Origin of the sequence: Streptomyces sp. NPDC017095 (genome assembly GCF_044332325.1) — a bacterium.
GTDB lineage: Bacteria > Actinomycetota > Actinomycetes > Streptomycetales > Streptomycetaceae > Streptomyces.
In genome coordinates, this window is the sequence record NZ_JBIROU010000004.1 from 171,458 (window position 1) to 396,726 (window position 225,269).

General features: G+C 73.4%; 205 protein-coding genes, 3 tRNA genes, 1 pseudogene and 1 riboswitch (2 of these 210 running past the window's edge). Of the genes and pseudogenes, 86 read left to right on the top strand and 123 right to left on the bottom strand.

The features are described 5' to 3' along the window. A protein-coding gene (locus ACH4OA_RS09920; RefSeq protein ID WP_397968485.1) for a flavin-containing monooxygenase crosses the window boundary here: on the bottom strand, positions 1–758 show its beginning. Its footprint begins 763 nt before the window's first position; only the first 758 of its 1,521 coding nucleotides appear in the window; its start codon is at positions 756–758; the stop codon falls past the left edge of the window. 177 nt (positions 759–935) lie between these two features. Here ACH4OA_RS09920 and ACH4OA_RS09925 point away from each other — a divergent pair, with 177 nt between their 5' ends. After that, a complete protein-coding gene (locus ACH4OA_RS09925) occupies positions 936–1,556 on the top strand; it encodes a MerR family transcriptional regulator (RefSeq protein ID WP_365875129.1) in 621 nt (206 codons plus the stop codon). 4 nt (positions 1,557–1,560) lie between these two features. Here the strand turns inward: ACH4OA_RS09925 and ACH4OA_RS09930 are convergent, their stop codons facing one another. Continuing rightward, positions 1,561–2,364 (bottom strand): exodeoxyribonuclease III, encoded by an 804-nt coding sequence (locus ACH4OA_RS09930; protein WP_397968487.1) that lies wholly within the window; start codon positions 2,362–2,364, stop codon positions 1,561–1,563. Positions 2,365–2,444: 80 nt separating this feature from the next. On the opposite strand from ACH4OA_RS09930, the gene ACH4OA_RS09935 reads away from it, so the two are divergent. After that, entirely contained in the window at positions 2,445–2,921 is a 477-nt protein-coding gene (locus ACH4OA_RS09935) for a GNAT family N-acetyltransferase (RefSeq protein WP_397946086.1), read from the top strand. A gap of 61 nt (positions 2,922–2,982) precedes the next feature. On the opposite strand, the gene ACH4OA_RS09940 is transcribed toward ACH4OA_RS09935, so the two are convergent. The 7 genes from ACH4OA_RS09940 to galU form a co-directional block, all read right to left on the bottom strand. Beyond that, positions 2,983–3,056, bottom strand: a tRNA-Ala gene (locus ACH4OA_RS09940). Between the two features lie 93 nt (positions 3,057–3,149). Beyond that, positions 3,150–4,388: a gephyrin-like molybdotransferase receptor GlpR gene (gene glpR, locus ACH4OA_RS09945; protein WP_397937889.1), complete on the bottom strand. Its 1,239-nt coding sequence runs from the start codon at positions 4,386–4,388 to the stop codon at positions 3,150–3,152. Positions 4,389–4,505: 117 nt separating this feature from the next. After that, entirely contained in the window at positions 4,506–5,114 is a 609-nt protein-coding gene (locus tag ACH4OA_RS09950; protein ID WP_365875123.1) for a GNAT family protein, read from the bottom strand. Positions 5,115–5,140: 26 nt separating this feature from the next. Then, on the bottom strand, positions 5,141–5,641 hold the full coding sequence (locus ACH4OA_RS09955; RefSeq protein ID WP_397946088.1) for a molybdenum cofactor biosynthesis protein B: 501 nt from the start codon (positions 5,639–5,641) through the stop codon (positions 5,141–5,143). Further along, positions 5,638–6,117 (bottom strand): cyclic pyranopterin monophosphate synthase MoaC, encoded by a 480-nt coding sequence (gene moaC / locus ACH4OA_RS09960; RefSeq protein WP_365875127.1) that lies wholly within the window; start codon positions 6,115–6,117, stop codon positions 5,638–5,640. The genes ACH4OA_RS09955 and moaC overlap by 4 nt, the downstream gene beginning before the upstream one ends. Positions 6,118–6,247: 130 nt before the next feature. Continuing rightward, positions 6,248–7,570, bottom strand: a complete 1,323-nt coding sequence (gene glp, locus ACH4OA_RS09965; RefSeq protein WP_397968490.1) for a gephyrin-like molybdotransferase Glp — start codon at positions 7,568–7,570, stop codon at positions 6,248–6,250. Further along, complete coding sequence (galU, locus tag ACH4OA_RS09970) at positions 7,567–8,475, bottom strand: UTP--glucose-1-phosphate uridylyltransferase GalU (protein ID WP_365941993.1); 909 nt, start codon at positions 8,473–8,475, stop codon at positions 7,567–7,569. The genes glp and galU overlap by 4 nt, the downstream gene beginning before the upstream one ends. 135 nt (positions 8,476–8,610) lie before the next feature. Here galU and ACH4OA_RS09975 point away from each other — a divergent pair, with 135 nt between their 5' ends. Further along, positions 8,611–9,192 (top strand): 5-formyltetrahydrofolate cyclo-ligase, encoded by a 582-nt coding sequence (locus tag ACH4OA_RS09975; protein ID WP_397968493.1) that lies wholly within the window; start codon positions 8,611–8,613, stop codon positions 9,190–9,192. A 105-nt stretch (positions 9,193–9,297) separates the two neighbouring features. Here ACH4OA_RS09975 and ACH4OA_RS09980 read toward each other — a convergent pair whose 3' ends face one another. Continuing rightward, complete coding sequence (locus tag ACH4OA_RS09980) at positions 9,298–12,171, bottom strand: penicillin acylase family protein (RefSeq protein WP_397968495.1); 2,874 nt, start codon at positions 12,169–12,171, stop codon at positions 9,298–9,300. Positions 12,172–12,395: 224 nt separating this feature from the next. Here ACH4OA_RS09980 and ACH4OA_RS09985 point away from each other — a divergent pair, with 224 nt between their 5' ends. The 6 genes from ACH4OA_RS09985 to mscL all read left to right on the top strand — a co-directional run bounded on the left by ACH4OA_RS09985 (position 12,396) and on the right by mscL (position 18,411). Beyond that, on the top strand, positions 12,396–13,910 hold the full coding sequence (locus tag ACH4OA_RS09985; RefSeq protein WP_397938107.1) for a potassium/proton antiporter: 1,515 nt from the start codon (positions 12,396–12,398) through the stop codon (positions 13,908–13,910). Between the two features lie 319 nt (positions 13,911–14,229). Continuing rightward, positions 14,230–15,525 (top strand): MFS transporter, encoded by a 1,296-nt coding sequence (locus ACH4OA_RS09990; protein ID WP_397937879.1) that lies wholly within the window; start codon positions 14,230–14,232, stop codon positions 15,523–15,525. 67 nt (positions 15,526–15,592) lie between these two features. Continuing rightward, positions 15,593–15,916 carry an FmdB family zinc ribbon protein gene (locus ACH4OA_RS09995; RefSeq protein WP_397937877.1) on the top strand — a complete coding sequence of 108 codons (324 nt, stop codon included), beginning with the start codon at positions 15,593–15,595 and terminating at the stop codon, positions 15,914–15,916. A 111-nt stretch (positions 15,917–16,027) separates the two neighbouring features. Then, positions 16,028–16,861, top strand: a complete 834-nt coding sequence (locus tag ACH4OA_RS10000) for an S-methyl-5'-thioadenosine phosphorylase (RefSeq protein ID WP_365878906.1) — start codon at positions 16,028–16,030, stop codon at positions 16,859–16,861. A gap of 227 nt (positions 16,862–17,088) precedes the next feature. Then, positions 17,089–17,796: a hypothetical protein gene (locus tag ACH4OA_RS10005; protein ID WP_397968497.1), complete on the top strand. Its 708-nt coding sequence runs from the start codon at positions 17,089–17,091 to the stop codon at positions 17,794–17,796. Between the two features lie 138 nt (positions 17,797–17,934). Beyond that, positions 17,935–18,411 carry a large conductance mechanosensitive channel protein MscL gene (gene mscL, locus ACH4OA_RS10010; protein ID WP_397968498.1) on the top strand — a complete coding sequence of 159 codons (477 nt, stop codon included), beginning with the start codon at positions 17,935–17,937 and terminating at the stop codon, positions 18,409–18,411. Between the two features lie 55 nt (positions 18,412–18,466). Here the strand turns inward: mscL and ACH4OA_RS10015 are convergent, their stop codons facing one another. Then, the gene (locus ACH4OA_RS10015; RefSeq protein ID WP_397937869.1) at positions 18,467–18,643 is read right to left on the bottom strand and encodes a hypothetical protein; all 177 of its coding nucleotides are present in this window, start codon (positions 18,641–18,643) and stop codon (positions 18,467–18,469) included. 131 nt (positions 18,644–18,774) lie between these two features. On the opposite strand from ACH4OA_RS10015, the gene ACH4OA_RS10020 reads away from it, so the two are divergent. The 3 genes from ACH4OA_RS10020 to ACH4OA_RS10030 all read left to right on the top strand — a co-directional run bounded on the left by ACH4OA_RS10020 (position 18,775) and on the right by ACH4OA_RS10030 (position 22,096). Continuing rightward, entirely contained in the window at positions 18,775–19,800 is a 1,026-nt protein-coding gene (locus ACH4OA_RS10020) for a P1 family peptidase (RefSeq protein WP_397968501.1), read from the top strand. A gap of 171 nt (positions 19,801–19,971) precedes the next feature. Further along, positions 19,972–21,192, top strand: coding sequence for an Ig-like domain-containing protein (locus tag ACH4OA_RS10025; RefSeq protein ID WP_365878916.1), 1,221 nt, complete (start codon positions 19,972–19,974; stop codon positions 21,190–21,192). A 157-nt stretch (positions 21,193–21,349) separates the two neighbouring features. Beyond that, positions 21,350–22,096 (top strand): DUF6227 family protein, encoded by a 747-nt coding sequence (locus tag ACH4OA_RS10030; RefSeq protein WP_397937866.1) that lies wholly within the window; start codon positions 21,350–21,352, stop codon positions 22,094–22,096. A gap of 113 nt (positions 22,097–22,209) precedes the next feature. Here the strand turns inward: ACH4OA_RS10030 and ACH4OA_RS10035 are convergent, their stop codons facing one another. The 5 genes from ACH4OA_RS10035 to ACH4OA_RS10055 all read right to left on the bottom strand — a co-directional run bounded on the left by ACH4OA_RS10035 (position 22,210) and on the right by ACH4OA_RS10055 (position 28,731). Continuing rightward, the gene (locus ACH4OA_RS10035) at positions 22,210–22,485 is read right to left on the bottom strand and encodes a hypothetical protein (protein WP_397946095.1); all 276 of its coding nucleotides are present in this window, start codon (positions 22,483–22,485) and stop codon (positions 22,210–22,212) included. 120 nt (positions 22,486–22,605) lie between these two features. Beyond that, on the bottom strand, positions 22,606–24,777 hold the full coding sequence (locus tag ACH4OA_RS10040) for a fructose-specific PTS transporter subunit EIIC (protein WP_397968504.1): 2,172 nt from the start codon (positions 24,775–24,777) through the stop codon (positions 22,606–22,608). A gap of 441 nt (positions 24,778–25,218) precedes the next feature. Beyond that, complete coding sequence (gene pfkB / locus ACH4OA_RS10045) at positions 25,219–26,166, bottom strand: 1-phosphofructokinase (RefSeq protein WP_365883185.1); 948 nt, start codon at positions 26,164–26,166, stop codon at positions 25,219–25,221. Continuing rightward, positions 26,163–26,924 carry a DeoR/GlpR family DNA-binding transcription regulator gene (locus ACH4OA_RS10050; RefSeq protein WP_397968506.1) on the bottom strand — a complete coding sequence of 254 codons (762 nt, stop codon included), beginning with the start codon at positions 26,922–26,924 and terminating at the stop codon, positions 26,163–26,165. Before ACH4OA_RS10050 ends, pfkB begins: the two co-directional genes overlap by 4 nt. Positions 26,925–27,120: 196 nt before the next feature. Further along, positions 27,121–28,731, bottom strand: coding sequence for an MFS transporter (locus ACH4OA_RS10055; RefSeq protein WP_397946097.1), 1,611 nt, complete (start codon positions 28,729–28,731; stop codon positions 27,121–27,123). A 41-nt stretch (positions 28,732–28,772) separates the two neighbouring features. Here ACH4OA_RS10055 and ACH4OA_RS10060 point away from each other — a divergent pair, with 41 nt between their 5' ends. Continuing rightward, the gene (locus ACH4OA_RS10060; RefSeq protein WP_397968508.1) at positions 28,773–29,792 is read left to right on the top strand and encodes a helix-turn-helix transcriptional regulator; all 1,020 of its coding nucleotides are present in this window, start codon (positions 28,773–28,775) and stop codon (positions 29,790–29,792) included. 174 nt (positions 29,793–29,966) lie between these two features. On the opposite strand, the gene ACH4OA_RS10065 is transcribed toward ACH4OA_RS10060, so the two are convergent. Then, the gene (locus ACH4OA_RS10065) at positions 29,967–30,701 is read right to left on the bottom strand and encodes a TetR/AcrR family transcriptional regulator (RefSeq protein ID WP_397938105.1); all 735 of its coding nucleotides are present in this window, start codon (positions 30,699–30,701) and stop codon (positions 29,967–29,969) included. Between the two features lie 546 nt (positions 30,702–31,247). Then, positions 31,248–32,246: an RNA polymerase sigma factor RpoD/SigA gene (locus tag ACH4OA_RS10070; RefSeq protein ID WP_397937855.1), complete on the bottom strand. Its 999-nt coding sequence runs from the start codon at positions 32,244–32,246 to the stop codon at positions 31,248–31,250. A gap of 184 nt (positions 32,247–32,430) precedes the next feature. Here ACH4OA_RS10070 and ACH4OA_RS10075 point away from each other — a divergent pair, with 184 nt between their 5' ends. Then, positions 32,431–32,949, top strand: coding sequence for a GNAT family N-acetyltransferase (locus tag ACH4OA_RS10075; protein ID WP_397968511.1), 519 nt, complete (start codon positions 32,431–32,433; stop codon positions 32,947–32,949). A gap of 115 nt (positions 32,950–33,064) precedes the next feature. Here the strand turns inward: ACH4OA_RS10075 and ACH4OA_RS10080 are convergent, their stop codons facing one another. Beyond that, on the bottom strand, positions 33,065–33,856 hold the full coding sequence (locus tag ACH4OA_RS10080) for a dioxygenase (protein ID WP_397937852.1): 792 nt from the start codon (positions 33,854–33,856) through the stop codon (positions 33,065–33,067). A 110-nt stretch (positions 33,857–33,966) separates the two neighbouring features. Here ACH4OA_RS10080 and ACH4OA_RS10085 point away from each other — a divergent pair, with 110 nt between their 5' ends. Beyond that, the gene (locus ACH4OA_RS10085; RefSeq protein WP_365879800.1) at positions 33,967–34,476 is read left to right on the top strand and encodes a MarR family transcriptional regulator; all 510 of its coding nucleotides are present in this window, start codon (positions 33,967–33,969) and stop codon (positions 34,474–34,476) included. Between the two features lie 28 nt (positions 34,477–34,504). Here the strand turns inward: ACH4OA_RS10085 and ACH4OA_RS10090 are convergent, their stop codons facing one another. Both ACH4OA_RS10090 and ACH4OA_RS10095 read right to left on the bottom strand, forming a co-directional pair. Beyond that, on the bottom strand, positions 34,505–36,043 hold the full coding sequence (locus ACH4OA_RS10090; RefSeq protein WP_397937850.1) for an MFS transporter: 1,539 nt from the start codon (positions 36,041–36,043) through the stop codon (positions 34,505–34,507). Positions 36,044–36,263: 220 nt separating this feature from the next. Further along, positions 36,264–36,911, bottom strand: a complete 648-nt coding sequence (locus ACH4OA_RS10095) for a TetR/AcrR family transcriptional regulator (RefSeq protein ID WP_397937848.1) — start codon at positions 36,909–36,911, stop codon at positions 36,264–36,266. 278 nt (positions 36,912–37,189) lie between these two features. Here ACH4OA_RS10095 and ACH4OA_RS10100 point away from each other — a divergent pair, with 278 nt between their 5' ends. The 4 genes from ACH4OA_RS10100 (at position 37,190) to ACH4OA_RS10115 (ending at position 41,451) form a co-directional block, all read left to right on the top strand. Beyond that, entirely contained in the window at positions 37,190–38,500 is a 1,311-nt protein-coding gene (locus tag ACH4OA_RS10100) for a M6 family metalloprotease domain-containing protein (RefSeq protein WP_397937846.1), read from the top strand. A 362-nt stretch (positions 38,501–38,862) separates the two neighbouring features. After that, positions 38,863–40,491: an IclR family transcriptional regulator C-terminal domain-containing protein gene (locus ACH4OA_RS10105; protein ID WP_397968513.1), complete on the top strand. Its 1,629-nt coding sequence runs from the start codon at positions 38,863–38,865 to the stop codon at positions 40,489–40,491. A gap of 126 nt (positions 40,492–40,617) precedes the next feature. After that, positions 40,618–40,690: transfer RNA gene (locus tag ACH4OA_RS10110), tRNA-Arg, on the top strand. Positions 40,691–41,217: 527 nt separating this feature from the next. Further along, complete coding sequence (locus ACH4OA_RS10115; RefSeq protein WP_397968515.1) at positions 41,218–41,451, top strand: helix-turn-helix domain-containing protein; 234 nt, start codon at positions 41,218–41,220, stop codon at positions 41,449–41,451. Positions 41,452–42,183: 732 nt separating this feature from the next. On the opposite strand, the gene ACH4OA_RS10120 is transcribed toward ACH4OA_RS10115, so the two are convergent. The 5 genes from ACH4OA_RS10120 to ACH4OA_RS10140 all read right to left on the bottom strand — a co-directional run bounded on the left by ACH4OA_RS10120 (position 42,184) and on the right by ACH4OA_RS10140 (position 44,786). Further along, a complete protein-coding gene (locus tag ACH4OA_RS10120) occupies positions 42,184–42,864 on the bottom strand; it encodes a hypothetical protein (protein ID WP_397968517.1) in 681 nt (226 codons plus the stop codon). Beyond that, positions 42,861–43,310 (bottom strand): hypothetical protein, encoded by a 450-nt coding sequence (locus tag ACH4OA_RS10125; RefSeq protein ID WP_397968519.1) that lies wholly within the window; start codon positions 43,308–43,310, stop codon positions 42,861–42,863. Before ACH4OA_RS10125 ends, ACH4OA_RS10120 begins: the two co-directional genes overlap by 4 nt. Before the next feature lie 22 nt (positions 43,311–43,332). After that, positions 43,333–43,689 carry a hypothetical protein gene (locus ACH4OA_RS10130; protein WP_397968520.1) on the bottom strand — a complete coding sequence of 119 codons (357 nt, stop codon included), beginning with the start codon at positions 43,687–43,689 and terminating at the stop codon, positions 43,333–43,335. Continuing rightward, positions 43,686–43,898, bottom strand: coding sequence for a hypothetical protein (locus tag ACH4OA_RS10135; protein ID WP_397968522.1), 213 nt, complete (start codon positions 43,896–43,898; stop codon positions 43,686–43,688). Before ACH4OA_RS10135 ends, ACH4OA_RS10130 begins: the two co-directional genes overlap by 4 nt. A gap of 168 nt (positions 43,899–44,066) precedes the next feature. Further along, entirely contained in the window at positions 44,067–44,786 is a 720-nt protein-coding gene (locus ACH4OA_RS10140) for a GntR family transcriptional regulator (protein ID WP_397968524.1), read from the bottom strand. A 51-nt stretch (positions 44,787–44,837) separates the two neighbouring features. On the opposite strand from ACH4OA_RS10140, the gene ACH4OA_RS10145 reads away from it, so the two are divergent. Then, positions 44,838–45,653 carry a class I SAM-dependent methyltransferase gene (locus ACH4OA_RS10145; RefSeq protein WP_397968525.1) on the top strand — a complete coding sequence of 272 codons (816 nt, stop codon included), beginning with the start codon at positions 44,838–44,840 and terminating at the stop codon, positions 45,651–45,653. A gap of 272 nt (positions 45,654–45,925) precedes the next feature. On the opposite strand, the gene ACH4OA_RS10150 is transcribed toward ACH4OA_RS10145, so the two are convergent. Then, a complete protein-coding gene (locus tag ACH4OA_RS10150; RefSeq protein ID WP_397968527.1) occupies positions 45,926–46,858 on the bottom strand; it encodes a M48 family metalloprotease in 933 nt (310 codons plus the stop codon). Next, positions 46,855–47,223, bottom strand: coding sequence for a BlaI/MecI/CopY family transcriptional regulator (locus tag ACH4OA_RS10155; protein ID WP_397937771.1), 369 nt, complete (start codon positions 47,221–47,223; stop codon positions 46,855–46,857). The genes ACH4OA_RS10150 and ACH4OA_RS10155 overlap by 4 nt, the downstream gene beginning before the upstream one ends. A gap of 110 nt (positions 47,224–47,333) precedes the next feature. Between ACH4OA_RS10155 and ACH4OA_RS10160 the strand changes: the two genes are divergently transcribed. From ACH4OA_RS10160 to ACH4OA_RS10180, 5 genes are read left to right on the top strand one after another with little or no spacing between them, the layout of a single operon-like run. Then, a complete protein-coding gene (locus ACH4OA_RS10160) occupies positions 47,334–48,002 on the top strand; it encodes a DedA family protein (protein WP_397968529.1) in 669 nt (222 codons plus the stop codon). Then, entirely contained in the window at positions 47,999–48,607 is a 609-nt protein-coding gene (locus tag ACH4OA_RS10165) for a phosphatase PAP2 family protein (RefSeq protein ID WP_397968530.1), read from the top strand. The genes ACH4OA_RS10160 and ACH4OA_RS10165 overlap by 4 nt, the downstream gene beginning before the upstream one ends. Beyond that, positions 48,604–49,335, top strand: a complete 732-nt coding sequence (locus ACH4OA_RS10170) for a phosphatase PAP2 family protein (RefSeq protein ID WP_397968531.1) — start codon at positions 48,604–48,606, stop codon at positions 49,333–49,335. Before ACH4OA_RS10165 ends, ACH4OA_RS10170 begins: the two co-directional genes overlap by 4 nt. Further along, positions 49,289–49,954: a response regulator transcription factor gene (locus tag ACH4OA_RS10175; RefSeq protein WP_397968532.1), complete on the top strand. Its 666-nt coding sequence runs from the start codon at positions 49,289–49,291 to the stop codon at positions 49,952–49,954. Before ACH4OA_RS10170 ends, ACH4OA_RS10175 begins: the two co-directional genes overlap by 47 nt. Beyond that, a complete protein-coding gene (locus ACH4OA_RS10180) occupies positions 49,951–51,336 on the top strand; it encodes a sensor histidine kinase (protein WP_397968533.1) in 1,386 nt (461 codons plus the stop codon). The genes ACH4OA_RS10175 and ACH4OA_RS10180 overlap by 4 nt, the downstream gene beginning before the upstream one ends. On the opposite strand, the gene ACH4OA_RS10185 is transcribed toward ACH4OA_RS10180, so the two are convergent. After that, entirely contained in the window at positions 51,317–52,207 is an 891-nt protein-coding gene (locus tag ACH4OA_RS10185) for a hypothetical protein (RefSeq protein WP_397968535.1), read from the bottom strand. The genes ACH4OA_RS10180 and ACH4OA_RS10185 overlap by 20 nt on opposite strands. A 152-nt stretch (positions 52,208–52,359) precedes the next feature. Next, a complete protein-coding gene (locus tag ACH4OA_RS10190; RefSeq protein WP_397968536.1) occupies positions 52,360–53,199 on the bottom strand; it encodes a hypothetical protein in 840 nt (279 codons plus the stop codon). Between the two features lie 154 nt (positions 53,200–53,353). Between ACH4OA_RS10190 and ACH4OA_RS10195 the strand changes: the two genes are divergently transcribed. Next, positions 53,354–54,439 carry a sodium-dependent transporter gene (locus ACH4OA_RS10195; protein ID WP_397968539.1) on the top strand — a complete coding sequence of 362 codons (1,086 nt, stop codon included), beginning with the start codon at positions 53,354–53,356 and terminating at the stop codon, positions 54,437–54,439. Positions 54,440–54,650: 211 nt separating this feature from the next. On the opposite strand, the gene ACH4OA_RS10200 is transcribed toward ACH4OA_RS10195, so the two are convergent. The 7 genes and pseudogenes from ACH4OA_RS10200 to ACH4OA_RS10230 form a co-directional block, all read right to left on the bottom strand. Next, the gene (locus tag ACH4OA_RS10200; protein WP_397968750.1) at positions 54,651–55,445 is read right to left on the bottom strand and encodes an SDR family oxidoreductase; all 795 of its coding nucleotides are present in this window, start codon (positions 55,443–55,445) and stop codon (positions 54,651–54,653) included. Positions 55,446–55,599: 154 nt separating this feature from the next. Next, on the bottom strand, positions 55,600–56,817 hold the full coding sequence (locus ACH4OA_RS10205; protein ID WP_397968542.1) for a cytochrome P450: 1,218 nt from the start codon (positions 56,815–56,817) through the stop codon (positions 55,600–55,602). Between the two features lie 25 nt (positions 56,818–56,842). After that, positions 56,843–58,234 (bottom strand): NAD(P)/FAD-dependent oxidoreductase, encoded by a 1,392-nt coding sequence (locus ACH4OA_RS10210; protein ID WP_397968544.1) that lies wholly within the window; start codon positions 58,232–58,234, stop codon positions 56,843–56,845. Continuing rightward, positions 58,231–58,458 carry a ferredoxin gene (locus ACH4OA_RS10215; protein ID WP_397968546.1) on the bottom strand — a complete coding sequence of 76 codons (228 nt, stop codon included), beginning with the start codon at positions 58,456–58,458 and terminating at the stop codon, positions 58,231–58,233. The genes ACH4OA_RS10210 and ACH4OA_RS10215 overlap by 4 nt, the downstream gene beginning before the upstream one ends. Positions 58,459–58,778: 320 nt before the next feature. Beyond that, complete coding sequence (locus ACH4OA_RS10220; RefSeq protein ID WP_397968548.1) at positions 58,779–60,596, bottom strand: glycoside hydrolase family 15 protein; 1,818 nt, start codon at positions 60,594–60,596, stop codon at positions 58,779–58,781. Between the two features lie 412 nt (positions 60,597–61,008). Then, positions 61,009–61,161, bottom strand: a complete 153-nt coding sequence (locus tag ACH4OA_RS10225) for a hypothetical protein (protein WP_397968550.1) — start codon at positions 61,159–61,161, stop codon at positions 61,009–61,011. A gap of 304 nt (positions 61,162–61,465) precedes the next feature. Continuing rightward, positions 61,466–61,887: pseudogene (locus ACH4OA_RS10230) on the bottom strand (HAD family hydrolase). Positions 61,888–62,339: 452 nt separating this feature from the next. Between ACH4OA_RS10230 and ACH4OA_RS10235 the strand changes: the two are divergent. Further along, positions 62,340–64,496 (top strand): DUF1156 domain-containing protein, encoded by a 2,157-nt coding sequence (locus ACH4OA_RS10235; RefSeq protein WP_397968551.1) that lies wholly within the window; start codon positions 62,340–62,342, stop codon positions 64,494–64,496. A gap of 16 nt (positions 64,497–64,512) precedes the next feature. On the opposite strand, the gene ACH4OA_RS10240 is transcribed toward ACH4OA_RS10235, so the two are convergent. From ACH4OA_RS10240 to ACH4OA_RS10250, 3 genes are all read right to left on the bottom strand, one after another. Next, positions 64,513–65,403, bottom strand: coding sequence for a HindIII family type II restriction endonuclease (locus ACH4OA_RS10240; protein WP_397937749.1), 891 nt, complete (start codon positions 65,401–65,403; stop codon positions 64,513–64,515). A 72-nt stretch (positions 65,404–65,475) separates the two neighbouring features. Beyond that, positions 65,476–66,717: a PD-(D/E)XK nuclease family protein gene (locus ACH4OA_RS10245; RefSeq protein WP_397968553.1), complete on the bottom strand. Its 1,242-nt coding sequence runs from the start codon at positions 66,715–66,717 to the stop codon at positions 65,476–65,478. A gap of 58 nt (positions 66,718–66,775) precedes the next feature. Then, positions 66,776–67,954: an MFS transporter gene (locus ACH4OA_RS10250; RefSeq protein WP_397968555.1), complete on the bottom strand. Its 1,179-nt coding sequence runs from the start codon at positions 67,952–67,954 to the stop codon at positions 66,776–66,778. A gap of 85 nt (positions 67,955–68,039) precedes the next feature. Between ACH4OA_RS10250 and ACH4OA_RS10255 the strand changes: the two genes are divergently transcribed. Beyond that, positions 68,040–69,062: an ArsR family transcriptional regulator gene (locus tag ACH4OA_RS10255; protein ID WP_397968556.1), complete on the top strand. Its 1,023-nt coding sequence runs from the start codon at positions 68,040–68,042 to the stop codon at positions 69,060–69,062. Next, positions 69,049–69,555 carry a glutathione peroxidase gene (locus ACH4OA_RS10260; RefSeq protein ID WP_365872527.1) on the top strand — a complete coding sequence of 169 codons (507 nt, stop codon included), beginning with the start codon at positions 69,049–69,051 and terminating at the stop codon, positions 69,553–69,555. Before ACH4OA_RS10255 ends, ACH4OA_RS10260 begins: the two co-directional genes overlap by 14 nt. Positions 69,556–69,752: 197 nt before the next feature. Here ACH4OA_RS10260 and ACH4OA_RS10265 read toward each other — a convergent pair whose 3' ends face one another. The 3 genes from ACH4OA_RS10265 to ACH4OA_RS10275 form a co-directional block, all read right to left on the bottom strand. Then, positions 69,753–69,944 carry a DUF397 domain-containing protein gene (locus ACH4OA_RS10265; RefSeq protein ID WP_365872525.1) on the bottom strand — a complete coding sequence of 64 codons (192 nt, stop codon included), beginning with the start codon at positions 69,942–69,944 and terminating at the stop codon, positions 69,753–69,755. Positions 69,945–70,132: 188 nt separating this feature from the next. Next, entirely contained in the window at positions 70,133–70,990 is an 858-nt protein-coding gene (locus ACH4OA_RS10270; protein WP_365872523.1) for a helix-turn-helix transcriptional regulator, read from the bottom strand. 230 nt (positions 70,991–71,220) lie between these two features. Beyond that, on the bottom strand, positions 71,221–71,976 hold the full coding sequence (locus ACH4OA_RS10275) for a GPP34 family phosphoprotein (RefSeq protein WP_397937740.1): 756 nt from the start codon (positions 71,974–71,976) through the stop codon (positions 71,221–71,223). 180 nt (positions 71,977–72,156) lie between these two features. Between ACH4OA_RS10275 and ACH4OA_RS10280 the strand changes: the two genes are divergently transcribed. The 3 genes from ACH4OA_RS10280 to ACH4OA_RS10290 all read left to right on the top strand — a co-directional run bounded on the left by ACH4OA_RS10280 (position 72,157) and on the right by ACH4OA_RS10290 (position 78,987). Then, the gene (locus ACH4OA_RS10280) at positions 72,157–75,204 is read left to right on the top strand and encodes a D-alanyl-D-alanine carboxypeptidase (RefSeq protein WP_397968557.1); all 3,048 of its coding nucleotides are present in this window, start codon (positions 72,157–72,159) and stop codon (positions 75,202–75,204) included. A gap of 196 nt (positions 75,205–75,400) precedes the next feature. Beyond that, complete coding sequence (locus ACH4OA_RS10285; protein WP_397968560.1) at positions 75,401–77,209, top strand: MFS transporter; 1,809 nt, start codon at positions 75,401–75,403, stop codon at positions 77,207–77,209. Positions 77,210–77,427: 218 nt separating this feature from the next. After that, complete coding sequence (locus ACH4OA_RS10290) at positions 77,428–78,987, top strand: sodium:solute symporter family protein (RefSeq protein ID WP_397937735.1); 1,560 nt, start codon at positions 77,428–77,430, stop codon at positions 78,985–78,987. A 123-nt stretch (positions 78,988–79,110) separates the two neighbouring features. Here ACH4OA_RS10290 and ACH4OA_RS10295 read toward each other — a convergent pair whose 3' ends face one another. Beyond that, positions 79,111–80,226, bottom strand: a complete 1,116-nt coding sequence (locus ACH4OA_RS10295; RefSeq protein ID WP_365872513.1) for an ADP-ribosylglycohydrolase family protein — start codon at positions 80,224–80,226, stop codon at positions 79,111–79,113. 177 nt (positions 80,227–80,403) lie between these two features. Here ACH4OA_RS10295 and ACH4OA_RS10300 point away from each other — a divergent pair, with 177 nt between their 5' ends. Next, on the top strand, positions 80,404–80,910 hold the full coding sequence (locus ACH4OA_RS10300) for a DUF2165 domain-containing protein (RefSeq protein ID WP_397937733.1): 507 nt from the start codon (positions 80,404–80,406) through the stop codon (positions 80,908–80,910). On the opposite strand, the gene ACH4OA_RS10305 is transcribed toward ACH4OA_RS10300, so the two are convergent. From ACH4OA_RS10305 to ACH4OA_RS10315, 3 genes are all read right to left on the bottom strand, one after another. After that, positions 80,903–81,466, bottom strand: coding sequence for a hypothetical protein (locus tag ACH4OA_RS10305; RefSeq protein ID WP_397937732.1), 564 nt, complete (start codon positions 81,464–81,466; stop codon positions 80,903–80,905). The genes ACH4OA_RS10300 and ACH4OA_RS10305 overlap by 8 nt on opposite strands. A 76-nt stretch (positions 81,467–81,542) precedes the next feature. Beyond that, entirely contained in the window at positions 81,543–84,128 is a 2,586-nt protein-coding gene (locus ACH4OA_RS10310) for a bifunctional FO biosynthesis protein CofGH (RefSeq protein ID WP_365872507.1), read from the bottom strand. After that, entirely contained in the window at positions 84,125–84,361 is a 237-nt protein-coding gene (locus ACH4OA_RS10315; protein ID WP_397968562.1) for a hypothetical protein, read from the bottom strand. Before ACH4OA_RS10315 ends, ACH4OA_RS10310 begins: the two co-directional genes overlap by 4 nt. Positions 84,362–84,577: 216 nt before the next feature. On the opposite strand from ACH4OA_RS10315, the gene ACH4OA_RS10320 reads away from it, so the two are divergent. Both ACH4OA_RS10320 and ACH4OA_RS10325 read left to right on the top strand, forming a co-directional pair. Further along, the gene (locus tag ACH4OA_RS10320) at positions 84,578–87,541 is read left to right on the top strand and encodes an AfsR/SARP family transcriptional regulator (protein WP_397968565.1); all 2,964 of its coding nucleotides are present in this window, start codon (positions 84,578–84,580) and stop codon (positions 87,539–87,541) included. Between the two features lie 214 nt (positions 87,542–87,755). Next, complete coding sequence (locus tag ACH4OA_RS10325; RefSeq protein WP_365872501.1) at positions 87,756–87,944, top strand: hypothetical protein; 189 nt, start codon at positions 87,756–87,758, stop codon at positions 87,942–87,944. A gap of 151 nt (positions 87,945–88,095) precedes the next feature. On the opposite strand, the gene ACH4OA_RS10330 is transcribed toward ACH4OA_RS10325, so the two are convergent. Continuing rightward, positions 88,096–90,483, bottom strand: coding sequence for a PQQ-binding-like beta-propeller repeat protein (locus tag ACH4OA_RS10330; RefSeq protein ID WP_397946161.1), 2,388 nt, complete (start codon positions 90,481–90,483; stop codon positions 88,096–88,098). A gap of 169 nt (positions 90,484–90,652) precedes the next feature. Continuing rightward, positions 90,653–91,387 (bottom strand): VOC family protein, encoded by a 735-nt coding sequence (locus tag ACH4OA_RS10335; protein WP_397968567.1) that lies wholly within the window; start codon positions 91,385–91,387, stop codon positions 90,653–90,655. 122 nt (positions 91,388–91,509) lie between these two features. Here ACH4OA_RS10335 and ACH4OA_RS10340 point away from each other — a divergent pair, with 122 nt between their 5' ends. Continuing rightward, the gene (locus ACH4OA_RS10340; protein WP_365872495.1) at positions 91,510–92,157 is read left to right on the top strand and encodes a TetR family transcriptional regulator; all 648 of its coding nucleotides are present in this window, start codon (positions 91,510–91,512) and stop codon (positions 92,155–92,157) included. Between the two features lie 100 nt (positions 92,158–92,257). Here ACH4OA_RS10340 and ACH4OA_RS10345 read toward each other — a convergent pair whose 3' ends face one another. Next, on the bottom strand, positions 92,258–92,710 hold the full coding sequence (locus tag ACH4OA_RS10345; RefSeq protein WP_365872493.1) for an Lrp/AsnC family transcriptional regulator: 453 nt from the start codon (positions 92,708–92,710) through the stop codon (positions 92,258–92,260). 82 nt (positions 92,711–92,792) lie between these two features. Here ACH4OA_RS10345 and ACH4OA_RS10350 point away from each other — a divergent pair, with 82 nt between their 5' ends. The 3 genes from ACH4OA_RS10350 to ACH4OA_RS10360 all read left to right on the top strand — a co-directional run bounded on the left by ACH4OA_RS10350 (position 92,793) and on the right by ACH4OA_RS10360 (position 95,617). Further along, positions 92,793–93,491: a LysE family translocator gene (locus ACH4OA_RS10350; protein ID WP_397968569.1), complete on the top strand. Its 699-nt coding sequence runs from the start codon at positions 92,793–92,795 to the stop codon at positions 93,489–93,491. Positions 93,492–93,673: 182 nt separating this feature from the next. Continuing rightward, positions 93,674–94,342, top strand: coding sequence for a pyridoxal 5'-phosphate synthase (locus ACH4OA_RS10355; RefSeq protein ID WP_365872489.1), 669 nt, complete (start codon positions 93,674–93,676; stop codon positions 94,340–94,342). Between the two features lie 90 nt (positions 94,343–94,432). Then, positions 94,433–95,617 carry a flavin-containing monooxygenase gene (locus tag ACH4OA_RS10360; protein WP_397968572.1) on the top strand — a complete coding sequence of 395 codons (1,185 nt, stop codon included), beginning with the start codon at positions 94,433–94,435 and terminating at the stop codon, positions 95,615–95,617. A gap of 140 nt (positions 95,618–95,757) precedes the next feature. Here the strand turns inward: ACH4OA_RS10360 and ACH4OA_RS10365 are convergent, their stop codons facing one another. Further along, entirely contained in the window at positions 95,758–97,065 is a 1,308-nt protein-coding gene (locus ACH4OA_RS10365; protein WP_397968574.1) for an MFS transporter, read from the bottom strand. 70 nt (positions 97,066–97,135) lie between these two features. On the opposite strand from ACH4OA_RS10365, the gene ACH4OA_RS10370 reads away from it, so the two are divergent. Further along, positions 97,136–98,173, top strand: coding sequence for a GlxA family transcriptional regulator (locus ACH4OA_RS10370; protein WP_397937715.1), 1,038 nt, complete (start codon positions 97,136–97,138; stop codon positions 98,171–98,173). Between the two features lie 678 nt (positions 98,174–98,851). On the opposite strand, the gene ACH4OA_RS10375 is transcribed toward ACH4OA_RS10370, so the two are convergent. The 4 genes from ACH4OA_RS10375 to ACH4OA_RS10390 form a co-directional block, all read right to left on the bottom strand. Then, the gene (locus ACH4OA_RS10375; RefSeq protein ID WP_365872543.1) at positions 98,852–99,325 is read right to left on the bottom strand and encodes an ATP-binding protein; all 474 of its coding nucleotides are present in this window, start codon (positions 99,323–99,325) and stop codon (positions 98,852–98,854) included. An 18-nt stretch (positions 99,326–99,343) separates the two neighbouring features. After that, positions 99,344–99,481, bottom strand: coding sequence for a hypothetical protein (locus ACH4OA_RS10380; RefSeq protein ID WP_365872481.1), 138 nt, complete (start codon positions 99,479–99,481; stop codon positions 99,344–99,346). 412 nt (positions 99,482–99,893) lie between these two features. After that, complete coding sequence (locus ACH4OA_RS10385; RefSeq protein WP_397968576.1) at positions 99,894–101,324, bottom strand: maleylpyruvate isomerase N-terminal domain-containing protein; 1,431 nt, start codon at positions 101,322–101,324, stop codon at positions 99,894–99,896. After that, on the bottom strand, positions 101,321–101,878 hold the full coding sequence (locus tag ACH4OA_RS10390) for an RNA polymerase sigma factor (RefSeq protein WP_397937711.1): 558 nt from the start codon (positions 101,876–101,878) through the stop codon (positions 101,321–101,323). Before ACH4OA_RS10390 ends, ACH4OA_RS10385 begins: the two co-directional genes overlap by 4 nt. Positions 101,879–102,213: 335 nt before the next feature. Between ACH4OA_RS10390 and ACH4OA_RS10395 the strand changes: the two genes are divergently transcribed. Next, positions 102,214–102,594, top strand: coding sequence for an STAS domain-containing protein (locus ACH4OA_RS10395; RefSeq protein ID WP_365872474.1), 381 nt, complete (start codon positions 102,214–102,216; stop codon positions 102,592–102,594). A gap of 184 nt (positions 102,595–102,778) precedes the next feature. Next, a complete protein-coding gene (locus ACH4OA_RS10400; protein WP_365872472.1) occupies positions 102,779–103,297 on the top strand; it encodes an EF-hand domain-containing protein in 519 nt (172 codons plus the stop codon). Between the two features lie 58 nt (positions 103,298–103,355). Here ACH4OA_RS10400 and purU read toward each other — a convergent pair whose 3' ends face one another. Continuing rightward, on the bottom strand, positions 103,356–104,240 hold the full coding sequence (gene purU / locus ACH4OA_RS10405; protein ID WP_365872470.1) for a formyltetrahydrofolate deformylase: 885 nt from the start codon (positions 104,238–104,240) through the stop codon (positions 103,356–103,358). A gap of 47 nt (positions 104,241–104,287) precedes the next feature. Next, positions 104,288–104,788: a hypothetical protein gene (locus ACH4OA_RS10410; protein ID WP_365876262.1), complete on the bottom strand. Its 501-nt coding sequence runs from the start codon at positions 104,786–104,788 to the stop codon at positions 104,288–104,290. A 118-nt stretch (positions 104,789–104,906) separates the two neighbouring features. Between ACH4OA_RS10410 and ACH4OA_RS10415 the strand changes: the two genes are divergently transcribed. Beyond that, a complete protein-coding gene (locus ACH4OA_RS10415) occupies positions 104,907–106,223 on the top strand; it encodes an ABC transporter substrate-binding protein (RefSeq protein ID WP_397946167.1) in 1,317 nt (438 codons plus the stop codon). Between the two features lie 31 nt (positions 106,224–106,254). On the opposite strand, the gene ACH4OA_RS10420 is transcribed toward ACH4OA_RS10415, so the two are convergent. Then, a complete protein-coding gene (locus tag ACH4OA_RS10420; protein ID WP_397968578.1) occupies positions 106,255–108,018 on the bottom strand; it encodes a hypothetical protein in 1,764 nt (587 codons plus the stop codon). Between the two features lie 203 nt (positions 108,019–108,221). After that, positions 108,222–109,607, bottom strand: a complete 1,386-nt coding sequence (locus ACH4OA_RS10425; protein WP_365876256.1) for a transcriptional regulator — start codon at positions 109,605–109,607, stop codon at positions 108,222–108,224. Between the two features lie 299 nt (positions 109,608–109,906). On the opposite strand from ACH4OA_RS10425, the gene ACH4OA_RS10430 reads away from it, so the two are divergent. Beyond that, entirely contained in the window at positions 109,907–110,572 is a 666-nt protein-coding gene (locus ACH4OA_RS10430; protein WP_397937703.1) for a bifunctional DNA primase/polymerase, read from the top strand. A 170-nt stretch (positions 110,573–110,742) separates the two neighbouring features. On the opposite strand, the gene ACH4OA_RS10435 is transcribed toward ACH4OA_RS10430, so the two are convergent. Continuing rightward, positions 110,743–111,708, bottom strand: a complete 966-nt coding sequence (locus tag ACH4OA_RS10435) for an alpha/beta fold hydrolase (protein ID WP_397968580.1) — start codon at positions 111,706–111,708, stop codon at positions 110,743–110,745. A gap of 273 nt (positions 111,709–111,981) precedes the next feature. Next, positions 111,982–112,674, bottom strand: a complete 693-nt coding sequence (locus tag ACH4OA_RS10440) for a metal-dependent transcriptional regulator (RefSeq protein WP_030734521.1) — start codon at positions 112,672–112,674, stop codon at positions 111,982–111,984. A gap of 378 nt (positions 112,675–113,052) precedes the next feature. Between ACH4OA_RS10440 and ACH4OA_RS10445 the strand changes: the two genes are divergently transcribed. Further along, the gene (locus ACH4OA_RS10445) at positions 113,053–113,808 is read left to right on the top strand and encodes an SIS domain-containing protein (protein ID WP_365876250.1); all 756 of its coding nucleotides are present in this window, start codon (positions 113,053–113,055) and stop codon (positions 113,806–113,808) included. Between the two features lie 74 nt (positions 113,809–113,882). Here the strand turns inward: ACH4OA_RS10445 and ACH4OA_RS10450 are convergent, their stop codons facing one another. After that, positions 113,883–115,292, bottom strand: a complete 1,410-nt coding sequence (locus ACH4OA_RS10450; RefSeq protein ID WP_397937697.1) for a PAS domain-containing protein — start codon at positions 115,290–115,292, stop codon at positions 113,883–113,885. Positions 115,293–115,672: 380 nt separating this feature from the next. Then, a complete protein-coding gene (gene pdxH / locus ACH4OA_RS10455) occupies positions 115,673–116,359 on the bottom strand; it encodes a pyridoxamine 5'-phosphate oxidase (protein ID WP_365876246.1) in 687 nt (228 codons plus the stop codon). Positions 116,360–116,534: 175 nt separating this feature from the next. On the opposite strand from pdxH, the gene ACH4OA_RS10460 reads away from it, so the two are divergent. Continuing rightward, positions 116,535–117,635, top strand: a complete 1,101-nt coding sequence (locus tag ACH4OA_RS10460; RefSeq protein ID WP_365876244.1) for a citrate synthase 2 — start codon at positions 116,535–116,537, stop codon at positions 117,633–117,635. A 155-nt stretch (positions 117,636–117,790) separates the two neighbouring features. Here the strand turns inward: ACH4OA_RS10460 and ACH4OA_RS10465 are convergent, their stop codons facing one another. The 12 genes from ACH4OA_RS10465 to ACH4OA_RS10520 all read right to left on the bottom strand — a co-directional run bounded on the left by ACH4OA_RS10465 (position 117,791) and on the right by ACH4OA_RS10520 (position 133,509). Then, positions 117,791–118,816 (bottom strand): isopenicillin N synthase family dioxygenase, encoded by a 1,026-nt coding sequence (locus ACH4OA_RS10465; protein WP_397946171.1) that lies wholly within the window; start codon positions 118,814–118,816, stop codon positions 117,791–117,793. A 244-nt stretch (positions 118,817–119,060) separates the two neighbouring features. After that, positions 119,061–119,666 (bottom strand): TetR/AcrR family transcriptional regulator, encoded by a 606-nt coding sequence (locus ACH4OA_RS10470; protein WP_365876240.1) that lies wholly within the window; start codon positions 119,664–119,666, stop codon positions 119,061–119,063. Then, positions 119,654–120,391 (bottom strand): enoyl-CoA hydratase family protein, encoded by a 738-nt coding sequence (locus tag ACH4OA_RS10475; RefSeq protein WP_397937694.1) that lies wholly within the window; start codon positions 120,389–120,391, stop codon positions 119,654–119,656. The genes ACH4OA_RS10470 and ACH4OA_RS10475 overlap by 13 nt, the downstream gene beginning before the upstream one ends. 143 nt (positions 120,392–120,534) lie before the next feature. Then, a complete protein-coding gene (locus ACH4OA_RS10480) occupies positions 120,535–121,695 on the bottom strand; it encodes an acyl-CoA dehydrogenase family protein (RefSeq protein ID WP_397968583.1) in 1,161 nt (386 codons plus the stop codon). Between the two features lie 7 nt (positions 121,696–121,702). Continuing rightward, positions 121,703–123,556, bottom strand: a complete 1,854-nt coding sequence (locus ACH4OA_RS10485; protein WP_397968586.1) for an acetyl/propionyl/methylcrotonyl-CoA carboxylase subunit alpha — start codon at positions 123,554–123,556, stop codon at positions 121,703–121,705. Between the two features lie 8 nt (positions 123,557–123,564). Next, entirely contained in the window at positions 123,565–125,163 is a 1,599-nt protein-coding gene (locus tag ACH4OA_RS10490; RefSeq protein WP_397968588.1) for an acyl-CoA carboxylase subunit beta, read from the bottom strand. Positions 125,164–125,176: 13 nt separating this feature from the next. Beyond that, positions 125,177–126,853: an acyclic terpene utilization AtuA family protein gene (locus ACH4OA_RS10495; protein WP_397968590.1), complete on the bottom strand. Its 1,677-nt coding sequence runs from the start codon at positions 126,851–126,853 to the stop codon at positions 125,177–125,179. After that, complete coding sequence (locus tag ACH4OA_RS10500) at positions 126,850–127,644, bottom strand: TIGR03084 family metal-binding protein (protein WP_397968593.1); 795 nt, start codon at positions 127,642–127,644, stop codon at positions 126,850–126,852. The genes ACH4OA_RS10495 and ACH4OA_RS10500 overlap by 4 nt, the downstream gene beginning before the upstream one ends. 241 nt (positions 127,645–127,885) lie before the next feature. Next, the gene (locus ACH4OA_RS10505; RefSeq protein WP_397937685.1) at positions 127,886–128,314 is read right to left on the bottom strand and encodes a MarR family winged helix-turn-helix transcriptional regulator; all 429 of its coding nucleotides are present in this window, start codon (positions 128,312–128,314) and stop codon (positions 127,886–127,888) included. Further along, positions 128,314–128,730 carry an SRPBCC family protein gene (locus tag ACH4OA_RS10510; protein ID WP_397968595.1) on the bottom strand — a complete coding sequence of 139 codons (417 nt, stop codon included), beginning with the start codon at positions 128,728–128,730 and terminating at the stop codon, positions 128,314–128,316. Before ACH4OA_RS10510 ends, ACH4OA_RS10505 begins: the two co-directional genes overlap by 1 nt. Before the next feature lie 233 nt (positions 128,731–128,963). Continuing rightward, a complete protein-coding gene (locus ACH4OA_RS10515) occupies positions 128,964–129,905 on the bottom strand; it encodes an EamA family transporter (RefSeq protein WP_397937683.1) in 942 nt (313 codons plus the stop codon). 145 nt (positions 129,906–130,050) lie between these two features. Beyond that, positions 130,051–133,509, bottom strand: coding sequence for an FAD-linked oxidase C-terminal domain-containing protein (locus tag ACH4OA_RS10520; RefSeq protein ID WP_397968597.1), 3,459 nt, complete (start codon positions 133,507–133,509; stop codon positions 130,051–130,053). A gap of 156 nt (positions 133,510–133,665) precedes the next feature. On the opposite strand from ACH4OA_RS10520, the gene serC reads away from it, so the two are divergent. Beyond that, a complete protein-coding gene (serC, locus tag ACH4OA_RS10525) occupies positions 133,666–134,784 on the top strand; it encodes a phosphoserine transaminase (RefSeq protein ID WP_397937677.1) in 1,119 nt (372 codons plus the stop codon). 67 nt (positions 134,785–134,851) lie between these two features. Here the strand turns inward: serC and ACH4OA_RS10530 are convergent, their stop codons facing one another. Both ACH4OA_RS10530 and ACH4OA_RS10535 read right to left on the bottom strand, forming a co-directional pair. Then, on the bottom strand, positions 134,852–135,031 hold the full coding sequence (locus tag ACH4OA_RS10530) for a DUF397 domain-containing protein (protein WP_397937675.1): 180 nt from the start codon (positions 135,029–135,031) through the stop codon (positions 134,852–134,854). Beyond that, positions 135,028–135,897 (bottom strand): helix-turn-helix domain-containing protein, encoded by an 870-nt coding sequence (locus ACH4OA_RS10535; protein ID WP_397937673.1) that lies wholly within the window; start codon positions 135,895–135,897, stop codon positions 135,028–135,030. The genes ACH4OA_RS10530 and ACH4OA_RS10535 overlap by 4 nt, the downstream gene beginning before the upstream one ends. A 140-nt stretch (positions 135,898–136,037) precedes the next feature. On the opposite strand from ACH4OA_RS10535, the gene ACH4OA_RS10540 reads away from it, so the two are divergent. After that, positions 136,038–136,436 carry an ATP-binding protein gene (locus ACH4OA_RS10540; protein ID WP_397968599.1) on the top strand — a complete coding sequence of 133 codons (399 nt, stop codon included), beginning with the start codon at positions 136,038–136,040 and terminating at the stop codon, positions 136,434–136,436. A gap of 16 nt (positions 136,437–136,452) precedes the next feature. On the opposite strand, the gene ACH4OA_RS10545 is transcribed toward ACH4OA_RS10540, so the two are convergent. Then, a complete protein-coding gene (locus ACH4OA_RS10545; RefSeq protein ID WP_397968601.1) occupies positions 136,453–137,301 on the bottom strand; it encodes a helix-turn-helix domain-containing protein in 849 nt (282 codons plus the stop codon). 11 nt (positions 137,302–137,312) lie between these two features. After that, a complete protein-coding gene (locus ACH4OA_RS10550; protein WP_397968603.1) occupies positions 137,313–138,080 on the bottom strand; it encodes a DUF6879 family protein in 768 nt (255 codons plus the stop codon). 197 nt (positions 138,081–138,277) lie between these two features. Here ACH4OA_RS10550 and ACH4OA_RS10555 point away from each other — a divergent pair, with 197 nt between their 5' ends. Continuing rightward, complete coding sequence (locus tag ACH4OA_RS10555) at positions 138,278–138,511, top strand: DUF397 domain-containing protein (RefSeq protein WP_397937665.1); 234 nt, start codon at positions 138,278–138,280, stop codon at positions 138,509–138,511. An 85-nt stretch (positions 138,512–138,596) separates the two neighbouring features. Continuing rightward, positions 138,597–139,064 carry a hypothetical protein gene (locus ACH4OA_RS10560; RefSeq protein WP_397968605.1) on the top strand — a complete coding sequence of 156 codons (468 nt, stop codon included), beginning with the start codon at positions 138,597–138,599 and terminating at the stop codon, positions 139,062–139,064. A gap of 44 nt (positions 139,065–139,108) precedes the next feature. On the opposite strand, the gene ACH4OA_RS10565 is transcribed toward ACH4OA_RS10560, so the two are convergent. Next, the gene (locus ACH4OA_RS10565; protein WP_397968607.1) at positions 139,109–140,635 is read right to left on the bottom strand and encodes a cellulase family glycosylhydrolase; all 1,527 of its coding nucleotides are present in this window, start codon (positions 140,633–140,635) and stop codon (positions 139,109–139,111) included. 305 nt (positions 140,636–140,940) lie between these two features. Here ACH4OA_RS10565 and ACH4OA_RS10570 point away from each other — a divergent pair, with 305 nt between their 5' ends. Further along, the gene (locus ACH4OA_RS10570) at positions 140,941–141,669 is read left to right on the top strand and encodes a hypothetical protein (RefSeq protein WP_397968609.1); all 729 of its coding nucleotides are present in this window, start codon (positions 140,941–140,943) and stop codon (positions 141,667–141,669) included. Positions 141,670–141,998: 329 nt separating this feature from the next. Here the strand turns inward: ACH4OA_RS10570 and ACH4OA_RS10575 are convergent, their stop codons facing one another. Continuing rightward, positions 141,999–142,976: a WD40 repeat domain-containing protein gene (locus ACH4OA_RS10575; RefSeq protein ID WP_365871228.1), complete on the bottom strand. Its 978-nt coding sequence runs from the start codon at positions 142,974–142,976 to the stop codon at positions 141,999–142,001. 99 nt (positions 142,977–143,075) lie between these two features. On the opposite strand from ACH4OA_RS10575, the gene ACH4OA_RS10580 reads away from it, so the two are divergent. Continuing rightward, positions 143,076–143,759 (top strand): GDSL-type esterase/lipase family protein, encoded by a 684-nt coding sequence (locus ACH4OA_RS10580; protein ID WP_397937658.1) that lies wholly within the window; start codon positions 143,076–143,078, stop codon positions 143,757–143,759. A 270-nt stretch (positions 143,760–144,029) separates the two neighbouring features. After that, complete coding sequence (locus ACH4OA_RS10585) at positions 144,030–145,025, top strand: aldo/keto reductase (RefSeq protein ID WP_397968611.1); 996 nt, start codon at positions 144,030–144,032, stop codon at positions 145,023–145,025. A 264-nt stretch (positions 145,026–145,289) separates the two neighbouring features. Here ACH4OA_RS10585 and thpR read toward each other — a convergent pair whose 3' ends face one another. Then, positions 145,290–145,862, bottom strand: coding sequence for an RNA 2',3'-cyclic phosphodiesterase (gene thpR / locus ACH4OA_RS10590; protein ID WP_397937655.1), 573 nt, complete (start codon positions 145,860–145,862; stop codon positions 145,290–145,292). Positions 145,863–145,901: 39 nt separating this feature from the next. On the opposite strand from thpR, the gene ACH4OA_RS10595 reads away from it, so the two are divergent. Further along, positions 145,902–146,426 carry a GNAT family N-acetyltransferase gene (locus ACH4OA_RS10595; RefSeq protein WP_397946184.1) on the top strand — a complete coding sequence of 175 codons (525 nt, stop codon included), beginning with the start codon at positions 145,902–145,904 and terminating at the stop codon, positions 146,424–146,426. Between the two features lie 53 nt (positions 146,427–146,479). On the opposite strand, the gene ACH4OA_RS10600 is transcribed toward ACH4OA_RS10595, so the two are convergent. From ACH4OA_RS10600 to ACH4OA_RS10610, 3 genes are all read right to left on the bottom strand, one after another. Next, a complete protein-coding gene (locus ACH4OA_RS10600; RefSeq protein ID WP_397937651.1) occupies positions 146,480–147,823 on the bottom strand; it encodes an MFS transporter in 1,344 nt (447 codons plus the stop codon). Between the two features lie 27 nt (positions 147,824–147,850). Beyond that, complete coding sequence (locus ACH4OA_RS10605; protein WP_397937649.1) at positions 147,851–148,288, bottom strand: MarR family winged helix-turn-helix transcriptional regulator; 438 nt, start codon at positions 148,286–148,288, stop codon at positions 147,851–147,853. Between the two features lie 175 nt (positions 148,289–148,463). Then, positions 148,464–149,915 carry an NCS2 family permease gene (locus tag ACH4OA_RS10610; RefSeq protein ID WP_365871240.1) on the bottom strand — a complete coding sequence of 484 codons (1,452 nt, stop codon included), beginning with the start codon at positions 149,913–149,915 and terminating at the stop codon, positions 148,464–148,466. A gap of 151 nt (positions 149,916–150,066) precedes the next feature. Between ACH4OA_RS10610 and ACH4OA_RS10615 the strand changes: the two genes are divergently transcribed. Then, positions 150,067–150,333, top strand: coding sequence for a DUF2530 domain-containing protein (locus tag ACH4OA_RS10615; protein ID WP_397946186.1), 267 nt, complete (start codon positions 150,067–150,069; stop codon positions 150,331–150,333). Between the two features lie 97 nt (positions 150,334–150,430). Continuing rightward, complete coding sequence (locus tag ACH4OA_RS10620; RefSeq protein WP_397968612.1) at positions 150,431–152,827, top strand: HAD-IC family P-type ATPase; 2,397 nt, start codon at positions 150,431–150,433, stop codon at positions 152,825–152,827. Between the two features lie 3 nt (positions 152,828–152,830). On the opposite strand, the gene ACH4OA_RS10625 is transcribed toward ACH4OA_RS10620, so the two are convergent. The 3 genes from ACH4OA_RS10625 to ACH4OA_RS10635 form a co-directional block, all read right to left on the bottom strand. Next, positions 152,831–153,613, bottom strand: coding sequence for a hypothetical protein (locus ACH4OA_RS10625; protein ID WP_397937643.1), 783 nt, complete (start codon positions 153,611–153,613; stop codon positions 152,831–152,833). A 219-nt stretch (positions 153,614–153,832) separates the two neighbouring features. Then, positions 153,833–154,591, bottom strand: a complete 759-nt coding sequence (locus ACH4OA_RS10630; RefSeq protein ID WP_397968614.1) for a calcium-binding protein — start codon at positions 154,589–154,591, stop codon at positions 153,833–153,835. A gap of 130 nt (positions 154,592–154,721) precedes the next feature. Further along, positions 154,722–157,880: a sacsin N-terminal ATP-binding-like domain-containing protein gene (locus tag ACH4OA_RS10635; protein WP_397937640.1), complete on the bottom strand. Its 3,159-nt coding sequence runs from the start codon at positions 157,878–157,880 to the stop codon at positions 154,722–154,724. A 171-nt stretch (positions 157,881–158,051) separates the two neighbouring features. Between ACH4OA_RS10635 and ACH4OA_RS10640 the strand changes: the two genes are divergently transcribed. Then, positions 158,052–158,609, top strand: a complete 558-nt coding sequence (locus ACH4OA_RS10640) for an ATP-binding protein (RefSeq protein WP_397968616.1) — start codon at positions 158,052–158,054, stop codon at positions 158,607–158,609. 372 nt (positions 158,610–158,981) lie between these two features. Here the strand turns inward: ACH4OA_RS10640 and ACH4OA_RS10645 are convergent, their stop codons facing one another. Continuing rightward, positions 158,982–159,905 carry a DUF3027 domain-containing protein gene (locus tag ACH4OA_RS10645; RefSeq protein ID WP_365871254.1) on the bottom strand — a complete coding sequence of 308 codons (924 nt, stop codon included), beginning with the start codon at positions 159,903–159,905 and terminating at the stop codon, positions 158,982–158,984. 324 nt (positions 159,906–160,229) lie between these two features. Here ACH4OA_RS10645 and ACH4OA_RS10650 point away from each other — a divergent pair, with 324 nt between their 5' ends. The 4 genes from ACH4OA_RS10650 to ACH4OA_RS10665 all read left to right on the top strand — a co-directional run bounded on the left by ACH4OA_RS10650 (position 160,230) and on the right by ACH4OA_RS10665 (position 163,919). Then, a complete protein-coding gene (locus ACH4OA_RS10650) occupies positions 160,230–161,663 on the top strand; it encodes an MFS transporter (RefSeq protein ID WP_397937634.1) in 1,434 nt (477 codons plus the stop codon). A 216-nt stretch (positions 161,664–161,879) separates the two neighbouring features. Then, positions 161,880–162,353 (top strand): DUF2771 domain-containing protein, encoded by a 474-nt coding sequence (locus tag ACH4OA_RS10655; protein ID WP_365871258.1) that lies wholly within the window; start codon positions 161,880–161,882, stop codon positions 162,351–162,353. Continuing rightward, on the top strand, positions 162,326–163,072 hold the full coding sequence (locus tag ACH4OA_RS10660) for a futalosine hydrolase (RefSeq protein ID WP_365871260.1): 747 nt from the start codon (positions 162,326–162,328) through the stop codon (positions 163,070–163,072). The genes ACH4OA_RS10655 and ACH4OA_RS10660 overlap by 28 nt, the downstream gene beginning before the upstream one ends. Then, complete coding sequence (locus ACH4OA_RS10665) at positions 163,062–163,919, top strand: 1,4-dihydroxy-6-naphthoate synthase (protein ID WP_365871262.1); 858 nt, start codon at positions 163,062–163,064, stop codon at positions 163,917–163,919. Before ACH4OA_RS10660 ends, ACH4OA_RS10665 begins: the two co-directional genes overlap by 11 nt. 26 nt (positions 163,920–163,945) lie before the next feature. Here the strand turns inward: ACH4OA_RS10665 and ACH4OA_RS10670 are convergent, their stop codons facing one another. Further along, the gene (locus ACH4OA_RS10670; protein WP_285559186.1) at positions 163,946–164,329 is read right to left on the bottom strand and encodes a cold-shock protein; all 384 of its coding nucleotides are present in this window, start codon (positions 164,327–164,329) and stop codon (positions 163,946–163,948) included. A 165-nt stretch (positions 164,330–164,494) separates the two neighbouring features. Here ACH4OA_RS10670 and ACH4OA_RS10675 point away from each other — a divergent pair, with 165 nt between their 5' ends. Further along, positions 164,495–164,758 carry a hypothetical protein gene (locus ACH4OA_RS10675; protein ID WP_365871264.1) on the top strand — a complete coding sequence of 88 codons (264 nt, stop codon included), beginning with the start codon at positions 164,495–164,497 and terminating at the stop codon, positions 164,756–164,758. Here ACH4OA_RS10675 and ACH4OA_RS10680 read toward each other — a convergent pair. Together ACH4OA_RS10680 and ACH4OA_RS10685 are read right to left on the bottom strand one after the other, a co-directional pair. Continuing rightward, complete coding sequence (locus tag ACH4OA_RS10680; RefSeq protein ID WP_397968618.1) at positions 164,722–165,360, bottom strand: HAD family hydrolase; 639 nt, start codon at positions 165,358–165,360, stop codon at positions 164,722–164,724. The two genes, ACH4OA_RS10675 and ACH4OA_RS10680, sit on opposite strands and share 37 nt — an antisense overlap. 348 nt (positions 165,361–165,708) lie before the next feature. Then, the gene (locus ACH4OA_RS10685; protein WP_397968620.1) at positions 165,709–167,037 is read right to left on the bottom strand and encodes a hypothetical protein; all 1,329 of its coding nucleotides are present in this window, start codon (positions 167,035–167,037) and stop codon (positions 165,709–165,711) included. Between the two features lie 98 nt (positions 167,038–167,135). On the opposite strand from ACH4OA_RS10685, the gene ACH4OA_RS10690 reads away from it, so the two are divergent. From ACH4OA_RS10690 to ACH4OA_RS10705, 4 genes are all read left to right on the top strand, one after another. After that, complete coding sequence (locus tag ACH4OA_RS10690; RefSeq protein WP_397968622.1) at positions 167,136–169,730, top strand: helicase-associated domain-containing protein; 2,595 nt, start codon at positions 167,136–167,138, stop codon at positions 169,728–169,730. 415 nt (positions 169,731–170,145) lie between these two features. Then, positions 170,146–170,898: a CHAP domain-containing protein gene (locus ACH4OA_RS10695; protein WP_365871272.1), complete on the top strand. Its 753-nt coding sequence runs from the start codon at positions 170,146–170,148 to the stop codon at positions 170,896–170,898. A gap of 64 nt (positions 170,899–170,962) precedes the next feature. Beyond that, complete coding sequence (locus ACH4OA_RS10700) at positions 170,963–171,982, top strand: RICIN domain-containing protein (protein WP_397968624.1); 1,020 nt, start codon at positions 170,963–170,965, stop codon at positions 171,980–171,982. Between the two features lie 99 nt (positions 171,983–172,081). Continuing rightward, complete coding sequence (locus tag ACH4OA_RS10705; protein ID WP_365871276.1) at positions 172,082–173,731, top strand: DNA repair helicase XPB; 1,650 nt, start codon at positions 172,082–172,084, stop codon at positions 173,729–173,731. Here the strand turns inward: ACH4OA_RS10705 and ACH4OA_RS10710 are convergent. Continuing rightward, positions 173,683–174,804, bottom strand: coding sequence for a glycosyltransferase 87 family protein (locus ACH4OA_RS10710; protein ID WP_397968752.1), 1,122 nt, complete (start codon positions 174,802–174,804; stop codon positions 173,683–173,685). The two genes, ACH4OA_RS10705 and ACH4OA_RS10710, sit on opposite strands and share 49 nt — an antisense overlap. Positions 174,805–174,940: 136 nt before the next feature. Then, complete coding sequence (locus ACH4OA_RS10715; protein ID WP_397946197.1) at positions 174,941–175,570, bottom strand: TetR/AcrR family transcriptional regulator; 630 nt, start codon at positions 175,568–175,570, stop codon at positions 174,941–174,943. Between the two features lie 86 nt (positions 175,571–175,656). Between ACH4OA_RS10715 and ACH4OA_RS10720 the strand changes: the two genes are divergently transcribed. Beyond that, entirely contained in the window at positions 175,657–176,616 is a 960-nt protein-coding gene (locus ACH4OA_RS10720) for a zinc-binding dehydrogenase (protein WP_397968626.1), read from the top strand. A 215-nt stretch (positions 176,617–176,831) separates the two neighbouring features. Then, a complete protein-coding gene (locus ACH4OA_RS10725) occupies positions 176,832–178,934 on the top strand; it encodes a HelD family protein (RefSeq protein WP_397968628.1) in 2,103 nt (700 codons plus the stop codon). Here ACH4OA_RS10725 and ACH4OA_RS10730 read toward each other — a convergent pair. Then, on the bottom strand, positions 178,931–179,629 hold the full coding sequence (locus ACH4OA_RS10730; protein ID WP_365879219.1) for a copper homeostasis protein CutC: 699 nt from the start codon (positions 179,627–179,629) through the stop codon (positions 178,931–178,933). The genes ACH4OA_RS10725 and ACH4OA_RS10730 overlap by 4 nt on opposite strands. Before the next feature lie 89 nt (positions 179,630–179,718). Beyond that, positions 179,719–180,396 (bottom strand): maleylpyruvate isomerase family mycothiol-dependent enzyme, encoded by a 678-nt coding sequence (locus tag ACH4OA_RS10735; protein ID WP_365879217.1) that lies wholly within the window; start codon positions 180,394–180,396, stop codon positions 179,719–179,721. Between the two features lie 407 nt (positions 180,397–180,803). Between ACH4OA_RS10735 and ACH4OA_RS10740 the strand changes: the two genes are divergently transcribed. Together ACH4OA_RS10740 and ACH4OA_RS10745 are read left to right on the top strand one after the other, a co-directional pair. After that, complete coding sequence (locus tag ACH4OA_RS10740) at positions 180,804–181,478, top strand: hypothetical protein (RefSeq protein WP_397968630.1); 675 nt, start codon at positions 180,804–180,806, stop codon at positions 181,476–181,478. Positions 181,479–181,504: 26 nt separating this feature from the next. Next, positions 181,505–182,608 carry a GNAT family N-acetyltransferase gene (locus tag ACH4OA_RS10745; RefSeq protein ID WP_397942579.1) on the top strand — a complete coding sequence of 368 codons (1,104 nt, stop codon included), beginning with the start codon at positions 181,505–181,507 and terminating at the stop codon, positions 182,606–182,608. A gap of 238 nt (positions 182,609–182,846) precedes the next feature. On the opposite strand, the gene ACH4OA_RS10750 is transcribed toward ACH4OA_RS10745, so the two are convergent. Beyond that, positions 182,847–183,122, bottom strand: coding sequence for a DUF4031 domain-containing protein (locus tag ACH4OA_RS10750; RefSeq protein ID WP_365879211.1), 276 nt, complete (start codon positions 183,120–183,122; stop codon positions 182,847–182,849). Further along, a complete protein-coding gene (locus ACH4OA_RS10755) occupies positions 183,119–183,502 on the bottom strand; it encodes a hypothetical protein (protein ID WP_397968632.1) in 384 nt (127 codons plus the stop codon). Before ACH4OA_RS10755 ends, ACH4OA_RS10750 begins: the two co-directional genes overlap by 4 nt. Positions 183,503–183,558: 56 nt before the next feature. On the opposite strand from ACH4OA_RS10755, the gene ACH4OA_RS10760 reads away from it, so the two are divergent. Continuing rightward, positions 183,559–184,464, top strand: coding sequence for a MurR/RpiR family transcriptional regulator (locus ACH4OA_RS10760; RefSeq protein WP_365879207.1), 906 nt, complete (start codon positions 183,559–183,561; stop codon positions 184,462–184,464). Between the two features lie 84 nt (positions 184,465–184,548). Further along, complete coding sequence (gene murQ, locus ACH4OA_RS10765) at positions 184,549–185,502, top strand: N-acetylmuramic acid 6-phosphate etherase (RefSeq protein WP_397968633.1); 954 nt, start codon at positions 184,549–184,551, stop codon at positions 185,500–185,502. Here the strand turns inward: murQ and ACH4OA_RS10770 are convergent. After that, positions 185,475–186,137: a class I SAM-dependent methyltransferase gene (locus ACH4OA_RS10770; RefSeq protein ID WP_397968635.1), complete on the bottom strand. Its 663-nt coding sequence runs from the start codon at positions 186,135–186,137 to the stop codon at positions 185,475–185,477. The two genes, murQ and ACH4OA_RS10770, sit on opposite strands and share 28 nt — an antisense overlap. Before the next feature lie 97 nt (positions 186,138–186,234). Between ACH4OA_RS10770 and ACH4OA_RS10775 the strand changes: the two genes are divergently transcribed. Further along, entirely contained in the window at positions 186,235–186,807 is a 573-nt protein-coding gene (locus ACH4OA_RS10775; RefSeq protein ID WP_365879201.1) for a hypothetical protein, read from the top strand. A 16-nt stretch (positions 186,808–186,823) separates the two neighbouring features. On the opposite strand, the gene ACH4OA_RS10780 is transcribed toward ACH4OA_RS10775, so the two are convergent. Beyond that, the gene (locus ACH4OA_RS10780; protein ID WP_397968637.1) at positions 186,824–187,951 is read right to left on the bottom strand and encodes an NADH:flavin oxidoreductase; all 1,128 of its coding nucleotides are present in this window, start codon (positions 187,949–187,951) and stop codon (positions 186,824–186,826) included. Between the two features lie 374 nt (positions 187,952–188,325). Between ACH4OA_RS10780 and ACH4OA_RS10785 the strand changes: the two genes are divergently transcribed. Together ACH4OA_RS10785 and ACH4OA_RS10790 are read left to right on the top strand one after the other, a co-directional pair. Then, positions 188,326–189,456, top strand: coding sequence for a nucleotide sugar dehydrogenase (locus tag ACH4OA_RS10785; protein WP_397968639.1), 1,131 nt, complete (start codon positions 188,326–188,328; stop codon positions 189,454–189,456). 81 nt (positions 189,457–189,537) lie between these two features. Beyond that, the gene (locus ACH4OA_RS10790) at positions 189,538–190,392 is read left to right on the top strand and encodes a glycosyltransferase (RefSeq protein ID WP_397968641.1); all 855 of its coding nucleotides are present in this window, start codon (positions 189,538–189,540) and stop codon (positions 190,390–190,392) included. Between the two features lie 282 nt (positions 190,393–190,674). On the opposite strand, the gene groL is transcribed toward ACH4OA_RS10790, so the two are convergent. From groL to thrC, 4 genes are all read right to left on the bottom strand, one after another. Next, positions 190,675–192,297 carry a chaperonin GroEL gene (gene groL / locus ACH4OA_RS10795; RefSeq protein ID WP_365872458.1) on the bottom strand — a complete coding sequence of 541 codons (1,623 nt, stop codon included), beginning with the start codon at positions 192,295–192,297 and terminating at the stop codon, positions 190,675–190,677. Positions 192,298–192,596: 299 nt separating this feature from the next. Continuing rightward, positions 192,597–192,800 carry a cold-shock protein gene (locus ACH4OA_RS10800; protein WP_004986573.1) on the bottom strand — a complete coding sequence of 68 codons (204 nt, stop codon included), beginning with the start codon at positions 192,798–192,800 and terminating at the stop codon, positions 192,597–192,599. 432 nt (positions 192,801–193,232) lie between these two features. After that, a complete protein-coding gene (locus ACH4OA_RS10805) occupies positions 193,233–193,508 on the bottom strand; it encodes a MoaD/ThiS family protein (RefSeq protein ID WP_397968643.1) in 276 nt (91 codons plus the stop codon). Continuing rightward, positions 193,505–194,788: a threonine synthase gene (gene thrC, locus ACH4OA_RS10810; RefSeq protein ID WP_365872453.1), complete on the bottom strand. Its 1,284-nt coding sequence runs from the start codon at positions 194,786–194,788 to the stop codon at positions 193,505–193,507. Before thrC ends, ACH4OA_RS10805 begins: the two co-directional genes overlap by 4 nt. Before the next feature lie 18 nt (positions 194,789–194,806). After that, positions 194,807–194,949: riboswitch (SAM riboswitch) on the bottom strand. A gap of 157 nt (positions 194,950–195,106) precedes the next feature. On the opposite strand from thrC, the gene ACH4OA_RS10815 reads away from it, so the two are divergent. After that, positions 195,107–196,051 (top strand): glucosyl-3-phosphoglycerate synthase, encoded by a 945-nt coding sequence (locus ACH4OA_RS10815; RefSeq protein WP_365872451.1) that lies wholly within the window; start codon positions 195,107–195,109, stop codon positions 196,049–196,051. 110 nt (positions 196,052–196,161) lie between these two features. Next, positions 196,162–197,565 carry a trehalose-6-phosphate synthase gene (locus ACH4OA_RS10820; RefSeq protein WP_397968754.1) on the top strand — a complete coding sequence of 468 codons (1,404 nt, stop codon included), beginning with the start codon at positions 196,162–196,164 and terminating at the stop codon, positions 197,563–197,565. Positions 197,566–198,038: 473 nt separating this feature from the next. Here the strand turns inward: ACH4OA_RS10820 and otsB are convergent, their stop codons facing one another. The 3 genes from otsB to ACH4OA_RS10835 are packed head-to-tail and all read right to left on the bottom strand — an operon-like array spanning position 198,039 to position 200,456. Further along, the gene (gene otsB, locus ACH4OA_RS10825; RefSeq protein WP_397968644.1) at positions 198,039–198,899 is read right to left on the bottom strand and encodes a trehalose-phosphatase; all 861 of its coding nucleotides are present in this window, start codon (positions 198,897–198,899) and stop codon (positions 198,039–198,041) included. Between the two features lie 9 nt (positions 198,900–198,908). Continuing rightward, a complete protein-coding gene (locus tag ACH4OA_RS10830) occupies positions 198,909–199,160 on the bottom strand; it encodes a DUF3263 domain-containing protein (protein WP_397968646.1) in 252 nt (83 codons plus the stop codon). Between the two features lie 45 nt (positions 199,161–199,205). Next, positions 199,206–200,456: an extracellular solute-binding protein gene (locus ACH4OA_RS10835; RefSeq protein ID WP_397968647.1), complete on the bottom strand. Its 1,251-nt coding sequence runs from the start codon at positions 200,454–200,456 to the stop codon at positions 199,206–199,208. Between the two features lie 142 nt (positions 200,457–200,598). Between ACH4OA_RS10835 and ACH4OA_RS10840 the strand changes: the two genes are divergently transcribed. From ACH4OA_RS10840 to ACH4OA_RS10850, 3 genes are all read left to right on the top strand, one after another. Further along, a complete protein-coding gene (locus tag ACH4OA_RS10840) occupies positions 200,599–201,543 on the top strand; it encodes an ROK family protein (protein WP_397942603.1) in 945 nt (314 codons plus the stop codon). Next, the gene (gene nagA / locus ACH4OA_RS10845) at positions 201,543–202,685 is read left to right on the top strand and encodes an N-acetylglucosamine-6-phosphate deacetylase (RefSeq protein ID WP_397942554.1); all 1,143 of its coding nucleotides are present in this window, start codon (positions 201,543–201,545) and stop codon (positions 202,683–202,685) included. Before ACH4OA_RS10840 ends, nagA begins: the two co-directional genes overlap by 1 nt. A gap of 122 nt (positions 202,686–202,807) precedes the next feature. Next, on the top strand, positions 202,808–203,725 hold the full coding sequence (locus ACH4OA_RS10850) for a 1-phosphofructokinase family hexose kinase (RefSeq protein WP_397968649.1): 918 nt from the start codon (positions 202,808–202,810) through the stop codon (positions 203,723–203,725). A gap of 87 nt (positions 203,726–203,812) precedes the next feature. Here the strand turns inward: ACH4OA_RS10850 and ACH4OA_RS10855 are convergent, their stop codons facing one another. Further along, a complete protein-coding gene (locus ACH4OA_RS10855) occupies positions 203,813–204,733 on the bottom strand; it encodes a carbohydrate-binding protein (protein ID WP_397942550.1) in 921 nt (306 codons plus the stop codon). 118 nt (positions 204,734–204,851) lie between these two features. Beyond that, complete coding sequence (cdgB, locus tag ACH4OA_RS10860) at positions 204,852–206,531, bottom strand: diguanylate cyclase CdgB (protein WP_365872437.1); 1,680 nt, start codon at positions 206,529–206,531, stop codon at positions 204,852–204,854. A gap of 359 nt (positions 206,532–206,890) precedes the next feature. Between cdgB and ACH4OA_RS10865 the strand changes: the two genes are divergently transcribed. After that, positions 206,891–207,463, top strand: coding sequence for a flavin reductase family protein (locus ACH4OA_RS10865; protein ID WP_397968651.1), 573 nt, complete (start codon positions 206,891–206,893; stop codon positions 207,461–207,463). A gap of 626 nt (positions 207,464–208,089) precedes the next feature. Here ACH4OA_RS10865 and ACH4OA_RS10870 read toward each other — a convergent pair. Next, positions 208,090–208,929 carry a sigma-70 family RNA polymerase sigma factor gene (locus tag ACH4OA_RS10870; protein ID WP_397968653.1) on the bottom strand — a complete coding sequence of 280 codons (840 nt, stop codon included), beginning with the start codon at positions 208,927–208,929 and terminating at the stop codon, positions 208,090–208,092. A gap of 244 nt (positions 208,930–209,173) precedes the next feature. Then, a complete protein-coding gene (arfB, locus tag ACH4OA_RS10875; protein ID WP_365872431.1) occupies positions 209,174–209,611 on the bottom strand; it encodes an alternative ribosome rescue aminoacyl-tRNA hydrolase ArfB in 438 nt (145 codons plus the stop codon). Positions 209,612–209,806: 195 nt separating this feature from the next. On the opposite strand from arfB, the gene ACH4OA_RS10880 reads away from it, so the two are divergent. After that, complete coding sequence (locus ACH4OA_RS10880) at positions 209,807–210,382, top strand: TerD family protein (RefSeq protein ID WP_365872429.1); 576 nt, start codon at positions 209,807–209,809, stop codon at positions 210,380–210,382. Between the two features lie 60 nt (positions 210,383–210,442). On the opposite strand, the gene ACH4OA_RS10885 is transcribed toward ACH4OA_RS10880, so the two are convergent. Then, the gene (locus tag ACH4OA_RS10885; RefSeq protein ID WP_365872427.1) at positions 210,443–210,943 is read right to left on the bottom strand and encodes a hypothetical protein; all 501 of its coding nucleotides are present in this window, start codon (positions 210,941–210,943) and stop codon (positions 210,443–210,445) included. A gap of 82 nt (positions 210,944–211,025) precedes the next feature. Here ACH4OA_RS10885 and ACH4OA_RS10890 point away from each other — a divergent pair, with 82 nt between their 5' ends. Then, on the top strand, positions 211,026–212,420 hold the full coding sequence (locus tag ACH4OA_RS10890) for a M1 family metallopeptidase (RefSeq protein ID WP_397968655.1): 1,395 nt from the start codon (positions 211,026–211,028) through the stop codon (positions 212,418–212,420). Positions 212,421–212,442: 22 nt separating this feature from the next. On the opposite strand, the gene ACH4OA_RS10895 is transcribed toward ACH4OA_RS10890, so the two are convergent. From ACH4OA_RS10895 to ACH4OA_RS10910, 4 genes are all read right to left on the bottom strand, one after another. Continuing rightward, positions 212,443–213,135, bottom strand: a complete 693-nt coding sequence (locus ACH4OA_RS10895; RefSeq protein ID WP_397968657.1) for a pentapeptide repeat-containing protein — start codon at positions 213,133–213,135, stop codon at positions 212,443–212,445. A 176-nt stretch (positions 213,136–213,311) separates the two neighbouring features. Next, positions 213,312–214,718: an NAD(P)/FAD-dependent oxidoreductase gene (locus ACH4OA_RS10900; protein ID WP_397968659.1), complete on the bottom strand. Its 1,407-nt coding sequence runs from the start codon at positions 214,716–214,718 to the stop codon at positions 213,312–213,314. 10 nt (positions 214,719–214,728) lie between these two features. Further along, positions 214,729–215,382: a rhomboid-like protein gene (locus ACH4OA_RS10905; protein WP_397968661.1), complete on the bottom strand. Its 654-nt coding sequence runs from the start codon at positions 215,380–215,382 to the stop codon at positions 214,729–214,731. Positions 215,383–215,546: 164 nt separating this feature from the next. After that, positions 215,547–215,620: transfer RNA gene (locus ACH4OA_RS10910), tRNA-Thr, on the bottom strand. A gap of 206 nt (positions 215,621–215,826) precedes the next feature. Between ACH4OA_RS10910 and msiK the strand changes: the two genes are divergently transcribed. From msiK to ACH4OA_RS10925, 3 genes are all read left to right on the top strand, one after another. Next, positions 215,827–216,963, top strand: a complete 1,137-nt coding sequence (gene msiK, locus ACH4OA_RS10915) for a diacetylchitobiose ABC transporter ATP-binding protein MsiK (protein ID WP_365872413.1) — start codon at positions 215,827–215,829, stop codon at positions 216,961–216,963. Positions 216,964–217,164: 201 nt separating this feature from the next. Further along, the gene (locus tag ACH4OA_RS10920; RefSeq protein WP_397949004.1) at positions 217,165–217,623 is read left to right on the top strand and encodes a hypothetical protein; all 459 of its coding nucleotides are present in this window, start codon (positions 217,165–217,167) and stop codon (positions 217,621–217,623) included. A gap of 80 nt (positions 217,624–217,703) precedes the next feature. Beyond that, positions 217,704–218,435 carry a nucleotidyltransferase family protein gene (locus tag ACH4OA_RS10925; protein WP_365872409.1) on the top strand — a complete coding sequence of 244 codons (732 nt, stop codon included), beginning with the start codon at positions 217,704–217,706 and terminating at the stop codon, positions 218,433–218,435. 71 nt (positions 218,436–218,506) lie between these two features. Here ACH4OA_RS10925 and ACH4OA_RS10930 read toward each other — a convergent pair whose 3' ends face one another. From ACH4OA_RS10930 to ACH4OA_RS10960, 7 genes are all read right to left on the bottom strand, one after another. Further along, positions 218,507–220,222: a DoxX family membrane protein gene (locus tag ACH4OA_RS10930; RefSeq protein WP_397968663.1), complete on the bottom strand. Its 1,716-nt coding sequence runs from the start codon at positions 220,220–220,222 to the stop codon at positions 218,507–218,509. Between the two features lie 149 nt (positions 220,223–220,371). Beyond that, entirely contained in the window at positions 220,372–221,313 is a 942-nt protein-coding gene (gene rlmB, locus ACH4OA_RS10935) for a 23S rRNA (guanosine(2251)-2'-O)-methyltransferase RlmB (RefSeq protein WP_397968665.1), read from the bottom strand. Between the two features lie 89 nt (positions 221,314–221,402). Continuing rightward, positions 221,403–222,806, bottom strand: a complete 1,404-nt coding sequence (gene cysS / locus ACH4OA_RS10940) for a cysteine--tRNA ligase (RefSeq protein ID WP_397968667.1) — start codon at positions 222,804–222,806, stop codon at positions 221,403–221,405. A gap of 102 nt (positions 222,807–222,908) precedes the next feature. After that, complete coding sequence (locus tag ACH4OA_RS10945; protein ID WP_365872401.1) at positions 222,909–223,313, bottom strand: PPOX class F420-dependent oxidoreductase; 405 nt, start codon at positions 223,311–223,313, stop codon at positions 222,909–222,911. A 57-nt stretch (positions 223,314–223,370) separates the two neighbouring features. Next, positions 223,371–223,865: a 2-C-methyl-D-erythritol 2,4-cyclodiphosphate synthase gene (ispF, locus tag ACH4OA_RS10950; RefSeq protein WP_365872399.1), complete on the bottom strand. Its 495-nt coding sequence runs from the start codon at positions 223,863–223,865 to the stop codon at positions 223,371–223,373. Further along, the gene (gene ispD, locus ACH4OA_RS10955) at positions 223,855–224,607 is read right to left on the bottom strand and encodes a 2-C-methyl-D-erythritol 4-phosphate cytidylyltransferase (protein WP_397942526.1); all 753 of its coding nucleotides are present in this window, start codon (positions 224,605–224,607) and stop codon (positions 223,855–223,857) included. Before ispD ends, ispF begins: the two co-directional genes overlap by 11 nt. Before the next feature lie 285 nt (positions 224,608–224,892). Continuing rightward, positions 224,893–225,269, bottom strand: the 3' portion of a protein-coding gene (locus ACH4OA_RS10960) for a CarD family transcriptional regulator (RefSeq protein ID WP_003953493.1). Its footprint extends 106 nt past the window's final position; 377 of the gene's 483 nt are visible here — the last part of the coding sequence; the start codon falls outside the window, past its right edge; it ends in the stop codon at positions 224,893–224,895.

Here is a 225,269-nt window from a genome sequence, read left to right on the forward strand (position 1 = left end):
TCCGGGTGCTTGGTGAACGCCTGCACCTGGAGTTCCCGCAGGCCCCACAGCAGTCCGCGCCGGGCCTGGGCGGTGACGGGCAGCCGCCGGTGCAGCCACCGCTCGGCGCCGCTGATGGCGCGGTCCACGCGGGGCATCACCCACGGCGGGGTGCGCTGGAAGAGGGTGAGCCGGCCGACCTGGGGCTGGATGGCGGGCACGATCTGGATCGCGGAGGCGCCGGTGCCGACCATGGCGACCCGCTTGCCGCGCAGGTCGTAGTCGTGGTCCCAGCGGGCGGAGTGGAACACCTTGCCCGGGAAGGACTCCAGGCCCGGGATGCCGGGGATCTTCGGGTCGGACAGCGGTCCGGTGGCGGAGACGACGACGTCGGCGCGCAGGGTGCCGCGGGTGGTCTCGATGGTCCACCACAGGTTGTCGGTGTCCCAGGTCATCAGCGTGACCTCGGAGTCGAGGCGGAGGTGCGGGCGCAGTCCGAACAGGTCGGTGACGTGCTCCAGGTAGGCGCGGATGTGCCGCTGCCCGGAGAAGGTGCGCGGCCAGTCCGGGTTGGGCGCGAAGGAGAAGGAGTACAGGTGCGAGGGCACGTCGCAGGCGCACCCGGGGTAACTGTTGTCCCGCCAGGTACCGCCGACACTGCCCGCCCGCTCCAGGACGACGAAGTCGGTGACTCCCTCGCGGCGCAGCCGCACGGCGGCCCCCAGCCCGCCGAACCCGGACCCGATCACCGCCACCCGTACATGCTCGTGCTCGGCCATCCCGAAGCCTCCACGCATCACCTAGGAACTCTGCCAGTGAACACTGGCGCAATGGGACTGTAGAGCAGCCACCTACCGAGCGGTAGGGGTCGGGAGAAGGAAGTTACCGGCGGTACACCATAGGCTGCGGGCGTGGCACAGGACGCAGAGCACAGCGACGGCACGCGCGAGTACCGCATGGAGGAACTGGCCCGGCTGGCCGGCATCACCGTGCGCACCCTGCGCTTCTACCGCGAGCGGGGGCTGCTCCCGGCACCCCGCCGGGAGGGCCGCATCGCCTGGTACGACGACCACCACCTGGCCCGGCTGCGCACCATCGCGGCCCTGCTGGAACGCGGCCACACCCTGAACGGCATAGCCGAACTGGCCGAGGCGCTCGACCAGGGCCGCGACGTCGCCGACCTGCTCGGCGTCGGCACGCCCACCGAGGAGGAGCCGGTCCGCCTCACGCCCGAGGAACTCGCCGCCCGCTTCGAGGGCGAGGTGACCCCGGAGAACCTGGCCGCCGCCATGGAGCTGGGCTACCTCGGCACCGACGGCGACGAGATCGTCCACATCAGCCGGCGCCTGCTGGACGTCTCCTCGGCGCTGGTGCGCGAGGGCATCCCGCTCGCGGAGGTGCTGGCGGCCGCCGCCCGGGTGCGCGCGCACGCCGAGGCCCTGGCCGGCCTGTTCGCCGACGTGATCCTGCGGCACGGGCCCGAGGAGGACCTGCGGCGCCTGCGTCCGCTGGCCCGCAGCGTCGTGGAGGCGGAGCTGTCGCTGGCGCTGGACCGCGTCCTGGACAAGCGGGACTGAGCGCTCAGAGGTCGTAGACGACGGTCACCGGCGCGTGGTCCGACCAGCGCTCGGCGTGGGTGGCCGCGCGCTCCACGAAGCCCTTGACCGCCCGGCCGGCGAGCCCGGGCGTGGCCATGTGGTAGTCGATGCGCCAGCCGGAGTCGTTGTCGAACGCCCGCCCGCGGTACGACCACCAGGTGTAGGGCCCTTCGGCGTCCGGGTGCAAGGCGCGCACGACGTCGACGTACCCGCCCTCCTTAGCGGCGAGGACCCGGCCGAGCCAGTCGCGCTCCTCCGGCAGGAAACCGGCCTTCTTGGCGTTGCCGCGCCAGTTCTTCAGGTCGGCCTCGCGGTGGGCGATGTTCCAGTCGCCGCAGACGAGGACCTCGCGCCCGTCGGCGGCGGCGCGTGCGCGCAGCTCCTTCAGGTGGGCGAGGAACGTGTCCATGAAGCGGACCTTCTCGTCCTGGCGCTCCGTGCCGACCTCACCGGAGGGCAGATAGAGCGAGGCGACGGTCAGGCCGGGCAGTTCGGCCTCGGCGTACCGGCCGCTGCCGTCGAACTCGGCCGAGCCGAAGCCGGTCCGGACCCGGTCGGGCTCGCGCCGGGTGTAGAGGGAGACGCCCGCGCGGCCCTTGGCGGCGGCCGGGGCGTGCAGCACGTGCCAGCCCTCGGGCCGGCGGACCTCCTCGGGCAGCTGGTGCGGCTCGGCGCGCACCTCCTGGAGGCAGACGACGTCCGCGTCCGTCCCGGCCAGCCACTCCACGAAGCCCTTCTTCGCGGCCGCTCGCAGCCCGTTCACGTTCACCGAGGTCACAGTCAGCACGCGGGCACGATACCGGCACACTGGACCAGGTCCGAAAAACCCGGGACCACCGCCGACTGCATAGAAGTACGATACTCAGTATGAATATTCGCCGTGTCCCCTTCGACCACCCCGACGCCGTGAAGCTCAACGACGAGGTCCAGGCCGAATACCACCAGCGCTACGGCGACGGGGGCGACGCCACGGTCCTGGAGCCCGCCGACTTCGACCCGCCCCGGGGCGTGTACCTGATCGCCTACGACGAGCTGGGCCGCCCGGTGGCGACCGGCGGCTGGCGCAGCCAGGACCGCAACCCGGAGGGCAACGAGGACGGCGACGCCGAACTCAAGCGCATGTTCGTCATCACGGAGATGCGCGGCTTGGGCCTGGCCCGCCGGATGCTCGCGGCACTGGAGGAGGACGCCCGCGCGGCCGGCCGCGTCCGCATGGTCCTGGAGACGGGCACCAAGCAGCCGGAGGCCGTCGCCCTGTACACCTCCAGCGGCTACGAGCCGTGCGCGAAGTTCGGCTACTACCGCCACTACGAGGAGAGCCTCTGCTACGCCAAGCGGCTCTGAGCCGCCCCGGAAACGACGAAGATCCCGCCGGTCTGACGACCGACGGGATCTCATCGTGCAGTGGACCTGAGGGGATTCGAACCCCTGGCCCCCTCGATGCGAACGAGGTGCGCTACCGGACTGCGCCACAGGCCCTTGCAACGAGTGAAACTCTAGCATCCCGATCCGGGTGCTCGGAAATCCGCTCCCTGACTGGTCAGGGCCCCGATGCCCGGGGAGTGACCAGGGTCACTCGTTGGCCGCGCGGGGCCGCTCGCCGTCCTCGTACTGGTCGAACAGCGGCGTGCGTCCGCGCTCGCGCGTCCGGCGTGCCGAGGCCGCGCCGGGGCCGCCGCGCGAGCGGGAGCGGGCGTGCGGGACGCCGTCGGCCCGGCCGTCCGCCGGCTCCTGCCCGGGCCGCCCGCCCGGCGCACCGTCCGGCACCCGGGCCGCGTCCTGCTCCGGCACGACCGTGCTGGACCGCGCCGAACTCCAGGTGTCGGGCGCCCCGAGGTCCACGCCGGAGGCGGCGCGCGGGGCGACGGGCGCGGTGACGTACGTCGGCAGCGGCACCGGCACCGGGTCCCAGCTCTCGCCGTGCCCGGGCCGGCGCTGCCGCTCGCGCTGCTGGTCGACCCACTCGGCGTGGTCGGTCTGCTCGACGAGGGCACGCCGGTCGGCGGCGAGCGCGGACAGCCCGGTCTCGGTGCCGGTGTCCTGGCCCTCCTGCGGCGCCTGCCCGTCCGTGCCCTCTTCCAGCGGCGGGCGCCGGCGCGGCTGGCGTTCCCGCAGGCGCTGGGCGGCGGCCTCGGCGCGCCGGCGGTCCATCTGGTAGGCGAAGCGGCGGTGTTCCTGCGCGCGCAGGTAGGCGATGTAGGTACTGAGCAGCACGGCCGGGGCGGCGGGCGCCCACAGGAAGGCGAGTCCGCCGACGGCGGCGATGACCGTGCCGAACGTGAAGGCGAGGAAGAGCATCACGGTGGTGCGCCGCCGGCGTGCGAGCACCTTCGAGCGCTGGGCGCGCGCCGCGGCCGTCTGCGCCGAGAGCGCCTGCCGTGCCGCCGCTTCCCGGTCCCGCTGCTGTGCGGGTACGGCGACGGACGCGGGCTCCGGTTCGGCGGCCGCCCGGGGCTCCGGCGCGGCGGTCTGCTCGGCCGCCGGTCCGGGGCCGCCGGACGGCTCGGGCTCGGCCTCCGGGGAGGGCTGACGGCGCGTCGGAGGCACGGCGAAGGCCCGGACGTCCACCGAATCGGTGACGGCGTCCGGATCGACGGCGTCCGGCTCCCCCTCCTGGGCGGAGCGCGCCCGCAGGTCCCTGGCGTACCGGCGCTCCATGCCCGCCCGTCCGGAAAGCAGCCGGATGGCGGTGCTGAAGCGTTCCGTCGGACGGGCCTCGTTCAGCTCGTCCTGCCTACGGAGCCACATCGGCACCAAGTAGGCGGCCCAGGCCCCGACAATGACTGCGTAGATGAGGCCGCTGCTGCTCACGCCTCACACGGTAGAGGGGTTTGCGTGAGGCCATCCGCCAATTGGGCCGGTGTGTCGCACGATCCGGCTCATATTTCCAGCATTTTTGCGACCGAGGAATTCGAACGTATTTTCAATTCACTGGCTCTCGGTGCGCTGGGCACCCTGGGAGCGGTTCCGGCGCCAGCGCGCGAGCAGCCCGTCGGGCACCTCTTCCGCGGTAAGCGCGTAGACGAGATGGTCGCGCCAGGCGCCGTCGATGTGCAGATAGCGCGGGCGCAGCCCCTCCTCGCGGAATCCGAGTTTCTCCACCACGCGCCGGCTCGGCCGGTTCTCGGGGCGAATGCAGACCTCGACGCGGTGCAGACCGACCGTGCCGAAACAGTGGTCCACCACGAGCGCGACCGCCGTCGGCATCACTCCGCGCCCGGCCACCGCCTCGTCCACCCAGTAGCCGACGTGCCCGGAGCACATCGAGCCCCAGGTGATCCCGGCGACCGTGAGCTGCCCGACCAGCCGCCCCTGGTATTCGATGACGAACGGCAGCATCCGGCCCGCGCCGGCCTCGGAGCGCAGGTGCCGGACCATCTGGCGGTAGGTCGGCCGGTGCGCGACCGGTCCGCTCGGCGTGGGCGGCGGGATCGTCGCCTCCCACGGGCGCAGCCAGTCGCGGTTGCGCCGGTTCACCTCGCGCCAGGCCCGCTGGTCGCGCAGCTTTATCGGCCGGAGGACGACATCGCCGTCCACCAGCTCGACGGGCCAGGAAGGGCTGTTCAGCTCGCACCCCCGCTGCCCGGTCCGGGGTGGTCGCCGCCGCGGAGCTGGTCGACCGCGTGCACCAGCAGCGGCTCCAGCACGGCGAGACCGTCCCGCACCCCGCCGGTCGACCCGGGCAGGTTGACGATCAGCGTCCGTCCGGCCACGCCCGCCAGGCCCCGGGAGAGCGCCGCGGTCGGCACCTTCTCCCGCCCGTGGGCGCGGATGGCCTCCGCGATGCCCGGCACCTCGTGGTCGATCACCGCGCGGGTCGCCTCCGGGGTGCGGTCGGTGGGCGACAGGCCGGTGCCCCCGGTGGTGACGACGACGTCGTAGCCGGCCGCCACGCCCTCGCGCAGGGCCGCCTCCACGGGAGCGCCGTCGGGGACCACGCGGGGGCCGTCCACGGCGAACCCGAGGCCGGCGAGTGCGTCGGCGATCAGCGGGCCGCCCCGGTCCGCGTACACGCCCGCCGAGGCCCTGTTGGAGGCCGTGACCACCAGAGCGCGACGGGTCATGCCCGGCTCCAGTCGCCCGACGCGCCGCCCGTCTTCTCCTCCACCCGTACGTCCGTGATGACCGCTCCCTTGTCGACCGCCTTGACCATGTCGATCACGGTGAGCGCGGCGACCGTCACCGCGGTGAGGGCCTCCATCTCCACGCCCGTGCGGTCCGTGGTCTTCACGGTGGCCAGGATCTCCACGGCGTCGTCCGCGACCGACACATCCAGTTTCACACCGGACACCGACAGCGGGTGGCACAAGGGGATCAGCTCCGGGGTCCGCTTGGCTCCCATGATCCCGGCGATGCGCGCGGTCGCGAGGGCGTCGCCCTTGGGCACCCCCTCGCCGCGCAGCAGCTCGACCACGCGGGGTGAGACGAGGACCCGGCCGCTGGCACGGGCGGTGCGCGCGGTCACGTCCTTCCCGGATACGTCGACCATGCGGGCCGCGCCCGCCTCGTCGATGTGCGTCAGTCGGTCGTGCGTACTCATGGCTGCGGCGCTCCCGGTCCGGGCCCGGCGCGGTGCGCGGCGCGGGCCTGCTGTGCGCGACACGGTACCGCCAAGCCGGCCCGGACAGCGGACCAGGACCGGCCTGCGGACGGAGGGACCCGCGCCTGCCTCAGCCGAGCGGCACGACCTCCACCTCGGTGCCGGGCTCGACGCTCTCCACGTCCTCCGGCACGACGATCAGCGCGTCCGCCTGGGCGAGCGCCGCGACCAGGTGGGAGCCGGCCCCGCCCACCGGCGTCACCTTCCCGTCGGCGTACGTCCCGCGCAGGAACTGGCGGCGTCCCCCGGGCGAGCGCAGCGCCGCGTCCGCCGTCAGGACGGCCCGGACGCGGGGCCGGTGCAGATCGGTGAGGCCCATCAGGGCGCGGATGGCGGGGCGGACGAACAGCTCGAAGGAGACGTACGACGACACCGGGTTGCCGGGCAGCGCCAGCAGCGGGATGTGGTCGGGGCCGATGGACCCGAAGCCCTGGGGCTTGCCGGGCTGCATGGCCAGCTTGCGGAACTCCACGCCGGCGCCCGCCTCGTCCTCGTCGCCGACGTACGCCAGCGCCTCCTTGACCACGTCGTACGCGCCCACGCTCACCCCGCCGGTGGTCACCAGCAGGTCCGCGCGGATGAGCTGGTCCTCGATGGTCGTGCGCAGGGTCTCGGCGTCGTCGGCGACGGCGCCCACCCGGTAGGCGATGGCGCCCGCGTCCCGCGCGGCGGCGGTGAGGGCGAAGCTGTTGGAGTCGTAGATCTGACCGGTGGCCAGTTCCTCGCCGGGCTGGACGAGTTCGCTGCCCGTGGAGAGCACGACCACGCGCGGGCGCGGGCGCACCCGCACGGTGCCGCGGCCGATCGCGGCGAGCAGCGCGATCTGCGGCGGGCCGAGGATCGTCCCGGCCGCCAGGGCCCGGTCGCCGGCCCGTACGTCGCCGCCCCGGTCCCGCACGTGCGCGCGTGCCTCGACGGGCCGGTACACGCGCACCTGGCCCTCGGCGCCCTCCGGGGCCAGGCTGCGCGCCCGCATGCCGCTCGCCGGGCCCTCGCCGAGCCCGCCGTCGGTCCACTCGACCGGGACGACGGCCTCGGCGCCGGGCGGCAGCGGCGCCCCGGTCATGATCCGCGCGGCCTGACCGGGGCCGACCCGCACCGGGTCGCCCGCGCCGGCCGCCACGTCCCCGACGACCTCCAGGGCCGCCGGGAACTCCTCGCTCGCGCCCGCGACGTCCGCCACCCGCACCGCGTACCCGTCCATGGAGCTGTTGTCGAACGGCGGCAGCGACACCGCCACCGTGACCTCGTCGACCAGGACGCAGCCCTGGGCGTCGAGCAGTTGCAGCTCGATGGGTTCGAGCGGCCGGACGGTCGAGAGGATGTCCTCCAGGTGCTCGTCCACCGACCACAGGTCGTCCGGGCCGGCGGGGCGGGTCGCGGGGCTGGTCAAGGTCGCTGCATCTCCTCGGCTACGTAACTGCGGAGCCAGGTCCGGAAGTCCGGTCCCAGATCCTCACGTTCGCATGCGAGTCTGACAATGGCACGCAGGTAGTCGCCGCGGTCGCCGGTGTCGTAGCGGCGGCCGGTGAAGACGACGCCGTGCACCGGGCCGCCGACCTTCTCGTCCTGCGCGAGCTGCTGGAGGGCGTCGGTGAGCTGGATCTCGCCGCCGCGGCCCGGCTCGGTCTGGCGCAATATGTCGAAGACGTGCGGGTCGAGGACGTACCGGCCGATGATGGCGTACCGCGACGGGGCGTCCGCCGGATCGGGCTTCTCGACCAGTCCCGTGACCTTCACCACGTCGCCGTCGGCGGTGGCCTCCACGGCGGCGCAGCCGTAGAGGTGGATCTGCTCGGGGGCGACCTCCATGAGGGCGACCACGCTGCCGCCGTGCCGCTCCTGGACGTCGATCATGCGCCGCAGCAGCGGGTCGCGCGGGTCGATCAGGTCGTCGCCGAGGAGGACGGCGAAGGGCTCGCGGCCGACGTGCGGGGCCGCGCACAGCACGGCGTGACCGAGTCCCTTCGGGTCGCCCTGGCGCACGTAGTGCATGGTCGCCAGGTCGCTGGACTCCTGGACCTTCGCCAGCCGTTCGGCGTCGCCCTTCTTCTGCAGCGCAGATTCCAGCTCGTAGTTGCGGTCGAAGTGGTCCTCGAGGGGGCGCTTGTTGCGTCCGGTGACCATGAGGACGTCGTCGAGCCCCGCCGACACGGCCTCTTCGACCACGTACTGGATCGCAGGCTTGTCGACGACGGGCAGCATCTCCTTGGGAGTGGCCTTGGTAGCCGGCAGGAAGCGGGTGCCGAGCCCGGCGGCCGGGATGACAGCTTTGCTGATCCTGGGGGACTGAGTCATGCCCGCCACAATATCCGGTGCCTTTGCTGGGAATCTGTGGCTCCCGGCGGCTTGACCCTCATATGACCCGCATTAAGAAGGAGACGAGGACGAGCAGTGGAAGACGGCGGACCCAAGGGCCACCCTGGCAAACGGATGTTGCGGCGGGAATTCCTCCGGGTGAGGAACAGGTTGCCGGCGGACGACGTCCGCGAGACGGGCCGTGTGCTGGCCGAGCGCGCGCTGGAACTGCCCGAGCTGGCCCGGGCGCGGACGGTGGCCGCGTATGCCGCGGTGGGCGGCGAACCGGACACCCGGCCGCTGCTGGACGCGCTGCGTGCGCGGGGCGTGCGGGTGCTGCTGCCGGCGCTGCTGCCCGACGACGACCTGGACTGGGGCGAGTACGCCGGCCCGGACTCCCTGACGCCGGTCCGGCACGGCGGGAAGATGGCTCTTTTCGAACCCTCCGGCGCGCGGCTCGGCCCGGACGCCGTGACGGCCGCGGACGCCGTCCTGCTGCCCGGGCTCGCGGTGGACGCGCGCGGGATGCGCCTGGGGCGCGGCGGAGGGTCGTACGACCGGGTGCTGGCCCGGCTGGAGCGCGCGGGCGCGCGCCCGTGGCTCGTGGTGCTGCTCTACGACACGGAGGTCGTCGCGCGCGTCCCGGCCGAGGCGCACGACAAACCGGTGCACGCGGTGGTGACGCCCTCGGGCGCGCGCCGCTTCACCGGCCCCTGACCGGCTTCCCCGCCGCCGCGCCCGCTGGGATGAGCCGGCCGCCGGGAAGGAGAACGGCCCTCCACGCGCGCGTGGAGGGCCGTTCTCAGTGCGGTGCCGTACGGGTCACGGCTTCAGCACGAGGGTGTCGCTCGTGTTCTTGTCCACCGACTTGGCCGAGAACGACCAGGGCAGCAGTTCGCCCTTGGCCCACTTGCCCGTCTGGTCGGTGTAGTGCGCGCTGAAGGCGTGCCCGGAGGCGCCGGCCAGGTTGATCCACTTGGACTTGTCGAGGTCGGCGAGGTTGACGACCATCCGCATCGACGGCACCCAGACCACGTTGTAGCCGCCGGCGGCGTTCCAGCCGGTGGCGTTCACCGCGGCCTCGCCGCCGCTGAGCTTCCACGGGCCGCGGTTGAGCAGGTACTGCACCACCTTGGGGCCCTCGGTGCCGAGCGTCTGGTTCTTCAGGAACAGCCGGTGCAGCCGGCCCCAGCTCCAGGTGTCGATGTCCTTGCCCAGCTTGGCGGTCAGCTCCCAGCGGGCGTCGATCATGGCACGGGCGAGGAGCTGGTCGCGGTTGTCCGCGGCGGGCCGGGTGCCCGCCTTGGGCGTCTTCCACCAGTCGCTGTCCGGCTTGTCCAGCAGGGTGCGCACGACCTCGAACCAGCGGTCGCCGCCGTCCGGCTGCGCCTGGTCGGCGTCGCGCTCGCCGCACTCGCGGACCTTGGTGTCGTCGTCCACCGGGCCGGTGCTGTCGATCTTCTCGACCCACAGGCACTGGCCCTTGACCCGCACCTCCTTGGGCAGCTTGTTGCCGAAGGCCAGCTTGAGGATGTTGCGCCAGACCGCGTTGAAATAGGCGGCCGCCGCGGAGTCGGCGTCCTGGGTGTAGTCCCAGCCCTCCAGCAGTTTCTGCGCCTGGCGGACGTCCGGGTCGTCCAGGTTCAGCTTCAGCAGCCTGGGCACCAGCAGCTTGGCGATCTCGCTGCTGTTGTCCAGCTGCATCTGCCGCATGTCGTCGGTGGAGATCTTGCCGCCGCCCTTGATCTTGGACTCGATCAGGTCGGTGATGCGCTGGCTGCGGGTGCCGTAGCCCCAGTCGGTGGTCAGCGTGTACGGGTACGCCGCCTGGTCGACCACGGCCTGGTTGGCGGTGACGATGTAGCCGCGCGCGGGGTCGTACTCGTAGGGCAGCTCGTCCTGCTTGACGAAGCCCGTCCAGCGGTACCCGGAGTCCCAGCCGGGCGCCGGCAGGGCGCCGGCGTCCTTGGCCGGGCGCGTCGGGATCCGGCCGGGCAGCGTGTAGCCGATGTGGTTGTCCGTGCTGGCGTAGACGAGGTTCTGCGAGGGCACGTCGAAGCGGGCCGCCGCCGCGCGGAACTCGTCCCAGCCGCCGGCCTTGTCGAGGGCGAACACGGCGTCCATGGAGGTGCCCGGGTCGAGCGCGGTCCACCGCAGGGCGATGCCGTAGCCGTCGCCCCGGTCGGGCGCGGCGGTGTTCACGGTGGCCTTCCGGCCGACCTGGACGAGTTCGTCGTCGCGGTCGGACAGCAGCGGCATGCCGTCCTGGGTCTGGCGGACGACGATCGTCTTGGCCTCGCCGCCGGCGACCTTGATGGTCTCCTCGCGGGTCTTGAACGGCCGCACCTTGCCGTCGTACAGGTAGCCGTTCGCGCTGACCTTCTCCAGGTAGAGGTCGGTGACGTCGACACCGGAGTTGGTCATGCCCCAGGCGATCTTCGCGTTGTGGCCGATGATCACACCGGGCATACCGGCGAACGTGTAACCCGAGACGTCGTACTGGCACTTGTCCGAGACGGTCCGGCAGTGCAGGCCCATCTGGTACCAGACCGACGGCACGGACGCCGACAGGTGCGGGTCGTTGGCGAGCAGCGGCTTGCCGGTGATGGTGTACTTCCCGGCCACCACCCAGGAGTTGGAGCCGATGCCCTGGCCGTTCACGCCGACGGCCGAGGGCAGGCCGTCCAGGACCTCGGTGAGGCCGCCGAGCTGGCCCGTGAGCGCCGATCCCGTCCCGGCCGTGCCGGAGGTGCCCGTCGTGCCCGTGGTCCCGGTCGTGCCCGTGGTCCCGGTCGTGCCCGTGGTCCCGGTCGTGCCGGTGGTTCCCGTGGTCCCGGTGGTCCCCGTCGTGCCCGTGGTCCCCGTCGTTCCCTCCGAGCCCGAGGAGCCGCTCTGCCGGAAGGCCTGCGTCAGCTGGTCGTACTGGCCCTCCTGCACGATCGGCTTGTTACGGCCGTACGGATAGGCCGGGTACAGGTCCTGGATCTGCTGCGGGCCGAGCCGGCTGGTCATCAGGGCGCGGTCGATCTCGTCGCGCATGTTGCCGCGCAGGTCCCAGGCCATCGCCTTCAGCCACGCGACGGAGTCGACCGGGGTCCACTTCTGCGGCTTGTAGTCGTTGGTGAGCCCCAGGGCCGCGTACTCCAGGGAGAGGTCCGCGCCGTCCTTGCCCTGGAGGTAGGCGTTGACGCCCTTGGCGTACGCCTGGAGGTACTTCTTGGTGGCGGCCGACAGCTTGGTGTCGTACTCCTGCTGCGCGATCCGGTCCCAGCCGAGGGTGCGCAGGAACTCGTCGTTCTTGACCTGGCTCTTGCCGAACATCTCCGACAGGCGCCCGGAGGTCATGTGCCGGCGCACGTCCATCTCGTAGAACCGGTCCTGCGCCTGGACGTAGCCCTGCGCCATGAACAGGTCCTCGTCCGAGGAGGCGTAGACCTGCGGGATGCCGTAGCCGTCCCGTCTGACGTCGACCGGTCCGGACAGGCCGTCGAGCCGGAGGGAGCCGGTGGTCTGCGGGAAGGAGGCGCGGACGGTGCTGATCGACCAGTACGCCCCGTAGGCGATGCCGCCGACGAGGGCCAGGACGAGCACCAGCACGAACAGTCGGGCTTTGCGCCCCTTCTTCCTGCCGGACTTGACGGACGTGGCACCCGTGGTGGCGGTGTCACCCGTTGTGGCGGTGGTGTTGGGGGGCATCGCTGTCCTTGCTGTCCTAACGCGAGCGGCAGGTCGGGCTGTGACTTTGAATGAGCGCTGGAGCAACCATAGGCGCAGGGCCCTGTCCCGCTTGACGCGGAGTCGGGAACCAGCGCGCACGAGCGTTCGATCTTGCCCTGGGGAACGTCAAGAAAGCGTCAAGAGTTAGGTAAGGTAACGAAGTATCCGGAGATCCCCGGACCTCGCCCGAGGAGGAACGCCCGCTGACTGTTCACCACCTCAACCAGCTGCTGCTCGTCTGCTCCGTCGTCCTGCTCGTCGCCGTCGCGGCCGTGCGGATCTCCTCCCGCAGCGGGCTCCCCAGCCTGCTCGTGTACCTGGGCATCGGCGTGCTCATGGGCCAGGACGGCCTCGGCCACATCCACTTCGACAGCGTCGAGGTGACCCAGGTCATGGGCTACGCGGCCCTCGTCGTGATCCTCGCCGAGGGCGGCCTGGGCACGAAGTGGAAGGAGGTCCGGCCGGTCCTGTCCTCCGCCTCGGTCCTGGCGACGGTGGGGGTCGCGGTCAGCGTGGGGGTCACCGCGGCCGGCGCGCACTGTCTGGTCGGGCTGGAGTGGCGGCAGGCGCTCATCGTGGGCGCGGTGGTGTCCTCGACCGACGCGGCGGCGGTCTTCTCGGTGCTGCGCAGGATTCCCCTGCCCGCGCGTGTGACGGGCACCCTGGAGGCCGAGTCCGGCTTCAACGACGCCCCGGTGGTCATCCTGGTCGTCGCCTTCTCCACCGCCGGTCCGGTCGAGCACTGGTACCTGCTGCTCGGCGAGATCGTCCTGGAGCTGGCCCTCGGCGCGGCCATCGGGATCGCCGTGGGCTGGGTCGGCGCCTGGGGCCTGCGGCACGTGGCGCTGCCCGCGTCCGGCCTCTACCCGATCGCCGTGATGGCCATCGCCGTCACCGCGTACGCCGCCGGCGCGCTGGGCCACGGCAGCGGCTTCCTCGCCGTCTACCTGGCCTCCATGGTGCTCGGCAACGCCCGGCTGCCGCACTGGCCCGCCACCCGCGGCTTCGCCGAGGGGCTCGGCTGGATCGCCCAGATCGGCATGTTCGTCGTCCTCGGCCTGCTGGTCACCCCGCACGAGCTGGGCGACGACGTCTGGCCCGCCCTGCTCATCGGGCTGGTGCTGACCATGGTGGCCCGGCCGCTGAGCGTGCTGTGCAGCCTGACGCCGTTCCGGGTGCCGTGGCGCGAGCAGGCGCTGATGTCGTGGGCGGGGCTGCGCGGCGCCGTCCCCATCATCCTGGCCACCATCCCGATGGTGAACGGCGTCGGCGGCAGCCGCCGGATCTTCAACATCGTCTTCGTCCTGGTCGTGGTCTACACGCTCGTGCAGGGCCCGACCCTGCCCTGGCTGGCGCGCGTCCTGCGGCTGGGCGAGCAGGGCGAGGCGTCGGACCTCGGCATCGAGTCGGCGCCCCTGGAGCGGCTGCGCGGGCATCTGCTGTCCGTCACGGTGCCCGAGGGGTCGCGGATGCACGGGGTGGAGATCAGCGAGCTGCGGCTGCCGCCCGGTGCGGCGGTCACCCTGGTGGTGCGCGAAGGAAAATCGTTTGTTCCGCTGCCCGCGACGGTGCTGCGGCGCGGTGACGAGCTGCTGGTCGTGGCCACCGACCCGGTCCGCGACGCCGCCGAGCGGCGGCTGCGCGCGGTCGCCCACGGCGGCAAGCTGGCGGGCTGGCTGGGCACGGACGCGGCCGGCGGGACGGACGGCGGGCGGTGACGGCGTGCGCCCTGCGGTCCGCGGCTCCACGGCTCCGCGGCTCCGCGGCTCCGCGGCTCTGCGGCTCTGCGGCTCCGCGCAATCCCAGGTGGCAGCCTTCATGGTGCTCGCTTTCACAGCCGTGCCGGGAGTGGTCCCTGTACGATGAAGGCGCACCCTGATCGAACCAACTCTGCCTGACGCAGAGCTGGCGCGACCGTATGGCGGCCGGGTCGCCCCGTGGGCGTCGGCATCTACCGCAGTCCGCGCAAGAGGACAGCTCTCGGCGCCCGGCCCGCACGGGGCCCGCGCGCTACCAGGCGGCAGAAAGGCACGGGCCGTGGGATCCACGGTCACCACCGAACCGGAGAAGACCTCACCGGCGTCCTCCCGCCCCGGATACGGACAGCTGCTGCGCACCCGCGGCGCCTGGACGTTCCTGATCCCCGGCTTCGCGGCGCGCCAGCCGTTCGCGATGCTCACCCTCTCCATCGTGCTGCTCGTCCAGCACACCACCGGCTCGTACGGCGCCGCCGGCGCCGTAGCGGCCGCCACCGGCGTCTCCATGGCGGTGTTCGCGCCGTACAGCGGCCGGCTGGCCGACCGTTACGGCCAGCGCGCGGTCCTGCTCCCCGGGGTGCTGGCGCACACGCTCTCCGGCCTGTCCCTGACGGCCCTCGCGCTGGCCCACGCGCCGCTGTGGGCGCTGTTCGCCGCGGCCGTCCCGACCGGCGCCTCGGTGCCGCAGGTCGGCCCCATGGTGCGCGCCCGCTGGGGCGTGAAGCTCCAGGGCTCGCCGCTGATGACCACCGCGGCGGCGTTCGAGTCGGTCACGGACGAGCTGACCTTCGTCTTCGGCCCGCTGCTGGCGACCGCGCTGTGCACCGCCGTGGCCCCGGCCGCCGGCCTGGTCACGGAGGCCGGGCTGACCCTCGTCGGCGGTCTCCTCTTCGCCGCGCAGAAGAGCACCCAGCCGCCGGTCACCGCCGGGAACGGCCAGACGCGCGAACGGCACGTCCCGGCGCTGCGCGTCCCGGGCGTGCGCGTGCTGATCGTGACCTTCCTGGGCATCGGTTCGGTCTTCGGCGGCATGCAGGTGTCGCTCGCCGCCTTCACCGAGTCGATCGGCGAACCCGGCATGAACGGCGTCCTGTACGGCGTCTTCGCCGCCGGCAACATGCTCTCCGGCGTCGTCTGCGGCGCGATCGCCTGGAAGGCGGCACCCCACAAGCGCCTCGTGACCGGCTACACCGCGCTCGCGCTGGCCGCGTCCGCGCTGTGGACGGCGCACTCCGTGCCGCTGCTCGCCGCGCTCGGCCTGCTGGTCGGCATGTGCATCGCGCCGTCGCTGATCACCGGCTACACGCTGGTCGAGGGCCTGGTCGCACCGGGCGCCCGCACGGAGGCCTTCACCTGGCTGACCGGCGCGGTCGCGCTCGGCCAGGCCGCCGCCGTCACGGTCGCGGGACAGCTGGAGGACCGGCTGTGGGACGGCGCGGGATTCCTCGTGCCCATGGCCGGTACCGTGCTCGCACTGGCCACCCTGCTGGCCCTGCGTTCCCGGCTCGTCACGCGGCCCCGCCACCACACGGTCGCACGTGGCGTCGGTCACCGCGCCCCGGTCACGGTGGACTGATCCCCGGGAATACGTCACTATGGACCGTCGTTAGCACTCATTGAGTGAGAGTGCCAGGAGGAAGACAGTGCCGACCTACCAGTACCAGTGCACCGAGTGCGGCGAGGGCCTTGAGGCGGTGCAGAAATTCAGCGATGACGCCCTGACCGAGTGCCCCAGCTGCCAGGGCCGCCTGAAGAAGGTGTTCTCCGCGGTCGGCATCGTCTTCAAGGGCTCCGGGTTCTACCGCAACGACTCCCGCGGCTCCTCGTCGAGCAGCACCCCGGCGTCGAAGCCGGCCGCCTCGTCGTCCGACGCCAAGACGTCCTCGTCTTCGACCTCGTCCTCGTCGACGTCGTCTTCTTCGTCGTCGTCTTCGTCGTCCAGCTCCACCAGCAGCTCCGCCGCCTGAGGCGTCTCACCCGGACCCTGCCGTCGCCCGACGGCAGGGTCTTCGGCGTACCGTCCGCCGCTTCGCGGACGGGAAGCGGGCGCCGGACGACGGCCCGCTAGTGTGCTGGTCATGGCGAACGCAGAGATCGGCGTAATCGGCGGCTCGGGGTTCTACTCCTTCCTCGACGACGTCACCGAGGTCCGGGTGGACACCCCGTACGGAGCACCCAGCGACTCCCTCTTCCTCGGCGAGGTCGCCGGCCGCCGGGTCGCCTTCCTGCCCCGCCACGGCCGCGGCCACCACCTGCCGCCGCACCGCATCAACTACCGGGCCAACCTGTGGGCGCTGCGCTCGGTCGGCGTGCGACAGGTCCTCGGCCCCTGCGCGGTGGGCGGCCTGCGTCCCGAGTACGGCCCCGGCACCCTGCTCGTGCCGGACCAGTTCGCGGACCGGACCAAGTCCCGGGCGCAGACCTACTTCGACGGGCTGCCGCTGCCCGACGGCACCGTGCCGAACGTCGTTCACGTCTCCATGGCCGACCCCTACTGCCCCACCGGGCGGGCCGCCGCGCTGAAGGCGGCCCGCGGCCGGGACTGGGAACCGGTGGACGGCGGCACGCTGGTCGTGGTCGAGGGTCCGCGTTTCTCGACGCGCGCCGAGTCCCTGTGGCACCGGGCCCAGGGCTGGTCGGTGGTGGGCATGACCGGCCACCCGGAGGCGGCGCTCGCCCGGGAACTGGAGCTGTGCTACACGTCGCTGACCCTGGTCACCGACCTGGACGCGGGCGCCGAGACCGGCGAGGGAGTCTCGCACGAGGAGGTGCTGCGGGTGTTCGCGGCCAACGTGGACCGGCTGCGCGGGGTCCTGTTCGACGCGGTGGCGGCCCTGCCGGAGACCGGCGCCCGGGACTGCCTGTGCGCCGGTGCCCTCGGCGGGATGGACCCGGGGTTCCGGCTGCCGTAGCGCGGGGCGCGGGCCGGAGACCGCGGGCAGCGGGCTGCGGGCTGCGGGCTGCGGGCTGCGGGCTGCCGTAGCGTGGGCCGCGGGGCGCGGGCCGGTAAGCGGAACTCCCCCTTCGGGTGAGCGAGTTATCCACAATCCGCGCCCGGTCCACCGGCCCCGACGGGATCCGGCGCGAGGCGTCATGGTGGCAGCACACGCCGAATCCCTCGTCGCAGGCGGTGATCCCGATGCCCTCGTACGCCCCGGACCCGAACCCGGCCCCGGACCCGCAGCCGAACCTGCACCCGCAGCCGTACCCGAGTCCGCACCCGAGCCCGCAACATCCGCACCCGAGCCCGCACCCGTATCCGTACCCGAGTCCGCGCCCGGGCCCGAATCCGCGCCTGGGCCACAGCCCGCCGCTCTTCCGGCCGCCGCGCCCGCTGGGCACGGACGCCCCGGCGACGCGCGAGGTGCCCGCGTTCGATCCGGTGGGCGTGCGCGGCGGGCGGTACCGGCCGCACGGGCTCGTCCGGCACCGCGGGCGGGCCGTCGCGGCCGGCCTGGCGGTGACGGCGGCGGCGCTGGTGGCCGCGGGGCCCGGAACCGGCGCGGAGCCGGACGGCGCGGGGCGCGCGCACGGGCACCGCGCCACCGCTCCGGTACGACGGCACCCGGCGGAACGGCTGGTGACGGCACCGGTGCGGATCGCCGACGCCGCCACGGTGCGGTTGCTGCGGCCCGGTGACCGCGTCGACGTCATCGCGGCGCAGGACGCGTCCGCCGGGGGCGGTGCCCGGGTGCTGGCGCGCGGCGTGCGGGTGACGCGGGTGCCGCGGCCGCTGGACGGCGCGGCCGAGAGCGGGGCCCTGGTCGTGCTGTCGGTGCCACGGGCCACGGCGGCCCGGCTGGTCGGCGCGGCCGCCACCGCACGCCTGGCGGTGACGCTGTGCTGAAACCCCTCCTACAGAAGGTCGTCAGCCTGCTGTCAAGTAGCTCGATCGAGTTACGGCAGTGGACAGCCTGGCCACACCGTGCCGTAGGTTGCGGAGCGTTTCGTTCCCCACCCTGTGTACGCGAGGAGAGTCCCCCACGTGAGCGCGAAGAAGGAACCGAGCGTCTGGCACGGCTTCAAGGCCTTCCTGATGCGCGGCAACGTCATCGATCTGGCGGTCGCCGTGGTCATCGGCGCGGCCTTCACGAACATCGTCAACTCGGTGGTGAAGGGGGTCATCAACCCGCTGGTCGGTGCGATCGGCACGCAGAACCTCGACCACTACAGCTCGTGTCTGAAGGACCCGTGCGCGGTGGCCGCGGACGGCACGGTCAGGAGTGGTGTGCCGATCCTGTGGGGTTCCGTCCTGGGCGCCACGCTCACCTTCGTGATCACGGCGGCGGTGGTGTACTTCCTGATGATCCTGCCGATGTCCAAGTACCTGGCCCGGCAGGCGGACCGCAAGGCGGCGCGGGAGGGCACCAAAGAGATCGTCGAGGTGTCCGAGCTGGAGGTGCTCAAGGAGATCCGCGACGCCCTGCTGGCCCAGCGCGGCCCGGGACAGGACAGGTCCTAGGGACGGTCGCACGGCAGACGGAACTGGCCGGGCCGGCTCTGGCGGCGCCGCCGGCTCAGAGGTGGTGGGGCGGCTTCTCGTCGAGGAAGCGCTTCAGGTCGGCGGCGCCGTCGCCGGCCGGGCGCTCGCCCCACCCGCGGTCGGTGTCGTCCGAGGACTGCTGGTCCAGCGGGTCGTCGAAGACCAGCGCGGGCCTCGGGGCGCGCGGCTCGGGTTCGGGGGCGGTGCTCATGCCCCAAGGGTACGGCGCCCGCGTGACCGCCCCGGCGAGCCGCCCGTCCCGCCGCCGGACCGGGCGGGCGCCGCCGCTCCGGCCGGCTGGTCCCCCTGGCGCGGGCGGCGGGCTGGGTGAGACTGGCGTGCATGACAGCTGACGCATTGACGGATGTCGCCGGGCTGCGGGTGGGGCACGCCACCCGCGCCGGGGACGGCTGGCTCACCGGCACCACGGTCGTCCTGGCCCCCGAGGGCGGCGCCGTCGCCGCCGTGGACGTGCGCGGCGGCGGGCCCGGCACCAAGGAGACCGACGCACTGGATCCGCGCAACCTGGTGGGCCGGGTCGACGCCGTGGTGCTGACCGGAGGGAGCGCGTACGGACTCGACGCGGCGTCGGGGGTGATGGCCTGGCTGGAGGAGCGGGGCCGCGGGGTGCCGGTGGGGACGGACCCGGCGCACGTGGTGCCGGTGGTGCCGGCGGCCTGCGTGTTCGACCTGGGGCGCGGCGGGGACTTCCGCGCGCGTCCGGACGCGGCGACGGGGCGCGCGGCGGTGGAGGCCGCGGCGGCGAGCGCGCCGGGCGCGCGGGTGCCCGAGGGTTGCGTGGGCGCCGGCACGGGCGCCGTCGCCGGGCTGCTCAAGGGCGGCGTGGGCACCGCGAGTACGGTGCTCGGCTCGGGGATCACGGTGGCCGCGCTGGTGGTCGTGAACGCCGCGGGCGCGGTCCTGCACCCGGAGACGGGCGTGCTGTACGGGGAGTTGTTCCAGGGGCGGGTGGCCTGTCCGCGGGAACGGGTGCACGAGGCGGCCACCCGGCGCCTGGCGGAGGCCGCCGCCACCCACACCGCCCCGCCGCTCAACACCACGCTGGCGGTGGTCGCGACGGACGCCGGCCTGACCAAGGCGCAGGCGCAGAAGCTGGCGGGCACGGCGCACGACGGGATCGCCCGCGCGGTGCGGCCGGTGCATCTGCTGCACGACGGGGACACGGTGTTCGCGCTGGCGACCGGCGACCGCCCGCTGGACGCCCACCCGTTGGCGCTCAACGACATCCTGGCCGCCGGCGCGGACCTCGTGACGCGCGCGATCGTACGGGCCGTGCGGGCCGCCGCGCCGGTCCACGGGCCGGGCGGCACCTGGCCGTCGTACGGGGAGCTGTACGGGGAGAAGTGAAGGCGGCGCGCCGTACGGAAGGCACGGGCCGGGCCCTTCGGGGGCTGGATTGTCGCGGTTCTGTCACGTGACGGCGTTCGGGCAGGCGGAAGGGAACCTTCCCCGGCACCGGCGCCCTCTTCCCTCACGACCGGAACGGATCCCGTACCTCACACGAACCTGGAGCAGCCCGTGACAACGCCGGACATTACAGCGCGGCGCGCACTCGGGGCCTGTGCCGCCCTGATGGTCGGCGCCCTCACCCTGACCGCCTGCGGCGGCAGCGCCACCGCGAACAACGACGACGGCAAGGGCGGCAAGGACTCCCCGAAGACGTCGGCGGCGAAGATAGCGATATCCGCCAAGGACGGCGCGACCGGGGCGTCCATCAACGCCACCGGCGTGAAGGTCAGCGACGGCCGGCTGACCGAGGTGAAGATGACCGTGGCGGGCTCGGGGCAGACCGTGCCCGGGGCGATATCGGCGGACGGCCACAGCTGGAAGCCGAAGCAGCAGCTGGAGCGCGGGACGAAGTACGAGATCAACGCGACCGCGAAGGACGGCGAGGGCCGCACCGCCGCGGCCAACTCCATCTTCTCCACCGTCACCACGTCGAACAGCTTCATCGGCACCTACACGCCCGACAACGGCGCGACGGTCGGCGTCGGCATGCCGGTGTCCTTCACCTTCGACAAGTCGATCACCGACAAGAAGGCCGTGCAGGCGCACATCAAGGTCGGCACCAACAGCGGCCAGCAGGTGGCCGGGCACTGGTTCGGGGACCGGCGGCTGGACTTCAGGCCGCAGGAGTACTGGAAGGCCGGCTCCAAGGTCACGCTGGACATCGACCTGGACGGCGTCGAGGGCGCCAAGGGTGTCTACGGCGTGCAGAAGAAGACCGTGTCCTTCACCGTCGGCCGGTCGCAGGTCTCCACGGTCGACGTCCACACGCAGACCATGACGGTGGTGCGGGACGGCCGGACCCTGAAGTCGGTGCCGATCTCGGCGGGCAGCCCGCAGCACACCACGTACAACGGGCAGATGGTCATCTCGGAGAAGTTCGTGCAGACCCGCATGAACGGCTCGACGGTCGGCTTCGGCGGGGAGTACGACATACCGGACGTGCCGCACGCGATGCGGCTGACGTCGTCGGGGACGTTCATCCACGGCAACTACTGGTACAACAAGGGCAACCCGCCGTTCGGCCGGGAGGGCACCAGCCACGGCTGCGTCGGCCTCGCGGACGTGCAGGGCGCGCAGGGCGACACCAGCGCCAAGTGGTTCTACGACAACTCGCTCGTCGGGGACGTCGTGATCGTGAAGAACTCCCCCGACACCACCGTCTCCCCCGACAACGGTCTCAACGGCTGGAACATGTCGTGGAGCGCCTGGACCGCCGGGAGTGCCGCCTGACCGGCGGGTTTTGACAGGACAGCGGGTCGCGCGGGAACTTTTCGCGCGACCCGCGTGTTTTCCCGGCGTACGTTTTCCCGGTTCCTGGACACGACCTCCGGGCGAGGGGCTACGGTATGCACCCACAAGGTGACATGCAGCAACGCCGGGAGATGCCTTGAGCGTTCCGTACGAGACCGCAGCGTACGAACCAGCCGAGTCGCCCGAGTCTCCGGAGGAGCATCTCGCGCGACTCCTCGGCCGTGCCCTGAACTCCTTCGAACTGCCCGACGAGGTGATAAGGCAACTGGACTGCGCGCTGGCGCACGACAGTTCGCTGCACTCCGCCTACCACAGCTCGGGACTGCACCGGGAGACGTACCGGCACACCTGGCTGCTGGCCGACGGCGCCGCCGTCACGCTGTGGGAACTGGTGCACAACCCCACGCCGGGCAGCGCGCCGGAGCACGAGGTGTACGCCGACGAGGAGGAGTTGCAGACCGCCACGGCACGGCTCGGGCTGCCGCCGGAGACCCGGGACTTCGAACTGCCCGCGCCGACGCGGCTGTGGGCGGTCCCCGAGCCCCGGCACACGTTCGCCTCCGGTGACTCCGCCGACCACGCGCGCCGGCTGCTGCGCCGGGCGGAGAACCCCGACCGCCCCGGCGAGGCGACGGCCGCGCTGCTGGCGACGGCGACCGCGCACGCGATCACCCAGGCGTTCGGCCGGCCGGGACGGGCGGGCCGGACGGGTCTGAACTACGCGCTGTACGAGCACGCCTTCCTGCTGCCCGACGGCGCCGAGATCTCCCTGTGGGAGGTGGAGCACACGGCCACGCCCGACGGACGGCACATGTGCGAGGTCTACATGTCGGAGGAAGCCGCCCGGGAGGCGATGGAGCGGCGCGCGGCACGGCAGCGCTGACGGACCGGCGACCCGGCCGGAACCGTCCCCCGGGTCCGCCGGGAGCAAAGTTCCCGGTCCGCCGGGTACGGAGTCCACGCGGGCCGGTACGAGTCCACGCGGGCCGGTGCGGGTCAGCCGTTGGCGAGTCGCCGTACCAGGCCCGCGAACGCGTCCCGTTCCGCGGGCGTCAGCTCGACGGACTCCTGCGCGGGACCGAACCGGGTCTGGCGCGGCAGCGCCGGAAGGGGCGCCGAGCCTCGCCGGGCGCCGGGTCCGGGGCGCCGCCGGGCGGCGGCCCGCAGGCCCGCGCGGCGCAGCAGGCGCAGCAGGACGCCGGCCCATGCGACGGCCGTCACGGCGAGGACGGCCGCACCGATCAGCTGGAGGGTCCCGGCGTGCTCAGGCATGCCTCCCAGTACACACCACGGTCCGGGACCATGGCCCCGGACCGTGACGTATCTCGCAGGTGCCGTGAACAACTCACAGCGAATCAAAGGGACAAGACGCCGTGTGGGCGGCCGCGGCGGTCAGGCCGCTATCGGCTGCCCGGTCCCGTCCGGCGCGGTGACCGGGCTCGCGGCGGGCTCGGTGGCCGTGGGCTCGGGCGCCTTCCCGCGCATCCCCTTCAGGAGGACCACCAGCGCCGTGGTGACGCACACGCCGGCCGTGATGGCCACCAGGTACAGGAACGGGTCGCCGATCAGCGGGACCACGAAGACACCGCCGTGCGGGGCGCGCAGGGTGGCGCCGAAGGTCATCGACAGGGCGCCGGTGAGCGCGCCGCCGGCCATGGCGGACGGGATGACCCGCAGCGGGTCGGCCGCCGCGAACGGGATGGCGCCCTCGGAGATGAAGGAGGCGCCCAGCACCCAGGCGGCCTTGCCGTTCTCGCGCTCGGCCGCGGTGAACAGCCGGCCGCGCACCGTGGTGGCCAGCGCCATCGCCAGCGGCGGGACCATGCCGGCCGCCATCACCGCGGCCATGATCTTCATGGCGGAGTCGCCGGGCTGGGCGACGGCGATGCCGGCGGTGGCGAAGGTGTAGGCGACCTTGTTCACCGGGCCGCCCAGGTCGAAGCACATCATCAGGCCGAGCAGCGCGCCGAGCAGGACGGCGTTGCTGCCGGTGAGGCCGTTCAGCCAGTCGGTGAGGCCCTTCTGGGCGGAGGCGATGGGCTTGCCGATGACGACGAACATCAGGAAGCCGACGATCGCGGAGGAGATCAGCGGGATCACCACCACCGGCATGATGCCGCGCAGCACCGGAGGGATCGGCACCTTCCGGATGCCCAGCACCACGCCACCGGCGATCAGACCGGCCGCCAGACCGCCGAGGAAGCCCGCGTTGCCGTCCAGGGCGATGGCGCCGCCCACGAACCCGGGGACGAGGCCGGGCCGGTCGGCCATGCCGTAGGCGATGTAGCCGGCCAGGACGGGGACGAGGAACTTGAAGGCGACGCCGCCGATCTGGAAGAGCAGGGCGCCCCAGCTGCCGGACTGCGTCCACACGAAGTGGTCCATGACCGACGGGGCCTTGTTGACCTGCCAGCCGCCGATCGCGAAGCCCAGGGCGATGAGCAGACCGCCGGCGGCGACGAACGGGACCATGTAGCTGACGCCGGACATCAGCCAGGTGCGCAGCTTGGTGCCGTAGCCCTCGGTGGCGTCGCCCGCGCGCTCCACCGGCGTGCCGGCCGGTGCGTGCGCCGGGGCGCTCACCTCGCCGCGCGCCGCCTTCCGGCGGACCTCCGCGACGAGTTCGGCCGGGCGGTTGATGCCCGCCTTGACCCCGGTGTCCACGGTCGGCTTGCCCGCGAAGCGCTCCTTCTCGCGTACGGGGACGTCGTGCGCGAAGATCACGCCGTCCGCCGCCGCGATCACCGCCGGGTCCAGCCGGGTGAATCCGGCCGATCCCTGCGTCTCGACGGCCAGCTCGATCCCCGCCTCGCGGCCGGCGTTCTCCAGTGCCTCGGCGGCCATGTAGGTGTGGGCGATGCCGGTCGGACAGGAGGTGACGGCCACGACGCGGAAGGGACGCGCCGGGGCGTCCGCGTCACCGGCGCCGGCCGTTTCGCCCGCGGGTGCCGCAGGGGCGCCGGCCGCCTCTGCCTCGGAGGTGCCGGCCGTTTCGCCCGCGGGTGCCTCGGGGGCGCGGGCGGTGCTGCCCGCCGCGGTGCCGGTGGAGGCCGCCACCGGCACCGCGGCGGTGTCTTCGGGGGCGGGCGCGGCAGCGCTCGGCGCGTCCTCGCCCGCTGCCGCCTCGTCGCCCCGGATCAGCGCCGCCGCCGTCCGCGGGTCACCCACCGACCGCAGCGCGGCGGTGAACTCGGCGTTCATCAGCTGGCGGGCGAGGGCGGAGAGGATCGTCAGGTGGGCGTCGTCGGCGCCGGCGGGTGCCGCGATCAGGAAGATCAGGTCGGCCGGGCCGTCCGCGGCGCCGAAGTCGACACCGGCCGTGCTGCGGCCGAAGGCGAGGGTCGGTTCGGTGACATGGGCGCTGCGGCAGTGCGGGATGCCGATGCCGCCGTCCAGACCGGTCGGCATCTGGGCCTCGCGGGCGGCCACGTCGGCGAGGAAGCCCTCCAGGTCGGTCACCCGGCCCTGGGCCGCCATGCGCTCGGCGAGGGCGCGGGCCGCCGCTTCCTTGGTGTCGGCGGACAGGTCGAGGTCGACCAGGTCCGCGGAGATCATGTCGCTCATCGCGGGCTCCTTCGCGCGCGTATCGCCCGGGGAGTGGAGTGGGCGGGGAGTGGGGACGGGGGTGCGGTGCGGGGGGTACGGAGGCGGGGCCGGGGACGCCCCGCCTCCCGGGGCGGCGACGCGGCGGGGGCCGGACGGCCTCGCCTCCGGGGAGCGGTGAGGCGACCGCGGTGGCCGCGCCCCGGGGAACGCCGAGTGGCCGCGCCTTCCGGGGTGCCGAGGCGACTCGGGCGGTCGGGCGTCCCGGGAGCGGGGGTCCGGGCGGCCTCGGTTCCCGGGGCGGTACGGCGGTTCAGCCGGCCGGGGTGCCCGGGGCCGCGCGGAGTAACGGGGAGCCTCGCCGCTCGGGAGCGGGCGCGGGCGGCGTCGCGGGCGGTGTCGCGGGTCCGCGTCCGCCGAGCCGGCGGAACCCGGGGCGGACGCCGGCGCGGGCGGCCGGGGTCATGACACCGGCTCCGTCAGTTCCCGGTCCAGCGGGATGTCCGCCGTGACGGTCACCGCCGCCGGGTCCAGGTCGGCGGGCCCCGGCAGCACGCTGCCGGGCAGCCGGACCGCGGCGGCGCCGTGGGCGACGGCACTGGCCAGGGCCTCGGGGCCGGTGCCCCCGGCGATGAGGAAACCGGCCAGGGAGGCGTCGCCGGCGCCGACGTTGCTGCGCACCGCGCTCACCCGCGCGCTGCCGAACCAGGCGCCGGTGTCCGACACCAGGAGCTGGCCGTCGGCGCCCAGGCTCGCGAGTACGGCGCGCGCGCCCAGCGCGCGCACCTCCTCGGCCGCCTTGAGCGCGTCGCCCACGGTCGCCAGGGGGCGCGCGACGGCTTCGGCCAGTTCCTCGGCGTTCGGCTTCACCACGTCGGGCCGGGCCGGCAGTGCCTCCAGGAGCGCGCGCCCCGAGGTGTCCAGCGCGATCCGGGCGCCCGCGGCGTGCGCCCGGGTGACGACATCGGCGTACCAGGAGGGCGCGAGCCCCCGGGGCAGGCTGCCGCAGCAGGCGATCCAGTCGGCGTCGCGGGAGTGCGCGCGGACGGTGTCCAGCAGGAGTTCCTGTTCGGCCGGCGACAGCTCCGGGCCCGGCGCGTTGATCTTCGTGAGCACGCCGTCGGCTTCCGCGAGCGCGATGTTGGAGCGGGTGGCGCCGGCCACCGGGACCGGTGCGACCTCGATGCCCTGCGCGTCGAGCAGGTCGGCGACGAGCGCGCCCGGCGCCCCGCCCAGGGGCAGGACGGCGACCGTGCGCCGGCCCGCGGCGGCGACGGCGCGCGAGACGTTCACGCCCTTGCCGCCGGGGTCCATGCGCTCGCCGCCGGCGCGGATGACCTCGCCGCGCTCCAGGGCGGGGATCTCGTAGGTGCGGTCGAGGGACGGGTTCGGGGTGACGGTGAGGATCATGCGCGCACTACTTCCGTGCCGCCGCGCTCGATGGCGGCGGCCTCGTCCGGGCTCAGCCCGCTGTCGGTGATCAGCAGGTCCACGTCGCTCAGGCCGCCGAAGCGGGCGAAGTGCTCCTGGCCGTGCTTGGCGGAGTCGGCCAGCAGCACCACGCGCCGTGCGGCGGCGACCGCCGCGCGCTTGACCGCGGCCTCGGCGAGGTCCGGCGTGGTCAGACCGTGCTCGGCGGAGAAGCCGTTGGCGGCGACGAACAGGACGTCGGCGCGGATCTCGCCGTACGCGCGCAGCGCCCAGGCGTCCACGGCGGCGCGCGTACGGTGCCGTACCCGTCCGCCGATCAGGTGCAGCTGGATGCCCGGGTGGTCGGCCAGGCGGGCGGCTGTGGGCAGGCTGTGCGTGACGACGGTGAGGGCCGCCTCCAGCGGGATCGCGGCGGCGAGCCGGGCCACCGTCGAACCGGCGTCGAGGATCAGCGTGCCCTCGGCCGGCAGTTCCGCGAGGGCCGCCTTGGCGATGCGGTCCTTCTCGTCGGCCGCGGTGGACTCGCGCTCGGCGAGGTCCGGTTCGAAGTCGAGGCGGCCGGCCGGGATGGCACCACCGTGCACCCGGCGGACGAGACCGGCGCGGTCGAGGGCCTTCAGATCACGGCGGATGGTCTCCGCGGTGACCTGGAACTCCTCGGCCAGCGACAGCACGTCCACCCGGCCGCCGTCACGGGCGAGCCGGAGGATCTCCTGCTGCCGTTCCGGTGCGTACATGTCCGTTCGCCTCCACCTCATGCCCGAACGTGTGGTTTCCCAGCGAGACTACGTCCGGATTTCCGGAAAGTAAACAGGTTCAGACCCCGATCGGACATGATCGGGCATGACCGGATGTCCGTCCGGCCGGTCGGGAGGGCAGCGAAAAGGCCCGGCACCTGATCGGTGCCGGGCCGTGTCCGTATGTCGTCCCTGCTCAGTGCACCAGTTCCGGCTCCGGCTCGGTCCGCGCCGGCGCCTCGTCCTCCCCCGCGCCCTCCACGTGCTGGGCGGGACGCCTGGGCAGGGCAGACATCAGCAGGAAGATCACGCCCATGATCGCGGCGACGAACCACAGCGCGTGCTGGAAGGCGTGGACGAAGGCCGGACCGACCTCGGCCAGGGCCAGCCGGTCGCCGATCTGCCCGAAGAAGACCACCGACACCAGGCCCAGCCCCAGCGCGTTGCCCATCTGCTGCACGGTGTTGATCAGCCCGGACGCGGAGCCGGCGTGCTCGCGCGGCACCTCCGAGAGCACCGCGTCGGTCAGCGGCGCGACGATCAGCCCCATGCCCAGGCCCATCACGACCAGCGGCAGGGCCATCTGCCAGGAGGTGATCGCGAGGCCGTAGTGGTGGGCCTCCCACAGGTAGAGCAGCACGCCGGCGCCCATCAGCAGCGCTCCCGTCTGGAGCACCTTCCGCCCGAACCGCGGGACCAATTGCTGCACCGACAGCCCGGCCGCCACGGACACCGCGAGGGAGAACGGCACCCCGGTCAGCCCGGCCCGCAGCGGGCTCCAGCCCAGGCCGATCTGCATGTACAGCGTCCAGACCAGGAAGAAGATGCCGAGCGCGACACCGAACACGGTCTGTACGGCGATGCCCGCGGCGAAGCTCTTCACCCGGAAGAGGGACAGTTCGACCAGCGGGGAACCGTCCCTGGCCGCCTTCCGTTTCTCGTACGACACCAGCGCCGCGAAGACCACGAGCGCACCGGCCATGCAGAGGTGTCCCCACAGGGGCCAGCCCAGCTCACGGCCGCGCGTGAGCGGATAGAGCAGCATCAGCAGGCCCAGCGTCACCAGGGCGACACCGACAAGGTCCAGCTTCAGAGCCCTGGGGGCCTTGGACTCGGTGATGAAACGGCGTCCGAGCAGCCAGGCCAGGATGCCGACGGGGAGGTTGATGAGGAAGATGGGCCGCCATTCGAGGCCGAACAGGTTCCACTCCGTCAGCAGCGCGCCCAGCAGCGGACCGGAGACCGCGCCGAGACCGACGATCGCGCCGAACAGGCCGAAGACCTTGCCGCGTTCGTGCGCCGGGAAGGTGGCGTGCACGATCGACAGCACCTGCGGCACCATCAGCGCGGCCATCCCGCCTTGCAGGATGCGGGAGGCGACCAGCATCTCCGGGTTCACCGCGAAGCCGCACAGGGCGGAGGCGAGCGTGAAGCCGCCGATACCGACGAGGAAGAGCCGCTTGCGGCCGTGGATGTCACCGAGCCGGCCGCCGGTGATCAGACCGGCGGCGAAGGCGAGGGCGTAGCCGGCGGTTATCCACTGGATCTGCCCGACCGAGGCGTGGGCGGTGCGCTGGATGGACGGGATGGCGATGTTGACGATCGTCACGTCCACCAGGTCCATGAAGGCCGCCGTCATGACGATGGCCAGGGCCAGCCAGCGGGCCCGGTCGGCCGGCGGTCCGGGAAGCGCCGTGGGAGTCGCGGTCGTGTGCCGGGTGCGGGCCGCGTCCGCCTGGTCGCGGAGCGCCCCGCGTCCTGTGGAGGTGTTGTCGCCGTGGGTCATGTCCTCAACGTAGGAGGTCATTAGGTCAGATCGTGTCCTAATAATGCCGCATGCTCGTACCCATGACGACGGACACCCCGGCACGGCTGCTCCAGCTCCTGTCCCTGCTCCAGACGCCCCGCGAGTGGCCCGGCGGTGAGCTGGCCGACCGGCTCCGGGTCTCCCGGCGTACCGTGCGGCGGGACATCGACCGGCTGCGGGAGCTGGGATATCCGGTGCAGGCGACGAAGGGCGCGGACGGCGGGTACCGGCTGATCGCGGGCAAGGCGATGCCGCCGCTGGTGCTGGACGACGAGGAGGCCGTCGCCATCGCGGTGGGGCTGCGGGCCGGTGCCGGGCACGCCGTCGAGGGAGTGGACGAGGCGTCGGTGCGGGCGCTGGCCAAGCTGGAGCAGGTGCTGCCGGCCCGGCTGCGCCACCGGGTGGCCACGCTCCAGGCCGCGACGACCCCGCTGACCAGCGGCGACGGACCGAGCATCGCTCCGGAGACGCTGACCGTGATGGCGTCCACGGTGGCCGGCCGGGAGCGGCTGCGGTTCGCCTACCGCGACAAGGACGGCAGCGCCTCCCACCGGCTGACCGAGCCGTACCGGCTGGTCTCGACGGGACGGCGCTGGTACCTGGTGGCGTACGACGTCGACCGGGCGGACTGGCGCACCTTCCGGGTCGACCGGGTGAGCGGGCCGTCCGCGACCGGGGTCCGGTTCGCGCCGCGGGAACTGCCGACGGGGAGCGCCGCCGAGTATCTGCGGCAGTCCATCCACCGGCGGCAGGAGACGTACGCCTACGAGGTCCGGTTCACCGCCCCCGCGGAACGGGTCTCGGCCCGGCTGCCGGGGTCGGCCGGGGTGCCCGAGGACGACGGCGCGGGCGGCTGCGTCCTGCGGGGCACCACCGGCGACCCCATGGAGTGGCTGGCGGTGCGGCTGGCACTGTCGGGGTGCGACTTCACGGTCCACGGGCCGGCGGAACTGGCGGACTGCGTCCGGGAGCTGGGCGCCCGGCTGACCCGGGCCGGGAGCGTGGGGCCGGCCGGTGCGGCGGTGGAGGAGACGGAGAGGACGCAGCCGGAGGGAGAGTGAGGAGCCGAGGTTCCGGAAGCGCGGAGTGCGCCGGGCCGTGGCGTCCCGGGCTCGGCTTCTGTGCGCGCTCCGGGCCAGGCTCAACTCCCGTACGCGCTCCCGGCCGGGCTCAACTTCCGTACGCGCTCCCGGCCGGGCTCAGCTTTCGTCCGTGGGCGTACCCCCGTTTCCGGCTCAGCGCCCGCCCGTCGGCGTGCCCCGGTTCTCGTTCCACGCGAAGTCCCGCAGGGCGCGCAGGTTGCGCACGGCCAGGGCCGCCGGGCCCTCGGGGCCGGTGGGCTGGGTCGTCGTCGCGGCCCAGGACTCCACCGCCACGCGCACGGCGGCGCTGGCCACCGCCGCGGCGAACCGCAGCTCGGGAGTGAGCGGCGCGTCCGGCACGACGTGCGGCGCCCGCCCCGCAGGCGTCTCACCCCGCCCCGCCGGCACCTCCTCCTGCCCCGCCGGCACCTCCTCCCGCCCCGCGGGCGTGCCCTCCGTACCCTCCGCGCCCTCCCGGGTCGGCGGGCCGGCCGTGCGGGTCGCCAGGATCTCCGCCAGTTCGGCTTCCGACGCCTGGCAGACCTCCGCCCAGACCTTGCGCAGGGCGGGGCTGGTGTCGGCCAGGCGGATCAGGGTGCGCAGCCACTCCCAGGACGCGGCCGAGACGCCGAGGCCGGGCGTGAGGGTGTGGCGGACGGCGTGTTCCAGGATCTGGGGAAGCGGCAGGCCGGCGGGGGCCGCGCGGACCGCCTCGGTCCAGCGCTGGGCACCGGCCGCGTAGAGCGGCGCCACGGCCTCTTCCTTGGTGGCGAAGTAGCGGTAGAAGGTGCGCGGTGCGATGCCGGCGGCCTGGGCGATGTCCTCGGCGCGGGTGGCCCGCAGGCCCCGCTGGACGAAGAGGGCCGCCGCCGCCCGGGCGATCTCCATCCGGGTCTCGGCCTTCCGGCGTTCGGTGAGGGATACCGGCGCGGAGGCGGAAAACGGCTGGTGGGCGGGGTCGGGGGTGGTGCTCATCCGGGCAGGCTATGCCCGTGTGGCAGAATCTGCCATCCGGCGGTCCACCCCGGGGTTCAGGTACGGGGTGGGCCGCCGTTCCAGCATGTCCGCCGCGTGGGCCGGGGTCCGCGGCCGCCTCGGCGCACGGGAAGAAGCCGGGCTCCGGCGCCTGGGGGGGGTAGGCGCCGGAGCCCGGCTGGGAAGTCCCGGCGCCGGGGGGGGATCGCGTCGGGACGTGGCTTGCGTGGGCCGGCCGGCCGGGTGTCGGTCGCGGCCGGGAGTGCGGTGTGGGGGTGGGCGGGGAGTGCGTGCCCGGACCCGCTTCCGGGCCCGGAAGGGTTGTTCCCTCGGGCCCGGTGGTTGAAGCGACGGGACCGCGCCATGTTTGCGCCGTCTTTCGCCACCCGTGCGCGCCGCGCGCCCGCGGGTGCGCGGTGCGGGCGGGACCGCCTCGCGCCGCGGCGCGGGAAGCCGGTGTTACGCCGCCGCGTCGAAGCCGGTGTCGCGGGCCAGCTTCTTCAGTTCGAGCAGGGCGTGCTTCTCGATCTGACGGATGCGCTCGCGGGTCAGGCCGTGCTCCTTGCCGACCTCGGTCAGCGTGCGCTCACGGCCGTCGTCGATGCCGTACCGCATCTTGATGATGGAGGCCGTGCGCTGGTCCAGACGGCCGATCAGGTCGTCCAGCTCCTCGCTGCGCAGCAGGGTGAGGACCGACTGCTCCGGGGAGACCGCCGAGGTGTCCTCCAGCAGGTCGCCGAACTGGGTCTCGCCCTGGTCGTCCACCGCCATGTTCAGCGAGACCGGGTCGCGGGCCCAGTCGAGGACGTCGACGACGCGCTCCGGCGTCGAGCCCAGCTCCTTGGCGATCTCCGCGGGCTCCGGGTCGCGGCCGTTCTCGCGGTTGAACTCGCGCTGGACGCGGCGGATGCGGCCCAGCTCCTCCACCAGGTGGACGGGGAGCCGGATCGTGCGGGACTGGTCGGCGATGGAGCGGGTGATGGCCTGGCGGATCCACCAGGTGGCGTACGTGGAGAACTTGAAGCCCTTGCGGTAGTCGAACTTCTCGACGGCGCGCACCAGGCCGGCGTTGCCCTCCTGGATCAGGTCGAGCAGGGGCAGGCCGCTGCGCGGGTACCGCCGGGCGACCGCGACGACCAGCCGGAGGTTGGAGCGGATGAAGACGTCCTTGGCCCGCTCGCCGGCGGCCGCCAGGGCTTCCAGCTCCGCACGGCTGGCGTCCGCCTTGGTCTCCTCCTCGCCGTCGAGGACCTGCTGTGCGAACACACCCGCCTCGATGGTCTGGGACAGCTCGACCTCCTTCGCGGCATCGAGCAGCGGCGTGCGCGCGATCTCGTCGAGGTACATGCCGACCAGGTCGCGGTCTGCGATCTCGCCGCCATGAGCGCGAACACTGCTTGCCGAGTCGGCCGTCTCGCCGGTGGCGGACTGACGACGGGCGACGGCACGGGTTGCCATGCGTGCTCCCTTGCGATGGTGGGCTGGCGGGTGGTCCTGGCGAACGCTCAGCACTCGTCTCTGGGACTCTCTTCGAGTGCCCTGCATCCGTGGGAAACAACGACTGGAATCCGGACAGAATTCCCAACCCGCCCCGCAATTTTTCTGATCATGCAGTACCCTGTCCGCCACACGGGGAGGCGATATGCCGTCGGAACGTGCCGAAGTGCAGGTCAGGCCGGGGATCGAGGCCGATCTCGCCGCCCTCACGGCGATCTACAACCACTACGTCCGTGAGACGGCCATCACATTCGACACCGCGGTGTTCACCCCGGAGGAGCGCCGTCCCTGGCTGCTCTCCCACCGGGAAGACGGCCCGCACCGGCTGATGGTTGCCACGGACGCGGAGACCGGGCGGATCCTGGGGTACGCCACGTCGAGCCCGCACCGGCCGAAGCCGGCGTACGGGACCTCCGTGGAGACCTCGGTGTACGCCGCCCCGGGCGCCGGCCGGCGCGGTATCGGCACGCTTCTCTACGAGACTCTGTTCAAGGCCCTGGCCGCCGAGGACGTGCACCGCGCCTACGCCGGGATCGCCCAGCCCAACGTGGCCTCCGCGGGGCTGCACGCGCGCTTCGGCTTCCGGTACGTCGGCACGTTCCGGGAGGTCGGCCGCAAGTTCGGCCGCTACTGGGACGTGGCCTGGTACGAGAAGCCGCTCTAGGTCAGACCCCGGCGCCCGCTCCGGGTCACCGGCGGTCACACCGCCACGGCGCCGCGGCGGCGTTTGGGCTTGGCGCCGGCCGCGAGGCCGGTCCGGGCCAGGCTCGGTCCGTCACTCATCCGAACTGCACGGACCGCTTCGCCATTCCCATCCAGAAGCCGTCGATCACCGATTTCTGCGCGTCCGGCCCGCCGCCGGCGTCCGCCGCGCCCAGGGTGACGAAGAGCGGGGCGAAGTGTTCGGTGCGCGGATGGGCGTAGCGGCCGGCCGGGGCCTTGTCCAGGAAGTCCAGCAGGGCGTCCCAGTCGCGGTCCTCCAGGGCCCGGCGGCCCCAGTCGTCGAACTCGGCCGACCAGCTCGGCACGCCCGGCCCGGTGTGCCGCAGGGCGGCGAGGTTGTGGGTGAAGAAGCCCGAGCCGACGATCAGCACGCCCTCGTCGCGCAGCGGCGCGAGCCTGCGGCCGAGGTCCATGAGCCGGACCGGGTCGAGGGTGGGCAGGGAGACCTGGAGGACGGGGATGTCGGCGTCCGGGTACATCTCGACGAGCGGGACGTAGGCGCCGTGGTCCAGGCCCCGGTCGGGGATGTCCTGGACGGGCAGGCCGGGGGCGCGCAGCAGCTTGCGGACGGCGTCGGCGAGGGCGGGGGCGCCGGGAGCGGCGTAGCGGACCCGGTAGTAGTGCTCGGGGAAGCCCCAGAAGTCGTAGACGAGCGGGACGGTCCGCACGGCGCCGAGAGCGAGCGGGGCCTCCTCCCAGTGGGCGGAGACCATGAGGATCGCCCGGGGCCGGGGCAGGGCGGCGGACCAGGCGGCGAGCTGGCCGGGCCAGACCGGGTCGTCGGCGAGCGGCGGGGCGCCGTGGCTGAGGTACAGGGCGGGCATGCGCTCCTGGGCGGTGGCGGACATGGTGGCGGCTCCGGTGGTTCGATGAAGATGCTTTAACTCTCAAGCAGTCTCGGCGACACCCTACCCACCACTTGTTCAAGTTTCAAGAAGCTGCCTCGTACAGTGGATACATGAACACGGCACCGGACTCCGTCGCGCGGCAGCGCTGGCTCACCGACGAGGAACAGCGCGTCTGGCGCGCCTACCTGCACGCCACCACCCTGCTGGAGGACCACCTCGACCGGCAGCTCCAGCGCGACGCGGGCATGCCGCACATCTACTACGGCCTCCTCGTCGGCCTCGCCGAGGCCCCGCGGCGCCGGCTGCGGATGACCGAGCTGGCGATGCAGGCGAAGATCACCCGCTCCCGGCTCTCGCACGCCATCGCCCGGCTGGAGAAGAACGGCTGGGTCCGCCGCGAGGACTGCCCCTCCGACAAGCGCGGCCAGTTCGCCGTCCTCACCGACGAGGGCTACGAGGTGCTGCGGCACACCGCGCCCGGCCATGTGACCGCCGTACGGCAGGCGCTGTTCGACCGGCTGAGCCCGGAACAGCAGGAGGCCCTCGGCGAGATCATGGAGATCGTCGCCGAGGGCCTCCAGCCCAAGGAAGCGGGCGCGGACCTGCCCTGGCTGCGCTAACCCGCCGGGCGGCTCACCGTACGGCCGCTCAGTGGGCGATCACCGGCACCGGCAGCTCGTCCTCGGCACCCTCGCCCGAGACCACGGCGCCGGTGTCCGGACGGCCGGCGTTGACGAAGGTGAAGGCGATCAGCGAGGCGAGCGCCAGGATGCCGACGGCGACCCAGATCGCGGCGCTGTAGCCGTGCACCATGCCCTGGAGCTGCACCAGCTCCTGCTGCGGCCTGGCGGTGGCACCGGCGATGTGGTCCTTGACGTACGAGGTGGTCGCCGAGGCGGCGATGGTGTTCAGCAGGGCGGTGCCGATCGCGCCGCCCACCTGCTGCGAGGTGTTGACCATCGCGGAGGCGACACCGGCGTCCCGGGGCTGGACGCCCTGGGTGGCCAGGGACATCGCCGGCATGAACGCCGTACCCATGCCGAGGCCGAGCAGCAGCATCGCGGGCAGCAGCAGCGCCGGGTACGAGGAGTCGATCTCCAGCTGGGTCAGCAGCAGCATGCCGAGGCCGGCGACCAGGAAGCCGGGGCCCATCAGCAGCCGGGCCGGGACCCGGGTCATCAGCCGGGTGCCGATCTGGGTGGAGCCGGTGATCATGCCGGCCACCATCGGCAGGAAGGCGAAGCCGGTCTTGACCGGCGAGTAGCCCTTCACGATCTGCAGGTAATAGGTCAGGAAGAGGAACAGACCGAACATGCCGATGATGGCGAGGCCGAGCGAGAGGTAGATGCCGCCGCGGTTGCGGTCGGTCACCACGCGCAGTGGCAGCAGCGGCGCCTTGACCTTGGTCTCGACCAGCACGAACGCCAGCAGCAGCACCACGGACCCGACGAACATCGACACGGTCACCGAGTCGCCCCAGCCGTCGGACTCGGCGCGGGTGAAGCCGTAGACGAGCGCGACCAGGCCGAGGGTGGACAGGATCACGCCGGGGACGTCGAGCGGGGAGCGGTTGCGGGCACCCGCCGGCTCCCGGACGACGAAGTACGCGCCGGCCGCGGCGACCACGGCGAACGGGACGTTCACGAAGAAGGTCCAGCGCCAGTTCAGGTACTCGGTGAGGAACCCGCCGAGGATCAGGCCGACGGCACCGCCGCCGCCCGCGATGGCGCCGTAGATGCCGAACGCCTTGGCGCGCTCCTTGGCGTCCGTGAACATGACGGCCAGCAGGGACAGCGCGGCCGGGGCGAGCAGCGCGCCGAAGACGCCCTGGAGGGCGCGGGCGCCGAACATCAGTGTGCCGGTGGTGGCGGCGCCGCCGAGCGCGGAGGCGGCGGCGAAACCGGCGAGGCCGAGCACGAAGGTGCGCTTGCGGCCCCACAGGTCGGCGACCCGGCCGCCGAACAGCAGCAGACCGCCGAAGGCGAGCGCGTAGGCCGTGATCACCCACTGCTTGTTGCCGTCGGATATGCCCAGGTCCTGCTGGGCGGCGGGCAGGGCGATGTTCACGATGGTGGCGTCCAGGACGACCATCAGCTGGGCGAGCGCGATGAAGAGGAGCGCTTTCCAGCGGTTGGCGTCACCGCTCGTGGCGGCGGGACCGGGAGCCCTGAGGGCTGTTTCGGACATGGAGATACCCACTTCGGGACTTCGGGAGCAGACGGTGTCGGCAGGCGTGCCGAAAAATGACGAGAAAACGGAGTAAGGCGGAAAGATGAAGTGACGGGAGCGCGAACGGAGTCGGAGAGCGACGGACGCGAACGGGAAGGACGGAAGGTGCGGTCGGAGGGAGCGGCCGTACCGGCCGCCGTACGGCCGGCGGACCGGGCACGGGAGCCGGACTGATCGGTCAGGAGCCGCGCAGCTCCCGGAGGTTGACGGCCCTCCCCGGCAGGAGGGAGCGGGCGGGCGCCCGCAGACCGTCGAGGAAGAGCTGGAGATGGCGGTGGACGAAGCGGTCGCCGCGCAGACAGTCCGTGCCGGCCGGGGGCCGGCTCAGCTGGGCCACGGCGATCATCAGATCGCCCACGTCGACGTCCGGCCTGAGCTGCCCGGCCGCCTTGGCCCGGCCCATGATCTCCTCGACGAGCTGCTCGACGCGCTCGCGGGCGGCCTCCAGGTCGGGGTGGTGCTTGTCGAACGTGCTGGACACCATGGGACACAGCGCGCTGATCCGCTCGTCGGCGGCGGCGTGCGCGAAGTGCTCCAGGGCGGTGAAGGCGTCCCCGGTCTCCGCGAGGGCCAGTTCGGCAGCCTCGGCGGTACGGTCCATCACGGAGCAGACGACCTCGCGGACGAGGGCGTCACGGTCGGGGAAGTTGCGGTACACCGTGGCGTTGCCGACGCCGGCCCGGCGGGCGATCTCGTCCAGCGGCACATCCGGGCCGTGCTCGACGAACATCTCGCGGGCGGCGGTGACGATCCGTTCCCGGTTGCGCAGGGCGTCGGCGCGCGGCCGGGTCACCTTGCGCGCTGCGGGGGCGGTCGCGGCGGACACGGGCACTCCTGAAGGTCGTGGTGGGCGATCCGGGGAGCAGGTCCCCGTTTCGCTCGGACACAGGGCTAAACGGGGAGAGCGTCCCCGGTTATTTCCGGCCAGGGAAAAGAATGCCTGTGACCTGAGCCACACTCGCCATCCGCGGGGATTCACCCTTCCGCCGTCCCGCTTTCCCACCGTCGGCCTCCTCCAGCGCGCGGCCTCCGCGCCGTCGGCACAGGGTGTGCGCAAGGGTGCAGCCGGAGACCGGCGGCTGCCGTGGCGCGAAAGGTCCCCGCATGCAGCCGCAGCCCCGCCGCCGCATACGCCCGCGCCGGATGGCCGCCCTCTCCCTGGTGACCGCACTGACCCTCGCGGTCAGCACCTCGGCCGGGACCGGGCACCTGACGGCGCCGACCACCGCCGGGCCCGTCGGCCTGGCCCGCTCCGCCGCACTCGTCCCCTGCATGATCCACGGCGGCCTGGACGTGCAGATGACCGAGGGCCTGCCCACGCCGGCCGGTTACTCCCGCTCCACCGGCACGGTGCACGCGCTGACCCTGATGGTGGACTTCCCGGACGCGCCCGGCGAGGGCGGCGCGATGGACCGCTTCCACGAGTTCTTCCCGCACACCCAGGACTGGTTCCACACCGCGTCGTACGGCCGGCTCGACTACCGCCCCGAAACCCCCGTCACCACCTGGCTGCGCATGCCCAAACGCTTCCAGGACTACGGCATAGAGCGCGGCGCACCCTTCGATCCCGGGTACCGGAACCTGGTGCAGGACCTCGTGTCCGCCGCCGACCCGAAGGTGGACTTCCGCGACTACGACCTGCTGAACGTGCTCGTCACCCCGAACGCCGGCCCCTCCGCCCTGGACACCGTGCTCTCCGTGACCTTCGCCGGCAACGACGACGCCCCGGTCGCCGACGGCGTCCGCATATCCAACGCCTCCTTCGTCTACTCCCGGCAGGACGACGGCTCCGGCTCCTACGACAGCACCGGCTACCGGGTGCTGCCGCACGAGAACGGCCACACCTTCGGCCTGCCGGACCTCTACACGCAGGACGGCGGGGGCGCGGTCGGGCACTGGGACATCATGAGCGAGGACTGGGGCGCCAACAACGACCTGCTGGGCTGGCACAAGTGGAAGCTGGGCTGGCTGGACGGCGGACAGGTCGGCTGCGCGGCGGCACCGGGCAGCGCCGAGTTCGCCCTGACTCCGCTCTACCAGCAGGGCGGCGGGAAGCTGGTCCTCATACCGGTCACCGCGCGCAGCACCTACGCGCTGGAGGTCCGCGCCCAGGGCGGCAACGACGAGGCGGTGTGCCGGCCCGGCGTCCTCATCTACAAGATCGACGCCGCGGTCGACACCGGCCGCGGCCCGGTCACCGTCTTCGACAGCCACCGCGGCAGCGGCGGCTGCACCCGTAGCCCCAACGTCCACGCGGAACTCTCCGACGCCCCGTTCACCGCCGGCGAGACCTTCAAGGACCCACGGCACGGCATCAGCGTGCACGTGGTGTCGATGGACGCGGACGGCAACTGCCGGATCCGCGTGACGCGGACCGGGGGCGGGGGCGGGGGCGTGACGGTGAGTACGGGGTGAGGAGGGGGCGGGGTGGTGGGGAGGGGTGGGGTGGCCGACCGGGCTCGCCTACTGCTCGGGCCGACCTGGCTACCGGGGCGGAGCGACCGGGCTGGCCGAGGCCGACTGAGCTGGCCGGGCTGCTCGGCTGACCTGCCGGGGCCGTGCGGGTTGCTCGGCTGACCTAGCGACCGGGGCCGGGCGGGTTGCTCGGCTGACCTAGCGACCGGGGCCGGGAACCGAACGGGACTCCGGGTCTTCGGGACTCCGGGTCTCCGGGTCTCCGGGTCTCCGGGCTGGCCGAGGCCGACGGAGGCCGACCGAGGCCGGCCGGGGCGTCGGGGTTTACCGTAGGCGTGCCCCCATGCCGTACCGGAGAGACGATGCCCGCGATGACCGCAGTGGATGCCGACGACCGCGCCCGCGCCGGGGCCGGGACGCCGGCGGAGGTGGTCGGACCGCTGGTGCGCGGGGTCGGGGTGCTGCGGCGGCTGACGGAGGCGGGCGGCGCGCTGAGCCCGAGCGCGCTGGAGCGGGCCACCGGTCTCGCCCGCTCCACGGTGGACCGGATCACCGCGACCCTGGCCCGCATGGGCTACGTCCGCCTGGACGGCCGGGACGTCGTCCTCACCCCGGGCGTACTGGAGCTGGGCAACGCCTACCTCGCCGCCCTGCGCCTGCCCGCACTGCTCGGCGCGCACGCCGACGCCCTCGCCGACGAACTGGACGAGTCGGTGTCGCTCGCGGTCGCCGACGGCGACGGCATCCGCTTCATCCACCAGGCCACCCGCCGCCGCGCGCTGTCCGTCAGCTTCCGCATCGGCGACCTGCTGCCGGCCGAACGCACCGCGCCCGGGGCCCTGTTCGCCACCGAGTGGACGGACGGGGAGTGGTCCCGCTGGCGTGCGCGCCGGGCCCAGGACCCCGAGGGCACGGCGTTCCGCGCGGTTCCCCCCGGCCCCGCCGCCGGGGACGCCGAAGCCGCGTTCGCGGAGCGGGTGCGCCGGGCCCGCCGGGACGGCTGGGCGCTGGACGACCAGCTGATCGAGCCGGGCCTGGTCGCGGTATCCGTGCCGGTGCACGACCCGGGTACCGGCCGCCCGGTCTGCGTGGCGAGCGTGGTCAGCCACACCAGCCGGCACGCGGCGGCGGATCTGCGCACCAGCCTGCTGCCCCGGCTGCGTACGGCGGTACGGGCGATGGAGGCCGCCCTACACACCGCGCCGCCACCCGAGCCGGGCCCCGCGCCCGCCGGTCTGGCGGCCTGGACGACGGCGTCCAAGCACGAGCTGGGCCGGGACTTCGTGGAGTCGCTGGCCCGCGGTCTGACCGTGCTGACGGCGTTCGGCGAGGGCCGCCCGGCGCTGTCCCCGGCCGAGGCGGCACGGGCGACCGGCCTGTCCCGGGCCACCGCCCGCCGGGCGCTGCTCACCCTCGACCACCTGGGCCTGATCGCCGCGCACGACGACCACGCCTTCACTCTCACCCCGCGCGTCCTGGACCTCGGCTTCCCGCCCCTGGCCCGGACATCGCTGCCCCGCCTGGCGGAACCGCATCTGCGGGCCCTGGCGGAGCGGCTGGACGAGCCGGCGGCGCTGGCGGTCCTCACCCCCGACCGCACCGAGATCCAGTACACGGCCGGGGCGGGCGCGGGCCGGGTGCTGACCGTCCGCGTCACCGTGGGTGCGCGGCTGCCGGCCGCCGCGACCTCGCTGGGCCGCGTCCTCCTGGCGGACACCGACGGCCCCCTGCCTCCGGGGCTGGCCGAGGTCCGGGCACAGGGGCACGCGCTGGCCGACGAGGAACTGGAGTCCGGCCTGCGGTCCGTCGCCGTACCGGTACGGGACCGCACGGGCCGCGCGGTCGCCGCACTGAACGTGGCCACGCACGCGGCCCGCCGCACCCTGGCCGACTGCGCCGGCACCCTGCTCCCGGCCCTCCGCGAAACGGCCACCCACATCGAACGGGACCTGCACACCACATCCCGCTTCACCCACGTCCCGACCACCTGACCCCCGGCCCCACGCCCCGCGTCACCCACGCCCCGGCCACCCGACCCACGTCCCCCGCACCCCACCCGGGGCCCCGCCCTGATCCGGTACTCTGTCCACCAAGCGCCCACCAGGACGCTCAGCCACGCCTTCGTAGCTCAGGGGATAGAGCACCGCTCTCCTAAAGCGGGTGTCGCAGGTTCGAATCCTGCCGGGGGCACAGACCTAAGTTGCAGGTCAGAGTGGGTGCAGGCCCTCCGTTCAAATCGAACGGAGGGCCTGTTTCATGCCCGGAGTCCACATCCCCGCGTGATCTTGCATCGAAGCCACCCGTTCGAGTGACTGGACTTGCTGCATATGCCACGTACAGTGAGGGCGACGGAGCGGGCAGGCGCGTCTCCCCACGTGCGCCTGAGACGCGCGCTCCGTGAACCTGCGAGGTCCCCGGCGGGGAGGCCGGCCCGAGCAGGCGGAGGGCCCCCGTCGGCTATATCGACGGGGGCCCTTCTGCGTCCCAACGTAAACCGCCCCGGGCGCCAACGGCACCCGGGGCGGGACGCCTTGACCGAGTCATGGCGTCTGACGGCCGAAAGGGCGGAGACGCGTAACGCCCCCTCAGCCGCTTCCTTCCGCCGCGCTCCCGGTGGCCAGGAGCGGGCGGCGTCCAAGGAAGTTCCCTACAGCAAGATCATTAAATTTGCCCAGCCAGGCAAAGACAACAAGTCAAGATCGTTACAGCGTGGACGAGTGCCCCTCGACCCGATGCCCGACTGGGTACTCACCCGCCGCCGGGAGGTCGGGGCACGCATCCGAGCCGCGCGCCTGCACGCCGGCCTCACGCAGATACAGCTCGGCGACCGCATCGGCCGCGACCACCGCACCATCCACCGCTGGGAATACGCGCAACGCGTTCCCGATCTGGAAGACCTCCTGCTGCTGGCCGACGCCCTCGGGATTCCCATAGCCCAGCTCGTAAGGTGAGCGGCCGTCCCCGACAAGCAGAGACGGCCGCTCGGGCGCCGCGGCCGATCGCCGCCATGGCCGATGCCCTGCGCGCACCCCTCGCGGAGCCCGTGCGGTGAGGTCAGCTACCGCAGGAGCTGCACGGCTCGCTGCCGGTGCGGGCGATGATGTTCCCCTGGTCGTCCGTGAGGTAGACGTCAGCCCTGCTGCCGTTGCAGCCAGGGGTGGGGCATGGCACGTTTTGACGTATTTCCGGCATTCTTGATCGCTCCTGTCTGGTCCGTCCCGCAGAGCTGGCACCTGACTCGGTCCAGGCGGGCGATTCGTCCGTGGGTGTCATAGCTGTACTCGTCGCGTACAGCGCCCTGGCAGCCGGTGGTGGCGCAAGACGCCGCCCCCGTGAGGTGCCCGTGCGGGGTGGAGCGGGTCAAGATCATTCCGCATACCTCGTTCAGGCACGGGAGAGGGTGCACACCGTCATCGTTGACGATGTACGCGATCATCTCTGGCAGGTGGCAGTTAGGGCAGATGGCGGCCATCGGGCACGATCCCTTCACTGAGCCGTACGAGTGGCACATCGCCAACGACTACTCACCGGTACCGGTTACTGCGCGACCCGCCGCCGGTCACAGGGGAGGACCGGCGGCGGACCCTGGCCACCCGGGCAGGCCCTGCCTTGGGTGGACCACCGGCGCCACCTGTGACGCCGGGGCTAGGGACCCCGCGCACCGCAACGGTGGGCGCGGGGCTTCATCGGGACACCCGGACGAGTTCCAACTCCCGCTCGGCCAGCACGTCGAGGTCCGTGACGGGGGTGACCTCCTCCAGCGTGATCACGAGGCGGGTAGCGAGGACCCAGCGAATACCCCGTTCGTCCGTGAACGGCACCCGGCTCACGTCGTCGCCCAGCGCCTCCAGGGTGCGCGGGTGGTGGATCTGCCCGGCCACGCCCCAGGTCGGCGCGTACCCAACCAGCGCCGCCGCCCACCCGTGATCACGCAGCGGCGGGCACTCCTGAACGGCGAGCCGCGCGCACACCGCGTGCACCGGAGGCGACATCGTCTGCTCCCCGGCGGTGATGGGGCGGCCCCCGGCGGAGCCGGCCAGGAACAGGGTGCGCTCGTCCGGCCGGGTCCCGACCGTCGGTCCGCCGCAGACCTGGCGGAGCAGGCGGCTCATCGCCTGCCGTTGCCGCAGGGCGTGAACGGCCACGAAGTCGGGACGGCCCCCGCGCACCGCCGGCATGCGCATCCAGGGGACGCCATAGTGCCGGTCGATGTGGGCCTCCTCGTCGCGGAAGCCGAGGCCGCTTCCGCCCCGGCCGTGGATGACGGCGAGCGGCTGCGGCGGGATCGCCTCCTTGGTCCAGGCGGTGATGAACGGGACGGGCCTCCCGTTCCAGTACGTGATGGGGCGCAAGGGGCTGGTCATCGACTGCTCGCCCTTTCGGTCAGGCAGCGGACGTGGGCGTAGCCGAGGCGGGGTGCGAAGGTGGTCGGGCTGTGCCAGAGCAGCGGCGCGGTCAGCTCCGCCGGGAGCAGCGGGCCCCGGCAGGGGAAGCAAGCCGGTTGCGGTTTGTCGGCCGGGCCGGTGGTCTGCTCGTGCAGGATGCGGCGGCCGTGGCCGACGTAGCAGGTCCGGCGCTGCCGACAGGGGACGCAGCTTTCGTAGTGGTCGTGCCAGTCGTACCAGCTGACGTACCAGGCGAGCCGGGCCGAGTAGCAGGGCAGGCAGCCCCACCAGGGAAGAGCAGCCGACAGCTCCACGGTGGTGGTCTCGGCCGGGCTGGCGCACCAGACGCACGCCTCACCGGCCATGGCCGCCGGGGGCAGGGCCTGCGGGAACTCGTGTATGGAGATGAGCCGGTGCAGGCGCACAGCTCACCCGCGTCCTGCACGGTCATCGGCTCAGCTCCATCAGCAGGTCGTGCAGGGCGTGGCGGATCGGGCACAGGTCAGTGGCGCTCTTGCAGTCCGGGCAGTCGCCGGGGTGCCGGCCGCGGGCAGCGTGTACGGCGCTGCGCAGGCAGCGTCGGCAGGCCCGGGGGAACCAGTGCGCACCGCTGTCGGTGACGCGCTCGTTCAAGTCGATCGCGGTATCGGTGGTCAGCACCTCGCCGCCCCACACGCACGCCGCGCCCCGCGTCCGGGCGTCGGAGAGCAGCTCCAGGCGGGGCAGCGGGACGTGCGGCACAAAGTCGACCGGGAGGACTATCACCGACGTGATGGGGAGCGAACCCTTCACCGTGTCGGTCACGGACGGACCGCCTGGTCGCCCCGGTGGCGCGCGCAGGCGCACGGCGGGAAGTGGGTACTCAGCGTCTCGGGGAGGGACTCGGGGCCGCGCACGACCGTGACCGTGCCGCGGTCCTGGGTGACCGTGCCGTAGCAGTCGACGGCGTAGACCCGCATCGTCATCCCGCTGCCCCCTGCGTCCGGCTGAGGCCGGACGGTACCGTTCGTCATGTCGACGCTCCTCAGTGGCGCTGGCCGTGCCCGGGGCCGTGTCAGGCGGTCGCCGGGTCTGGTGTTCCGGCAGCCGAGCACGCACGGCCGCTCTCGCGGCGAGCTTGCCCGGCACAACCAAGAGACTGGACCGGTGGACCGGTCCAGTCAAGCCACTCGGGCGCGCTGCTACCTCATCGGGTACCTGTCGACGTTCTCGTAGACGTGCGACGGCGTGACGCCTTCCTCGCACACCAGCGGGCGATGCTCCTGGTCATAGGCCGTGTGCAGCACTACGGCCACAGCGGCTGGCTGCTTCACCTCAAGAAGGTGGGCTTCCTCGTTGCTGGCCAGCCGGACCGTGGTTGTGTCGACGCCTTCGGCGGGTGAACGGCCTGTTTCCCGGCGCACGTAGTGCGTGGTGCCCTCGGCGATGGGCCCGGGCAACGCCAGACGGGGCGCCGCGTCGGCGATGTCAGGCGGGAACCAGGCGGTGACGACAGTTCCGGGCGAGCCGTCGTCGAGCAGCACCAGTCTCATGCGCCGCAGCGCCGTTTCACCTGGCGCCAAGCCGAGGGCGTCAGCGACGTGCGGCGGTGGCACGAGCCGATCCGGCATGCCCAGCCGACGGTACGGAGCGCCGCCCGCGACGCGACTCGAACCCGCGCGACGGCCGCCGGCTGGCCGCGCGACCGGCGTCTCCACGACCGTGAAACCGGCGCCCTGCCGGGCGACGACCAGACCGTCCGCCCTCAGGACCTCATACGCCTTGACCACGGTGGCCCGGGACACACGCCACTGATCGGCCAGGTCGCGGCCCGACGGCAGCAGCTCACCCGGACCGAACTCACCGGCCGCGATCCGGGTCCGCAGATCTTCGGCGATCTGCTCGTACTTCAGCAACGGCATGGGTCTTTCCGATCACTGGACTGGTCCACCTTCCGGAACCAGAATGCCCCCATGACACCGCCTGAGCTAGCGCCGGAGATCGTGACGTTCTACACCGAGACCATCAACGAGGCGGACCGGCTGTCCGCGACGGCGGACGGCCGGCTGGAGATGGTTCGCACCCAGGAGCTGCTACGCCGCCACCTTCCCCCGCCGCCGGCCCGGGTCCTCGACGTCGGCGGCGGGCCGGGCGCCCACGCGCGCTGGCTCATCGAGGACGGCTACTCGCTGCACCTGGTCGACCCGATTCAACGCCACATCGAGCAGGCCAAGGCAACGGGGGCCACCGTCGAACTGGGTGACGCCCGCCAGCTCACCGCCGACGACGCCTCATACGACGTCGTCCTGCTCCTCGGCCCCCTGTATCACCTCATCGACGGCGCGGAGCGGCGCCAGGCGCTCGCCGAAGCCCGCCGAGTGCTCAAGCCGGGTGGCCTACTCGCAGCGGCGGGCATCAACCGGTACTCCAGCCTCTTCGAGCACGCCGCCTTCGCACACCTCCACAAGGAGGCGATCCAGGCAAGCATCGGCGGCATCCTGCGCACCCAGATTCACGACGGGAAGAAGGCGTTCACCGCCGCGTACTTCCACAGCGGGGAGCAACTCCGCGGCGAAGTGATCGCAGCCGGGTTCGCCGGTGCCGAGGTCTACGGGATTGAGGGACCAGCCTGGTCGATGCTGGCGGCGGCCGAACGGAACACCGGCGGCGACTTCCGCGACACGCCCCTGTTCGAGTCCGCTCTCACAGCCGCGCGCATGGCGGAGCCCTACCCGGAGCTGCTGGCTGCAAGCTCCCACCTGCTCGCAGTCGGCCGCCGCCCGACATGACGAAACGGCCCTCCCCCGCCCGAAGGGCCCTATCCCTTGATGTCGTCGACGGGGGCCGGCCGGCAGGGCACCCGGCGCACCTCTTCGAGCGAGGCCGGAGTGCGGGCGGCGGCAGGGGCATCGGTCTGGCTCCGCCATGTGACCTGGCGACGAGGCTGGGGGCAGGCTGTCGGTCGCTCGTACCGATCCCACCACCTCCACGTCGCTGGTGCCGACCGGGATCCTCACGACGAAGAGCCCGGCGGAGCCGGCGCCGGCCCGGTGATGGCTGCTCAGCGGGTGGTTTCGCCCTGGGCGACTTCGATGTCCTGGTGGACATGGAGCGCGCCGGTCGCGGCGGTGGTGCAGGACAGCAGCGCGCAGGCGGCCAGCAGTGCCGCGATCCACGGCATGGCGCGCGGGGCGCGCGGGGCGGGCTGGAGGAGGGCGGCCACGCGGCGCGGTACGGGGCCGGTGGTGGCCGCGGGGGTCATCGCGGGCCGGGAGGTGTCCGCCGTGTGCGCGGCGAGGGCGGCGCGGGCGATGGCACGCGCGGTGAGGCGGCGGTCGCCGACGGCGGTCGCGGCGGCCTCGTCGGCGGCGCGCTCGGCGGCCAGCCGGATGGCCTCGCGGACCGGGCGGAGGGCGGGGTGGCAGTGGGCGGCCAGCTCGGCCGCCGCCAGGAAGTAGTGGTGGTGGCCCGCGTTGTGGGCGCGCTCGTGCGCGAAGAGCGCCTCGCGTTCGCGTGCGTCGAGGCTGCGCAGCATGGCGGTGGTGACGACGATGCGGTGCGGGCGACCGGGCAGGGCGTACGCGTCGGGGCGCGGGGAGTCGACGACGCACAGGTCGCCCGCGGCGGGCCGGCGGCCGGCCTCGGAGCGCGCGGTGCGCAGACCGGCGGTCTGCCGCAGCACCGTGCGGACGAGGGCGAGCGCGGCGAGGGCGAGCAGGCCGGCGGCGAGGGCGGCCAGCGGGAGGACCAGGCGCACGGAGGGCGTGGGCAGGGGGTGCACCAGCTCGCCCAGCGCGGCGAAGGCCGGGATCCTGAGCAGGCCGGTCAGGGCGAGGGTGCCGAGCGCCGCGACGGTGCCGGCCGCGAGCAGCAGCGCCGAGACGGTCAGGGTCCACAGCGCGGCCACGGGCGTGCAGCGGTCGAGGACCTTGTGGGCCGGCGCGGACGCCGCCCAGGGCAGGAGCAGAGGGATCAGCAGCAGAACGGTCCTCATGCGCCCTCCTCCAGCAGTCGGCGCAGGACCTCCTCGTCGTCCGGGCTGAGCCGGGCGACGAAGCGGGCCAGGACCGTCTCCCGGTCGCTGCCGCGGTCGAGTTCACTGTGCATGCGCAGGGCGGTCAGGCCGTGCGGGTCCTCTACGGGCCGGTACGCGTAGCCGCGGCCCTGCCGCTCGCGTTCCAGCGTCCCCTTCTCGTACAGGCGGGTCAGGATGGTCGTGACGGTGGTCCGGGCCAGGCCGGAGGCGAGTTCGGACTGCACCTGGGCCGGGGTCAGCGGCGTGCCGGCCGCCCACAGCGCGGCCAGCACGGCGGCCTCCAGTTCGCCCGCCAGCCGGCGTTCGTCCTTTTCGGCACTCATGGGCACGGTCCTCACTCCGCGATCGCCTACACTGCCGTAGACGGTCTACAGGATTGTAGACGATCGGGTGCCGTACCGTCCGGCGGCCCGCACGGAAAGGACTCATGCCGATGACCACACCCGTGGTTCTATCGTCGCAGCTCTCGGTGAATCCGCTGGACGCGCAGTCGCTGCTGGCGGCCTTCGGTGTGCTGGGCGTCGGCGTGGTGATGTTCGCCGAGACCGGCCTGCTGATCGGATTCTTCCTGCCGGGCGACTCGCTGCTGTTCACGGCGGGCCTGCTGTGCACGGGCACGGGGCGGCACGGCGTACATCTGTCGCTGGGGCCGCTGCTGGCCGCCGCCGCGTTCGGCGCGCTGGCCGGCGCGCAGTGCGGCTATCTCATCGGGCGCCGCGCGGGCGGCGCCCTGCTGGCCCGCAGCCGCTCGGCGCGCCTGCGCGAGGGGGCCGGGCGGGCCGAGGAGCTGCTCGCGCGCTACGGGCACGCGAAGGCGATCATGCTGGCCCGATTCGTGCCGGTGGTGCGGACCGTGCTCAATCCGCTCGCGGGTGCGCTGGGCGTGCCGGCCCGGGTGTTCACCGTGTGGCAGGCGGCCGGCGGGCTCGTGTGGAGCCTCGGGCTGACCCTGGCGGGCTACGCGCTGGGCTCCTCGATCCCGGACGTGGACCGCTATCTGCTGCCGTTGGTCGCACTGATCGTGGTGCTGTCGCTGATCCCGCTCGCCCTGGAGCTGTACCGCGGCCGGCGGCGCGCCAAGGCCGGGGAGGTGCGCGGATGATGCTCGCGTTCGGCGGAGCGTCGGTCGACGGTTCCGCGTACCGGGAGGTGGTGGGCGTCGCGGGGCGCTCGCCGGGCTGGCTGGACACCACGATCGGCTGGTGGTCGGCGTACGGTCTGGCGGTGTTCGCCCTGTTGATGGTCCTGGCGTGGTGGCGGGCGCGGCGGACGGGAGCCGGACCGGCATTGACGGCGCTGGCCGTGCCGGTGGCCGTGGTCCTCGCGTACGGCGTCAACGATGTCCTGAAGCTGCTCGTCCGTGAGGACCGGCCCTGCCGGAACCTGCCGGTACGCACCCTGGAGGCGTGTCCGGCGCACGGTGACTGGTCGTTCCCGAGCAACCACGCGGCGATCGCTGCGGCGGCCGCCGTGGCGCTGCTGTTCCTGTCGCGGTGGCTGGGCGGGATCGCCTGCGGGGCGGCCGTCGCGATGGCGGCTTCCCGGGTCTGGGTCGGCGTGCACTATCCGCACGACGTGGCGGCCGGGATGGTGGTGGGCGCGGGCGTCGCGCTCGTGACCATGGCCGTGGTGCGCGGCCGGTCCGAGGTGCTGGCCGGACGGCTCGCGTCGGCCGCGCCCCTGCGTGTGCTGCTGTCGGCCTCATGAACCGCAGGGACGTCGCCGAGGTGGCGGGCAGCGTCGGCCTCGGCGCGTGGGCGGCCTTCACCGTGCTGGCGCTGGTCGTCACCGGCCGGGCCGGGGCGCCGCTGTGGCTGGACGACAGGTTCCTCACAGAGTCGGTCGGCCACCGCCCGGAGGAGGCCGTGGCACTGGCCCGGGGGGTGACCGCCACCGGCACCGGCACCGTCCCGTACCTCCTCGCGGTGCTGGCGGGAGCGGTCGCGGGACGCACGGCACGGACCCGGTTGCTCGCCTCCGCCCTCGCCCTCGCCTGTCTCGCCGCGGGTCAGCTCCTGCGCTACGGCGTGATGGAGGCGGTCCGGCGGCCCCGGCCGCCGCGGGGCGACTGGACGGCACACGCGGGCGGCTGGGCGTTCCCCTCCGGCCACACCACCACGGCCGCCCTGGCCGCCGGCCTGCTGATCGTCGCGCTCACCCTGCGCGCCCCCCGAGGGGCGACAGCCCTGCGGACAGCGGTGTGCGGCTGGGGCCTGCTGGTCGGGCTCACCCGGGTCTATCTGGGAGTGCACTGGTTCACGGACGTCATCGGGGGCTGGCTGTTCGCCGCCGGCTGGCTCGGGGTGTGCCTGTGTGCGGCCGCCCACTGGCTGCCCGCCTCCCTGCTCACCGACATGATCACCCCGACTCCGAGACCGGGAGAGGGCCATGCGACAGAAGATCCTGGTCGTCGAGGACGATCGCGCCCTGCGTGACGTGCTGCGCCGCGGCCTGTACGAGGAGGATTTCGACCCGGTCCCGGCCGCCGACGGCGCCACCGCCCTGCGCCTCGCCACGGACGACGTCGCGGCGGCCGTCCTGGACGTCGGCCTGCCCGACGCCGACGGCCGGGACGTGTGCCAGGCGATGCGCGCCCACGGCTTCCTCGCCCCCATGATCTTCCTGACCGCACGCCACCAGCTCACCGACCGCCTGGCCGGCTTCTCCGCCGGGGGCGACGACTACCTGCCCAAGCCCTTCCATCTCGCCGAACTCGCCGCCAGGCTGCGAGCAGCCCTCAGACGGGCGGCCACCACGGCACCGGCCACGACCGGTGACCTGGTCCTGGACGCGGTGAACCACACCGTCACCGTGCTCGGCGCCCAGGCCGTCGCCCTGTCCCCCACCGAGTTCCGGCTGCTGGCCACGCTGGCCGCCGCGAACGGGAGCCTCGTACGCCGCCGCGCCCTGGTGGGGGCCGGCTGGCCCGAGGGCGCGCAGGTCAGCGACAACACCCTGGACCAGTACCTGAGCCGGCTGCGCCGCAAGCTAAGGGAGGCGGGCAGCGGCCTGACGATCGGTACGGCGCGCGGGATCGGACACCGCCTGTCGTGAAGCGTGTCCGGCCGGTCCTGCGGCGCCTCGCCCCGCGCACCCTGCGCGGCCGCCTCTCCCTGGTGGCGCTGACCACCGCGGCCCTGCTCATGACGGTCCTGACCATCGTGTTCAACGCCGTGACGGACCGGCACCTGCGGCACCAGGCGGACGACGAACTACGCGACCGGGCGGCCGCGGTCGCCACGACCGTCGACACCACCGGGCCCCGGGTGCGCGTCCTGGAAACCGTCAACGACCGCCTCCTCGACGCCAACGTGTGGATCTACGCCGGAACCCGTCTGCTGGAGAAGCCGCCGTCCGCCACGGCCGGTGACCTGCCGGCCCGAGCCGCCGACCGGCTTGCCGCCCGGCCGAGGGACCTCTGCGTGACCGTTCAGGCACCCGCTCACCGGCCCGTCCGGCTGTGTGCCCGGCGCGTCCCCGGCCGCCGCGCCACCGCCACCGTCGTCACCGCCCTGGACCTGACTCCGTACCGCAGCTCGGCTGCCACCCTGCTGGTGGGATCACTCGTCCTGGACGCCGTCATGCTCGGCTGCACCTACGTACTCACCCGTCTGGCCGTCGGCCGGGCACTGCGCCCGGTGCGGACGATGACCGATCAGGCCACGCAGTGGAGCGCCGTGGGCTCGGACGAGCGCTTCGGCACGGAGGACCACCCGGCCGAACTCGCCCGCCTCGGTGCCTCCCTGGACGCACTTCTGGACCGCATACGCACCGTCCTGCGCCACGAACAGCAGCTCACGGGAGAGCTGTCCCACGAACTGCGCACGCCGCTCACCCGGATCGTCATGGAACTCGACTGGTGGCGGGCCCGCCCCCGCACGGACGCCGAGACCCGCGCCGCCCAAGAGGTGATCGCCGAGGCCGCCCAGTCCATGCGCGTCATCTGCGACACGCTCCTGAACGACGCCCGCGAGAACGCGCTGAACCCGGCCACGGTCCCCGGGACAACCGACGTCCTCCCGGTGCTGGACCGCCTGCTCCAGCACCTCGACCTCCCTGACCGGGTGAAGACCGAGGTGGAGGCGGAGGCACCGGTGCTGGAGGCGGTTGTCGCCCCCGCCCCCCTCGCACGCATCCTCAGCCCCCTGCTCACCAACGCCGTCCGCTACGCCCGCTCCCGGGTGACCGTGTCGGCGCGGCGCGTGCCCGGCGCCGTGCGGATCGACGTCGTCGATGACGGCCCCGGTGTGCCGGAGACGTTCGCGGACGACCTGTTCCAGCCCGGCCGGCGTGCCGATCCCGGTGACGGACACGACGGCGCGGGCCTGGGGCTGCCGCTCGCGCGCCGTCTGGCTCGCGCCGTCGGCGGTGAGGTGTCCTACGACGCCCTGCACACGCCGGGGGCCAGGTTCACGATCACTCTGCCCGCCGGGTGACCGGTGCCTGTCCCTCCCGCACCGACCGGCGTTCCCGCACATGGGCGTAGGCCATCAGTCCGAACAGGACGGCGAGGAGTACGGCGGACGAGCCCGCGGTACCCAGGTCCAGGCCGCCCTTGGCGACGGGCTTGGTGAGGAAGTCGCCGGCGGTGGCGCCCAGCGGTCGGGTGAGGACGAAGGCGATCCAGAACAGCAGCACGTTCGGCACCACGGGTACCTTCATCAGCACCACCAGCACGGCCAGCACCCCGGTCACGAGCAAAGCGCCGCCCAGGTAGCCGAGGCCGGAGCTGTCGGAGAGGAAGTCGCCCATCGAGGTGCCGAGGGTGTTCGAGACGAGGATCGCCGCCCAGAACAACGCCTCCCCCCGGAAAGTGACGATGTCGCGGATCCGGAACGTCATCCCGCTCAGCTTCCAGGCGAGGAAGATCGCCATGAGGATCGAGATCAGGATCGCCGCGCCCGCCGGATAGCCGAGGCCCAGGCCCTGCGGGCCCCAGCCCAGCTTCGTCGCGCCGTTCGCAAGGTACTTGGCGCTGGCGTCCCGGTTCATGAAGTCGGACATGGTGGTGCCGGCCATGGAGGTCGACAGGATCACGGTCCAGTAGAAGAACGGGTTGTAGTGGCGGGAGCGCAGCTGGACGACCAGCGTCACCAGGAAGACCAGGAACAGCACGACCGTGGTCAGGAAGTAGCCCAGTTTCAGGGTCTGCGCGAAGAGGTCGCCCGCCGTCTCGCCCAGGGTGGTCGCGGCGATCTTCATGATCCAGAACGCCAGCGTGGCCTCGGGCAGCTTCTTCGTCACCGACTTGTCCGTCCTCGACGCGGCCGCCACGTCGAGGTCGGTGAGGGCCTCCGGTTTCTCCATTCGGCGTCTCCTGTGCGGTCGAACGACAGGGCGCCCCACCCGCGTGCCGGATCGAGTGCCCTGTCGCATGTGCCGGCCGCCGACAGCGGCCTGGATCTCCGACCGTCGCACAGGATGCCTGAACACATCCTGAACGCCCGCCGTGTGCCAGGTCAGGCCGCGCGTCGGGCAGCAGGGTCAGGCCCGGCGACGTCCTTGCGCGTCACACTCAGACAGACGACCAGGCCGAGAATGACGGCCAGGAACAGCGCGCTGGTCACCACCGTGCCCAGACCCAGGCCACCGTCACCGGTGGGCTGGGAGAGGTAGTCGCCGATGGAGGCGCCGAGAGGGCGGGTGAGGATGTAGGCGATCCAGAAGCTCCACACCGCGTCCAGGCCCAGCGCGAAGCGTGCGAGGGCCACCGCGGCGATGGCCGCGGCGAACAGGACGGCGGACAGCCAGTACCCGAGATCCATGCGCTCGGAGACCAGATCACCGGCCGCGGTTCCCAGAGCGAAGGTGAACAGCACCGCGAGCCAGTAGAAGGACTCACGGCTTGTGGTGTCGATGCTGTGGATGGACAGCGTCCGCTCACGCCGGTACCAGACGGCGAACACGATCGCGAGGAGGATCGCGAACACCGTCGTACTCGTCTCCAGCGGCACGCCCATGTCGTCGGTGAGATTGTCACTGATCAGGGTGCCGACGACGCTGATCAGAGCCACGGCGAGCCAGTACACGCCTGCCCGGTACGCCGTCGTACGGAACTGCACCACCAGCACCGCGGCCAGCAGCGCGCTCATCAGCACCGACACACCGGTCAGACCCAGGCCGGCCTTCTCGTTCAGCAGATCGGCCGCGGTCTCCCCGACCGTCGTGCACAGCACCTTGATGATCCAGAAGTAGAGGGTGACCTCGGGCACCTTGTTCCAGCGGACCCGGTGTCGCGCCGGAACGGCAGGTCCGACTGCCTCGGGGACCGCGGATGTGCCGGACGTTTCGTATGTCATGGCCCCCGAGAGTGGCACCGGGAACCTGAACGCATCCTGAGTGCTCGCGCGGCACCGGCGCACCACACCGCTTGCACCAGCAGCATGGGCGCCGTGAATCGCCCCCTACGGGCGCCCCTCCCGCTCCTGCCCCCCGTGACGGAAGAAGGCCGCATTGCCCATCCCACCTGCCGGCCGGCGAGCGGCTGAGCGGGCGACGATTCAGCTACGCCACCGGCTCGGCCGCGCGACCGTCCTGGCCTACACCGCCGCCCTGCTCCTGCCAGGACCCGGGCTGTGGCTGCGCCGGGAGCACTCCCTGCCCCTCGGCGGGGCGGGCGTCCTACCTGTCTCCGCTGCGCCGCTCTTGCTGTCCCTGGTGCTCTTCGCGGCAGGGCTCCAGGTGCCCCTGCGCGCGCTCGGCACCCTGCTTCGACGCCCGATCGCCCTGCTGACCGGGCTCGTCCTGCACCTGACGATCCCACTGCTGGTCATCCCCGGCGTCGCGTTCCTGCTCCGCCTGACCCCCGACACCGACGGCGGCAGCGGCCTGGTGACGGCGATGATCCTCATCACGGCGATGCCCGTCGCCGCCGGAGCCACCGTGTGGACCGGCAAGGGGGAGGGCGACCAGCCCACCATGGTGGGTCTCGTCCTCGCCTCCACCTTCCTCAGCCCGCTCACCATTCCCCTGGTCATCGGCAGCCTGCTGCCGCTGCTCAGCGACGCTTACGCGGGCACGCTCGCCAGGGCCGCGCACACCGCCCACGGCGGATTCGCCCTGATCGGCGTGGTCCTGCCCTGCGCGGCCGGCACTGTCTGCCGTCTGGCACTGCCCGCGCCGTGGCCGAGCCGGGTACTCGGCGTCATCGAGCCGGTCGCCCTGGCCGGCTCGCTCCTCCTCACCTACGTCAACGCCAGTGGCGCCCTCGGCTCGTTCCTGGCCCGCCCGCGCCCTCTGCTGCTCGCTGCCGCGCTGGCCGTGACGGCGAGTGTCTGCCTGCTGTCGTTCACAGCCGGCCACGCGGCCGCGCGCCTGCTGAGGCTGGACGCCGCCGCGGCCTCGTCACTCACGCTCGCCTGCGGCATGAACAACAGCAGCGCGAGCGCCGTTCTCATCACCACCACGCTGCCCGACAAACCGCACCTGCTCCTGCCCGTCCTCGCCTACGGGCTGCTGCAGAAAACGGCCGCCGGCCGGGTGGTGAGCCGCCGGCGGCCTCGCACCCGCTGCTCGTCCCCGCCGGGCCGGGTGGCCTGACCACTTCCTTACGCAGGCCCCCAGCGACGGAAGGGACAACAGCGCCAGAACGCTGCCCGCTGCGGCACCGGCTCCGGATGACATGCACCGGGGACATCAACAGCGCCGGTCGCGAACCTGCATGCATGGGCCCAGGGAAACACACCAGGGCAGGAACCCTTCCGGCCGGCGGACGGGGAGCTCCCGGGCCCGTGGTGCCGCTCCCTGAAGGTCATCCGCCGGTGGCGAAGCCAGGGAAGAGGGTCATGCCGCCGTCCACGTAGAGGGTGGTTCCCACCACGTAGTCCATGAGGTCCGAGGAGAGACCGACGACGGCGTTGGCGATGTCCTCGGGGTCGCCGATGCGCCTGTAGGGGATCAGCCGCAGCAGGTCTGCGCGGGCCTCGGGCGTCTCCCAGGCGCTGCGGTTGATCGGTGTCTTGATGGCTCCCGGGGCCACCGCGTTCACGCGGATCTTCTGCGGGGCCAGTTCCTGCGCCAACGTCTCCATCATCATCTGCAAACCTCCCTTGGAGGTGGCGTAGTTCGCGTGTCCCGCCCAGGGGATGAGCTGGTGCACGGAGCTCATGCAGACGATCTTCCCTGCGGCGCTGGAGACCTCCGGTACGACCCCGCGCCGCAGGAATTCCTTCGTCGCTTCCCGGGCGCACAGGAACTGACCTGTGAGGTTGACGTCCAGTACCTTCTGCCACTGGGCGAGCGTCATCTCTGTGAAGGGGGCGTCGCGCTGGAGACCGGCGTTGGCGACCAGGATGTCGATCGTGCCGAAGTCCTGGATCATCCGGTCCAGCATGGCGACGACCTGGTCCTCGTCGGAGACGTCCGCCTCGTAGACGGCAGCGCGGCCGCCGAAGGAGGTGATCTCTTCGGCTACTTTTTCGGCGTCCTCGCGTCCGGCCACGTAGTTCACGACGACGTCGGCGCCGGCCCGGCCGAGGGCGATGGCCGTCGCCTTGCCGATTCCGGAGTTGGCGCCGGTGACCAGTGCCTTCTGGCCCTTGAGGATGTGGGCGGGTATCACGTCCCGGGGACGTGCGTCTTCGGAGGTTGGGTTCACGGTGGTCTGCCTCCTTGCTCGGGGTCCCCCGGGCCTCCGGGACCGCGTACCGCGACGCCCACGGCGAGGGAACCGGCGCCGGCGGGTCCGGTCTCCCGTGCCGTCAGCCGCTCTGCTCGACGTGCAGATGGATCGGCCCGCGCAGAATGGGGCTCGGCCGGTACGGCGGAGGGTCGGCGAGCAGCCGGGGCCCGTCGAGACGGCGTACCAGTTCCCTCAGCGCGATCTGGGTCTCCAGGCGGGCCAGCGGTCCCCCGAAGCACAGGTGGATGCCGCTGCCAAACCCCAGGTGCTGGTTGTCCTGCCGGTCGGGGTCGAAATGATCGGGACGGTCGAAGCGTTGTGGATCGCGGCTGCCCGAGGCGAGCATGAGCATGATCTGCGAGCCCTTGGGGATGACGGTGCCGCCGACCGGGATGTCGCTGTACGCCGCCCGCCACGGAATGATGTGAACGGGAGGCTCGTAACGCAGCAGCTCCTCGACCAGGGGGACGACCAGGTCCGGTTCGGCGCGCAGACGGTGCAGCACGTCGGGGTTGCGCAGCATGGTCAGCATGCCGTTGGTGATGAGGTTGACGGTGGTCTCGTGGCCGGCGATGAGCAGCAGGTTCGCGGTGCTGACGATTTCCTCGTCGGTCATGCGCCCGTCGGGCCCGTCGTCGTTGGCCAGCCGTGTCAGCAGATCCCCGCCCGGCCGGCCGTGGCGCTGCTCCAGAAGCCCGCCAAGGTACTGGCGCAGGTCCTTGGTGGCCCGCAGTCCGTTGTCCAGTTTCTCCTTCGGGTCGGTCTCCGGGTCGTAGTTGATCGAGCCGATGACGGCGTCCACCCATACGTGGAAGCGCGGTTCGTCCTCACGCGGTACGCCGAGCAGGTGGCAGATCACGGTGACGGGGAACGGGTAGGCGAAGTCGTCGACGATGTCGATCCGCTCTTTGTCCGAGAAGTCGTCGATCAGGCCGCTGACGGTGGCGGTCAGGTCGCCTTCCATGCCGGTGACCAGTCCCGGAGTGTGCGGTGGGCCGAAATGACGCATGGCCAGGCGCCGCAGGCGGTCGTGTTCGGGCGGATCGAGGTTGAGGAACGCCGGCGCGGCGCGTTCCTCGGCGCCGGGCATCGGCCGTGACAGATTGCGGGTGTCGGAACTCAGGTGTGGATTGTGCAGTATGCCGGCCAGCTCGCGATAGGTGCTGATGACGTAACTGCCGTCCGCCTGCGGGGCCACCGGTGTCTTGCGCAGCTCCGCGTACAGCGGATACGGGTCGGCCCGGGAGGCGTAGTCGAGGATCCGGGGCAGGATGTCGGACGTCTCGGTCGCGGTCATCTCGCTTTCCTTCCTGCTTCCTCTCCTACCGGTGCTGCCGCATCGCCGTGACGCGCCGTTCGCCCGGGTCGTGGCCGGTGACGACCACCGTGGCGCCCTGCGCCAGCAGAGTGGGGCCGGGGAAGTCGACGGGGACCGGTTTGGCGTCGACGGGCTGGTCGGGCGTGGGGCAGGGGGGCGGGAAGGGCGCGGCCGTCTCGATCAACTGCCGGTAGTGGTCCAGCCACTTCGCGTTGTCGAAGCTGACCGCCGCGGTCACACGGCCCTGGTACCCGTAGGCGGCGACGAAGCGCCGGTCGGCCACGGACCCCTGGGTCACGACGACTTGGTCGGCATAGGTCGGTACGCCGACGGACTTGATGTTGACACCGAACTGGATCGACCAGAACGCCGGGATGGACAGGTGCGGCCAGCGGTCCGCCTGGGCGCTGACCATGTTGTGCGCCGCGATCCCGGCCTGTTCCACCGCGTTGGCCCAGTGCTCCAGCGAGATGAACCGGTACTCGTAGACGGGGTTCGGGCAGCGTGCCACGTCACCGGCGACGAAGATGTCGTCGGTGACCAGGCCGTTGAGGTCGAAGGCACGGCACCCCGAGTCGCAGGCGACTCCCCACACGCCCACCGCCAGCCCCGAGTCGCGTAGCCACTCGGTGTTGCGGATGCCTCCGAGCGCCACCACCACGACATCCGCGTCGACGGTGCTGCCGTCCTCGAAGTGGGCACGGCGGAACCGTCCCTGCGCGTCGCCCTCCAGCCGGGTGACTTTGACACCGCAGCGCAGGTCCACACCGTGGGCGCGCTGCATGTCCGCCGCGATGTCGCCGATCATGGCACCGAGCCCCCCGACCAGCGGGGCCGGCGCGAGTTCGGCGACGGTCACCGGAAGGTCGCGCTCCCGGCAGATGGAGGCGATCTCGGAGCCGGTGAAGCCCGCGCCGATGACCAGGACGCGGGAGGGGCCGGCGGCGAGCGCTCGCTGCAGGCCGTCGGCGTCCTCGCGGGTGCGGACCACGAACACGCCGTCCAGGGCCGCCTCGGCCTCGACGAACCAGGGCCGCGCTCGTACGCCGGTGGAGATCAGCATGCGGTCGAAGGGGATGCGGCGACCGTCGGCGAGATGCACGTGGTTGGTCGCCAGATCCAGTCCGTCGGCGGGCACGCCCAGCAGCCACTCCGCGTCGATGTCACGGCGTCGCGGCAGCGCGGTGCCCCCGGCGGGCACCCATCCGGTGAGTACCTGCTTGGACAGCGGGGGACGGTCGTAGGGCTCGGCCGCCTCGTCACCGATCATGGTCAGCGTCCCGGTGAACCCTTCGTCGCGCAGGGCCTCCGCGGCCCGCAGTCCCGCCAGCGACGCTCCGACGATCACGACGCGGCCGTCGCGCTTGAACCTCTGCAGGGTGTCGGCACTGCTCATGACCGCGGCACCCCCGCCGACACGTCCGGCTCCTCCAACCGGTCCACCAGAATGGCCTGGAGCGGGCAGGCAGCCGCGGCGCGCAGCACCCGCTCCCGCTGGACGTCGTCGGGCTGCGGGTCGTACATCAGGGCTTCCTCGCCGTGCAGCCGGAAAGCGTCCGGAGCCAGGAACGCGCATTGCGCATATCCTTCGCAACGGGAAAGATCCACGACAACTCTCATCCTGACCGACCTCCGCCTGAACACTGGAGAACCGCAGGTTCCGCGGGCAGCACCGTCCGGCGCGCCACACCCAAGGGGCGAAGAGGCGAATGCGGGAAGAAAACGGCGGAGCGTCGTCACCTCGCTCGCGGGCAGAAGACAACCGCGCTCGTCAAAGGTATCCGCAGGTGTTTCCGCTCTCCGGATGCAAGGGATCTGCTTTTGTCGCTCCGCGCCTGAGAACCTGACTTGACCCTCACCAGCCTATGTCGTGTGAAGGTCCCCCGCACCCGGGGAACGGCACCGAGGACACACCCATCGGCGCCGGATGCACGACCCTGTCACGCCTGCTCACGGTCGAGGGCGTCGTCGAGAGTGGTGGCCGCCATAATGAGGGAAAGATGGGTGAACGCCTGTGGAAAATTGCCGAGTTGTTCCCCGCTCGGGCCGATTTCTTCGGCGAACAAGCCCACATGGTTGGCGTACGTCTGCATCTTCTCGAACGCGTAGCGCGCCTGCCGGACCCGGCCGGCCCGGGCGAGTGCGTCGACGTAGAGAAAGGTGCAGAGGCTGAAGGTGCCCTCGGAGCCGCGCAGGCCGTCCGGGGACGCCGTCGGGTCGTAGCGGTAGACGAGACTGTCCGAGACGAGGGTGCGGTCCATCGCATCGAGCGTCGAGAGCCAGCCGGGACTCCTGGGGGCCAGAAAGCCGACACGGGGAATGAGCAGCAGGGACGCGTCGAGGACATGACCGCCGTACTGCTGGACCAGGGCCTGCTCCCGGTCGCTCCATCCGCGTTCCATCACCTGTTCCAGGATGGCGTTGCGCGCGGCGGTCCAGCCGGAGATGTCGGCGGGGCGGCTGAACTCCTGCGCCAGGCGCAGCCCTCGGTCGAAGGCGACCCAGCACATCACCCGGCTGTACGTGAAGTCCTTGCGGCCGCCGCGGGTCTCCCAGATACCCTCGTCCGGCCGGTCCCAGGTGACGGCGAGCCAGTCCAGGATCGCGGCGAGCCCCTTCCAGCCGTGATACCCGGTCTGTACTCCTACTCCCCGGCTCTCGGACAGGGCATAGAGCGCCTCGCCGTAGATGTCGAGCTGCAGTTGGTCCATCGCCGCGTTCCCGGCCCGCACCGGCGCGGAACCGCGGTAACCCTCGAAGTGGTCGAGGGTCTCCTCCGGGATGTCGGGGTCTCCGTCGACCCGGTACATGATCTGCAGGCGTTCGCCCGGTACGCCGGCGCGGTCACGCATACGGTCGCCCAGCCAGCGGGTGAACCGGGCCGCCTCGTCGACGAATCCCAGGTCCAGCAGCGCCCTTACGGACAGGGCTCCGTCGCGCACCCACGTGTACCGGTAGTCCCAGTTGCGCTCGCCGCCGACCTGTTCGGGAAGGCCCATCGTGGCCGCGGCGACCGGTGCGCCCGTCGGGGCGTACGTGAGGAGCTTCAGGGTGATGGCCGAGCGGTTCACCACGGCCGACCACCGACCGCGATAGCGGGAGGTGCGAAGCCAGTTCTGCCAGAACTCGCCGATGACGACGAACTGATCGGTCAGCTCTTCCAGGGTGACGGGGGCCGGCGGCGGCCCGCCGGTGTCGCAGACGGTGAAGACGGCTGCGGCCGTCTGCCCGGCCGTGAGCGTGATCTCGCTCCGGACGTCCCGCCCGTCGCGCTGCACGGGGAACGTGGTCTGGAGGTGACCGGTCTGCGCAGGCGCCCGGAACGCAGCGGTGTCATGGGTCAGATCGAGGTCGTGGACGGCCCGGCCGTAGTCGAACCGGGGCCGGCATTCCAAGGAGAAGCGCACGGTGCCGCGTACGGCGCGTACGAGACGCACCACGGCGTGCCGGTCCGTCGGTACGAGGGCCTCGTCCGGTGGCATGCAGTCGACGACCTCGCCGACGCCGGCCGGTGACATGAACCGCGTGACCAGCACGGCTGTGTCCGGATAGTAGAGCTGTTTGCAGACGGCCTCGGGGTCCTGCGGGGCGAACATGAAGTATCCGCCCCGGTCGTGGTCGAGCAGGGAGGCGAAGACGCTCGGCGAGTCGAACCGGGGAGCGGCGAACCAGTCGATCACGCCACGGGAGGAGACCAGAGCAGCGGTCTGCAAGTCACCGATCAGACCATGGTCGGCGATGGGCGGATAGCGGTCCATGGCGACTCCCGTACGTTCATCCGGTTCGTCGGGCCGGCTCCTCGGAGAGAAGCGTGAGAACGACGCCACCTCCGGACAAGCGCCCTGCCGGGCTCGGCGGCAGTTCCTCACTGCCCGACGGAACCCGTCACCGGCTGGCCGCTACGCGCCATGCTGCGAGCCCTCACGGCGAAGGGCGGCCACATGATCCCTGGCGGTCCGAGGGCGAGCACAAGGGCCGTTGACGTCGCGCATCCGCCGCGGGGCTGGAGGATCACCCAGGCATCCGGCGGTTCTCACACCGCCGAGTCCATTGCACCACCCCGGCAGACCAGACGCACCTCGTGCCCGGCGTGCGCTCGGTATCCCGCCGGGGTCAGGGGTGACGGCTCGTCTCCGGCACAGCCCCGTCGTCAGGGGCTGCGCCGGCGACCTACCGCGGCCGGTCGGGCTGCTGCTGTCGGTTCTTCGGCGGGACGATGAACGCCCGCCGCGGCTGCGGCTCCGGGTCACGCGGCTGCGGCTGCTGTGCGCGCTTCCACGCAGCCATCAGGTCCGCGTACCGCGGGTCGATCCGCTCGGACATGCGACCTCCTCTCCCTTCTCGGGAGGCTGGACCACGCCTTTCGGCTTTGGTTGGGGAATGGTCACGATCGGTCCCGAGTCGTCCGAGTGCCGGCACTCCGCCGCGACCGACACGAGCGACTCGCTCGCCGAGCCCTACTTGCTGGTGGACCGGATCGAGTTCTTCGACCTGCGTGAGGCAAAGCGCACCGGGCACCGCGATGGGCATGGACCGGGTGCGCGAGGTACGGCGGGCGTTGGCGCCGCACCAACACGAGCGCTGTCTCCGGAACTTCGACGACCGGCTGTACGGGTGGTCTCGACAGTCAGCGCTGTGACACGTTGAAGGATCCGATCAGGCCGGACAGTTCGAGGAGGCTCTCCACGCGGAACGCAGGGAACTTCTTCGCTTCCTCGCTGTCCACTGGATGGTGGCCCACGGCCCGCGGCGGACGAGTGCGGTGTGCATGCCGGCCATGGCCGCGGGGCGGATGTCGTTGTCGACGCGGTCGCCGACGTACAGCATCTCGTCGGGTCCGGCCGGGACGACCTCGGCGACGCGGTCGAAGAACGCCCGGTCCGGCTTCGACGTGACCCAGTCGTCGCTGGTGCCGACAAGGTCGACGCCCGGGGCGAACATCGCTGCGAAGGTGTGCCGGGGGACGCCGAGCCAGTCCGCCCAGGTGCCGTACTCGGTGGTCTCGTCCACCAGACACTCGCCCACGTCGAAGACCACAGCGCAATTCATGGGGCAGGGTACCGGGCACCAAGGGCAGGCCCTCCCCCGTCCGAAGGCGAGAGAGCGGCCGAGGTCGCCTGGACCACCAGCATTCCCACCGAGGGTATGGCGGCCCGGAGCGAGGGTGTTCGGCCGCTGCGGGCGGTGGCGGGGTGAAAGTCCACGGGCGTCCGCTCGGAGTTCACCACGCTCCTCACCAAGCCCTACCAAACCCCACCGGCATCGATTTGCCCAGGTCACGCCCTTGTTATCATGGGCTGCCCGAGCCTGGCGTGCCCTCGCTGAGTATCCTGATCGATTGACGTTCTCGCCTGGCGCGCGGGTGGTGGGTTCGCGTCCTGTCGGGGGCATGGGGCACCGTGGACGACCGCTCTGTCCCGGGTTCCGGGTCCGGGGAAGGGTCCTCAGGCCTCGGACTTCTCGTCCGGGGCCTTTCGCTGTGCAGTGTCCGAGGAGAACCAGTGCCGGAGATCCGGAAGCGTCCGATTGAGCGGTATCTCGATGTGGCGTCGATCTCCGAGGAGGGCACGTCCGAGAGGTACCAGCGCGCCTCTTCGCCGCACACGGTCTTCACCTGGTGGGCCCGCCGTCCGTTCTCCACGGCGAGGGAGCTGATCTCCGCGTCCCTCGACCCCGCCCGGCCGGCGGCGGAGTCACGGGTCCTCGACCCCTTCGTCGGGGGCGCCACCTTCCCGCTCGCGGGTGCCCGGCTGGGTGTCCGGATGTACGGGATGGAGAACAACGAGCTGGCCTACTTCAGCGCCAAGGCCCTCCTCGACCTCGGCAGGCCGGCCGGCCGCGAGCTGCCGCGCCTGCTCACGCTGGAGGGACGCGGCGTCCTGGACCAGCTGAAGTCCGAGACCGGCGCACTGTTCCCGGCCCGCGACGCGGACAACGTCATCTGCTACTTCTGGAGCCGGTCCGCCACGTGCACCGGCTGCGGCGGCGAAATGCCCCTGCAGAAGCGGCCCTGGCTGTCCAAGAAGGCGGGACGGCAGCGCGCGGTCGTCCAGCGGCCGAACGCCCGCACCCGGTCCTTCGACGCCGAGGTCGTCGACGCGCCCTCCGCCGCGGCCGTCACGGACACCTCGGCGTGGAGCGGGCGCAACGCGCTGCGGTGCTTCTTCTGCGGCCAGGAGTACGACCGGCAGGAGACGGTCGAGCTGATCCGGAAGACGGCGGCCGACAAACTCACGGCGGTGGCCGAACTCGACAAGCGCAAGCAGTTCGTCCCGGTCACGGCGCCGCACCGCTACGCCGGCACCGCCGTCGCCGAGCGGATGATCGAGGAGGACTGCGCCGCGCTCGGGCTCCCGGTCCCCGACGCCGGCATCCCCGCCTGGTCCGGCATCACCAATCCCACCGTGTACGGCCACGACACCATCGCCTCCCTCTTCACCGAGCGGCAGCTCGCGGTCACCGTCCGGCTGTGCCGGATCATCCGTGAGCGGCAGGAGGTCTGGGAGGAGAAGTACGGCGTGCCCCGGGCGAAGGCGCTCGCCGCTTTCCTGTCGGGTCTTATCGACCAGCTCGCCGACTGGAATTCCCGGCTGTGCATGTGGATCTCGCAGAACGAGCAGGTGGGCCGCGGCCTGTCCGGTCCCGGTATGCCCATGCTGTGGGACTTCGTCGAGATCGACCCGCTGCTGAGCGGGCCGGCGAACCTCTACGGCAAACTGGAGCGCATCGCCGCCGGCGTGGGCCGGCTTCCCCTGGCGGCGGACGAGGAGGAGAGGATCACCCGGGGCGACTCGCGTTCCCTGCCCTATCCGGACGCCTTCTTCGACGCCGTGGTCACGGACCCGCCGTATTACGACAACCTCTACTACAGCATTCTCGCCGACTGCATCTACGCCTTCAAAAGAATGGCGTTGCTCGGCACTTTCCCCGAGATTTTCAGCGCGCCGGGAACCGATACGGCCAGGGAGCTGACCGCGGCTCCCCGGCGCCAGGGAGGTCCCGGGGAAGCCTGGGCCTATTTCAGTACCGGAATGACCCAGGTCCTGCGGGAATCACGCCGCGTCCTCAAGCAGGACGGCGTGATCACCGTGTGCTACGCGCACAGCTCCCTCAGCGGCTGGTCCTCGCTGGTCGCGGCCTATGTGCGGGCCGGACTGAAGATCACCCAGCTGTGGCCGATGACCATCGAGCGGACGCACCGGCCGCGCTCGATGAAGTCGGCCGCCGTCAACACGTCCCTGGTCCTGGTCGCCCGGCCCCGCGAGGCGGCGAGCGCGCCGGACCCGGCACGGGAGACGCCCGGGCCCGACGCACTGGTCGAAACGCCCCGGACCGACGCGCTGATCGAAGTGCCCGGGTCCGACGCGCTGGTCAGGACGCCCGGGTCCGACGCGCTGGCCAAGACGCCCGGGACCGACGAGCTGATCGACGCGCCCGGGACCGATGACCTGATCAAGGCGGCCCTGGAGCGCGCGGCCACGGCGGACTGGCCGGACGACGTGGCGGCGACCCTGGCGTTCGTCTCCGCCGCAGAGGCCCGGCTCGGCCACTTCACGGACGAGGCGCTGAGCCGGCAGGAGACGGTGAATGCCGCCTGCCGCGAGATCGCCGAGCGGATCCGGGAGAGCGTCCCGGGATTCAGCTTCTCCGCGCGCTGACCCGGACCGGCCCCGGCTACCGCTCCCGCTCTTCCATTCCGTCGACCAGGGCCCGGGTCTTCGCGACCCGCGCCCGGATGGTGCGCATCTTGCTGTCGATCTTCAGTGCGTCTATGGCGATGGCGGCCAGTTCCTCCCGGCTCATGGCCGAGATGTCCCTCCGCACCTCGTCGAAGTAGGCCAGCTCGTCCTCCGCGTTGCGCAGCAGGCTGCCGAAGTACTGCCTGCGCGCGTGCGACCAGTCCGCCTGGTCCCACCCGAGGGCTTCCCGCAGCGCGCCGTCCAGCGCGGTCCAGTACCGCGGGGCGTTGCCCGTCGCCGCCTCGTGCCCGGCGCCGCGCCGCCAGATGCTCTCCAGCCGGTCCGGTCCCGCCCCGGAGTCGATCATCAGGGCCAGGTGCGAGTAGGACAGCAGCGTCACCTGGTACCGGTCGGCCTCGGCGTAGAGGCGGCTCTCCCCTTCCGGGTAACCGGCGATGGGGGCGACGAGGATCGCGTAATCGGCGCCCTTGCGCCACTTGCTCAGCGCCTCGATCTTGTAATCCTTGGGGTTGAGCGCCGTACGCGAAAGCCGGAACGCCTTGGCGTCCGCCACCAGCGAGTGGGCGGGAGAACCGCCGTCCGCCACCACGTCGGCCGAGTTGGCCCGCTCCTGCGTCACGTCGGCGGCATAGCCGACCCTGCGCAGGGCCTCGGCGACGATCGAGTCCATCGCCTTGGCGTACAGCTTCTCCTCGGTGGAGTCGTGGCTGTACCGCTCCGGGATACAGCCGGCCCGCACCAGCAGGGCGGCGAACTCCGCGTCGTCCGCGCTGCGGATCGTCTTGTCCAGCTCGGCCGCCGCCAGGTCGAACGTGAGTCTCTCCCCGACCAGTTGGTCGACGACTCTGTCCATGGAAAAGGTCACGGCTTCCTCGATCCCCACCCCGGCTGGATACCCCCCTGGCACCAGCATCGGGACGATGATGCCAGGCAGCGGCTAGGCCGGCCGTACGGCGGCCTGGGCGTCCCCGGGCGGCTGGGCGTCCAAGAGGGCCGCCAGGGCGGGTTCGTGGGCCGTCCAGAGGGTGTGGAGGAGGGCCGCGGCACGGGCCGCGTAGGTGTCCGCCGGGTCGTCGTCCGGTTCCGTGCCGTCCAGCGACAGCGGGAAGTAGTCCCAGTCGGCACCCCAGTTGCCCCAGGGCGGCCTGGGGCGGCCGAGCAGGGGCTGCCGGGCCGGCGCCGGGTCCGCGAGCCATATGCCGTAGTAGGGCATGTTCTCCTGGCTCCAGTGGCTGTCGTCGCGGTGGCGGTGCTCGCGGACGGCGAAGCCGACACCGGCCCGGGGCTCGCCCCGCCCGTCCGTCCAGCGCTCCCGGGTCAGCAGCACCACGCGGTCCTCGCGGAGCAGTCCGCCGCTCCCCTGCACCCGCTCCGTGCGCAGGACGACGCGGAGGCCGTCGTCCCCGGCGGTGGCGGGGTGCTGCCCGAGCACGTGGGCGGTGCGGTCGGGCAGTTCCCGCAGGACGGTCCAGGCCGCGGCCCGGGCCTCGTCGTACGCGCGGGCGTCGCCGTGCCGCAGCCAGAAGCGTGCCGCGGCCCGGGCCGCGGCGTTGGTCCGGGTCAGCATCCCGAGGGTCTCCAGATAGTCGGCGGCGGTACGGCGGCCCACGGCAGCGGCGGCACCGGCCGGCTCCGGGGCCGTGGCGAGCGCGGCGCGCAGGTCGTGCGCGACGTCCCGCAGGCTCATCGGCACGAAGGCGGGGTCCACGGCGGGCGAGCCGTCGAGGGTGAGGTAGACGAAGAGCGGGATGCCGTGCGACGCGCGGAAGTGGCCCGCCAGGTCCGTGGTCTGGCCGGCGCCCTCCTGGGCGTCGATCTTCATCTCGACGACGACCGGTGTGCCGTCCAGCCGGACGACGAGGTCCGCGCGCCGGTCGCCGGGGCCGTCGCCGCCCCGCAGGACGACTTCCCGCTCGACCCGGACCTCGCCCGCGCGCGGGGCCCCCGCCGGCCGCTCACGGCCCGCCCGGCGCAGGAACGCGTCCAGCAGCCGCGGGCCCAGTCCGTGCGAGCCGGCGGGGTCGAGCAGCCAGCCGACCATGCGGCTGTGCGGGACCTCCCGCCGGCCCAGTCCGAGGATCTCCATGGCGGTGCCCGGCGGCGGGTTCCACAGGCCGGCGGCCGTCAGCCGCTCGACCTCCTCCGCCACGGCCGGCCAGTCCGCGCCCGCTTCCCCCATCAGCCCCTCCCCCGGCACCCGCCCGGCCTGCCCCGGCCCGTCGAGCGGTGGTCAGACCTTAAGCCACGGCGGTGCGGGCCGGGGTGCGGCGGGCGGCCGCCGTCAGGGCCAGGGTGACGCAGACCGAGGCCGCCGCCATCGCGCTCATCGCCGCCGCGGGCGAGGTGAACTGGGCCAGCGTGCCCGCCGCCGTCGCGCTCACGCCCTGGAGGGTGAGCCGGCCGGCCGAGTCCAGTCCCAGGGCCTGGCCGGTCATGCCGTCGGGGGTCAGCCGCATCAGCCGCTCCTGCTGGACCAGACTCGCCGCGAAACCGACGGAGGCCACGGTCACGCAGACCACCGCCACCGCCAGCGGCGGACGCGCGGCGAACACCAGGTACGGCACCGCGAGCAGGAGCAGCAGCGGAGTGGCCAGGCGGGCGCGTACGGCGGCGGGGAGCAGCCGGCCGACCGTCACGTCCCCGGCGAACATGCCGAGCGCCCCGCACGCGAACAGGGTGCCGGCCGCGTGCGGGGCGTACGGCACGTACAGCGACTCACAGCCGACGACCATGCCGTTGGGCAGCCACAGGCCCAGGTAGGTCAGCCGGCGCGGCCGGGACGACCACAGCCGGGCGTTGGCGCGCCAGGTCGCCGCCGGTGACGGGCGGCCGCCGGCGCGGGGCGGCCGGGCGGTCAGGCCGAACCGCAGCACGAGGGCGGATGTCAGGTACAGGGCCGCCGCCAGCAGCAGGCAGGCGCGCGGGGAGAGGACGGCGAGCAGGGCGCCGCCGGTGGCGAACCCGGCGATCTGCGCCAGCCCGCCCATCATGTTGAACAGCGAACGCCCGGGCAGATAGCCGTCCTTGGTGAGGATCTCGTTCAGCAGGCCCCAGCGCACCCCGCCGCCGAGCGAGGCGACCAGGCCCAGCAGCAGGACGATGGCGAGGAGCGCGCCGGCCGGCAGACCGGGCAGCGCCTGGGCCGCCGTACCGGCCGCGAAGGCCAGGGCGATCGCGGACAGGGCCGTACGCGGCGGCAGCCGGTCGGCGCCGGACAGCAGCACGGTGGCGCCCAGCATCTGGGCGAGCGAGGGGCCGAACATGCTCACCGACGCCAGCAGCGGGGAGCCGGTCGACCGGAACACGAGCGTGCCGAGCGCGAGGCCGCCGACGGTCTGCGCGGCGGTCTGCGCGGCCGAGCCGAGGAAGAGCGGGGTGAACTCCGGGGTACGGACGAGGGATCGGTAACTGGGCATGGCCCGGAGTCTGGGCCGGGGCTCCGGGTGCTCGTTATTGTTTCGCCGTGGTGCGAAAGGTCGTACGGGCGGGTCGGGAGGGGCCGTGGGGTGGTGGCAGCTCAACGCGGACACCCTCGCCCGCAGCCGGTTCGTCGTCTCGCCGCTCGCCGAGACCTTCGCCTGTCTGAAGCTGCTGCACGCGAACGCCGCCGCGCACCCCGGTGAACACGAGTGGCTGCGCGTCCACGGGCCCGCCTACCGGACGTTGCTGGCGGCGGAGCCGGTGACCGCGCATCTGGTGCGGGCCGGGCTGGGCCGGGCCTGGATCGCCGACTTCCTTACACCGGCCCCGCGCGGCGGGGAGCCGTTCGCGGCCGAGGTCGCCCGGGTCCGCGCGGTGGCGCCCGACGCGGCCCGCGACCACCTGCGCCTCTCCCTGGCGGGTCCGCTGCCCGCCGTGCTCGACCGGGACGACCTCACGGAGCGGGCCGCCCGCCTGCTGGAGTGGGTGTGGCGGGAGACGGTACGGCCGTCCTGGGAGCGGCGCCGGCGGGTGCTGGAGGCGGACGTGCTCGCGCGGACGGCGCGGATGGGCCAGGACGGCTGGGCGGGCGTGCTGGACTCCCTGCGGCCCGGCGGCACCCGGTGGCTCGGGGGCGACCGGTTCCAGGTCAATCTGCACGCGTATCCGCCCCGGGAGATCTTCGACGCGGAGCTGGTGTTCGTGCCGGTGACCCCGCAGCGGACGGGCTGGGTCGCCTGGGAGGGCCGGCAGCGGTACGCGGTGGTCTACCCCTGCGCCGGTGTCCTCGCCGGGGACGGCGGCCGGGCGGTGCCCGCCGCGCTGGGCGCGCTGCTCGGGACCGGCCGGGCCGCCGTCCTGGTGCTCCTCGGCTCGCCCCTGAGCACCACCCAGCTGACCGCGGTGACCGGACAGGGCCTCGGTTCGGTCGGCCGGCACCTGAAGGTGCTGCGGGAAGCGGGGCTGGTGGAGCGGCGGCGGGCCGGGCGGTCGGTCCTGTACGTGCGGACGGCGGCCGGCGACATGCTGGCCGAGGCCGGACCGGGAGCGGGGGCGAGTGCGGCGCCCGGGACGGGGCTAGCATCCGGGCATGACGACTACTGAGCACAACGGCGCCCCGCTGGACGTGGAGATCGGCGCCCTCCAGGGCGGTTCCGCGGAGCTGCGGCGGTTCGCGGGGCAGGCCGTCCTCATCGTGAACGTGGCCTCCCGGTGCGGCCTGACCCCGCAGTACGCGGGACTTGAGGAACTCCAGAAGCGGTACGCGGAGCGCGGCTTCACCGTGCTCGGCGTGCCCTGCAACCAGTTCCTCGGGCAGGAGCCCGGCAGCGCCGAGGAGATCGCGCAGTTCTGCTCGGCCACGTACGGCGTGAGCTTCCCGCTGACCGAGAAGGTGGAGGTGAACGGGGAGGGCCGGCACCCGCTGTACGAGCGGCTGGTCGGTTTCGCCGACGCCGAGGGGCACAGCGGGGACATCCGCTGGAACTTCGAGAAGTTCCTCATCGGCCGGGACGGGACGGTGGTGGCCCGGTTCTCGCCGCAGACCGAGCCCGGGTCGGACGAGGTGGTCACCGCGATCGAGGCCCAGCTCGGCTGAGCCCCGGATCGGGCTGAGCCCCGGATCGACTCAGCCCCGGCTCGGTTGAACCCCGGCTCGGCTGGGCCCCGGGTCCGTCGGGCCCCCAGGGCCGGGTCCGCACCCGGAGCGCGAGCCCTCTCGGCAAGGACGGCGACTGGTCGAGAGGGCCCGTTGGTGCTCGTGCGGTTGTCGCGGCCGGGGCCGGAGGGGAACCCTCAGACCTTGACCGAGGCCACGAAGGCGTTCCAGGCACCGGCGGGGAAGGCCAGGACCGGTCCCTCGGGGGTCTTGGAGTCACGGACGGCGAGTTCGGCGGCGGTGGGCGACTTGACCTCCACGCAGGCGCCGTTGCCCGCGGAATAGGAGGATTTCATCCACGTCTCCGACGCGCCCTGAATCAGTGCCATGACCACTCCTGTTGCGGTTGCGGTAGTGCGGTTCGCGCCAACCGTCTCGTCTGATTGGCGTGATCGACGCTACCGGTCAACCGCCCTTGGTGGAGCGGTCGTTCACTCGACCGGATGGCATATCCCAGGCGTGCTGTACGCCGGACCCGGCCGGCGGTGTACGATCCCGCGCCCGCTGCGCCTCCGCCTCAGTCGGCGTACCTTTTCGCCGCTTCCGCGATGAAGTGCCGGGACGCCTCCACATTGAGGGACTGCGCCCGCAAGTGCTCGTACATGACGGCGTACTTCTGCACGTCCTGCGCCTTCTCCAGGTACAGGTCGCTGGTCACACCCTCCAGATAGACCACGCTGGAGTCGGCCGCGTCGGAGAACTCCAGAATCGCGTACTGCCCGTTGAGCCCCGGATGCGCGCCCACCTCGAAGGGCAGCACCTGCACGGTGACGTGCGGCAGCTGGGACATCTCGATCAGGTGCTCCAGCTGCTCCCGCATGATCAGCCTGCTGCCCACGACCCGGCGCAGCGCGGCCTCGTCCAGCACCACCCACAGCCGCAGCGGGTTGTGGTCGGCGGTGACGCGTTCCTGGCGGCGCATCCGCACCTTGACCCGCTTGTCGATCTCCTCGGTCGACGTCTCCGGCAGCGCGCCCCGCACCAGCGCCTCGGCGTAGGAGCGGGTCTGCAACAGACCGGTCACCAACTGGGGTTCGTAGACCCGCAGCGACTCGGCATCGGTCTCCAGGCCGATGTACACGCTGTACGGGATGTCCCCGAACGTGTGCCACCAGCCCTGCTGGCGGGAGTCACGGGCCATCTCCATCAGCGAGTCCACGATGCGCTGGTCCTCGACCTCGTACACCCCGCACAGGTCGCGGACATCGCGCTGGCTGATGCTCCGCCGGCCGTTCTCCAGTCTGCTGATCTTCGACTGCGACACCAGCAGCCGTTCCGCCACCTCTTCGGCGGTCATGCCCTTGAGCTCGCGGAGCCTGCGCAGCTCCTGGCCCAGCCGGCGCCGCCTGACGGTGGGATTGACATTGGACGCCACGGGACGTGCACCTCCGGCAGCCTGCCTGCGACTTAACACTTTCCGTATCTGCTGTTGAGCAGACTGCCACCTAGGCGCTTTCCGCCGCTGGGAAACGGAGGATATGTGTGTCCCTTCGAACCGCCGGCCGGCCGGAACGCGGCCGAGCGGGACGGCGAGACCGCGAAGGTCTCACCGCCCCGCTCGGACCAGCGGCTCCCGGACCGGGTCTGTGCGAGCCGGGTGACGGCTCAGTGGGCCACGGCGCGCGCCATGGACCCGTGGTGCGGCTGCATCGGAACCCCGCGCGGGGGTTCCGTCGCGGGCCTGGCTCCGGGCGCGGCCGGACGGCCGGCCGCGGCGGGGCCCCGGCGCGGCTGGGCGGCCGCGCCGTTCTGCACGTCCATGACGGCGTGGGCCACGAGCCCGCCCATCGGATCGTGCCGGATCAGATCCCGCAGCCGGGACCGGGACGACCGTCCCTCGTTCCCCGGGTACAGGTGCTTGCCGAGCCCGACGGCGTGCGCCAGCGCGGCGAGCGCCGCGGTCCGCGGGTCCGGTGGTACGCCGGTGCGGATCGCGGAGTCCAGCCGGGAACGGATCTCCCGGCTGATGGCGGTGTCGGTCGCCTGGTAACGCGTCGTCGGCAGCACCCCGCACATCTGGCCGGCCACGGCGGCGACCATGCCGCACCGCTCCAGATGCGAGAGGTAGGTCTGTCTGAGCCCCAGCCGGGGCCCGCCGATCCAGTGGACGGCACGCACGGGAGCGCCACGCCTTCGCAGCAACTCCAACGCGCAGTCCAGAGTCGGATCTCCTGTCGGCCGTGGCACCACCACGGCGATACGATCCCCGTCTGGGGCTATCCGTCCGGCCAGCGCCAGCTCCACTAGCTGTGCACCGGCCAGACCGAGGTCGAGCGACTGCGGCTGCGCAGTGGTACCCGTGGCCGGGTCCAGTGCCAGCAGCAGAAGCTCCTCCGGAAGTGTTCTGCGGCTCCTGCCCATCCATGCCTCCCCGCGTGGATGAATGACAGGGTGACCCCTCTCACATTGGTCTGTCGAGGGCGCGTGACCGCTTCGTGGGGGAACCGGTAGGTATGTCGTTCTCGTCTACCGCAGGGGCCAAGCCCTCACACAGGACACTGGTACATGGTTCGGACAGGGCGCACACGTGGCGTGCGACGCATGGAGGAGGCATCGGTGGCGGGCGAGTCCCCCGACAGGTCGAAGCAGCGCGAGTCGTCGGCGGAACCGACGCCGCGGAGCGCGGGTTCGGTTCCCGAGGCACGCGATCCGCGTCTCGCGGTGGCCCGCGAAAAGGATTCCTCGGCCGGGGGTACGGACACGGCGACGAAGGTCCTGACGGTACGGTCCGAGGGGCCGGCCGGCGCCGAGGAGGCCGGCACGTCCGGTGAGGACCCGGAGCTGCGCGCGGCGGTCTCGGCGTGGGTCCGCGACCCGGCGGCCGACGCGACTGCAAAGCCGGCGGAGACGGAGACGTCGGCCGGGGCCGAGGGCTCCGCCAAGGAGAAGGCCGGGCCGGGGAGTTCGTCCGGCGCGGGCGAGGGTGCCGGGGAGGCCGGGGGCGCCGAGACGGGCGCGAAGGCCGACGCCGGCCCCAACACCGCGGCGGACACGGGTTCTGACGGCGCCGACGCGGACCCGAAGGACGAGCGGGAAGCGGAGGGCACCGCCAAGTCGGGCGCGGATGCAGGCGCCGACGCGGGCTCGGGTACGCGTGCAAAGAGCACCGACACGAATGCGAAGACCGGTGCCGGTGCCGGGGGCAAGTCCGGTACCGCCGCCAAGGGGGCTTCCGGCGCTGGTGCGGCCCGCAAGGGGGCTGCCGCCGCCAAGAGGCCCGCCGGGGCCGGTGCGCGGGGCAAGTCCGGGGCCGTTGCCAAGCCCGCCGACGCCAAGAGCCCCGCCGGGGCCGGTGCTGACGCCAAGTCCGGTGCCGGTGCGAAGACGACGTCCGGCGCTGGTGCGGCTGCCAAGGGCGCTCCCGCCGCCGAGACTCCCGCCGACGCTGCGACCGCCAAGGGCGCCGTCGGCAAGTCCGCTCCCGCTACCGAGCCCACTGCCGCCGAGGGCAAGGCCGGTGCCAAGGCGGCTGCCGGCGCCGGTACGCCCGGCAAGGGCGCTGCCGCCACCGAGGCCCCCGCCGAGGCCGGTGCCGAGGCCGGTGCCGAGGCCGGCGGCAAGGCGACCGCCGACACCGGTGCGGCCTCCAAGGGCGCGGCCGACAAGCCCGCTCCCGCCGCCAAGAGCCCCGCCGCCACCGCCACCGGTGCGGCCGGCAAGGGCGCTGCCGCCACCGAGGCCCCCGCCAAGGCCGGCGGCAAGGCGACCGCCGACACCGACGCCAAGACCGATGCCGGTGCTGGCGCCGGTGCCAAGACGACTGCCGGCGCCGGTGCGCCCGGCAAGGGCGCTGCCGCCGCCAAGCCCACCGGCACCGGCACCGACGCCAAGTCCGGTGCCGGCGCCAAGGCGGCTGCCGACGCCGAGGCCACCGGCACCAAGGGCGCCGCCGGCAAGCCCGCTCCCGCCGCGAAGCCCGCCGCCGGCAAGACCCCCGTCGCCCCCGGTCCCGAGGACCGCCCCAAGGCCTCCTCCGAGGCGGACGCCGGCGAAGAGGGAGGCAAGTCGGGCGGGGTCGATCAGCCGACCACCGTCTTCAAGGCCGTACAGCCCGGGAAGACCGGCGTCGACCAGCCCACCACCATGCTCAAGCTGGGCGACGCCGGGTCCAGGCCGAAGCCCCGGCCCGCCGAGTCCGACGCGGAGCGCACCAGCAAGTTCGTCGCGCTGAAGGACGACATGCGCGCGGCCGCCAAGGCCGCCCCGGCGAAGACCGCGGCCAAGCCCGCGGCCACGGCTGCCGCCCCCGCCGACGCCACCGCCGCCGTCCCGCAGGTCGGCCCGGAGCTCACCACCCAGCAGCCGCTGCCGCCCAAGCCGCCGCTGGACCTGCTGGCGGAGCTGACGAACACGCCGCCGCCTCCGGAGACCCCGGTCCGCACGCTGGTGCGCCGCGTCAAGATCTGGACCCCGCTGGTCCTGCTGCTGGTGATCGTGTTCGCGGTCGTCCAGGCGTTCCGCCCGCTGCCCGACCCCGCTCTCACGCTGACCGCCGAGGACACCTACACCTTCGACGGCGGCCGTACGCGGCTTCCGTGGCCGGGTGAGGGCCAGGGCTGGGTGGACGCGGACGGCATCGGCACGATGGACCACTTCGGCGAGCAGAAGCCGGTGGCCATCGGCTCGGTCGCCAAGACGATGACCGCCTACATCATCCTCAAGGACCACCCGCTGAAGCCGGGGCAGGACGGCCCGAAGATCAAGGTCGACAAGAAGGCGGAGAAGGAGGGCGGCTACGACAAGGACGGCGAGTCGACGCTGAACACCGTCAAGGCCGGCGACCACCTCACCGAGAAGGAGGCCCTGTCGGCCGTCATGATCCCGTCCGCGAACAACATCGCGCGGCTGCTCGCGCGCTGGGACGCGGGCTCGGAGGCGGCGTTCGTCAAGAAGATGAACGCCACCGCCCGGCAGCTCGGGATGACCGGCACGACGTACACGGACCCCTCGGGCCTGAAGGAGACCACCGTCTCCACGGCCGGGGACCAGGTGAAGCTGGGCCGGGCGGTCGTCCGGGTCCCGGCCCTGGTCGCCATCACCAGCGCGGCCAGCTGGACGGACCCGTCCGGCCGCAACTGGCCCAACTACAACGAGCTGCCGTACCGCATGGGCGCGATCGGCATCAAGACCGGCAGCACCACCGCGGCCGGCGGCAATCTGCTCTTCGCGTCCCGCAAGAAGGCCGGCGGGCAGACGGTCACGATCGTCGGCGCGATCCTCGGCCAGAACAAGGCGCCGATCCTCACCACGGCCAACGCGGTCAGCAAGACCGCGCTGCTCGCCGCGCAGTCCGCGCTGACCTCGACGAAGGTCCTGAAGAAGGGCGACGTGGTCGGCTATGTGGACGACCGGCTCGGCGGCCACACCCCGATCGTGGTCACGAAGGACGTCACGGCGGCCGGCTGGGCGGGCCTGAAGGTGCGGCTGTCCTTCGCCTCCGGGACGGTGCCGCACAGCGCGAAGGCCGGCACCCGGGTGGGCACGCTCACCGTGGGTGACGGTTCGGCCGGTGCGGTGAAGGTGCCGGTGGCCCTCCAGCGGGATCTCGCCGAGCCGGGATTCGGCGCCAAGCTGACCCGCCTGGGCTGACCGCCGCCGCCCGGGCCCGCCCACGCACCCCGTCGACGGAACCCCGCCCGGAGGTTCCGCGGCGGGGTGCGTGCTAGCGTCACGAATCGGGCAGGTCGCCGGTCACGGGACGAGGCCGCGAACTGGACGGGAAGCGGCCGGGAACACGACGGGAAGCGGCCGGGAACAGAAAACGGGACACGGGGAGTGCCAACAGGTGGCCACAGCGGAGCCGACACGCGCCGACGACGCCGATCCGGGCCCGGGAGCCGGCCCGCGAATACGCCTGCCCGCGGCCGGCCCGGACCAGGGCTCCCGTGCGCGTTCCGCGCTGGAGGCGCTCAGGCAGCGGATGCTGCGGCACCCCGTCGTGTCGGTGACGGTCCTCGCGGGCGTCCTGCACATCATCTGGTTCTTCACCTTCGCGAACCCCGGCGGTGATCTCGCCGCGCAGGACGCGTGGGCGGAGTTCGTCGGCCGGCATCCGGACTCGGCGTACAACCTCGCCTGGTACGGCGGTATGCACCCGGTGTCGTACAGCGTGGTGTCGCCGTACCTGATGTCGGTCCTCGGCGTGCGGACGACGATGATGATCGCCGGGACGGTGTCGGCGGGCCTGCTGACCCTGATGCTGATCCGCAGCCGGGTGGTGCGGAACCCGCTGTGGGCCTCGCTCGCCGGCGTCTTCGCGTTCCTGTGCAACGCGATCTCCGGGCGGGTGACCTTCGGTCTCGGCACGATGTTCGCGCTCGGCGCGGTCGCCGCGGTGTTCTGCTGGCCGCACCGGTGGCGGCGCAGACGCTGGGCGAAGGCCCTGGTCGCCGCGCCGCTGGCCGCGCTCGCCACGATGTCCTCGCCGGTCGCGGGACTCTTCGTGGGCCTGGTCGCGGTCGCCCTGTTCCTGCAGAAGCGCCGGCCCGGCGCCTGGGCGCTGGGACTCGCGCCGTCCGCGGTGGTCGCGGTGTCGGCCTGGCTGTTCCCGTTCTCCGGCACCCAGCCGATGGGCATCGGCTCGGTGATCATGCCGTTGCTGTACGGCCTGCTGTGCCTGTTCCTGGTGCCGAAGCGGTGGGTGACCGTCCGGCTGACGGCCGCCGTCTACAGCATCAGCGTGGTCCTGGTCTGGCTGATCAACTCGCAGATCGGCTCCAACATCTCGCGGCTGCCGATGATGTTCGCGGGCGCCGCCCTGATCGCGGCGCTGCCGTACACCGTGCCGAAGTCCCGCACCTGGTACCTGACCGTGCTGGCCTTCCTCGGCTTCGTCGGCTGGCTCGGCTTCAAGTCGGTGGACGACATCATCCACACCGCGCCGGCCGCGTCCTGGGCCCGGGAGCTGGCCCCGCTCGTCCACGAGCTCCAGAAGGGCGGCGCCGAGAAGGGCCGCGTCGAGGTGGTCCCGGCCCGCTCCCACCGGGAGGCGTCCGCGCTCGCGCCGTACGTCAACCTGGCCCGCGGCTGGAACCGGCAGGCCGACATGGAGCGCAACCCGCTCTTCTACGACGACACGCTGAACTCGGCGAACTACCACGAGTGGCTCCAGCGGTGGGCCGTGCACTACGTGGTGCTGCCCAAGGGCGATCCGGACGGGTCCGGCGGCGAGCGCGAGCGGGCGCTGCTGCGGCGCGGGATGCCGTATCTGAAGCAGGTCTGGGGCGACGCCAACTGGCAGTTGTTCAAGGTGACCGATCCGGCGCCGCTCGCCGAGCCGAACGCGGTGGTGGACCGCGCTGACCAGGTCGAGATGACGCTGCGGGTGCGCGAGCCGGGGCGGGTCCTGGTGCGCATCCCGTACTCGCCGTGGCTGAGCGTCGTCGACGAGCACGGCAAGAGCGTGAAGCCGCCGGAGGCGTCCTCGGGTACGCCGAAGACCTACCGGAACGTCAACGGGTGTCTCACCGAGACACCGGAGGACGCCAACGGGGACCGGTGGACGGTACTGGTGGCGCCGCGGGCCGGCACGTACCGGCTGGCCGCGCCGTACCAACTGCCGCGCGGCACCCCGTGCCCCGACGAGCTGAAGTGAGACCACCGGGCCCGGACGCGCACCGCGTCCGGGCCCGCGTGCACGCCGTGCCGGCCCAGGGCGGCGGACCGGCCTGTACGCCACCCTGATCCCCCGGTACAGCACCACTTTCAGCCGTTCATACACATGAACTTCGACCAGCACAGCGAACGATTTTACCGTGACTTGACCTGACGCTCGCTTGTCGTGTTCACGTGGGCGGACCCACGATCGGGCTCATGAACAGTCTCGACTGGGCCGTGCTCATCGGCTACTTCGGTGTGATGGTCGCGATCGGCGTCTGGTCGCACAAGCGCGTCGACAACGTCTCGGACTTCTTCACGGCCGGCGGCAAGATGCCCTGGTGGCTCTCCGGCATCTCGCACCACATGTCGGGCTACAGCGCCGTGATGTTCACCGGGTACGCGGGCATCGCCTACACCTACGGCGTCACCTCGTTCGTCACCTGGTCCTTCCCCATCGCCCTCGGCATCGCCATCGGGTCGAAGCTGTTCGCGCCGCGCATCAACCGGCTGCGCTCCCGGCTCCACGTCGCCTCCCCGCTGGAGTACCTGAAGAACCGCTACAACCTGCCGACCCAGCAGGCGCTCGCCTGGTCCGGGCTGCTGCTGAAGATCGTGGACGTGGGCGCCAAGTGGGCCGCCATCGCCACCCTGCTGTCGGTGTTCACCGGTGTCTCGCTGAACCAGGGCATCCTGATCACCGGCGCGATCACCGCGGTGTACTGCACGATCGGCGGCCTGTGGGCGGACGCGCTGACCGAACTCGGCCAGTTCGTCATCCAGTTGCTGGCCGGCGTCTCCATGTTCATCGCGGTCGTGGTGAAGCTGGGCGACAAGAACATCGGCTTCCTCGATGCCTGGGACCAGCCCGCGCTGCACGGCCACGGCAAACCGCTGGTCGGCCCGTACAGCGCGGTGTTCCTGCTGGCGTTCCTGTTCATCAAGCTCTTCGAGTACAACGGCGGCATGCTGAACCAGGCCCAGCGCTACATGGCCACCGGCAGCGCCCGCGAGGCCGAGCGGTCGGCCCGGCTGTCGGCGGTCCTGTGGCTGGTCTGGCCGGTCGTCCTGTTCTTCCCGATGTGGATGTCCCCGCTGCTGGTGCACGCGCAGAAGCCGGACGGCTCCGACTCCTACGGCCTGATGACCGAGCAGCTGCTGCCGCACGGCCTGCTGGGCCTGGTCATCGTCGGGTTCTTCTCGCACACCATGGCCATGTGCTCCTCCGACGCGAACGCCATCGCGGCCGTGTTCACCCGGGACCTCGCGCCGGTGCTGTCGGCCCGGGCGCGGGGCTGGGGCGAGCGTTCGGGACTGATCGCGGCCCGGGTCACCACGGTCGTCTTCCTCGGTCTGTCGATGGCGGTCGCGACCCAGGTCAACTCGCCCGCGTTCAAGGACATCATCACGGTCGTCATCAAGTGGGTCGCCGGTCTGATGGGACCGATCGCGATCCCGATGATGCTCGGTCTGCTCCGCCCGTTCCGCCGCTCCGGACCGACGGCCGCGCTCACCAGCTGGGCGGTGGGCCTGCTGGCCTTCTGGCTGGTCAACTACCCCATCAGCTGGCAGGTGGCCGGCGGGGTGCCGCTCCAGTACCAGGTCTCGGTGCCGCTCGCGGTGTCCCTGGTGCTGTACGTCCTGATCGGCTTCCTGAAGCCGGAGGACACCCCGGACCGGCTGGCCGTCATCGAGCAGGTCAACACCGACGGGGGCGGGAGCGCGGCGGTGCCGGTGCCGGCCGTCGCGGGGGACGACGTGGTGGGAGCGCCGTAGCCGGGCGGTGACGGGCGGGCAGCCGGCTCCCCGTAGCCGGGCGGTGACCGTCGGGCAGCCGGCTCCCCGTAGCCGGGCGGCGACCGGCGGGCAGCCGGCTCCCGGTGCGGGGCGGCGCGGGTCTCAGGCCCGCGGATAGCGGGCCAGCCACCCCGGTGACGCCCCCGTGGGGCCGTGCAGCGCCGGTCCCTGGGTCATCTCCAGGGCGAAGTCGTCGGCGAGTTCGAGCATCGTCGGGCGGCCCTCCAGCTCGGCCAGCCAGGCCGGGGGCAGGGCCGTCTCGCCGTGCAGGGCGCCCAGGAGGCCGCCGGTGAGGGCGCCGGCCGCCGCCGACGGGCCGCTCTGGTTCACCGCCAGGCACAGCCCGTGCCGGACGTCCTCCCCGACCAGCGCGCAGTACACGGCGGCGGCCAGCAGCCCGTCCGCCGTGCCGTCGCCGGCCAGTTCCTCCACCCGGTCCGCGGTGGGCACGCCCTGCCGTACCGCGCCGAGCGCGTGCCGCAGGGCGTCGGAGACCGGCTCGTGGCCGGGGCGGTCGGCGAGCAGCGCGAGCGCCCGCCGCACCGCGCCCTCCAGGCTGTCGCCCCGGGCCAGGGAGTGCACGATCACGGCGTACGCGCCCGCCGCGAGATACGCGACGGGATGGCCGTGGGTCTGGGCCGCGCACTCCACGGCGAGCTGGACGACGAGCTGCGGCTCCCAGCCGACCAGCAGCCCGAACGGCGCCGACCGGGCCACCGCCTCCGGACCCGGCTCCCGCGGGTTCTTCGGGGAGTCCGGCGTGCCCATCGTCCGGTCGCCGAACCCGAGGAGCAGCGCGCGGGTCGGGTCGCGGCGGGCGTACAGCCACTCCTCGCGGGCCAGCCACCCGTCGTCCTCGCGGCGCTCGTCGGGCCCCCAGTCGCGCTGGGTGGCCGCCCAGCGCAGGTACGCCCGGTGCAGATCGGTCGGCGGGTGCCAGGCGCCGGTGTCGCGGCGGACCTGCGCGCGTATCAGCCCGTCCATGGTGAACAGGGTCAGCTGGGTGTGGTGGGTGACGGCGCCGCGCCGGCCGTGGCCGACGGCCAGGTCCAGCAGCCCCGCGCCGCCGTACGCGGCCCGGATCTCCGCCAGGGACAGCGCGTCGGCGGGCCCGCCCAGCGCGTCGCCCACCGCGACCCCGAGCAGCGTGCCGCGCACCCGGCTGCGGAAGTCCTGCTGCTCGGCGCGGCCCCAGACGGCACCGGACGTCACACCCACCAGACCTCCCACAGCACCGCCGTCCGTACGACGCCCAGCACTGTAATCGACCGGGAACGGCCCGTTCAGCGGGACAAAAGCGCCCCCTCGCGGCAATCCCGCCCGGACCGGCGCGGGGCCGCACTCTGGCTCGATGCGCACGCCGTGCGGCGCGGGTGCGTCGGGCAGAATCCAGCCATGACCACGACCCCCGCCCGCCGCACCGGCCCCGGCCTCGCCGCCGGTGTGCTCACCGGCATACTCGCCCTCTACATCGCCCTGGTCGCCCTCGGGAACATCACCGACTTCGGGACGAACCAGCAGTTCGTCCGGCATGTGCTGGCGATGGACACGACGTTCCGGGACGACCGTCTGATGTGGCGGGCCGTCACCAGCACGGCACTGGAGGACACCGCGTACGTCCTCATCATCGTGTGGGAGAGCGCGGCGGCCCTGCTGCTGATCGCCGGCACCTGGCTGTGGGCGCGGGGCAGGACCGCTCCGGCCCGGCGCTGGTCGACCTACGGGCTGCTGATGCTGATGCTGCTCTTCGGCGCCGGGTTCATCGCCGTCGGCGGCGAGTGGTTCGCCATGTGGCAGTCCAAGTCGTGGAACGGCCTGGACGCGGCCACCCGGATCTTCCTGATCAGCGGGGTGGCGCTGATCGTCAACCACCTGCCCGGCCGGCCGGCCGACGCTAGCTGACGACGGCCACCCGCGTGCCCTGATCGCCGAAGGACCACAGCGCGGCTCCGTCCTCCTTGTGGAGGCGGATGCCGCCCAGCTTCTGGCCGTTCGCCGGCGGCGGGGACGAGCCGTCCAGCGCGTTGGAGAAGGCGACGTTCACGCCGTCCGCCTTGGTGAAGTACATGACGTGCTCGATCTCCACGCCGTCCGAGCCCTTGAGGGACTGGGTGCGCAGGGTGATCGAGTAGCGGCCGGGCTGCGGGGCCACCGTGCCCGGCCACACCGCGAAGGTGCGGACCGGCTTGCCGGTCGCGTCGACCAGCCAGACCCGCTGGGCGCCGAGCGAGTAGACGATCCGCCGGCCCTCGCCGGAATCCTCCGGGAGGGCGGGCGCGGCCGGCGCCTCGGGGGCGGCGCTCGCGTGCGGGCTCGCCGACGCGGACGGGCCGGGCCTGGCGACGGCGGCCGTGGGATGCGGCCCGTGGTCCGCCTGCACGGCGAGGGCGACGACGGCCGCGGTCGCCCCCGCCGTCAGACCGGTGACCCAGGCCCACGAGGGCAGTCGGGCAGCCACGGGACGCATCTCCTCCGCTACGGGTCCCCGTCCAGGATCGGGGGTCGGATCATCGTACTCAGTCCCGGCAGACGGCTCAGTCCAGGACCGGCAGCAGCTCCGGCAGGTGCCCGTCGGAGGTCTCGGCCGCCCGCTGCCGTTCCTCGGGGACCTCGCCGTAGAGCGTGGTGCGCGGCTTCGCGGGGCGGCCGGCCGCCTCCGCCACCGCGACCAGGTCGCGGACCGACTTGTACGAGCCGTAGGAGGAGCCCGCCATCCGGGAGATCGTCTCCTCCATCAGGGTCCCGCCGAGGTCGTTCGCCCCGGACCGGAGCATCTCCGCCGCCCCCTCCGTGCCCAGTTTGACCCAGCTCGTCTGGATGTTGGGGATCCAGGGGTGCAGCAGGAGGCGGGCCATCGCCGTCACCGCCCGGTTGTCCCGCGTGGTCGGGCCGGGCCGCGCGATGCCGGCCAGGTATACCGGGGCGTTGGTGTGGATGAAGGGCAGGGTCACGAACTCCGTGAAGCCGCCCGTCTCCTGCTGGAGCCCGGCCAGCGTGCGCAGGTGGCCGAGCCAGTGCCGGGGCTGGTCCACGTGTCCGTACATCATCGTGGAGGACGAGCGCAGGCCCAGCTCGTGCGCGGTCCTGATCACCTCGATCCAGGTGGCCGTGGGCAGCTTGCCCTTGGTCAGCACCCAGCGCACCTCGTCGTCCAGGATCTCCGCGGCCGTGCCCGGGATGGAGTCGAGTCCGGCCTCCTTGGCGGCGGTCAGCCAGTCGCGGATCGACAGACCGGTGCGGGTCGCGCCGTTGACCACCTCCATGGGCGAGAAGGCGTGCACGTGCATGCCGGGCACCCGCTCCTTGACCGCCTTGGCGATGTCGAAGTACGCCGTCCCGGGCAGGTCGGGGTGGATGCCGCCCTGCATGCACACCTCGACCGCGCCGACCTCCCATGCCTGCTGGGCGCGGTCCGCGACCTGCTCCAGCGAGAGCGTGTAGGCGTCCGCGTCGGTGCGGCGCTGCGCGAAGGCGCAGAACCGGCAGCCGGTGTAGCAGACGTTGGTGAAGTTGATGTTGCGGGTGACGATGTAGGTCACGTCGTCGCCGACCGCCGACCTGCGCACGTCGTCGGCCACCCGGCACAGGGCGTCCAGCGCCGGGCCGTCCGCGTGCAGCAGCGCTAGGGCCTCGGCGTCCGTCAGCCGGGTCGGGTCGTCGGCGGCCGTGCGCAGCGCCTCGCGCACATCGGCGTCGATCCGCTCCGGGACCATGCCGGGGGCCGCCGCCTCGCGCAGCGCCTCCCAGTCGCCGTACACCTCGTCGAAGTCGGCGCGCCGGTCGCCGGTGCGGCCCTCGGTGTCGATGGCCGTGTGCAGGTCCGTGCGGCCGGCGGCGGTGAACGCCTCCTCCGGTTCCTGCCAGGGCCGGCCCTCCACCACCGCGTCCGGGCGGGCGAGACCCGTCTCCGGGTCGGCGAGGGCGGTCACGTGCGGGCGCAGCCGCGGGTCCAGCCAGGGCTCGCCGCGGCGCACGAACTCCGGGTAGACGCAGAGGCGTTCGCGCAGTGCGAAGCCGGCCGCCCGGGAGCGCTCGGCCAGTTCCTCGATCTGCGGCCAGGGGCGCTCGGGGTTGACGTGGTCGATGGTGAGCGGCGAGACGCCGCCCCAGTCGTCGATGCCGGCGCCGATCAGCCGCTCGTACTCGGCGTCCACCAGGTTCGGCGGGGCCTGGAGGCAGGCGCTCGGGCCCATGAGGTGCCGGGCGACGGCCACCGTGGCGACCAGGTCGTCCAGTTCGGCGTCCGGCATGCCGCGCATCGCCGTGTCCGGCTTGGCGCGGAAGTTCTGGATGATCAGTTCCTGGATGCCGTGGTAGGAGCGGGCCACCTTGCGGAGCGCGAACAGCGACTCCGCGCGCTCCTCGTACGTCTCGCCGATGCCGATCAGCAGGCCGGAGGTGAACGGCACGGAGGAACGGCCGGCGTCCTCCAGCACCCGCAGCCGCACGGCGGGTTCCTTGTCCGGGGAGCCGAAGTGCGGGCCGCCGGGCTCGGACCAGAGCCGGGTGGCGGTGGTCTCCAGCATCATGCCCATGCTCGGCGCGACCGGCTTCAGCCGCTGGAAGTCCGTCCAGGTCATGACGCCCGGGTTGAGGTGGGGCAGCAGGCCGGTCTCCTCCAGGATGCGGATGGAGATGGCGCGGACGTAGGCGATGGTGTCGTCGTAGCCGTGCGCGTCGAGCCACTCGCGCGCCTCGGGCCAGCGGTCCTCGGGCTTGTCGCCGAGGGTGATCAGGGCTTCCTTGCAGCCGAGGGCGGCGCCCTTGCGGGCGATGTCCAGCACCTCGTCCGGGGACAGGAACATCCCGTGCCCGGCGCGGCGCAGCTTTCCGGGCACGGTGGCGAAGGTGCAGTAGTGGCACTTGTCCCGGCACAGCCGGGTGAGCGGGACGAAGACACTCTTCGAGTACGTGATGACGCCGGGCCGGCCCGCCGCCTCGAGGCCCGCGTCCCGCACCCGGGCCGCCGACGCGGCGAGGTCCGTCAGGTCCTCGCCGCGCGCCTGGAGCAGCACCGCCGCCTCGGCGACGTCGAGGGTGACGCCGTCCCGGGCGCGTTTGAGGGCGCGACGCATGGAGTTCTCGGTCGGGCCGGTTCCGGAGGTCGCGGAAGCAGTCATCTCTTGAGCATACGTTCGCGGTGATCACCCCCGCGGCGCACCGGGAACGGCGCGGTGGTCTGACGGACCGGGCCGGCGGGGGTGGCGCGGTCGCCGGGATCGGGGCCGGTGCAGGTGTCCAGCGGGCAGTGCAGCAGCCGTACCGTGGTCCTGCCCCGCGCCAGGGCGGTGAAGCCGAAGGACCGGGTGGCGCCGCTGGCGCCGCCGTCCTCGCCGCCGGTCCGCGATGTCACTCGCCGCCCCCGTCCGGTGCCCGTCATGGCCCGCCCGCGACGGCCGGACGGCACCGGCGGCGCCGGCGACGGCGGGGCGGCCGGGATGCGAAGACCGTGTGAGGGCCTTGTGCACCGCGGCCCCCGCCCTGTGATCGGCGTCTCGCACGGCTGACGCAACCGCCCCGAACAAGGCAAACTGACGGAGTTGTTCGTGACGCCGAGGGGGACGAACGCATGGACGGTGGGCCGCGAGTACCCGAGCAGCGGCGCGCCCGCTCCGCGGTCACCGCGGAGACCGGCGCGCTGCGCTTCGGCGTGCTCGGTCCGGTGCGGGCCTGGCGCGGCGAGCAGGCGCTCGGCACGGGCTCCCCGCAGCAGCGCGCCCTGCTGGCCGCCCTGCTGCTGCGCGAGGGCCGTACGGCCACGGCGGCCGAGCTGATCGACGCGCTGTGGGGATCGGAGCCGCCATCGCAGGCGCTGGCGGCGGTGCGCACCTACGCGTCCCGGCTGCGGAAGGTCCTGGACCCCGGGGTCCTGGTCAGCGAGTCCGGCGGCTACGCCGTCCGCGGGCTCGGCGAGGGCGCCCTGGACGTGACGGTCGCGCAGGACCTGGCGGCGGCGGCGGAGAAGGCGCGCGCGGCGGGCGACCCGGGCCGGGCCCGGACGCTGCTCAACCAGGCCCTGGCCCTGTGGGACGGCGAGCCGCTGGCCGGCGTGCCCGGCCCGTACGCCGAGGGCCAGCGGGCCCGGCTGGAGGAGTGGCGCCTCGGCCTGCTGGAGAACCGGCTCGACCTGGACCTGGAGCAGGGCTGCCACGCCGAGGCGGTCTCCGAGCTGACGGCGCTGACCGCGGCGCACCCGCTGCGCGAGCGCCTGCGCGAACTGCTGATGCTCGCGCTGTACCGCAGCGGCCGCCAGGCCGAGGCCCTGGCCGTGTACGCCGACACCCGCCGGCTGCTGGCCGAGGAGCTGGGCGTCGACCCGCGCCCGGGCCTCAGCGACCTCCAGCAGCGCATCCTCCAGGCGGACCCCGCCCTGGCGGAGCCCTCCGCTCCGGCCAGCGAGCCGTCCGGGGCGCTCGTCCGCCCGGCCCAGCTCCCCGCCACCGTCCCCGACTTCACCGGCCGCGCCTCCGTCGTGGCGGAGCTGAGCGCGGTGCTGTCCTCCGGATCCGAGTCGGAGGGCCGGGTGATGGCGGTGTCCGCCCTGGCCGGCATCGGCGGCGTCGGCAAGACCACGCTGGCCGTGCACGTGGCCCACCGCGCCCGGTCCGCCTTCCCCGACGGCCAGTTGTACGTGGACCTCCAGGGCGCGGGCCCGCGCCCGGCCGAACCGGAGACGGTGCTCGGCTCGTTCCTGCGAGCGCTCGGCACGGCCGACACGGCGATACCGGACAGCCTGGAGGAACGGGCGGCGCTCTACCGCTCCGTCCTGGACGGCCGCCGGGTGCTCGTGCTGCTGGACAACGCCAAGGACGCGGCCCAGGTACGGCCGCTGCTGCCCGGCACGGAGGGCTGCGCGGCCCTCGTCACCTCCCGGGTGCGGATGCTGGACCTGGCCGGCGCGCATCTGGTCGACCTCGACGTGATGTCCCCGGAGGAGGCGCTCGCCCTCTTCACCAAGATCGTGGGCGAGGAGCGGGTGGCGGCGGAGCGGGAGGCCGCCCTGGACGTGGTCGCCGCCTGCGGCTTCCTGCCGCTGGCGATCCGCATCGCCGCCTCCCGCCTGGCGGCCCGCCGCACCTGGACGGTCTCGGTGCTGGCCGCCAAGCTGGCCGACGAACGCCGCCGCCTGGACGAACTCCAGGCGGGCGACCTCGCGGTGAAGGCCACATTCGAACTCGGCTACGGCCAGCTGGAACCGCCCCAGGCGCGGGCCTTCTGCCTGCTGGGCCTGGCGGACGGCCCGGACATCTCCCTGGCGGCCGCGGCGGCGGTCCTGGACCTGCCCCCCAAGGACACGGAAGACCTGCTGGAGTCCCTGGTGGACACCTCCCTGCTGGAGTCGGCGGCCCCGGGCCGCTACCGCTTCCACGACCTGGTCCGGCTGTACGCCCGGGCCTGCGCGGAACGGGACGAGGCGCCGGCCGGCGAACGGGGGGCGGCCATGTCCCGGCTGCTGGACTTCTATCTGGCCACGACCGCGGGCGTGTACGCGATCGAGCAGCCCCGGGACCGTCTCATCGACAACCTGGAGACCACGCGCTATCCGGGACTGCGCTTCAGCGAGGGACCGGCGGCCCTGGACTGGCTGTACACGGAGGCGGCCTCGCTCCTCGCCTGCGTACGGCAGGCCGCCGGAACCGCGAGGCTGCGGCGGGCTGTCGACCTGCTGTGGGTGGCGAAGGACCTGACCGAGTCGGGAGCCAGTTCCTACCAGTACGAGATGACGGCGCGGGCCGCCTGCGAGGCCACCCGCGCCCTGGGGGACGTATGGGCGGAGGGCAGGGCGCGCACGGTGCTCAGCGACGTCCTGCTGGTCTCCGGCCGCATCCGGCAGTCCGAGGAGGAGGCCCGCGTCGCCCTGCAGCTCGCGGACAGCGTCCGGGACGCCACCGCCGTCAGCTGGGTGGCCAACAACCGGGGGCTCATCTGCCTGCACGAGGGCCGCTTCGCCGACGGCAAGGCCTTCTTCGACCAGGCCCTCGAAGGGCTGCGGGCAGCGGGGAACCGGCCCTTCGAAGCCACCGTCCTCGGCAACCTCTCCCGGGCCTACCTCGGCATGGGCGAGATCGCCAAGGCCGTCGAGATCGCGCGGCGCGGCCTCGCGGCGCACAGCGAGATCGGCCGGTCGGTGCGCCTGGCCAACAGCCACTTCGCGCTGGGGGTCGCGCTGACCCAGGCCGGCCACCACCCGGAGGCGCTCGACGAGTTCTGCCGTGCCCTGGGCATCTTCCACGACCACCGGCAACGGCTGTGGGAAGGCGTGACCAACTACCGGATCGCCCAGGTCCACTTGGCCACGCTCCGCCCCACCCAGGCCGCGCAACACGCCGAACTGGCCCTCAACCTCGGGTGCATCGGCGGCGACCGGATGCGCGGGAACGTCCTGACGCTCCTGGGACGGGCACTGAGCGGACTGGGGCAGCTGGACCGGGCCCAGGCCTGCTGGCGCGAGGCCCTGAACCTGTACGAGTCGAGCGGCGCCCCGGAGGCCGAGGACGTACGCCGGCTCGTCACGACGGCGTCCGACAGATGACCGGCGCCGCCGCGGCGGTCGTCCTGCACGCGTTCAGCGTTTGTTTATCGCCGTCCGTCATGGTCTTAGTAGGCAGACCGTCGCGTCGGGGGGCAGGCGGTCCGGCCGGGAGCCCACCAGTTAGTCTGCGGCTCCGAACGCCCGTCCGGCGGCCATCGGGGGAGCTTCCGGACGGGTGTTCCTCACTCGTCACCGAACAGAGGAACCCAGGCCCATGAGCGAGCAGAACAAGGACGCGACCGTCACGCCGCGGAACAACGCGATGCCCACGCCGCCTGCCACGGACGAGACCATCACGACTCTCAACAACGCGATGCCCGCGCCGCCGGCGGCCGACGAGACGATCACGACGCTCAACAACGCCATGCCCGCGCCGCCGGCTCTGGACCTGAACCACAAGTAAGCCACCACCCCGGCGGGGGATCGGCCGCGGCGGCGCGGAGGGGGAGCCGTCGCGGCCGAGGTGTGTCCGGGGGGACGCAGCGGACCCCGTCACCGGCGGCCGTCGTAGCGGGAGATCCTGGCGGGTCTCCCGGTACGGCGGCCGCCGCGCGTCACGCGGTCCGCGCGGTGCCCGTGCCCTTCTCCGCGTCCAGCGCGTACACGCACCGGTCCTTGCTGCACGCGTACACCACACCGTCCTTGACCACCGGCGAGCCGGTGATCTCGCCGCCCGTGGCCAGCTTCCAGCGCAGCCGGCCGTCGTCGGCCTTCAGGGTGTAGAGGAGCCGGTCGGTGGAGCCGAAGTGGATGCGGCCCTCGGCCACGGCGGGCGCGCCCACCACGTCGCCGCCCGCCTGGAAACGCCACTTGGGCGTGCCGGTCACCGCGTCCAGGGTGTACAGGCCCTTGCCGCTGCCGACGTGGACGTGCCCGGCGGCGACCAGCACCGGTTCCACCGAGGCGCGGGCCTCGGTGGCGATGCGCCAGCGGTCGCGGCCGTCGGCGGCGTCCAGGGCGTAGACCGTGCCGAGGTAGTCGGCGAGGTAGACACCGCCGCCGGTGACGGCGGGGCCCGGGGCGAAGGCCGGCGGGCACAGGAAGACCGCCGGGGCCTCGAAGTGCCAGCGGACCCGGCCGCTCACCGCCTCGACGGCCAGCACCCGGGTGCCGGCGGAGACGTAGACGCAGCCGTCGGACGCCGGGGCCGGACGGACCGGGACACCGCCGCAGGAGGCCGCGTCGCCGATCGGGTACGACCAGCGCTCCTCGCCGGTACGGGCCTCCAGGGCGCGCAGCCGGGCGTCCTGCCAGACGTACACGGTGCCGTCGTGCACGACCGGGCCCGCCTCGGGCGACTCGAAGTCGGTCTGGCAGCCGGTGATCTCCCACAGCTTCCGCCCGGTGGCCGCCTCCCACGCCTGGACGCCGCCGCCGCGGGTGCCGGTGACGACCGTGCCGCGGTCGGCCTTGAGGGAGTACACCCAGGCGTCCGTGGACAGCCGCCACAGATCGGTGCCCTCGCGGGCGTCCAGGGCGAACAGGGTCGGGCCGTCGGAGGCGTGGATACGGCCGTCCGCCACCGCCATCGACCAGGCCACGTCCCGGGTCTTGAACCGACGGCGGCCGGTGCCCACGTCCAGGGCGTGCACCTCGAAGGAGGTGACGTAGACCAGGTCGCCGTCGACGGCCGGGGTGCCCCACACGTCGTTCGACATCCGGAACCGCCAGGGCCGCCAGCCGCTCGCCGTCTCCGGGGGCGCCGGCGGCACGGGCGGTACGGCGGGATCGGCGCCGGCCACCCCGGGGCGCGGCCGGGACCAGCTCGCCACCAGACCGGCCTCGGGCGGAGGCGCCTTGACGGCGGCGGCGCGGGCGTCGGCGACCCGGGGCCCGGGACCGATCGGCACCTGGGCGCCGACCAGCTGGACCGGGCCGGTGCCGGGCGCGCCGGCCGGGACCGGGACGGGCCGGGAGGGCGGGCCGGGAACGGGCGCGGAGGCGGGCACGGGCACCGGCGCGGAGGGCGGGCGCGGCGGGTCGTACGGCGGGGGCGGCGGCAGCGTCGGCCGGACGGTGCCGGCCGGGGCGGGCGGTGCGGCGGGGCGGCCGCCGCGCCGGGCCTCGATGAGCGCGACCGCCTTCTCCGGCAGCCAGGCGGAAGCGGTGCCGCTGTCGTCGGAGCCGGAGCCGAACAGGTGCGGGGCGAGCTGGGCCTGGAGGTCGGCCGGGCTGGGCCGGGCGGCGGCCTCCATCTGCATGCACCCCTCGATCAGCGGGCGCAGCTCGTCCGGGAGACCGGTGAGGTCCGGGCCCTCGCGGAGCAGCATGAAGACGGTCTCGACCGGGTTGGCGCCATGGAAGGGCGGATGGCCGGTGGCCGCGAAGACGAGGGTGGAACCGAGGGAGAAGACGTCGCTGGCGCCGGTGACGCTGCGGGAGTCCTTGGCCTGCTCGGGAGACATGTAGGCGGGGGTGCCGACGGCCACGTTCGTCATCGTCAGCCGGGTGTTGGAGACACCGGAGGCGATACCGAAGTCGATCACCCGCGGGCCGTCCTCGACCACGAGCACGTTCGAGGGCTTCAGATCACGGTGGACCAGCCCCGCGCCGTGGATGGACTGCAGGGCCTCCGCCACGCCCGCGGCGAGCCAGCGCACGGCCGGCGCGGGCAGCGGCCCGCACTCGTTCACTATCTCTTCCAGGGAGGGCGCGGGGACGTAGGCGGTGGCCAGCCAGGGCACGGCGGCACGCGGATCGGCGTCGACCACGGCCGCGGTGTAGAAACCGGAGACCGCGCGGGCCGCCTCCACCTCGCGGGTGAAGCGGACCCGGAAGAGCTGGTCCTCGGCCAGTTCGGTGCGCACCGTCTTGATCGCCACGCGCCGGCCGGACGCCGAGCGCGCGAGATAGACCAGCCCCATGCCACCGGCCCCCAGCCGGCCCAGCACCTCGAACGGCCCGATCCGCCGCGGATCGTGCTGCGTCAGCTGATCCACCACTTGCCTGCCACCTCCCCGTACGAGCCGCGCCAGCCGCATAGGTACGCGACCGAAGTGCAGCGTCTCACCACCGCACCGCCATGGCGGCACGCACCCTGATTCTTCCTGGCCGGGCGGCTGGTTGCGAACCCGGCGACGAATCGGGGTGTCTCCTGCCAAAGCGGACGCGTCAGCGCTGGAGCAGCGCGAACGACGCCCCTTGATTGTCGATGACGACGGCCACCCGTCCGTACGACGTCTCGAAGGGCGGCGCCTGCACCCGGCCGCCGAGCCGCCGCACGGTGCCGACGGCGTCCTCCAGGTCCGCGACCCGGAAGTGGACGAGGAAGTGCGGGGGCATCTCGGCGGCGAACACCTCGGCGACGTCCGCGCGGCCGAAGTCGGGCGCGCGGCCGGCGCCGAACAGGGCGTCGCGGAAGAGACTGCCGTAGAAGGCGTTGGCCGCGGCCGTGTTCCGGGTGTACAGCTCGGTCCAGACGAAGGTGCCCGGTACGTGCCGCCGTTCGAAGCCGCGGTGGGTGCCGGGCTGCCACAGCCCGAACACCGCGCCCTCGGGGTCGGCGGCCAGGGCGGCGGCGCCGAGGTCGCCGACCGGCGACGGCGCCGTGACCAGCCGCCCGCCGGCCGCCTCGATCCGCCGGCCGAGGGCCCCGGCGTCCGGGGTCGCGAAGGAGACCGTCCAGACGGTGGGCATGCGGCCGTCCGTCTTCGGGGCCAGCGAGGCGACGCGGTCCCCGCCCAGCCGGGCCCACACACAGGAGTGGTGCGCCGGCTCGAAGGTCCACCCGAAAAGCTCACCGTAGAACCGCTCGCCCGCCGCCACGTCGGGCAGCTGGGCGTCCACCCAGCACGGGACGCCCTCTCGGTATGCCTCTTCGTTCGCGGATGCCCTGTTTTCGGCCATGCCGCCAAAGTAACCGGGCCGCGCGCACCCCGCAGACCAGGCACACCCTCCCCTGTTCCCCCGCGCACCCCATTTGCAGTCGGCCGAATCGCGCTCTGATCACCCCTCGGTAAGCTGACGACATGACAGGACAAGTGCGTACCGTCGACGGCCGCGTGGCCGGCCGGCGTGGGCAGGCGACCCGGCAGAAGCTGCTCGACTGCCTCAGCGAGATGCTCGGCTCCTCCCCGTACCGGGACGTCAAGGTCATCGATGTCGCCCGGAAGGCGGGCACTTCGCCCGCGACCTTCTACCAGTACTTCCCCGACGTCGAGGGCGCCGTCCTGGAGATCGCCGAGCAGATGGCGGCCGAGGGCGCGGGCCTGGCCGGACTGCTCGAAGGACGCACCTGGACGGGTAAGTCGGGGTGGCAGACCGCACAGGAACTGGTGGACGGTTTCCTGGAGTTCTGGCGCCGCAACGACGCCATCCTGCGGGTGGTCGACCTCGGTGCGGCCGAAGGGGATAAACGGTTCTACAAGATCCGCATGAAGATCCTGAACTCGGTGACCAACTCCCTGACGGACTCCATCACCGAACTCCAGTCCAAGGGCCGCATCGACAAGGACGTGAGCCCGGCCGCGGTGGCCGGCTCCCTGGTCGCGATGCTCGCGGCGGTGGCGGCCCACCAGAAGGGCTTCTCCTCCTGGGGCGTCAAGCAGGCCGAACTCAAGCCGAACCTGGCGCTGTTGATGCACCTGGGCGTGACGGGCAAGAAGCCGTCCAGGTAGCCGGTCCGGCAGCGCGCACTCTCCTTTATCCCGTCCACGTCCTGTCTGCCAGGCGGTGGTCCGTTTCCCGGGCCACCGCCTGCCGTGTGCCGGGGTCCGGTCACGCGGGCAGCGGCCGGTCCCGCACCACGTGCTTCATCACCAGCGTCGACGTCAGCCGCTGCACCCCGGGCAGGGTCGCCAGCCGCTCGTCGTACAGGCGCTGGAAGGCGGCCAGATCGGCCGTCGCCACCCGGAGCAGATAGTCCGGCTCGCCGAACAGCCGCTGGGCGTCGAGCACATGATCCAGCTCACCGACCGCCCGCTCGAACTCGGCGACCGTGTCCCGGTCCTCCTGCCGCATGGACACGAAGACCAGCGCCTCGAAGTTCAGCCCGAGCGAGGACGGGTCCACCACCGCGCGATAGCCCTGGATGGCACCGGACCGCTCCAGCTCCCGCAGCCGCCGGTGGCAGGGGGAGACGCTGAGCCGCACCCGGGCGGCCAGCTCGGTCACGGTCAGCCGCCCGTCCTGCTGCAGCTCCGCAAGGATTTTCCGGTCTACGTCGTCCATGGGGAAGATCTTTGCTCACATCCCGCGATCTTGAGCAAACTTCGGAAACACTTTCGGGGTATACGCGCCTAATGTCCCCGGTATGGACTCGGGACTGCTCTTCTCCTTCCTCGCCGTGGACCTGCTGCTGGTGTGCGTGCCGGGCGCCGACTGGGCGTACGTCATCACGACGGCGCTGCGCGGCGCCCCGGTGACGCGCGCGGTGGCGGGCCTGGTCTGCGGCTACGCCCTGCACACCACCCTGGCGACGGCGGGCCTGGCCCTCCTGGTCGCCGGCTCGCCCGCCCTGCTGACGGCCCTGACCGTGGCGGGCGCGGGCTATCTGCTGTGGCTGGGCTGGGGCGTCCTGCGCCACCCGGCGATACCGGCCGCGACCGGGAGCGCGAGCGCAACCGGGACCGCGAGCCCGACTGGGACCGGGACCCCGGGCGCGACCGGGAGCGCCAGCGCGACCGGCCCGGCGGCGGGCGGCGGCGGGCGGCTCTTCCGGCGGGGCTGCGCGATCAGCGGCCTCAACCCCAAGGGCCTGCTCCTCTATCTCTCCGTGCTCCCCCAGTTCCTCACGCTCCACGGCGCCCACCTGCCCGTCCCCGTGCAGACGGCCACGCTGGGCCTGCTGCACATGGCCTGCTGCTCGGCCGTCTACCTCACCGTCGGCGCCCTCGCCCGCGCCCTGCTCGCGGCCCGTCCGGCGGCGGCCCGCGCGGTGACCCGCACCTCCGGCGCGGCGATGCTCGGGATCGGCGCGCTGCTGCTGGTGGAACGGCTGGCGACGCTCTAGGGTTCCCGCGCGCCGGGCCTGCCCCCGGCGGACGGCACCTTCCGTCCCGGGCCGCCCGGGGCCGTCACCCAGGGACCGTCCGAGGCCGTCACCAGGAACCGCCCGAGTCCGTCCGGGGACCGTCCCGGGACCGGCCGTGCGGGGACGGGAGTGAGACGGGGCCCGGCGGTGATACTCGCCCCATGGCACAGAACGACCTCCACGAACTGCTCCGGTCCCTGCGGGTCTGGGACCCCCGGACGACCCGGCTGACGCCCTTCGACCCGGACACCGCGCCCCCCACTCCGCTGACCCTGTTCACGAGCTGGTTCGCGGAGGCGGTGGAGGCGGGCCAGCCGGAGCCGCACACCATGTCGCTGGCCACCGTGGACGAGGAGGGCGAGCCGGACGTACGGATCGTGATGCTGCACGGCGCCGACGCGGACGGCTGGTCCTTCGCCACGCACGCCACCAGCCGCAAGGGCCGCGCGCTGGCCGCCCGGCCGTCCGCGGCCCTCGCCTTCTACTGGCCGGTGCTGGGCCGGCAGGTGCGGATGCGCGGGCCGGTCACGGCGGCGCCGGCCGAGGAGAGCCAGGCGGATCTGCACGCGCGGTCCACGGGCGCGCTGGCCGCGGCGCTGACCGGCCGGCAGAGCGAGGAACTGGCCTCACCGGAAGAGCTGCGCGAGGCGTCGGAGGCGGCCTGGGAGCGGGCCCGGGAGAACCCGGACGAACCGGCGCCGACCTGGACCCTGTACCGGCTGCGCCCGCAGACCGTGGAGTTCTTCCAGGGCGACCCGCAGCGGCGGCACCTGCGGCTGGAGTACCGCAGCACCGGATTCGGCTGGAGCCGGGGTCTGTTGTGGCCGTGAGGACCGCCGATCCCGTGCCGTGATCAATCCGCAATCAATTCCGGTCTTGACCGAGACCCATCAACCGGGTGGGTGATTACGCTCCCGCTCATGGCCCCCTCCCGTCCGTCCCCCGCGCACCTCCCGCCGGCCCCCGCCGACCGCCCGGTCTACGTCATCGGCGCCGGACCGGGCGGTCTCGCCGTCGCCCACGCGCTGCGGGCCCGGGGCGTACGGGCGGTGGTCCTGGAGAAGTCCGACCGGGTGGGCGCCTCCTGGCGCCGGCACTACGACCGGCTGCACCTGCACACCACCCGGCGGCTGTCCGCACTGCCGGGCCTGGCCATGCCCCGCAGGTTCGGCCGCTGGGTGTCCCGGGACGACGTGGTGCGCTATCTGGAGAAGTACGCCGAGCACCACGAGCTGGAGATCGTCACCGGCGTGGAGGTGCACCGCGTGGAGCGCGCCCCGGACGGCGCCGGGTGGCTGCTGCGCGCCTCCGGCGGACGGGAGCTGACCGGCAGCGCGGTGGTCGTCGCCACCGGCTTCAACCACACCCCGCGGCTGCCCGACTGGCCGGGCCGCGAGGAGTACGGCGGTGAACTGCGGCACGCCTGCGACTACCGCGACGCCGAGCCGTACCGGGGCCGTGACGTGCTCGTCGTCGGGGCCGGCAACACGGGCGCCGAGATCGCCGTGGACCTGGCGGAGGGCGGGGCCGCGCGGGTGCGGCTGGCGGTGCGCACCCCGCCGCACATCCTGCGCCGGTCCACCCTCGGCTGGGCCTCGCAGTACACCGGTGTGCTGGTGCGGCGGCTCCCGGTGTGGCTCGTGGACCGGCTCGCCGGGCCGGTGGGGCGGCTGAGCACCCCGGACCTGTCCGCGCACGGGCTGCCACGGCCGGACACCGGCTTGTACAGCAGGGTGAAGCAAGGCGCGATCCCGGTCCAGGACGTCGGCCTGATCGACGCCGTGCGCACCGGCCGGGTGGAGATCGTGGCCGCCGTGGAGGGGTTCGAGGACGGCGAGGTGGTCCTCGCCGACGGCGCCCGGATCACACCGGACGCGGTGATCGCGGCGACCGGGTACGTGCGCGCACTGGAAGGGCTCGTCGGCCATCTCGGCGTGCTGGACGGGCGCGGCAGACCGGTGGCGCACGGCGGCCGCACGCCCGCCCAGGCACCCGGCCTGTACTTCACCGGGTTCACCAACCCCATCAGCGGCATGCTCCGGGAACTGGCGATCGACGCGGGCAAGATCGCCCGAGCGGCAGCCGGCAGCCGACGCGGCCGGTAGGCGCACACGGCACACCCGACGGACGGTGGCGGCGCGGAGCCCTCGCGCGCGAGCCGGTGCGCGGTGTTGGCGGAGCCGGTCGGCGGCGGGCGGCGGGGCGGTCCCGTCCGCTCCCGGGGTGGCCGCGGACGGGCAGAGGGTCAGGACAGGGCGGGCGCCGGGGCCGTCCCCGGGGTGCGGCGTATGACCAGGGACATCAGGGCCGCCGCCGCGCACAGCGTGCCGGCCGCGTACCACACCAGGTCGTAGGAGCCGAAGACGTCCCGCGTGACGCCGCCGAGGTAGGCGACGAGGGCCGCGCCGATCTGGTGGGAGGCGAGCACCCAGCCGAAGACGATGGCGCTGTCCTCGCCGAACTGCTCCCGGCACAGCGCGAGCGTGGGCGGGACGGTGGCCACCCAGTCGAGGCCGTAGAAGACGATGAAGAAGATCATCGGCGGGTGGACGGCCGGGCCGAGCAGCATCGGCAGGAAGAGCAGGGACAGTCCGCGCAGGGCGTAGTAGACCGCGAGCAGGCGGCGCGGTTCGAAGCGGTCGGTGAACCAGCCGGAGGCGATCGTGCCGACGACGTCGAACACCCCGATGACCGCGAGCAGCGAGGCCGCCGTCGTCACGGGCATGCCGTGGTCGTGCTCGGCGGGCACGAAGTGGGTCTGGACCAGGCCGTTGGTGGAGGCGCCGCAGATCGCGAAGGTGCCGGCCAGCAGCCAGAAGGTGCCCGTGCGGACGGAGGCCGACAGGACGGCGAGCGTGCGCCGGGCCGCGCCGGTGACCGGGAGCGGCTTGGGCACGAACTCCTGCGTGCCGTACGGCGTCTCGCCCACGTCGGCCGGGTGGTCGCGCAGCAGCAGCCAGACCAGCGGGACCACGGCCAGCGCGGTCAGCGCCACCGTGACGGCGGCGGGCCGCCAGCCGTGGTGGGCGACGAGCCAGGACAGCAGCGGCAGGAAGACGAGCTGGCCGGAGGCGGAGGCGGCGGTGAGGATGCCGCTGACCAGGCCGCGCCGTGTGGTGAACCAGCGGTTGGTGACCGTCGCGGCGAACGCCAGCGCCATGGAACCGGTGCCCAGCCCCACCAGCAGGCCCCAGCACAGCAGCAGTTGCCAGGGCGCCGTCATGCCCACGGTCAGACCGGAGCCGAGCGCGATCACGGTGAGCGCGGCGGCGACCACCCGCCGGATGCCGAAACGGTCCATCAGCGCGGCGGCGAACGGCGAGGTCAGGCCGTACAGCGCCAGGTTGACCGAGACGGCCGCGCCGACCGTGCCGCGCGACCAGCCGAACTCCTGGTGCAGCGGGTCGACGAGGAGTCCGGGCAGGGAACGGAAGGCGGCCGCGCCGGTGATCGTGACGAAGGTGACGGCGGCGACGAACCAGGCCCGGTGCACACGGCGGCGCCGGGTGGGCGGGGCCTGGACGGAGGCTGCGGCGGGGCTTGTCTGAGTCACCTGTGCAGCCTCCGACGCGCGCGCTCGCGCAGCGAGTGGCCCGAAGGACAGCCTTCGCTAGGATCGGGCCATGACGAACCCTGGGGAGTTCCGTCCGCACCGGGTCGCCGTCCTCGCCATGGACGGGTTGCTGCCCTTCGAACTGGGCATACCGCACCGGATCTTCGGCCGGTCCCGGGACGCGCTGCGGCGGCCCCTGTACGAGGTCGTCACCTGCTCGCTCCGGCCGCCCGGCCCGGTCGTGACGGACGCCGACTTCGCCGTCCACGTGCCGCACGGCCCCGAGACGCTGGCGACGGCCGACACGGTGATCGTCCCGACGTCGTCCGAGACCGGCCCGGTCTACGAGGAGGGCCGGCTCACCGACGAACTCGCCGTCGCCCTCTCCCGGGTCCGCCCCGGCACCCGGCTCGCCTCCATCTGCACCGGCGCCTACGTCCTCGCCGCCGCCGGCCGGCTGGACGGGCGCCCGGCCACCACGCACTGGGCGGAGGCCGGACGTTTCCAGCGGATGTTCCCGAAGGTCGAGGTCAACGCGGACGTGCTGTTCATCGACGACGGTGACGTGCTGACCTCGGCCGGTGTGGCCGCCGGCATCGACCTGTGTCTGCACATGGTCCGCCGCGACTTCGGCACGGCGGTGGCCAACGAGGTCGCCCGGGTCACGGTCGTGCCGCCCCACCGCGACGGCGGCCAGGCGCAGTACGTCCGGCGTCCGGTCCCCGATCCCCAGGTGGCCACGACGGCCACCGCCCGCGCCTGGACGCTGGCCCGGCTGCACGAGCCGGTCCAACTGCGGGACATGGCCGCGCAGGAGGCCATGTCGGTGCGCACCTTCACCCGCCGCTTCCGCGAGGAGGTCGGCATCAGCCCCGGCCAGTGGCTCACCCAGCAACGCGTGGAACGAGCACGGCAGTTGCTGGAGTCCACCGGTCTGTCGATGGACCAGGTGGCCCGGGAGTCCGGCTTCGGCACGGCCCAGTCGATGCGCCAGCACCTGCAGACGGCGCTCGGGGTCACGCCCACCGCCTACCGGCGCACCTTCCGCACCGGCGGCGGCGCCGAACGGCACGGCGGCACCGGCACCGGCACCGGCACGCCCTGCTGACCGGCCGGTGCGTTTCCCGCCCCACCAGCCGACCGCCGTCAGCAGCAGGGTCAGCGCCACGCCCGCCAGGATCGCCGTGACCGGCGTGGTGACCGGCAGCAGGGCGCCGGCGGACACCAGGGCCCGGGGCAGGACCGGCCGGGAGACGACATCGCGGTAGCTCATGTCTCGACGGTAGGGACCGGCGCCGACAACCGCCGCCCTGATCTTCCGAGCCTGTGGATAACTTCCGGCCCGGCGGGCCCGAACCGCGCATGACGGCTGCTCAGCGCGCGCACGGTCCGCGCCCCGCCACCCCTTCACCTCGCATGGCGGTGACCATGGCAGCGGCCGGGCCTGCCGGTTGCCGCCGCGCGCCCCGCGCCCGGTGGGCAGGGGGCTGCGGCGGGGCCGGGGCCGGAGACTCGAAAAGTTGTCCACAGCCTGTGGAGAAACCGGCGGGCATGACCGCGGCCGGCGGCGTGCCTCCCCCTCCGCCACGCGCCGCCGGCCGGCGCGACCCCCCGCCCGGCGCGGGACACCGTCGCCGGGCCCCGCCGCCCCGGCACGGCGGATCGACGCCACCAGCCTGGTCAGACGCCATCGGCACGTCAACGCCGGCCCCGGCACGGGTGGTGTCACCGTGCTCGCGGCACCCGCGCACGGTCGCACGCCCCCGGCGCACCGCGACACGGGCCGCTACACGGCTTCGAAGGTGAGCCCCTCGTACGCGGTCAGCCCGCAGCCGAACGCCAGTGCCGCACCCTGCCGGGGCGGTGAACAGCGGTCCAGTTCGCACCAGATGCTCTTGCCGGCCCCGTCGTGGCTCCAGCCCCAGCGGTCGGCCAGGCAGTCCACGAGGGCCAGGCCCCGGCCGCCGGTGGCGTCCCGCCCGGCGCACCGCGGCTCGGGCGCCCGGGGGCAGGCGTCGGCCACCTCCACCCGGACCGTGGCCGGCGTGCCGTCACCGGCCGCCGCCCCCGGCAGGCACAGCCGCAGGACGGACGGTCTGCCCGTGTGCACGACGGCGTTGGTCACCAGCTCGGAGACGAGCAGGATCAGGGTCTCGGCCAGCGGCTCGTCGGCCGTTATGCCCGACCCGGCGAGCCGCGAACGGGCCCACCTCCTCGCCCGCCCCACCTCCGCGGGATCGGGCCGGATCTCCAGCTGCACTCGAAGCACCTGCACCGCTCACACCATCCGAACCGGCGGACACATGGCCCCGCGCCGCCCCCGCGCCACGGCGTCGGCCGCGGCGACGATCACGACGAGGGCCACGATCGTAGCCATTTTCTGCATGGCCAGAACAACGGCCAGAGCGAAGGTCACGGTCTGTGACTCCCTTGCGATACAGCATGGTTGACCCACAGTCACGCCAACAAGCGCTTCGGGCATATTCCCGCACGAAGGAGTGCCCGTGGGGCATACTGTGCGACGCGCACGCCGGGGAGTCGAACAGACGGGGAACGACGGCTCCGACCGTCCCGCGAACAGCGGCGCGCACCGCACGGCCCGGCTTCACCCCAAGGGCGCCGCCGGTCCGGCTCGTCCGCGCAGCCTCTCGCATCTGCCACAAGGTACCGGAGCGGTGCGTGACCGCGGGCCGTGACGAGTCACGCGAAGGACACAACCGGATATCGACGCTCCGTGACGCCGCCGCGCCACGATCCGTAACATCTTTGGCCAAAGCAAGGGCGGCAGACCGGCGGGGCGAGCCGCCCGGGCCCGTCCCGCCTCGCGCTCACATGCGGCTCAGGCTCGCCGTCGCGTACAGCACGTCCAGGATCGCCCGGCGGTCGCCGTCCAGGCCCGCCGCCGCGTCCTCCGGGGCGACGTGTCCCGCCGCCAGCCGGCAGAACTCCACGCCGTCCAGCGCCACATGGGCCACCTCGAGCTCCGCGGAGCCCACCGCCGCCGGCGAGTCCAGCGGGATCAGCCACTCGCCGCCGGCCTCGCCCTCGATCTCCAGCCGCAGGCTGCGGCCGGGCGCGCCGGCCGGAACCAGGTGCGGGGTCTGCCGGCCCGGCTCGGACAGGCCCGCGCGGCGGCGTTCGGCGAGCGCCGTCGGCAGCATGCGGGCCGCCAGGTCGATCATCCGGTGCAGATGCCGGGGCGCGGGCGGATCGTACGGGTAGTGCACCGCCTGCGCGATGTCCTCGGCGTGCACCCAGCACTCGAAGGCGCGGTCCAGCATCGCGTCGTGCAGGGGAAGGGCGAAGTCGCCGTACGACACCGGGAGTCCGCCCGCGTGGCCGCCGGTGAACGACACCGTGCGCACCAGGCCGTGGCTCTGCTCCCGCCACAGTTCGCGCACCGACCGGGCCGGCGGACGCGGCGCGGCCCGCCAGCACGCCTCCGTACGGCCGGCCGGCCCCGGGGCGCCGGCGGGCTCGGCCAGCGGGTCCGCGAGGCCCAGCGCCACGGCGACCAGCCCGTCCACCGACAGCAGGTGCGCGATCACCCCGGCCACGGTCGTACGACGGCTCGCCGGGGTGTCGGCCTCGAACCACCGCAGCCGCACCGGCGCCTGCCACTCCTCGTCCTCGAAGTCCTGGAGCAGCGCGTCCAGTCGCGCGCTCTCGGCGTCGTACGGCGCCGCCCAGCCGGGGACGGGTATGCGCGGCGGCCGGCGCTTCAGGCAGCTCCCCAGGACCCGGGTGCGCAGCCCGGGGTCCAGGTCCAGGCTCTCCGGCTGGTGCAGCAGGCCGACCGCCTCGCGCAGCCGGCGGGCCTCGTCGGCGCACGGGCCGCAGTCGCCCAGGTGCTCCTCCACGGCCGCCGACTCCGCGGCCGAGCAGGCGGTCAGCGCCCAGGCGCCGAGCAGCGACTTCAGGACGTCGTGCGACAGGTCGGGCGGCACGGGCGCGGGGTCCCCCGGGTCGGCGAGGCCGGACAGTGACACCCCACTGTCCTCCACGGCGGCCCGGGGCGTGGGTACGCGCGGGGCGGTGGCGGGCCGGGGCCGGTCACGGCGGGCGGAGCGGCCGGGATCCCCGGGCCCGCCGGGACGGCCGGGTCCGTCGGGCCCGCTGCGCGCGTTGCCGCCGGGGCCGTCCGGTGCGCCGCGCGGCCCGTCCCGCCGGGGGCCGTCCCCGGGCCCCCGGTCTCCCTCGTCCGCACGGCCGCCGGCGTACCCGTCGCCGGGCGACTCGGAACGGTCCGGCCCGTTCACACCGCACCCCGGTATCCCGGCGGGGTGCCGGCGTCATGGGCGGTGGACAGGAGCTGGAGGCCGAGGCGGAGCCGGCGGCGGGCCTCGTCCTCGGTGACGCCGAGGGCGGCCGCGGTCCGGCGGTAGTCGCGGCGCTGGTTGTAGGCGAGGTCCAGCGCGGCGCGCAGCGGGGCCGGCATGGAGTGGACGATGAAGTCGGCGCGGGCGGTGACGGAGGCGCGGCGGACCGTGCTCTCCAGTTCCTCGCGCCGCGGCCGCTCCCGTTCCTCCCGGTCCCGCAGCCGCTGCACGGCGACCCGCTGGGTGACGGCGGCCATCCAGGAGCGCAGCGTGCCCTGTGCCGGGTCGTAGCTGTCGGGGCGCTCCCACACATGGGCGAAGACGTCCCGGGTGACGGCGTCCGCGGCCCGCTCGTCGTCGAGCACCCGGTGGGCGAGGTGGTGCACGAGGGAGGCGAACCGGTCGTACAGTTCGCCGAGGGCGGCCGCCTCGCCGCGGGCGAGCCGCTGCTGCATCGTGCGGTCCCAGCGGGGCGGTGCGTGCTTTCCGGCCATGCGGTCCCCTCCCCTCACCGTGTCCGGCCCCGCCCAGCCTGGCGGCTCCGTCCTCTCGAATGTAGTCGGCAGGTCCGACCGCGCACGCCCCTTTGTGTCAATGTGCGCCCCTGGACGCGCCGCAGGTGATACTGCCCCCTTCACACAACCTGCACACGAGGCACGCACGTCTTTGATCAAACACGATCGATAGTGACTGAAAGACACCTCTTGTCGATCATCTGCCGTTTATCATCCCGCGTTTCAGGGAACGGCCGGTGGGCAGCCGCGCGGAGGGAAACGTAGGAACTGCTTCCGTTTCCGGGCGGTTCCGGGAGATCCGGCGAGCGGAAGGCGTGGCCGTGGCATTCAAGGTGACCGGCGTCGAACAGGGCGCGTGGGCCGTGCTCCAGGTGTCCGGGGAACTGGACCTGATGACCGCGCCGGTGCTGCGCCAGCGTGTGCACGACGTCGTCGCCGAGGGCCACCACAGCCTCGTCGTGGACCTCTCGGACGTGTTCTTCTGCGATTCCAGCGGGGTCGGCGTCCTGATCGCCGCGCGCCGGCTGATCCGCTCCTGCCAGGGCCGGCTGCGGCTGATCCTGCCGGACCAGGGCGCCGTCGACGGCTCGCACGTCAACCGCGTCCTCGGCGCGCTCGGCGTGCGCCGGCTCTTCGACGTCCGCCCCGACCTCGACTCCGCGACCACGGACGAGGCGGGACCGCTGTCCGCCTGAGCGGGCGCACGACAGCGCGGCCCGGTCACCCCGTTCCCGCGGAATTCCCCCGGTCTTGGCACAGTCGCCGGTTTTCCGCCATTCGCCGGCCACCTTCGTCGTACGCTCCCGCCAGGTCCCGCGGAGCCTCACCTCCGGTGGACCGCACGTACGGCCCTCATCACGTAAGGCGGCCCCCACAGACATGGTCAGCACCGAGTACGAGCGCAGGATCGCCGCCCGGTTCGCCACCTTCGACCAGGACGGCAGCGGCTCCATCGACCGCGAGGACTTCAGCGCCGCGGCCAAGGCGCTGCTCGCCGAGTTCGCCGTGCCCGCCCGCTCCGCCAAGGGCCAGGCGCTGTACGCCGGCGCGGAGGCGTTCTGGCAGGGCATGGCCGGGATCGCCGACCGGGACGGCGACCAGCGCATCACCCGCGCGGAGTTCGTCAGCGGCGCGGTCAAGCGGCTGAGCGACAGACCCGGCCGCTTCGCCGAGATCGCCCGGCCCTTCCTGCACGCGGCCCTGGCGGTCGCCGACACCGACGACGACGGCCGCGTCACCGTCCCGGACGCCGCCCGCGCGCTGCGCGCCCTGCGGGTGCCGGACCCGCTCGCCGAGACGAGCGCCGGCGCGCTCGACACCGACGGCGACGGGAGGATCGGGGAAACCGACGTCGTACCGGCCTTCGCCCGTTACTTCACGATGCCGGAGCAGCCCTGACCGCACGCGCCAGCCGGCCCGTCAGGCTCGCGGGCCGGCCTCCAGGCGCGGCCCCGGCTCAGGCGAAGACGACCGTCCGGCGGCCGTTCAGCAGGATGCGCCGCTCCGCGTGCCACTTGACGGCGCGCGCCAGCGCCTGGCACTCCACGTCGCGGCCGAGGGCGACGAGCTGGTCCGGCGTCACGCCGTGCCCGACCCGCTCGACCTCCTGCTCGATGATCGGCCCCTCGTCCAGGTCCGCGGTGACGTAGTGCGCCGTCGCGCCGATCAGCTTCACGCCCCGCGCGTGCGCCTGGTGGTACGGCTTCGCGCCCTTGAAGCTGGGCAGGAACGAGTGGTGGATGTTGATGATCCGGCCGCTGAGCCGCTTGCACAGGTCGTCCGAGAGGACCTGCATGTAGCGGGCGAGGACGACCAGTTCGACCTGCTCCTCGCGCACGATCTCCAGCAGCTTCCCCTCGGCCTCGGACTTGGTGTCCTTGGTGACCGGGAGGTGGTGGAAGGGAATGTTGTACGAACCCACCAGTTCCTGGAAGTCGGTGTGATTGGAGACCACGCCGACGATGTCCACCGGGAGCGCGCCGATCCGCGCCCGGAACAGCAGGTCGTTCAGGCAGTGCCCGAACTTGCTGACCATGAGCAGGATGCGCATCCGCTGGTCGGCCCGGTTGAGCTGCCAGTCCATGTGGAAGGAGTCGCCGACCGCGGCGAAACTGGCCCGCAGCTTCTCCACCGTCACCGGCGCCTCGGCCGAGAAGTGGACGCGCATGAAGAACAGTCCCGTGTCGTGGTCGCCGAACTGCTGGCTGTCCTCGATGTTGCAGCCGGTCATGAACAGATAGCTCGACACGGCGTGCACGATGCCCTGCTTGTCCGGGCAGGAGAGCGTCAGGACGTACTGGTCGGCCGGCGCGGCGGCGGAGGAGGCGGACTGATCGGTCATGCACTACAGGGTCCCATACCGGCCACCCCGCGCGGGCCCGCCGTCCGCTAGGCGGACCGCGTCAGGATGCGCAGCATCTCCAGGCTCTGCGGCGGCGCGTCCGGATCGTCGCCGTCGCTCGCCGCGAGCCGCAGGTGCGCGTCCCGCGCCGCCCGGACCGCGTCCGGCCAGCCCGAGTGCTCCAGATACGCGGAGACCGGCGCGTCCGGGCCGACCTGGTGCATGATCCGCAGCACCCGCAGCACGGCGGTGTCGACGAGCGCCGCCTCCTGCGAGTCCCGGAAGATGGTGCCGACGTACTTCTCCGCCGACCAGTTGTCCAGCCAGGTGTCCTCCACCAGCCGGTACACGGCGTCCGTCACGTCGCCGTAGCCGTCGACGCCGGCCAGCCAGACGTCCCGCTGGAACACCGGGTCGGAGAGCATGTGCAGCGCCGAGCGCACGTTGCTGCGCCAGCGCCACCACGGCATGTCGTTCAGGGGCATGCCGCCCATGGTGGAGGAGCGACGGCCGCGACGGGAAGAGTTCTCCGAACCTTGCACGGTCACCGATCGTACGTTCCCCGGCCCCCCGCCCCTCGCCGGACCCCGTAATTCACCGCGAAGTCACCCGTCGTTGCGCGTGGGTCACTTCCCGGTTAGCGGTGTGAGGGAATCGTGTGGGCCCATGACCGGCAGGCGACGCACCAGCCCTCTTCCCGCCCACCCCCGCCCCGTCCGGGCCGCCGCCCTCGCCCTGGGCGCCACGGCCCTGTGCGCGTCGCTCACCGCCGCGTGCGGGATCGTCCCCGGTGCCACGGGGGGCTCCGGGGACGATCCGGTCAGGGTGATGACCTGGGCCCCGCAGGACACCGACGCCACCAACAAGCCCGGCATGCCCGCGATGGCCCTCGCCTACGCCCGGTGGGTCAACGCCCACGGCGGGGTCCACGGCCACAGGCTGGAGGTCCTGACCTGCAACGACCACAACGACAGCGTCGGCGCCGCGAAGTGCGCGAAGCGTGCCGCCGCCGAGGACGTGGTCGCGGTCGTCGGCTCCTACAGCCAGTTCGGCGACTCCTTCCTGGCCCCGCTGGAAGGCGCCGGCATCCCCTACATAGGCGGCTACGGCGTCACCAACGACGAGTTCACCGGCACCATGTCCTACCCGGTCAACGGCGGCCAGCCCGCCCTTCTGGCCGGTCTCGGCAAGGCCCTCGCGGCGAACTGCGGCGACATCGCCCTGGTCCGCCCCGACAGCATCGCCGGCGACCAGCTCCCCGCGCTGCTCGACTCGGGCCTGAAGGCCGGCGGGCACCCGGACGCCCGGGACCAGCTCGCCGCCGAGGACGCCACCGAGTACGGCGACCAGGCCGAGCGGGCGCTGCGCTCGGCGACCAAGGGCGCGGCCGGGGAGGGCTGTGTGGTGCCCGCGCTCGGCGACCGCACGGACACCTTCATGGACTCCTTCCGGCGCTCCCGCCAGGACTTCCCGGAGGTGCGCACGGCGACCGTGCTCGGCAGCGTCGACCAGACGGTGATCAACGCCACCGGCGGGGCGTCCGGGCCGTACGAGGGGTCGTACATCACCGGCTGGTACCCGGCCGCCTCCGATCCGCGCTGGGACCCCATGAAGAAGGTGATCAACGAGGAGGCGTTCGACGACGACCGCATCGATCCCGCGGACGCCGGGGTGCAGACCACGTGGATCGCCTACACCGTGCTCAGGGCCGTGCTGGAGCGGATCGGCGACGACGAGGTGAGCGCCGACACCGTGCGGCACACCCTCAACGACGGGCTGCGGGTCTCCACCGGCGGCCTCACCCCGCCCCTGCGCTGGCCCTACGACGGCGAGCTGGCCTCGGTCGGCTTCCCGCGGCTGGTCAACGCCGACGTCACCCTCCAGGTGGTCCGGGACGGCAAGCTGGTCGCGGCCGGGCAGGACGGCGGCCGGAACGGGGTCGCCGACATGACCTCGGTACTGGCGCACGCCGACGTGCCCTGACGGGCCCCGGTGCCGGGGCCCGCCGCGGCCGTCACAGCTGGGTGGGCTGGCGCTGGGTGAGGCCGTACTGCTTGGCGATCGCGTTCCACAGCGGCGCCGCCTTCGCCTTCTGCTGGCTCGCGGTGCCGCTGTCGCGGTTGCCGGCCTGCGTCTCACCGGTGGTCCGGGCGTGCCCCTTGTGGCAGCCCTTGTGCCCCTTGGCCTGGTCGGCCCAGGCCGCGTAGTGGTTGTCGGCCGCTGCCGACGCCTGCCAGGCCTTGGTCAGGGCGTCCCGCAGGTGCCCCTGGGCGTGCAGCTTGTCCGTGGAGAGCCGGTTGAGCCGGGTGACGAGCTGGCCGCGCTGCCTGGCCGCGTCCCGCAGGCTGGCGGCGGCCCTGTCGAGGTTGTCGCAGCCGCGCACGTCGGACACCGCCTGGATGACCGAGGCCCGGCTGCTGCCGCTGTCCGCGAGCAGCTTGTCCAGCGCCACCGCCTGCTCCCGCGCGGGGTCGGCGGTGGGCGAGGCGGAGGGCTGGGCGGCCGGGGAGGTGGCGGCGACCGTCTGGTCGGCGTCCTGGGTGTCGTCCTTGCCGCCGCCGGTGCTCAGCAGCGCGCCGACGCCCACCCCGACCACGATCAGACCCACACCGACGGCGGCGATCAGCGGCACCCGGGACCGGCCGCCGCGCCGGCCGCCGCCGTCGTGGCCCGGCTCCGCGTCGTACGCCGCCGGAGCCGGCCGGTACGACCCCGGTGCCGCGCCGGGATAGGCGTCCGGCTGCTCGACACGCGGGAGCTGCTGGGTGGAGCCGGCCGGGCCGTCGTCGCCCGCCGGGCCACCGCGGAAGAGGTTGTCGAACTCGGCGGGCGGCTGCCGGTCGCCGCCCTGCGCCTGCGCGGCGTAGGGCGGGATGTACTGCGTGGCCTCCGCGTCGGCGGGCGCGGGCGCCTGCGGGCGGGGCGCCCGGCCGAGGTAGCGGGTCTCGTCGCCGCCCGGCTGCGGCGGCAGCGCGCCGGCCGCCATCGGCGGGATGTACTGCGTGGCCTCCGCGTCCCCGGGGCCCGCGGGCCCGGCGGCGACCGGCGGGAGGTACTGGGTGGCGCCCTCGGCCGGCACGGGCGGCAGGTACTGGGTGGCGCCCTCGGCGGCGGCCGGGCCGGTGCCCGCCCCGGGAACCGGCGGGAGGTACTGGGTCGCGGCGTCGGCCGGCGGCGGCAGCGGGGCACCGGCGTGGGGGTACGCGGCGGGCGGCAGCGGCGCCGCGGACTGCCCGGGGTACGGCTGCTGGTGCTCCGGTATCTGCTGGTACTGCGGCTGCTGGTGCTGCTGGTACGGGTCCGGCGTGCCGTACCCGGACTGCTGGGCCGCGCCCGGGCCGGGCTGTCCGGCGTAGGAACCGCTCCGGCCGTCGTAACCGGGAGCCTGGCCGTCGTAGGAGGAGGTCTGGCCGTTGTAGCCAGACGTCTGACCGTCGTAGCCACCGGGTGCCTGGCCGTCGTAGCCGGGGGTCTGGCCGCCGTACGACGGGGCCGGGGCGCCCTCCGGGGGCAGGGGGCCGGGGCCCGCCGCGGGGCGGGGCTGCTGGTCGTGGCCGGTCCACTGCGGGGCCGCCGCCGGGGGCCAGCCCTGACCGGGCTGGGCCGCCTGCTGCCCGGAGCCCCAGGAACCGTCCCAGGTCTGGCCGCCGGCCGGGGCGGCGGGCGCGGGCGGCGCGGTCGTGCCCGGCAGCAGGGGCTCGCCTCCGTCGGAGGGCAGCACGATGCCTTCGCGCGCGGGCCGCGCCGAGGGCTCCTCGCCCTGTCCACTCTGCGTCACCGGGACTCCTACCAATGGGGGACCTTGTGAAATCGTCGGCTCACGCTACCGGGTCCCCCGAGCCGGGTGCCACGCAGCTCAAAACGTGATCTTGCCCGTGCTCCGCCGGGCGGCGTCAGCGGTAACGGATCCGCCCCGCGAGGCGCTGTTCACGGCACCCGGCGGACACCGGGTGCCGTCCGCCGCGCGCCCCGGGACGGGTGTCACGCGGCCTGCTGGAGTTCCAGGCGCGCCCCGAATTCCCGTACCACCGCCTCCTCCCGGAAGGGCTCCAGACGCTGCTGGAGGTCGTCCAGGTACTCGGCGCCTCGGTTGGAGCGCAGCGTCTCCAGCAGCTCCACCGCCTTCATACCGGTGTGGCACGCCTGCTCGACCTCGCGCTGCTGCACCTGGGCGGTGGCGAGCAGCACATAGCCGATGGCGCGCCGGCGGGCCCGGGACCGGGCATGACCGGCCAGCGCCTGCTCGGCGTACCGGGCCGCCTGCTCGGGCTGCCCGAGGTCGCGGTGGCAGTGCGCCAGCTCGTCGGCGAGATACGCCTCGTCGAAGTGCGCGATCCACACCGGGTCGTCCCCGGCGGCACCGTCCGCGCGCTCCATCGCCGCGACCGCCCGGCCGCCCGCCGCCTGGGCCGCGCGCGCGTCCCCGAGCAGGGCGTGCCCGCGCGCCTCGGCGGCGTGGAAGAGCGCCTCCGCGCGCGGCGGCACATGCCCGCGCGCCCCTTCCTGCGCGGCCCGCGCCAACTGGGCGATCTCCCGCGGGTTCCCGAGCTGCGCGGCGAGGTGGCTCATGGAGGCGGCGAGGACGTAACCGCCGTAACCGCGGTCGCCGGCGGCCTGCGCGAGCCGCAGCGACTGGATGTAGTACCGCTGGGCGAGGCCCGGCTGACCGGTGTCCACGGCCATGTACCCGGCCAGCTCGGTCAGCCGGGCGACCGTGCCGAAGAGTTCCCGGCCCACCGCCTCCCGGTACGAGCCCGCGAGCAGCCCCGAGACCACGCTGTTGAGGTAGTGCACGAGGACCGGGCGCACGTGCCCGCTGCCGTACTGGTGGTCCAGATCCACCAGCGCCTGGGTCATGGACCGCACGGCGGCCACGTCGGACTGGCCCACGCGCGGGCCGGCCTGCCGGGCCACCTGGGCGTCCGGCGCCGAGATCAGCCAGTCACGGCTGGGCTCGACCAGCGCGGAGGCGGCCACGGAGGAGCCGGACAGGAAGTCCCGGCGCCCCACGTCGCTGCGCCACAGCTCGCAGACCTGCTCGATGGCGCCCAGGACCGTCGGCGAGAACTGCAGGCCGACGCCCGAGGCGAGGTTCTTGCCGTTGGCCATGCCGATCTCGTCGATCGTGACCGCACGGCCCAGCTTGCGCCCGAGCGCCTCGGCGATGATCGCCGGGGCCCGGCCCCGGGGCTGCTGGCCGCGCAGCCAGCGGGCCACGGACGTCTTGTCGTAGCGCAGGTCGAGGCCGTGCTCGGCGCCGCACATGTTGACCCGCCGGGCCAGCCCGGCGTTCGAGCACCCCGCTTCCTGGATGAGTGCCTGCAGCCGTTCGTTCGGCTGCCTCGCCACGAGAGGCCTTGCGGCCATTGCTTACCCCCTGCGGTGCGGTCTCCTGGAGCGTTGCGATCCTCCGGAGCGTGAAGTTCCGGCCGAGACGATCCGTTCGGCTCGATCACTGCCCACCTGACATACCGTCAATGCACGACATGTGCGGTTTGCCGGGGTAACGGCGGATGCCCACCCCAGCCCTGGCTACCCAGCACACGCCCCGCTTCCTCCCGCGCGCCCCCGGACATGCCTCCATGCGCCCCGAGCGGCGAATCGATGCTCCTCCCCCGCGCGCGCCGCGGCCGTAACCCCGGGTGGGTGCGGGAGTTGAGTGGGGCGTGGAAGAGACGATCGCGGACGCCCAGCACCCTCACTTTTCCGGTCAGATTCCGCAGCAGCGCGGGGAATCCCTGCTGGAGGCCGCCGTACGCTACGCCGAGGAGCGGCACTGGGACGTGTTCGCGGGCACCTGGCTGGAAGACGCCGACGGGACGCAGCGCTGCTCGTGCGGTGACCCCTCCTGCCGCGCGCCGGGGGCGCACCCCGCGCGCCCCGACTGGACCACCCAGGCGACCGGCAGCGCGACCGCCGTGCGCCGGATGTGGCAGAAGCAGCCGACGGCCTCGGTCCTGCTGCCGACGGGGCGCACGTTCGACGCGCTGTCCGTCCCGGAGAGCGCCGGGTTCCTGGCGATGGCCCGGATGGAACGGATGCGGCGCACGCTCGGACCGGTCACGCTGACCCCGGACCGGCGGATGCAGTTCTTCGTCCTGCCGGGAGCGTCGGCGAAGCTGGCGGACCTGGTGCGGGGGCAGGGGTGGTCGCCGGCGGCACTGGACCTGGTGGCGCTGGGCGAGGGCGCGTACGTGGCCGCGCCGCCCACCCGGTTCGGGTCCCGGGGCGCCGTGCAGTGGGCCTGCCGGCCGACCCCGGAGAACCGCTGGCTGCCGGACGCGGAGGAACTGATCGCACCCCTGGCGTACGCCTGCGGCCGGGACCGGTAGCGGCCGCCGCGCCGTCCGCGGACGCTCGCCGGCGTGGTGCCCGGTGTCCCCGAGGGGACCGCGGGGCACCACGCGTGTACCGGCGCGGGCAACGCCTCCGGCCCGGGCAGCACCACGAAACCGGGCAGCACCTCAGCCCCCGGGCAACAGCTCAGACCTCGGGCAGCGCCTCAGCCCTTGGGCAGCGCGTCGAGAAACGGTGCCACGGCCTCCCGCCAGGCCACCGGCAGGCCGTAGTGCGCGAGATGGCCCGCGTCCGGGACCTCCGCGTACTCGCCCCGCGGCAGCACCCGCACCATCTCCTGGGCCTCCGCCCGCCCCAGCTCGCCGTCCACGCCCCGCACCACCAGCGCCGGGCAGCGCACCTGGGCCAGCTCGTCCCAGTGGGCGTCGTACACCCAGGTCTCGCGGGAGCTGAGCATCTGCTCCGGGTCGAACACCGGCCGCCAGCCGTCCTCAGCCTCGTGCATCACCTCGGCGTAGAACGCGCCGCGTGCCGGGTCGGGCCGCTCCACCCGCGGGTCGTCCTCGCCGAACCACTTGCGGACCTCGGCCGGGCCGGCGAAGGGCACGGGCCAGGAGCCGAACCACTCGGCCCACTCGCGCTGCGAGGCCGCGCCGAGCGCGGAGGCCCGCATGTCGCAGATGACCAGGCCGCGCACCAGGTCCGGGCGTCTGGCGGCGAGCTGCCAGGCGGTCAGCGCGCCCATGGCGTGGCCGATCAGGACGGCCGGGGCGAGACCGAGCTGTTCGACGGCGGCCTCGGCGTCCGCGACGTACGCCTCGCGGGTGTACGCCTGCGGGCCGGGCTTCTCGCTGCGGCCGTGGCCGCGCTGGTCGAGCGCTATGGCGCGGTGGCGTCCGGCGAGCCAGCGGGCGGTGGCCGCCCAGTGCGAGGCACGGCCCATCAGACCGTGCAGTAACAGCACGCCCGGAGCGCCAGACTCCGCCGTGACCCCGGACGCCTCGGCGCCGGGCCCCGACCGCGGTCCGGGCTCCGCCTGCGCTTCCGGCTCCGGCTCCGGCTCCGGCTCCGGCTCCGGCTCCGGCTCCGGCTCCGGCTCCAGGGGATCGGTGAACTCCCAGGCGGCCAGGCGCACCCCGCCCGCTCCCGTCACATCGATACGCCGTGCCATCGGCCTGGCACCCCCAGCTCCGCCTGTCGCCGTCCAGTCGCCTCAGGTTATCGAATACCTATTCGAAAGATCCGTCTCCGCGGACAACACCCCTCATTTGAGTGACACCCGTCGGTGAATGATCGCCGCACCGGAGGGGATCTCTTCTGCGGGAGGCGGACCGCTCGGGGAAAAGCCGGTCCGAAGGGAATGACCTTGAGAGCTCGGGGCTCCGGGTCAGCACGGGGGAGGGCAAGGCCCCGGCGCCCAGCGCGCCGGGGCCCTCACCTCGTCTCAGCGCTTGGCGACGAACACGTGCGAGGCGACGTCCGCCTCCAGTTCGGCGGCCTCGCCGCCGCTGCCCACCAGCACTCCGCCGGGCGACTCGGTCACGCTCACCACCGAGCCGGGCTGCACGCCCGCCCGGCGCAGCGTGTACATCAGCTGCGCGTCCGTCTGGATCGGCTCGCCGATCCGGCGGACGACGACCGTCTTGCCGTCCGCGCCCGCGTCCAGGTCGGCCAGCGACACCATGCCCTCGTCCAGGAACGGGTCCGCCCCGTCCTTCTCGCCCAGCTCCTCCAGGCCCGGGATGGGGTTGCCGTACGGCGACTCGGTGGGGTGCCGCAGCAGCTCCAGCACGCGCCGCTCCACGGCCTCGCTCATCACGTGCTCCCAGCGGCACGCCTCCGCGTGCACCTGCTCCCACTCCAGCCCGATCACGTCGACGAGCAGACACTCGGCCAGACGGTGCTTGCGCATCACGCGCGTCGCCAGCCGGCGTCCCTCCTCCGTCAGCTCCAGGTGCCGGTCGCTGGCCACGGACACCAGACCGTCGCGCTCCATACGCGCCACCGTCTGGCTCACCGTCGGCCCGCTCTGGTCCAGCCGCTCCGCGATGCGGGCGCGCATGGGGACTACGCCTTCCTCTTCGAGTTCGAGGATGGTGCGGAGATACATCTCCGTGGTGTCGATCAGTCCGGACATACGTGCCCCTCGATTACCTCTGCCGGCAGCCTCGCGCGTGCGCTGGCCCTGACACCAATTCTGCCGGATCCCACTGACAAGCGGGCGGCGCCGGGGAAACCCCGCCGTGGTGGAGGGTACGCGCGGTGACGGCGGTGCGCGGGCCGGCACCGCCGGGCGCGCGGCGCGACGGCCGGCCGGGCGCACATGGCCGGAACGCGCCCACCGACTCCGGACCGGCCTCCCGTCCCAGGCGCGTGTTTTCAGCCACAACGCCCGCGCCCAGGCGTTCCCCTGACGGTCGTGACCCGGCGCGACCGTGCCCTCCGGCCGTATTGACACCGCACTGGTCCAGACCGCACCGTGATCCGCGACACAGACGCTGCGAAGGGGCACCGCATGAGCGACGGCACGGCTGCCGACCTGTTCTTCGACGCCGCCATCGGCCTGCTGCAACGGGTCCGCGACGAGGAGGCCGGAGCGATCACCGCCGCCGGCGCCCTGCTCGCCGACACCGTCGCGGCCGGCGGCCGCCTGTTCGCCTTCGGCGCCGGGCACTCCTCGCTGGCCGCCCAGGACGTCGTCTACCGCGCGGGCGGCCTGGCCCTGATGAACCTGCTCGCCGTCCCCGGCGTCGTCGGCGTCGACGTCACCCCGGCCACCCTCGGCTCCGCCCTCGAACGCGTCGACGGCCTCGCCAGTGCCGTCCTGGACACCTCACCGGTCCGCGCCGGCGACGCCCTCGTGATCATCTCCCTGTCCGGCCGCAACGCCCTGCCCGTGGAGATGGCCCAGAGCGCCCGCGCCCGGGGCCTGCGGGTCATCGGGGTGACCTCGGTGGCGTACGCCGCGCAGACCACCTCCCGGCACGGCTCGGGGACCTTCCTCAAGGACCACTGCGACCTCGTCCTCGACTCCAAGATCGCGGTCGGCGACGCGGAACTCACCCTGGACACCATCCCGGCGCCCTTCGCGCCCGCCTCCACGGTCGTCACCACCGCCCTGATGCAGGCCGTCATGGCCACCGCCGCGGCCGCCCTCGCCGACCGCGGCATCGAGCCGCCCCTGCTGCGCAGCGGCAACGTCGACGGCGGCCACGAGTGGAACGGCCGGGTGATGGCGGAGTACGGCGACCGCATCTTCTACCGCCGCTGACCCCACCGGACACCGTCGCCGACCGCACCCGGAACCCGGCGGGCTCCCCCTCGCCGGACCCTCCACGAGCGCCTTCAGCGGGCCGTTCCCCCGGCCGCCTCCCGCAGCACGTCCGCCAGGTCCAGGGCCGTCGCGATGCGTACGGCCACGTCCTCCGCGTACGCCGTGTCGGACCGCTCGAAACGGCTGCGGCCGGCCGCGCGCAGGAAGGTCACCACGCCCAGCGTCCGCCCCCGGCTGCGCAGCACCGCGCACAGCGCGTACACCGCGTCGGCGGGCCACTGCCGCTCCAGCGCCCACTCCCGCGCCCGCTCGGCCGGCACCGTCCCGGCGTCCGCGCGCACCGACCCGGTCCGCTGCACGCACTGCACCGCCGGATGGCCGTCGCCGTAGCGCACCGGCAGCCCGGCCGCGCCCGTGAGCAGGCTCGGCCCCGGCGCCCCGGCGGGCGTGGTGGCCAGCCGCACCAGCCGGACCGGCTCCCCGGACCCGTCGCCCTCCGCGCGCGCCGGGCCCGTCACCCGGTCGACCAGCCCGTGGTCGGCGAACCCGGCGAGGGCGAAGTCCAGGTGGACGACGGCCGCCTCCACCGGGTCGTCGCACTCGGCGGCGGCCCGGGCCGCGCGGTGCAACTGGTTCGAGCGGAACCGCAGCAGGGACGCCTCCTGCCGGTCCTGTCTGTCCTCGGTGACGTCCTGGAACAGCCAGCCCACGCCGAGCGGCACCGGCTCCTCCGCCAGCGGCGAGGCCAGCCGCAGGAACCCGTTCCGCCAGCAGCGCCGCCGCTCGCCCTCCGCGGTCCGCACGGCCACCCACATCTCGGCGGGCGCCGGCGGCGCGCCCTCGGCCAGGACGTGCGTCAGCGCGGCCTCCAGCTCCTCCGCGCCCTGCGCGAGCAGTTCGCCCAGCGGCCGGCCCAGCGCCGATGTCCGCCCGACGCCCAGCGCCCGCGCCGCGTAGGCGTTCACGACGGCGGGCCGCAGATCGGCGTCGACGAGCACGACACCCCAGGCCGCGTCCTCGAACAGGGCCTCGCTCAGCGCGATCGACCGCTCCAGGTCGATCTGCGCGTGCACCTCGCTGAACGCGCAGTACACCCCGGCGGGCTTGCCGTCGGGTCCGCGCACGGCGGCGGACTGGGTGCGCACGAGCACCCGCCCGCCGTCCTTGGTCACCAGCGCGAACTCGTGCACCTGCCGGCCCGGCGCGTGCATCGCCGCCATCAGCCGGGCCTGCACCTCCTCGGCGTCGGCGCTGCGCACCGCCCACCCGGCGAACCCGTGCCGCCCGACGGCCTCGTCGGCCGTCCACCCGAGGATCCGCTCGGCCTCCCGGTTCCAGTGCGTGACGACCCCGTCCGCGTCGAACGCGCACAACGCCGCGTCCATGCCGTCGAGCAGGGCGGCGAGCAGATCGGAACCCGGCTCGCCGGGCTCGTCCGGCCCCAGCTCGTCCGTGGCCCCACTCCGCCGCGAAGCACTCACCTGGACCCCCTGAAAACTGCGTCCGCGTCCACACATACGGCGCTCGGTTCGCCACCGTCCTTCATTCAACTGGAACGTGACCCAGCCCACACCCTGTTCCCGTAAGAAAAAAGAGTTGAGCGGCTCGCGGACGCTTCCTAGTCTGTCGGTACACGAGAAGGGAGGTGGTTCGGCAGATGTATGAGAACCGGACGCGTGAGGTGGCTGCGGGCTAGCGGCCCGTCACCACGGCATGTGCGGTGCCGGACCCGTGCGCGATCACCGCGTGCAGTCGGCCCAATCCCATAGCAGTCACCCGACCCGCGGGCTGCCGGTACGTCCGGCCGGCTCCTCTTTCGAGGGACCCAGCCCGCGGGTCGTCTGCGTTGTCGCCCAGGAGGTCAGGGGCTGAGGCGTTCGATCCGCCAGGTGCCGTCCGGCCGGGCGGTGTAGCGCAGGCGGTCGTGCAGGCGGTTGGCGCGGCCCTGCCAGAACTCGATCGTCTCCGGGGCGATGCGGAAGCCGCCCCAGTGCGGCGGAACCGGAACCTTCTCGTCGTCCGGATAGCGGGCCTCGAGTGCGGCGTAGGCCGTGTCGAGTTCGGTGCGGGAGGCGATCACCGTGGACTGGGCGCTGGCCCAGGCGCCCAGCTGGGAGCCGTGCGGGCGGGTGCGGAAGTAGGCGGCGGTCTCGTCGCGGCCGGTGCGCCGGGCGGTGCCGGTGACGATGACCTGGCGGGCCAGCGGGTGCCACGGGAAGAGCAGCCCGACGTGCGGGTTCTCCGTGAGGTCGCGGGCCTTGCGGGAGCCGTAGTTGGTGTAGAAGACGAAGCCCTCGGTGTCGTACTGCTTCATCAGGACCGTGCGGGAGCTGGGGCGGCCCGCCGCGTCGGCCGTGGAGACGACCATCGCGTTGGGTTCGTAGAGCGTGCCGTGCAGGGCCGCCCGGGCGGCATCCTCGAACCAGCGGGCGAACTGGTCCATCGGATGCGTGGCGAGGTCTTCTTCGGCGAGGCCGTCGGCCCGGTACTGCTTGCGCATGGCGGCGGGGTCGAGGACGGGGTCCGGAAGCGGGTCGCGGTCGGTCACGCGGTCATCTTGCCGTATCGAACGGGTATGGCACTCGGTGTCGTGTGGTCTCCCCAAGCGTGGCACCGGGCGCTATCGTGCTGCTCCCTTTGCGGTCGGGTTGACCACGGGTGACCACCGGCGGGCCGGGGCATCACCGGGGTGACCGCCGCCCACAGCTACGAGGAGCCGCCTGATGTCCGATTTCGTACCCGGACTCGAAGGGGTCGTCGCGTTCGAGACGGAGATCGCCGAACCGGACAAGGAGGGCGGCGCCCTCCGCTACCGGGGCGTCGACATCGAGGACCTGGTCGGCCAGGTGTCGTTCGGGAACGTGTGGGGCCTGCTGGTCGACGGCGCCTTCAACCCCGGTCTGCCGCCCGCCGAGCCGTTCCCGATCCCGGTGCACTCCGGTGACATCCGCGTCGACGTGCAGTCGGCGCTGGCCATGCTCGCCCCCGTGTGGGGGCTGCGGCCCCTGCTCGACATCGACGAGCGGCGGGCCCGCGACGACCTGGCGCGGGCCGCCGTCATGGCCCTGTCGTACGTCGCCCAGTCCGCGCGCGGGCAGGGGCTGCCGATGGTGCCGCAGCGCGAGATCGACAAGGCGAACTCGGTGGTGGAACGGTTCATGATCCGCTGGCGCGGGGAGCCGGACCCCAAGCACGTGGCGGCCGTGGACGCCTACTGGACGTCCGCCGCCGAGCACGGGATGAACGCCTCGACCTTCACGGCCCGGGTCATCGCCTCCACGGGCGCGGACGTCGCCGCGGCGCTGTCGGGCGCGGTCGGCGCGATGTCGGGTCCGCTGCACGGCGGTGCGCCGTCGCGGGTGCTCGGGATGATCGAGGAGATCGAGCGCACGGGTGACGCGGAGGCGTACGTGCGGCAGGCGCTGGACCGTGGTGAGCGGCTGATGGGCTTCGGGCACCGGGTGTACCGGGCCGAGGACCCGCGGGCCCGGGTGCTGCGGCGGACGGCGCGGGAGCTGGGCGCGCCGCGGTTCGAGGTGGCGGAGGCGCTGGAGAAGGCGGCGCTGGAGGAGCTGCACAGCCGGCGGCCCGACCGGGTGCTGGCGACCAACGTGGAGTTCTGGGCGGCGATCGTGCTGGACTTCGCCGAGGTTCCGGCGCACATGTTCACGTCGATGTTCACGTGCGCGCGGACGGCCGGGTGGTCGGCGCACATCCTGGAGCAGAAGCGGACGGGGCGGCTGGTGCGGCCGTCGGCGCGGTACATGGGGCCGGGTCCGCGACGGCCCGAGGACATCGAGGGGTACCCGGACATCGCCCGCTGAGCGGGGCGTCCGGGGCGGAGGAGCACCCGGGGCGCGGGGGCGGGAGGCGCACCCGTGGGGCGCGTGGGCGGGCCGTGGTGGCTCGCCCGGTTCCCCGTGCCCCGGAGAGCCCCTCGGGGTGCATCCCCAGGGGAGCGGCCCTCCGGGGCCGGCGGTCACGCCGGTGTCAGCAGGTCTCCGTGGTGCCGCCGGGCGACCAGCGGATGGGCCCTCAGCTTGCCCTTGAGTTCGTTGTAGCCGTACTCGGCGTACAGCGGGTTCGCCGGGTCGGCGGTGATGCCGGGGGCCCGGGAGGCGTGCGGGAAGGGCAGGGGCTCGATCCTGGCGTCCAGGCGGGGGTTGTAGAAGAACGGGACCGAGTAGCGCTCGGTGGCGCCGGGCGGGCTGACGACGCGGTGGTTGGTGGCGAGGAGGTAGCCGTCGGTGGCCACTTCCAGGAGTTCGCCGAGGTTGACGACGAAGGCGCCCTCGACCGGCGGTACGTCGTGGAAGCGGCCGTCCTCGCGCTGGACCTGGAGGCCGCCGACGGTGTCCTGGAGGAGCAGGGTGAGGAAGCCGTAGTCCTTGTGGGCGCCCACGCCCTGGCCGGTGCCGTCGGCCGCGCTGCCGGGGTAGCGGACGAGTTTGAGGTGTGGGTGGGCGTGGTCGCCGAAGACCGGGTCGTAGAAGCCGGCGGGGGCGCCGATCGCGGTCAGCAGCTCGCGCAGCAGGCGGTGGGCGACCGCGCTGAGCCGGTCGATCCAGGCGAGGGCGGCGGTGCGCAGTCCGGGCAGGGCGGCGGGCCACTGGTTGGGGCCCTGGAGCCACCAGTAGGGGGGTTCGCCGGGGCCGGGGATCCGGGCGGGGCGTTCGGCGCCGATGTCGAGCTGGTCGCGCCAGTCGCGGGCGCCGGCGGTGCGTTCGTCGCCGGTGCGGGTGTAGCCGCGGAAGTGCGGGGAGTTGACGTTGTCGAGCGCGAGCCGGTCGGCCTCGGGGAGGGCGAAGAAGGCGCGCATGGCGGTGAGCAGCGCCTCGGTCTCGGCCGGGGTCACGCCGTGTCCGACGAGCTGGAAGAAGCCGACGTCGTGGGCAGCGCTGTGCAGCCGGGCGTGGAGCAGGGCGCGGTCCCGGGGGCCGCGGCCGGCGGCCGAGAGGTCGATGATCGGGAGCTGGTCGTACGACGGCGCTGTGTGCGTGGTCATGGGTGCGTCCGCGGGGTCTACGGGGCACGGGTGGCCGCCGGAGGGTGTGGGCGGCCCCCGGTGCCGGAAAAAAGGGAAGAAAAAGGGAGATGCAGGGGGCTGTCAGGCGGCGAGGCGCGGACAGCCCATGCTCGTGACGCGCACGTAGTCCACGTGGCGGCGGCGGACGAGCATCGGAAGCATGGGCCAAGGGTAACGCGCCGGCTGCCGGCCCCGGCCGGACGGCCGCGTGGTCGCGGACGGCTCAGTCCAGGACCTGGCCCAGCAGGTCCGCCCACTGGGCGACGACCCGTTCGCGGCGGGCGGTGTCGTCGGTGAGGAGGTTGGCGAGGCCCAGGCCGCGGGCCATGTCGAGGAGCCCTTGGACGGTCTCCCGGACGCCGGGGCGGGACTCGTCGGCGCCGAGCAGGTCGACGGCGATGCGGTGGGTCTCGCGGCCGACGCGGGCCTCCAGTTCGGTGACGCGCGGGCGCAGTTGTTCCTCGTTCGAGGCGGCGACCCACAGGTGCAGGGCGGCGCGGAAGAGGGGGCCGGTGTAGAGGTCGACGAGGGCGGCGACGACGGCCCGGCGGTCGGCGGGGCCGTCCGGGAACAGGGCCCGCAGCGCGAGGGAGCGTTCCTCGGAGACGTACTCGACGGCCGCGGTGAAGAGGTCCTCGCGGGTCGGGAAGTGGTGCTGGGCGGCGCCCCGGGAGACGCCGGCGCGTTCGGCGACGACGGCGACCGTCGAGCCCGCCCAGCCGTGTGCGGCGAGGCAGGCCACGGCGGCCTCCAGGAGCCGCTGCCGGGTGGCCCGGCTGCGGTCCTGCTTGGGAACGCGCTCGCGTTCGGTCGTACTCACACCACCCATGCCGCATCACGTCTTTCCAGGAAGGCCGTTATCCCCTCCCGGGCCTCGCCGGAGGAGAACAGCCGGGCCGTGAGCGCGGTCAGTTCCGCCGCGTCCCGGTCGAATGTCTCCAGCACCCTAGCCGTGAGCAGCCGTTTCGTCTCGGCCAGGGCCTCGGGCGCGGAACGGCGCAGGCCGTCCAGGACGGGGGCGAGGGCGGTGTCGACGTCGTCGGCGGTCATGGTCAGCAGGCCCAGGCGCACGGCCTCGGCCGCGTCGAAGCGTTCGCCGGTGAGGCAGTACCGGGCGAGGGCGCGGGGGTCGGCGCGCGGGAGCACCGCGAGGGAGATCACGGCGGGGGCGACTCCGAGGCGTACCTCGGTGAAGGCGAAGCCGGCCGTGCGGGAGGCCGCGGCGATGTCGCAGGCGGCGAGCAGGCCGAGGCCGCCGGCGCGGACCTGGCCGGTGACCCGGGCGACGACCGGTCTGGGCAGCTCCACGAGCTGCCGCAGCAGCGCCACCAGGGCGGCCGGATCGGGCGGGTCGCGCAGGTCGGCGCCGGCGCAGAACGTCGTACCGGTGTGGGTGAGGACCACGGCGCGGACGTCCGGGTCCCCGGCGCAGTCGGCCAGGGCTCCGGAGAGTTCCGCGACGAGGGCGGCGGACAGGGCGTTGCGGGTCCCGGTGGCGTCCAGGCTGAGGGTGTGGACGCCCCGCGCGCGGGTGCGGGTGACGAGGTCGGTCATGGGTGCTCCCTGAGCTGTCCGCGCGGGGTCCTGCGGGAGGCGGCGCGGGGGACGGTGCCGGTAGAAGGTGATCCGGCGGGCGACGAAGGTGTGCGGGACCTCCGATGCCCTGTGGATCACGGTTCCGCCATGACACGGGGTGCCTAATAGGACTTGGGCAGGCCCAGGGTCTGGTGGGAGACGTAGTTGAGGATCATCTCCCGGCTCACCGGGGCGATACGGGCCACGCGTGCGGCCGTTATCAGCGAGGCGAGGCCGAACTCGCGGGTGAGGCCGTTGCCGCCGAGCGTGTGCACGGCCTGGTCGACGGCCTTCACACAGGCCTCGGCCGCCGCGTACTTGGCCATGTTGGCGGCCTCGCCCGCGCCCGTGTCGTCCCCCGCGTCGCAGAGGTGGGCCGCCTTCTGCATCATCAGCCGGGCCAGTTCCAGCTCGATGTGGGCCTGGGCGAGCGGGTGCGCGATGGCCTGGTGGGCGCCGATGGGTGCCTTCCAGACCGTGCGGTCGCGGGCGTACGCGACGGCCTTGCCGAGCGCGTGGCGGCCCATGCCGATCGCGAACGCGGCCGTCATGATCCGCTCCGGGTTGAGCCCGGCGAAGAGCTGGAGCAGCCCGGCGTTCTCGTCGCCCACCAGGGCGTCGGCCGGCAGCCGTACGTCGTCCAGGACCAGCTCGAACTGCTTCTCCGCCGCGTTGATCTCCATGTCGATCGGGTGCCTGCGGAAGCCCTCGGCGTCCGTCGGGACGATGAACAGGCAGGGTTTGAGGGTCCCGGTGCGGGCGTCCTCGGTGCGGCCGACGATCAGGACGGCGTCGGCCATGTCGACCCCGGAGACGAACACCTTGCGGCCGGTGAGCAGCCAGTCGGTGCCGTCCCGCCGGGCCGTGGTGGTGATGCGGTGGGAGTTCGAGCCGGCGTCGGGTTCGGTGATCCCGAAGGCCATCAGGCGGGTGCCGTCGGCGATGCCGGGCAGCCAGCTCCGTTTCTGCCGCTCGGTGCCGAAGCGGGAGATCACCGTGCCGCAGATGGCCGGGGAGACGACGAGCATGAGCAGGGGTGAGCCGGCCGCTCCCAGCTCCTCCAGCACGATGGAGAGTTCGGCGATGCCGCCGCCCCCGCCGCCGTACTCCTCCGGGAGGCTGACTCCCAGATAACCGAGTCTGCCCGCCTCCGACCAGAGGGCGGACGGGTGCTTTCCCTCGGCGACGGTCCGCACGGCGTAGTCCCGGCCGTAGCGCTTGCCGAGGGCGGCCACCGCGGACCGCAGGTCCTGGTGCTCTTCGGTTTCGATGACGGGAGACATGGGGCTCCTAGGAAGAGGGTTCCTGTACGACGGCGAGCAAGGTGCCCGGCTCCACCTGCCGGCCCGGTTCGGCGTGCAGGGCGGTGAGCGTGCCCGCCACCGGGGCGGAGATCAGGTGCTGCATTTTCATCGCCTCCACCCATATGAGGCCCTGGCCGGCCTGAACCGTTGCCCCTTCCGCCAGCCCCTCGGCGATCCGGACGACCGTGCCCGGCATGGGGGCCACCAGGGAACCCGGTGCGAGCCGGGCGGCCGGGTCGGGGAAGCGGGGCAGGGCGGTGAGGCGGGTGGTGTCGACGTGGATCTGGTCGCCGTAGCGGGCGACCGTGAACCTGCGCCGTACGCCGTCCACGTCGAGGACGACGAGCCGCGCGTCGGCGTGCACGACCCGCACGCCGTCGGCCGCGAGGCCGTCACGGGTGTGCCGGTAGCGGACCTCGTGCTCCTGGCCGGCCATCGCGTACCGCTTCACCTGCGGCTGCGAGGGGACGTTGCGCCAGCCGCCGAAGCGGGAGCGGCCGTGGGCGTCGGCGAGGGCGGCGGCCAGCGGGGCGTACGGGTCGGCGGCGGGCTCGGCCAGGGCGGCGAGGTGGCGGTCGTAGAAGCCGGTGTCCATGCGGGCCGCCGTGAACTCCTCGTGGCGCAGGGAGGCGACCAGCAGGTCCCGGTTGGTGACCGGGCCGTGCACCGCGGCGGACTCCAGCGCGCCGGCGAGCCTGCGGGCCGCCTCGGCGCGCGTGGGGGCGTGGGCGACGACCTTGGCGAGCATCGGGTCGTAGTGGACGCCGATGGTGTCGCCGTCGGTGTAGCCGGTGTCCAGGCGGACTCCGTCCGGTACGGCGAGACGGTGCAGGGTGCCGGTCTGGGGCGCCCAGCCGTGCGCGGGGTCCTCGGCGTACAGGCGGGCCTCGATCGCGTGGCCGCGCGCGGGGGGCGGCTCCTTCGCCAGGGCGTGGCCCTCGGCGATCCGGATCTGTTCGGCGACCAGGTCGATGCCGTACACGGCCTCGGTGACGGGGTGTTCGACCTGGAGGCGGGTGTTCATCTCCAGGAAGTGGGCGCGGCCGTCGGCGACCAGGAACTCGACCGTGCCGGCACCGACGTACGAGACGGCGCGGGCGGCGCGCACGGACAGCGTGCGCAGCTCCTTCACGAGCCCTTCGGTGAGTCCGGGCGCCGGGGCCTCCTCGACGACTTTCTGGTGGCGGCGCTGGAGCGAGCAGTCGCGGGTGCCGAGCGGCCAGACCGTGCCGTGGGTGTCGGCGAGGATCTGCACCTCCACATGGCGGCCGCGCTCGATGTACGGCTCCACGAACACCTCGCCGTCACCGAAGGCGCTCGCGGCCTCGGCGCGCGCGCCCTCCAGCGCCGCCTCCAGCTCCTCCAGGCGGCGCACGATCCGCATCCCGCGCCCCCCGCCGCCCGCCGCCGCCTTCACCAGGACCGGCAGGTCGCCCTCGGTCACCGCGGCCGGGTCCAGGGGCGCGAGGCCCATCAGCCGCTTGGCGCGGGTCTTGGACGCCATGGCCTCGACGGCCTGCGGGGGCGGGCCGATCCAGACCAGGCCGGCGTCCAGGACGGCGCGGGCGAAACCGGCGTTCTCGGAGAGGAAGCCGTAGCCCGGGTGCACGGCGTCGGCGCCGGACGCCAGGGCCGCCCGCACGATCAGGTCGCCGCGCAGGTACGTCTCGGCGGGCGCCGCGCCCGGCAGCCGTACCGCCGCGTCGGCCACGCGCGCGTGCAGCGCGTTGTCGTCGGCGTCGGAGTGCACCGCGACCGTCCGGATCCCCGCCTCGCGGCAGGTGCGGAAGATCCGGCAGGCGATCTCGCCCCGGTTGGCGACGAGCACACTGGAGATCATCTGGTCCCTCACATCCGGAAGACGCCGAAGCCGCCGCGCACGCCCTCGTACGGCGCGGTGTGCACGGCGGACAGGCACAGGCCGAGGACGGTGCGGGTGTCGCGCGGGTCGATGACGCCGTCGTCGTACAGCCGCCCGGACAAGAACATCGGCAGCGACTCGGACTCGATCTGCTGCTCCACCATGGCGCGCAGGGCGGCGTCCGCGTCCTCGTCGTACGGCTGTCCCTTGGCCGCCGCCGACTGCCGGGCGACGATCGACAGCACGCCGGCGAGCTGCTGCGGGCCCATCACGGCGGACTTGGCGCCGGGCCAGGCGAACAGGAACCGCGGGTCGTAGGCCCGGCCGCACATGCCGTAGTGCCCGGCGCCGTAGGAGGCGCCCATGAGGACCGACAGGTGCGGCACCCGGCTGTTGGCGACCGCGTTGATCATCATGGCGCCGTGCTTGATGATCCCGCCCTGCTCGTACTCCTTGCCGACCATGTAGCCGGTGGTGTTGTGCAGGAAGAGCAGCGGGATGTCGCGCTGGTTGGCGAGCTGGACGAACTGGGCGGCCTTCTGCGACTCGGCGCTGAACAGCACGCCCTGGGCGTTGGCCAGGATGCCGACGGGATAGCCGTGCAGCGCGGCCCAGCCGGTGACCAGGCTCGTGCCGTACGACGGCTTGAACTCGTCGAAGTCGGAGCCGTCCACGATCCGCGCGATCACCTCGCGCGGGTCGAACGGGATCTTCAGGTCGTCCGGGACGATGCCCAGCAGCTCTTCCGGGTCGTACGCGGGCGGCTCGGCGGGGCCCGGGTCCGGGTACGCCTTGCGGTGGTTCAGGCGGGCCACGACCCGGCGTGCCTGGCGCAGCGCGTCCGGTTCGTCCAGCGCGAAGTGGTCGGCGAGGCCGGACACGCGCGCGTGCATCTCGGCGCCGCCCAGCGACTCGTCGTCGCTCTCCTCGCCGGTCGCCATCTTCACCAGCGGCGGCCCGCCGAGGAACACCTTCGCCCGCTCCTTGACCATGATCACGTGGTCGGACATGCCGGGGACGTAGGCGCCGCCGGCGGTGGAGTTGCCGAAGACGACGGCGATGGTCGGGATGCCGGCGGCGGACAGCCGGGTGAGGTCGCGGAAGATGGCGCCGCCCGGGATGAAGATCTCCTTCTGGGACGGCAGGTCGGCGCCCCCGGACTCCACCAGGCTGATGCAGGGCAGCCGGTTGGCGAGGGCGATGTCGTTGGCGCGCAGGGCCTTCTTCAGGCTCCACGGATTGCTGGCGCCGCCGCGCACGGTCGGGTCGTTGGCGGTGATCAGGCACTCCACGCCCTCCACCACACCGATGCCGGTGACCAGGGAGGCGCCGACCGGGTACTCGCTGCCCCAGGCGGCCAGCGGCGACAGCTCCAGGAACGGGGTGTCGGGGTCGAGCAGCAGCTCGATCCGCTCGCGGGCGAGCAGTTTGCCGCGCTCCCGGTGCCGTCGTACGTACTTCTCGCCGCCGCCCGCGAGCGCCTTGGCGTGTTCGCCCTCCAGCGCGGCCAGCTTGGCGAGCATCGCCTCGCGGTGTGCGCGGTAGTCGGGTCCGGTGGGGTCGAGAGTGGTCTGCAGAACCGTCACAGCGGGGTCTCCGTCACAGCAGGGTCTCCGGGATGTCCAGGTGGCGGGAGCGCAGCCATTCGCCGAGGGCCTTGGCCTGCGGGTCGAAACGGTGCTGGGCGGCGACGCCGGCGCCGAGGATGCCCTCGACGACGAAGTTGAGGGCGCGCAGCCGGGGCAGGACGTGCCGGGTGACCGGCAGGTCGCGGCTCTCGGGCAGCAGCCGCCGGAAGGCGTCGGTGGTGAGGGCGTGCGCGAGCCACCGCCAGCCCTCGTCCGTCCGGGCCCACACCCCCACGTTGGCGTTCCCGCCCTTGTCCCCGCTGCGGGCGCCGGCCACCAGCCCGAGCGGCGCCCGCCGGGTGGGGCCGGGCGGCAGGGGTTCCGGGAGGGGTGGGGACGGTACGGGGTCCAGGGGCCGGGTCCCGGGGGGCGGCGGTACGGGGACACGGCGGCCGGTGTGGAGGACGGCCACATGGTCGACGGCACCATGGGGGACGTACACATCCTCGAACACCCCATAGGGGGCGCCCTTTCCAGGTGGTGCCAACACATGGAATCCCGGATAGCTGGCCAGGGCCAGCTCCACCGCCGCACCGCTCAGTGCCCGCCCCACGACCTGCTGGTCCGGGTCCCGTACGACGAGCCGCAGCAGCGCGCTGGCCGTCTCCTCGGTGTCCGCGTCGGCCCGGTCGGTGCGCACCAGCTCCCAGCGCACCTCCCGGGGCGGTGACGCGGTGAGCGCGTCGGCGAGCTGGTCGCGCACCAGGGCCGCCTTGGCCTCGATGTCGAGCCCGGTGAGCACGAAGACGACCTCGTTGCGGAAGCCGCCGAGCCGGTTGAGCCCGACCTTGAGCGCGGGCGGCGGGGCCTCGCCGCGCACGCCCTCGATCCGCACCCGGTCCGGCCCGTCCGGGCCGAGCCGGACGGTGTCCAGCCGGGCGGTGACGTCGGGCCCGGCGTACCGGGCGCCGCCGGTCTCGTAGAGCAACTGGGCGGTGACCGTGCCCATGTCCACGAAGCCGCCGGTGCCGGGATGCTTGGTGATCACGCTGCTGCCGTCGGCGTGGATCTCGGCGAGCGGGAAGCCGGGCCGGCGTACGTCGCCCTCGCCGAAGAAGGCGTAGTTCCCGCCGGTCGCCTGGGTGCCGCACTCCAGCACATGGCCGGCGACGACGGCACCGGCGAGCCGGTCGTGGTCCGCGGGACGCCAGCCGAAGTGGGCGGCGGCGGGCCCGGTGACGAGGGCCGCGTCGGTCACCCGGCCGGTGACGACCACGTCGGCGCCGGCCCGCAGGCACTCGGCGATGCCGAAGCCGCCGAGGTAGGCGTGGGCGGCGAGGGCGCCGGGGTGGGCGGCGGTCAGGTCGTCGCCCTCGACGTGCGCGACCCGCACGGGCAGGCCGAGCCGGTCGGCGAGTTCCCGTATGCGGCCGGCGAGTCCGGCGGGGTTCAGGCCGCCCGCGTTGGTCACGATCCGCACCCCGCGCTCCCGGGCGAGGCCGAGGCAGTCCTCCAGCCGGCGCAGGAAGGTGCGGGCGTATCCGGCGGCCGGGTCCTTCAGCCGGTCGCGGGCGAGGATGAGCATGGTGAGTTCGGCGAGGTAGTCACCGGTGAGGACGTCGACCTCGCCGCCGGTCAGCATCTCGCGCAGGGCGTCGGAGCGGTCGCCGTAGAAACCGGAGAAGTTGCCGATGCGCAGCGGTGTCACCGGGCGGCCTCCTTCCGCGGGCGGCCGGTGCCGGGCGGGCCGGCGAAGGCCTGGGCGATGCCGAGCCACCGGTCCGCGTCCGCGCCCACGGCGGTCAGGGCGAGGTCGGCGCGGTGGGCGCGCTGAGTGACCAGCAGGCAGAAGTCGAGGGCGGGGCCGGTGACGCGTTGCGGGGCGTCCTCGGGGCCGTACGCCCACACCGCGCCGGACGGCGCGCTCAGTTCGACGCGGAACTCCTCGGCCGGCGGGGTGAGTCCGTGCACGCCGTACGCGAAGTCACGGGTCCGCACCCCGAGCCGGACCACATGCCGGATCCGGTCGGTGGGTGGGCGCACCACACCCAGGGCATCGGCGACGTCCAGAGCGTGCGCCCAGGTCTCCATGAGCCGGGCCGAGGCCATGGAGGCGGCGGACATGGGCGGTCCGTACCAGGGGAACCGGGCGCCGGGCGGGGCGCCGAGCAGGGCTTCGCGCAGGCTCGCGCGTCCGGCGCGCCAGGCCGTCAGCAGGTCGGCGGGGGCCCGCCCGGCACCCTCCTCGGCGCCCTCGTCCACGAACGAGCCGGGGTCGGCGAGCGCCTTCTCCACCAGCGCGCGGAAGGCGTCGGCGTCGGTGACGGCGACCAGCGCGGAGCGGTCGGTCCAGGCGAGGTGCGCGATCTGGTGGGCGACGCTCCAGCCGGCCGCGGGAGTGGGCAGTGCCCACTGCCCGAGGCTCGACCCGGCTACGAGCCGGTCGAGTTCCTCGCTCTCGGCACGCAGATCGTCGAGGACGGACATCAGGTCGGCCATGGGGGGAGCATGGCAGCGGAGGCAGAAACAATCAAGCGTGCTTGCATGAATTCCGCGCGGGGGGTGGTGAGGGGGGCGGCAGGCCGGATGGGGCGCTCGCCGGCACGCGGCGGAACCGGCACGGCGGAGCGGACAGCCGCGACGGAGTCGCCGCTCCCCGGCCTCGGGGCGGAGCGGGCGGTGTCACGCGGACCCCGTCGGCCGGCGGGTGCGGGGACCGACGACGTCCGCGCCGGGGCCTTCAGGATCCGGGGTGCGCCAGGCGGCCGAGCAGGGTCACGGCGTCGTCGCGCGCCACCGGCTGGAAGAAACGTTCGTCGACGTTCTCGACGGCGGCGATCGCGCGCGGAGCCAGCTCGGCGCCGGCGCTGGTGACACGCAGCCGCTTGGCGCGGGTGTCGGCGGGGTCGACCTCGCGCTCGATCAGACCTTTGCCCTCCAGGGCGCGCAGGACCTGCGAGGTCATCTTGACGTCGGTGCCGGCCTGGCGGGCCAGGGCCAGCTGGTTGGGGTGTTCGCCGTGCGTGTTCAGCCACCAGGTGCAGGCGAGCAGGACGAACTGGACGTGGGTGAGGTTCAGGGGGCCGAGGGCCGCGGCGATATCGCGCTGCCAGCGCAGCGTGGCATGCCAGAGCAGGAATCCGGGGCTGTCACCGGGACTGAGGGCCATCAGCCCTGCGCCACCTTGACCAGGGCTGCCATCGTCTCGGGCCAGTCCGCGGTGACGGCCGGACCGATCTGCGGGCCGAGCCGGTCGGCACCGGTACCGGTGATCTCCATCCGGTACGTCACCCGGGTGCGGCCTCGCTCGTCCTGGTCGAGCCGGTGGATGGTGCGCAGGAGCAGCCCGTCGAACCGGGCCTCGTCCACGAACAGCTCGTTGACCGTCGCCTCGGCGACGGTCAGATGCACCGGCTCCTGGCCGGCCGGCGTCATCACGATCTCGGCGCCCGCCGCGAACGGGCCGCTGATCCGGATGCTCGTGATGTCGGCGTTCCAGGTCCCCCAGTTCTCGACATCGGCCCACAGGCGCCAGATCGCCTCGGGCGCCGCGTCGGTCTCAATGCTGTGCTCGTACGTCCACATCAGCGGCCTCCTGGTCAGGTAGGTGGTCTTCGAAGAGATTATCTGTGCGAAGACTATATGTCTACGCGCCCTCGGCACCCCCTTCGATCGATGACAGGCGGAGCGGGGTACGGCCACGGACGGGACCCGGCGTGACCACGGGCGGGGCGGGGCGCCTCGATCGCCGGGGCAAGGGGCGGCGGTGCGCAGGGTGCGGAGGGACGGTAGTGCGCGGGGTCCGGGGGACGGTGGGCCTATACGACCTCGGTGGGCAAGGTGGCCTTGCCTCGGCCTATCTGGGTGCGGACCGCGCCGATGCTCGCCGCTATGACCAGGGAGATGGCCGCGGCCTCGGTCGCGGAGAGGGACTGGTCGAGGATGAGGAAGCCGGCGGTGGCCGCGATGGCCGGTTCCAGGCTCATGAGGATCGCGAAGGTGGAGGCCGGCAGGTGGCGCAGGGCCAGCAGTTCCAGGGTGTAGGGCAGGACCGAGGAGAGCAGGGCCACCGCCGAACCGAGGGCGATCGTGGTGGGGTTCAGCAGGCGGGTGCCGGCGTCGGCGATGCCCAGCGGCAGGAAGAGCAGCGCTGCCACCGCCATCGCCAGGGCCAGGCCGTCGGCCTGCGGGAAGCGGCGGCCCGTACGGGCGCTGAAGATGATGTAGGCCGCCCACATGGCGCCCGCACCCACGGCGAACGCGACGCCTATGGGGTCCAGGTTGCCGAAGCCTCCGCCGCCGAGCAGGAACACGCCGGCGAGGGCCAGGCCGGCCCAGAGCGCGTTGATCAGGCGGCGGGAGGCCAGGACGGAGAGGGTCAGCGGGCCGAGGACCTCCAGGGTGACCGCCGGGCCCAGCGGGATGCGGGCCACCGCCTCGTAGAACAGGCCGTTCATCGCGCCCATGGTGATGCCGAAGACGATCACCGTGCCCCAGTCGGCGCGCGAGTGGCCGCGCAGCCGGGGCCGGCAGACCACGAGGAGGACGACCGCCGCCGCGAGCAGGCGCAGCGTCACCACGCCGAGCGCGCCCGCCCGGGGCATCAGCGTGACCGCCAGCGCGCCGCCGAACTGCACCGAGATACAGCCGGTCAGGACCAGCCCGACCGGTCCGAGGGCGGTGGAGCGGCCCGGAGCACCCGGAGACGGCGGTGCCGGTGACGTGGAGTTCGCTGCGCTGGGGCTGTTGACGGTGTTCACGGCGGTCCTGGTGCTGGCAGGGATCAGATCATGTACATCTCCGTGTACTTCTGAGTCCAGCGTAATGGACCTTGTCAGGAGTGTGAATCCCTTATGCCGCTGTACTGCATGGTGAGATGCGCCTCTCTCGTATGCCGGGCGGGGCTCACCGGGCACCTCCCGTGGACGCGTCCAGCGCCTGTGCCAGCACCTCCGCCAGATGCCGGCCGTGGACCCCGGCGAGCTGGTACAGCTGGGTGCGGCAGGAGAAGCCGTCCGCGAGGATCACCGCGTCCGGTGCCGCCTGCCGTACGGACGGCAGGAGCTGCTCCTCCGCGCAGGCCCGGGAGACGTCGAAGTGGCCCTGTTCGAAGCCGAAGTTGCCTGCCAGGCCGCAGCAGCCTCCGCTCAGCTCGCCGGTGAGGCCGGCGGCGGCGCGCAGCCGGCGGTCGGGATCGTCACCGAGGACCGCGTGCTGGTGGCAGTGGGTCTGACCGGCCACCGGGCGGTCCACGGCGGGCGGCATCCAGTGCGGGGCGTGCCGTTCCAGGGTCTCGGCGAAGGTGAGGACCGCGGCGGCCAGCCGGGCGGCGCGGGGATCGTCGGGCAGCAGTTCCGGGAGGTCGGTGCGGAGCGCGGCGGCGCAGCTCGGTTCGAGGACGACGACCGGGGCCCCGGCTTCGAGCACCGGTTCCATCAGGTCCAGGGTGCGGCGCAGCACCGCACGGGCGCGGTCGAGCTGGCCGGTGGAGACATAGGTGAGGCCGCAGCAGACCCGGGCCCGGCGAGCCGTGAGCAGCGCGGTCGCCGATCTGGTCCGGCCGTCGCCGATCGCTCCCCGGCGCGGCAGCAGCGTCGGCGGCAGGGCCACCTTCAGCCCGGCGGCCTCCAGCACCCGGACGGCGGCCCGTCCGACGGACGGCGACAGATGCTCGGTGAAGGTGTCGGGCCAGAGGACGACCAGGGTTTCGGGGCCTGGGGCCGGAGCTTCGGCGGGGCTCGGGGCCGGGGTACCGGCGGCACTCGCGCCCAGGGTTTCGGCAGGCTCGGGAGCCGGGGGTTCGGTGGGCTTGGGAGATGGGTTGCCGACGGGACCCGGGGCCGGGGTACCGGCGGCACTCGCGCCCAGGGTTTCGGCAGGCTCGGGAGCCGGGGGTTCGGTGGGCTTGGGAGATGGGTTGCCGACGGGGCCCGGGGCCGGGGTTCCGGCGCGACTCGGTGCCGGGGGTTCGGCGGGCTTCGGAGTCGGGTTGCCGACAGGGCTCGCAACCGGGGTTCCGGCGGGACTCGGTGCCGGGGGTTCGGCCGGACGCGAAGCCAGACTTCCAGTGGGACCCGGCGCCGGGTTGCCGGCGGGGCTCGGGCCGGGGGTCCCGGCGGCCGGTGTCGGCGAGTCCCCGCCGCCCCGCGCGGACAAGCCCTCAGCCCCCGGCGCGGACGAGTCGCCCATGCCCGGCGCAAACGAGTCCCCCGTGCCCAGCACAGAGGAGTCGCTCGTGCCCCGCGCGGGTGGTTTCCCGGTGGCCGTCGTCGGGCCGCGGTCGCGCCACCACGTCGTGAACGTCTGTGCCGCCAGGCGTGGGATCTCGCGTTCCGGGGTGATCCCGGCCAGTCGTTTGGCGAGGCGGGACAGGGGCCCGACGCCCGCGAGGGCGTTGAGCAGCGGTGCCGTGCGCGTGCGGGCCGCCCAGCGCAGCCACTGGGGCAGGCGGCCCATGCTGTGGTGGGCGGCGGGGCGGCGCCGGCCCGCGTAGTGGTGGTGCAGGAACTCGGCTTTGTAGGTGGCCATGTCGACGCCGACCGGGCAGTCCGAGCGGCAGCCCTTGCAGGACAGGCAGAGGTCGAGGGCGTCGCGGACCTCCGTGGACCGCCAGCCGTCGGTGACCAGCTCGCCGGCGAGCATCTCGTGCAGCAGCCGGGCCCGGCCGCGGGTGGAGTGCTCCTCCTCGCCGGTCGCCCGGAAGGACGGGCACATCACGGCCGGGCCGGACACCGTAGTCGTACGGCACTTGGCGACGCCGACGCAGCGGCGGACGGCCGCGCGGAAGTCGCCGCTGTCGGCCGGGTAGGCGAAGGCCACGTCGACCGGGCGGCGGGGCAGCACCGCGAAGCGGAGGTTGTCGTCCAGCCGGGCCGGGCGGACCAGCACGCCCGGGTTGAGAAGGTCGTCCGGGTCCCAGACCGCCTTGGCCCGCTCGAAGAGCCGTACCGTCTCCGCGCCGTACATCCGGGGCAGCAGCTCCGCGCGGGCCTGGCCGTCGCCGTGCTCCCCGGACAGCGAACCGCCGTGGGCCACCACCAGCTCGGCCAGCTCCTCCGAGAAGCGGCGGAAACGGCCGACGCCCGCCTCGGTGAGCAGGTCGAAGTCGATGCGGACGTGGATGCAGCCGTCCCCGAAGTGGCCGTACGGCGCGCCGCGCAGTCCGTGGGCCGCCAGCAGCGCGCGGAACTCGCGGAGATAGGCGCCGAGCCGGGCGGGCGGCACCGCGCAGTCCTCCCAGCCGGGCCAGGCCTCCGTGCCGTCCGGCATCCGGGTGGCCGTGCCGGCCGCGTCCTCCCGGATCCGCCACAGCGCCCGCTGCGCGGCCGGGTCCGTCACCACCAGGGCGTCCACGGCCTCGGCCGCGCGCACGATCTCCTCCGCCCGCGCGCGTGCCTCGGCCGGCGTCGCCCCGCCGGTCTCCGCGAACAGCCAGGCGCCGCCCCGGGGCAGCACGGCGCCGGCCGGCACCAGGTCGGCGGCCATGCCCTCCACCGTGAGCGGCCGCAGCGGCAGCAGGCCGGCGGCGGCCTCCGCGGCGGCGCCCTCGTCGGCGTATCCCAGCACGGCCAGGGCCCGGGCGCGCGGGGACTCGACCAGGCGGACCACGGCCTCGGTGAGGATGCCGAGGGTTCCCTCGGAGCCGCAGAAGGAGCGGGCGACGTCCGCGCCGTTCTCGGGCAGCAGCGCGTCCAGCGCATACCCGGAGATGCGGCGGGGCAGGTCCGGGAAGCCCGTGCGCAGTCTGGCCAGGTCGCCTTCGGCCAGGGCCCGCAGCCCGTCCGGGGCGCCCGCCCAGCCCGGCCCGAGCCGCAGCCGCTCACCGCGCGCGGTGACGACGGACAGCTCCCGCACGCTGTCCGCGGTCGTGCCCCAGGCCACCGAGTGGGAGCCGCACGCGTTGTTGCCGATCATCCCGCCGAGCGTGCATCTGCCGTGCGTGGACGGGTCGGGGCCGAAGCGCAGTCCGTGCGGGGCGGCGGCCTCCTGGAGCCGGTCCAGGACGAGCCCCGGCTGCACCACCGCCGTACGGCTGCCCGGGTCCAGCTCCACCAGCCCGGTCATGTGCCGGGTGAAGTCCAGCACCACGCCGGTGCCGGTCGCCTGCCCGGCGATCGACGTGCCCCCGCCGCGCGCCACCACCGGCACCCCGCGCGCCCGGCACACCTCCAGCGCGGCCGCCACGTCGTCGGCGTCTCTGGGCGCGACGACGCCCAGCGGGACCCGCCGGTAGTTCGACGCGTCCATGGTGACCAGCGCCCGGGCGGTGACATCGAAGCCGACCTCACCCCGGACGGCCTTGCGCAGCGCGCCCGCGAGGCCGGCGGCGTCCGCGCCCCCCGCACCCTCCGCACGATCCGTCATGCGTCCAGGATGCCTCCGGCCACACTCCGTCACCGCGAGTTTTCCACAGCCCCGCCCATATCGTCGTACGACATCACAAGTCCACGTCTCAGTGATCTCGTCTCATCGAACGGACACGCCTCCACGCGGCCTGGACCCAGCGGATAACCTCGTCCCGTGGCCGACATCCAGATTCCCGCTGACATCAAGCCCGCCGACGGACGTTTCGGCGCAGGCCCCTCCAAGGTGCGCACCGAGGCGCTGGACGCCCTCGCCGCCACCGGTACGTCCCTGCTGGGCACCTCCCACCGGCAGGCGCCGGTCAAGAACCTGGTCGGCAAGGTCCGCGAGGGCATCTCCGAGCTGTTCTCCCTGCCCGAGGGCTACGAGGTCGTCCTCGGCAACGGCGGCTCCACCGCCTTCTGGGACATCGCCACGCACGGCCTGATCGAGAACAAGTCGCAGCACCTGAACTTCGGCGAGTTCTCCTCCAAGTTCGCCAAGGCCGCGAAGCTGGCCCCCTGGCTGGCCGAGCCCACCGTCATCGCCTCCGACCCGGGCACCCACCCGGAGGCACAGGCCGAGGCCGGCGTCGACGTCTACGCCTTCACCCACAACGAGACCTCCACCGGTGTCGCCATGCCGATCCGGCGTGTGGCCGGCGCCGACGAGGGCGCGCTCGTCCTCGTGGACGCCACGTCCGGCGCGGGCGGCCTCCCGGTGGACATCGCCGAGACCGACGTCTACTACTTCGCCCCGCAGAAGTCCTTCGCCTCCGACGGCGGCCTGTGGATCGGCGTCTTCTCCCCGGCCGCGATCGAGCGCGCCGAGCGCGTCCACGCGTCCGGCCGCCACATCCCGGAGTTCTTCTCGCTCCCCACGGCCATCGACAACTCCCGCAAGAACCAGACGTACAACACCCCGGCCCTCGCCACGCTGTTCCTGCTGGGCGAGCAGCTGGAGTGGATCAACGGCCAGGGCGGCCTCGCCTGGTCCACGGCCCGTACGAAGGACTCCTCGACCCGCCTGTACACCTGGGCCGAAGAGTCGAAGTACGCCACCCCGTTCGTCTCCGACCCGGCCAAGCGGTCCCAGGTCATCGGCACGATCGACTTCGCCGACGAGATCGACGCGGCCGCCGTCGCCAAGGTGCTGCGCGCGAACGGCGTCGTGGACACCGAGCCGTACCGCAAGCTGGGCCGCAACCAGCTGCGCATCGCGATGTTCCCGGCGATCGACCCGGCGGACGTCGAGGCACTGACGCGCTGCGTCGACTACGTCATCGAGAAGCTCTGACCTCTCGGATACGACGACGAAGGGCGCCCGGTGACGAACACCGGGCGCCCTTCGTGTGTGCGGTGCGTCAGGCGAACTGCTGGATGAAGGCGTGCCAGCTGTCGCGGGAGACGGTGAGGAGGGGGCCGTCGTCCTGCTTGCTGTCGCGGACGGCCCGGCCATCGGGGGCCGTGTCGGCGACCTCTACGCAGGCGTTTTCCTGCCCTGAGTACGACGACTTCCAGAAGGGGCTTACGACCTCGGTCACGATGTGTCTTCCTTCAGGCTCCGCAGTATGCCCCGGATGAGTTTCGCACTCGCGTCCGGTGCCAACGCCGCCGATCGTAGTAGGTCGAACGCATTGGCATAAGCGGCGAGATCCTCTGGTCCCTCAAGGACCGACGCGCCACGCAGATTGTCCATGGCGACCGCTTCGACCGTCGGCTCGTCGTCGAAGCTGAAGGAATAGAAGGCGGACGAGTAGCCGGCCAGCGCACCCGCGCTGAACGGCAGCACCTGCACCGTGACGTTCTTCCGCTTACCGATCTCGAGGATCGCGGACAACTGCTCCTGGTGGACCTCCACGTCCAGCAGCGGATGAGTGAGCACCGACTCCCAGAGGATGGCCGTGTACGACGCTCCGCCCTCCTCGATCTTCGCTTGCCTCGCGAGCCGCACCTTCACCAGTTGGGCGGCGCGTTCCGGGTCGAGGTAGTGAGGGCCACCGGCGATGACGGCTTCCGCGTAGGCCGGAGTCTGCAAGAGCCCCGGCACCATGATCGGCTGCCACTCTCGGATGTACGTCGCGTCGTCCTCCAGCGCGATGTGGTCCAAGTAGTCCGGCCGCAAGTGCTCCGCGTGTTCGAGCCACCAGCCCCGGTTCTTGGAGTGCTTGGCCAACTCCTCCAGCTTGGCGCGCACTTCCGCATCGGCGACACCGTACGCGTCCAGCAGCAGGCGCACTTCGATCACACGCGGTGTGGCGTGTCCGCTCTCGATGCGGCTGATCCTGGCCTGACTCGTGGCGATCACCTCGGCGGCTTGCGGCTGGTCCAGCCTGGCGGCCTGTCGGTATTGCCTGAGTGCCGTGCCAAGTCGCCTGCTGCGCACGGTCGGTCGTCCACCTGCGGGCATGGAACCTCCCTTTCTCCCGGCGAAACCCTGCCACACCGAAGGCTCCGGAAGAGCACGCATAACTCGATCGAGTGAAACGCCTGCATGTATTTCTCGGTTCTCGTTGCGGCGATGCTGCATGTATTTCTAGGTTCAGCCGCATGCCAACCATCGAAACCTTCCGCATCCCCACCCGCCGCCAGCACGTCCCGACCGCGCGGCACTACGTCCGCAAGGCGCTCGCGGACTGGGGCATCACCGGTGACCTGGCCGACCGGGCGGTCCTCTCGGCGAACGAACTCGTCACCAACGCCGTGGCCCACTGCCTGGTGTCCCACGCCCGCGTCCGGGTCACGCTCATCCTCTGCACCCGGGAACTGGTCCTGGAGGTCTCCGACCCGGACCGGGACCGGCTGCCCCGGCCGCGCCACCCCGGCCCCGACGAGGAGGGCGGACGCGGCCTCGCACTGGTCGCCGCGCTGGCGGACGCGTGGGGCCACCGGCAGGAGCCGTACACCAAGACGGTGTGGGCCCGGTTCGCGCTGACGCCGGCGGAGTAGACCCTCGTACCTGGCTTCAGACCTTGATGCTCCGGCGGACGCGTGCGATCACCTGTTGCGCCTCGGTGCCGAAGACGGCCGACTCGGCGAAGGTGTCCCAGACGCGGCGGTAGAGAGCGATCGTTTCGGCATCGTCCAGCCAGAGTTCGGCGTGCCAGTCCTCGACCACGACCAGGCGGTCGTCGAGCATCGTGAAGGGGTTCCCCGGCGGGATGCGGAGGTCCGCGTCCAGGGGCAGGATGCCGAGGCGCACCGTGTCCATGCCGACCACGCCCGACAGCCGGTCGAGTTGGGCGACGAGTACCTCCGCCGGACACACCCGGGCCCACAGGGCCCCTTCCCACATCAGCAGGTTGAGCCGTTTACCGGGCCGGTACAGCCACTCCTGCCGCTTCATGCGAGCCCTCACGGCCTCTTCCATGTCCCTTGGAGAGGACCGGAGATCCGTGTAGCGCTCGAAGACGTAACGGGCGTAGTCGGCGGTCTGGAGCATGCCGCTGACCAGGTTGTTCTCCCACATGTGCAGGACACGGGACTCCGCGACGAGTGCGTTCCAGGTCTCCTGCACCGGGCGGTGGCCCGCCGCCAGCTGGCGCCGCCAGGAGCGGACGTGGCTCTCGAAGCCCCTGAGCCGGGAGTGGAGTTCGGCGAAGGCGTCCGGCTGTCCCACGGCTTCGGTCCATGCCCGCAGGTCGTCGTCCGTGGGAGTCTGTCTGCCGTTCTCCAGCTTGCTGACCTTCGACTGCGGCCACCCCAGCCGCTGCGCCAGCTGGATACCGGTGAGCCGGCCAGCAGGGCATTCGATCCGCAGTTCCCTGAGCTTGCGCCCCAGTTCCTCGCGTGCCCTCTGATAGTCCGTGCTCACCGGTCTCCGCTCTATCCCCTGTGCGTCGCCTCCGCCATGAACCGCTTCCACGGTACGGCGTGGTGCCAGGCAGCATCCCGCACCATGCAACAGCGCACCACTTCCGCGGGCTCGGTGATCAGATCCACGTGCGTGAGGTTGTCGTCGTCATCGAACCGCAGGAGCGCGATGAGGCGGCTGTCGAACAGCCAGAAGTCCTCGGCGGGCAGCCGGAGCCGGTCCGCGTCCGCACGCCACATGTTGCGGATGTCCTCGCCGAGGCCGACGTTCCACCTGGCACTGTCGAGGAGGTACCGCTGACCGGTGGTGGCGGGCTGGTCCACGATGCGTACTCGCTCGACCCGCCTGCCCTGCGCGGTGTGCCCGCGGATCGTCTCGGTCCACCAGCCGTAGACCGAGTCCGAGTCCGGCCCCTCGCCGATCGTCCCGTTCTTGATGAACCGGTCCCACCGGTCGCCCGCTTCGTCGCTCGCGTACCGGCGGCGTGTCTCCAGGCGCCATGCCGTGTGCTCGAACTTCTCGAACAGGGTGTGGAACTCGTCCAGGTCGATCGTCCGCACCTGCCGCGTGCGCTCCTTCGGGGTCCAGTCGACCAGCAGGTCCCGCGGCACCACCACGGCGACCTCCCCTTGCGACAAGTGCCGAAGCTGCGCGACGTCCTCCGCATCGGTGAGCGGCGGGCCGTGCACGATCACCTCTCCGCTGTCCAGATCCTCATGCACGGACGGGCATCCGGTCACACCGCTTCCCGTCCCGTTGAACCGCAACTTGCGTGCCACGATCAACCACCCCCTGGGTGTCGACTACGTTCGCACCCAGCTTTTCGGTACCTCTGCGTGAAAGTCCATGCATCCAGAGTGACCACACGAGAATAATTGAGAATATTCGCCGCCTTGCTGCTCCCCCGCCTCCTACCTTCCTCACCAAGGCCACACCCCCTAAGGACTCCGCGCCAGCGGAGCAGGAAGGTGCACCCATGGTGAACGGAATCGACCTGTACGCCCTCGATCTCGGCGGCGCCTCGTTCGTGACGGCGTGCGGAGGGAGTACTCATCCGGACGGGGAGGCGTGCATCACGCTGGCCCGGATCGGGGAGGACGCCTGGGCCCTCGGGGACAGCAAGCGCCCCGACCTGGAGCCGCTGCGGTTCACCTCGGAGGAGTTGAGCGTCGCCGGAATCGATCCGACGAGGTTCGGTCTGGCCCTCTGAGCGTCCCGTCGGCCAGGAGATCCCGCCGGTTCCGGGCCGTCCTCGTGCGGGCCGGGACTGGCGGGGACGGCAGCGAAGAGGTCCCGTGCACCACCACGCCTACCTCTGGACCGGGCCCAAGGTCCGCTTCGACCAGGAGGCCCTGCGGCGGCCCCCTCACCCCGAGCCGCCCCCGCCCGGCAGCGGTCCGGAGCTGATCCAGCGTTACCGCGCGGCCGTCGCCGAGTTCCCGGTCTCCGAACTGCCCCCGCTGGAGACCGCCCACTGGCTGGTCAAGCCGCGCTCGCTGGTGCGCGGAAGCTGGGCGGAGCCGGACGCGGCGGCCGAATGGGTCCGCGACCGGCTGGACGTGTACGCGTCCCGGTTCGCGGCGCCCGCGCAGCGGGACCGCGACCGGCTCGGCGAGCTGGTCGCCTCCGCCCGGGAGCGGCTCGCGGCCGGCGGTGACGTGTCGCTCGGGTTCTACCTCGAACGGCCCGTCTACCTGTCCCTGGCCGTGGTGACCTGCGAGCCCAACCGCGCGCGGCCCGGTCTGCCCTGCCCCCTGCGGTGAGGAGGGCGCCCGGGGTCGGGCGTGGCCGGGCGCCCTCCGGCGGGTTACGTGGCCGTGCAGGTCAGCGTCGGTGTCGTTGCGCCGCCGGGGGCCGCTCCGAAGCCGAAGGTGGCCGAACTCGCGGGTGCCACGGTGCCGTTGTGGGCCGCGTTCACGGCCGTCACGGTGGCGCCGCTCTGGGTATAGCCCGCGTTCCACAGGGACGTGATCTTCTGGGCGCCGGCCCACGTCCACGTCACCTTCCAGGACTTCAGGGCCACGGTGCCGGTGTTGGCCACCTTCACCTCGGCGTTGAAGCCGCCGCCCCAGTCGCTGCTGACGGTGTACGAAGCGGTGCACGCGGGCGTGGTGCCGCCGCCCCCTCCGCCTCCGTCGCCGCCGCCGGTGCCGGTGCCCGGGAACAGCGGTGCCTTGACGCTCTTCAGGTACCCGTCCTTCACGGTGTCGACGGTCGTCCAGTCGTCCTTCAGGATGCCGCCCGTGTCACCGGAGTTGGGGTTCAGGGACCAGTAGGTCCACTGGAAGGAGTCGGCGCCGTACGTCGAGGTCGGCCGCAGGTAGTCCGCCAGCGCGGCCAGCCACTTCTGGTCGACGGCCGACTGGAGCGTCGTACCGAACTCGCCCACCCACACCGGAGCGATGTTCTGCTTGAAGAGGTAGCCCCAGTACTTGTCCCACACGCCCGGCATGTTGGCCGGGAACGAGGGATCGCTGAACCACGTCTGCTGGGCGACGCTCGTGGCGTAGTCGTGGGCGGAGTAGACCACCCGGTTGGGCACGCTGAGCTGTACCGGGTACTGGCCGGCGCCCATCAGGTTGCCGCCCCACCAGCCGGACACGCCGTCGTACGTCTGGACGCCCTCGACGAAGACGAGCAGGTCCGGGTTGACCGACAGCACCGCGTTGCCGGCGCGCTGGGCGGCCAGGCGCCAGTCGGTGGCCTGGTCGCCGCAGCCCCAGCAGGCCGGGTCGTGCGGCTCGTTGTGCAGGTCGATGCCGATCACCGTGTTCTGGCCGAGGTAGCGCGTGGCCATCGCCTTGAGGTTGGTGATCCAGGTCGACTCCGGTACGGACGCGGTGTACCAGAGCGCCGACTGACCACCGGAGTCGGGCCGGTGCCGGTCCAGGATGACCTTCAGGCCGTCCTGGCCGGCGTAGGCGACGATCCGGTCCAGGACCTGGAGGGAGGTGAGGCCCTGGAGGTCGGCGTTCTTGGTGTAGTCGATGCCGCTGGGGGCGGCGCCGGCCTTGAGAATGTCGTCGCTGTACGGGATGCGCAGGGTGTTGTAGCCCAGCGACCTCACCTGGTCGATCATGCCCTTGTAGTCGCGGGTCCACAGGCCGTGGACCACCTGGTTGCTGGTCTCGAAGCCGAACCAGTTGATCCCGGCGATGCGCACCGGCTGGCCGGACGCGTCCAGGATCTGCCTGCCGCTGGTGTGCCAGTACCCGGCTCCGGGAGCGGCGGCGGCCGTGGGCGCGCCGGTCGCCTGTGCCGCGTACGCCCCGGTCAGGGGCAGGAGGAGCGCCGCCGCCGCGGTGCACAGCGCCCTTCTCAACGTGCGGAACATGTCTCGGTTCCTCTCGGGAGGCGCGGCGTCGAAGCTGGTATGGGAGCGCTCCCAAGTGCCGCGCAGGCACAGGAAACCGAGACAACATGGGCACGTCAAGACCTGCGGCACACCTCGGTACACAGCGCGCGCCACGGCACCGGTGACCTCACTCCCCCGCCGGAGACCGGGATTCCTTTTCCTGCCGGAAAGCCGCGGAAGGAACAGAATGGTGATGTTCCTCCGTCATCCTCCGCCGTCCTCCGCTTCCCAGGGTTACCTCCCACCTCCCCCGCCACTCCGTCCACGCTTCGAGGAGCCTCTCCGTGACCGTGTCCGCCCGTCGCCGCGCCGTCCTGACCCTTCCGGTTCTCCTGACCGCGCTCGGCACCGGCGCCGTGCTGCCGGTGGCCGCCGCCTCGGCCGCTCCCGCCGCGCGGACCGCCGTGGCGGCTCCCGCGTCCCCTCCGGACGCCCGTTACGCGGGCAAGGCCGTCGCCCTCGGCAAGGACCTGGTGGCCGTCCTGCGCAACGACCCGGAGGCGGGCGGCCCGGAGGCGTGGATCCGTGCCGTGCGGCCGCACTGGCGGCCGGGCGACGCCTACACGTACCGCGTCCTGGCCAAGCTGGACCGCACGCACACCGCCTCCACGCTGCACGGTCTCTCCCTGCGCCTGACCGGCACCGGCGGCTCCGCGCCCGCGCTCCGGGTGACCGGCGCCGAGGGCGGTCCGCACACCTTCGCGCTCCCCGGGGCGGGCACCCCGGACGCCCGGGGCTGCACGATCGTCACGGAGCACTCCATCGGGGCCGGGACCGTCGCCGTCCTGAGCAACGGCCCGGCGGGACCGTCGGCGTTCTTCGAGGACGCGGGCGACGGCACGCGCTTCGCCGGCGTGATCGACCGCGCCCGGCCCGCACTGCCGAGGAGCGCCGGGTTCGCCGCCCGCATCGTGCACCCCGACGGGCCGGCTCCCCGGCTCGTCACCACCATGGAGGGCGGCGGCCACCCGGCGAGCACGACCCCGTTCCCGGCACCGGGGTGCGTACGGTGACACCGCGGGCCGGCCGGGACCGCCGGTAGGCGGGACCGCCGGGGTGGCGCGACGGCCGGTACGGCGTGACTGCCGGTACGGCGTGACTGCCGGTACGGCGTGACTGCCGGACTGTCGGGACACCCGGGACCGCCGGGCCACCGGGACCGCCGGTCTCCCGGGCCTGCCGGGACCCGGGCCAGCCTGCCGGGTCTCCCGGGCCTGCCGGGGCCCGGGCCAGCCTGCCGGTCTGCCGGGTCTGCCGGACGACCGGTACCGCCGGACGGCAAGCAGGCCCGCGACCGCCGCGTGTGCACCCGGCCCCCTGACCCCGTCCCCCGCCGGTCGCCTCAGCTCCGGCGCAGCCACCGCAGTCCGAGGAACGCGGCCACGCCCGCCGCCAGGATCACCGCGCCCACCGTGAGGCTCGGGGTGCCGCCCTCGTCCTCGGCGGCGTGCGGACTCCCGCTCGCGGACGGGGAGTTCGCGGGACGTTCGGGTGCGTCCTTCGCCTGTACCGTGCTCTCGGCGCCCTCGCTGCCGTACATCAGCTCCGTGCCGTCGGCGGAGTACGACACGGACTCGCCCTGCCCCTGGAACGGCACGTTCAGGCGGCCCTTGCGGGTGATCCGGCCGTCGTTCCAGTCGTAGTAGACACCGCCGAAGTAGCCGCGTACGGCGAGCTGCCGGCCGTCCGGCGAGAAGGCGGCGTCGGTGGCCCACAGGTCGACGGGCGGACCCGGCTTGAAGACGTTCGCGCCGGACGTGGAGAGCGTCTCCGGGCCCTCGTACAGGTGCCCGCCCTCCTCGTTCTTGTCGATGATGTAGACGCGCCCGGTCTTCGGGTGCACGAGCAGCGACTCGGCGTCGCGCGGCCCGTCCTCGTACTTCACGACGTACTGCGTGGCCGTGACCGTCTGGTCCGTCAGCCGCTTCGGCTCGGGCAGCCGGTAGATCCACACGTACGGCCACTTGCCGCCGAAGTTGTCGCCGATGTCGCCGACGTAGATCTCGTTGTGCGGGCCGAGGGAGATGGCCTCGACATCGCGCGGGGAGCCGATGCCGCGCAGGGTGATCCGGGCGACGGTCCGGCCGGTGGCGCTGTCCACGGCGTACAGGTACGGCCCGTCGTCGCTGTCGTTGTGCGTCCAGTAGATCCCCGGGTGCTGCCGGGACGCGGCGAGCCCGCTGGACTCGGTTATCCGGGGGTCCTTGATGGTGAAACCCTGGTCGCCGGTGTTCCCGGCGGCCGTCGGGGCGGCGGAGGCGGGCAGCGCGCAGGCACCGGTGAGCAGGGCCCCGGCGAGTACGGCGAACGGTCGACGCATGCGCCAAGCCTGCCATTCCCGGCGGGGGTCCGGGGGACGTGGTCCGCCTCACAGTCCCCGCCGATCCCCCGGGCCGCGGCCATCGTCCATCATGAGCGGATGCTCAGGTTCATGCCCGTCGGTGACTCCATGACGATCGGAAGCGCGGGCGAACACACGTGGCGTTACCGGCTGTGGCGGCACCTGTGCACGGCGCACGGCGGCCCGTTCACGTTCGTCGGCCCGCGCGAGACGCTGTACGACAAGCAGACCGACGCCCCGACATCCCTCGGTTACGCCGATCCCGGTTTCCCGCGCGCCCACCTCGCGGGCTGGGGCGAGGGCTGGCTGCACATGGCTCCGCTGATCGGCGACGCGGTGCGGGTCCACCGCGCCGATGTGCTGCTGGTCTCGCTCGGACTGATCGACCTGGGCTTCTACACGAACGCCGAGCAGACGGCGGAGAACGTGCGGGCGTTCATCGCGGGCGCGCGGGAGGCCGGGCCGCGCGTCCGGATGGTGCTGCTGCCGGTCGTCCCGAACGTCCGGGCCGCGTCCGACGCGCTCTTCGCCGAGCAGGTGGACCGGTTCAACGTGCTGCTCGCCAAGACGGTCGCCGACCTGGACGAGCCGCGGTCGCCGCTGCTGCTGGCCTCGCCGCCACGGGGCTGGGACCTCCACACCCACACCTACGACGGCACGCATCCCAACGCCCGCGGGGAACACCTGATCGCGGAGGCGTTCGCGGGGGCGATGTGGGAGGGCTGGGGCGTGGGACAGGCGTACGGAGCGGGCACGGACTGACTCGAACCCGGCGTCTCACGGACCCGGTGCCTGTCGTTGTACCGCGCGGTCGCGCCTGTTCGTGGAGCGGCCGCGGAGCGCCACGATGACCATCCCCGGAGACAGGATCGAGATGGCCGACGCGGACACCGACACCCAGCGTCTGGACGAGTGGTTCGAGCGTCTTGAGCGGATGCCCGTCCCCGAAGGCCCTCTTCGCGGGGGCACGGCGGGCGCGTCCGGCCGGAAGCTCTTGCCTAGAGCGCACTCCAGGCCGTTGGCTGGTGGACCATGGAGTACACGCAGCTCGGACGCACAGGACTCAAGGTCAGCCGGCTCGTCCTCGGGACGATGAACTTCGGTCCGCAGACCGACGAAGCCGACAGTCACGCGATCATGGACACGGCGCTGGACGCGGGCATCAACTTCTTCGACACCGCCAACGTCTACGGCTGGGGCGAGAACAAGGGCCGGACCGAGTCCATCATCGGCAACTGGTTCGCCCAGGGCGGCGGCCGGCGGGAGAAGACCGTCATCGCCACCAAGGTGTACGGCAACATGGACCCGGACGGCGGCTCCGTGTGGCCCAACCACGACAAGCTCTCCGCGCTGAACATCCGGCGCGCGGTGGACGCCAGCCTCAAGCGGCTCCGGACGGACTACATCGACCTCTACCAGTTCCACCACATCGACCGGAGCACCCCGTTCGAGGAGATCTGGCAGGCGATCGACGTCCTCGTCCAGCAGGGCAAGATCCTCTACGTCGGCTCCAGCAACTTCCCCGGCTACAAGATCGCCCAGGCCAACGAGGCCGCCGCCCGCCGCGGCGGCACCATCGGGCTGGTCAGCGAGCAGTGCCTGTACAACCTCGCCGAGCGCCGCGCCGAGATGGAGGTCATCCCGGCCGCGCAGGACTACGGCCTCGGGGTCATCCCCTGGTCGCCGCTGCACGGCGGGCTGCTCGGCGGGGTCATCCGCAAGGAGGTCCAGGGCGGACGCCGCGCCGCCGGCCGGGCCGCCGACACGCTCAAGGACCCGGCGGCCCGCGCGCAGATCCAGGCCTACGAGGACCTGCTCGACAAGCACGGCCTGGAGCCCGGCGAAGTGGCCCTGGCCTGGCTGCTCACCCGGCCCGGGGTGACCGGCCCGATCGTCGGCCCGCGCACCGCCGGACAGCTGGAGTCGGCGCTGCGGGCGGTGGAGCTGGAGCTGGGCGAGGAACTGCTGACCGGCCTGGACGAGATCTTCCCGGGCCCGGGGCCGTCCCCGGAGGCCTTCGCCTGGTAGGCACCCCGCCCGGCAGGCACCAGCGGCAGGCACCGCCGGGGGCCGGCGGCGGCCCGCCAGGGGTGCGGGGAGGCGGGGAACCGCGCGTCCCGCCGCGGCGCGCCCGCGGCCGGAGACGGCGGCGGTCCCCCGGCCCCGCGCCCACCCCGCGCCCGCCCCGGCGCGCCCTAACGCACAGCCGACGTCAGGGCCACCACGACGAACAGAAGAACAAGCGCACCGGCCATGATCCGGTTCCGGGTTTTCGGGTCCACGTCTTCGAGACTAACCGCCCGCGCCCAGTGCCCAGCGCCCGACCACCTCGTACCGCGGCTGCTCCCCCGGCACCCCGGAGGCCGGCAGCCGGCTGCGCACCAGCGTCATCTCGGTGACCTGCCAGCTCCGCCCGGCGTACGCGCCCAGCAGCTCCACCTGCGGCCGGACGTCCACCGGGCCCCGGCCGCGGGCGACCGTCAGATGGGCCTTGTAGGGCCGGTGCTCGTCCGTCGGCACGCCCGCCTTCCGCGCCGCCGCCTGCGCCCGCCCGGCCAGCAGGCTCAGCTCCTCCACGTCGCCGCGGGCGCCCGCCCACAGCGCGCGGCCCTGGCCGAACCGGCCGCCGCCCGCGATGGCGAGGGTGAAGGGCGCGGCGCGGCGGGCGGCGCGGGCCAGCCGGTCCGACAGGGCGGGTACGACATCCTCGGCGACCTCGCCGTAGAAGGCGAGGGTGAAGTGCCAGCCGGGGCGTTCCGTCCAGCGCAGCCGGTCGGCGCCCGGCAGCCGCCGCAACCGGTCCACCTCGGCGGCGAACTCGTCCGCGATGTCCTCCGGGGGCAGTACGGCGGCGAAGAGTCTCATGGCTTCCACCCTCCCAGAACCGGCGGGCATGATGGGCCGATGGAGATCATCATCCGGGACGGCGGCCCCGGTGACCTGCCCGCGATACTCGGCATGTTCGACAGCGGTGTGGAGTGGCTGGTCTCACAGGGGCGCACCCGGCAGTGGGGCACCGAGCCGCTGTCGCAGCACGAAAAGACGGTGGAGGCGCTGGTGCGGGCCATGGACGAGGGCACGACGTACCTCGCCGAGGCCGACGGCGTGCCGGCGGCCTGTCTCGTCCTCACCGACGGGCCCGGCCCCCACCTGTCCCACCTGCCGCCGCCCGGCGAGCCCGAGCGGTACGTCCGCTGGCTCGCCTCCGACCGCCGTTTCAAGGGCCGGGGCACGGGCGGCGCGCTGCTCGCGCACGTCGCCGAGGTGACCCGGCGGGCCGGCGTGGGCCTGCTGCGCGTGGACTGCTACGCCGGGGACGACCGCGCGCTCGTCGCCTACTACCAGGCCCACGGCTTCACCCCGACGGACAGCTACACCCACGGCCCGGACGCCTGGCCGGGCCAGGTACTGGCCCGGCGGGTCGACTAGCCTGCCGCATCGCGCGGCGACCGGTCCCTGTTTCCCGGGCCGTACGGCCCGGCTCACGCCGCGGTCGTCAGCCGTTCCCGGTCGCGCGGGACGAAGCGGACCCGGGGGTGGCCGCCGTGCCAGCCGACCGACAGCCGCAGGCCGCCGATGCGGGTCAGGACGAGGCCGATCGCGGCGGCCGCGACGGCCGACACCACACCGCCGGCCGCGAAGCCGATCCGGGCGCCGTAGGTGTCGGTGATCCAGCCGACCACGGGCGCGCCCAGCGGCGTACCGCCCATGAACACCATCATGAACAGCGCCATCACCCGGCCGCGCATGGCCGGGTCGGTGGCCATCTGCACGGCCGTGTTCGCGGTGACGTTGACCGTGAGGCCGAACATGCCGATGGGCACCATGAGCAGCGCGAACAGCCAGTACGACGGGGCCGCCGCGGCCACCGTCTCCAGCGTGCCGAAGGCCAGCGCGGCGGCGATCAGCACGCGCAGCCGGGCCGTGCCGCGCCGGGCGGCCAGCAGGGCGCCGACCAGGGAGCCCACGGCCATCAGGGTGTTGAAGAGGCTGTAGGCGCCGGCGCCGGAGCGGAAGACGTCGTCGGCGTAGGCGGACAGCCACACCGGGAAGTTGAAGCCGAACGTGCCGATGAACCCGACCAGGACGATCGGCCAGATCAGCTCCGGCCGCTTCGCCACATAGCCGAGGCCCTCGCGCAGCTGGCCCTTGCCGCGCGGAGTGCGCTGGACGACGTGCAGCTCGCGGGCGCGCATCAGCAGCAGGCCGGCGATCGGCGCGGCGAAGGACAGGCCGTTGGCGAGGAACGCCCAGCCGGTGCCCACACCGGTGATCATGAGTCCGGCGACGGCCGGACCGACGAGCCGTGCGGACTGGAAGTTCGCCGAGTTCAGGCTGACCGCGTTCTGGAGCTGGTCGGGGCCGACCATCTCGGAGACGAAGGACTGGCGGGCCGGGTTGTCGATCACCGTGGCGAGGCCGACGGCGAAGGCGGCGACGTAGACGTGCCAGACCTGGACGTGTCCGGTGAGGGTCAGCGCGGCGAGCGCGAGTCCGGTGACGGCCATCGCGGCCTGCGTGACCAGCAGCGTGGGCCGCTTGGGCAGCCGGTCCACGAGGACGCCGCCGTAGAGACCGAACAGCAGCATCGGCAGGAACTGCAGGGCCGTGGTGATGCCGACGGCCGCGGAGGAGCCGGTGAGGCCGAGGACCAGCCAGTCCTGGGCGATGCGCTGCATCCACGTGCCGGTGTTGGAGACGACCTGGCCGGCGAAGAAGAGGCGGTAGTTCCGGATCTTCAGCGAGCTGAACATCGAGGACTTGCGGGCCACGGCTGTGGCAGGGCTCGGTGCGGGGGCGGAAGGTGCTCCGGATCCCGGACTCAACGGCGTTCGCCTCCTTCGGTGGTGCGCTTACAGGTGTGCGAGTTTCTCCAGCACCGGGGCGGCGGCGCGCAGGCTGGCCCACTCGTCCTCGCCGAGGCCCTCGACCAGGCCGGCCAGGAAGGCGTTGCGCTTGCGGCGGCTCTCCTCGAGCATCGCCTCGGCCTGCTCGGTCTGGGTGACGACCTTCTGGCGCCGGTCCTCGGGGTGCGGCTCCAGCCGGACCAGCCCCTTGGCTTCGAGCAGCGCGACGATGCGGGTCATCGACGGCGGCTGTACGTGCTCCTTGCGGGCGAGTTCGCCCGGCGTGGCGGAGCCGCAGCGGGCCAGGGTGCCGAGCACCGACATCTCGGTGGGGCTCAGCGACTCGTCGACCCGCTGGTGCTTGAGGCGACGGGACAGCCGCATCACGGCGGAACGGAGAGCGTTCACGGCGGCAGCATCGTCGCCATGGGTAAGGTCCGGCATGTTCTTTAGCGTAACTCATTACTCTGACTAAAGACCACCGGGGTACGGGTGGCGGCCCGTGACGCCCGCCACCGCGCCGGGCCCGCGCTCCGGCACCGCGCGGCGGACACATGAATGAGCGCCCGGACCGTGTGGTCCGGGCGCTCATCCGTCTTCGTGCGCGTCAGGGTGGGGCTTACGTGAGGCCCAGGGCCGGCATCAGGTAGTAGAAGGCGAAGACGGCCGAGACGGCGTACATCGGCACCGGGATGTCCCGGGCCCGCCCGGCGACCAGGCGCAGCACCGTGAAGGTGATGAAGCCCATGCCGATGCCGTTCGTGATCGAGTAGGTGAACGGCATCATCAGCATCGTCACGAAGGCCGGGACGGCGATGGTGTAGTCCGCCCAGTCGATCTCCTTGACGGAGTTGGACAGGATCAGGAAGCCCACCGCGATCAGCGCCGGAGTAGCCGCCTGGGACGGGACCATCGTGGCGATCGGCGTGAGGAACAGCGCCACGGCGAACAGACCGCCCGTGACCACGTTCGCGAGGCCGGTGCGCGCGCCCTCGCCGACGCCCGCCGTGGACTCCACGAAGGCGGTGGTGGCCGACGAGGAGCTGGCACCGCCCGCGGCGACCGCGAGGCCGTCGACCAGCAGGACCTTGTTGATGCCGGGCATGTAGCCCTGGGCGTCGGTCAGCTTGGCCTCGTCGCTGATGCCCATGATCGTGCCCATCGCGTCGAAGAAGCACGACAGCAGGACCGTGAAGACGAAGAGGATGCCGGTCAGCACGCCGACCTTGGAGAAGCCGCCGAACAGGCTGACGTGGCCGACCAGGCCGAAGTCGGGCGTGGCGACCGGGTTGCCCGGCCACTTCGGGACGGTCAGGCCCCAGGACGGGATGGTGGCGACCGCGTTGACGATCACCGCGAGGACGGTCATGCCGACGATGGAGACGAGGATCGCGCCCGGCACCTTCCGGACGATCAGCGCGAAGGTGAGCAGCACGCCCAGGACGAAGACGAGCACCGGCCAGCCGAGGAGATGGCCGCCCGTGCCGAGCTGGAGCGGGACGGTGGTCTGGGCGGCGTCCGGCATCCGGGTGACGAACCCGGAGTCGACCAGGCCGATCAGCATGATGAACAGGCCGATACCGATCGAGATCGCCTTGCGCAGGCCGAACGGCACGGCGTTCATCACGCGCTCGCGCAGCCCGGTGGCGACCAGCAGCATGACCACGAAACCGGCCAGGACGACCATGCCCATGGCGTCCGGCCAGGACATCCGGGGCGCGAGCTGGAGCGCGACGACCGAGTTCACGCCGAGGCCGGCCGCGAGCGCGATCGGCACGTTGCCGATGACGCCCATCAGCAGGGTGGAGAACGCGGCGGTCAGCGCGGTCGCCGTCACCAGCTGGCCGTTGTCCAGGTGGTGTCCGTACATGTCCTTCGCGCTGCCGAGGATGATCGGGTTCAGCACGATGATGTACGCCATCGCGAAGAAGGTGGCCAGACCGCCGCGGACCTCGCGCACGACGGTGCTGCCGCGCTCGGAGATCTTGAAGTAGCGGTCGAGGGCGCCGAAGGCGGGCGCACCGCCCGGCTTCTCGGGGGTGGGGACCTTGGCGGGTGCCGAGGTGGACATGCGTGACCTCATCACCAGCGGGGTTCCCCCGAGCCCCGTTGGAGTTTCATACGAGCGGAAGTGGTCAAAGACAAACGGTTTCAGTATGAAGGTATGAAGCTGAAGATCGCTATCTCCGCGCGTAGACAATGGCGGCGCTTAAGCTGTGCGCATGGCTAAGTGGACTCCCCGGCACGAGGCACCGGAACCCCTGGAGGGACCCGTCGTCGCCACGATCACCGGCGGCACCCTCGTGTGGTTCGTCCTCTTCCTGGTACAGCTCCCCTTCTACGGCTGGTTCGACGACCACGGTCACCTGTGGTGGCTGTGGACCTGCCTGGCCGGGGGCGGACTGGGACTGATCGGCGTCTGGTACGTCCGGAAGCGGGACGCGGCGATCAAGCGCGCGACGGGCGCGGGGCCGGTGGCGGCCGAATAGGCCACCGGCGCGGGGACGGCCGCCGGGGCGGGGTGCGACCAGGGGCCGTGCAGGTGTCGGTGGGCATGGGTGTGGTGACGCACGTACCGTCGAATGCATGAGCCACATAGACGCGGGCGCGGAACTCGATCCGGTGCGTCCGGTGCCGCCGCCGACCACCCGCCCGGCCGGACTGACCCGCGCCGAAGTGGCGAACCGCGTCGCGCGCGGCCAGGTCAACGACATCCCGGTGCGCAGCAGCCGGTCGCTGGGCGAGATCGTCCGGGCGAACGTCCTCACCCGGTTCAACGCGATCATCGGCGTGCTCTGGCTGATCATGCTGTTCGTCGCGCCGATCCAGGACAGCCTCTTCGGCTTCGTGATCCTCGCCAACACCGGCATCGGCATCGTCCAGGAGTGGCGGGCCAAGCAGACCCTGGACTCGCTCGCGGTGATCGGCGAGAGCCGGCCCACGGTACGGCGGGAGGGCCGGGCGGCCGAGGTGGCCACCGACGAGATCGTCCTGGACGACCTGATCGAGATCGGACCCGGCGACAAGATCGTGGTCGACGGGGTGTGCGCGGAGGCGGACGGCCTGGAGATCGACGAGTCACTGCTCACCGGCGAGGCCGACCCCGTCGTCAAACGCCCCGGCGACCCGCTCATGTCCGGCAGCTTCGTGGTCGCCGGCGGCGGCGCCTTCCAGGCCACCAAGGTCGGCCGCGAGGCCTACGCCGCCCAGCTCGCCGAGGAGGCGTCCCGCTTCACGCTCGTCCACTCCGAGCTGCGCAGCGGCATCTCCGTCATCCTCAAGTACGTCACCTGGATGATGGTCCCGGCGGCCGCCGGGCTCGTCGTCACCCAGCTCGTCGTCAAGAACAACGACCTCAAGGACGCCCTGGCCCGCACGGTCGGCGGGATCGTGCCGATGGTCCCCGAGGGGCTGGTGCTGCTCACCTCCGTCGCCTTCGCGATCGGCGTCATCCGGCTGGGCCGCAGACAGTGCCTGGTGCAGGAGCTGCCGGCCATCGAGGGCCTGGCCCGCGTCGACACCGTCTGCCTGGACAAGACCGGCACCCTCACCGAGGGCGGCATGGACGTCACCGCGCTGCGGCCGCTGAACGGGGCGGACGAGGACTACGTGCGCAAGGTGCTCGGCGCGCTCGGCGAGTCCGACCCGCGCCCGAACGCCTCCCTCCAGGCGATCATCGACGCCTACCCGGACAGCGAGGAGTGGCGGTGCGTGGAGTCGCTGCCCTTCTCCTCCGCGCGCAAGTACAGCGGGGCCGCGTTCAGCGAGGGCGACGGCGAGACCAGCACCTGGCTGCTGGGCGCCCCGGACGTGCTGCTGGGCCCCGGCGACCCGGCGCTGGCCGAGACCGAGCGGCTCAACGAGCAGGGGCTGCGGGTGCTGCTGCTGGCCCGCGCCCGCCGCGACCTGGACGACCCCGAGCCGGCCCGGGGCGCCCGCCCCGCCGCCCTGGTCGTGCTGGACCAGCGGCTGCGCCCGGACGCCTCCGACACCCTGCGCTACTTCGCCGAGCAGGACATCCGTACCAAGGTCATCTCCGGGGACAACGCGGTGTCGGTCGGCGCGGTCGCCGCGAAGCTGGGCCTCGCGGGTACGGCGGTGGACGCGCGGCGGCTGCCCGGCGAGCGGTCCGCGATGGCCGAGGCGCTGGACTCGGGCACGGTCTTCGGACGGGTCACCCCGCGGCAGAAGCGGGACATGGTCGGCGCGCTCCAGTCGAGCGGCCACACGGTGGCGATGACCGGGGACGGCGTGAACGACGTGCTGGCCCTGAAGGACGCGGACATCGGTGTCGCCATGGGGTCCGGTTCGGAGGCGACGCGGGCGGTGGCCCAGATCGTGCTGCTGGACAACAGTTTCGCGAGCCTGCCCTCGGTGGTCGGCGAGGGCCGCCGGGTGATCGGCAACATCACGCGGGTGGCCACGCTGTTCCTGGTGAAGACGGTGTACTCGGTGCTGCTGGCGCTGCTGGTGGTGTGCTGGGGGGTGGAGTACCCGTTCCTGCCCCGGCACCTGACCCTGCTGTCCACGCTCACCATCGGCGTCCCGGCCTTCTTCCTGGCCCTGGCGCCGAACAACGAGCGGGCCAGACCGCACTTCACGCGCCGGGTGATGCGGTACGCGATTCCCGGCGGGGTGGTGGCCGGGGCGGCGACCTTCGTGACGTACCTGCTCGCCCGGCACCACTACACCGGGCCCGGCGCCCTGGGCGCGGAGACCAGCGCGGCCACCCTGACCCTGTTCCTGGTGTCCATGTGGGTCCTGGCGGTCATCGCCCGCCCCTACACCTGGTGGCGGGCGGTGCTGGTGGCCTCGATGGGCGCGGCCTTCCTGCTGGTGCTCGCCGTGCCCGCGCTCCAGGACTTCTTCGCGCTGCGGCTGGTCGGCGTGGAGACGCCGTGGACGGCGGTCGGCGTGGCGGTGGTGGCGGCGGCCGGTCTGGACCTGCTGTGGCGCCGGGTCGGCCGCCGCGCACCGGACTAGCGGTTACTGCACGTCGACGTAGTCACCGGCGGCGCTGACGGCGGCCGAGGTGGTCGATCCGGCGTAGCTGTAGCGGTAGTAGCCGTCGTAGCCGGCCGTGACCGTCGTCTTCAGCGCGCCCGTGGCGGAGGAGGTGACGGTCTTGACGGTGGTGTAGGTGGTGGAGCCGGCCTTGCGGAACTGGAGCCGCACCGACTGGCTGGAGAAGGCGCCGTACGTGCCGCGCTCCCAGTCGGCGCGGGTCAGCTTGCCGGTGACCGTGAGCGTGGCGCCCTTCTTCACCGGCTCCGGGGCGGCGTCGGCGGTGAGCTTGGTGCCGCGGCGGACCGGCAGGGTGCCGAGGTCGCTCTGCCACTTCTCGGCCTGGGTCTTCTTGTCGACCGCGACACCGCCCCGCTTCCAGGTGCCGGCGTCGGAGTTGTACAGCTCCTCGGCGGGCAGGGTGATCGTGGCCGAGCAGTTCACGGTGGTCGAGTCCACCGTGGTGCAGCTGCCCGGGGCGTCGCTGCCGACCAGGGTGTCGGCGTCCTGCGCCGAGGTGCCGCGGTACAGGAGCGGACCGGTCTGGACGTTCGTCATCGAGACGGTGGTGGGGTGCGTGACGGTGTAGGTGGCCTTGACCTCGACCGTGGAGGTGGCACCGAGGGTGATCGCCTTGCCGCCGTTGATCTCCACGTGGGAGAAGGTGACGTTCGGCGCGGTGCCGGCCGCGTGGGCGGCGGGCACGGCGAAGGCGGACAGGGCCAGGGCGCCGGAGACGGCGGCCACGGTGGCACGGAAGCGCATGTGTGTTTCCCCTGGAGGGAGAGTGATCGTCGAGTCGGTCGACTCACGCGCTCAGATCCACGAGACAGACAACGGGTTGTACGGCAAGAGCACGTTCCGGCCAGATTTTCCACGCCGATTACCCCCCTGGGGCTGCTCATTACCTGTGCATGGCACGCAGCAGAGGAAACGTTCCGGCTCCGGGGGCGGCACACGCTCCCGGAGCCGGACCGGCACCGCCTACTTCACATCGACGAAGTCACCCGCGGCGCTGACCGCGGCGCTGCTGGAGTTGCCCGCGTAGGAGAAGCGGTAGTAGCCGTCGGCCGTGGCCGTGGTGGTGGTCTTCAGGTTGCCCTTGGCGTCCGCCTTGACGGTCTTGAGCGTGGTGTAGGCGGTGGCGCTCTTCTTGCGGAACTGGAGGTTGACGGACTGCGAGCCGTAGGCGCCGTACTTCAGCGACTCCCAGTTGGCGCGGGTGAGGGCACCGGTGACGGTGAGCGCCTTGCCCTTCTTCACCGGCTCCGGAGCGGCGTTGACGGTCAGCTTGGTGGCGCGCTGGAAGGAGAAGGCGCCGGCCTTCTCCTTCCAGTTGTAGTCGCCGTCGTTCGCGTCGACCCACACGTCCACGTACCAGGTGCCCGCGCTCTTGTTGCTGAGGTAGTCCGTCCTCGGGTCGATCTTCACCGAGGCGGTGCAGGTGGAGGTGGTGGTGTTGACCTTGGTGCAGGCGGGCTTGCCGGTGGAGGCGTACCCGTAGCCGGGGCCGTAGAGCTCGAACGAGTTGGCGCCCTTGATGCCCGAGTTGTCGGTAGCGGTCACGCTGACCTTGACGGTCACCGCGGCCGAGGTACCGATCTGCACCTTGTTGTCGCCGTCCACGACGACCTTGGTGACCTTCGTGTCGCCGTAGCTGCCCGATGCCTGGGCGGCCGGTACGGCGAGGGCGGACAGGGCCAGGGCGCCGGTGACGACGGCGACGGAGGCACGGATGCGCATGTAGAGGTCCCCACGTTCGGATCTGAGGGAGTCGGGTGTGACTCCGCTGATCTGACGCGGGGACAAGGTGAAAGGTTGTACTACTGGTGAGGATTTCGTGAGGAGTTGGCCGGGTGACGGGCCGCCGGGGTCAGTCGAACCAGCGGTCCCGGGCCAGTTCCTCCGTCCGTGACGGGTCCTCCAGCAACGCGGCCACCTCGAACCGCCGCGGCCACTGCCCCGCCGCCCACGCGAGGCCCGCCGCGACCCCTTCCAGCGTGGCCGCGTGCAGCACTCCGTCGTCGGTGAGCCGCCAGTCGATCTCCACGCCGTCCACGACGAGTTCCTCGTGCTCGACGTAGGTCTGCGGCGTCCGCGGCCCGAGCAGCACCCGCACCGCGTCCGGCACGCCGTGCTCGGCGCCCTCGGAGTGCACCGCGCCGGTGACGGACTCGCTCAGCCGCCGCACCTGGAACAGCTCGGCCAGCTCGGCGGCCCGGGCCGGCCGCACCGGCAGCAGCGGCACCCCGGAGGTGAACGGCAGCAGGTCCGGCGAGTCGACCACGACGGCCGACCCGGCGTCCACGACCACCGTCCGCCCGTCGACCACGGCGCGCAGCTCGTCCGGCAGCGTCACCCGGTCGGGGTCGAGGTCCGCCAGCGCGCTGTACAGCCCGTGCAGTTGGGCGGGCGTGACCGGACGCTCCGGGTCGGCGAGCCGGTCCAGCAGCTCGGCGGCGCCGCCGGGCTCGTCCAGCAGCGCGGCGACGGAGGTGCGCACGCCGAGCGCCCGCAGCACCTGCTCGTCCTCGAACCCGGTGGCGTCGGCCTCGTCGTACAGCCCGCGCAGCAGCGGGTCGCCGCCGGCCGCGAGCAGACCGGCCGGGCGCCGCCCGTCCAGCACCGGGTGGCCGCGCAGCCACCACGCGGTGTACGGCCGTACGGCCTCGTGGGTGCCGTCGGGCAGCAGGACGCGCACGGGCTGGGTCAGCGCGTCCCGCAGCGGCGGCCGGGCCAGCAGGGCCAGCGCCTCGGGCCAGTGGTCGTCGTCCACCAGCTCCAGGTCGCGGACGGCGACGAGTTCGGTGGCGACGGGCGGCACCGGGCTGTCCGGGAACCGGTCGAGGATGTCCTCGCACCACACGTCCACGGCGTCCAGCAGCCCGGCGTCGTCGGGCTCGGCGTAGTCGCCCTCCCGGGGCTCCAGCTCGTCCGGGTCGAGGACCACGTCGGTGGCGCGGACCAGCGCGAAGTCCGTGAGCACCCCGCACGCGGCGAGCGGCTGCCCGCCCCACCGGCCGGCCAGCTCGGCGTCCACGGCGGCCAGTTCGTCCGCCCGGATCACCCGCGCGAACGGGCTGCCGGGGAACACCAGCTCGCCGGCGGGCGCCAGTTCGCCGTCCTCGTCGGGCAGTGCCAGAGCGCCCAGCCAGGGTTCGTCGCCCGGTTCCAGGCCCGCGTCCCGGACCAGGGCGAGCACGGTGTCGGCCAGTTCCTCGGCGTCGAGCGCGTCCTCCTCCCAGCCGAGGCCGCCGTCCGCGTCCAGGGAGCCCGCCACGGCGGCCCGCACCTGCGGGGTGGTCAGCACCGCGCGCGGGGTCGCGGGCAGCGCGCCCAGCTTCTCCAGCAGCGGGTGCGCGGCGTCCGGGTGGACGACCTTCAGGCCGAGCCGGCCCAGCACGTCCGGGTCGATCACGGGCGCGTCCGGGGTCGGCAGCAGCACCTGCCGGGGCCCGATGGCGGTGCGTCCCGCCCCGGAGCCGGACCCCTGGGAGGCGCTCCCGGCGAGCGGCACCGGCAGCCCGGACAGCCGCTCCGGGTCGACGCCGGCGAGACTGTCGTACAGCCGCCACCACCAGCCCGGTTCCTTCTCCAGGCCGGCGAGCCGGTCGACCGCGTCGGCGAGCGGCAGCCGGGCGACACCCAGCGTGCGCAGCTCGGTGCGGCGCTCCAGCCCGGCCGGCAGCAGGGTGGGCAGCACCTCGGCCAGCACCCGTACGGTGCCGGCCCCGGCGCCCTCGACCACCTCGGCGTCCCGGGGCCGCAGGGCGTGCGGCAGGTCCTCGTCGCCCTTCGGCTCGGCGGCCGGCGGCAGGAAGGCGGTGCGCGGCAGCCGCTCCAGCACGGCCTGCCGCAGCGCGCCGTCCAGCGCGCCCTTGCCGAGCGGTCCGGGCACGAGGTCGATGATGCCCTCGCCCACCGGCCGCCATCCGGCGAGCAGGTCGGCGTAGGCGTCGGCGGCGCGCTGCACCAGGAAGTCGGTGAGCGGCCCGGGTGCCGCGTGCCGGCGGGTGGTGTCCAGCGGGAACGAGGCGATGAGCAGCGCGGGCACGCCCAGCGGCTCCTCGCTCGGCGTCGGCGCGTGCACGACGGCGCTGGTACGCGGCCGGACCGGGGCGCCGTAGGCGTCGACGGGCACGGCCCAGGTCACCGACCAGTGGGGCCGCAGCCGTTCCTCCACGGGCCGGTCGGCGAGCAGATCGGGCGTCAGCGGCCCGTGCGCGGCCGCGGTACGCCAGTGGGTGACGCCGTGCCGGGAGTCCTCCACGACGGTGAAGGCCCCGTCGGTACGGCGGCTCAGCGTGCGCGGCGCCTGTCCCTCGACCTCCACGACGACCTCCGCCAGCCCGGGCAGGGCGAGCAGCAGCGCGTCGTCCACACCGGCGAGCAGCCGCTCGGCGAGATCGGCGGCGGCGGTGTCGCGCAGCGGCAGGATGACCGCGGTGTCGTACGGCTCCGGGGCGGTGCCCTCGGCGGCGAACGGCAGCCGCAGCACGGGCACGTGGCCGTCCCGGCGCCGCACCTCGTCGCCCAGTCCCGGGCTGTGCCGGGCCGTTTCGGCGGCCAGTTCCCGGGCCTCCGCCAGCGACCAGCGGACCCCGCCGTGCCGTCCCACGATCGCCGGCTCGTCGGTGACGGCGAGCACGGCGGCGAAACCGACGCCGAACCGGCCGACGGCACCGTGCGTGGCCTCGGTGTCCCGCTTCGCGGAGGCGCGCAGCGTGGACAGCGACTCGACGCCGGCCGCGTCCAGCGGGGCGCCGGTGTTCGCGGCCACGAGCACGCCGTCGCGGAGGGTCAGCCGCAGTCGCCCGGGGGTCTTCGCCCGCGCGGCGGCGTCGGCGGCGTTCTGGGCCAGCTCGACGACGAGCCGGTCCCGGTAGCCGCCGAGGACGAGATCCTCCTCGGCGTTGGCGTCCTCCCGGAACCGGGCGGGGCTGGTCGCCCAGGCGTCGAGGACACCGCGCCGCAGCCTGGCCGTTCCGAACGGATCGGCCCCCTCGGCCGCCGGCCGCACGAACTTGCTCACGTTGACTCTCCTCTTCCGCGTGAGGACGAAGGTACAGCGCGCGGGGGCGGCGGCGGAGCGCAGAGGTGGGGCGTGCGGGGCCCGCACACCACCCGGCGTGCGCCGGGGAGTGACCCCGCACAACCCGCTGGTCACTCTTCACGGGGGGCGGACGCGGCCAGGCTGAGGGGTGTGAAACAGGAAACCTCCCCCCGCGTCCTGCCCCGCGTCCTGCCTTACACGGTGCGGCTCTCCCCCACGCCCCGCGGGGCCCGGCTGGCCCGGCTGCTCGCCACGGAGCAACTGCGGTCCTGGGGCCTGCCCGTGGACCCCGGGGCGGTGGTCGTGGCGGAGCTGGCCGCGAACGCCGTCACCCACGGGCGCGTGGCGGGGCGGGACTTCCGGCTGACGCTGTACGCCGCCGGGGACGTGCTGCGGATCGAGGTGACGGACACCCGGGGTGACCGGCTGCCCCGGCGCGGGCCGGGCGGACCGGACGCCGACGGCGGCCGGGGACTGCTGCTCGTGGACGCGCTCGCGCTGCGCTGGGGTACGGCGGCCGGGCCCGCGCCGCTGAAGACCGTCTGGGCGGAGGTGCGGACCGGCAGGGGCGGCACACCGGCGGCGGACCCACCGGGAGCCGACCTCGGAGCCGGGTTCGAGGGCGACCTCGGGGACGGTCTCGGCCGGCTCGGAGAGTTTGGGGCAATCGGAGGGTGCGGACGGGGTGAAGCCGAGCTGGTCTTCTAGAGCGCTCGCGCTCCGCCGGTGACCGCGCCGGGGCGGACGGCGGACGGGTCTACGGCTGGCCTGTGCACCCGGTCCGCGGGCCACGGGCCACGTGCGCCGTCAGCACGCACCCGGGCCCGCCGGGCCCCGCGCACGGTCCGCAGCGTGGGCACCGGGCACGGTAGTGGAGTCCGGAGCCGACACGCGCGGGACCGTCCCGGTCCGGGAAAACCGGGGAGGGCCCGCGGCCCGGCGCGAGCGGGGCCCTCGGGGGGCCGCCGCACGCGGCGCTGGCGGGTCCGGGGCCGTCCGCCACCCGGCCGGGCCGCCGAGGAGGGCGGGCCGGTGACGCCGGGGAGGGGCCGCTGCGGGGGTCGCCCGGCGCGGCCGGAGTCAGGAGTGGCCGAGTTCCGCTGTCTCGTCGTCGCCGGTCTCCGGGACGGAGCCGGAGTCGCGGGCCGGGCGGAGCGGGAACGGGTCGACCCGGGTCTCGTCGATGACCGGCGGCGCCGGCTGCGGCGGCTTCGGCATGACCGCGGCCTCCGAGTGCCCGCCGCAGCCGTAGGCCAGGGAGACCACCCGGCCGTCCGCCGGGGAGAACTCGTTGGCGCAGACCCCGAAGGCCTGGCCCAGGGAGCCGCCGATGCGGGCCAGGAAGCCGCAGCTCACGCAGGTGGCGGGGGCCGCCTGCGCCATGGCGCTCTTGGGGCCGAACGCGTCCTCCCAGCGGTCGGCGGCGACCCGCAGGCCGTACCGGGACAGCACCCGCGCGCGGCGCAGGCCCAGTTCCTCGGCGACGGACGCGATCGTGCCGCGGGACGGCGCCGGCTGGGTGGCCGGGGTGCCCGGCGTGACGTCGGCGTCCTCCGCCTCGGCCAGTTCCCGCATCTCGTCGGAGACCGGCGAGTTCGGCGGCGGCTCCTCCTCGCCCGTGTACCCGGGCTCCAGGCGCAGGTCGTCCTGGTCGGTGGGGAGCAGGTCGCCGGGGCCGAGGTCGCCGGGGCGCAGCCGCTCGCTCCACGGCACCCACTCGGGCGCGAGGAGGGCGTCGGAGCCGGGCAGCAGGACGACCTCGTCCAGGGTCACCGTCTTGGCGCGGGAGGCACGGGCCACCGTGACGGCCCAGCGCCAGCCCCGGTAGCCCAGCTCCTTGCACTCGAAGAAGTGCGTGACAACGCGGTCGCCCTCGGACACGAGACCGGCGTGCTCGCCCACCACACCGGGTGCGGCGGCCTCCTCGGCGGCGGCGCGGGCGAGGTCGACGGCCTCGGCGCACAGGCGGTCGGGGGTGCGGCTTCGCGTTGTCGCTGCGCTCACAGGTATCGCTTCTCTCCTACGCCGTCTCGTCGAGTGCGGCTGCCTCCGGCGGTTTCGCCTACGGAGCGGACCTGGGGACCGCATCGACGTCTGCATCCGCGCGCCCGGGCGCACCTCTGCCATCCATTCTGCGTTATGGCTGAGACAGGCACGCTACACCGGGCGGGATTCGTGCATTTTCCCACCCGGCCCGCCGGACGGCCCACCCGGCCCCCGCGGACGGCCGAGACCGGCCCGGCGGACGGCCGGCGCGGCCCCGGCGGCACCGTGCCGAACGCCGCCATCCGTGCCGTAGCGCACTATCCGCCCGGATCTCGGGGCACTATGAACGTCGTGGCAGCCGCGGACAAGGCGAGTGGTCGGGGCGGCGGTTCGGGCCGGGTGGGCGGTGCCGTCCGCGCGGTGGGCCGTGCCCTGCGCCTTCCGGTCACCGGCGCGGCGCGCGTCATCCGCCGGGTCACGCACGCGCACGGCGCGGGCGAGTCGGGCCTGGGCAAGCTGATCGAACTGCACGCGGTGAACGGCGCGGGCGACGTCATGGTCACCGTGGCGCTGGCGTCCACGGTGTTCTTCTCGGTGCCGACCGACGAGGCGCGCGGGCGGGTCGCCCTCTATCTCGCCATCACCATGGCGCCGTTCACCGTGCTCGCCCCGGTCATCGGACCGCTGCTGGACCGCCTGCCGCACGGGCGGCGGGCGGCGATGGCGGGCGCGATGCTGGCGCGGGCGCTGCTCGCGCTGGTCGTCTCGGGCGCGGTGGCGAGCGGCGGTCTCCAGCTGTATCCGGCGGCGCTGGGCGTGCTGGTGGCGTCCAAGGCGTACGGCGTGGTCCGCAGCGCCGTCGTGCCGCGGCTGCTGCCACCGCGGTTCTCGCTCGTGAAGGCCAACTCCCGGGTGACGCTCGCGGGCCTGCTGGCCACCGGGGCAGCCGCGCCGGTGGCGGCCGGCCTGCACACGCTCGGCGATCCCTGGCCGCTGTACGGCGCCTTCGTGATCTTCGCCGCCGGTACGTTCCTGTCGTTCTCCCTGCCGCCCGTCGTGGACTCGGCCAAGGGCGAGGGCATCGCCCTGCTGGCGGCCGGCGGGGCCCGGCCGCGCGGGCCGGACCGCAAACAGGCCAGGCGGCCCGGGCTGCGCACGGTGGGGCCCGCCGTCACGCACGCGCTCGGCGCCAACGCCGCCCTGCGCTGCCTGTCCGGTTTCCTGATCTTCTTCCTCGCGTTCCTGCTGCGCGAGCACCCGCTGACCGGGCAGAGCGCTGCGGTCTCGCTGGGCATAGTCGGCATCGCGGCGGGCGCGGGCAACGCCCTGGGTACGGCCCTGGGGGCGTGGCTGCGCTCCCGTGCCCCGGAGATGATCATCGTGGCCGTCGTCGCGGTGGCGCTCGGCGCCGGGGTCGTCGCCGCCGTGTTCTTCGGCACCTTCCTGGTGGCGTGCCTGGCGGCGGTCGCCGGGTTCGCGCAGGCGCTGGCCAAGCTGGCGCTGGACGCGCTGATCCAGCGGGACGTGCCGGAGGCGGTGCGCGCCTCGGCGTTCGCCCGCGCGGAGACGCTGCTGCAGATGGCGTGGGTGCTGGGCGGCGCGGTCGGCATCGTGATGCCGCTGGACGGCACGGTCGGGCTGCTGGTCGGCTCCGCGTTCGTGGCCGCCGGCTGGCTGACCACCGCACGGGGGCTGCTGGCCTCGGCCCGGCAGGGCGGCCGGACGGGGCCGAGGTGGCAGGAGGTCGCGGGCGACACCGGCCCGTCGGCCCCGTGACCGGCGGGCCGGCACGGATCCGCCGACCCGCGACCGGTCGGGCGCCAGCGACACGTCGGCCCCGCGCCCCGTGGGCGGCAGCGGGCCCGGCCGGTGCTTGCCCCCGTGGTCCGTGGGCCGGCGTCGGACCGGTCGCCGGGCACGCGTGGCGTAACGAACCGGGCACGCCGTACCCCGCGTGGGCGGGCGGCTCCGGACGCCCGATAGCCTTCGGCCATGACCACGCTGCAATCCGCTGTGCGACGCCGCCGCGCCGTCGCCGCCGCCGGCGCCGTTTCCGCCGGACTGCTCGTCCTGTCGGCCTGCGACAAGCCGAGCCCCGTCGCGACGATCACGGTCGGCGGTAACTCGGTCAACTCCGAGGCCCTCTGCTACAACGACGGCGACAAGCTGACCGCCGACTCGCTGAAGGACTGCGTCAAGAACTCCGGCGACGTGGAGTCGATCAAGGTCGGTCAGGACGAGACCGTCCGGATCGGCGTCGACCCGAAGATCGCCGACGCGGGCTGGATCGTGCTGGTCAACGGCCGCCAGTTCACCGACTCCAGCAAGGAGACGTACCGCACGATCCCGAGCAGCGCCTTCTTCAACGCCCAGTACGGCACGCAGGGCGAGACCAACACGCTCGCGATCCAGATGGGCGACAAGACGAACAAGGGCGTGTGGTCCTTCAAGCTGAAGAAGGACTGACCACGCCCTCCGTCCCGGTCCTCGTCGCCACCGCGGTCCCCGCCGAGCGGGACGCGGTGGCCCGGGCGCTGCCCGGACCGGCCGAGGAGGTACGGTTGCCCGGCGCGGCCCTGTGCCGTACGGCCGCGGGCTGGGACCTGCTCGCCGCCGGGGTCGGACCGGCGCTCGCCGCCGCGTCCACCGCCGGCGCCCTGACCGCCGCCGCGCTGGCCGGCAGGCCCTACGGCCTGGTCGTCTCGGCCGGGATCGGCGGCGGCTTCGCGCCGGACGCGCCGCTCGGCTCGCTCGTCGTCGCCGACGCGATCACCGTGGCCGACCTGGGCGCCGAGACCGCCGACGGCTTCCTGCCGGTCACCGAACTCGGGTTCGGGACCGTCAGCCACCACCCGCCGGAATCACTCGTACGCGCCACCGCCGAGGCCACCGGCGCCCGTACCGGAACGATCCTGACCGTCTCCACGGTGACCGGCACCGCCGCCCGTGCCGCCGCCCTGCGCGCCCGGCACCCCGGCGCGCTCGCCGAGGGCATGGAGGGGTTCGGGGTGGCGGAGGCCGCCGCCGCGCACGGCGTGCCCGTGCTGGAGATCCGCGCGGTCTCCAACCCGGTCGGGCCCCGCGACCGCGCCGCCTGGCGCATCGGCGACGCCCTCGCCGCCCTCACCGGAGGCTTCGGGAAGCTGGCGCCCGCATTGGAGAGTTGGCACCTGTATGACCAGTGAGCAGCAGCGGTCCCTGCGGATCGCGTACTCCCCCTGCCCGAACGACACCTTCGTCTTCGACGCCCTCGCCCACGGCCGCGTCCCCGGCGCGCCCGCGCTGGACGTGACGTTCGCCGACATCGACATCACCAACGGCATGGCCGAACGCGGTGAGTTCGACGTGCTGAAGGTGTCCTACGCCGTCCTGCCGTACGTCCTCGACGAGTACGCGCTGCTGCCGTGCGGCGGCGCGCTGGGGCGGGGCTGCGGACCGCTGGTGCTCACCCGGGAGCCGGGCGCCGACCTCACGGGCCGTACGGTCGCGGTGCCGAGCGAGAAGTCGACCGCCTATCTGCTGTTCCGGCTGTGGGCGGCGGACACCCTGCCGGGCGGGGTCGGCGAGATCGTGGTCATGCCGTTCCACGAGATCATGCCGGCCGTGCGGGACGGCAAGGTGGACGCGGGCCTGGTGATCCACGAGGCCCGGTTCACCTACCAGAACTACGGGCTGCACAAGCTGGCCGACATGGGCGAGCACTGGGAGCGGACCACCGGGCTGCCGATCCCGCTGGGCGCGATCATCGCCAAGCGGTCGCTGGGCGCCGGCACGCTCGGCCGGCTCGCCGACTCCGTCCGGGCCTCCGTGCGGGCCGCCTGGGACGACCCGGAGGCCTCCCGGCCGTACGTCATGGCGCACGCCCAGGAGATGGACCCGGCCGTCGCCGACCAGCACATCGGGCTCTACGTCAACGAGTTCACGGCCGGTCTCGGCGAGGACGGTTACGCGGCGGTCCGGGGACTGCTCACCCGAGCGGCGGCCGAGGGACTCGTACCGCCCCTCGGCCCGGACGCGCTCGCGTTTCCCTGAGGAATACCGCGTGGCCGACGGGGTGCTCAGACGTCCAGTTGGTCGGCGACCGCGCGGAGCAGACCGGCGATCTTCTTGCCCGAGGCCTTCTCCGGATAACGGCCCTTCTCCAGCATCGGAGTGATGTTCTCCAGAAGGGTCGTCAAATCCTGCACGATCGAGGCCAGCTCGTCCGGCTTCTTGCGCTGGGCGGCGGCGACCGAGGGCGTCGGGTCGAGCACGATCACCGACAGCGCCTGGTCACCGCGCTGACCGGCGACGACGCCGAACTCCACGCGCTGTCCCGGCTTGAGCGCTTCGACTCCGGCGGGGAGAACCGAGGAATGGACGAAGACGTCACCGCCGTCGTCGCGGGAGAGAAAGCCGAAGCCCTTCTCGCTGTTGAACCACTTGACCTTGCCGGTAGGCACGTCTGTCCTCGTCCTCGTACTCGTCGGGAAAACCGCTGGGGAAACGGCTCTTGATAGCACTAGAGCGGGTCGTCCACGACCCGCCGCTACCAAGGCTAATGGTCTTCGGGCGGGTGACAAGACGTCCCCCGGTTGTTCTGTCGCGCAGGGAACTACCCTGGTCCGGTGCGTGACAAAACCCAACCGAATTCCGCCGCGCCGGGTGACCGGCTGATCCGCGCCGGTGCCGTCGTCTTCTTCCTCGGGGCCGTGGCCACCCTCGTCACGGTGGCCCCGCTGTTCCTCGGCGCGAGACCATTTCCGACCTACATGTTCGGCCTGAGCATGCTCATGGCCGTGGGATTCCTCGTCGCCGGCGCCGGTGTCCTGCGGTCGGCCGCCGCCGGACGGCGTCAGGCGCGGGGTGCCGCGCCGGGCGTCCCGCGGTAGCCGGCGAGCCACGCCGGGAAGGCGGACAGGTCGGCCAGGACGACGTCCGCGCCGGCCTCCCGCAGCTCGTCGGGCGGGCACGGGCCGGTCGCCACGGCGACCGAAAACGCACCCGCCGCGCGGGCCCCGCGGACGTCTCCGACGTGATCGCCGACGTACACGGCCGCGTCGTACTCGCGCAGCGCCGCCGCCTTCTGCTCGGCCCACAGGTCGCCGACGACCACGTCCGGTGCGATGCCGAGGTGCGTCAGGTGCAGTTTGGCGTTCGGCTCGTACTTCGCCGTCACCACCATCGTCCGTCCGCCGGCCGCCCGCACCGCGTCGACCGCCTCCCGGGCGCCGGGCATGGCGGGCGTCGAGGTGATGGCTATGGACGGGTACATCTCCCGGTACAGCTCGGCCATCTCCGGCACCCGCTCGGCCGGGAACCAGTGGATCAGCTCCTCCACGAGCGGCGGCCCGAGCCGCGTCACCGCGAGGTCGGCGTCGATGAACGTACCCGTCCGCTCGGCCAGGGCCTGATAACAGGCGCGGATGCCCGGGCGGGAGTCGATGAGGGTCATGTCGAGGTCGAAGCCGACGGTGAGGGCCATGGGGGACATTGTGCGGGGTGCCTCCGGCGGTGGGTGGGGCGGGGCGCGTCGTGGGGGGTGCGGGGTGCCTCCGGCGGTGCGTGGGGCGGGGCGTGTCGTGGGGGGTGCGGGTTGCCTCCGGCGGGGGCGGGGCGGCTTGTGTCGCGGGGGGCTGTCGTGTGCCGGGTGCGGGTGCGCGGGGGGGTGCTCGCGCCGTTCCCCGCGCCCCTTCGGGGGCGCGCCGTAGGGGGTGCTGCGGTGTGCCGGGTGCGGGTACGTGGGGGGTGCTCGCGCCGTTTCCCGCGCCCCTTCGGGGGCGCGCCGTAGGGGGTGCTGTGGTGTGCCGGGTGCGGGCCGTTCCCCGCGCCCCTTCGGGGGTTATCTGGTGCGTTGGGAGCGCCAGGTCAGGTAGAGGGCCGATGCCAGCGCTGCGCCGCGGACCACCCAGGGCCAGGTCTCGCCGATCGCGTCCGTCATGGTGCCCTGGGTGACCGGATCCCCCCAGCGGCCGTCGGCGCGGCCCCACAGCCACACCGCGCCGGCGGCGACCGCCGCGCCCGGCAGGAACATCACCGCCCACTTGGTCTCCGCGGGCGTCAGCCGCCGGGAGCCGTAGGCGATCGCCCAGCCGAGGAGCAGCGCGTACCAGTTCCCGAGCACGGCACCGGCGACGAGCGCGACGGCGGCCAGCAGCAGGAGGGGGTTGGACCAGCCGGCCGGCACCAGGACGGGCAGTCCGCGCCGGCGGCGGGCGGCCGGCGCGGACGCGGGTCCGGGCTCGGTTCCCGCTCCGGCCTCCGCCGGGGCGGCCTCCGTGGCGTCGGGCTCCCGTGCCGGGCGGCTGAGCAGTTCCGGGATCTCCACCCCGCCGACGAAACCCGGTACCGGGTCGGCGTCCGTCAGAGGTCCGCTCACCCGCCACCAGTCGGGCGGTGCCGTACCGTCGCCGAGTTCGTGGGCCGGGGCCAGGTGCGGCGGGGCCGGGACGTCGCGGGCCACGGGCGGGCCGGCGGGTCCGGCGGGGCGGGGACGGGGGCGCGGTACGACCCTGCGCAGGCCCTTCGGGCGTTCCGCCCGGGGCATCTCCTTGTCGAGGGCCGGCTCCTCCCGGCGCGCGTCCTTGCCGCGGCCCGCCCCGTCCTGGTGCGCGTCCTTGCCGTGGCCCGGCTCGCCCCGGCGCGGCTTCCTGCCGTAGAGCGCGTCGCCCCGGCGCGACTCCTTGCCGCCGCCCGGCTCGCCCCGGCGCGGGCCGCTGCCGCCTGGATCGCTCTGGCGCGGGTCGTCGCGGCCCGGGTCGTCCCGGTGTGGGTCCTTCTCGCGGGGTGTCGTCTCGCGTCGTGGCCCCCAGGGCCGGTTCCGGTCCGGGCGGCGCGGGCCCTTCGGCCGGGGCCGGGCCGCCGGGTCGGGGGCCTGGTCGCCGGTGACGGGCTGGGCGGGGACGCTCGTGGCGGGAGGCGCGGGCTGCCGGGGCGCGCCGGCCGTGCCGCTCGCCGTGCCGACCACCTCGTCCGGGCTGCCCAGCCGGTCCAGGATGCGGCGGACCGCGGCGGGCGAGTCGACCGTCGCCCGCGCCCGGTGCCGGTCGATCTCGTTGCGCAGCTCCGACACCAGCCGCATCCGGGTCGCCGACGGCAGCTGCCGCTGCTGGGCGATGTCACCGACGCGGCTCAGATACTCGTAGACGACCTGGTCGCTCTCGATCCCCACGGAACCCCTCCGGGGTGCGCCGACTGAACTGCCGTGAGGGACGGTACCGCGTCTTCGCCGCTGCCCTGGGCCCATCGATGTCGGCTACCGTTGGCCGGATGAGCCCCGAGGCCCACCCCGCCCCTCGGTCCCTGGCGGAGGCGCTCCGCGCCCGGGACGACTCCTCCCTGGCCGCGTTGCTGCGCAGCCGCCCGGACCTCGTCACGCCCGTGCCCGGCGATCTCACGCAGCTCGCCACCCGCGCCGGCACCCGCGCCTCGGTGCTGCGCGCCCTGGAGCGGCTGGACCGGTTCGCGCTGCAGACGGCGGAGGCGCTGGCCGTGGCGCCGGACCCGGCGCCGTACGACACCCTGCTCGGGCTGATGGCCGGGGACGACCGCGACGAGACCGTGGCCGCCGCGCTGCCGCGGGCCCTCGCCACCCTGCGCGAACAGGCGCTGGTGTGGGGCGGCGACGACCGGCTGCGGCTGGTGCGCACCGCCCGCGAGGTGCTGGCCCCCTCGCCCCGGCACCCGTCGCCGACCGGGCTCGGGCCGACCGTGCAGGAGGCCACCTCGGGCATGTCCCCGGGGCGCGTCCAGGAGCTCGTGACGGCGGCCGGGCTGCCGTCGACGCACGACCCGGTGTCCGCCGTGGCCGCGCTGACCGCGCTGTTCGGCCACCGGAAGAAGATGGCCAAGCTGCTCGCCCAGGCCCCCGAGGCCGCCCGCGAGGTGCTGGACCGGCTGGTGTGGGGGCCGCCGTACGGGCAGGTCACCGCGGAACCGGCGGCGCACCTGCGCTGGCTGCTGGACCGCGGACTGCTGCTGCCGACCGTGCCGGGCACGGTGGTGCTCCCGCGCGAGGTCGCCCTGCATCTGCGCGCGGGCCGCGCCCACCGCGCGCCCGAGCCGCTGCCGCCCGCCGTGGCACCGGCCGCGACGCACTCCGGGCAGGTGGTCGACGCGACCGCGGCCGGGCAGGCGTACACGGCGCTGGCCACCGTGGAGGAGCTGCTGAAGGAGTGGGACGAGGGCGGTCCGGCCGTGCTGCGGGCGGGCGGGCTGAGCGTGCGTGACCTGAAGCGGACGGCCGTGGCGCTGGACGTGTCCGAGCCGGTCGCCGCCTTCTGGACGGAGCTGGCGTACGCGGCCGGACTGGTCGCCTCCGACGGCGAGGCCGACGAGCGGTACGCGGCCACGCCCGCCTTCGACGAGTGGCTGGAGCAGCCGCCGGCCGAGCGCTGGTCCCGGCTGGCGCAGGCGTGGCTGACGGCCACCCGCACGCCGGGGCTGGTCGGCGGCCGGGACGCCAAGGACCGTACGCTGTCGGCGCTCGGTCCGGGCCTGGACCGGTCCGCCGCGCCCGAGGTACGGCACCGGGTGCTGTCCCTGCTCGCCGGGCTGCCGCACGGCACGGCGCCGGACGCCGGGTCGGTGCTGGACCGGCTGCGCTGGGAGCGTCCGCTGCGCGGGGCCCGCCGGGAGGGCGAGGACGATCTGCGGACCCTGCTGGCCCGCTGGACCCTGTCGGAGGCGGAGCTGCTGGGCGTGACCGGCCGGGGCGCCCTGTCCTCGCACGGCCGCGCCCTGCTCGGCGCGCCCGTCCCGGGCTCTGGTGCACCGGGGTCCGGGCCGGGCTCCCCGGGGTCCGGCTCCGGCTCCCCCGGTTCCGGGTCCGGCTCCGCCGCGCCGAGCGGCCCGGGGGACAAGCTGCCGGTGCACCACCACCACACGCCCGGCCGGCTGGTTCCCCTCGCGGCTGCCGAGCAGGCCGTCGCGGGCGCCGCAGCGGCGCGGCTGCTCGCGCCGCTGCTGCCGGAGCCGCTGGACCACGTGCTGCTCCAGGCGGACCTGACGGCCGTCGCTCCCGGCCCGCTGCGGCGCCCGCTCGCCCAGGTGCTGGGCGTGCTCGCGGACGTGGAGTCCAAGGGCGGCGCGACCGTGTACCGGTTCACACCGGCGTCCGTCCGGCGGGCCCTGGACGCCGGCCGCACCGCCGCCGACCTGCACGCCTTCCTCGCCGAGCACTCCCGCACCCCCGTCCCGCAGCCGCTCGCCTATCTGATCGACGACGTGGCCCGCCGGCACGGCCACCTGCGGGTCGGCGCGGCCTCGGCGTATGTGCGCTGCGACGACGACGCCCTGCTGAACGAGATCCTCGCCGACCGGCGGGCCGCCGCCCTGCGGCTGCGCCGGCTGGCCCCGACCGTGCTGGCCGCGCCGGTCGATCCGGCGGCGCTGCTGGAGGGGCTGCGCGCGATGGGGTACGCGCCCGCCGCCGAGTCCGCCGAGGGCGATGTCCTGATCACCCGCGCGCACGCGCACCGCACCCCGCCGCGCACCGCGCCCGAGCCGGTGCCGGACGGGCCGCCGCCGCCCGACGCCACGCTGCTCGCGGCGGCGGTCCGCGCGATCCGGGCCGGCGACCTGGCCGCCACCACCCCGCGCAAGCCGGCCGGCGAGCCGCCGGCGGGCGGCGGGCTGCCGCGCACCTCGTCCGCCGAGACGCTGGCCACCATGCAGGCCGCCGTGCTGACCGGGGACTCGGTGTGGATCGGCTACGTCAACGCCGAGGGCGCCGCCAGCCAGCGCGTCATCTCCCCGGTCCGGGTGGAGGGCGGCTTCGTCACGGCGTACGACCACACGGCGGACGAGGTGCGGACGTATCCGCTGCACCGGATCACCGGCGTCGCCGAGCTGGCGGACGACTGACTCCTGCCCGGCGGCACACCTGCCGGCGGTCCCTCCCGCCCGGTGGTCTCCTGCCCGGTGGTCTCCTGCCCGGCGGTTCCCCTGCCCGGCGGACCCTCTCGCCCGGCGGTCCCGCTGCTCTTCGGTCCGCTCGTCCTGAGGCGTGCCCCTGTCGTGCCCCTGTCGGGCTCTTGTCGCGCTCCTGCCGTACCCCTGCCGCCGTACCCCTGCCGCCGCGCTCCCCACGGTCGCGCGGTGTCCGGTGTCCCGGCGCGGCGGCCCGGACAGGGCGCTGACCAGGCCGGACAGTGCCCGGCTGTCCCGGACATGTCCTGGACGCCCCGACCCGTTGTCAGCGCCGGGAGCGCCCGGCCAGCCTTTCGGTCGTCAGCCGGACCCACCGGGCCCGGCACCGGACGACGGAAGGAAAATCGGGATGACCGCGATACGCACAGCGAGGACCACGGCCGTCGCGGGGGCGGTCCTGGCCATGTCGCTGGGGGGCCTCGTGACGGCCGGCCCGGCACACGCCGCGACGCCCCCGGGACCGCTGGCCGCCAAGCAGGCGCTGAGCCAGTACACGAGCGACAACGCCGAGGTGCAGAAGCGCAAGTACGAGGGCGACGCCAAGGGCGGCGACTCCGAGCGCAACAACTGCAACTTCTACACCGGCTTCTGGACGGCCAGGGCCAACCTGCGCTGGGACCACACCAGCGCCCCGCGCACCGGGACCATCAACAACCACCAGGCGTGCGGGACCAGCAAGGGCTACATGTACGTCAAGGCCGGCGGCGCCTGGAAGAAGAGGTGGACCAGCGTGAAGTGGACCTCGCGCGCCTGGTGCGCGGACTTCGCCAAGTACGCCTGGTACTGGGGCAAGGCGGACGTCAGCGGCCTGAACGCGGCGGCCGACTCGTTCCGCGCGTACGGCAAGGCGCACCACACCTGGCACTCCAAGGCGCAGGTGAAGGCGGGCGGGTACCGGCCGGCGCCCGGTGACGTGGTCTCCTACGACGACAACGGGGACGGCCGGGCCGACCACGTGGGTGTCCTGACCTCGTACAGCTCCAGCCGGAAGGTCTACCACTCCGTCGAGGGCAACACCTCCCTGGAGCGGCTGACCTACAAGAAGAGCCAGTCCGCCACGGCGGGCCGGGTGATCGGCTACACCACGCCGAAGGCCCGCTGACCTCGGCCACGTTGGCCGGAAAAGGATTGGTTCCCCGGCCGGCTCCCGCACAACGATGGGGGCCATGGACGACAGAGCGCTCGCGTTACGGGAGGTACGGACGGCGGCGGACCTGAACGCCGCCCTGTGCGAGCTGAAGGCGCGCTCCCGGCTGACCTACCGGCAGCTCGAGGAGCGCGCCGCCGAGAAGGGCGAGCCGCTGCCGCGCAGCACGCTGGCCGATGTCCTGCGCAACGGTTCGCTGCCCCGGCAGGAGCTGCTGACGGCGTTCGTCCGGGCGTGCGGGGAGGGCGGGTACGTGGACGAGTGGCTGGCCGCACGGCAGCGGGCCGCCGAGGCGCGGCCTCCGGGGCAGGGGCCCGGGGCCGCGGGGGGCGGCGCGGGGGGATCGGGGGGCCCGGGGGGCCCTGGGGCCACGGGGGGCTCCAGGGACTCCGGGGACCGCGAGGAGGGGGCTGGGCGCCCGGTGCGGCGGCTCCTGCGCGCCCACCCGGCCGGTGTCCTGGCCGGGTCCCTCCTCGCGGCCGCGCTGGCCGCCGCGGCCGCCGTCTGGTCGCTGGGGAACTTCGGGGGCGACGGCCGGCCGGCGCGGCTGCCGCACGGGCAGGTCCTGCTGCGGCCGCTCGGCTCGCCCGGCCTGTGCGTGACGGACGGGCAGGTCCCGGACGGGCGGTACCACTCGCTCGTCGCCGTCCAGCGCCCCTGCGATCAGACGGCACCCCAGACCACCACCCTGGACCCGGTGGGCGAGGACGCCTACCGGATCGCCTGGTACCGCCCCGACCAGGGCAAAGGGTGCCTGAAGGCCCTCACCGAGGGGCCCGGCCGGCACCTGCTCGAACCGTGGGACGCCTGCGAGCGGACCACCGCCTTCCGCTTCGTCCGCACCGAGCCCGCCGGCAGCGGGCAGGCCGGCGGGACGTACACCGGCCCGGGCTACAGCGGCCGCAGCTATCTGATCAAGATCTCCGACGACACGTGCGTCGGCATCCGGGACGGGAGCGGCGCGGAAGGGACCGAGGCCGTGGTGGAACCCTGCACCGGCGCGGACGCCCAGCTCTTCGTCGTCGAAGCCGTGGTGTGAGCGGGCGGCCGGGCCCTGCGCCGGTCCCGGGACTCGCGGTCGGCCCCGCCGCATGAGGCACACTGGACGTTTGGCCGTTGTGGAAAGGGTGTGCCGCGCGTGAATGGTCCACTGATCGTCCAGTCCGACAAGACCCTGCTGCTGGAAGTCGACCACGAGCGGGCCGACGCCTGCCGACGGGCCATCGCGCCCTTCGCCGAGCTGGAGCGCGCCCCCGAGCACATCCACACCTACCGCGTGACGCCGCTCGGCCTGTGGAACGCGCGCGCCGCCGGACACGACGCCGAGCAGGTCGTGGACGCCTTGGTGGAGTACAGCCGCTATCCCGTGCCGCACGCGCTGCTCGTGGACATCGCCGAGACGATGGACCGCTACGGCCGCCTCACCCTCAGCAAGCACCCCGCGCACGGACTCGTCCTGTCCAGCACCGACCGGCCGGTGCTGGAGGAGGTGCTGAAGTCCAAGCGGATCGCGCCGCTGGTCGGTGCCCGGATCGACCCGGACACCGTCGTCGTGCACCCCTCGGAGCGCGGGCAGATCAAGCAGACGCTGCTGAAGCTGGGCTGGCCCGCCGAGGACCTCGCCGGGTACGTCGACGGCGAGGCGCACCCGATCGACCTGCTGGAGGACGGCTGGACGCTGCGGCCCTACCAGCGGCAGGCCGTGGAGAACTTCTGGCACGGCGGCAGCGGGGTGGTCGTGCTGCCCTGCGGCGCCGGGAAGACGCTGGTCGGCGCCGGGGCGATGGCCCAGGCCAGGTCGACCACGCTGATCCTCGTCACCAACACCGTCTCCGCCCGGCAGTGGAAGCACGAGCTGGTGAAGCGGACCTCGCTGACCGAGGACGAGATCGGCGAGTACAGCGGCACCAAGAAGGAGATCCGGCCGGTCACCATCGCCACCTACCAGGTGCTGACGACCCGGCGGAAGGGCGTCTACCCGCACCTGGAGCTGTTCGACTCCCGGGACTGGGGCCTGATCGTCTACGACGAGGTGCACCTGCTGCCCGCGCCGGTGTTCAAGTTCACCGCCGACCTCCAGGCGCGCCGCCGGCTGGGGCTGACGGCCACCCTGGTGCGCGAGGACGGCCGGGAGTCGGACGTGTTCTCGCTCATCGGGCCCAAGCGGTTCGACGCGCCCTGGAAGGAGATCGAGGCGCAGGGCTACATCGCGCCCGCCGACTGCGTCGAGGTCCGGGTGAACCTGACCGACTCCGAGCGGCTGGCGTACGCGACGGCCGAGGCGGAGGAGAAGTACCGCTTCTGCGCGACCACCGAGACCAAGCGGAAGGTCACGGAGGCGATCGTGCGCCGCTTCGCCGGGCAGCAGATCCTGGTCATCGGCCAGTACATCGACCAGCTGGACGAGCTGGGCGAGCATCTGAACGCGCCGGTCATCAAGGGCGAGACGTCCAACGCCCAGCGCGAGAAGCTGTTCGACGCGTTCCGCCGGGGCGAGATCAGCGTGCTGGTGGTGTCGAAGGTCGCGAACTTCTCCATCGACCTGCCCGAGGCCACGGTCGCCGTCCAGGTGTCCGGGACCTTCGGCTCCCGGCAGGAGGAGGCCCAGCGGCTCGGCCGGGTGCTGCGCCCCAAGGCCGACGGCCACCAGGCGCACTTCTACTCGGTCGTCGCCCGCGACACCCTGGACCAGGACTTCGCCGCCCACCGGCAGCGCTTCCTGGCCGAGCAGGGCTACGCCTACCGCATCGTGGACGCGGACGAGATCCTGGCCGAGGGCGCGGCCTGACGCTCCGGGCGGCGCACCGCCGCCCCCGCCAGCAGGACGAGCGCCAGCAGCGGGTACGGCGAGGCCAGCGGCTGCTGCCACCACGGCAGGTGCAGGTCCCGGTCGCCCGCGTGCGGGACGAGCCACAGGGTGCGGGCGGTGAAGACCGCCGCCGTCCCGGCCGCCGTCCAGCGGCGGCCGTCGCCCAGCAGCACCGCGAGCAGCGGCACGCACCACACCCAGTGGTGGGACCAGCTGATCGGGCAGACCAGCAGGCCCGTGCCGGCGGTGAGCAGGATGCCGTGCCGGTCCTGCCCGGCGCGCGCCGCCAGCCACAGGCCGGCGGCGCAGCAGACCGCGGCCGGCAGCGCCCAGCCGAGGCCCGGCGCCGGCTCGCCCAGCGTCCGCGCGACCAGTCCCTGGAGGGACTGGTTGTCCACGATCCACGCCTTGCCGACGCGGCCGGTCTCCCACAGCCGCCCGCCCCAGAAGGAGACCGTCGCGGACGGCAGCAGGACGGCACCGGCCGCGACCGTCCCCGCGCAGGCCGCGAGCGCCGTGACCGCCTCGCGCACCCGGCCGCGCAGGAGCAGGTAGGCGAGGAAGACGGCCGGGGTGAGCTTGATGCCGGCCGCGATCCCGAGGGCGGCCCCCGCCCACCGGGCGCCCGGGGGCCGGGTCAGGTCCCACAGGGTCAGACAGGCGACGGCCAGGTTGATCTGGCCGAACAGGAGCGTCTGGAAGACCGGTTCGAGCCAGAGGGCGAGGGCGGTGCCGGCGCAGACCAGGGCCGGGGCCGGGGTGCGCTGGGCCAGCCGGGCCGAGAGGGCGACGAGGACGGCGAGCAGCAGCGCGTTGACCGCGAGGAAGGCCGCCTTCAGGACGGGCACGGGAAGCCAGGACGCCGGGACGAACAGCAGGGCGGCGAAGGGCGGATAGGTCGCGGGGAGCCGCCACTCGGTGACGGTGAAGCCGTACAGGTCGGTACCGCGGGCCACGGCCGCGCCCTCGGCGCGGTAGACGAGGAGGTCGGCCATGGGCGCTCCGCGCAGGGCGCACAGGGTGCCGAAGGAGGCCAGCGAGAGGGCGAGCAGGAGCAGGGCCGTCCGTTTCCGCACGGACCCGACCTTATGCGGTGATACGCGGCGTACGCCCGCCTCCTCGCCGTAGCCGCCGGGGACGGCCGGGGCGGCGGGCGGCCCCGCGGTCAGGTGTCGGCGGGCCCCGCGGTCAGGGACCGGCCGGTGCCGCGGGCGCCGGTCGTGCCGCCGGTGGCAGCGGCGCGTGGTGGGGGCAGGTCTCGAACGCCTGGACCGCCAGGGCCGCGAAGCGCCGGGAGGCCGCGACCCGGGCGGCGGTGGAGGCGGCGTGGATGCCCTTGTTGGCCATGAGGACGAGAAGGAGGTCGTCCAGGACGAAGTCGGGCCTCAGCCGCCCCGCGTCCTGGGCGCGCCGGGCCAGCGCGGCGACGGCTTTCACCGTGTACGCGCGTCCCGCCACGTCCGGTGCGCCCGGGAGCGTCGACAGGAAGGCTTCGGTGAAGCCCCGGTCGCGTGCGTGCAGCTCACAGATCTTCTCGATCACCAGGCACAGGCCACGCCACGGATCGGGGTCCGCACACCCCTCGTCGACGATGGCGCGGCACGCGTTCAGCCGCTCCTCGAAGGCTTCGGCGATCAGTGTCCGCTTGGCCGGGAAGTGCCGGTACAAGGTGGCGGGTCCCACCCCGGCGCGCCGCGCGATCTGGCGCATGGGCACGTCGAGGCCGTCCGCCGAGAACAGCGCCCGGGCCGCTTCGAGGATGCGGTCGCGGTTGTCCTGGGCGTCGGACCGCAGTTTCTGAGGCAAGCGATCGCTCACCTTCTCACTTTAGCCAAGCGGACGGTGGCGTCCGTATACCGTCCCGGGACACAGCTTCGACAGCATCGAGACCGTGGGAGACGACGTTGAAAGCAGTGGTGATCCGGGCGTTCGGAGGCCCCGAGGGTCTGGCCGTCGTCGATCTGCCGGACCCCGTCCCCGCCGCCGGGCAGGTGCTGATCGCCACCGAGGCGGCCGGCGTCGGCGGGGTCGACGCCGTGATCCGCAGCGGGGCCCTGGCCGCCTACGGCTTCACGGCGGGCCACATCCCGGGCGGCGAGGTGGCGGGCACGGTGACCGCGGTCGGTGACGGTGTCGACGCCTCCTGGATCGGCCGGCGCGTGTGGGGCTTCACCGGCACCGGCGGGGGCTACGTCGAACAGGCCGTCGCCCCGGCCGAGGACGTCGTCCCGCTGCCCGGGGACCTGTCCGCCGTCGACGCGGTGACGCTCGGCAGTTCCGGCGCGGTGGCGCACTTCGGGCTTCGCCACGCCCGCTTCGCCGCCGGGCAGACGGTCCTGGTGCGGGGCGCGGCCGGCAGCATCGGGATCATGGCGGTGCAGCTCGCGGCGCGCGGTGGTGCCGCCGCCGTGGCGGTCACGGCCTCCTCGGCCGGGCGCGGCGAGCGGCTGCGCCGGCTCGGCGCGACCCATGTGCTGGACCGCTCGGGCCGCGGGCAGGACGCTCCCGCGGGCTATGACGTCATCATCGACGTCGTCGCCGGTGCGGACCTGCCGTCGTTCCTCGACAGGCTCAACCCGAACGGCCGCATGGTGGCCGTGGGCGCCGTGGCGGGGCAGCCGCCCGCGGACTTCGGCACGAAGCTGATGGCGGCCTTCCAGAAGTCGCTGTCCTTCGCGACGTTCAGCGCGGCCACCGTCCCCCGGGCCGAGCTGCGTGCCGTGCGCGGCGAGCAGTTCGCCGAGGCCGGCCGCGGCGGGATCGAGACGGTGGTGCACGAGGTGCTGCCCCTGGACCAGGCCGTGCGGGCGCACCGGAAGATGGCCGCGGGCGAGGTTTTCGGCAGAATCGTGCTGACCCCGTGACCGGGTGCGCGTCCGTCCTGGCCGGACGCCGGCCAGGGCCGGGAAGCGATCGTCACGGCAGCGATCATCGCGGCAGCCGAAATCCAGTGGACCCGCTCCGTCGGCCCGCCTAGAATCTCCGCCCTTGCCCGCCTCCCTCACGGAGTGCCGTCGTCCGGCCGGAAACCGGACGGCATCGTCGTAGCCCACGCAGCTGGTCCACCGGAGGCACCCCCTTGTCCACGCCCGCCCACGCCCCGCTCGGCGACCCGCCCGACGATCCGCTCGCCCGCGAGCGCTCCCACCTCGCCGCGTCCCGGGCCGCCCTGCGGGCCATGCGCGAGGACGTGGAGGCCCTCGACATCAGGGACGTCACCGCGAACTGGGTCAACGCCGAGGTCCTCGCCCGCCAGATCGACGAGCGCGTCAAGGCGCTGGCCGACCTCAGCGACACCCCCCTGTTCTTCGGGCGCCTGGACTACCTGCGCGCGCCGGGCGCGGAACTGGCCGAGGGCGCGCGGGGCGAGCGTTTCTACATCGGGCGGCGGCATGTGCACGACGCCGACGGCGACCCCATGGTCATCGACTGGCGCGCCCCGGTCGCGCAGCCGTTCTACCGGGCGTCCGGCAAGAACCCCATGGACGTCGGGCTGCGCCGGCGCTTCGGCTACACCGGCGGCGAGCTGACCGCGTACGAGGACGAGCACCTGTCCGACCCGGCGCAGACGGCCACCACCAGCAAGCTGCTCCAGCAGGAGATCGAACGGCCGCGCGTGGGCCCGATGCGGGACATCGTCGCCACCATCCAGCCGGAGCAGGACGAGATCGTCCGCTCCGGTCTGTCCGGCACGGTCTGCGTGCAGGGCGGCCCGGGCACCGGGAAGACCGCCGTCGGCCTGCACCGGGTCGCGTACCTGCTGTACGCGCACCGGGACCGGCTGGCCCGCACCGGCACCCTGGTCATCGGGCCGAACCGGTCCTTCCTGCACTACATCGAGCAGGTGCTGCCCGCGCTCGGCGAGCTGGCCGTCCGGCAGGCGACGGTGGACGACCTCGTCGCGCAGGTGGAGGTGCGCGGCACGGACGACGCCGCCGCCGCGACGGTCAAGGGCGACGCCCGGATGGCCGAGGTCGTCCGGCGCGCCCTGTACGCGCACGTGACGGCGCCCACCGAGCCGGTCGTGGTCGTGCGCGGCTCCCGGCGCTGGCGGGTGCCGGCGTACGAACTCCAGGAGATGGTCCGCGAGTTGCTGGAGCGGGACATCCGCTACGGCGCGGCCCGTGAGGCACTGCCGCAGCGCATCGCGCACGCGGTGCTGGTGCGGATGGAGCAGGCCGGGGAGGCGCCGGACGACCGGGTGCAGGACGCGGTCGCCCGCAGCGGCCCGGTGAAGGCGGCCGTGAAGGAGGTCTGGCCGGCCGTGGACCCGGCGAAGCTGGTGCTGCGGCTGCTGACCGACGCGGACTTCCTCGCCGAGCACGCCGCCGGGATCCTGGACGAGGACGAGCGCAAGACGATCCTGTGGACGAAGCCGGCGCGCAGCGTGAAGTCGGCCAGGTGGTCGGCGGCGGACGCGGTACTGATCGACGAGGCGGCCGATCTGGTCCAGCGCACCCCGTCGCTCGGGCACGTGGTGCTGGACGAGGCGCAGGACCTGTCCCCCATGCAGTACCGGGCCGTGGGCCGGCGCTGCACCACCGGCAGCGCGACCGTGCTGGGCGACCTCGCGCAGGGCACGACCCCGTGGGCGACCCGGAGCTGGGCCGAGGCGCTGCGGCACCTGGGCAAGCCGGACGGGGCCGTCGAGGAGCTGACGGCGGGTTTCCGCGTGCCGTCCGACGTCATCGCGTACGCCTCCCGGCTGCTGCCGCACATCGCGCCCGGCCTCACGCCGGTCGCCTCCGTCCGCGAGAACCCGGGCTTCTTCGAGGTCCGCACGGTCACGCAGGCGGCCGAAGTCGTCGCCGCCTGCGCGGAGTTGCTGCGCAAGGAGGGTTCGACGGGCCTGATCGCCGCCGACGCCCGCGTGCCCCGGCTCGCCGAGGCGCTGACGGCGGCCGGGATCTCCTGGCTGGCCCCCGGCGAGGAGACCACCCGGGAGACCCGGCTGACCCTGGTCCCGGCCTCGCTCGCCAAGGGCCTGGAGTACGACTACGTGGTCCTGGACGAACCACAGGCCGTAGTGGACGGCGAGCCGGACGAACGCACCGGCCTACGACGCCTGTACGTAACACTGACCCGCGCGGTCTCAGGCCTGATCCTCACCCACGCGACCTCATTGCCCGCACAGCTCACGACGGAGGAGACACCTTCTCCACAGCCGGTGCCCAGCGTTTAGCCGGCGTCCTCGTCCAGTGTCGTGCGCCACTGGGCTACCGCGTTGGCCGAGACCGGGCCCTGCCAGCCGTCCGGGCGGGCCGCGCCGCCGATGTGGAACGCCTCGATGCCGCCCGCGCGCAGCGGGGCCACGTGGTCCAGCCGCAGTCCGCCGCCGACCAGGATCTGCTGCTCGTAGCCGGGGCCGGCGCCGCGCGCGGCCTCGGCGAGCAGCGTGGGCAGTCCGTCGTCCACGCCCGCGGCGGAGCCGGCGGTGAGGTAGGTGTCCAGGCCGGGCAGGCCGGCGAGCTGCTTGCGCAGGAGGTCCCGGTCCGCGGCCCGGTCGATCGCCCGGTGGAAGGTCCACGCGGCGCCGTCGAGCGCGCCGACGACCCGCTCCACGGCGGCCAGGTCGGCGGCGCCGTCCGCGGCGAGGAAGCCGAGGACGAACTGGTCGGCGCCGGCCTCCCGCAGTTCGCCGGCCACGCCGACCAGCCGGTCCACGTCCCCGGCCGCGAACCCGTCCGCGAGGCGGAGCATCACGCGCAGGTCGATGTCGACGGCGGCGCGGACCGCGGCGACGGTGGCGGGCGCGGGGGTGAGCCCGTCGGCCGCTATCTCGGTGACCAGCTCCAGCCGGTCCGCGCCTCCGGCCTGGGCGGCGACCGCGTCCTCGACGTCGAGGGCGATCACCTCCAGGACTGCACGCTTGCTCATGGCACCCCAATTCGTCGGCGTTCGTCGGGCGACTACAGGTCTAGTCCAATTCAAGAGTACGCCGGTACCGGGGCGCCACGGGGCCGCACTCATCCGAAGACGTTCAACTCCGCCTCCGTGACCCCGGTCAGTTCATAGGACGCACCCGTCAACGGGCGCCCCGCGTACAGCCGTACCAGCGTGGCGGCGTCACCGGCGTACCGGGCGGGCGCGCGGTCCGCGGCCTCCGCCCCGAGCCGCAGCGGCCCCTCCGCCCCGGCGAGGTCGGCGCGCAGCGGCACGTGGTCCCGCTCCCGGGTGAGCCGGACCAGCAAGGTCAGCGCGTCCGGCAGCCCCGCGCCCGCGTACGCCCCCGGCTCCCGCCACGCGTCCCGCACATCCCCGGCGTGCACCCACTCCGCCAGGGCGAGCAGGTCCAGCCACGGATCGCCCCCGGCGATCACCGGCCCGGCCTTCCGCATGCCGTGCTCCAGCTCGTCCACCACCCGGGCGTGGGTCCAGCCGGCCCGCTCGGCGATGTCCCGGTCGTTCGACTCGGCGGAGAACACGCCCTCCTCGAACCGGTTCTCCAGCACCCGGGCCAGCGCGGCGGAACCGTGCGCCAGCACGTCCCGCACGGTCCATCCCGGGCACGCGGGCACCGGCAGCGCGAAGTCCGCGTCGGGGCGGGAACGCAGCAGCGGTACGAGGGCGTCGCACTCCGTGGCCAGCAGCCGGCCGGGCAGCCAGGGATCACGCTCGTCCCTGTGGGGGGTGATGTCCGTCATGCGGCCCACGCTAGGCACCCTCGCGCACCCCCCGCGGACGGCACGGCGACGGGGAACCCGCACGAGGGATGCCGGAAGCCTGATGCCAGATGCCAGATGCCGGGGACGGGTCGGCGGGGGGCGCCCAAGCGGCGGCGGGCTGGCGACCCCGTCCGGCGGGCGGGTCCGGCGGGCGGATCCGGCGGCGGGGTCGGCCGCCGGGGGCGCGGGCGAGGCCGGCGACCGGAGGCGCGGCCGGGGCCGGCAGGCGGGGGCGGCGACCGGGTCCGGCGGGCGGGACCACAGGCGAGGCCGGCGGGCGGGGGCGCGGGCGGCGACCGGTCCGGCGGCCGGGGGCGGCGACCGGAGGCGTGGCCGGGCCCGCGGCGGCCGGGTCCGGCAGGCGGGGGCGCGGGAGAATGGGGGCCATGGCCGATCTCGACGACCCGCGTCCGCACGACACGCCTCCGCACGACCTGCGTTCCCGTTTCGTCCGAGCGCTGACGGCGGTCCGCTCCCCCGGCGGCGGTCCCGACCCCGCCCCCTACGCCGACAACCTGCTCGCCCGCTGGCAGGAGCCCCAGCGCCGGTACCACACGGTGGCCCACCTCACCGCCGTACTCGACCACGTCGACGCCCTGGAGAGCTGCGCGGCCGATCCGGACGTGGTCCGGCTGGCCGCCTGGTTCCACGACGCCGTGTACCTGCCCGAGCGGTCGGAGAACGAGGAGCGGTCCGCGCGGCTGGCCGAGCGCGCCCTGAGGGAGGCCGGCGTCCCGGACGCGAAGACGGCCGAGGTGGCCCGGCTGGTCCGGCTCACCGCCGGCCACGACCCGGCCGAGGACGACCGCGACGGCCAAGTGCTGTGCGACGCCGACCTGGCGATCCTGGCCGCGCCCCCGTCCGCGTACGCCGCCTACACCGCCGCGGTCCGCGAGGAGTACCACTTCGTGCCCGGCGACGCCTTCCGCGCCGGCCGTTCGGCGATCCTGCGGCAACTCCTCGGCCTGCCCCGGCTGTTCCACACCCCGTACGGCCGGGAGCACTGGGAGGCCACCGCGCGCTACAACCTCGCGGCCGAGCTGGAAATGCTGTCGACCTGAGGGAACCGGCCCCCTAGGGTTCGCCCATGCGACCGATAAACGGGGACGACGTGACCGAGGCCGTCGCGAGCTGCATCGCGGCCCTGCGCCCGGCGGTGGACCGCGACTGGAGGGCCGTGCCGGCCGGCGGACTGGAGTGGGACTGCCACACCACCGCCGTGCACGTCGCCGACGACCTCGTCGCCTACGCCGCCAACCTGGCCGGACGGGCCGAGGACGCCTACTTCCCCTTCGGGCTGACCCTCGGCCAGGGCGCCGGCAACGCCGACCTGCTGGACGTCGTCGGGGCGACCGGCGCCCTGCTGGCCGCGGCCGTGCGCAGCGCGCCGCCCGGTGTGCGCGGCTACCACACCTACCCGTTCGGCAGCGCGGACCGCGAGGGCTTCGCCGCCATGGGCATCGCCGAGGTGCTGCTGCACACCCACGACATGGCCCGGGGCCTCGGCCTGCCCTACGAACCGCCCGCGGGACTCGCCGAATCCGTGCTGGCCTGGCTCTTCCCGCACGTCCAGCCCGGCTCCGCGCCCTGGCCGACCCTGCTGTGGGCCACCGGCCGCGGGGAGCTGCCCGGCCGCGCCCCGGTCACCGAGTGGCGCTGGCGCAACAACCTGGTCATCCCCGCCGGGCGCGTCACCCTGACCGGCGTCCGCCCGGCCGTCGCCCGCGATCTGGGCCTCGGCGGCGACGGCGGCTTCGACTGGCTGGACGGCGCACCGTTCGACGGCACCCGGGAGGCCGCCGGCTATCTGGTGAAGGCGTACGAAGCGGGCGTGCACCGGCCGGAGTTCGGCGTCTTCGTGCTCGTCCGGGAGGAGGACGGCCGCGCCCTCGGCGGCATCGGCTTCCACGGCGCCCCGGACGAGGAGAGCCGGGTGGAGATCGGCTACGACCTCGTCGAGAGCGCCCGCGGCCAGGGCTACGCCACCGAGGCGCTGCGCGCGCTGGCCGAGTGGGCGCTGGCCCGGGAGGACGTCGGCCTGGTCACGCTGACCATCGAGCACGACAACGTCGCCTCGCAGCGCGTCGCGGACCGCGCGGGCTTCACCCGGGCGACCGTGGAGGAGGAGCGCACCGCCCACGACGAGCAGGGCATGGAGTCCGGCCTCCGCCTCTACCTGCGCCGCGCCTGAGCACCCCGCGGCCGGCACGGCACCCGCGTCCCGGCCGCGACCTCACTCACACCGGACCGCGGTCTCACCCGCGCCCCGGCCACACCCGCACCCCGGCCCCGGCCTCACCCGCACCGGCATCCGCGCCCCGGCCTCACCCGCACCGGCATCCGCGCCCCGGCCTCACCCGGACCGCACCCGCACCGGACCCCGCGGCCGCACCCGCACCCCGGCCCCAGCCTCACCGGACCCCCCGGTCTCACCCGCCCCGTGCCCGCAGTCCCTTCGGGCGGCGCAGGCCCGAGGCGCGCAGCAGCCGTACCACCTCGCGGCTGCCGACCTCCACCGCCCCGGCGGCCACCGCGTCCGCGTACCGGTGCGACGGAAGGTCGTAGTGGTCGCCGTCGAAGGCCCGCCCCGGCAGGCCCAACCGCTCGGCGAAGGCGTGGAGTTCGGCGTACGACACATCGCTCACCAGGTGCGACCACATGCGTCCGTGGCCGGGCCAGGCGGGCGGGTCGACGTACAGCGTCACGAGGAGGCCGCCGGTCCGGTGGCCGAGCCCAGCGAGCCCACCGACGCCACCCGGACGCCCGCCTTGTGGCACACCCAGTGCGGATCGGGGCCCAGTTCCGGTTCCACGTCCAGCGCGTGCGGGTCGCCGGAGCCGCACACCGGGCACAGCGGCCAGCGGCCGTACCGGTCCAGCAGCGCGTCCTGCACGTCCTGGGCGACCAGCCCGGCGACGAAGCCCGCGCCGTCCGGCCACTGCTCGACCCACCAGCGCCGCTGCGCGATGGAGTCCTCCACCAGCGAGACCACGTCCGCCTCGGCGGCCCGGCCCGCGACGAGGTCGGCGAGCACCAGGGCGCGGGCGGCGTGCAACGCCTGTTCCAGAGGGCTGATGGGGTCCATGCACCCCATTGTGCGCACTCTTGACCCCGGCACCGAACCGAAAATATCTTTCATTCGTGACCCAGGACGTGAAGGAAAGTTTCGGCAGCCCGGGCGGCTCGCTCGCCGCCAAGGTGCGCACGCTCGCCCCCTCCATGACCCGGTCCATGCAGCGGGTCGCCGAGGCCGTCGCCGGCGACCCGGCCGGCTGCGCCGCGCTCACGGTCACCGGCCTCGCCGAACTCACCGGCACCAGCGAGGCCACCGTGGTGCGCACCGCCCGGCTGCTGGGCTATCCGGGCTACCGCGACCTGCGGCTCGCCCTGGCCGGACTCGCCGCCCAGCAGCAGTCCGGCCGCGCGCCCGCGATCACGACCGACATCGCGGTGGACGACCCCATCGCCGACGTCGTCACCAAGCTGGCCTACGAGGAGCAGCAGACCCTCGCCGACACGGCCGCCGGGCTCGACACCGGGCAGCTCGGCGCGGCCGTCACCGCACTGGCCGCCGCCCGGCGCACCGACGTGTACGGCGTCGGCGCCTCCGGGCTGGTCGCCCAGGACCTCACCCAGAAGCTGCTGCGGATAGGGCTCATAGCCCACGCGCACAGCGACCCGCACCTCGCGGTGACCAACGCGGTGCAGCTCCGTTCGGGTGACGTGGCGCTCGCCATCACCCACTCCGGGGCGACGGGGGACGTCATCGAACCGCTCCGGGTTGCCTTCGAGCACGGGGCGACGACGGTGGCCATCACCGGCAGACCCGACTCCGCCGTCACGCAGTACGCCGATCTCGTGCTGACCACGTCCACCTCTCGGGAGACCGAGCTGCGGCCCGCCGCGATGTCCTCGCGGACCAGCCAGCTGCTCGTGGTGGACTGTCTGTTCGTGGGAGTGGCGCAGCGGACGTACGAGACGGCGGCGCCGGCGCTGGCGGCGTCGTACGAGGCGCTGGCGCACCGGCACCGCAACACCGCGCGGTAGACCGCAGGACCGACCGTTCGTGGGGATCCGCGGGTCCGCCGTGGCGGACCGCGCTCCCCGTACTGGAGAGAGCCGCCCCCCAAAATGACCTCTTCCGACCTCCGCAGTCAGCTGGCCTCCCTGACCACCGAGGCCTTCCGTCCCGAGCTGGCCGACATCGACCGGCTGCCCACCCTGGAGATCGCCCGGCTGATGAACGGCGAGGACGCGGGCGTGCCCGCCGCCGTGGCCGCCCGGCTGCCGCGGATCGCCGCCGCCATCGACGCCGTCGCCGAGCGCATGGCCCGCGGCGGACGCCTCGTCTACGCCGGTGCCGGCACCGCCGGCCGGCTGGGCGTGCTGGACGCCTCCGAGTGCCCGCCCACCTTCAACACCGATCCGGAGCAGGTCGTGGGCCTGATCGCGGGCGGGCCCCCGGCGATGGTCGCCTCCGTGGAGGGCGCCGAGGACTCCGCCGAGCTGGCCCGCCGGGACCTGGACGCGCTCAAGCTGACGCCCGACGACAGCGTGGTCGGCGTCTCCGCCTCCGGCCGCACCCCCTACGCCGTCGGCGCCGTCGAGCACGCCCGCGCCGTCGGCGCGCTGACCATCGGGCTGGCCTGCAACGAGCACAGCGCGCTCGCGGCCGCCGCCGAGCACGGCATCGAGGTGGTGGTGGGCCCGGAGCTGATCACCGGCTCCACCCGGCTGAAGGCGGGCACGGCCCAGAAGCTGGTGCTGAACATGCTGTCGACGATCACGATGATCCGGCTCGGCAAGACGTACGGGAACCTGATGGTCGACGTGCGCGCCTCCAACGCCAAGCTGCGGGCCCGCTCGCACCGGATCGTCGCCCTGGCCACGGGCGCGGACGACGCCGAGATCGACAAGGCGCTCACGGAGACCGGCGGCGAGGTCAAACACGCCATCCTGGCCCTGCTCACCGGGGTCGACGGGCCGACGGCCGCCCGGCTGCTGGAGGAGTCCGCCGGCCATCTGCGGGCCGCGCTGACCCGGGGCGGCGGTCCGCGTCAGGGAGCCCGCCAGACCAGGGTGTAGCGCCAGAACAGCCGGCGGCGCAGCCGGGCGCCGGGCAGCAGCCGGCGGGCCGTGCGGGAGATCTCGGCGAAGCTCTCGGCCGGCTCCCGGGTGCGGGCCGTCATGGCGGCGGGCCGGTGCGGGGCCGGCCGGCCGCGGTTCTTCGCCCAGCCCAGCAGCGCGTTCGGCGGTACGGCGGCCAGGGCGAGCGCGTGGTCCGCCGGGCCCGACGCCCGCGCGCAGCCGACGACGACGAGCGTGCCGCCGGGCGCGAGATGGCGGCGGAAGCGGGTGAGGGTCCCGGGGAGCGGGAGGTGGTGCAGCGCGGCGACGCAGGTGATGACGTCGTAGCGGCCGGCGGGGAGTGCGCGGGAGGCGTCGGCCACGCTGTAGCGGACCCGCGCCGACCCGGGCGTCGCCGCGCGGGCCCGGGCCAGGATGTCCGGGTCGGCGTCGATGCCGTGCACCTCCCGGGCGCGCCGGGCGAGCAGCCGCACCAGGTCGCCGCTGCCGCAGCCCACGTCCAGGGCGGTGCCGAAACGGCGGGGCAACTGCCGTAGCAGCCACGGGTGGTAGTGGGCGTTGTGGTCCCATGGGTGGGCCGCGTTGAAGCGGTGGAGGGCGTCGAGCGGGCGGGCCGCGCGGGTCGTCGTCACGGATGCCACTCCACCACGGGCGCCGCCGGCGGGGACACCGGGCGGCCGGTGCCGGACGCGGCGGGGCACCATGGAGGGAAGGAGGCGACCGACCCATATGAACCACGCCCAGCTCACCGCCCTCGGACGGGCTCTCCGGCTGCTCGGGGAGCACGGAGAGGCCCTGACCGCCGACACCCCGGACGCCCGGCTGCACGAGATCAAGGACGATCTGCGGCGCGCCCTCGACCTGCTGGAGGAGAGCGTCGGCGCGGGCGCGCCCGCCACCCGGTGCCGCGAGCACCCGCAGGGGCCCGTGGACGAGAGCGCCCCCGATCTGTGCCTGCTGTGCGAGACCCGGCGCCGGGCCGCGCGCCGCTCGGAGTTCCAGGGCACGCGGCCCCGCCCGGGGGAACCGGTCCCCACCGCGCCCTCCCGGTACGGCGTGCGCGGCGACCGCCCGCAGCCGCAGCAGCGGTGGCTGCCGGAGCTGTGGAACGGGCAGGAGTGGCAGCTGTGCGGGACGCCGCGCCGGGACCGGCGCGAGGCGGAGGCCTATCTCGCGGCCCAGCGGCACGGCTCCCGGCCCGCCATGGCGTACCGGCTCGTCCACGAGTTCACCGACTACGAGGTGCTGCGGGTGTGGGGCACACCCGTGCGGGTCGACATCGAGCCGATGGGCAACCTCTGACGGGCGGCCGGAGCGGTCAGCTCAGGGTGTTGACCGCCGAGGCGTCGTACGGCTTCAGCTCGTCGAACCGGTCGTCGAGGACCTTCGCCGCCCACTCGGGGTCCTGGAGCAGCGCGCGGCCGACGGCCACCAGGTCGAACTCGTCGGCCTCCAGCCGGTCCAGCAGGTTGTCGATGCCCTGGACCGGGGAGTCCTCGCCCTGGAAGGCGTTGACGAAGTCGCCGTCGAGGCCGACCGAGCCGACGGTGATGACCGGCTTGCCGGTGAGCTTCTTCGTCCAGCCGGCCAGGTTGAGGTCCGAGCCCTCGAACTCGGGCAGCCAGTAGCGGCGGGTGGAGGCGTGGAAGACGTCGACGCCGGCCGCCGTGAGCGGGGCGAGGATGGCCTCCAGCTCGCCCGGGGTCTCGGCGAGGCGGGCGGTGTAGTCCTGCTGCTTCCACTGCGAGAAGCGGAAGATGACCGGGAACCGCGGGGACACGGCCGCGCGGACCGCGGCGACGATCTCCGCGGAGAACCGGGCGCGGGCCACCGGGTCGCCGCCGTAGGCGTCGGTACGGCGGTTGGTGCCCTCCCACAGGAACTGGTCCAGCAGATAGCCGTGGGCTCCGTGGATCTCCACGCCGTCGAAGCCGATGCGCTCGGCGTCGGCCGCGGCCCGGGCGAAGGCGGCGACGACGTCGTCCACGTCCGCCTGGGTCATCGCCTTGCCGGTGGGCTCGGCGCCCGCGGTGACCAGGCCGGAGGGGCCGACGGCGGGGGCGTCCGGGAAGGGCGGCCGGCCCTGCTCGCGGACCATGCCGATGTGCCAGAGCTGCGGGACGATCGTGCCGCCCGCCGCGTGCACGTCCTCGGCGACCTTCGCCCAGCCCGCGAGCTGCTCCTCGCCGTGGAAGCGCGGGACGCGGCTGCTCGTGCCGGCCGACTCGTGGCCGACGTAGGTGCCCTCGGTGACGATGAGGCCGACGCCGGCGGCGGCGCGGCGCGCGTAGTAGGAGCGCACGTCCTCACCGGGGACGCCGCCCGGGGAGAACATCCGGGTCATCGGCGCCATCACGATCCGGTTGGGCACGCTGAGTCCGTTGAGCGTGATCGGGCGGGACAGCACGCGGGCCGCGCGGGAGGCGGGAGGCGTGGTGACGGTCATGGGGGCTCCTCGCGGATAACGGGTTACCGACTGGTATGTGCGTGCGCATTGTTACACCTCCTTAAGCAATGCCGACAGCCCGGTCCGGCATTCCCGCGCCGGCCCGCGGGGCGGTGTGACACCCGCCATAGGCACAGAGACCGGCAACCGGGTGAATCACCCGCGGCCCGCCGCCGCACCGCCCGGAAGACGGAGCCATGAACTCTAAATAAAACAAAGCGACCATTACGCAACACATCGCTGGCAACGGAGGGGCCCGGGAGGCAGGCGCCGGTCCCGGCCTCGCCCGCTGGACCGGCCGGCTCGACGCGGACGACGGAACCAGCGCCGCCTCCCTGGCCGGACTCACCGTCGCCGTCGTCGGTCTCGGCTATGTGGGCCTGCCCACCGCCCTCGGCCTGCTGGACGCCGGTGCCACCGTCCTCGGCGTCGACACCAGCGAGCGCCGGCTGGCGGACATCCGCGCCGGCGACGTGGACCTGCTCCCGGCCCAGCACGCCGCCCTGGCCTGCACCCAGAACACCGGTGCCTTCCTGCTCACCACCGACGCCGGCGCCCTGCCCGGCGCCGGCGCCGTCATCGTCTGCGTGCCGGCACCGGTCACCGAGGACCACCGGCCCGACCTGCGCGCGCTGCGTGCCGCCTGTGCCACCGTGGTCGAACGGGCCGTCCCGGGCCAGCTGATCGTGCTGACCTCCACCAGCCACGCCGGCACCACCCGCGAGTTGCTGCTCGCCCCGCTCGCCGCCCGCGGTCTGACCGCCGAACAGGACGTCCTCGTCGCCTTCGCCCCTGAGCGCATCGACCCGGGCAACGCACACCACACCCCGGAGACCACCCCGCGGATCGTCGGCGGCACCGGACCGCTCAGCGCGCGGGCCGCCGCCTTCCTGCTGCGGGTCACCGCCTCGCACATCCACCAGGTGCCCGACCCGGAGACGGCCGAGATGGCCAAACTCTGGGAGAACATCTTCCGCGCGGTGAACATCGCCCTCGCCAACGAGCTGGCGGAGGCCTGCGCGCACCTCGGGCCGGCACCGGTCGAGGTCATCGAGGCCGCCGCCACCAAGCCGTACGGCTTCATGTCCTTCTACCCGGGACCCGGGGCCGGCGGTCACTGCATCCCCTGCGATCCCTACTACCTGCTCGACCGGCTGCCGCCCGGCGGACCGGCCGCGCCGGTGCTCGGCGCCGCCATGAGCGCCCTGCGCGAGCGGCCCGCGCGGATCGCCGCCCAGGCCGCCGCCCGGCTGCGCGCCGACGGCGCCCGGCTCGACGGCGCCCGCGTCCTGGTCCTCGGCGCGGCCTACAAGCCGGGGGTGTCCGACGTACGGGAGCCCGGCGCTGCGGCTGCTCGGGCTGCTCGCCGAGCGGGGTGCCGACGCGCACTACAGCGACTGCCACGTGCCCCGCCTCACCGTGGGCGGCCGCCGGCTCACGTCCGTGGCCGACCCGCACCGGCTCCACTGGGACCTGGTGATCGTGCACACCGCGCACCCCGGTGACGACCTCGGCTGGCTGGACGCGGTGCCGCGGGTACTGGACACCCGGCACCGCATCCGTCCCGCCGGCCCCGTCCCGGTCCGGTGAGCGCCGCACCCGGCACCCTGGCGACGGTGCCCGCCCCGGCCGGCTCCGCCCCGCGCCACCGGCTGCGCGCCCGCCTGGGCGGTGCCCTGCACAGGATGGACCCGCGCGGGCGCGCCGGACTCGTCCGGCTGCTCGGGCTGGTCGCGCTGCTGCTGCTGATCGCCCGGCGCTCGGTCCGGCTGCCGTACGCGCCGAGCCTGCTCACCTGCTACGGGCTGGCGGTGCTGACCGGCACCGCGGGCCTGCTCCACCTCGCCTACACCCAGTACGACGACCCCGCGGTGCGCACCCTGCGCCGCCGGGCGCGCGGCCACGAGACGTTTCCGGCGCTGCCCGAGCGGTCGAAGGTCAGCTTCCTGCTCGCCGTCAAGGACGAGGCCGGCAACGTCGAGGCGTGCGTCCGCTCGATGGCCGCCTCGGACTACCCCGGCCTCCAGATCATCGTGGTCGACGACGGCTCCCGGGACGGCACCGGCGAGATCCTCGACGGCCTCGCGGACGAACTCGGCGTCACCGTCGTCCGGCTGGACCGCAACATCGGCAAGAAGGCCGCCCTGGTACGCGCCTGCGCCCTGGCCGACGGCGACGTCCTGGTGTTCACCGACTCCGAAGGGCACGTATGTGCCGGCCGTCCACCTGCCCCTGGCCACGGCGGGCTGGGACACCTACCGGGTGACCGCCACCGTGGGCCGGCTGAGCGGGACCGGGACGAGCGCGTCGGTGCGGACCGGGTACGGCAGCCTGGTGCCCGTCACCGTCACGGTCTCGGAGACCGGGCTGCGGGTGGCCGAGCGGCGGGGCTCCGCGCGTCACGGTCCGCAAGCTGGTCCCGGCGGCCAGGCACCGGCTGAGCCTGGAGGTCTCGCCCGGCGGGGTCCGGATCACCGTGGACGGCGGCGCCCCGCTGGTGGCCCGGGCCATGGCAGACCCCGATCCCGCGCGCACCGGCGGCGGTCCGGCGCTGGCCGTGCGCGACGAGGCGAGGGACACGGCCTGGCCGCGGTTCACCTCCCTGCGCATCGCTCCCTGAGCGGCGCGGGCGCAGCGGGCACAACGGCCGAGGGCGGCACCTCCTGTCGGAACAGGAGGTGCCGCCCTCGGTTCGTACAGACGACGATCAGCGCTCAGGCCGATCAGAAGTCCATGTCACCGCCCGGCATGCCGCCGCCGGCCGGCGCGGCGGCCTTCTCCGGCTTGTCGGCGATGACGGCCTCGGTGGTGAGGAACAGCGCGGCGATGGAGGCGGCGTTCTGCAGCGCGGAACGGGTCACCTTCGCCGGGTCGATGATGCCCTCGGCGACCAGGTCGACGTACTCGCCGGTCGCGGCGTTCAGGCCGTGGCCCGGGGTCAGGTTGCGCACCTTCTCCACCACGACACCGCCCTCGAGGCCGGCGTTGACGGCGATCTGCTTCAGCGGGGCCTCCAGGGCGACGCGCACGGCGTTGGCACCGGTCGCCTCGTCACCCTCCAGCTCCAGCTTCTCGAAGACCTGGGAGGCCTGCAGCAGGGCCACGCCACCACCGGCGACGATGCCCTCCTCGACGGCGGCCTTCGCGTTGCGGACGGCGTCCTCGATGCGGTGCTTGCGCTCCTTGAGCTCCACCTCGGTGGCGGCACCGGCCTTGATGACCGCGACACCGCCGGCCAGCTTCGCCAGGCGCTCCTGCAGCTTCTCGCGGTCGTAGTCGGAGTCGCTGTTCTCGATCTCGGCGCGGATCTGGTTGACCCGGCCGTTGACCTGCTCGGAGGAGCCGGCACCGTCGACGATGGTGGTCTCGTCCTTGGTGATGACGACCTTGCGGGCGCGGCCCAGGAGGTCCAGGGTCGCGTTCTCCAGCTTGAGGCCGACCTCCTCGGAGATGACCTCGCCGCCCGTGAGGATGGCGATGTCGCCGAGCATGGCCTTGCGGCGGTCGCCGAAGCCCGGGGCCTTGACGGCGACGGACTTGAAGGTGCCGCGGATCTTGTTGACGACCAGGGTCGACAGGGCCTCGCCCTCGACGTCCTCGGCGATGATCAGCAGCGGCTTGCCCGACTGCATGACCTTCTCCAGCAGCGGGAGCAGGTCCTTGACCGAGGAGATCTTGGAGTTGGCGATGAGGATGTACGGGTCCTCGAGCACCGCCTCCATGCGCTCCATGTCGGTGGCGAAGTAGGCGGAGATGTAACCCTTGTCGAAGCGCATGCCCTCGGTGAGCTCGAGCTCCAGGCCGAAGGTGTTGCTCTCCTCGACGGTGATGACGCCTTCCTTGCCGACCTTGTCCATGGCCTCGGCGATCAGCTCGCCGATCTGGGTGTCGGCGGCGGAGATGGAGGCCGTGGAGGCGATCTGCTCCTTGGTCTCGACGTCCTTCGCCTGCTCCAGCAGGGCGGCGGAGACGGCCTCGACGGCCTTCTCGATACCGCGCTTCAGGGCCATCGGGTTGGCGCCGGCGGCTACGTTGCGCAGGCCCTCCTTGACCAGGGCCTGGGCGAGCACGGTCGCCGTGGTCGTACCGTCGCCGGCGACGTCGTCCGTCTTCTTGGCGACTTCCTTGACCAGCTCGGCGCCGATCTTCTCGTACGGGTCCTCGAGCTCGATCTCCTTGGCGATGGAGACACCATCGTTGGTGATCGTGGGCGCGCCCCACTTCTTCTCGAGGACGACGTTGCGGCCCTTGGGGCCGAGCGTCACCTTCACGGCGTCCGCGAGCTGGTTCATGCCGCGCTCGAGGCCGCGCCGCGCCTCCTCGTCGAACGCGATGATCTTGGCCATGTGAAGTGGTCCCTCCAGGACTGGGGGTGATTCCTTCGGACCGCGCCCGCGCCCGCGACGGACGGCTCGCCGGCCGTGTGGTTCCTTGCCCCACCTGACCCGCGGGCCTCACCGACCCGGTCCTTCGCTGTCACTCTCACCTTCAGAGTGCTAACGCAATGATTAGCACTCGGCATGCCCGAGTGCAAGCGCCTGGGCCGGTACGGGGGCGCCGTCAGCCCCCGGCGAACACGCCGGGCCCGGGCATGGCGAAGGGCCCGCACCCTCTGCGAGGTGCGGGCCCTTCACGCGAGAAATGTTCAGGCGGTGACGCGAACCATATCGGCCTGCGGACCCTTCTGGCCCTGCGAGATCTCGAACTCGACCCGCTGACCCTCTTCCAGGGTGCGGTAGCCGTCCATCTGGATCGCGCTGTAGTGGACGAATACGTCCGCACCACCGTCGACCGCGATGAAGCCGTACCCCTTCTCCGCGTTGAACCACTTGACGGTGCCCTGAGCCATGCCTAACTCCCCTATTACTGGCCCTTGCACAGATCCACACTTCGCGGACCCGGGTCAGACCTCACCCCCCAACCGGTCTGGGGGCGTGCGCCGGAACGCGTCGACCGCGGCTGAATGTATCTGTCCAACTGCCGTCTGCAACAGGTCAATCGGACGAGAAATCTGGACGCGAGGGGTCCGGAATGTGGCGAGAATTCACCTGACTTCAGGGCAAGTCGGGCCCCATGAAAGCCACAAAAGCCGCAAAGAACCTGCACACTTTGGCTACTTCTTGTCGGGCAGGCGGCATGAATCCAGGGCCCGCGGCGCGACGGCCGCGACCGTGTTCCCCAACTCTACCGCGCTCAATCACACAGAATTGCCCCCTCCGTTTCTCTTACGGAGGGGGCAATCCGATGAACGCTCGGTTACCGCGGTGACCGGGGGCGACGATCAGCCGCCGGCGACCGCCGGGATGATCGAGACGCCGGCGCCGTCGGGGGTCGCCGTGTCCAGGCCCTGCTCGAACCGCACGTCGTCGTCGTCGACGTACACGTTGACGAACCGGCGCAGCTTGCCCTGGTCGTCCAGGACCCGGGCGGCGATCCCGGTGTGGTTCTTCTCCAGGTCGGCGATGACCTCGCCGAGCGTCCCGCCCTCGGCGGCGACCTCGGCCCGGCCGCCGGTGTAGGTGCGCAGGATGGTGGGGATGCGAACGGTCACGCTCATGCGAGGCCAGCCTCTCGGAAGGAGTCCAGGGTCGGGCGGATGGTGGCGGTCAGACCGGTGCCGGCCACCGCGTCCAGGGTCTTCAGGCCGTCGCCGGTGTTCAGGACGACCGTGGTCTTCGCCGGGTCCAGCAGGCCGTCCTCGAGCAGCTTGCGGGCGACGCCGACGGTGACCCCGCCCGCCGTCTCCGCGAAGATCCCCTCGGTGCGGGCGAGCAGCCTGATCGCGTCCACGACCTGCTCGTCCGTCACGTCCTCCACGGCACCGCCGGTGCGGCGCGCGATGTCCAGGACGTACGGCCCGTCGGCCGGGTTGCCGATCGCCAGGGACTTGGCGATGGTGTCCGGCTTCTGCGGGCGGACCACGTCGTGGCCGGCCTTGAAGGCGGTGGACACCGGCGAGCAGCCCGCGGCCTGGGCGCCGAAGATCTTGTACGGCCGGTCCTCGACCAGGCCCAGCCTGATCAGCTCCTGGAGCCCCTTGTCGACCTTCGTCAGCTGGGAGCCGGAGGCGATCGGGATCACGAGCTGGTCGGGCAGCCGCCAGCCGAGCTGCTCGCAGATCTCGTACGCCAGGGTCTTGGAGCCCTCCGCGTAGTACGGCCGCAGGTTGACGTTGACGAAGCCCCAGCCCTCGCCGGCCGGGTCGCCGATCAGCTCGGAACAGAAGCGGTTGACGTCGTCGTAGTTGCCCTCGATGCCGACGAGGTCACCGCCGTAGACCGCGGCCATGACGATCTTGGCCTGCTCCAGGTCGTGCGGGATGAACACACAGGAGCGCAGACCGGCCCGGGCGGCGGCGGCGCCGACGGCGCCGGCCAGGTTGCCGGTGGAGGAGCAGGAGAGCGTGGTGAAGCCGAAGGCGCGGGCGGCCTCCAGGGCCTGGGCGACGACCCGGTCCTTGAAGGAGTGGGTCGGGTTGCCGGAGTCGTCCTTGATGTACAGGCCGCCGGTCACGCCCAGTTCGCGGGCCAGGTTGTCGGCCTTGACCAGCCGGGTCCAGCCCGGGTTGAGGTTGGGCTTGCCGGCCACGTCCGCCGGGACCGGCAGCAGCGGCGCGTACCGCCAGATGCTGGCGGGGCCGGCCTCGATGCGGCGCCGCAGTTCCTCGGTGTCGTAGGCGGAGAAGTCGTAGGCGATCTCCAGCGGGCCGAAGCACTCCTGGCAGGCGAAGACCGGTCCGAGCGGCACCCGGTGGCCGCACTCGCGACAGCTCAGGGCGGCGGCGGGGCCGAGGTCGACGGCGGATTCGCTGGTGGTGGCAACTGTCTGCACAGCCATGTGAGGCGAGGCCCTTTCTCCTCATCTTCCTCACGACGCATCTCGTCGCGAGACGGATTTGGCACCTTCCCTAGCCGGGAGCCTCGCGTGGAAGACGAGTACCGGCTGGAGGGTTGCCGGGGCTTCATCGGGCCGTGTCCCTCTGCCCCTCTGGATGAGCTGTATGCGGTTGTGTGAACGCCCGCCGACCCCGACATGCGATGGTCACCGGCGTTGTTCAAGACTGTAACCGACGGCCAGGACAGTTGAGATAGTCGTCCGAACCGCGAGATGCATCACACGGAGACGTGTGGTCGTGACAGTGAGGAGCCGCCGACCGTGCTGGAAGAAGTCGAGCGCTGGCTGAGCACCCGCTCCTGGTCCGTGGCCGACCGCCCGCTGCACCAGGTGCTGGCCGCCAAGCAGCGCACGGGCCGGACGATCAGCGTCGTCCTGCCCGCCCTCAACGAGGAGGCGACGGTGGGCGACATCGTCACCGTCATCCGGCACGACCTCGTGGAGCGGGTGCCGCTCGTCGACGAGATCGTGGTCGTCGACTCCGGCTCCACCGACCGCACCTTCGAGGTCGCCGCGCGCGCGGGCGCCCGGGTGGTCCACCGCGACGAGATCCTGCCCCGCCTCCCCGCCGTCCCCGGCAAGGGCGAGGTGCTGTGGCGCTCGCTGCTGGTGACCCGCGGGGACATCCTGTGCTTCATCGACGCCGACCTGCGGGACTTCTCCTCCGACTTCGTCTCGGGGATCGTCGGACCGCTGCTCACCGACCCGGACGTGGACCTGGTCAAGGCGATGTACGACCGTCCGCTCGCCGGTGCCGCGGGGCAGGGCGGCCGGGTCACCGAGCTGATGGCCCGGCCGCTGCTGAACATGCACTGGCCGCAGCTTGCCGGGTTCGTGCAGCCGCTGGGCGGCGAGTACGCGGCCCGCCGCTCCCTGCTGGAGCAGTTGCCGTTCCCGGTCGGCTACGGCGTGGAGCTGGGCATGCTGGTGGACGCGCTGCACCTGGCCGGCCTGGACGCGCTGGCCCAGGTCGACGTGGGCGTGCGCAAGCACCGCCACCAGGACGGCCAGGCCCTCGGCCGGATGGCCGCCGCGATCTACCGCACCGCACAGCTACGGCTGGCCCGCGGCCATCTCATCCGGCCCGCACTGACCCAGTTCGAGCGGGGCGAGGACGGTTTCGAGCCGCGCACGTACTCGGTGGACACCGAGGAGCGGCCGCCCATGGCGGAGATCGCCGAGTACGCCGAACGGAAGGTGGCGTGAACGGGCCGTATACGGTCGGCTCCGCAGGTGGATCGCACGTTTGAGGGTTTACGGGCCGGGCTAGGTTGAGGCGTATGGCTCCCACGCACGATCCTGCCGAGAAAGCCCGGGTGCTGGTCGCGTCGAATCGCGGCCCGGTGTCCTACCAGGTACACGAGGACGGCTCACTGCACGCCAGAAGGGGCGGCGGCGGACTGGTCTCGGGGCTGTCCGCCATCGGCTCGGACGCCGGCTCGGTGTGGGTGTGCGCCGCGCTCGGCGACGGCGACCGGGCCGCCGTCCGGCGCGCGGACGGCGGGCTGCTGCCGGCCGGGGACACCGGCGGGCAGCGGGTGCGGATGCTCGACATCGACGCGTCCGTGCACGCCGACGCGTACAACGGCATCGCCAACTCGGTCCTCTGGTTCGTCCACCACATGCTGTACCAGACCCCCCTGGAACCGGCGTTCGACGCGGAGTTCCGGCGGCAGTGGGCGGCGTACCGGGAGTACAACCGGGCCTTCGCCGAGGCGCTGGCCGAGGAGGCGGGCGAGGGCGCGGCGGTGCTGATCCAGGACTACCACCTGGCCCTGGCCCCGCGCATGCTCCGCCGGCTCCGGCCGGACCTGCGCATCGGCCACTTCTCGCACACGCCCTGGGCCCCGCCGGACTACTTCCGGCTGCTGCCCGACGACATCGCGGCCGAGCTGCTCGACGGCATCCTGGGTGCGGACCGGGCGGCGTTCCTCACCCGGCGGTGGGCGGACGCCTTCACGGCCTGCTGTCACGCGGCGCTCGGGCCCGACAGCCTGTCCGGCACCCGGATCGGGGTGCACGGGCTGGGCGCGGACGCGGACTTCCTGCGCGAGCGGGCGCACCGCGAGGACGTGGCCGAGCGGATGGCGGCGCTGCGCGAGGAGATCGGCCCCGGCCGCAAGACGGTCGTCCGGGTGGACCGCACCGAGCTGTCCAAGAACATCGTGCGCGGGCTGCTGGCGTACCGCCAGCTCCTCGACGACCACCCCGAGTGGCGGGAGAAGGTCGTCCACGTGGCGTTCGCCTACCCGTCCCGGCAGGACCTCGCCGTGTACCGCGACTACACCGCCGAGGTGCAGCGGCTCGCGGACGAGATCAACGAGCGGTACGGCACGCCCGGCTGGACCCCGGTGGTGCTGCACGTGAAGGACGACTTCGCGCGCTCCCTGGCCGCGTACCGGCTGGCCGACGTGGCGCTGGTGAACCCCATCCGGGACGGCATGAACCTGGTCGCCAAGGAGGTCCCGGTCGTCTCGGACCACGGCTGCGCGCTGGTGCTGTCCCGGGAGGCCGGCGCGCACGAGGAACTGGGCGAGGACGCGTTCACGGTGAACCCGTACGACATCACGGGCACGGCGCAGGCCCTGCACACGGCACTGAGCCTGCCGCCGGAGGAGCGCTCGGCCCGCAGCAAGCGCCTGGCCACCGCCGCGACCGCCCTCCCGCCCGCCCGCTGGTTCCTGGACCAACTCGCAGAACTGACCAACGACCCGAACTGAGCGACGCGCGGACCGACGACGACTGGACCGGCGACCACCGGACCAACCACCCGCGACCGGCCGGCCGGATGAGGCGACCGGCGCGCCGACCAGACGGTCGGCTTGCCGGCGGCGGACTTGCGGCCGATGGGCGAGCGATCGCCCGAAACGGGTCGCTGACCAACCGACCGGACGCCCGGCGGCGGTCGGCGGACCGGCGGCCGGTCCACGGTCCGACCGGACGACCGAGCCGGCGTCAGCCAGCCGGCACGCGGCCTTCGGCCGGGTGAGGCCGTCAGCCGGGCCGGCCAGAGGGCCGGGCCAAGCCGTCGGCGTACGGTCGGCGGCTCGCCGGACCTCGGGCCGGTCGGGCAGCCGGGCCAGACGGTCGGCCGGGCCGGAGGGAACGGCCGGTCGGCCGGGCAGCCCGGCCAAGCCGTCAGGCACGCTGGCCGGGCAGCCCGGACGACATCTTCGGTGCGGGCAGGTGGGTGTCAGGCGTCGAGGTGGCGGGTGAGGTCGCGGAGGAGTGCCACCACTCCTTCGGGGCCGTCGACCACCAGGTCGGCTCGGTCCGCCAGCTCGGTGACCTCCGTGCTGCCGCTGCAGACCAGCAGGCCGGGCGTGCCGTTCTTGCGGAGTTCCTCGACCGCGGCGAAGGCGGGCAGGTCGCCGAGGTCGTCGCCGGCGTAGACGACGCAGCCGGCGCCGGTGGCGCGGACGTGGCCGAGCAGGGCCACGCCCTTGTCCATGCCCGGCGGGCGCAGCTCCAGGACCAGCCGGCCGGGTTCGACGATCAGGCCGTGCCGGGCGGCGAGAGCGGTGAGCGGGCCGCGCAGGGACTCGAACGCGGCCTGCGGGTCGGCGGCGCGGCGGGTGTGCACCGCGAGGGCGCGGCCCTTCTCCTCGATCCGGATGCCCTGGTCCGCGCCGGCGCGCTCCAGCAGGCCGGGCAGTTCGGCGCGGGCGGCGGCGACGCCGGGGTGCGGGGGCGGGGCGGTGACGGTGCCGGTGGCCGCGTCCCAGCGCTCGGCGCCGTAGTGGCCGAGGACGGTGAGGTGCTCCAGGCCGGGGACGTCGGCGAACCCGCCGTAGCGGACCGCCACCTCGGGCGGGCGGCCGGTGATCACGGCGACGGAGGCGACCTCCGGGGCGAGCGCGGCCAGCACGGGTACGGCCTCGGGGTGGGCGCGGGCCTGCTCGGGGTCGGCGACGATGGGGGCCAGCGTGCCGTCGAAGTCCAGGCCGATCAGCGCGGAGCGGGGCCGCGCCAGCAGCGCGGCGAGCCCGTCGCGGCCGGGCCGGGTCCGCGGGACCGGCAGCGGGTGCGGGGGTTCCGTCGTGTGGGTGCCCATACAGCGACCCTATCCACGAGGGCCCGGGTCCACTCCTCGGCGTTCGGCGCGGCGGGCCTCGCGCAGACGGCGCAGGCGGTTGACCGTCACGGGGTCGTGGGCGAGGGCCCGCTCGTCGTCCAGGAGAGCGTTGAGGAGCTGGTAGTAGCGGACCGGGACGAGGCCCAGTTCCTCACGGATCGCCCGTTCCTTCGCGCCGGCGCCGGGAAAACCCCGGCGCTCCAGCGCGAGGACGGCCTTCTCACGGCTGCCGAGTTCCATGCGGCCACGGTAGCGCCGGGCACCGACAGCCGGAGCCGGCCGGGGTCAGCCCTGGCTGCTGCTGTCGGCCGCCGTGGCCGTGGACTGCAGCCGGCTCAGGACGGCGGAGGGGTTGCCGCCGGGGGCGACGGCCTGGCCGATGTTCTTCTTCACGGCCGCGCTGACCGCCGCCCAGGAGGTCTTGCCGACGGGGTACAGCCCGGAGGTGGGCAACTGGTCCAGGAAGGGACGCAGGGCCTTGTCCCCGGCCGCGTCCGACGCGCTCATGGCGTTGGAGGCGGAGCTGGTGACCGGCAGCAGGCCGTAGGTGCGGGAGAAGTCGAGGACGTTCTTCTCGCTGTAGACGAAGTCGAGGAAGTCGCCCGTCTGGTCGGCGTGCCCGTTCCTGAACGCCATCATCCAGTCGGCGACGCCCATGGAGGCCCTGGCCCTGCCGTCCCGGCCGGGCATCGGCACCATGCCGAACTTCACGCCCTTGCGGGCGGCCTGCTGGATCAGCGTGGGATGCCCGTTGACCATGCCGACCTGGCCGTCGGCGAACGCGGCGAAGGCGTCCGCGCGGTTCAGCTTGCCGGGCGCGACCGGGCCGGTCAGGCCCTTGCCGACCAGCTCGTCCTTGAGCCAGGCGAACGTCGAGACGTTCGCCGCGGAGTCGATCGTGTAGGTGCCTATGTCGTCGGTGTAGCCGCTGCCGCCGTTGCCGCCGGCGAGCAGCCACTGCATGGTCTCGGCCTGGGCCTCCTCGGGGCCGAGCGGCAGGGCGTAGGGGTACTTCACGCCCTTGTCCTTGAGCGCCTGGGCGTCGGCGGCGAGCTGGTCCCAGGTGGTGGGCGGGGTGATACCGGCCTTGTCGAAGAGGGTCTTGTTGTAGAAGAGCACGCGCGTGGAGGCGGCGAACGGGATGCCGTACTGGGTGTGCTTCCACTCGCCGGCGTCGGAGAGCTGGGAGAGGAAGTCGGCCTGGGTGCGGATGGAGAGCAGCTCCGAGGCCGGGTACAGCTTGCCGGCGGCGGCGTAGTCGGCGTAGGCGCCGATCTGGGCGAGGTCGGGCGCGTGGCCGGCGTCGACCATCTCCTTGACCTTGCGGTCGACGTCGTTCCAGGAGTAGACGCTGACCTCGACCCGTACGTCGGGGTGCTTGGCCTGGTAGTCCTTGGCCAGGGCGTCCCAGTACTTCTTGGAGCTGTTGGCGGCGGAGTCGCCGTAGTCGGCGGCGACCAGTCTGAGGGTCACCCCGGAGGAGCCCGTGCTCCCGCAGCCGCCGAGGGCCGCCGTCATGCCCAGTGCGGACACCACCGCGATCGTTCCTGCTGTACGCCGACGCACCCTCAAAGCCCCAACCCTGCTGTCTGACCGTTCAACATATGGACACATAAGGTCTACACCACGCGAGTGGACTAGACCTCTCGCGGGTGGGAGGGCCACACTAGGCCCCGTGGTGAGACATGTCATCGCCCTCGACGTGGGCGGTACCGGGATGAAGGCCGCCCTCGTCGGCGACGACGGCACGCTGCTGCACCGCGCCCGCCGCGCCACCGGCCGCGAGCGCGGCCCCGAGGCGGTGGTGGAGGACATCCTCGACTTCGCCGCCGAGCTGCGCGCCCACGGCGTCGCGCACTGCGGCGAGCCGGCCGGTGCGGCCGGCATCGCGGTCCCCGGCATCGTCGACGAGGCCGCCGGCACCGCCGTCTACGCGGCCAACCTCGGCTGGCGGGACGTACCGCTGCGCGCCCTGCTCGCCGACCGGCTCGGCCTGCCCGTCGCGCTCGGCCACGACGTCCGCGCCGGCGGTCTCGCCGAGGGCCGGATCGGCGCGGGCCGGGGCACGGACCGGTTCCTGTTCGTGCCGCTGGGCACCGGGATCGCGGGCGCCATCGGCCTGGACGGGCGGGTGGAGGCCGGCGCGCACGGCTTCGCGGGCGAGATCGGCCATATCGTCGTACGGCCCGGCGGCACGCCCTGTCCCTGCGGGCAGCGCGGCTGCCTGGAGCGGTACGCCTCCGCGTCCGCCGTCAGCGCGGCCTGGGCGGCGGGCGGCGGCGACGCGGACGCGGACGCGGCGGACTGCGCCCGCGCCGTCGCGTCCGGTGACCCGAACGCCGTCCGGGTCTGGCGGGAGGCGGTGGACGCGCTCGCCGACGGCCTGGTCACCGCCGTCACCCTGCTGGACCCGCGCACGCTGATCATCGGTGGCGGGCTGGCCGAGGCGGGGGAAGTGTTGTTCCGACCGCTGCGGGACGCCGTCCGGCAGCGGCTCACCTTCCAGAAACTGCCCGCCATCGTCCCCGCCGCCCTCGGCGACAGCGCCGGCTGCCTGGGCGCGGGACTGCTGGCGCGCGACCTGCTCACGACCGCTTCATCGACTCCGGAGGTAAGCACCTGATGGCTCCCAGGTTGGTTCTCGCAGGTGCCCGGGTGGTGCTGCCCTCCGGGATCGCGGACGGCGCACGCCTGGCCGTGGAGGGCACGAGGATCGCGGCCGCGGCACCCGAGGACACCGACGTGCTCGACGTGACCGGCCACTGGCTGGTCCCCGGCTTCGTCGACCTCCACAACCACGGCGGCGGCGGCGCCTCCTTCGCCGGCACCGCCGAGGAGATCCTCACCGCCGTGCGCACCCACCGCCGGCACGGCACCACCACGCTCGTCGCCTCCACCGTCACCGACGAGATGGACCTGCTGGTGCGCCAGGCCGGGCTGCTGAGCGAGCTGGCCGAGCAGGGCGAGATCGCGGGCATCCACTTCGAGGGCCCGTTCATCTCGCCGTGCCGCAAGGGCGCGCACTCCGAGGCGCTGCTGCGCGATCCGGACCCGGCCGAGGTCCGCAAGCTGATCGACGCCGCGCGCGGCAAGGCGAAGATGGTCACCCTCGCCACCGAGCTGCCCGGCGGCGTCGACTCCGTACGGCTGCTCGCCGAGCACGGCGTGCTCGCGGCGATCGGGCACACGGACGCGACCTACGAGCAGACGGTGCAGGCCATCGACGCGGGCGCCACCGTCGCCACCCACCTGTTCAACGCCATGCCGGCGCTCAACCACCGCGCGCCCGGCCCGATCGCCGCGCTGCTGGAGGACGAGCGGGTCACCGTCGAGCTGATCAACGACGGCACCCATCTGCATCCCGCGACGCTGGAGCTGGCCTTCCACCACGCGGGCGCGGACCGGGTCGCCTTCATCACCGACGCGATGGACGCGGCCGGCACCGGCGACGGCCGCTACATGCTCGGCCCGCTGGAGGTCGAGGTCAGCGAGGGCGTGGCCCGGCTGGTGGAGGGCGGCTCGATCGCGGGCTCCACGCTCACCCTGGACCGCGCCTTCCGGCGGGCGGTGACCGTCGACAAGCTGTCGGTGCCGGACGCGGTGGCCGCGCTGTCCGCCAACCCGGCCCGGCTGCTCGGCCTCTCCGACCGCGTCGGCTCCCTGGAGCCCGGCAAGGACGCCGACCTCGTCCTGCTGGACGCGCGGTTCGAGGTGAAGGGCGTGATGCGCCGGGGCGAATGGGTGGTGAAGCCCCAACTGCCCTGATCCGTCACCCGGTCCAGAGACGGTGACCGGCCCGCGCACTGGGCCCGCCGCCGTCTCTTTGGCATGATCGAGGCCCCGGAAACCGCAGACAGGCGCAGGCACTTCGAGGGAGGTCGGCCCGGGTGATCCTCACGGTCACACTGAACACCGCTCTCGACCTCACCTATCGCGTACGGTCCCTGCGGCCGCACACCTCCCACCGTGTGGCGGCGGTCGCCGAACGGCCCGGCGGCAAGGGCGTGAACGTGGCCCGGGTGCTGGCCGCGCTCGGCCACCCGGTGACGGTCACGGGGTTCGCGGGCGGCGGGACCGGCCGGGAGATACGCGACCGGCTGGCCGGCACGCCCGGTCTGACGGACGCGTTGGTGCCGGTCGCCGGGGCGAGCCGGCGCACGATCGCCGTGGTCGACGAACTGTCGGGCGACACCACCCAGCTCAACGAGCCGGGCCCGCAGATAGCGCCGGGCGAGTGGGGCGCCTTCCTGGACCGGTACGGCGAACTGCTGGCGGACGCCTCGGCGGTGGCGCTGTGCGGCAGCCTGCCGCCGGGGGTGCCGGTGGGGGCGTACGCCAACCTGGTCCGCACGGCCCGCTCGGCGGGCGTTCCCGTGCTGCTGGACACCAGCGGTGAGCCGCTGCGCCGCGGGGTCGCCGCCCGTCCGGACATCATCAAGCCGAACGCCGACGAACTGGCCGAACTCACCGGCTCGCACGAGCCGTTGCGCTCCACCCAGGACGCCCGCCGGCGCGGCGCCCACGCGGTCGTCGCCTCCCTGGGCGCCGGCGGCCTGCTCGCCGTCACCCCGGAGGGCCGCTGGCGCGCGGTCCCGCCCGCCCGCGAACTCGGCAACCCGACCGGCGCCGGCGACTCGGCGGTGGCCGGCCTGCTGTCGGGCCTGCTGGAGCAACTCCCCTGGCCGGACCGCCTCAGCCGCGCGGCAGCCCTGTCGGCGGCGACGGTACGGGCCCCCGCGGCGGGCGAGTTCGACCACGCGGCCTACGACAAACTCCTGACACGGGTGTCGGTGACGGCGGCGTGACGGCCGCGCTCCCCGCCGGTGACGCGAGGTGCGCCAGAAGTGCTCCGCCATCATGGGCGGAGCACGATTCCAGGGCTCAGCCGCGGCCTAGACCCACCCCTTGACCAGCCACATCTGGTCGATGAGCGCGTCGCACTGGTTGCCCTGCTCGCACGAGAGCTTGATGGTGTTCGTGCCCTTGTCGAGCTGGACCCAGTTGTACGTCTTCGTCCAGCCCTTCTCGTAGTCGCCCGCCGGCGCGCCCGCCCAGTTCTTCAGGTTGACGGTCTTGTCGGACGTCGTGCCGTTGACCGTGAGAGTGGCGTTGGCGTCCTTGCCGGGGACGCTGTAACCGACGTAGACGCTGTACTTGCCGGACTCGGGCACGCCGGTGACGCTCCAGGTGACGGAGGCTCCAGGCTGGTTGAAGCCCGTCACGTAGGTGCCGTCGTCCGACCTGGCTCCCTTGACGTCCGACGCCGTCGTCATCCCGGTCCCGAGGGACAGGCTCTTGGCGTCGGTCTTGGGCAGCTCGGTGCCGGTCGGGCTGGCGCTCGCCGACCGGCTCGGCTCGGAACTCTGCGACGTGGACGGCGCCGCCGAGGCGCCGCCCTCCGTCTTGTCGCCCGCGTCGTCGTTCATCATCGCCACGCCGATGCCGATGACGACCGCGGCGACCACCGCGATCGCGCCGATCAGCAGGCCCTTGGTGTTCGGGCCGCGGCGGGGCGGGGCCGGCTGCGGGGCGCGGCCGCCGGACTGCGGGCCGCCCGGAAGAGTCTCCGGGGCCTGGTAGTGGGTGTTCGGCTGGCCGTAGGCGCCCCGCTGGGGCGCGCCCTGGCCGTACGCGGGCGGCTGCTGCTGGCCGTACTGGCGCTCGCCGACCGCGCGCACCCTGGTGACGGAGTTCGGATAGCCGTACCCACCACCGGACGGCGGCTGGGCTCCCCGGGCCTGGCCGTCTGCGTACAGGTAGCCGAACGGGTCGTCGTCCTCGGGCGTGCTCGCGCCGTTGTCGCCGGGCGTCATCCCTTGGTACTCCTCAACAGTGCGGGCGGATGCGGTGTACGGGTTGGAATGGCGAGCCTACCCGCTCTCACTCGGCCAAACGGGTGACCCAGCCCGCGTCAAACCGCTGACCTGCGGTTCATCCGGCACGGCGGTGCTGTTTGGGACGAGATCGTTTCTCTACGTACATCCGCTCGTCAGCGGACTTCAGCACTTCGTCCGCCGTCATGCCGCAGTGCGCCCACCCGATGCCGAAGCTGGCGCCCACCCGGACGGACCGGCCCTCGGCCCGGATCGGCTGGATGATCTCGTTGCGCAGCCGTACGGCGAGGTCCTGGGCGTCGGCCCGGCCGAGGCCGTCGGCGAGGATCACGAACTCGTCGCCGCCGAGCCGGGCGACCGTGTCGCCGTCCCGGACGCCGTTGCTCAGCCGCCGGGCGACCTCGATGAGGACCGCGTCGCCCGCGTTGTGCCCGTACCGGTCGTTGATCGACTTGAAACCGTCGAGGTCGCAGAAGAGGACCGCGAGGCCCTTGGTGCCGTCGTCGCGGCCGTCCGCGGGCGCCGCGGTGTGCACATGGTGGTCGTAGGCGTCGTAGCCCTCCGCGCCCGGCGTGAAGTCGAAGCCGTGGCCGGCCGGTACCTCGAAGCCGGGGCCGGCCGGGGTGTCGAAGACCGGGTGGCCGTAGGCCGCGTCCAGGGACTCCAGGGCGCCGGCGTGCGCGGGGCGCTGACAGAGCCGGGCGGACAGCCGCGAGCGCAGCTCGGCGGAGTTCGGCAGGCCGGTCAGCGAGTCGTGGGAGGCGCGGTGGGCGAGCTGGAGCTCGCGCCGCTTGCGTTCCTCTATGTCCTCGACGTGGGTGAGCAGGAAGCGGGGGCCGTCGGCGGCGTCCGCGACGACGCTGTTGCGCAGGGACACCCACACGTACGTGCCGTCGCGGCGGCCGAGCCGCAGCTCCGCGCGCCCGCCCTCGGCCGAGGTGCGCAGCAGGGTGCCGATGTCCTCCGGGTGGACGAGGTCGGCGAAGGAGTAGCGGCGCATCGCGGAGGCGGGGCGGCCGAGCAGCCGGCACAGGGCGTCGTTGCTGCGCAGGATGCGGCCGTGCTGGTCGCCGCCCATCTCGGCGATGGCCATGCCGGACGGCGCGTACTCGAAGGCCTGCCGGAAGGACTCCTCGCTGGCGCGCAGGGCCTGCTGCTCGCGCTCCAGGCGGACCAGGGCACGCTGCATGTTCGAGCGCAGCCGGGCGTTGCTGATGGCGATGGCGGCCTGGAAGGCGTACATCTGGAGGGCCTCGCGGCCCCAGGCTCCGGGACGGCGGCCGTTGCGCGGCCGGTCGACGGATATCACGCCGAGCAGTTCACCGGAGGAGCCGCCCTGCACACCGGGGGTGTACATCGGCGCGAAGAGCCGGTCGGAGGGGTGCCACTCGTCCTCGAAGCGCGGCGCGGGCCCGTCGGTGTGCCACTGGGGCACGTCGTCGTCGTCCAGGACCCAGCCTTCGGTGTGCGGTATGAAGACCAGGTCGCCCCAGCGTTCGCCCATGCCCAGCCGGCGGTCCCAGGACTCGCGGGAGCCGGCCCGGCCGGTGATCAGGGCCTCGGCGACGGAGTTGCCGGAGAAGGCGGCGACCACGAGATCGCCGTCCTGGCGGACCAGGTTGACGGCCGCCATCTCGTACCCGAGGGCGTTGACGGCGCCGTCGGCGACGCTCTGCAGTGTGTCCGCCAGGCTGCGGGCCGTGTTCATGTCGGCCATGACCTGGTGCAGCTGTCGCAGGGACGCAAGACGGACGTACGGCTCCGACTCGGTCTCCATGCTCGCCCTCCCCCCGAGACCTCGCAGCGAATCAAGGGTTGTCTCCGGCGCTGCTTCCGCGTTGCCGCGGTGGCACTTCGTATTGCCGTGCAGTTGCTCTTGCCGCTCCTCCCGCCACTGAATCACAGCGCGCTGCCCACTCGGTACACAGGGTCAACAATTCCTGCCCCTTGTGACTCAAGTCACAGCAGAACATGAACAATTGAGTGGAGTTTCTGCGTTTGCCCCCCACGTCGCGCGAACACATACCGTACCCATGTCTTCACATGATGCACGCGCTCCTGCGCCGCCGGACCTAGGACCCGGCTCGGACGAAGGCCCGATGCGCGCCGCGCCGGGCGAAGACTAGCGTTTCCGGCGTGCTGAACACTCCCTCTCCCACGACCCCCCAGGCCACCGGGCATGCTGAGGGGGTGAGCAACGACGAGTTCCGGGCCGCGATGTCCCGGCTGGCCGCGGGCGTGGTCCTGGTCACCGCGCAGGAACCGTCCCTGGACCCGGACGACCCGACGGCGCCGGCCGTGGAGGACGTCGGCATGACCGCCACCGCCTTCCTGTCGGTCTCCCTCGACCCGCCGCTGGTGCTGGTCAGCCTGCGCGAGGGCTCCCGCATGGACGACCTGCTCGCCGAGCAGCCGCTGTGGGCGGTGTCGGTGCTCGCCGAGAGCCAGCGGCACATCGCGGGCCGCTTCGCCATGAAGGGCCGGATCAGCGACCGGCTGCTGTTCGCGGACATCCCGTACGTGCGCGGCGAGGTCACCGGCGCCCCGCTGGTCGGCGGCGCGCTGGCCACGCTGGAGTGCCGCACCGAGCAGCGGGTGACCGCCGGGGACCACACCCTGGTCGTCGGCCGCGTCCTCACCGCCCACGTACCGAGCGCACAGGGCGGCCCCCTGCTGTACTTCCAGGGCCGCTACCGACACCTCGGCTGAGCCGGCCACCCGCGACGCGGGCCGGCCATCCGCGGCCCGGGCCGGCCACCCGCGGCCCGGGCCGACCGGGCGCCGGTGCCCCTCTCGCCCGGGACACCACCGCTGCCGACCGGCCCTCGCGCCGGTTCCGCGACCCCGCCCGAGCGCACGGGGCCGCTCGCCCGACCGGCCCCGCCGGCCCCGGCCCGAGCGCACTGGCCGCCCGCCCGTTCGGCTCCGCGCCCCCGGCCCGACCCACACGGGGCCGCCCGCCCGCGCCGACCCCGCCGGCCCGGCCCCGCCGGTCCGGCCCCGCCTGCCACGGACCCGCCCGCGCCAGCCCCGCGACCCCGCCCGCCCGGTTGGCCACGCGAGCCCGGCCGACCCGCACGCACCCGCCAGCCCTGCCTGACCCGCACGCACCCGCCCGCGCCAGCCCCGCCAGCCCGGTCCAACCCGCACAGACCCGCCCGCCCAGCCAGCCCCGCGAACCCGGCCCGACCCACACGGGCCCGCCACTCACGCCGACCCCGCCAGCCCGGCCCCAGCGCACGGACCCGCCCAGCCGGTCCGCCAGCCCGGCCCGACCCGCACAGACCCGCCCGCCCAGCCAGCCCCGCGAACCCGGCCCGACCGCACCGCAGCTCCTAGACCTCCTCCACACTCAGGTCCGCCAGTCGGGTCGGGGCGGTGATGATGTCGATCGCGGCGATGCGGCCGGACACGAAGGTGAAGGCCAGCACCCGCTCCGGGCGGCCGTCGGCGAACACCGCCAGGCCGGTCGCGCCGTCCACCAGCACCGGGCGCGCGACACGCGCCAGGTGCGCGAACGCCGCCGCGCCGGCGGCGACCCGGGCCGCGCCGCTGTTCACGCCCTGCTCCGTGCGGGCCACCACGTCCGGGTCGAGCACCGCGAGCAGCCCGTCGAAGTCGCCGTCCCGGGCGGCGGCCAGGAAGGCGTCCACCACCTCCCGCTGGCGGGCCAGGTCGGCCTCCGGGGCCCGCACGCCCCGCACCCGGCGCCGGGCCCGGCTGGCGAGCTGCCGGGCCGCGGCCGGGCTGCGCCCGAGGATGCCCGCGATCTCGGCGAAGGGCACGCCGAACAGGTCGTGCAGCACGAACGCCAGCCGCTCGGCCGGTGCGAGCGTGTCCAGGACGACCAGCAGGGCGAGCCCCACGGAGTCGGCGAGCAGCGCGCCGTGCGCCGGGTCCGGCCCGGTGTCCGGCGCCGGCCGCCAGCTCTCCAGCGGCTCCTCGCCCCGGGAGCGGCGGGCGCGGAGCACGTCGAGGCAGACCCGGCCGACGACGGTGGTGAGCCAGCCGCCGAGGTTCTCCACCTCTGCGGTGTCGGACCGGCTCAGCCGCAGCCACGCCTCCTGGACGGCGTCCTCGGCCTCGGCGACGGAGCCCAGCATGCGGTAGGCGACGGCCCGCAGGTGTCCGCGGTACGCCTCGAACCGCTCGGCGAGGAAGTCGTGGTCGGTCATCGCTGCTCAGGCCTCTTCCGTCATCGTCCACGGGCGCGCTCGTACGACACCCTGACGCCGGAGGACCCGGGAATGTGACTCGCCCGCGACATCCGTCCCAGCCGGTGGCCGCGGGTCACTCGCGCGAAGGCGCCGCGACCTCCGTCCCAGCCGGCGACCGCCGGCCACCCGCGCGAAGGCGCCACGGCCGCCGTCCCAGCCGGTGACCGCCGGCCACCCATACGAAGACGCCGCCGCGCGCCCGCTACCCCCAGTCGCGGCCCGTGCGGCCGCGCTTGGTCTCCGCGCGCTGCTTCTTCTCGCGCAGCCGCCGCTCGTTGATGCCGCGGGGGATGCGGGTGGGCCTGCGGGGCTTCGGCGGCGGCGCGGTGGCCTCCGCGAGGAGCGCGGCGAGGCGTACGGCGGCGGTCTCGCGGTTGCGCCACTGCGAGCGGTGCTCGGAGGCCCGTACGGACACCACGCCGTCGACGAGACGGCCGGCCAGCCGGTCGAGCGCCCGTTCCTTCCACACCGCCGGCAGCGCCTCGGTGCGGGCGAGGTCGAACCGCAGCTCCACCTGGGAGTCGCTGGTGTTGACGTGCTGTCCCCCGGGCCCCGACGACCTGGAGAAACGCCATATCAGCTCGGCCTCGGGAAGCGAGACGGAGCCACGGATGAGATAGGGCCCGGACATGTGCTCCATGTTCCCGGCCCGACCCGGCGCACGTCACCCCGATTTCGCGCGCCGGACCCCGGCTCGGTAAAAAAGGTAAAGCGAGCCGGAACCCACGGGACCCTCCGCGACGTTGTCCCGGGTGACGGTAGCTTCGTCGGTAGCTTCCGTCGGCACAGATCGTGCCCGGATATGCACGGTATCTAAGGAAGGGACTCCCAAATCATGGCTGTAAGCCTGTCCAAGGGTGGCAACGTCTCGCTCACCAAGGAGGCTCCGGGCCTGACCGCCGTCACCGTGGGCCTCGGCTGGGACGTCCGCACCACCACCGGCACGGACTTCGACCTGGACGCCTCCGCCATCGCGGTGAACGGGCAGGGCAAGGTCTACTCGGACGCCCACTTCGTCTTCTTCAACAACAAGCAGACCCCGGACAGCTCGATCGTCCACACGGGCGACAACCGCACGGGTGAGGGCTCCGGCGACGACGAGGCGATCAACGTCAACCTGGCCGCGCTCCCGGCCGACATCGACAAGATCGTCTTCCCGGTCTCCATCTACGACGCGGAGAACCGCAGCCAGAACTTCGGCCAGGTCCGCAACGCCTACATCCGCATCGTCAACCAGGCCGGCGGCGCCGAGATCGCGCGCTACGACCTGTCGGAGGACGCGGCCACCGAGACGGCCATGGTCTTCGGCGAGCTGTACCGCAACGGCGCGGAGTGGAAGTTCCGCGCGGTCGGCCAGGGTTACGCCTCGGGCCTGGTGGGCATCGCGCAGGACTTCGGCGTCAACGTCTGAGCCCCTCCCGCGCGAGGGCTGTCCGGCACCGCCGGGGAGCCCTCGCGGCCCCGGCGGGCCTCACCCCACCCGCGGGAAGCGGGCCTGGAGGGTCCAGACGGCCGGGTTCTCCGCCAGGCCCTCGTGCAGGTCGGTGAGGTCGGCGAGCAGGTCGTGCAGGAAGTCCCGGGCCTCCCGCCGCAGTTCGGCGTGGGAGAAGGTCAGCGGGGGTTCTTCGGCCGGGCTCCAGTCGGACGTGATGTCGACCCAGCCGAAGCGGCGCTCGAAGAGCATCCGGTCGGTGGACTCGGTGAAGTCCAGTTCCGCCCGCTGCGGCCGGGCGGCCCGCGAGCCCATCGGGTCCCGGTCCAGCCGCTCCACGATGTCGCACAGCGCCCACGCGAAGTCCAGCACCGGCACCCATCCCCAGGCTGTGGACAGTTCCCGGTCGGCCTCGGTGTCCGCGAGATAGACGTCCCCGCAGAACAGGTCGTGCCGCAGCGCGCGCACGTCCGCGCGCCGGTAGTCGGTCTGCGGCGGGTCCGGGAACCGGTTGGAGAGGGCATAGCCGATGTCGAGCACGGTGAGATGGTGTCACGCCCGCCCTCCGGCCCCCGTCTCCGATCCGCCCGGCCCGGCCGGGGGCCCGCCTAAGATCACTGACATGTCCAGGTCCGTACGCCGTGTTCCGGCCGTCGCCGTCCTGCTCGCCCTCGTCCTCACCGGCACCGCGTGCGACGGCGGGGTGCGGGGCACCCCGGGCGCCTCCGGCCTCGGCGACCCGTACTTCCCCCGGGCCGGCAACGGCGGCTACGACGTCGACCACTACGACATCGCCCTGGACTACACCCCGGCCACCCGCCGTCTCACCGGCACCGCGGTCATCACCGCCCGGGCCACCCGGGACCTGTCCGCGTTCCGCCTCGACCTCGCCGGGCTGCGCGTCGGCTCCGTCCGCGTCGAGGGCGCCGCCGCCCGGTGGAGCCGCGCCGGCCAGGAACTCACCGTACGCCCGCGCGACGACCTCGCCCAGGGCGAGACCTTCCGCACGACCGTCCGCTATTCGGGCACCCCGCGCACCCTCACCGACCCCGACGGCTCCGAGGAGGGCTGGCTGCCCACCGCCGACGGCGCCCTGGCCCTCGGCGAACCCGTCGGCTCCATGACCTGGTTCCCCGGCAACCACCACCCCTCCGACAAGGCGTCCTACGACATCACGGTCACCGTCCCCCAGGGCCTGCAAGCCGTGTCCAACGGCGAGTTGACGCAAGCGACCACGCGCGGCGGCCGCACCTCCTACCACTGGCATCCGGCCCAGCCCATGGCGAGCTACCTCGCCACCGTCGCCATCGGCCACTACGACATCGCCCGCACCACCGGCCCGCACGGCCTGCCCGTCCTCACCGCCGTCGACCCCCGCCAGGCCCGCGCGAGCGCCGGGGTGCTCGCCGAACTGCCCGGGATCCTCGACTGGGAGGAGTACAACTTCGGGCCGTACCCGTTCTCCTCCGCCGGGGTGATCGTCGACCGCCCCGGGGACACCGGCTACGCCCTGGAGACGCAGACCCGGCCCGTCTTCCCCGGCGACCAGTTCGACACCGGCACGCTCGTGCACGAACTCGCCCACCAGTGGTACGGCGACTCGGTCGGCCCCGCCTCCTGGCGGGACATGTGGCTGAACGAGGGCTTCGCGACCTACGCGGAGTGGCTGTACGACGAGGACCACGACGGGCCCACCGCCCAGGAGACCTTCACCCGCCTGTACGAGGGCGACCACGAGGCCGTCTGGGCCTTCCCGCCGGCCAGGCCGTCGAGCGCCGCGCACATCTCCGACAGTCCGGTCTACGAGCGCGGCGCGATGGTCCTGCACAAGATCCGCCAGAAGGTCGGCGACGACACCTTCTACGACATCATCCAGGGCTGGGCCGCCGCCCGCCGCCACGGCACCGCCGGCACCGCCGCCTTCACCGCGTACGTCGAGAAGAAGGCCCCGGAGCGGGACTTCGGCGAGATCTGGCGGGACTGGCTGTACGGGGACGGCAAGCCGGACCGCCCGTGACCAACCGCCCGGCCGCCGCCCCTCAGCCCTCCACCCGGATTCCCAGCTCCGCCGCCAGCACCGGGGCCAGATCCAGCAGCTGACCGGTGCTGACCACCGCCCCGGACAGCCGGTCCAGACCGCGGGTGATCTCCAGGGGCGCGGCGCCCCGCAGGTCGACGTCCGTCAGGGCGACGTTGCCGAAGTCGGCGCCCGTGAGCGCGCAGTCCACGAACTCCACCCGCTCCAGGCGCGCGCCCGCGAAGTCCGGCTCGACCAGCACGCAGGACTCGAAGACGACGTCCTTCAGGCGGGCCTCGCGCAGATTCAGGAAGTCGATCTTGCCGCCGCGGACCACGACCCGCTCCAGCACGGCGCCGTGCATCTGGGCGCCGCCCAGGCGCGCGTCGACCAGCTCGACGTCCCGGAACGCGGACTCCGCGAGCTGGGTGCCGACACCGCGCAGCCCGGTCAGCACCGAGTCCAGCACCCGGGCCCGGCCCAGTGCCGTGCCGTCCACCGCGCAGCCCGTCAGCGCGCAGTCCATGAACCGGGCGCCCCGCGCGTCCTGCCCGGTCAGGTCCCGCTCCCGGAACTCCAGCCCGTCGTAGTCGCCGTCCGGCTCCAGCGCGTCCCCGTCCCAGGGGTCCAGGGCCGGCAGCCGCACCTCCGCCCGCCGCGCGCCCCGTACCGCCGTCCGGTCCGCCGCCCGGTTCCCGCTCGTTCGCCTCACCATGCCCCCATGCTGCACCCCGCCACTGACAGTCCGTCCCGAGCCCGCGGAAGGCGGGGATGTCACACACGGCGAGGCACCGGCCGTCCTCCCCGTGGAGCAGGTGGGCCGACCCGCGCGGCCGTCCGGCCGGTCGCGCCGTAGCGCCCCGCGCGCGGTCCGGTGGCGTCCGCCGGAGGTCAGTGCCGGCCCGCCACCCGGTCCGCCGCTCGCGCCAGCCGGGAGGACCGCAGGCCCGGGCGCAGGCGTTCGCGCCGGTCGGCGGCGCGGTAGGTGGCGTACATGCCCTGGACGCCCAGCCAGCGCAGCGGTTCCGGCTCCCACCTGCGCACCTTGTGGTCCACCCAGGGCAGTTCCGTCAGCTCGGTCCGCCCGCCCTGGCCGGAGTCCCGCCGGAGCAGGTCGCGCAGGGTGCGGGCGGCCAGGTTGGCGGTGGCGACACCGGAGCCGACGTAGCCGCCCGCCCAGCCCAGACCGGTGGAGCGGTCCAGCGTGACGGTCGCGCACCAGTCGCGCGGCACGCCGAGGACGCCCGACCAGGCGTGCGCGATCCGGACGCCGGCCAGCGACGGGAAGAAGCGGGTAAGGATCTCGCGCAGCGCCTCGACGGTCGCCTCCTGGGTGCGGCCGTCGTTGTCGGTGCGCGAGCCGAAGCGGTACGGCACCCCGCGCCCGCCGAGCGCGATCCGGCCGTCCGCCGTGCGCTGGGCGTACATATAGGCGTGCGCCAGGTCGCCCAGGGTCTCCCGGCCCGCCCAGCCGATCGCCGCCCACTGCTCCTCGGTGAGCGGCTCGGTGGCGATCATCGAGGAGTTCATCGGCAGCCAGGTCCGCTTCTGGCCCTTCAGGGAGGCGGTGAAGCCCTCGGTGCAGCGCAGGACGTAGGGCGCGCGGACCGTGCCGTAGGGCGTGACCGCGTGCCGGGGCCGGATCTCCGTCACCGGCGTCGACTCGTGGACCGTCACGCCGAGCGCCTCCACGGCCGCCGCGAGTCCCTTCACCAGCTTCACCGGGTGCAGCCTGGCGCCGTGCGGGGTCCAGGCGGAGCCGACCGCGTCCGCGACCCGGATCCGCGCGGCGGTCTCCCGGGCGCCGTACAGCTCCCGGTCCTGCTCGCCGAAGGCCAGCTCGTGCTCGTGGAACGCCCGCAGCCGGGCCCACTGCGCGGGGGTGGTGGCCACTTCCAGGACACCGCCCTGGTGCACGTCGGCGTCGATGCCCTCCGCCGCGGCGACCCCGACCACCTCGGCCACCGTGTCGTTCATCGCCTTCTGGAGCCGTACGGCGGCCTCGTGGCCGTGCAGCCGCGCGTACCGGTCCCGGCCCGCGATCCCGTTGTACAGCCAGCCGCCGTTGCGGCCGGAGGCGCCGTACCCGCAGAACTTCTGCTCCAGCACGGTGATCCGCAGGAAGGGCGCCGCCTTCTTCAGGTAGTACGCCGTCCACAGGCCCGTGTACCCGCCGCCGACGATGACGACGTCCGCGCTCGCGTCCCCGGACAGCGGCTCCCGCACCGCCGGAAGACCGTCGTCCGCGTACCAGAACGAGACACCGCCGTTGACGGCACCGCTTGCCGAGCTGCTCATGGCCGGGACGTTAACCCCTGGGCCCGGCCGGTGTCTCCTTCGGATTCCATGCTTTTCCCCGCCCTCTGACCAGCGGATAGCAGGCGAGGCCGATCAGCGCCGCGACGAAGTGGCCGATATCGGTGAAGGTCGGCCCGGCGGTCAGCGGCAGGGCGAACACGGCGAGCACCGCCGCCAGGTACGCGTACCGCCAGGGCGCCGCGATCCGGTAGCCGAGCACCGCGATCACCCCGGCCAGCGCGTAGCTCACCCCGATGTCCAGGGTGTGGACCGCCGTGAGCGGCGCCCGGCCGCGCCGGATCGCCGTCAGCAGCACCGCCTCGCTGACCAGCGAGGCCAGCACGTGGGCGAGCGCGCACACCGCCAGCCAGCGGGCCGTGCCCAGCCGGCGTTCGGCCGGCGCGTGGAACACCGTGTACAGGACGGCGTACGGCAGCCAGTGGCCGCTCTCGTTCCACATCGCGCTCGCCACCAGCACCCGCACCGGGTCGCGCGACAGCTCGTGCAGATTCGTCGACCGGTGCCGCAGGAAGTGCTCCTCGAACTCCGGCGGCATGTGATGCAGCACCACCGTCGTGATGAAGAGGACACTCAGCCACACATAGGTGCCGGGAGCACCGCGGACGAACGCCCACACGCCGCCCAGGGCCCGGTGAATTCGCATGGTCCGATTCACACACGGCGGTATCGCCCGGCCCGTGACCGACATTCCCGCGGGGCCGGCCGGGGCACCGGAGCGGTACCACGGCCCGCCGGGGCGGGAGTTCGCCACCGCGCCGCCGGCAGAAAAAGGCCCCGGTGGAAGCGGATTCCACCGGGGCCTGCGCGAGCCCCCTGTCGGATTCGAACCGACGGCCTTCGCTTTACAAGAGCGGCGCTCTGACCAGCTGAGCTAAGGAGGCGTGCACCGGGGTGCTCGTGCAGTCTACCCAGGTCTCCGGGGCGCCCCGGAGAGAATTTCCGTGAAGTTCACCTCGGCCGAAGTACTGACAGAGCGTGTGAACGCCAGGTACCGTCTCGATCCAGTTCACCCCGGTGGACTACACCAACCACCTTCCTACAACGGATCGTCCGGCACGTTCCTGCCGGTAGAAGGGGGCCCATCACCATGGCCACTGTCACGTTCGACAAGGCGACCCGGATCTACCCGGGTTCCACCAAGCCCGCCGTCGACGCGCTGGAGATCGCGATCGAGGACGGCGAGTTCCTCGTCCTGGTCGGCCCGTCCGGCTGCGGCAAGTCCACCTCCCTGCGGATGCTCGCGGGTCTGGAGGACGTCAACGGCGGCGCCATCCGCATCGGCGACCGCGACGTCACGCACCTGCCGCCCAAGGACCGGGACATCGCCATGGTGTTCCAGAACTACGCCCTCTACCCGCACATGACGGTCGCCGACAACATGGGCTTCGCGCTCAAGATCGCCGGCGTCAACAAGGCGGAGATCCGGCAGAAGGTCGAGGAGGCCGCGAAGATCCTCGACCTCAGCGAGTACCTGGACCGCAAGCCGAAGGCGCTCTCCGGCGGTCAGCGCCAGCGTGTCGCCATGGGCCGCGCGATCGTCCGCGAGCCGCAGGTCTTCCTCATGGACGAACCGCTGTCCAACCTGGACGCCAAGCTGCGCGTCTCCACCCGTACGCAGATCGCGTCGCTCCAGCGCCGGCTCGGCATCACCACCGTCTACGTCACCCACGACCAGGTCGAGGCCATGACGATGGGCGACCGGGTGGCGGTCCTCAAGGACGGTCTGCTCCAGCAGGTCGACTCGCCGCGGAACATGTACGACAAGCCCGCGAACCTCTTCGTCGCCGGCTTCATCGGCTCGCCCGCCATGAACCTGATCGAGGTCCCGATCACCGACGGCGGCGTGAAGTTCGGCAACAGCGTCGTGCCGGTCAACCGGGACGCCCTGAAGGCCGCCGCCGACAAGGGCGACCGCACGGTGACCGTCGGCGTCCGTCCCGAGCACTTCGACGTGGTCGAGCTGGGCGGCGGCGCCGCCGCGTCCCTGTCGAAGGACACCGCGGACGCCCCGGCCGGCCTCGCCGTCTCGGTGAACGTCGTCGAGGAGACCGGCGCCGACGGCTTCGTCTTCGGCACCGTCGAGGTCGGCGGCGAGCAGAAGGACCTCGTGGTCCGCGTCAACAGCCGCGCCGTGCCGGAGAAGGGCTCCACGCTGCACGTGGTGCCGCGGCCGGGCGAGATCCACGTGTTCTCCACGTCCACGGGCGAGCGGCTGACCGACTGACCCTCGCGGCGCGAGACGCCCCGTCGTGAAAGGCCCCGCGGTCCGACCGCGGGGCCTTCCGCGTCGGCGGCGGAAAACCCCCGGCGCGGTGATCATTCCGAGCGGCGGAGTCAACCCATTACCCCGAAAACAGCCCGTTCTCATCCCCCATAAGGGTGACGCATTGTCCTCACGCCATTACCGGGCGCTAACCTCACACGCGTGAAGCACTCCACCACCCCACAGACGCGACGCGGCCACCGGGGCGGCCCTGCCCGCCGTATCGGCCGCACTCTCGCCCTCGTCCTGCCCGTCGTCCTGGTGCTCTCCGGGACCCTCGCCGTCACCCGGGTCAACTGGACGGGGAGCCCCGCCGGCCCGATGCTGGCCGCCTCCGACATCTCGGCGGCGAAGGCCCCCGCCAAGACGGCCCGCGCCCCGCAGGACGTGCTCCGCGACCAGCTGCTGAGCGAACTCCGGGAGCAGGACCCGGGCGTGGCGCTCACCCACCTCCAGCGGGCCGTCAACGGACGCCCCGCGCTGGCCCGGCACTGCTCCTCCATCGCCCGCGCCCTCGGCACGGCCGCCGTCCGCATCTACGGCGCCACGCGCGCCCAGTCGTACGCCCGGCCCGTGTGCGACACCGCCTTCGCCTCGGGCGTCCTGGCCGCGCACAGCTGAGGCGGGAGTCCGGCGACGGGCCCGCCGGGGAACCCGTTGCCGACCGCACACCGTGGCGGGGCGCCACGTACAGTGCGGTCATGACCCATCCGAGCGCCGCGTCGCGCCCCACTCAAGCCGTGGTCCTGGCCGGTGGCCAGGGCTCGCGGCTGCGTCCGTACACCGACGACCGGCCCAAGCCGATGGTCGAGATCCCCGGTACGGGCACGCCGATCATCGGCCATCAGCTGACCTGGCTCGCCGAGGAAGGCGTGACGGACGTGGTGGTCTCCTGCGGCCACCTCGCCGACGTCCTGCAGAAGTGGCTGGACTCGGCCGACCTGCCCGTCTCCGTCACCACCGTCGTGGAGACCGAGCCCCTCGGCCGCGGCGGCGGCCTGCGCTACGCCGCGGCCCGGCTGCCCCATCCCGACCGGCCCTGGTACGCCACCAACGGTGACATCTGGACGCGGTTCTCCCTGCGGGACATGGCCGACTTCCACACCGAGCGGGACGCGGTCGCCACGCTGGCCCTGGCCCGGCCGCGGATTCCCTGGGGAGCCGTGCGGACCGACGGCTTCGGGCACATCACCGACTTCATCGAGGCGCCCCCGTCGACGTTCGAGATCAACGCGGGCGTCTATGTGTTCTCCCCCGAGTTCACCTCGCTGCTGCCCGAGCGGGGAGACCACGAGCGGACCACGTTCCCCCGGCTGGCCCGGGAGCGGAAGCTGGCCGGGTTCACCATTCCGCAGGGTGCGTACTGGCGGGCCATCGACACGGCGAAGGACCTGACGGAGGCGGCCAGGGAACTGGCCGCCCTGGGACGCTAGCCGGCGCTGTCGCACCACGCGGAAGGGGCCCTGTACCTCCTCGGTACGGGGCCCCTTCGCCGGTGTGCTCCTCAGCCCAGCAGGCCGCCCACCAGGCCGGGCTGGCCGGTGGCCGTGCTGCCGCCCGTGGTGCTGGTGCCACCGCCGCCGCCCGTCGACGTGGTGCCGCCGCCGGTCGTGCTCGTGCCGCCCGTGCCGGTCGGGCCCGCCGTGGTGCTCGGCGCGCCGCCGCCGGTGGGGGCGCTCTGGCGGGGCGGGACCTGGCCCGTGGTGCCCTGGGTCTGGCTGGGGGCCGCGGTGGTGGCGCCGGTGGTGGCGCGGCTCGGACCGGTCGGCGTCGCCGACCCGGTGGGACTCGCGCCGGCCGTGGCGCCGTCCGTCGGGGCGGTGGAGGCCGCCGGGGCCTTGCTGGGCCGCTTGCCGGGCTCCTGCGGGAGCGGGGAGCCGGGCAACTGGTTGCGCGGGGCCTCGCCGGGTCCGGGGACGACCACGCGGCCGGAGTCGCGGACCGCGCCGCCCAGCACGGAGCCGATCAGCAGGGTCAGGCCCACGGTGACGGACGTGATCAGCGCGCCGCGGCGCAGCACGTAGCGGCGCAGCTCCCAGATGTCGGAGCGGGGGCCGAGCCGGCGCCAGGCGCTGCCCGCGAGCCGGCCGTCCACGGAGTAGACGGGGGCGCCCGCGATGATCAGCGGGGACCAGGCGGCGAGGTAGATGATGTCCGGCGCGTCGTAGACCTGGACCGTCTTCCAGCTGACGGTGACGATCAGGGCGGCCGACAGGAGCGCGCCGACGGCCGCGGCCACGCGCTGCCAGCAGCCCAGGACGGTCAGGACGCCGACGACGACCTGGAGGAAGGCGATGACCAGGCCGGAGCCGACCGGGTGGTGCAGCGCGAACTGCCGCAGCGGCTCGGCCGCGTCCCACGGGTGCAGGGTGTTCAGCCACTTGACCATGGAGCCGCGTTCGCCGCCGTCGAAGTAGACGGGGTCGCACAGCTTGTTCATGCCGGCGTAGCCGGAGATGAAGCCCAGGAAGACGCGCAGCGGGAGGAGGACCACGCCCAGGTTCATCCGGCGGCCCGGGTAGTAGGCGTGCCGGGCCGGGTCGTCGCCCTGGCGCCTGGCGGGGCGCAGACTGACGGTGTCCGTGTCCGTGTCCGTGTACGGCTCCGGGCCGGTCCCGGGGCCGGCCGGGTACGCGTCGTACGCGTAGGCGTCGTACGGGTCGTGGCCGGTGTCGGCCGGCGGGTCGTAGGCACCGGTGGCCGTGCGCATGTGCGGCAGCAGGCGGGTGCCGTCGGCGTCGGGGGCGGTGCGCTGGTGGCCGACGACCGGGGTCTCGACGGTCTGGTCGAGTGCGGCGTAGCTGTCGGCGTAGCCGGTCTGGAGGCGCGGGATGACCTGGGTGGCGCCGGGCTCGGGCTCGTCGGCGTGGCGGACGCTGCCCCGCACGGCCTGGAGGAGGCGGTGGGCGCCGGTGTCGTCGGGGGCGGACCTGCCGCTCCACACGACGGGGCGGCGGCGGCCGGCGGGCCCGGCGGTCCGGCCCGCGGTGCCCAGGACGGGCTGGCGGGCGGTGTCCTGGCCGGCGCTCAGGTGCCGGGCGATCCGCGGGGACTGGACGCCCCTGGCCGTCGCGCCCAGCTGCACGCGGAAACTGGCGTGATTGACGATGACCTGCGCCGGATCGCTCGGCACCTTCACCATGCTCAGCGCGGGAGCGTCGTCGTAGCCTGACGAGCGGTCCCCCGTGGGTGTGCGGGGTGTTCTGGTGTCCACACTCATCTAACAGAGTGACGTGGTGTTAGGACACTGCTTTGACCGGCCCGATGTGTCCGGACCGCGTCAAAGCCGTCCCGGACGCCACCCGCACGCCCGGATCGGCCCGCGCGGGTGACGTCCCGGACGGGTGTCCGGTCCGCCGGGGGCGCTCGTCAGCCGCGCATGCGCGCCGTCTCGTACAGCACGACGCCCGCCGCCACACCGGCGTTGAGCGACTCCGCGCCGCCCGGCATCGGGATGCGGACCCGGATGTCGCAGGTCTCGCCGACCAGGCGGGACAGGCCCTTGCCCTCGCTGCCGACGACGATGACGACCGGGCCGCTCAGGGCCTCCAGGTCGCCGAGTTCGGCCTCACCGTCCGCCGCCAGGCCGACCACCGTGAGACCGGCCTTCTTGTACGACTCCAGGACCCGGGTGAGGTTGGTGGCGCGGGCGACCGGCGTACGGGCGGCGGTGCCGGCGGAGGTCTTCCAGGCGCCGGCGGTCATACCGGCCGAGCGGCGCTCGGGGACGACCACGCCGTGGCCGCCGAAGGCGCAGACCGAGCGGACGACGGCGCCGAGGTTGCGCGGGTCGGTGACCCCGTCCAGCGCGACGACCAGCGGGTCCTCGCCCTCCTCGGCGGCGGCGTCGAGCAGGTCCTCCGGGTGCGCGTACTCGTACGGCGGGACCTGGAGGACCAGGCCCTGGTGGTTCAGGCCGTTCGTCATGCGGTCCAGCTCGGGGCGCGGGGCCTCCATGAGGTTGATGCCGCCGCGCTCGGCGGCGAGCTGGAGGGCCTCGCGGACGCGCTCGTCGTTGTCGATGAACTGCTGGACGTAGAGCGTGGAGGCAGGGACGCCGCCGCGCAGCGCCTCCACCACCGGGTTGCGGCCGACGACCATCTCGGAGGCGGACCTGCCGCCGCCCCGGCGCTGCGGCGCGCGGGTCTGCGCGCGGCGGACCTTGGCCGCTGCGGCGCGCTGCTTGGCGTGTCCCTTGCGCATCTCGGCGGGCGGGGTCGGGCCCTTGCCCTCCAGGCCCCGGCGCCGCTGGCCGCCACTGCCGACCTGCGCGCCCTTCTTGCCGGACAAGCGACGGTTGTTCGCGGCCATGACCTACCTGTCTTCGTGAGCGTTCGTACGTACGTCTTATGCAGTGTGCCGCCCGGGGGGCCGGGCGGCACAATCGATCAAGGGGACGGCTAGCGCGTCCCGAGGCTCCAGCGCGGCCCCTGCGGGCCGTCCTCGATGGCCAGCCCGGCCTGTCCGAGCTGGTCGCGGATGGCGTCGGCGGTGGCCCAGTCCTTGCGGGCGCGGGCGGACTCGCGCTGGTCCAGGACCAGGCGTACGAGGCTGTCGACCACGCCTTCGAGGTCCTCGCCGCGGTCGGCGGCGCCGCCGGCCCAGTGCGCGTCGAGCGGGTCGAGGCCGAGGACGCCGAGCATGGCGCGCACCTCGGCGAGCCGGGCCACGGCGGCGTCCTTGTCGTCGGCGGCGAGCGCGCTGTTGCCCTGCCGGACGGTGGTGTGCACCACGGCGAGGGCCTGCGGGACACCCAGGTCGTCGTCCATCGCCTCGGCGAAGGCGGGCGGGACCTCGGCGGCCGGCTCGACGGTCTTCCCGGTCAGCTCGGTGACCCGCTGGACGAAGCCCTCGATCCGCGCGAACGCGGACTCGGCCTCGCGCAGGGACTCCTCGCTGTACTCGATCATGGAGCGGTAGTGCGGGGTGCCCAGGTAGTAGCGCAGCACGATCGGACGCCACTTCTTGACCATCTCGCTGACCAGCACGCTGTTGCCGAGCGACTTGGACATCTTGTCGCCGGCCATGGTGACCCAGGCGTTGTGCACCCAGTACCGCGCGAAGTCGTCGCCGTAGGCCTTGGCCTGGGCGATCTCGTTCTCGTGGTGCGGGAAGATCAGGTCCAGGCCGCCGCCGTGGACGTCGAAGGCGGAGCCCAGGTACTTGTGGGCCATCGCCGAGCACTCCAGGTGCCAGCCGGGGCGGCCGGGGCCCCACGGGGTCGGCCAGGTCGGCTCGCCCGGCTTCGCCGCCTTCCACATGGCGAAGTCGCGCGGGTCCCGCTTGCCGGTCTCGCCGTCGCCGGACGGCTGGAGCAGGTTGTCCAGCTCCTGGCGGGACAGCTCCAGGTAGCGGGGGAAGGAGCGGACGTCGAAGTAGACATTGCCGTCGGCCTCGTAGGCGTGCCCGCGCTCGATGAGGCGCTGCATCATCTCGACCATCTCGGGCACGTGGCCGGTCGCGCGGGGCTCGTACGTCGGCGGCAGGCAGCCGAGGGCGGTGTAACCCTCGTTGAACGCGCGCTCGTTGTCGTAGCCGATCGACCACCAGGGCCGGCCCTGCTCGTGGCTCTTGGCGATGATCTTGTCGTCGATGTCGGTGACGTTGCGGATGAACGTCACCTCGTAGCCGCGGTAGGCGAACCAGCGGCGCATGATGTCGAAGTTCAGGCCCGAGCGGATGTGGCCGATATGGGGTGCCGCCTGCACCGTGGCGCCACACAGGTAGATCGAGACACAGCCCGGCTTGAGCGGGGTGAAGTCACGGATCTGCCGGGCGCTGGTGTCGTACAGGCGAATCGTCACGACTCCAGAGTAGTGGGCGCCGACCAGTGCGATGCGCCTTCCCCGGCGGAACGCGCACCGCACCGCCCGGCCCGGCCTACCACGCGCCGGCCGGCCGGCGTCTCACAGGCGCCCGACCACCTTCCGCGGCCGGACCCGGACCACCACCCGCTGGGCGTCCTGGCCCGCGGACGGGTTGAAATCGGCGTAGTCCTTGCCGGTGTACTTGCGGCTGAGTTCGTCGATGAGTTCCTGGCCGCCGTCCGTCGTCGTCTCGGCGATGCCGCGGATCTCGGCGTACTCGTAGGGCTCGTCGGGGTTGAGGACGGCGACCGTCACCCGGGGGTCACGCTCCAGGTTCAGGTGCTTGCGGCGGTCGACCGTGGTGGAGAAGAGGAGGTCGTCGCCGTCGCGCGTCACCCAGACCGGGGACAGCTGCGGGCTGCCGTCGGGCTGGACGGTGCCGACGACGATGAACACCTTGCCGTCGAGCACGGACTTCAGGCGGTCGGACAGTACGGCGGACATGGGCACCCTCCGGAGTCCAGGGATCACTGGTGGTCGTGAGGGTACCCTCGCACGCGCTCAGCTCACCCGCACGACGAGTGCCGTCGCCACCGCCATCAGGCCCTCGCCCCGGCCCGGGAAGCCCAGGCCGTCGGTCGTGGCGCCGGAGACGGACACGGGCGCGCCGGCCGCCTCGGACAGGATCTTCTCGGCCTCGTCCCGGCGCTTGCCGATCTTCGGCCGGGGCCCGACCACCTGGACGGCGACGTTGCCGACGGCGAAGCCCGCCGCGCGCACGATCCGGGCGGCCTCGGTGAGCAGCGTGACCCCGGACGCGCCGGACCACTCGGGCCGGCCGGTGCCGAAGTGCTGTCCGAGGTCACCGAGTCCGGCGGCGGAGAACAGCGCGTTGCAGGCGGCGTGCGCGACCACGTCGGCGTCCGAGTGGCCGGCCAGGCCGGGTCCCTCGCCCTCCCACTTCAGGCCCGCGCACCACAGTTCGCGGCCCTCTTCGAAGGCGTGGATGTCGGTGCCGATGCCGACCCGGGGAAGCGGCGGTGCCTCAGAAGCCATCGGTCAGCCTCCTGCGGGCCAGCACCGCCTCGGCGAGGACCAGGTCCAGCGGGCGGGTCACCTTGAAGGCCTCCTCGTGGCCGGGGACGGCGACGACCGTCAGCCCCAGCCGCTCGACCATACCCGCGTCGTCGGTGACCTCGTCGGTGACGGTCTCGTGGGCGCGGACCAGGGTGGCCCGGTCGAAGCCCTGCGGGGTCTGCACGGCGCGCAGCCGGGCCCGCTCGGGTGTGCCGGCGACCGGCTCCGGGTCACCGGGCACGGCCGCGGGCTCGACCTCCTTGACCGTGTCGGCCAGCGGCAGCGCGGGCACCACGGCGGGGGCACCGTCGCGTACGGCCTCGACGACCGCGTCGACCGTGTCGACCGGGACGAGCGGCCGGGCCGCGTCGTGGACCAGCACGATCCCGTACTGCGGCGGCAGCGCCTCCAGGCCGAGCCGGACCGACTCCTGGCGGGACTCCCCGCCGGGTACGACGAGGAAGTCCGTCCGCTCGGGCAGCGCGTGCGCGTCCAGCAGCGACTTGACCTCGGTGGCGCCCTCCGGCGGGGCCACGACGACGACCAGCGAGACATGGCGGGACGCGGCGAGGGCGCGGACCGCGTGGATGAGCATGGGAGTGCCGTTCAGCGCGCGGAGCGCCTTGGGGGCGCCCGGGCCGAGGCGCACGCCTCGGCCGGCGGCGGGAATCACGGCGGCGACGGGGCTCTGCGCGGGCGTGGCGCGCGATTCGTCAGACATCGGTTCCTGTCAGGTTTGTGTGCTCGACCTACGTGGGTATGGCCTCAGGAGTGCCGGGCGCGACGCCTTGACCGGACCCTTTCCGTGACCCTGGTCGAGCCATCCGCCCGGGCCCGGCACGTCGAGTATCGGGGGGTTGATCCGCAGGCTTCCCGGGGGACACCGAGCACGCGCCGCGGGGACGAAGATGCCGCAGCGCCCGGCGACAGGATCAGTGTCATCGGGCACCGCGGCATCTTCACTGTGCTGAGCGTGCCGGAAGCGAGGGTTCGCTGCCGCTGCGCGTCAGGAGGCGAGCACCTCGTCGAGCAGGGCCTCGGCCTTGTCCTCGTTCGTGTTCTCCGCGAGAGCCAGCTCGCTCACCAGGATCTGGCGGGCCTTGGCGAGCATGCGCTTCTCACCGGCGGACAGTCCGCGCTCGCGCTCGCGACGCCACAGGTCACGCACGACTTCCGCGACCTTGATGACATCGCCGGAGGCGAGCTTCTCCAGGTTTGCCTTGTAGCGACGGGACCAGTTCGTGGGCTCCTCGGCATACGGCGCGCGCAGTACCTCGAAGACCCGGTCCAGTCCGTCCTGACCGACCACATCACGCACGCCGACGAACTCCGCATTGTCCGCTGGCACACGCACCGTGAGGTCACCCTGGGCGACCTTCAGCA

Bases quoted from the DNA above. Each gene is read 5' to 3' on its own strand.
- ACH4OA_RS09925 (WP_365875129.1), top strand. From the start codon at position 936: ATGGAGGAACTGGCCCGGCTGGCCGGCATCACCGTGCGCACCCTGCGC.
- ACH4OA_RS09935 (WP_397946086.1), top strand. From the start codon at position 2,445: ATGAATATTCGCCGTGTCCCCTTCGACCACCCCGACGCCGTGAAGCTC.
- ACH4OA_RS09955 (WP_397946088.1), bottom strand. From the start codon at position 5,641: ATGACCCGTCGCGCTCTGGTGGTCACGGCCTCCAACAGGGCCTCGGCG.
- moaC (WP_365875127.1), bottom strand. From the start codon at position 6,117: ATGAGTACGCACGACCGACTGACGCACATCGACGAGGCGGGCGCGGCC.
- galU (WP_365941993.1), bottom strand. From the start codon at position 8,475: ATGACTCAGTCCCCCAGGATCAGCAAAGCTGTCATCCCGGCCGCCGGG.
- ACH4OA_RS09975 (WP_397968493.1), top strand. From the start codon at position 8,611: ATGTTGCGGCGGGAATTCCTCCGGGTGAGGAACAGGTTGCCGGCGGAC.
- ACH4OA_RS09980 (WP_397968495.1), bottom strand. From the start codon at position 12,171: ATGCCCCCCAACACCACCGCCACAACGGGTGACACCGCCACCACGGGT.
- ACH4OA_RS10000 (WP_365878906.1), top strand. From the start codon at position 16,028: ATGGCGAACGCAGAGATCGGCGTAATCGGCGGCTCGGGGTTCTACTCC.
- ACH4OA_RS10005 (WP_397968497.1), top strand. From the start codon at position 17,089: ATGCCCTCGTACGCCCCGGACCCGAACCCGGCCCCGGACCCGCAGCCG.
- ACH4OA_RS10015 (WP_397937869.1), bottom strand. From the start codon at position 18,643: ATGAGCACCGCCCCCGAACCCGAGCCGCGCGCCCCGAGGCCCGCGCTG.
- ACH4OA_RS10020 (WP_397968501.1), top strand. From the start codon at position 18,775: ATGACAGCTGACGCATTGACGGATGTCGCCGGGCTGCGGGTGGGGCAC.
- ACH4OA_RS10035 (WP_397946095.1), bottom strand. From the start codon at position 22,485: ATGCCTGAGCACGCCGGGACCCTCCAGCTGATCGGTGCGGCCGTCCTC.
- ACH4OA_RS10040 (WP_397968504.1), bottom strand. From the start codon at position 24,777: ATGAGCGACATGATCTCCGCGGACCTGGTCGACCTCGACCTGTCCGCC.
- pfkB (WP_365883185.1), bottom strand. From the start codon at position 26,166: ATGATCCTCACCGTCACCCCGAACCCGTCCCTCGACCGCACCTACGAG.
- ACH4OA_RS10050 (WP_397968506.1), bottom strand. From the start codon at position 26,924: ATGTACGCACCGGAACGGCAGCAGGAGATCCTCCGGCTCGCCCGTGAC.
- ACH4OA_RS10055 (WP_397946097.1), bottom strand. From the start codon at position 28,731: ATGACCTCCTACGTTGAGGACATGACCCACGGCGACAACACCTCCACA.
- ACH4OA_RS10060 (WP_397968508.1), top strand. From the start codon at position 28,773: ATGACGACGGACACCCCGGCACGGCTGCTCCAGCTCCTGTCCCTGCTC.
- ACH4OA_RS10065 (WP_397938105.1), bottom strand. From the start codon at position 30,701: ATGGAGATCGCCCGGGCGGCGGCGGCCCTCTTCGTCCAGCGGGGCCTG.
- ACH4OA_RS10070 (WP_397937855.1), bottom strand. From the start codon at position 32,246: ATGGCAACCCGTGCCGTCGCCCGTCGTCAGTCCGCCACCGGCGAGACG.
- ACH4OA_RS10075 (WP_397968511.1), top strand. From the start codon at position 32,431: ATGCCGTCGGAACGTGCCGAAGTGCAGGTCAGGCCGGGGATCGAGGCC.
- ACH4OA_RS10080 (WP_397937852.1), bottom strand. From the start codon at position 33,856: ATGTCCGCCACCGCCCAGGAGCGCATGCCCGCCCTGTACCTCAGCCAC.
- ACH4OA_RS10085 (WP_365879800.1), top strand. From the start codon at position 33,967: ATGAACACGGCACCGGACTCCGTCGCGCGGCAGCGCTGGCTCACCGAC.
- ACH4OA_RS10090 (WP_397937850.1), bottom strand. From the start codon at position 36,043: ATGTCCGAAACAGCCCTCAGGGCTCCCGGTCCCGCCGCCACGAGCGGT.
- ACH4OA_RS10100 (WP_397937846.1), top strand. From the start codon at position 37,190: ATGCAGCCGCAGCCCCGCCGCCGCATACGCCCGCGCCGGATGGCCGCC.
- ACH4OA_RS10105 (WP_397968513.1), top strand. From the start codon at position 38,863: ATGCCCGCGATGACCGCAGTGGATGCCGACGACCGCGCCCGCGCCGGG.
- ACH4OA_RS10120 (WP_397968517.1), bottom strand. From the start codon at position 42,864: ATGACCAGCCCCTTGCGCCCCATCACGTACTGGAACGGGAGGCCCGTC.
- ACH4OA_RS10135 (WP_397968522.1), bottom strand. From the start codon at position 43,898: ATGACGAACGGTACCGTCCGGCCTCAGCCGGACGCAGGGGGCAGCGGG.
- ACH4OA_RS10140 (WP_397968524.1), bottom strand. From the start codon at position 44,786: ATGCCGTTGCTGAAGTACGAGCAGATCGCCGAAGATCTGCGGACCCGG.
- ACH4OA_RS10145 (WP_397968525.1), top strand. From the start codon at position 44,838: ATGACACCGCCTGAGCTAGCGCCGGAGATCGTGACGTTCTACACCGAG.
- ACH4OA_RS10150 (WP_397968527.1), bottom strand. From the start codon at position 46,858: ATGAGGACCGTTCTGCTGCTGATCCCTCTGCTCCTGCCCTGGGCGGCG.
- ACH4OA_RS10155 (WP_397937771.1), bottom strand. From the start codon at position 47,223: ATGAGTGCCGAAAAGGACGAACGCCGGCTGGCGGGCGAACTGGAGGCC.
- ACH4OA_RS10160 (WP_397968529.1), top strand. From the start codon at position 47,334: ATGACCACACCCGTGGTTCTATCGTCGCAGCTCTCGGTGAATCCGCTG.
- ACH4OA_RS10165 (WP_397968530.1), top strand. From the start codon at position 47,999: ATGATGCTCGCGTTCGGCGGAGCGTCGGTCGACGGTTCCGCGTACCGG.
- ACH4OA_RS10170 (WP_397968531.1), top strand. From the start codon at position 48,604: ATGAACCGCAGGGACGTCGCCGAGGTGGCGGGCAGCGTCGGCCTCGGC.
- ACH4OA_RS10175 (WP_397968532.1), top strand. From the start codon at position 49,289: ATGCGACAGAAGATCCTGGTCGTCGAGGACGATCGCGCCCTGCGTGAC.
- ACH4OA_RS10185 (WP_397968535.1), bottom strand. From the start codon at position 52,207: ATGGAGAAACCGGAGGCCCTCACCGACCTCGACGTGGCGGCCGCGTCG.
- ACH4OA_RS10190 (WP_397968536.1), bottom strand. From the start codon at position 53,199: ATGACATACGAAACGTCCGGCACATCCGCGGTCCCCGAGGCAGTCGGA.
- ACH4OA_RS10205 (WP_397968542.1), bottom strand. From the start codon at position 56,817: ATGACCGCGACCGAGACGTCCGACATCCTGCCCCGGATCCTCGACTAC.
- ACH4OA_RS10210 (WP_397968544.1), bottom strand. From the start codon at position 58,234: ATGAGCAGTGCCGACACCCTGCAGAGGTTCAAGCGCGACGGCCGCGTC.
- ACH4OA_RS10215 (WP_397968546.1), bottom strand. From the start codon at position 58,458: ATGAGAGTTGTCGTGGATCTTTCCCGTTGCGAAGGATATGCGCAATGC.
- ACH4OA_RS10220 (WP_397968548.1), bottom strand. From the start codon at position 60,596: ATGGACCGCTATCCGCCCATCGCCGACCATGGTCTGATCGGTGACTTG.
- ACH4OA_RS10225 (WP_397968550.1), bottom strand. From the start codon at position 61,161: ATGTCCGAGCGGATCGACCCGCGGTACGCGGACCTGATGGCTGCGTGG.
- ACH4OA_RS10245 (WP_397968553.1), bottom strand. From the start codon at position 66,717: ATGGGGGAAGCGGGCGCGGACTGGCCGGCCGTGGCGGAGGAGGTCGAG.
- ACH4OA_RS10250 (WP_397968555.1), bottom strand. From the start codon at position 67,954: ATGCCCAGTTACCGATCCCTCGTCCGTACCCCGGAGTTCACCCCGCTC.
- ACH4OA_RS10260 (WP_365872527.1), top strand. From the start codon at position 69,049: ATGACGACTACTGAGCACAACGGCGCCCCGCTGGACGTGGAGATCGGC.
- ACH4OA_RS10265 (WP_365872525.1), bottom strand. From the start codon at position 69,944: ATGGCACTGATTCAGGGCGCGTCGGAGACGTGGATGAAATCCTCCTAT.
- ACH4OA_RS10275 (WP_397937740.1), bottom strand. From the start codon at position 71,976: ATGGGCAGGAGCCGCAGAACACTTCCGGAGGAGCTTCTGCTGCTGGCA.
- ACH4OA_RS10280 (WP_397968557.1), top strand. From the start codon at position 72,157: ATGGAGGAGGCATCGGTGGCGGGCGAGTCCCCCGACAGGTCGAAGCAG.
- ACH4OA_RS10290 (WP_397937735.1), top strand. From the start codon at position 77,428: ATGAACAGTCTCGACTGGGCCGTGCTCATCGGCTACTTCGGTGTGATG.
- ACH4OA_RS10300 (WP_397937733.1), top strand. From the start codon at position 80,404: ATGACCACGACCCCCGCCCGCCGCACCGGCCCCGGCCTCGCCGCCGGT.
- ACH4OA_RS10310 (WP_365872507.1), bottom strand. From the start codon at position 84,128: ATGACTGCTTCCGCGACCTCCGGAACCGGCCCGACCGAGAACTCCATG.
- ACH4OA_RS10320 (WP_397968565.1), top strand. From the start codon at position 84,578: ATGGACGGTGGGCCGCGAGTACCCGAGCAGCGGCGCGCCCGCTCCGCG.
- ACH4OA_RS10325 (WP_365872501.1), top strand. From the start codon at position 87,756: ATGAGCGAGCAGAACAAGGACGCGACCGTCACGCCGCGGAACAACGCG.
- ACH4OA_RS10335 (WP_397968567.1), bottom strand. From the start codon at position 91,387: ATGGCCGAAAACAGGGCATCCGCGAACGAAGAGGCATACCGAGAGGGC.
- ACH4OA_RS10340 (WP_365872495.1), top strand. From the start codon at position 91,510: ATGACAGGACAAGTGCGTACCGTCGACGGCCGCGTGGCCGGCCGGCGT.
- ACH4OA_RS10345 (WP_365872493.1), bottom strand. From the start codon at position 92,710: ATGGACGACGTAGACCGGAAAATCCTTGCGGAGCTGCAGCAGGACGGG.
- ACH4OA_RS10350 (WP_397968569.1), top strand. From the start codon at position 92,793: ATGGACTCGGGACTGCTCTTCTCCTTCCTCGCCGTGGACCTGCTGCTG.
- ACH4OA_RS10355 (WP_365872489.1), top strand. From the start codon at position 93,674: ATGGCACAGAACGACCTCCACGAACTGCTCCGGTCCCTGCGGGTCTGG.
- ACH4OA_RS10360 (WP_397968572.1), top strand. From the start codon at position 94,433: ATGGCCCCCTCCCGTCCGTCCCCCGCGCACCTCCCGCCGGCCCCCGCC.
- ACH4OA_RS10370 (WP_397937715.1), top strand. From the start codon at position 97,136: ATGACGAACCCTGGGGAGTTCCGTCCGCACCGGGTCGCCGTCCTCGCC.
- ACH4OA_RS10390 (WP_397937711.1), bottom strand. From the start codon at position 101,878: ATGGCCGGAAAGCACGCACCGCCCCGCTGGGACCGCACGATGCAGCAG.
- ACH4OA_RS10400 (WP_365872472.1), top strand. From the start codon at position 102,779: ATGGTCAGCACCGAGTACGAGCGCAGGATCGCCGCCCGGTTCGCCACC.
- purU (WP_365872470.1), bottom strand. From the start codon at position 104,240: ATGACCGATCAGTCCGCCTCCTCCGCCGCCGCGCCGGCCGACCAGTAC.
- ACH4OA_RS10415 (WP_397946167.1), top strand. From the start codon at position 104,907: ATGACCGGCAGGCGACGCACCAGCCCTCTTCCCGCCCACCCCCGCCCC.
- ACH4OA_RS10425 (WP_365876256.1), bottom strand. From the start codon at position 109,607: ATGGCCGCAAGGCCTCTCGTGGCGAGGCAGCCGAACGAACGGCTGCAG.
- ACH4OA_RS10435 (WP_397968580.1), bottom strand. From the start codon at position 111,708: ATGGCACGGCGTATCGATGTGACGGGAGCGGGCGGGGTGCGCCTGGCC.
- ACH4OA_RS10440 (WP_030734521.1), bottom strand. From the start codon at position 112,674: ATGTCCGGACTGATCGACACCACGGAGATGTATCTCCGCACCATCCTC.
- ACH4OA_RS10445 (WP_365876250.1), top strand. From the start codon at position 113,053: ATGAGCGACGGCACGGCTGCCGACCTGTTCTTCGACGCCGCCATCGGC.
- ACH4OA_RS10460 (WP_365876244.1), top strand. From the start codon at position 116,535: ATGTCCGATTTCGTACCCGGACTCGAAGGGGTCGTCGCGTTCGAGACG.
- ACH4OA_RS10465 (WP_397946171.1), bottom strand. From the start codon at position 118,816: ATGACCACGCACACAGCGCCGTCGTACGACCAGCTCCCGATCATCGAC.
- ACH4OA_RS10470 (WP_365876240.1), bottom strand. From the start codon at position 119,666: ATGGGTGGTGTGAGTACGACCGAACGCGAGCGCGTTCCCAAGCAGGAC.
- ACH4OA_RS10475 (WP_397937694.1), bottom strand. From the start codon at position 120,391: ATGACCGACCTCGTCACCCGCACCCGCGCGCGGGGCGTCCACACCCTC.
- ACH4OA_RS10480 (WP_397968583.1), bottom strand. From the start codon at position 121,695: ATGTCTCCCGTCATCGAAACCGAAGAGCACCAGGACCTGCGGTCCGCG.
- ACH4OA_RS10485 (WP_397968586.1), bottom strand. From the start codon at position 123,556: ATGATCTCCAGTGTGCTCGTCGCCAACCGGGGCGAGATCGCCTGCCGG.
- ACH4OA_RS10500 (WP_397968593.1), bottom strand. From the start codon at position 127,644: ATGGCCGACCTGATGTCCGTCCTCGACGATCTGCGTGCCGAGAGCGAG.
- ACH4OA_RS10505 (WP_397937685.1), bottom strand. From the start codon at position 128,314: ATGGCCCTCAGTCCCGGTGACAGCCCCGGATTCCTGCTCTGGCATGCC.
- ACH4OA_RS10510 (WP_397968595.1), bottom strand. From the start codon at position 128,730: ATGTGGACGTACGAGCACAGCATTGAGACCGACGCGGCGCCCGAGGCG.
- ACH4OA_RS10520 (WP_397968597.1), bottom strand. From the start codon at position 133,509: ATGACGGATCGTGCGGAGGGTGCGGGGGGCGCGGACGCCGCCGGCCTC.
- ACH4OA_RS10535 (WP_397937673.1), bottom strand. From the start codon at position 135,897: ATGCCCGCAGGTGGACGACCGACCGTGCGCAGCAGGCGACTTGGCACG.
- ACH4OA_RS10540 (WP_397968599.1), top strand. From the start codon at position 136,038: ATGCCAACCATCGAAACCTTCCGCATCCCCACCCGCCGCCAGCACGTC.
- ACH4OA_RS10555 (WP_397937665.1), top strand. From the start codon at position 138,278: ATGGTGAACGGAATCGACCTGTACGCCCTCGATCTCGGCGGCGCCTCG.
- ACH4OA_RS10565 (WP_397968607.1), bottom strand. From the start codon at position 140,635: ATGTTCCGCACGTTGAGAAGGGCGCTGTGCACCGCGGCGGCGGCGCTC.
- ACH4OA_RS10575 (WP_365871228.1), bottom strand. From the start codon at position 142,976: ATGCGTCGACCGTTCGCCGTACTCGCCGGGGCCCTGCTCACCGGTGCC.
- ACH4OA_RS10580 (WP_397937658.1), top strand. From the start codon at position 143,076: ATGCTCAGGTTCATGCCCGTCGGTGACTCCATGACGATCGGAAGCGCG.
- ACH4OA_RS10585 (WP_397968611.1), top strand. From the start codon at position 144,030: ATGGAGTACACGCAGCTCGGACGCACAGGACTCAAGGTCAGCCGGCTC.
- thpR (WP_397937655.1), bottom strand. From the start codon at position 145,862: ATGAGACTCTTCGCCGCCGTACTGCCCCCGGAGGACATCGCGGACGAG.
- ACH4OA_RS10595 (WP_397946184.1), top strand. From the start codon at position 145,902: ATGGAGATCATCATCCGGGACGGCGGCCCCGGTGACCTGCCCGCGATA.
- ACH4OA_RS10605 (WP_397937649.1), bottom strand. From the start codon at position 148,288: ATGCCGGACCTTACCCATGGCGACGATGCTGCCGCCGTGAACGCTCTC.
- ACH4OA_RS10610 (WP_365871240.1), bottom strand. From the start codon at position 149,915: ATGTCCACCTCGGCACCCGCCAAGGTCCCCACCCCCGAGAAGCCGGGC.
- ACH4OA_RS10615 (WP_397946186.1), top strand. From the start codon at position 150,067: ATGGCTAAGTGGACTCCCCGGCACGAGGCACCGGAACCCCTGGAGGGA.
- ACH4OA_RS10620 (WP_397968612.1), top strand. From the start codon at position 150,431: ATGAGCCACATAGACGCGGGCGCGGAACTCGATCCGGTGCGTCCGGTG.
- ACH4OA_RS10625 (WP_397937643.1), bottom strand. From the start codon at position 153,613: ATGCGCTTCCGTGCCACCGTGGCCGCCGTCTCCGGCGCCCTGGCCCTG.
- ACH4OA_RS10630 (WP_397968614.1), bottom strand. From the start codon at position 154,591: ATGCGCATCCGTGCCTCCGTCGCCGTCGTCACCGGCGCCCTGGCCCTG.
- ACH4OA_RS10650 (WP_397937634.1), top strand. From the start codon at position 160,230: ATGAACGTCGTGGCAGCCGCGGACAAGGCGAGTGGTCGGGGCGGCGGT.
- ACH4OA_RS10655 (WP_365871258.1), top strand. From the start codon at position 161,880: ATGACCACGCTGCAATCCGCTGTGCGACGCCGCCGCGCCGTCGCCGCC.
- ACH4OA_RS10665 (WP_365871262.1), top strand. From the start codon at position 163,062: ATGACCAGTGAGCAGCAGCGGTCCCTGCGGATCGCGTACTCCCCCTGC.
- ACH4OA_RS10680 (WP_397968618.1), bottom strand. From the start codon at position 165,360: ATGTCCCCCATGGCCCTCACCGTCGGCTTCGACCTCGACATGACCCTC.
- ACH4OA_RS10690 (WP_397968622.1), top strand. From the start codon at position 167,136: ATGAGCCCCGAGGCCCACCCCGCCCCTCGGTCCCTGGCGGAGGCGCTC.
- ACH4OA_RS10695 (WP_365871272.1), top strand. From the start codon at position 170,146: ATGACCGCGATACGCACAGCGAGGACCACGGCCGTCGCGGGGGCGGTC.
- ACH4OA_RS10700 (WP_397968624.1), top strand. From the start codon at position 170,963: ATGGACGACAGAGCGCTCGCGTTACGGGAGGTACGGACGGCGGCGGAC.
- ACH4OA_RS10730 (WP_365879219.1), bottom strand. From the start codon at position 179,629: ATGAGCAAGCGTGCAGTCCTGGAGGTGATCGCCCTCGACGTCGAGGAC.
- ACH4OA_RS10735 (WP_365879217.1), bottom strand. From the start codon at position 180,396: ATGACGGACATCACCCCCCACAGGGACGAGCGTGATCCCTGGCTGCCC.
- ACH4OA_RS10740 (WP_397968630.1), top strand. From the start codon at position 180,804: ATGGCCGATCTCGACGACCCGCGTCCGCACGACACGCCTCCGCACGAC.
- ACH4OA_RS10745 (WP_397942579.1), top strand. From the start codon at position 181,505: ATGCGACCGATAAACGGGGACGACGTGACCGAGGCCGTCGCGAGCTGC.
- ACH4OA_RS10755 (WP_397968632.1), bottom strand. From the start codon at position 183,502: ATGGACCCCATCAGCCCTCTGGAACAGGCGTTGCACGCCGCCCGCGCC.
- murQ (WP_397968633.1), top strand. From the start codon at position 184,549: ATGACCTCTTCCGACCTCCGCAGTCAGCTGGCCTCCCTGACCACCGAG.
- ACH4OA_RS10775 (WP_365879201.1), top strand. From the start codon at position 186,235: ATGAACCACGCCCAGCTCACCGCCCTCGGACGGGCTCTCCGGCTGCTC.
- ACH4OA_RS10780 (WP_397968637.1), bottom strand. From the start codon at position 187,951: ATGACCGTCACCACGCCTCCCGCCTCCCGCGCGGCCCGCGTGCTGTCC.
- groL (WP_365872458.1), bottom strand. From the start codon at position 192,297: ATGGCCAAGATCATCGCGTTCGACGAGGAGGCGCGGCGCGGCCTCGAG.
- ACH4OA_RS10800 (WP_004986573.1), bottom strand. From the start codon at position 192,800: ATGGCTCAGGGCACCGTCAAGTGGTTCAACGCGGAGAAGGGGTACGGC.
- ACH4OA_RS10805 (WP_397968643.1), bottom strand. From the start codon at position 193,508: ATGAGCGTGACCGTTCGCATCCCCACCATCCTGCGCACCTACACCGGC.
- thrC (WP_365872453.1), bottom strand. From the start codon at position 194,788: ATGGCTGTGCAGACAGTTGCCACCACCAGCGAATCCGCCGTCGACCTC.
- otsB (WP_397968644.1), bottom strand. From the start codon at position 198,899: ATGGGCACCCACACGACGGAACCCCCGCACCCGCTGCCGGTCCCGCGG.
- ACH4OA_RS10830 (WP_397968646.1), bottom strand. From the start codon at position 199,160: ATGGAACTCGGCAGCCGTGAGAAGGCCGTCCTCGCGCTGGAGCGCCGG.
- nagA (WP_397942554.1), top strand. From the start codon at position 201,543: ATGGCTCCCAGGTTGGTTCTCGCAGGTGCCCGGGTGGTGCTGCCCTCC.
- ACH4OA_RS10855 (WP_397942550.1), bottom strand. From the start codon at position 204,733: ATGACGCCCGGCGACAACGGCGCGAGCACGCCCGAGGACGACGACCCG.
- cdgB (WP_365872437.1), bottom strand. From the start codon at position 206,531: ATGGAGACCGAGTCGGAGCCGTACGTCCGTCTTGCGTCCCTGCGACAG.
- ACH4OA_RS10870 (WP_397968653.1), bottom strand. From the start codon at position 208,929: ATGACCGACCACGACTTCCTCGCCGAGCGGTTCGAGGCGTACCGCGGA.
- arfB (WP_365872431.1), bottom strand. From the start codon at position 209,611: ATGGAGCACATGTCCGGGCCCTATCTCATCCGTGGCTCCGTCTCGCTT.
- ACH4OA_RS10880 (WP_365872429.1), top strand. From the start codon at position 209,807: ATGGCTGTAAGCCTGTCCAAGGGTGGCAACGTCTCGCTCACCAAGGAG.
- ACH4OA_RS10890 (WP_397968655.1), top strand. From the start codon at position 211,026: ATGTCCAGGTCCGTACGCCGTGTTCCGGCCGTCGCCGTCCTGCTCGCC.
- ACH4OA_RS10895 (WP_397968657.1), bottom strand. From the start codon at position 213,135: ATGGTGAGGCGAACGAGCGGGAACCGGGCGGCGGACCGGACGGCGGTA.
- ACH4OA_RS10900 (WP_397968659.1), bottom strand. From the start codon at position 214,718: ATGAGCAGCTCGGCAAGCGGTGCCGTCAACGGCGGTGTCTCGTTCTGG.
- ACH4OA_RS10905 (WP_397968661.1), bottom strand. From the start codon at position 215,382: ATGCGAATTCACCGGGCCCTGGGCGGCGTGTGGGCGTTCGTCCGCGGT.
- msiK (WP_365872413.1), top strand. From the start codon at position 215,827: ATGGCCACTGTCACGTTCGACAAGGCGACCCGGATCTACCCGGGTTCC.
- ACH4OA_RS10925 (WP_365872409.1), top strand. From the start codon at position 217,704: ATGACCCATCCGAGCGCCGCGTCGCGCCCCACTCAAGCCGTGGTCCTG.
- ACH4OA_RS10930 (WP_397968663.1), bottom strand. From the start codon at position 220,222: ATGAGTGTGGACACCAGAACACCCCGCACACCCACGGGGGACCGCTCG.
- rlmB (WP_397968665.1), bottom strand. From the start codon at position 221,313: ATGGCCGCGAACAACCGTCGCTTGTCCGGCAAGAAGGGCGCGCAGGTC.
- ACH4OA_RS10945 (WP_365872401.1), bottom strand. From the start codon at position 223,313: ATGTCCGCCGTACTGTCCGACCGCCTGAAGTCCGTGCTCGACGGCAAG.
- ispF (WP_365872399.1), bottom strand. From the start codon at position 223,865: ATGGCTTCTGAGGCACCGCCGCTTCCCCGGGTCGGCATCGGCACCGAC.
- ispD (WP_397942526.1), bottom strand. From the start codon at position 224,607: ATGTCTGACGAATCGCGCGCCACGCCCGCGCAGAGCCCCGTCGCCGCC.